197 protein-coding genes and 10 pseudogenes (1 of these 207 only partly in view) are annotated in these 228,410 nt (G+C 64.0%); 99 read left to right on the top strand and 108 right to left on the bottom strand.

The window, feature by feature from the left end:
- The 10 genes and pseudogenes from JCM7686_RS19905 to JCM7686_RS19860 form a co-directional block, all read left to right on the top strand.
- On the top strand, positions 1-549 hold the 3' portion of the coding sequence (locus tag JCM7686_RS19905) for a hypothetical protein (RefSeq protein WP_020952515.1). The gene continues 330 nt to the left of window position 1, outside the view; the window shows 549 of its 879 coding nt (coding positions 331-879); its start codon lies off the left edge, out of view; the stop codon is at positions 547-549.
- An 80-nt stretch (positions 550-629) separates the two neighbouring features.
- Positions 630-1,121, top strand: coding sequence for a hypothetical protein (locus JCM7686_RS19900; RefSeq protein ID WP_148292693.1), 492 nt, complete (start codon positions 630-632; stop codon positions 1,119-1,121).
- Between the two features lie 173 nt (positions 1,122-1,294).
- Positions 1,295-1,684, top strand: a pseudogene (locus JCM7686_RS19895) (DDE-type integrase/transposase/recombinase); the annotation flags it as partial.
- Positions 1,685-1,931: 247 nt separating this feature from the next.
- Positions 1,932-3,089 carry a Hint domain-containing protein gene (locus JCM7686_RS24150; RefSeq protein WP_020952512.1) on the top strand — a complete coding sequence of 386 codons (1,158 nt, stop codon included), beginning with the start codon at positions 1,932-1,934 and terminating at the stop codon, positions 3,087-3,089.
- Between the two features lie 600 nt (positions 3,090-3,689).
- Positions 3,690-3,779, top strand: a complete 90-nt coding sequence (locus tag JCM7686_RS19885; RefSeq protein WP_041528169.1) for a potassium-transporting ATPase subunit F — start codon at positions 3,690-3,692, stop codon at positions 3,777-3,779.
- Between the two features lies 1 nt (position 3,780).
- On the top strand, positions 3,781-5,466 hold the full coding sequence (gene kdpA / locus JCM7686_RS19880; protein WP_020952510.1) for a potassium-transporting ATPase subunit KdpA: 1,686 nt from the start codon (positions 3,781-3,783) through the stop codon (positions 5,464-5,466).
- Between the two features lie 10 nt (positions 5,467-5,476).
- On the top strand, positions 5,477-7,516 hold the full coding sequence (kdpB, locus tag JCM7686_RS19875) for a potassium-transporting ATPase subunit KdpB (RefSeq protein WP_020952509.1): 2,040 nt from the start codon (positions 5,477-5,479) through the stop codon (positions 7,514-7,516).
- Between the two features lie 9 nt (positions 7,517-7,525).
- Complete coding sequence (gene kdpC, locus JCM7686_RS19870) at positions 7,526-8,080, top strand: potassium-transporting ATPase subunit KdpC (protein ID WP_020952508.1); 555 nt, start codon at positions 7,526-7,528, stop codon at positions 8,078-8,080.
- A gap of 9 nt (positions 8,081-8,089) precedes the next feature.
- On the top strand, positions 8,090-10,807 hold the full coding sequence (locus tag JCM7686_RS19865) for a sensor histidine kinase (RefSeq protein WP_020952507.1): 2,718 nt from the start codon (positions 8,090-8,092) through the stop codon (positions 10,805-10,807).
- Positions 10,797-11,486, top strand: a complete 690-nt coding sequence (locus JCM7686_RS19860; protein WP_020952506.1) for a response regulator — start codon at positions 10,797-10,799, stop codon at positions 11,484-11,486. The genes JCM7686_RS19865 and JCM7686_RS19860 overlap by 11 nt, the downstream gene beginning before the upstream one ends.
- Positions 11,487-11,792: 306 nt before the next feature.
- Here JCM7686_RS19860 and JCM7686_RS24145 read toward each other — a convergent pair.
- The 3 genes and pseudogenes from JCM7686_RS24145 to JCM7686_RS24140 all read right to left on the bottom strand — a co-directional run.
- Positions 11,793-12,041 (bottom strand): annotated as a pseudogene (locus JCM7686_RS24145) (IS5/IS1182 family transposase); the annotation flags it as partial.
- Positions 12,042-12,079: 38 nt separating this feature from the next.
- A protein-coding gene (locus JCM7686_RS19855) for an IS3 family transposase (protein ID WP_148292561.1) occupies positions 12,080-13,167 on the bottom strand; the annotation gives its coding sequence in 2 pieces (ribosomal slippage) (positions 12,080-12,906 and positions 12,906-13,167; 1,089 coding nt in all).
- 75 nt (positions 13,168-13,242) lie between these two features.
- Positions 13,243-13,729 (bottom strand): annotated as a pseudogene (locus JCM7686_RS24140) (IS5 family transposase); the annotation flags it as partial.
- Positions 13,730-13,960: 231 nt separating this feature from the next.
- On the opposite strand from JCM7686_RS24140, the gene JCM7686_RS19845 reads away from it, so the two are divergent.
- The 7 genes from JCM7686_RS19845 to JCM7686_RS19815 all read left to right on the top strand — a co-directional run bounded on the left by JCM7686_RS19845 (position 13,961) and on the right by JCM7686_RS19815 (position 24,378).
- A complete protein-coding gene (locus JCM7686_RS19845) occupies positions 13,961-15,196 on the top strand; it encodes a putative DNA modification/repair radical SAM protein (RefSeq protein ID WP_020952504.1) in 1,236 nt (411 codons plus the stop codon).
- Positions 15,193-16,644 (top strand): UdgX family uracil-DNA binding protein, encoded by a 1,452-nt coding sequence (locus JCM7686_RS19840; RefSeq protein ID WP_020952503.1) that lies wholly within the window; start codon positions 15,193-15,195, stop codon positions 16,642-16,644. Before JCM7686_RS19845 ends, JCM7686_RS19840 begins: the two co-directional genes overlap by 4 nt.
- Before the next feature lie 171 nt (positions 16,645-16,815).
- On the top strand, positions 16,816-18,876 hold the full coding sequence (locus JCM7686_RS19835; protein ID WP_020952502.1) for a catalase: 2,061 nt from the start codon (positions 16,816-16,818) through the stop codon (positions 18,874-18,876).
- A gap of 327 nt (positions 18,877-19,203) precedes the next feature.
- A complete protein-coding gene (locus tag JCM7686_RS19830) occupies positions 19,204-20,301 on the top strand; it encodes a hypothetical protein (protein WP_020952501.1) in 1,098 nt (365 codons plus the stop codon).
- Positions 20,302-20,631: 330 nt separating this feature from the next.
- Positions 20,632-21,054, top strand: coding sequence for a MarR family winged helix-turn-helix transcriptional regulator (locus tag JCM7686_RS19825; RefSeq protein ID WP_020952500.1), 423 nt, complete (start codon positions 20,632-20,634; stop codon positions 21,052-21,054).
- A 73-nt stretch (positions 21,055-21,127) separates the two neighbouring features.
- Complete coding sequence (gene fabF / locus JCM7686_RS19820; protein WP_020952499.1) at positions 21,128-22,399, top strand: beta-ketoacyl-ACP synthase II; 1,272 nt, start codon at positions 21,128-21,130, stop codon at positions 22,397-22,399.
- 1,091 nt (positions 22,400-23,490) lie between these two features.
- A complete protein-coding gene (locus JCM7686_RS19815) occupies positions 23,491-24,378 on the top strand; it encodes an aspartyl protease family protein (RefSeq protein WP_020952498.1) in 888 nt (295 codons plus the stop codon).
- 488 nt (positions 24,379-24,866) lie between these two features.
- On the opposite strand, the gene JCM7686_RS24525 is transcribed toward JCM7686_RS19815, so the two are convergent.
- Complete coding sequence (locus JCM7686_RS24525) at positions 24,867-26,108, bottom strand: hypothetical protein (protein ID WP_020952497.1); 1,242 nt, start codon at positions 26,106-26,108, stop codon at positions 24,867-24,869.
- Positions 26,109-26,211: 103 nt separating this feature from the next.
- Positions 26,212-26,400, bottom strand: a pseudogene (locus JCM7686_RS19810) (IS3 family transposase); the annotation flags it as partial.
- Between the two features lie 74 nt (positions 26,401-26,474).
- Here JCM7686_RS19810 and JCM7686_RS24885 point away from each other — a divergent pair.
- Positions 26,475-26,810, top strand: a pseudogene (locus JCM7686_RS24885) (hypothetical protein); the annotation flags it as partial.
- A 169-nt stretch (positions 26,811-26,979) separates the two neighbouring features.
- Here JCM7686_RS24885 and JCM7686_RS19805 read toward each other — a convergent pair.
- The 3 genes from JCM7686_RS19805 to JCM7686_RS24130 all read right to left on the bottom strand — a co-directional run bounded on the left by JCM7686_RS19805 (position 26,980) and on the right by JCM7686_RS24130 (position 30,103).
- A complete protein-coding gene (locus tag JCM7686_RS19805) occupies positions 26,980-27,765 on the bottom strand; it encodes a hypothetical protein (protein WP_041528168.1) in 786 nt (261 codons plus the stop codon).
- A 2-nt stretch (positions 27,766-27,767) separates the two neighbouring features.
- Positions 27,768-29,006 (bottom strand): hypothetical protein, encoded by a 1,239-nt coding sequence (locus JCM7686_RS19800; protein WP_148292691.1) that lies wholly within the window; start codon positions 29,004-29,006, stop codon positions 27,768-27,770.
- A gap of 203 nt (positions 29,007-29,209) precedes the next feature.
- Complete coding sequence (locus tag JCM7686_RS24130; RefSeq protein WP_158442387.1) at positions 29,210-30,103, bottom strand: DUF4123 domain-containing protein; 894 nt, start codon at positions 30,101-30,103, stop codon at positions 29,210-29,212.
- 54 nt (positions 30,104-30,157) lie between these two features.
- Between JCM7686_RS24130 and JCM7686_RS24780 the strand changes: the two genes are divergently transcribed.
- On the top strand, positions 30,158-30,370 hold the full coding sequence (locus JCM7686_RS24780; RefSeq protein ID WP_041528165.1) for a hypothetical protein: 213 nt from the start codon (positions 30,158-30,160) through the stop codon (positions 30,368-30,370).
- A 503-nt stretch (positions 30,371-30,873) separates the two neighbouring features.
- Here JCM7686_RS24780 and JCM7686_RS19785 read toward each other — a convergent pair.
- The gene (locus tag JCM7686_RS19785) at positions 30,874-31,428 is read right to left on the bottom strand and encodes a TetR/AcrR family transcriptional regulator (protein WP_020952493.1); all 555 of its coding nucleotides are present in this window, start codon (positions 31,426-31,428) and stop codon (positions 30,874-30,876) included.
- Positions 31,425-31,961 carry a dihydrofolate reductase family protein gene (locus JCM7686_RS19780; RefSeq protein WP_041528266.1) on the bottom strand — a complete coding sequence of 179 codons (537 nt, stop codon included), beginning with the start codon at positions 31,959-31,961 and terminating at the stop codon, positions 31,425-31,427. The genes JCM7686_RS19785 and JCM7686_RS19780 overlap by 4 nt, the downstream gene beginning before the upstream one ends.
- A 342-nt stretch (positions 31,962-32,303) precedes the next feature.
- On the opposite strand from JCM7686_RS19780, the gene JCM7686_RS19775 reads away from it, so the two are divergent.
- Entirely contained in the window at positions 32,304-33,053 is a 750-nt protein-coding gene (locus JCM7686_RS19775; protein WP_020952491.1) for an SDR family oxidoreductase, read from the top strand.
- Between the two features lie 651 nt (positions 33,054-33,704).
- Here the strand turns inward: JCM7686_RS19775 and JCM7686_RS19770 are convergent.
- The gene (locus tag JCM7686_RS19770; RefSeq protein WP_020952490.1) at positions 33,705-34,610 is read right to left on the bottom strand and encodes a LysR family transcriptional regulator; all 906 of its coding nucleotides are present in this window, start codon (positions 34,608-34,610) and stop codon (positions 33,705-33,707) included.
- 114 nt (positions 34,611-34,724) lie between these two features.
- Between JCM7686_RS19770 and JCM7686_RS19765 the strand changes: the two genes are divergently transcribed.
- Positions 34,725-35,465, top strand: a complete 741-nt coding sequence (locus tag JCM7686_RS19765; protein ID WP_020952489.1) for an SDR family oxidoreductase — start codon at positions 34,725-34,727, stop codon at positions 35,463-35,465.
- A gap of 166 nt (positions 35,466-35,631) precedes the next feature.
- Here JCM7686_RS19765 and JCM7686_RS19760 read toward each other — a convergent pair whose 3' ends face one another.
- Positions 35,632-36,552: a LysR family transcriptional regulator gene (locus tag JCM7686_RS19760; protein ID WP_020952488.1), complete on the bottom strand. Its 921-nt coding sequence runs from the start codon at positions 36,550-36,552 to the stop codon at positions 35,632-35,634.
- Between the two features lie 87 nt (positions 36,553-36,639).
- Between JCM7686_RS19760 and JCM7686_RS19755 the strand changes: the two genes are divergently transcribed.
- The 3 genes from JCM7686_RS19755 (at position 36,640) to JCM7686_RS19745 (ending at position 39,090) form a co-directional block, all read left to right on the top strand.
- On the top strand, positions 36,640-37,107 hold the full coding sequence (locus JCM7686_RS19755; protein WP_041528164.1) for an ester cyclase: 468 nt from the start codon (positions 36,640-36,642) through the stop codon (positions 37,105-37,107).
- The gene (locus tag JCM7686_RS23660) at positions 37,077-37,970 is read left to right on the top strand and encodes an NADP-dependent oxidoreductase (protein ID WP_158442386.1); all 894 of its coding nucleotides are present in this window, start codon (positions 37,077-37,079) and stop codon (positions 37,968-37,970) included. Before JCM7686_RS19755 ends, JCM7686_RS23660 begins: the two co-directional genes overlap by 31 nt.
- A 187-nt stretch (positions 37,971-38,157) precedes the next feature.
- Positions 38,158-39,090, top strand: a complete 933-nt coding sequence (locus JCM7686_RS19745; protein ID WP_236635905.1) for an SDR family NAD(P)-dependent oxidoreductase — start codon at positions 38,158-38,160, stop codon at positions 39,088-39,090.
- 504 nt (positions 39,091-39,594) lie between these two features.
- Here the strand turns inward: JCM7686_RS19745 and JCM7686_RS19740 are convergent.
- From JCM7686_RS19740 to JCM7686_RS19725, 5 genes and pseudogenes are all read right to left on the bottom strand, one after another.
- On the bottom strand, positions 39,595-40,494 hold the full coding sequence (locus JCM7686_RS19740; protein ID WP_020952484.1) for an MBL fold metallo-hydrolase: 900 nt from the start codon (positions 40,492-40,494) through the stop codon (positions 39,595-39,597).
- Positions 40,495-40,976: 482 nt separating this feature from the next.
- Entirely contained in the window at positions 40,977-41,414 is a 438-nt protein-coding gene (locus JCM7686_RS19735) for a RidA family protein (protein WP_236635904.1), read from the bottom strand.
- A 252-nt stretch (positions 41,415-41,666) separates the two neighbouring features.
- A pseudogene (locus JCM7686_RS19730) lies at positions 41,667-42,170 on the bottom strand (carotenoid oxygenase family protein); the annotation flags it as partial.
- A gap of 88 nt (positions 42,171-42,258) precedes the next feature.
- On the bottom strand, positions 42,259-42,426 hold the full coding sequence (locus JCM7686_RS24775; RefSeq protein ID WP_158442385.1) for a hypothetical protein: 168 nt from the start codon (positions 42,424-42,426) through the stop codon (positions 42,259-42,261).
- A 417-nt stretch (positions 42,427-42,843) separates the two neighbouring features.
- On the bottom strand, positions 42,844-43,410 hold the full coding sequence (locus tag JCM7686_RS19725; RefSeq protein WP_020952481.1) for an NAD(P)H-dependent oxidoreductase: 567 nt from the start codon (positions 43,408-43,410) through the stop codon (positions 42,844-42,846).
- Between the two features lie 88 nt (positions 43,411-43,498).
- On the opposite strand from JCM7686_RS19725, the gene JCM7686_RS19720 reads away from it, so the two are divergent.
- From JCM7686_RS19720 to JCM7686_RS19705, 3 genes are all read left to right on the top strand, one after another.
- Positions 43,499-44,386, top strand: coding sequence for a LysR family transcriptional regulator (locus JCM7686_RS19720; protein WP_020952480.1), 888 nt, complete (start codon positions 43,499-43,501; stop codon positions 44,384-44,386).
- Between the two features lie 332 nt (positions 44,387-44,718).
- Positions 44,719-45,806, top strand: a protein-coding gene (locus tag JCM7686_RS19710) for an IS3 family transposase (RefSeq protein WP_148292561.1) whose coding sequence is annotated in 2 segments (ribosomal slippage) — positions 44,719-44,980 and positions 44,980-45,806 — 1,089 coding nt in all. Because the reading frame shifts where the segments join, the coding sequence is not laid out codon by codon here.
- A 154-nt stretch (positions 45,807-45,960) separates the two neighbouring features.
- The gene (locus JCM7686_RS19705; protein WP_041527328.1) at positions 45,961-46,422 is read left to right on the top strand and encodes a hypothetical protein; all 462 of its coding nucleotides are present in this window, start codon (positions 45,961-45,963) and stop codon (positions 46,420-46,422) included.
- A gap of 298 nt (positions 46,423-46,720) precedes the next feature.
- On the opposite strand, the gene istB is transcribed toward JCM7686_RS19705, so the two are convergent.
- From istB to JCM7686_RS19695, 3 genes and pseudogenes are all read right to left on the bottom strand, one after another.
- Positions 46,721-47,449, bottom strand: coding sequence for an IS21-like element helper ATPase IstB (gene istB, locus JCM7686_RS19700; protein WP_020952479.1), 729 nt, complete (start codon positions 47,447-47,449; stop codon positions 46,721-46,723).
- 6 nt (positions 47,450-47,455) lie between these two features.
- A pseudogene (locus JCM7686_RS25195) lies at positions 47,456-47,869 on the bottom strand (IS21 family transposase); the annotation flags it as partial.
- A 449-nt stretch (positions 47,870-48,318) separates the two neighbouring features.
- Positions 48,319-49,644 (bottom strand): annotated as a pseudogene (locus JCM7686_RS19695) (IS1182 family transposase); the annotation flags it as partial.
- 281 nt (positions 49,645-49,925) lie between these two features.
- Here JCM7686_RS19695 and JCM7686_RS19690 point away from each other — a divergent pair.
- From JCM7686_RS19690 to JCM7686_RS19680, 3 genes are all read left to right on the top strand, one after another.
- The gene (locus JCM7686_RS19690; protein WP_236635903.1) at positions 49,926-51,035 is read left to right on the top strand and encodes a helix-turn-helix transcriptional regulator; all 1,110 of its coding nucleotides are present in this window, start codon (positions 49,926-49,928) and stop codon (positions 51,033-51,035) included.
- 91 nt (positions 51,036-51,126) lie between these two features.
- Positions 51,127-51,780 carry a 3-oxo-tetronate 4-phosphate decarboxylase gene (gene otnC, locus JCM7686_RS19685; RefSeq protein ID WP_020952476.1) on the top strand — a complete coding sequence of 218 codons (654 nt, stop codon included), beginning with the start codon at positions 51,127-51,129 and terminating at the stop codon, positions 51,778-51,780.
- Positions 51,777-52,541 (top strand): hydroxypyruvate isomerase family protein, encoded by a 765-nt coding sequence (locus tag JCM7686_RS19680; RefSeq protein WP_020952475.1) that lies wholly within the window; start codon positions 51,777-51,779, stop codon positions 52,539-52,541. The genes otnC and JCM7686_RS19680 overlap by 4 nt, the downstream gene beginning before the upstream one ends.
- 63 nt (positions 52,542-52,604) lie before the next feature.
- Here JCM7686_RS19680 and JCM7686_RS19675 read toward each other — a convergent pair whose 3' ends face one another.
- The 3 genes from JCM7686_RS19675 to JCM7686_RS19665 form a co-directional block, all read right to left on the bottom strand.
- Positions 52,605-53,003 carry an acyl-CoA thioesterase gene (locus JCM7686_RS19675; RefSeq protein ID WP_020952474.1) on the bottom strand — a complete coding sequence of 133 codons (399 nt, stop codon included), beginning with the start codon at positions 53,001-53,003 and terminating at the stop codon, positions 52,605-52,607.
- Between the two features lie 163 nt (positions 53,004-53,166).
- Positions 53,167-53,658: a MaoC family dehydratase gene (locus JCM7686_RS19670; RefSeq protein WP_020952473.1), complete on the bottom strand. Its 492-nt coding sequence runs from the start codon at positions 53,656-53,658 to the stop codon at positions 53,167-53,169.
- 96 nt (positions 53,659-53,754) lie between these two features.
- Positions 53,755-54,207, bottom strand: a complete 453-nt coding sequence (locus JCM7686_RS19665) for an Lrp/AsnC family transcriptional regulator (protein ID WP_020952472.1) — start codon at positions 54,205-54,207, stop codon at positions 53,755-53,757.
- Positions 54,208-54,309: 102 nt separating this feature from the next.
- Here JCM7686_RS19665 and JCM7686_RS19660 point away from each other — a divergent pair, with 102 nt between their 5' ends.
- Positions 54,310-54,963 (top strand): LysE family translocator, encoded by a 654-nt coding sequence (locus JCM7686_RS19660; RefSeq protein WP_041528163.1) that lies wholly within the window; start codon positions 54,310-54,312, stop codon positions 54,961-54,963.
- A gap of 12 nt (positions 54,964-54,975) precedes the next feature.
- Here the strand turns inward: JCM7686_RS19660 and JCM7686_RS19655 are convergent, their stop codons facing one another.
- A complete protein-coding gene (locus tag JCM7686_RS19655) occupies positions 54,976-55,641 on the bottom strand; it encodes a TetR family transcriptional regulator (RefSeq protein WP_020952471.1) in 666 nt (221 codons plus the stop codon).
- Between the two features lie 229 nt (positions 55,642-55,870).
- Here JCM7686_RS19655 and JCM7686_RS19650 point away from each other — a divergent pair, with 229 nt between their 5' ends.
- The 3 genes from JCM7686_RS19650 to JCM7686_RS19640 all read left to right on the top strand — a co-directional run bounded on the left by JCM7686_RS19650 (position 55,871) and on the right by JCM7686_RS19640 (position 58,985).
- Positions 55,871-57,103, top strand: coding sequence for an MFS transporter (locus JCM7686_RS19650; protein ID WP_020952470.1), 1,233 nt, complete (start codon positions 55,871-55,873; stop codon positions 57,101-57,103).
- 290 nt (positions 57,104-57,393) lie between these two features.
- Positions 57,394-58,164: an HAD family hydrolase gene (locus JCM7686_RS19645; RefSeq protein WP_020952469.1), complete on the top strand. Its 771-nt coding sequence runs from the start codon at positions 57,394-57,396 to the stop codon at positions 58,162-58,164.
- Entirely contained in the window at positions 58,161-58,985 is an 825-nt protein-coding gene (locus tag JCM7686_RS19640) for a sugar phosphate isomerase/epimerase family protein (protein WP_020952468.1), read from the top strand. The genes JCM7686_RS19645 and JCM7686_RS19640 overlap by 4 nt, the downstream gene beginning before the upstream one ends.
- Positions 58,986-59,053: 68 nt before the next feature.
- Here the strand turns inward: JCM7686_RS19640 and JCM7686_RS19635 are convergent, their stop codons facing one another.
- Together JCM7686_RS19635 and JCM7686_RS19630 are read right to left on the bottom strand one after the other, a co-directional pair.
- Positions 59,054-59,758: a DUF1109 domain-containing protein gene (locus JCM7686_RS19635; RefSeq protein ID WP_020952467.1), complete on the bottom strand. Its 705-nt coding sequence runs from the start codon at positions 59,756-59,758 to the stop codon at positions 59,054-59,056.
- Positions 59,755-60,336, bottom strand: coding sequence for a sigma-70 family RNA polymerase sigma factor (locus JCM7686_RS19630; protein ID WP_020952466.1), 582 nt, complete (start codon positions 60,334-60,336; stop codon positions 59,755-59,757). The genes JCM7686_RS19635 and JCM7686_RS19630 overlap by 4 nt, the downstream gene beginning before the upstream one ends.
- Positions 60,337-60,576: 240 nt before the next feature.
- On the opposite strand from JCM7686_RS19630, the gene JCM7686_RS19625 reads away from it, so the two are divergent.
- From JCM7686_RS19625 to msrQ, 3 genes are all read left to right on the top strand, one after another.
- Positions 60,577-61,053 carry a hypothetical protein gene (locus tag JCM7686_RS19625; protein ID WP_020952465.1) on the top strand — a complete coding sequence of 159 codons (477 nt, stop codon included), beginning with the start codon at positions 60,577-60,579 and terminating at the stop codon, positions 61,051-61,053.
- A gap of 100 nt (positions 61,054-61,153) precedes the next feature.
- A complete protein-coding gene (gene msrP / locus JCM7686_RS19620; RefSeq protein ID WP_020952464.1) occupies positions 61,154-62,050 on the top strand; it encodes a protein-methionine-sulfoxide reductase catalytic subunit MsrP in 897 nt (298 codons plus the stop codon).
- 1 nt (position 62,051) lies between these two features.
- A complete protein-coding gene (gene msrQ, locus JCM7686_RS19615; RefSeq protein WP_041528161.1) occupies positions 62,052-62,630 on the top strand; it encodes a protein-methionine-sulfoxide reductase heme-binding subunit MsrQ in 579 nt (192 codons plus the stop codon).
- A 53-nt stretch (positions 62,631-62,683) separates the two neighbouring features.
- On the opposite strand, the gene JCM7686_RS19610 is transcribed toward msrQ, so the two are convergent.
- Both JCM7686_RS19610 and JCM7686_RS19605 read right to left on the bottom strand, forming a co-directional pair.
- Positions 62,684-63,481 (bottom strand): 2-keto-4-pentenoate hydratase, encoded by a 798-nt coding sequence (locus JCM7686_RS19610; protein WP_020952462.1) that lies wholly within the window; start codon positions 63,479-63,481, stop codon positions 62,684-62,686.
- A 244-nt stretch (positions 63,482-63,725) separates the two neighbouring features.
- Positions 63,726-64,616 (bottom strand): SDR family oxidoreductase, encoded by an 891-nt coding sequence (locus JCM7686_RS19605; protein WP_020952461.1) that lies wholly within the window; start codon positions 64,614-64,616, stop codon positions 63,726-63,728.
- Between the two features lie 107 nt (positions 64,617-64,723).
- Between JCM7686_RS19605 and JCM7686_RS19600 the strand changes: the two genes are divergently transcribed.
- A complete protein-coding gene (locus JCM7686_RS19600; RefSeq protein ID WP_020952460.1) occupies positions 64,724-65,635 on the top strand; it encodes an AraC family transcriptional regulator in 912 nt (303 codons plus the stop codon).
- A gap of 46 nt (positions 65,636-65,681) precedes the next feature.
- Here the strand turns inward: JCM7686_RS19600 and JCM7686_RS19595 are convergent, their stop codons facing one another.
- From JCM7686_RS19595 to JCM7686_RS19585, 3 genes are all read right to left on the bottom strand, one after another.
- Entirely contained in the window at positions 65,682-67,520 is a 1,839-nt protein-coding gene (locus JCM7686_RS19595) for an aromatic amino acid ammonia-lyase (RefSeq protein WP_020952459.1), read from the bottom strand.
- Between the two features lie 191 nt (positions 67,521-67,711).
- On the bottom strand, positions 67,712-68,968 hold the full coding sequence (locus tag JCM7686_RS19590) for an NAD(P)/FAD-dependent oxidoreductase (protein ID WP_020952458.1): 1,257 nt from the start codon (positions 68,966-68,968) through the stop codon (positions 67,712-67,714).
- Positions 68,969-69,102: 134 nt separating this feature from the next.
- Positions 69,103-69,963 (bottom strand): AraC family transcriptional regulator, encoded by an 861-nt coding sequence (locus JCM7686_RS19585; protein WP_041528254.1) that lies wholly within the window; start codon positions 69,961-69,963, stop codon positions 69,103-69,105.
- A gap of 225 nt (positions 69,964-70,188) precedes the next feature.
- On the opposite strand from JCM7686_RS19585, the gene JCM7686_RS19580 reads away from it, so the two are divergent.
- From JCM7686_RS19580 to JCM7686_RS19540, 9 genes are all read left to right on the top strand, one after another.
- Positions 70,189-71,391: an MFS transporter gene (locus tag JCM7686_RS19580; RefSeq protein WP_020952456.1), complete on the top strand. Its 1,203-nt coding sequence runs from the start codon at positions 70,189-70,191 to the stop codon at positions 71,389-71,391.
- A gap of 101 nt (positions 71,392-71,492) precedes the next feature.
- On the top strand, positions 71,493-72,149 hold the full coding sequence (locus JCM7686_RS19575) for a TetR/AcrR family transcriptional regulator (RefSeq protein ID WP_051201708.1): 657 nt from the start codon (positions 71,493-71,495) through the stop codon (positions 72,147-72,149).
- 11 nt (positions 72,150-72,160) lie between these two features.
- The gene (locus JCM7686_RS19570; protein ID WP_020952454.1) at positions 72,161-73,642 is read left to right on the top strand and encodes an MFS transporter; all 1,482 of its coding nucleotides are present in this window, start codon (positions 72,161-72,163) and stop codon (positions 73,640-73,642) included.
- A 365-nt stretch (positions 73,643-74,007) separates the two neighbouring features.
- Positions 74,008-75,075 carry an ABC transporter substrate-binding protein gene (locus tag JCM7686_RS19565; protein ID WP_020952453.1) on the top strand — a complete coding sequence of 356 codons (1,068 nt, stop codon included), beginning with the start codon at positions 74,008-74,010 and terminating at the stop codon, positions 75,073-75,075.
- Complete coding sequence (locus JCM7686_RS19560) at positions 75,072-75,920, top strand: ABC transporter permease (RefSeq protein WP_020952452.1); 849 nt, start codon at positions 75,072-75,074, stop codon at positions 75,918-75,920. The genes JCM7686_RS19565 and JCM7686_RS19560 overlap by 4 nt, the downstream gene beginning before the upstream one ends.
- Entirely contained in the window at positions 75,896-76,609 is a 714-nt protein-coding gene (locus JCM7686_RS19555) for an ABC transporter ATP-binding protein (protein ID WP_020952451.1), read from the top strand. The genes JCM7686_RS19560 and JCM7686_RS19555 overlap by 25 nt, the downstream gene beginning before the upstream one ends.
- 14 nt (positions 76,610-76,623) lie before the next feature.
- A complete protein-coding gene (locus JCM7686_RS19550; protein WP_020952450.1) occupies positions 76,624-78,012 on the top strand; it encodes an LLM class flavin-dependent oxidoreductase in 1,389 nt (462 codons plus the stop codon).
- Positions 78,013-78,095: 83 nt separating this feature from the next.
- Complete coding sequence (locus JCM7686_RS19545; protein ID WP_020952449.1) at positions 78,096-79,151, top strand: aldo/keto reductase; 1,056 nt, start codon at positions 78,096-78,098, stop codon at positions 79,149-79,151.
- Positions 79,152-79,189: 38 nt separating this feature from the next.
- Positions 79,190-80,029: an NADPH-dependent oxidoreductase gene (locus tag JCM7686_RS19540; RefSeq protein WP_020952448.1), complete on the top strand. Its 840-nt coding sequence runs from the start codon at positions 79,190-79,192 to the stop codon at positions 80,027-80,029.
- Between the two features lie 84 nt (positions 80,030-80,113).
- Here the strand turns inward: JCM7686_RS19540 and JCM7686_RS19535 are convergent, their stop codons facing one another.
- Positions 80,114-80,401 (bottom strand): DUF6525 family protein, encoded by a 288-nt coding sequence (locus tag JCM7686_RS19535; RefSeq protein ID WP_020952447.1) that lies wholly within the window; start codon positions 80,399-80,401, stop codon positions 80,114-80,116.
- A gap of 179 nt (positions 80,402-80,580) precedes the next feature.
- Here JCM7686_RS19535 and JCM7686_RS19530 point away from each other — a divergent pair, with 179 nt between their 5' ends.
- Entirely contained in the window at positions 80,581-81,276 is a 696-nt protein-coding gene (locus JCM7686_RS19530) for a metal-binding protein ZinT (RefSeq protein ID WP_020952446.1), read from the top strand.
- Between the two features lie 94 nt (positions 81,277-81,370).
- Here the strand turns inward: JCM7686_RS19530 and JCM7686_RS19525 are convergent, their stop codons facing one another.
- The gene (locus JCM7686_RS19525) at positions 81,371-81,799 is read right to left on the bottom strand and encodes a MerR family transcriptional regulator (RefSeq protein ID WP_041528159.1); all 429 of its coding nucleotides are present in this window, start codon (positions 81,797-81,799) and stop codon (positions 81,371-81,373) included.
- A 93-nt stretch (positions 81,800-81,892) separates the two neighbouring features.
- On the opposite strand from JCM7686_RS19525, the gene JCM7686_RS19520 reads away from it, so the two are divergent.
- The 6 genes from JCM7686_RS19520 (at position 81,893) to JCM7686_RS19495 (ending at position 89,469) form a co-directional block, all read left to right on the top strand.
- The gene (locus JCM7686_RS19520; RefSeq protein ID WP_020952445.1) at positions 81,893-84,193 is read left to right on the top strand and encodes a heavy metal translocating P-type ATPase; all 2,301 of its coding nucleotides are present in this window, start codon (positions 81,893-81,895) and stop codon (positions 84,191-84,193) included.
- A gap of 133 nt (positions 84,194-84,326) precedes the next feature.
- A complete protein-coding gene (locus JCM7686_RS19515; protein ID WP_020952444.1) occupies positions 84,327-84,554 on the top strand; it encodes a tautomerase family protein in 228 nt (75 codons plus the stop codon).
- A 374-nt stretch (positions 84,555-84,928) separates the two neighbouring features.
- A complete protein-coding gene (locus JCM7686_RS19510; RefSeq protein WP_407946440.1) occupies positions 84,929-86,053 on the top strand; it encodes an ABC transporter ATP-binding protein in 1,125 nt (374 codons plus the stop codon).
- A gap of 9 nt (positions 86,054-86,062) precedes the next feature.
- Positions 86,063-87,016 (top strand): ABC transporter substrate-binding protein, encoded by a 954-nt coding sequence (locus JCM7686_RS19505; RefSeq protein ID WP_020952442.1) that lies wholly within the window; start codon positions 86,063-86,065, stop codon positions 87,014-87,016.
- A 9-nt stretch (positions 87,017-87,025) separates the two neighbouring features.
- Positions 87,026-88,705 (top strand): ABC transporter permease, encoded by a 1,680-nt coding sequence (locus JCM7686_RS19500; RefSeq protein WP_020952441.1) that lies wholly within the window; start codon positions 87,026-87,028, stop codon positions 88,703-88,705.
- A complete protein-coding gene (locus tag JCM7686_RS19495; protein WP_020952440.1) occupies positions 88,702-89,469 on the top strand; it encodes a metallophosphoesterase in 768 nt (255 codons plus the stop codon). The genes JCM7686_RS19500 and JCM7686_RS19495 overlap by 4 nt, the downstream gene beginning before the upstream one ends.
- 74 nt (positions 89,470-89,543) lie before the next feature.
- Here the strand turns inward: JCM7686_RS19495 and JCM7686_RS19490 are convergent, their stop codons facing one another.
- Both JCM7686_RS19490 and JCM7686_RS19485 read right to left on the bottom strand, forming a co-directional pair.
- Positions 89,544-91,832, bottom strand: coding sequence for an arginine/lysine/ornithine decarboxylase (locus JCM7686_RS19490; protein ID WP_020952439.1), 2,289 nt, complete (start codon positions 91,830-91,832; stop codon positions 89,544-89,546).
- 150 nt (positions 91,833-91,982) lie between these two features.
- Positions 91,983-92,885, bottom strand: coding sequence for a LysR family transcriptional regulator (locus JCM7686_RS19485; protein WP_020952438.1), 903 nt, complete (start codon positions 92,883-92,885; stop codon positions 91,983-91,985).
- Between the two features lie 109 nt (positions 92,886-92,994).
- On the opposite strand from JCM7686_RS19485, the gene JCM7686_RS19480 reads away from it, so the two are divergent.
- Both JCM7686_RS19480 and JCM7686_RS19475 read left to right on the top strand, forming a co-directional pair.
- Positions 92,995-94,095: a Rieske 2Fe-2S domain-containing protein gene (locus JCM7686_RS19480; RefSeq protein WP_020952437.1), complete on the top strand. Its 1,101-nt coding sequence runs from the start codon at positions 92,995-92,997 to the stop codon at positions 94,093-94,095.
- Positions 94,096-94,104: 9 nt separating this feature from the next.
- Positions 94,105-95,061: a PDR/VanB family oxidoreductase gene (locus JCM7686_RS19475; RefSeq protein WP_020952436.1), complete on the top strand. Its 957-nt coding sequence runs from the start codon at positions 94,105-94,107 to the stop codon at positions 95,059-95,061.
- A gap of 671 nt (positions 95,062-95,732) precedes the next feature.
- On the opposite strand, the gene JCM7686_RS19470 is transcribed toward JCM7686_RS19475, so the two are convergent.
- The 20 genes from JCM7686_RS19470 to JCM7686_RS19375 all read right to left on the bottom strand — a co-directional run bounded on the left by JCM7686_RS19470 (position 95,733) and on the right by JCM7686_RS19375 (position 118,485).
- On the bottom strand, positions 95,733-96,650 hold the full coding sequence (locus tag JCM7686_RS19470) for an alpha/beta fold hydrolase (RefSeq protein WP_020952435.1): 918 nt from the start codon (positions 96,648-96,650) through the stop codon (positions 95,733-95,735).
- Positions 96,651-96,672: 22 nt separating this feature from the next.
- Complete coding sequence (locus tag JCM7686_RS19465; protein ID WP_158442384.1) at positions 96,673-97,815, bottom strand: efflux RND transporter periplasmic adaptor subunit; 1,143 nt, start codon at positions 97,813-97,815, stop codon at positions 96,673-96,675.
- A 94-nt stretch (positions 97,816-97,909) separates the two neighbouring features.
- Positions 97,910-99,262 (bottom strand): TfuA-like protein, encoded by a 1,353-nt coding sequence (locus JCM7686_RS23655; protein WP_020952433.1) that lies wholly within the window; start codon positions 99,260-99,262, stop codon positions 97,910-97,912.
- Entirely contained in the window at positions 99,259-100,497 is a 1,239-nt protein-coding gene (locus JCM7686_RS19455) for a YcaO-like family protein (protein WP_020952432.1), read from the bottom strand. Before JCM7686_RS19455 ends, JCM7686_RS23655 begins: the two co-directional genes overlap by 4 nt.
- Before the next feature lie 12 nt (positions 100,498-100,509).
- Positions 100,510-101,700: an ABC transporter permease gene (locus JCM7686_RS19450; protein ID WP_020952431.1), complete on the bottom strand. Its 1,191-nt coding sequence runs from the start codon at positions 101,698-101,700 to the stop codon at positions 100,510-100,512.
- The gene (locus tag JCM7686_RS19445) at positions 101,697-102,863 is read right to left on the bottom strand and encodes an ABC transporter permease (protein WP_020952430.1); all 1,167 of its coding nucleotides are present in this window, start codon (positions 102,861-102,863) and stop codon (positions 101,697-101,699) included. Before JCM7686_RS19445 ends, JCM7686_RS19450 begins: the two co-directional genes overlap by 4 nt.
- A gap of 10 nt (positions 102,864-102,873) precedes the next feature.
- A complete protein-coding gene (locus JCM7686_RS19440; RefSeq protein ID WP_020952429.1) occupies positions 102,874-103,563 on the bottom strand; it encodes an ABC transporter ATP-binding protein in 690 nt (229 codons plus the stop codon).
- A 120-nt stretch (positions 103,564-103,683) separates the two neighbouring features.
- Positions 103,684-106,224: a hypothetical protein gene (locus JCM7686_RS19435; RefSeq protein ID WP_041528158.1), complete on the bottom strand. Its 2,541-nt coding sequence runs from the start codon at positions 106,222-106,224 to the stop codon at positions 103,684-103,686.
- Positions 106,214-107,272 (bottom strand): site-2 protease family protein, encoded by a 1,059-nt coding sequence (locus JCM7686_RS19430; protein WP_020952427.1) that lies wholly within the window; start codon positions 107,270-107,272, stop codon positions 106,214-106,216. The genes JCM7686_RS19435 and JCM7686_RS19430 overlap by 11 nt, the downstream gene beginning before the upstream one ends.
- A complete protein-coding gene (locus JCM7686_RS19425; RefSeq protein WP_020952426.1) occupies positions 107,265-109,607 on the bottom strand; it encodes a nitroreductase family protein in 2,343 nt (780 codons plus the stop codon). The genes JCM7686_RS19430 and JCM7686_RS19425 overlap by 8 nt, the downstream gene beginning before the upstream one ends.
- On the bottom strand, positions 109,604-110,269 hold the full coding sequence (locus tag JCM7686_RS19420; RefSeq protein ID WP_020952425.1) for a TOMM precursor leader peptide-binding protein: 666 nt from the start codon (positions 110,267-110,269) through the stop codon (positions 109,604-109,606). Before JCM7686_RS19420 ends, JCM7686_RS19425 begins: the two co-directional genes overlap by 4 nt.
- Complete coding sequence (locus JCM7686_RS19415) at positions 110,266-111,609, bottom strand: YcaO-like family protein (protein ID WP_020952424.1); 1,344 nt, start codon at positions 111,607-111,609, stop codon at positions 110,266-110,268. Before JCM7686_RS19415 ends, JCM7686_RS19420 begins: the two co-directional genes overlap by 4 nt.
- A complete protein-coding gene (locus tag JCM7686_RS19410) occupies positions 111,606-112,541 on the bottom strand; it encodes a thiopeptide-type bacteriocin biosynthesis protein (protein ID WP_020952423.1) in 936 nt (311 codons plus the stop codon). The genes JCM7686_RS19415 and JCM7686_RS19410 overlap by 4 nt, the downstream gene beginning before the upstream one ends.
- A 41-nt stretch (positions 112,542-112,582) precedes the next feature.
- Positions 112,583-113,680 (bottom strand): ABC transporter permease, encoded by a 1,098-nt coding sequence (locus JCM7686_RS19405; protein WP_020952422.1) that lies wholly within the window; start codon positions 113,678-113,680, stop codon positions 112,583-112,585.
- On the bottom strand, positions 113,680-114,699 hold the full coding sequence (locus JCM7686_RS19400; RefSeq protein ID WP_020952421.1) for an ABC transporter ATP-binding protein: 1,020 nt from the start codon (positions 114,697-114,699) through the stop codon (positions 113,680-113,682). The genes JCM7686_RS19405 and JCM7686_RS19400 overlap by 1 nt, the downstream gene beginning before the upstream one ends.
- A gap of 261 nt (positions 114,700-114,960) precedes the next feature.
- Positions 114,961-116,085 (bottom strand): molybdopterin-synthase adenylyltransferase MoeB, encoded by a 1,125-nt coding sequence (moeB, locus tag JCM7686_RS19395; protein ID WP_020952420.1) that lies wholly within the window; start codon positions 116,083-116,085, stop codon positions 114,961-114,963.
- Position 116,086: 1 nt separating this feature from the next.
- A complete protein-coding gene (locus JCM7686_RS24115) occupies positions 116,087-116,365 on the bottom strand; it encodes a MoaD/ThiS family protein (protein ID WP_158442383.1) in 279 nt (92 codons plus the stop codon).
- Positions 116,366-116,598: 233 nt separating this feature from the next.
- Positions 116,599-116,787: a hypothetical protein gene (locus JCM7686_RS19385; RefSeq protein ID WP_020952419.1), complete on the bottom strand. Its 189-nt coding sequence runs from the start codon at positions 116,785-116,787 to the stop codon at positions 116,599-116,601.
- Positions 116,788-117,303: 516 nt separating this feature from the next.
- Positions 117,304-117,675, bottom strand: a complete 372-nt coding sequence (locus JCM7686_RS19380; protein ID WP_020952418.1) for a DUF4180 domain-containing protein — start codon at positions 117,673-117,675, stop codon at positions 117,304-117,306.
- Positions 117,676-117,768: 93 nt separating this feature from the next.
- Positions 117,769-118,485, bottom strand: coding sequence for an ArsR/SmtB family transcription factor (locus JCM7686_RS19375; RefSeq protein ID WP_020952417.1), 717 nt, complete (start codon positions 118,483-118,485; stop codon positions 117,769-117,771).
- An 83-nt stretch (positions 118,486-118,568) separates the two neighbouring features.
- On the opposite strand from JCM7686_RS19375, the gene JCM7686_RS19370 reads away from it, so the two are divergent.
- Complete coding sequence (locus tag JCM7686_RS19370) at positions 118,569-119,792, top strand: MFS transporter (protein WP_020952416.1); 1,224 nt, start codon at positions 118,569-118,571, stop codon at positions 119,790-119,792.
- Between the two features lie 12 nt (positions 119,793-119,804).
- Here JCM7686_RS19370 and JCM7686_RS19365 read toward each other — a convergent pair whose 3' ends face one another.
- The 6 genes from JCM7686_RS19365 to JCM7686_RS19340 all read right to left on the bottom strand — a co-directional run bounded on the left by JCM7686_RS19365 (position 119,805) and on the right by JCM7686_RS19340 (position 131,089).
- Positions 119,805-121,424: an ABC-F family ATP-binding cassette domain-containing protein gene (locus tag JCM7686_RS19365; protein ID WP_020952415.1), complete on the bottom strand. Its 1,620-nt coding sequence runs from the start codon at positions 121,422-121,424 to the stop codon at positions 119,805-119,807.
- 261 nt (positions 121,425-121,685) lie between these two features.
- The gene (locus tag JCM7686_RS19360) at positions 121,686-121,940 is read right to left on the bottom strand and encodes a YjhX family toxin (RefSeq protein ID WP_020952414.1); all 255 of its coding nucleotides are present in this window, start codon (positions 121,938-121,940) and stop codon (positions 121,686-121,688) included.
- A 328-nt stretch (positions 121,941-122,268) separates the two neighbouring features.
- Positions 122,269-123,897, bottom strand: a complete 1,629-nt coding sequence (locus JCM7686_RS19355) for a purine-cytosine permease family protein (protein WP_020952413.1) — start codon at positions 123,895-123,897, stop codon at positions 122,269-122,271.
- A gap of 637 nt (positions 123,898-124,534) precedes the next feature.
- Positions 124,535-126,550 carry a hydantoinase B/oxoprolinase family protein gene (locus tag JCM7686_RS19350; protein ID WP_051201721.1) on the bottom strand — a complete coding sequence of 672 codons (2,016 nt, stop codon included), beginning with the start codon at positions 126,548-126,550 and terminating at the stop codon, positions 124,535-124,537.
- A gap of 118 nt (positions 126,551-126,668) precedes the next feature.
- Entirely contained in the window at positions 126,669-128,741 is a 2,073-nt protein-coding gene (locus JCM7686_RS19345; RefSeq protein WP_020952411.1) for a hydantoinase/oxoprolinase family protein, read from the bottom strand.
- 572 nt (positions 128,742-129,313) lie between these two features.
- Complete coding sequence (locus JCM7686_RS19340) at positions 129,314-131,089, bottom strand: serine hydrolase (RefSeq protein WP_020952410.1); 1,776 nt, start codon at positions 131,087-131,089, stop codon at positions 129,314-129,316.
- Between the two features lie 294 nt (positions 131,090-131,383).
- On the opposite strand from JCM7686_RS19340, the gene JCM7686_RS19335 reads away from it, so the two are divergent.
- On the top strand, positions 131,384-131,755 hold the full coding sequence (locus tag JCM7686_RS19335) for a hypothetical protein (RefSeq protein ID WP_020952409.1): 372 nt from the start codon (positions 131,384-131,386) through the stop codon (positions 131,753-131,755).
- A gap of 84 nt (positions 131,756-131,839) precedes the next feature.
- Here JCM7686_RS19335 and JCM7686_RS19330 read toward each other — a convergent pair whose 3' ends face one another.
- Complete coding sequence (locus JCM7686_RS19330) at positions 131,840-132,724, bottom strand: LysR family transcriptional regulator (RefSeq protein WP_020952408.1); 885 nt, start codon at positions 132,722-132,724, stop codon at positions 131,840-131,842.
- Positions 132,725-132,881: 157 nt separating this feature from the next.
- Between JCM7686_RS19330 and JCM7686_RS19325 the strand changes: the two genes are divergently transcribed.
- The 4 genes from JCM7686_RS19325 (at position 132,882) to JCM7686_RS19310 (ending at position 136,983) form a co-directional block, all read left to right on the top strand.
- A complete protein-coding gene (locus JCM7686_RS19325) occupies positions 132,882-134,543 on the top strand; it encodes an ABC transporter substrate-binding protein (protein WP_020952407.1) in 1,662 nt (553 codons plus the stop codon).
- Positions 134,544-134,617: 74 nt separating this feature from the next.
- Entirely contained in the window at positions 134,618-135,721 is a 1,104-nt protein-coding gene (locus JCM7686_RS19320) for an NAD(P)/FAD-dependent oxidoreductase (protein WP_020952406.1), read from the top strand.
- Positions 135,722-135,765: 44 nt separating this feature from the next.
- Positions 135,766-136,125, top strand: coding sequence for a RidA family protein (locus tag JCM7686_RS19315; protein ID WP_020952405.1), 360 nt, complete (start codon positions 135,766-135,768; stop codon positions 136,123-136,125).
- 90 nt (positions 136,126-136,215) lie between these two features.
- Entirely contained in the window at positions 136,216-136,983 is a 768-nt protein-coding gene (locus JCM7686_RS19310) for a Stf0 family sulfotransferase (RefSeq protein ID WP_020952404.1), read from the top strand.
- On the opposite strand, the gene JCM7686_RS19305 is transcribed toward JCM7686_RS19310, so the two are convergent.
- The 4 genes and pseudogenes from JCM7686_RS19305 to JCM7686_RS19295 all read right to left on the bottom strand — a co-directional run bounded on the left by JCM7686_RS19305 (position 136,980) and on the right by JCM7686_RS19295 (position 139,609).
- Positions 136,980-137,420 (bottom strand): RidA family protein, encoded by a 441-nt coding sequence (locus JCM7686_RS19305; RefSeq protein ID WP_041528154.1) that lies wholly within the window; start codon positions 137,418-137,420, stop codon positions 136,980-136,982. The genes JCM7686_RS19310 and JCM7686_RS19305 overlap by 4 nt on opposite strands.
- A gap of 72 nt (positions 137,421-137,492) precedes the next feature.
- On the bottom strand, positions 137,493-137,900 hold the full coding sequence (locus tag JCM7686_RS25060; protein ID WP_268935174.1) for a LysR substrate-binding domain-containing protein: 408 nt from the start codon (positions 137,898-137,900) through the stop codon (positions 137,493-137,495).
- A gap of 95 nt (positions 137,901-137,995) precedes the next feature.
- Positions 137,996-138,301: pseudogene (locus JCM7686_RS25055) on the bottom strand (LysR substrate-binding domain-containing protein); the annotation flags it as partial.
- Positions 138,302-138,521: 220 nt separating this feature from the next.
- Positions 138,522-139,609, bottom strand: a protein-coding gene (locus tag JCM7686_RS19295) for an IS3 family transposase (protein ID WP_148292561.1) whose coding sequence is annotated in 2 segments (ribosomal slippage) — positions 138,522-139,348 and positions 139,348-139,609 — 1,089 coding nt in all. Because the reading frame shifts where the segments join, the coding sequence is not laid out codon by codon here.
- A gap of 122 nt (positions 139,610-139,731) precedes the next feature.
- Between JCM7686_RS19295 and JCM7686_RS19285 the strand changes: the two genes are divergently transcribed.
- Complete coding sequence (locus JCM7686_RS19285; RefSeq protein WP_148292688.1) at positions 139,732-140,244, top strand: hypothetical protein; 513 nt, start codon at positions 139,732-139,734, stop codon at positions 140,242-140,244.
- 69 nt (positions 140,245-140,313) lie between these two features.
- On the opposite strand, the pseudogene JCM7686_RS25235 reads toward JCM7686_RS19285, so the two are convergent.
- The 4 genes and pseudogenes from JCM7686_RS25235 to JCM7686_RS19270 all read right to left on the bottom strand — a co-directional run.
- Positions 140,314-140,628, bottom strand: a pseudogene (locus tag JCM7686_RS25235) (transposase); the annotation flags it as partial.
- Between the two features lie 126 nt (positions 140,629-140,754).
- Positions 140,755-141,984, bottom strand: coding sequence for a glycoside hydrolase family 3 N-terminal domain-containing protein (locus JCM7686_RS19280; protein WP_020952400.1), 1,230 nt, complete (start codon positions 141,982-141,984; stop codon positions 140,755-140,757).
- Position 141,985: 1 nt separating this feature from the next.
- Positions 141,986-146,089: an amino acid adenylation domain-containing protein gene (locus tag JCM7686_RS19275; RefSeq protein WP_020952399.1), complete on the bottom strand. Its 4,104-nt coding sequence runs from the start codon at positions 146,087-146,089 to the stop codon at positions 141,986-141,988.
- Positions 146,082-146,645, bottom strand: coding sequence for a YdcF family protein (locus tag JCM7686_RS19270; RefSeq protein WP_020952398.1), 564 nt, complete (start codon positions 146,643-146,645; stop codon positions 146,082-146,084). The genes JCM7686_RS19275 and JCM7686_RS19270 overlap by 8 nt, the downstream gene beginning before the upstream one ends.
- 653 nt (positions 146,646-147,298) lie before the next feature.
- Here JCM7686_RS19270 and JCM7686_RS19265 point away from each other — a divergent pair.
- Together JCM7686_RS19265 and JCM7686_RS19260 are read left to right on the top strand one after the other, a co-directional pair.
- Complete coding sequence (locus JCM7686_RS19265) at positions 147,299-148,063, top strand: isocitrate lyase/PEP mutase family protein (RefSeq protein ID WP_020952397.1); 765 nt, start codon at positions 147,299-147,301, stop codon at positions 148,061-148,063.
- A gap of 210 nt (positions 148,064-148,273) precedes the next feature.
- On the top strand, positions 148,274-148,600 hold the full coding sequence (locus JCM7686_RS19260; protein WP_020952396.1) for a hypothetical protein: 327 nt from the start codon (positions 148,274-148,276) through the stop codon (positions 148,598-148,600).
- A 165-nt stretch (positions 148,601-148,765) separates the two neighbouring features.
- Here the strand turns inward: JCM7686_RS19260 and JCM7686_RS19255 are convergent, their stop codons facing one another.
- Positions 148,766-149,347 carry a GNAT family N-acetyltransferase gene (locus JCM7686_RS19255; protein ID WP_020952395.1) on the bottom strand — a complete coding sequence of 194 codons (582 nt, stop codon included), beginning with the start codon at positions 149,345-149,347 and terminating at the stop codon, positions 148,766-148,768.
- 171 nt (positions 149,348-149,518) lie between these two features.
- Between JCM7686_RS19255 and JCM7686_RS19250 the strand changes: the two genes are divergently transcribed.
- Complete coding sequence (locus tag JCM7686_RS19250) at positions 149,519-149,872, top strand: cupin domain-containing protein (RefSeq protein ID WP_020952394.1); 354 nt, start codon at positions 149,519-149,521, stop codon at positions 149,870-149,872.
- A 62-nt stretch (positions 149,873-149,934) separates the two neighbouring features.
- Positions 149,935-151,602, top strand: a complete 1,668-nt coding sequence (locus JCM7686_RS19245; RefSeq protein WP_020952393.1) for an amidohydrolase — start codon at positions 149,935-149,937, stop codon at positions 151,600-151,602.
- A gap of 42 nt (positions 151,603-151,644) precedes the next feature.
- On the opposite strand, the gene JCM7686_RS19240 is transcribed toward JCM7686_RS19245, so the two are convergent.
- Genes JCM7686_RS19240 through JCM7686_RS19225 form a run of 4 tightly spaced genes read right to left on the bottom strand, consistent with a single transcriptional unit; the run spans position 151,645 to position 154,649 of the window.
- Positions 151,645-152,907 carry an RNA polymerase factor sigma-54 gene (locus JCM7686_RS19240; protein WP_020952392.1) on the bottom strand — a complete coding sequence of 421 codons (1,263 nt, stop codon included), beginning with the start codon at positions 152,905-152,907 and terminating at the stop codon, positions 151,645-151,647.
- Between the two features lie 10 nt (positions 152,908-152,917).
- Complete coding sequence (locus tag JCM7686_RS19235) at positions 152,918-153,121, bottom strand: hypothetical protein (protein ID WP_020952391.1); 204 nt, start codon at positions 153,119-153,121, stop codon at positions 152,918-152,920.
- Positions 153,122-153,135: 14 nt separating this feature from the next.
- Positions 153,136-154,332, bottom strand: a complete 1,197-nt coding sequence (locus tag JCM7686_RS19230) for a WD40 repeat domain-containing protein (protein ID WP_051201704.1) — start codon at positions 154,330-154,332, stop codon at positions 153,136-153,138.
- Positions 154,329-154,649: a hypothetical protein gene (locus JCM7686_RS19225; protein WP_020952389.1), complete on the bottom strand. Its 321-nt coding sequence runs from the start codon at positions 154,647-154,649 to the stop codon at positions 154,329-154,331. Before JCM7686_RS19225 ends, JCM7686_RS19230 begins: the two co-directional genes overlap by 4 nt.
- Before the next feature lie 47 nt (positions 154,650-154,696).
- On the opposite strand from JCM7686_RS19225, the gene JCM7686_RS19220 reads away from it, so the two are divergent.
- The 10 genes from JCM7686_RS19220 to JCM7686_RS19175 all read left to right on the top strand — a co-directional run bounded on the left by JCM7686_RS19220 (position 154,697) and on the right by JCM7686_RS19175 (position 165,976).
- Complete coding sequence (locus JCM7686_RS19220) at positions 154,697-154,972, top strand: hypothetical protein (protein ID WP_020952388.1); 276 nt, start codon at positions 154,697-154,699, stop codon at positions 154,970-154,972.
- A gap of 839 nt (positions 154,973-155,811) precedes the next feature.
- On the top strand, positions 155,812-157,479 hold the full coding sequence (locus tag JCM7686_RS19215; RefSeq protein WP_020952387.1) for a ferritin family protein: 1,668 nt from the start codon (positions 155,812-155,814) through the stop codon (positions 157,477-157,479).
- A 112-nt stretch (positions 157,480-157,591) separates the two neighbouring features.
- Positions 157,592-158,650, top strand: coding sequence for an NADH:ubiquinone reductase (Na(+)-transporting) subunit F (locus JCM7686_RS19210; RefSeq protein ID WP_020952386.1), 1,059 nt, complete (start codon positions 157,592-157,594; stop codon positions 158,648-158,650).
- 94 nt (positions 158,651-158,744) lie between these two features.
- Complete coding sequence (locus JCM7686_RS19205; protein ID WP_020952385.1) at positions 158,745-159,674, top strand: IS5-like element ISPam1 family transposase; 930 nt, start codon at positions 158,745-158,747, stop codon at positions 159,672-159,674.
- 87 nt (positions 159,675-159,761) lie between these two features.
- Positions 159,762-160,820 carry a ferritin family protein gene (locus tag JCM7686_RS19200; RefSeq protein ID WP_020952384.1) on the top strand — a complete coding sequence of 353 codons (1,059 nt, stop codon included), beginning with the start codon at positions 159,762-159,764 and terminating at the stop codon, positions 160,818-160,820.
- Positions 160,821-160,833: 13 nt separating this feature from the next.
- On the top strand, positions 160,834-161,202 hold the full coding sequence (locus JCM7686_RS19195; protein ID WP_020952383.1) for an MmoB/DmpM family protein: 369 nt from the start codon (positions 160,834-160,836) through the stop codon (positions 161,200-161,202).
- A gap of 103 nt (positions 161,203-161,305) precedes the next feature.
- Positions 161,306-162,328 (top strand): amidohydrolase family protein, encoded by a 1,023-nt coding sequence (locus tag JCM7686_RS19190; RefSeq protein ID WP_020952382.1) that lies wholly within the window; start codon positions 161,306-161,308, stop codon positions 162,326-162,328.
- Between the two features lie 3 nt (positions 162,329-162,331).
- The gene (locus tag JCM7686_RS19185) at positions 162,332-163,144 is read left to right on the top strand and encodes an iron-sulfur cluster assembly protein (RefSeq protein ID WP_020952381.1); all 813 of its coding nucleotides are present in this window, start codon (positions 162,332-162,334) and stop codon (positions 163,142-163,144) included.
- A gap of 72 nt (positions 163,145-163,216) precedes the next feature.
- Complete coding sequence (groEL, locus tag JCM7686_RS19180; protein WP_020952380.1) at positions 163,217-164,851, top strand: molecular chaperone GroEL; 1,635 nt, start codon at positions 163,217-163,219, stop codon at positions 164,849-164,851.
- An 81-nt stretch (positions 164,852-164,932) separates the two neighbouring features.
- Positions 164,933-165,976 carry an NAD(P)-dependent alcohol dehydrogenase gene (locus JCM7686_RS19175; RefSeq protein WP_020952379.1) on the top strand — a complete coding sequence of 348 codons (1,044 nt, stop codon included), beginning with the start codon at positions 164,933-164,935 and terminating at the stop codon, positions 165,974-165,976.
- Between the two features lie 108 nt (positions 165,977-166,084).
- Here the strand turns inward: JCM7686_RS19175 and JCM7686_RS19170 are convergent, their stop codons facing one another.
- The 3 genes from JCM7686_RS19170 to JCM7686_RS19160 form a co-directional block, all read right to left on the bottom strand.
- On the bottom strand, positions 166,085-168,118 hold the full coding sequence (locus JCM7686_RS19170) for a sigma-54-dependent Fis family transcriptional regulator (protein WP_020952378.1): 2,034 nt from the start codon (positions 168,116-168,118) through the stop codon (positions 166,085-166,087).
- A 196-nt stretch (positions 168,119-168,314) separates the two neighbouring features.
- Complete coding sequence (locus JCM7686_RS19165; protein WP_020952377.1) at positions 168,315-168,809, bottom strand: hypothetical protein; 495 nt, start codon at positions 168,807-168,809, stop codon at positions 168,315-168,317.
- Positions 168,810-169,025: 216 nt separating this feature from the next.
- Entirely contained in the window at positions 169,026-169,988 is a 963-nt protein-coding gene (locus JCM7686_RS19160) for a hydrogen peroxide-inducible genes activator (protein ID WP_020952376.1), read from the bottom strand.
- A 147-nt stretch (positions 169,989-170,135) separates the two neighbouring features.
- Here JCM7686_RS19160 and katG point away from each other — a divergent pair, with 147 nt between their 5' ends.
- Both katG and JCM7686_RS19150 read left to right on the top strand, forming a co-directional pair.
- On the top strand, positions 170,136-172,352 hold the full coding sequence (katG, locus tag JCM7686_RS19155) for a catalase/peroxidase HPI (protein ID WP_020952375.1): 2,217 nt from the start codon (positions 170,136-170,138) through the stop codon (positions 172,350-172,352).
- 82 nt (positions 172,353-172,434) lie between these two features.
- Positions 172,435-172,824, top strand: coding sequence for a hypothetical protein (locus tag JCM7686_RS19150; protein WP_020952374.1), 390 nt, complete (start codon positions 172,435-172,437; stop codon positions 172,822-172,824).
- 113 nt (positions 172,825-172,937) lie between these two features.
- On the opposite strand, the gene JCM7686_RS19145 is transcribed toward JCM7686_RS19150, so the two are convergent.
- The 4 genes from JCM7686_RS19145 to JCM7686_RS19130 all read right to left on the bottom strand — a co-directional run bounded on the left by JCM7686_RS19145 (position 172,938) and on the right by JCM7686_RS19130 (position 177,186).
- Positions 172,938-174,218: a TRAP transporter large permease gene (locus JCM7686_RS19145; protein ID WP_020952373.1), complete on the bottom strand. Its 1,281-nt coding sequence runs from the start codon at positions 174,216-174,218 to the stop codon at positions 172,938-172,940.
- Positions 174,219-174,221: 3 nt separating this feature from the next.
- Positions 174,222-174,731, bottom strand: a complete 510-nt coding sequence (locus JCM7686_RS19140) for a TRAP transporter small permease (protein ID WP_041528153.1) — start codon at positions 174,729-174,731, stop codon at positions 174,222-174,224.
- 56 nt (positions 174,732-174,787) lie between these two features.
- Positions 174,788-175,741: a TRAP transporter substrate-binding protein gene (locus JCM7686_RS19135; RefSeq protein WP_041528152.1), complete on the bottom strand. Its 954-nt coding sequence runs from the start codon at positions 175,739-175,741 to the stop codon at positions 174,788-174,790.
- A gap of 98 nt (positions 175,742-175,839) precedes the next feature.
- The gene (locus tag JCM7686_RS19130; protein WP_020952370.1) at positions 175,840-177,186 is read right to left on the bottom strand and encodes an aminotransferase family protein; all 1,347 of its coding nucleotides are present in this window, start codon (positions 177,184-177,186) and stop codon (positions 175,840-175,842) included.
- A gap of 258 nt (positions 177,187-177,444) precedes the next feature.
- Between JCM7686_RS19130 and JCM7686_RS19125 the strand changes: the two genes are divergently transcribed.
- Complete coding sequence (locus tag JCM7686_RS19125) at positions 177,445-178,110, top strand: GntR family transcriptional regulator (RefSeq protein WP_020952369.1); 666 nt, start codon at positions 177,445-177,447, stop codon at positions 178,108-178,110.
- Between the two features lie 45 nt (positions 178,111-178,155).
- Here JCM7686_RS19125 and JCM7686_RS19120 read toward each other — a convergent pair whose 3' ends face one another.
- From JCM7686_RS19120 to JCM7686_RS19100, 5 genes are all read right to left on the bottom strand, one after another.
- Positions 178,156-179,814, bottom strand: a complete 1,659-nt coding sequence (locus JCM7686_RS19120) for a urocanate hydratase (protein WP_020952368.1) — start codon at positions 179,812-179,814, stop codon at positions 178,156-178,158.
- 57 nt (positions 179,815-179,871) lie between these two features.
- Positions 179,872-180,960 (bottom strand): DUF917 domain-containing protein, encoded by a 1,089-nt coding sequence (locus JCM7686_RS19115; protein WP_020952367.1) that lies wholly within the window; start codon positions 180,958-180,960, stop codon positions 179,872-179,874.
- A gap of 12 nt (positions 180,961-180,972) precedes the next feature.
- Positions 180,973-182,229, bottom strand: a complete 1,257-nt coding sequence (locus tag JCM7686_RS19110; RefSeq protein ID WP_236635908.1) for a Zn-dependent hydrolase — start codon at positions 182,227-182,229, stop codon at positions 180,973-180,975.
- Positions 182,226-183,608: a dihydroorotase gene (locus tag JCM7686_RS19105; protein WP_041528226.1), complete on the bottom strand. Its 1,383-nt coding sequence runs from the start codon at positions 183,606-183,608 to the stop codon at positions 182,226-182,228. The genes JCM7686_RS19110 and JCM7686_RS19105 overlap by 4 nt, the downstream gene beginning before the upstream one ends.
- 104 nt (positions 183,609-183,712) lie before the next feature.
- Positions 183,713-184,918 carry a LysR family transcriptional regulator gene (locus tag JCM7686_RS19100; protein WP_020952364.1) on the bottom strand — a complete coding sequence of 402 codons (1,206 nt, stop codon included), beginning with the start codon at positions 184,916-184,918 and terminating at the stop codon, positions 183,713-183,715.
- A 141-nt stretch (positions 184,919-185,059) separates the two neighbouring features.
- Here JCM7686_RS19100 and JCM7686_RS19095 point away from each other — a divergent pair, with 141 nt between their 5' ends.
- From JCM7686_RS19095 to JCM7686_RS23650, 3 genes are read left to right on the top strand one after another with little or no spacing between them, the layout of a single operon-like run.
- Positions 185,060-186,265, top strand: a complete 1,206-nt coding sequence (locus tag JCM7686_RS19095) for a CaiB/BaiF CoA transferase family protein (protein WP_020952363.1) — start codon at positions 185,060-185,062, stop codon at positions 186,263-186,265.
- A gap of 9 nt (positions 186,266-186,274) precedes the next feature.
- Positions 186,275-187,450 carry an acyl-CoA dehydrogenase family protein gene (locus JCM7686_RS19090; protein ID WP_020952362.1) on the top strand — a complete coding sequence of 392 codons (1,176 nt, stop codon included), beginning with the start codon at positions 186,275-186,277 and terminating at the stop codon, positions 187,448-187,450.
- An 11-nt stretch (positions 187,451-187,461) separates the two neighbouring features.
- Positions 187,462-188,406 carry an acyl-CoA dehydrogenase family protein gene (locus JCM7686_RS23650; RefSeq protein WP_158442382.1) on the top strand — a complete coding sequence of 315 codons (945 nt, stop codon included), beginning with the start codon at positions 187,462-187,464 and terminating at the stop codon, positions 188,404-188,406.
- Here the strand turns inward: JCM7686_RS23650 and JCM7686_RS23645 are convergent.
- Genes JCM7686_RS23645 through JCM7686_RS19060 form a run of 5 tightly spaced genes read right to left on the bottom strand, consistent with a single transcriptional unit; the run spans position 188,391 to position 193,079 of the window.
- On the bottom strand, positions 188,391-190,091 hold the full coding sequence (locus JCM7686_RS23645; RefSeq protein ID WP_020952360.1) for a LysR family transcriptional regulator: 1,701 nt from the start codon (positions 190,089-190,091) through the stop codon (positions 188,391-188,393). The genes JCM7686_RS23650 and JCM7686_RS23645 overlap by 16 nt on opposite strands.
- 4 nt (positions 190,092-190,095) lie before the next feature.
- Entirely contained in the window at positions 190,096-190,758 is a 663-nt protein-coding gene (locus tag JCM7686_RS19075; protein WP_020952359.1) for an amino acid ABC transporter permease, read from the bottom strand.
- The gene (locus tag JCM7686_RS19070; protein ID WP_236635907.1) at positions 190,758-191,474 is read right to left on the bottom strand and encodes an amino acid ABC transporter permease; all 717 of its coding nucleotides are present in this window, start codon (positions 191,472-191,474) and stop codon (positions 190,758-190,760) included. Before JCM7686_RS19070 ends, JCM7686_RS19075 begins: the two co-directional genes overlap by 1 nt.
- A gap of 1 nt (position 191,475) precedes the next feature.
- Complete coding sequence (locus tag JCM7686_RS19065) at positions 191,476-192,231, bottom strand: amino acid ABC transporter ATP-binding protein (RefSeq protein ID WP_020952357.1); 756 nt, start codon at positions 192,229-192,231, stop codon at positions 191,476-191,478.
- A complete protein-coding gene (locus tag JCM7686_RS19060) occupies positions 192,225-193,079 on the bottom strand; it encodes a transporter substrate-binding domain-containing protein (RefSeq protein ID WP_041528150.1) in 855 nt (284 codons plus the stop codon). Before JCM7686_RS19060 ends, JCM7686_RS19065 begins: the two co-directional genes overlap by 7 nt.
- A 387-nt stretch (positions 193,080-193,466) precedes the next feature.
- Between JCM7686_RS19060 and JCM7686_RS19055 the strand changes: the two genes are divergently transcribed.
- The 12 genes from JCM7686_RS19055 to JCM7686_RS19000 all read left to right on the top strand — a co-directional run bounded on the left by JCM7686_RS19055 (position 193,467) and on the right by JCM7686_RS19000 (position 207,633).
- Positions 193,467-194,678, top strand: coding sequence for a CaiB/BaiF CoA transferase family protein (locus JCM7686_RS19055; protein WP_020952355.1), 1,212 nt, complete (start codon positions 193,467-193,469; stop codon positions 194,676-194,678).
- A 14-nt stretch (positions 194,679-194,692) separates the two neighbouring features.
- Entirely contained in the window at positions 194,693-195,484 is a 792-nt protein-coding gene (locus JCM7686_RS19050; RefSeq protein WP_020952354.1) for an SDR family NAD(P)-dependent oxidoreductase, read from the top strand.
- Positions 195,484-196,308, top strand: coding sequence for a MaoC family dehydratase (locus JCM7686_RS19045; protein WP_020952353.1), 825 nt, complete (start codon positions 195,484-195,486; stop codon positions 196,306-196,308). Before JCM7686_RS19050 ends, JCM7686_RS19045 begins: the two co-directional genes overlap by 1 nt.
- 31 nt (positions 196,309-196,339) lie before the next feature.
- Positions 196,340-197,836 carry an HAL/PAL/TAL family ammonia-lyase gene (locus JCM7686_RS19040; RefSeq protein WP_020952352.1) on the top strand — a complete coding sequence of 499 codons (1,497 nt, stop codon included), beginning with the start codon at positions 196,340-196,342 and terminating at the stop codon, positions 197,834-197,836.
- Between the two features lie 459 nt (positions 197,837-198,295).
- Positions 198,296-199,912: an ABC transporter substrate-binding protein gene (locus JCM7686_RS19035; protein WP_020952351.1), complete on the top strand. Its 1,617-nt coding sequence runs from the start codon at positions 198,296-198,298 to the stop codon at positions 199,910-199,912.
- Between the two features lie 71 nt (positions 199,913-199,983).
- A complete protein-coding gene (locus JCM7686_RS19030; protein WP_020952350.1) occupies positions 199,984-200,616 on the top strand; it encodes a GNAT family N-acetyltransferase in 633 nt (210 codons plus the stop codon).
- Positions 200,613-201,656 (top strand): LLM class flavin-dependent oxidoreductase, encoded by a 1,044-nt coding sequence (locus JCM7686_RS19025; RefSeq protein ID WP_020952349.1) that lies wholly within the window; start codon positions 200,613-200,615, stop codon positions 201,654-201,656. The genes JCM7686_RS19030 and JCM7686_RS19025 overlap by 4 nt, the downstream gene beginning before the upstream one ends.
- Before the next feature lie 9 nt (positions 201,657-201,665).
- Positions 201,666-202,682 carry an MsnO8 family LLM class oxidoreductase gene (locus JCM7686_RS19020; protein WP_020952348.1) on the top strand — a complete coding sequence of 339 codons (1,017 nt, stop codon included), beginning with the start codon at positions 201,666-201,668 and terminating at the stop codon, positions 202,680-202,682.
- 19 nt (positions 202,683-202,701) lie between these two features.
- Positions 202,702-204,024, top strand: coding sequence for an NtaA/DmoA family FMN-dependent monooxygenase (locus JCM7686_RS19015; RefSeq protein WP_041528222.1), 1,323 nt, complete (start codon positions 202,702-202,704; stop codon positions 204,022-204,024).
- The gene (locus JCM7686_RS19010; protein ID WP_020952346.1) at positions 204,000-205,328 is read left to right on the top strand and encodes an LLM class flavin-dependent oxidoreductase; all 1,329 of its coding nucleotides are present in this window, start codon (positions 204,000-204,002) and stop codon (positions 205,326-205,328) included. The genes JCM7686_RS19015 and JCM7686_RS19010 overlap by 25 nt, the downstream gene beginning before the upstream one ends.
- 13 nt (positions 205,329-205,341) lie before the next feature.
- Complete coding sequence (locus tag JCM7686_RS19005) at positions 205,342-206,340, top strand: LLM class flavin-dependent oxidoreductase (protein WP_020952345.1); 999 nt, start codon at positions 205,342-205,344, stop codon at positions 206,338-206,340.
- A 12-nt stretch (positions 206,341-206,352) separates the two neighbouring features.
- Positions 206,353-207,633, top strand: coding sequence for an LLM class flavin-dependent oxidoreductase (locus JCM7686_RS19000; RefSeq protein ID WP_020952344.1), 1,281 nt, complete (start codon positions 206,353-206,355; stop codon positions 207,631-207,633).
- 60 nt (positions 207,634-207,693) lie between these two features.
- On the opposite strand, the gene JCM7686_RS18995 is transcribed toward JCM7686_RS19000, so the two are convergent.
- The 16 genes from JCM7686_RS18995 to JCM7686_RS18920 form a co-directional block, all read right to left on the bottom strand.
- A complete protein-coding gene (locus JCM7686_RS18995) occupies positions 207,694-209,316 on the bottom strand; it encodes an ABC transporter substrate-binding protein (RefSeq protein WP_020952343.1) in 1,623 nt (540 codons plus the stop codon).
- A gap of 18 nt (positions 209,317-209,334) precedes the next feature.
- Positions 209,335-210,930 carry a dipeptide ABC transporter ATP-binding protein gene (locus JCM7686_RS18990; protein ID WP_020952342.1) on the bottom strand — a complete coding sequence of 532 codons (1,596 nt, stop codon included), beginning with the start codon at positions 210,928-210,930 and terminating at the stop codon, positions 209,335-209,337.
- Positions 210,927-211,811 (bottom strand): ABC transporter permease, encoded by an 885-nt coding sequence (locus JCM7686_RS18985; protein WP_020952341.1) that lies wholly within the window; start codon positions 211,809-211,811, stop codon positions 210,927-210,929. Before JCM7686_RS18985 ends, JCM7686_RS18990 begins: the two co-directional genes overlap by 4 nt.
- Positions 211,812-211,816: 5 nt before the next feature.
- Positions 211,817-212,794 (bottom strand): ABC transporter permease, encoded by a 978-nt coding sequence (locus tag JCM7686_RS18980; RefSeq protein WP_020952340.1) that lies wholly within the window; start codon positions 212,792-212,794, stop codon positions 211,817-211,819.
- Positions 212,791-214,416 carry an ABC transporter substrate-binding protein gene (locus tag JCM7686_RS18975; RefSeq protein WP_020952339.1) on the bottom strand — a complete coding sequence of 542 codons (1,626 nt, stop codon included), beginning with the start codon at positions 214,414-214,416 and terminating at the stop codon, positions 212,791-212,793. Before JCM7686_RS18975 ends, JCM7686_RS18980 begins: the two co-directional genes overlap by 4 nt.
- A 407-nt stretch (positions 214,417-214,823) precedes the next feature.
- Positions 214,824-216,194 carry an MATE family efflux transporter gene (locus tag JCM7686_RS18970; protein ID WP_041528149.1) on the bottom strand — a complete coding sequence of 457 codons (1,371 nt, stop codon included), beginning with the start codon at positions 216,192-216,194 and terminating at the stop codon, positions 214,824-214,826.
- Positions 216,195-216,233: 39 nt separating this feature from the next.
- Complete coding sequence (locus tag JCM7686_RS18965) at positions 216,234-217,238, bottom strand: aldo/keto reductase (protein ID WP_020952337.1); 1,005 nt, start codon at positions 217,236-217,238, stop codon at positions 216,234-216,236.
- Between the two features lie 177 nt (positions 217,239-217,415).
- Entirely contained in the window at positions 217,416-217,997 is a 582-nt protein-coding gene (locus tag JCM7686_RS18960; RefSeq protein WP_020952336.1) for a TetR/AcrR family transcriptional regulator, read from the bottom strand.
- A gap of 72 nt (positions 217,998-218,069) precedes the next feature.
- A complete protein-coding gene (locus JCM7686_RS18955) occupies positions 218,070-218,969 on the bottom strand; it encodes a sugar kinase (protein ID WP_020952335.1) in 900 nt (299 codons plus the stop codon).
- A complete protein-coding gene (locus JCM7686_RS18950; RefSeq protein WP_020952334.1) occupies positions 218,966-219,595 on the bottom strand; it encodes a 2-dehydro-3-deoxy-6-phosphogalactonate aldolase in 630 nt (209 codons plus the stop codon). Before JCM7686_RS18950 ends, JCM7686_RS18955 begins: the two co-directional genes overlap by 4 nt.
- Before the next feature lie 13 nt (positions 219,596-219,608).
- Positions 219,609-220,556: a 2-dehydro-3-deoxygalactonokinase gene (locus JCM7686_RS18945; protein ID WP_020952333.1), complete on the bottom strand. Its 948-nt coding sequence runs from the start codon at positions 220,554-220,556 to the stop codon at positions 219,609-219,611.
- Positions 220,553-221,377 carry an IclR family transcriptional regulator gene (locus JCM7686_RS18940; RefSeq protein WP_051201716.1) on the bottom strand — a complete coding sequence of 275 codons (825 nt, stop codon included), beginning with the start codon at positions 221,375-221,377 and terminating at the stop codon, positions 220,553-220,555. Before JCM7686_RS18940 ends, JCM7686_RS18945 begins: the two co-directional genes overlap by 4 nt.
- A gap of 165 nt (positions 221,378-221,542) precedes the next feature.
- Complete coding sequence (locus JCM7686_RS18935; protein WP_041528148.1) at positions 221,543-222,439, bottom strand: helix-turn-helix transcriptional regulator; 897 nt, start codon at positions 222,437-222,439, stop codon at positions 221,543-221,545.
- A 52-nt stretch (positions 222,440-222,491) separates the two neighbouring features.
- The gene (locus JCM7686_RS18930) at positions 222,492-223,241 is read right to left on the bottom strand and encodes an SDR family NAD(P)-dependent oxidoreductase (RefSeq protein WP_041528217.1); all 750 of its coding nucleotides are present in this window, start codon (positions 223,239-223,241) and stop codon (positions 222,492-222,494) included.
- Between the two features lies 1 nt (position 223,242).
- On the bottom strand, positions 223,243-223,740 hold the full coding sequence (locus tag JCM7686_RS18925; protein WP_020952329.1) for a 2,4'-dihydroxyacetophenone dioxygenase family protein: 498 nt from the start codon (positions 223,738-223,740) through the stop codon (positions 223,243-223,245).
- Positions 223,741-223,794: 54 nt separating this feature from the next.
- Positions 223,795-224,532: a FadR/GntR family transcriptional regulator gene (locus tag JCM7686_RS18920; protein ID WP_051201702.1), complete on the bottom strand. Its 738-nt coding sequence runs from the start codon at positions 224,530-224,532 to the stop codon at positions 223,795-223,797.
- Positions 224,533-224,781: 249 nt separating this feature from the next.
- On the opposite strand from JCM7686_RS18920, the gene JCM7686_RS18915 reads away from it, so the two are divergent.
- From JCM7686_RS18915 to JCM7686_RS18900, 4 genes are all read left to right on the top strand, one after another.
- Positions 224,782-225,567: a transporter substrate-binding domain-containing protein gene (locus JCM7686_RS18915; RefSeq protein WP_020952327.1), complete on the top strand. Its 786-nt coding sequence runs from the start codon at positions 224,782-224,784 to the stop codon at positions 225,565-225,567.
- Between the two features lie 70 nt (positions 225,568-225,637).
- Positions 225,638-226,306: an amino acid ABC transporter permease gene (locus JCM7686_RS18910; RefSeq protein ID WP_020952326.1), complete on the top strand. Its 669-nt coding sequence runs from the start codon at positions 225,638-225,640 to the stop codon at positions 226,304-226,306.
- Between the two features lie 28 nt (positions 226,307-226,334).
- Positions 226,335-227,120, top strand: coding sequence for an amino acid ABC transporter ATP-binding protein (locus JCM7686_RS18905; RefSeq protein WP_020952325.1), 786 nt, complete (start codon positions 226,335-226,337; stop codon positions 227,118-227,120).
- Between the two features lie 31 nt (positions 227,121-227,151).
- Positions 227,152-228,348, top strand: a complete 1,197-nt coding sequence (locus JCM7686_RS18900; protein WP_020952324.1) for a pyridoxal phosphate-dependent aminotransferase — start codon at positions 227,152-227,154, stop codon at positions 228,346-228,348.
- The last annotated feature ends 62 nt before the right edge of the window (positions 228,349-228,410 follow it).

Genomic DNA, 228,410 nt, shown 5'->3' with positions numbered 1-228,410 from the left:
ACCGCAATCGCGAATATCCCGGCTTCGATCCGTGCCGCCTGGAATGCGCGCCCCTATAAGTTGAAAATCACCGACAGCAAATGCGGTGAGCGTCTTTACACCGTGACCTTCAATGCAACATTCACCGAGGCCTCTCCGCATTACGCCGTCGATTTCATGAATGTGCCGATGACCGTCACCACGCCTGACTACAAGTCTCTGGAAAGCTGGCGCTCCTATGTTCTGCCGTCCTCCTATACGGCGAAATTCAACATCGACGACAGTCGCAGTGCGACGAAATCCTCCGGGGACAAGACGCTCGAGCCGCATGAATACGGGCATATGATCGGGCTGAAGGACGAATATACCGACGAGCCGGCGGACCGGAACGGCTGTATTTACGAATTCTATAACGGGACCACCCAGAAGGTCGGCGCGAATGGCGAGCTGATGGGGAATATGTCTCACCATACCGCGCAGCCCGAACGCTATTGCCTGACGATCGCTTATGCCGTCGTCGCCGTTTTCGCGCAGAATGGCGTCAGGGTCACGGCTTTGGAGATATTATGAAGAATCTCGCCCTTCTGCTAACGATCTTTCTTGCGACCACATTTCCTGCAATGGGACAAAGCCAGTCCGGAGACAAAGCCATGATCAAGGGGCTGACCAAGGCCTATGAGACACGCTGCAACGGGGTCACCTTTGCGCTGTGGTATTCCCCGCAATCGGATCTTGCCCATATGCGGGACGAAGACCCGGTCGATTTCGATCGGGACCGGCTGGTGATGATGGTGACCAACACCCAGCCACCGGCAGACCGCCGCTTTGCCTTCACCGAACCCAAACCGCTTGCCGGTTTCGCGCGGCTGTTCAAGCAGTCCGGTGGCCGGTGGGTCGATATCTCGGCCGAGCAGATCGACCCCCGCCATGCCGGAAAAGCCTCCAAGGTGAAGATGCGTTTTGAGGCCGTGGGCGACGTCTACACCTCGACGCTGGTCTATCCGGCCTTTACCACGATCACCGATCCGCAAAAGATCGAGCGCGGCGACTTCCTGCTGCGGCTGGCCGCGTTTCCCTATATCGAGGTCGAGGGCCAGCCCTGTGAGCTGCACTTGCCTGATCTGCCGATCCGCGTGCGGTAAAACTAGAGCCGGCGAGTTTCGGGTGGGCCAGTGGTTATGAACGTATGGAGCGCGACATGGATCGCTCTCGCGAAGGCCCCGCCGGGCGGGTGCTGAAGGGCATCCGGCGGCAGACGCGGGGCCAGTTCTTGGCCGAGGACTAGATCCGCATCGTACTTGAACGCCTGCGCGGTGACGACAGCATCGCTGATTTGTCCGCAAGGCAAACCGATTTTACCTAATTCAAAATCATCGGTTGGGGTTGGATGGACCTGTCGAGGTCCTCGGTGACTTCTCGCACGACATCATCGCGTGGAAACTCTGCACCACTATGCGTGCCGAGGACGTTATCGACACGCTGAACCTCGCCCTCAAGGCCTCGGCTGCTCAGCGATAACGGCCCGAGTTACGTCTCAGGCGAACTCTCCGAACACGTCAAGGCCAACAAAATGAGCCATCTGCGCGGCGCCCCGTGTCACCCGCAGACCCAAGGCAAGATCGAGCGCTGGCATCAGACCCTGAAAAACCGAATCCTGCTGGAACACGACCTTCCGCCCGACGACGTCGAGACCCCGATCGGCGCCAAATGTTCTGACGACGGGCACACCGACAGTCGGATCAACTAAACACCGTAGTCCAGGAAAAGCTCTCTTGTCGATCTAGCACTTCATTTCATTATTCAATTTAGTATCAGTGATTATACTACATATGCTCAAGACTATCGCGAATATTAATTCAGGGAAATCCTGCCATTCTTCAAACAGCTGAGAGATAATCAAAGTCGCCGCGACCACTGGTGGACTTCCTCCGACAGGTGCAAAACTTCTGTATATGGGAAATTTTTCGCGGTGGGATACAACGCCGACAACCGCATCGGGTAATTATATTGCAGAGAATGCGCAAACTTGGGTCAACTCTGTTTCGGGTAAGACCTTCACGGATAATGATGGCCTTGAGGTGCGGCCGATCACTTACCACAACTATGATAACAATGATTATTTTGCGACAAACGACTACCCTAACGCCGGGGTCATCGCACAGGATTATATTACTGATCCGAAGAACAGCACGACAGGGCATATTGTCCGCATCGATTCCGTGATCGTTGTCAGGATCACCGTCACTTATAAGGATGCGCTAGGCAATATTGGAACGAAGACGGGCAATATCCATATGATCCAGATGGACAATGGTGATGCCTATCTCTATCCCTCCAAGGAAGTTAACGGCGGGGTTGTGGGCTCCCGCACCTTGCTGGACGACCTGAACATCATTCAGGGCATCCGGGTCGACAGTCTGATCTCCAACAACGGCACCGGCGACGGTCTGATCTATCACGATTCCACCATTGTCGGAACGACGCAAATCGCCTGCTTTGCGGCGGGCACGATGATCGAATCTGTCTGGGGACCGGTGGCTGTTGAAACGCTCGCCGTCGGGGATCTGGTCATGACCCGCGACGAGGGCCTGCAAGAGCTGCGTTGGGTTGGTTTGAATAAGGTTTCGGCGGAAGAGTTGGCAGCATCGCCCGAGTTGCGTCCGATCCGCATCAAGGCAGGCGCTTTGGGCACGAATGTACCTGCAGAGGATCTGGTCGTCTCGCCGCAACACCGCATTCTGGTGCGCTCGGCCATCGCAAAACGCACCTTCGGCGCCGAGGAAATTCTCGTCGCTGCGAAGCAATTGCTGCAGATCCCAGGCATTGATATCGCCGAAGATCTAGATGGCGTCACCTATGTCCATTTCCTGTTCGACAAGCACCAGATTGTCCTCTCGAACGGGGCCGAGACCGAGTCGCTTTTCACCGGCCCAGAGGCGTTGAAATCGGTAGGCCCCGCAGCACGTGACGAGATTCTGGCGCTCTTCCCCGAGTTGGCCGCGATGTCGGATGGCCCCGTTCCGGTCCGTCCGCTGGCGCCAGGGCGCTTGGCCCGTAAACTCGCGGTCCGTCACGTCGTCAAACAACGCCCCCTGTTGGCCGACGCCTGATCGAAGCGCTCTCTCCACCGATAAGAGATACGGCAAGGCCTCGCAGATGTGGGGCCTTGTCAATTGGCGCCCAGTGATCTCGATCCAATGGCGACAGACTGCGCGCAGGCGCGGCTGTTATTGGAAGTCCATAGTCAGTTGATTGCGATTTTCTGCGCCGTCTCAATGGCTTGAAAGATGCAGGGGCCGAGATGGTTCTGCTGTAGCTTTCCGGGTTGGATGTGGCAGAGGGCCATGCCCTGCGTCTCGGCCCAAACCATCAGGGGTGAGCTGACGCGTTCCGGGCCGTCGCCAGTGATTGCTCGAACCAGTGGCACAGCCAATGGCAACTCCGCCCTTATCACCAAATCACCGCACAGTGCATGGGGCGATCGCCCAGTGGTCAGGCTGCGGCGATCTCATCGCAAACTTTACGCTGGCTTTATGGCTTTCGCTGAAATCCGCATCGCGCCTTTATGCGGCTTGGGCGCATCCTTTCCTTCTGAAATATCTAGGGAGAAAGCCGTGCTTTCCGATATTCTTTTCCTCGCCGGAGGCCTTTTGGTCTTCGCTCTGACCGCCTTGGCGGTCCGGGCGGCGGATCGGTTGTGAGGGGCTGTCATGACGCTGGAATATGTTCTGGGCGGGGCGCTGATCCTTGTCCTTCTCGTCTATTTCCTCGTTGCGCTGCTGGCGCCCGAGAGGTTCTGACATGACGGGTGATCTGATCTTTTTCGCGCTGTTTCTGGCCGGGCTGACGGTGGTCGGCCTCGGCCTTGGCGCCTATATGGAACGCGTCTTTACCGGCCGTTTCATGCTGTTCAACCCGGTAGAGCGGCGTTTGCTGCAACTGGCCGGGGTCTCGGGACGGGGGCAACGCTGGACCAGCTTTGCCATGAGCCTTTTGGCATTCAACGCAGCGGGCTTTGCGCTGCTTTACCTGGTCTTGCGGCTTCAGGGCTGGTTGCCCTTCAACCCGCAGGGCGTCGGCGCGATGGAGGCCTCGCAGGCCTTCAACACTGCCGTCAGCTTTATGACCAACACCAACTGGCAAAGCTACAGCGGCGAAACCGCGCTGAGCAATTTCAGCCAGATGTTCGGCCTCACCGTCCAGAACTTCGTTTCCGCCGCGAGCGGGATTGCGGTCGCGGTCGCGGTGGTGCGCGGGCTGGTCGGGCGCTCGGTGCAGGATCTCGGCAACTTCTGGGTCGATCTGACCCGGGCCACGCTCTATCTGCTGCTGCCCGGCGCGGTGCTGATCACGCTGGTGCTGATCTGGCAGGGCCAACCGCAGAACCTGCTGGGACATGTCACCGCGACGACGCTTGAGGGCGCGCGGCAGATCATTTCTCAAGGCCCGGTCGCAAGCCAGGACGCGATCAAGATGCTTGGCACCAATGGCGGTGGCTTCTTTGGCGTGAACGCCGCGCATCCCTATGAGAACGCGACTGCGCTGACCAACCTCGTGCAGATCTACGCGATCCTGTGCATTCCGGCGGCCTTCCCCTTCTTCTTCGGGCGCATGGCCGGGGACAGGCGCCAAGGGATCGCGATCTATCTCGCGATGAGCCTGCTCTTCGTCGCGGTTCTGCTTGCCGCCTATTTCTTCGAAGCCCATGGCAACCCGCTTTATGCCGGGATTACCGAGCCGGGCGTCTCGATGGAGGGCAAGGAAACCCGCTTCGGCCTTGCGCAGACGGTGCTTTTCACGGTGGCGACGACGGTGGCCTCTTGCGGGGCAGTCAATGCGATGCATGACAGCCTGATGGCGCTTGGCGGCATGATCCCGCTTTTCAACATGCTTCTGGGCGAGATCATCTATGGCGGCGTTGGAGCCGGGTTCTACGGCATGGTGCTCTATATCGTGCTGACGGTCTTTATCGCCGGGCTGATGGTCGGGCGCACGCCGGAATGGCTGGGCAAGAAGATCGAGGCGCGCGAGATGAAGCTTGCCGCCTTGAGCCTGCTCGTCATGCCGACGGGCGTTCTGATCCTCTCGGCGCTCTCGATCCTGACCGGGAATGCGCAAACCGCCGTGCAGGATGCAGGCCCCCATGCGCTGACCGAGCTGGTCTATGCCTATACCTCGGGCACGGCCAACAATGGTTCGGCCTTTGCGGGCTTTGGCGCGAATACGGTCTGGCACAATACCATGATCGGCCTTGCGATGCTGATCGGGCGCTGGGGCTATATCGTGCCGGTTCTGGCGATTGCCGGGGGCATGGCCGCCAAAACGCGCGCGCCGGAAACGGCGGGGACTTTCCCCACCCATGGCCGCGTCTTCATCCTTCTTCTCATCGCGACGATCCTGATCGTCGGCGCGCTGACCTTCCTGCCCGTGCTGGCTCTTGGCCCGATCGCTGAACAAGTCGCGATCTCGGCCGGTCAGACCTTCTAAGGGTAAAGCTATGTCGAAACATGAAAAATCCGAAATCGGACTCTTTGCCCCGGAGATCATCCGCCCGGCGATTGTAGCCTCTTTCCGCAAGCTCGATCCACGCAGCCTCGCGCGCAATCCGGTGATCTTTGCGACCGGGCTCGTGGCTTTGGTCACGACCGTGCTTGCCTTGGCGAAATGGGGACAGGCCGGGACGTTTTTGTCCCTGCAAATCTCGCTTTGGCTTTGGGCGACGGTGCTTTTCGCCAATTTCGCCGAAGCCGTCGCCGAAGGGCGCGGCAAGGCGCGCGCGGATGCGTTCCGCGCCACCCGCTCGACCGCGAAGGCCAAGGTCTTGCTTGACCCGGCAAGGCGCGACCTTTTCGAGATGCAGGACATCGATCTGATCGAGCCGGGCACGCATATTCTTGTCGAGGCGGGCGATATCGTGCCCACCGATGGCGAGGTGATCACCGGCGTGGCCTCGGTCGATGAAAGCGCGATCACGGGCGAATCCGCCCCGGTGATCCGCGAAAGCGGCGGGGATCGCTCGTCGCTCACCGGGGGCACGCGGCTGGTGTCGGACTGGCTGGTGGTCAAGGTGACCGCAAAGCCCGGCGAGACCTTCCTTGACCGCATGATCGCTTTGGTCGAGGGCGCCAAACGCGCCAAGACGCCGAACGAGATCGCGCTCGACATCCTGCTTGCGGGCCTGTCGCTGGTCTTTCTGTTGGTCGTGGCGACGCTGCCGGTCTTTGCGGGCTTTGCCGGGGCAGAGATCCCGATGATCTATCTCGCCGCGCTGTTCGTCACCCTGATCCCGACGACGATTGGCGGGCTTTTGTCGGCCATCGGCATCGCGGGCATGGACCGTCTGGTCAAGGCCAATGTCATCGCCAAATCGGGCCGCGCGGTCGAGGCTGCGGGCGATATCGACGTGCTGCTTCTGGACAAGACCGGGACGATCACCTTCGGCAACCGCATGGCCGAAGAGTTCCAGCCTGTCCCCGGCGTGACCGAGGCCGATCTGGCCGAGGCGGCCTGGCTGTCGTCGCTGGCCGATGACACGCCCGAGGGCAAGTCGATCGTCGATCTGGCCGTGAAACGCCACAGCTTTGACGAGGGCGTGCTGCGGCAAGGCGCCGAATTCGTGCCCTTCACCGCGCAGACCCGGATGTCGGGGGTCGATCTCGCGAATGGCTCGCGGATCCGCAAGGGCGCTTCGGATGCCATGGCGCGGGCCTATCCCGACGGCGGCGCGACGCGGGCCGAGCCCTTGGTGCGCCGCATCGCCACCTCGGGCGGCACGCCTCTGGTGGTGGCGCGGGATGGCCGGATCTTGGGCGTGATCCATCTCAAGGATGTGGTCAAGCCGGGCATTCGCGAACGTTTCGCCGAATTGCGCCATATGGGCATCCGCACGGTGATGATCACCGGCGACAACCCTCTGACCGCCGCCAGTATCGCCGCCGAGGCCGGGGTTGACGATTTCCTTGCCGAAGCGACTCCGGAACGCAAGCTCGAGCTCATCCGGGCCGAGCAGGCACAGGGCCGCATGGTCGCGATGTGCGGCGACGGCTCGAATGACGCGCCCGCTTTGGCGCAGGCCGATGTCGGCGTGGCGATGAACTCGGGCACGCCGGCGGCGAAAGAGGCCGGCAACCTCGTCGATCTGGACAGCGATCCGACGAAGCTCATCGAGATCGTCATGGTCGGCAAGCAGCTTCTGATCTCGCGCGGGGCCCTGACGACCTTTTCGATCGCCAATGATGTCGCGAAATATTTCGCGATCCTGCCCGCGCTTTTCATCACCGCCTATCCGGGGCTGGCTGTCCTTGACGTGATGGGGCTTGGCTCGCCGCAATCGGCGATCCTATCGGCGATCATCTTCAACGCTTTGGTGATCGTCGCCCTGATCCCGCTGGCGTTGAAAGGGGTGCGCTATCGCCCGGCCTCGGCGGCCAAGCTCTTGTCGCGCAACCTGCTTGTCTATGGGCTCGGCGGCCTTGTCGCGCCCTTCATCGGTATCAAGCTGATCGACATTCTCGTCGGTCTGGCCCATCTGGCTTGAGGTAGTCCCATGATCTCGCAAATTCGCCCGGCACTTGTCTTTGTCGGCTTCTTCTCGGTCCTTTTGGGGCTGGCCTATCCTTTGGCGATGACGGGCGTCGGGCAGGTTCTGTTTCCCGAACAGGCCGGGGGCAGCCTGATCGAAAGGGACGGCCGGATCGTCGGTTCGAGCCTGATCGGTCAAGAGTTCACCGAAGCTAAATATCTGCACGGCCGCCCCTCGGCGACCGAGCCCGCCTATAATGCCGAAGCCTCAAGCGGCTCGAACCTTGGCCCGTCGAGTGCCGAGCTGCTCGGAGAGGTCAAGGCGCGGGCTGAAGCCTTCGGACCGCTGCCAGTGCCGTCCGAGATGGCGACGGCCTCGGGCTCGGGGCTGGATCCCCATATCACGCTTCGGGCTGCGATGGAGCAAGTGCCGCGGATCGCTGCGGCACGAGATCTCGCCGAAAACGATGTGATCGGCGCAATCCGGGGCGCCACCACCGGCGCGGGCTTTGGTTTTGTCGGTGACAGGATCGTCAATGTGCTGAAAGCCAATCTCGCGCTGGATGCGCTGAAAGGGTAATCTCACGCCATGAACCATGACGCGCCGCGCCCTGATCCCGAGACCTTTCTGGCCGCCGCCGATATCGAAGCGGGCGAGCCCGCCGGGACGGAAAGGGGGCGCGGGCGTCTCAAGATCTTCCTCGGTGCCTCGCCCGGTGTTGGCAAGACCTATGCCATGCTGGAAGAGGCAAGCGCCGTTCATCGGGCGGGGGGCGATGTCATTGTTGCGCTGGCGGAAACGCATGGCAGGGCCGAAACAGCGGCCCTGCTGTCGCAATTGGACCAGATCCCGCGCCGCCTTGTCACCTATCGCGGCCGCCAGATCTCCGAGATGGATCTCGACGGCCTTTTGGCGCGCCAGCCCCGGCTCGCGCTGATCGATGAGCTGGCACATAGCAACGTGCCCGGCGACCGCCATCCCAAACGCTGGCAGGATGTCGAAGAGGTGCTCGATGCCGGGATTGATGTCTATACGACGCTGAACATCCAGCACATTGAAAGCCTGAACGATGTCGTGGCCCGGATCACCGGCGTGCGGGTTCAGGAAACCGTGCCCGATGCGATCTTGCAACGCGCAAGCGAGATCCGCCTGATCGACCTCTCTGCCGAGGATCTGATCAAGCGCATGCGCGAGGGCAAGGTCTATATGCCCGCCGAAGCGGGGCGCGCCCTGCTGAACTTCTTCTCAAAGCCGAACCTGACGGCGCTGCGCGAGCTGGCGCTGCGAACGGCGGCAAGCCGGGTCGATGCCGAGATGCTGGCCTTGACGCGGGGCAGCGGGCGGCCAAGCGCGCAGGACAGGCTGATGGTCTGCCTTGAGGATCCCGCGACGGCCAAGGCGCTGGTCCGGGCGGGCCGCCGGATGACCGACCGCGCCCGCATTCCTTGGATCGCGGCGACGGTGATTACTCCTGACATCGAGCGGCAAGGCCCCGGCGCGGCCGGAGCCATGACCGATGCTTTGGCGCTGGCCGAGCGTCTGGGCGCAGAGATCCAGATCCTGCGCGCCGACCACGCCGATGTCGTCGACGAGCTGCTGGCAAGCGCGCGGCGTCGGAAGGTCTCGCGGCTGATCCTGGGGCGCGTGCCCCGGACAGGCTGGCGCGCCCGCGTGCACGCGCGCTTTTTCACGCCCCTGTCCGAGCGCATTCTGGAACAGGCGGCGGATCTCGAGGTCACCATCCTGTCCCCCTCGGGCGAGCCAAGTCCGCCCAAGGTGAAACCGCGCCGCTCGGCTGCCGGTTGGCCCAGGTTGAGCGCCGAGGCGCTGGCGGTCACGGCGGTCTCGACCCTGATCGCGACACCCTTTGACCGCATCCTGCCGGTGGCCTCGCTGGCGGTGATCTATCTTGTCGGCGTGCTCTCGATCGGGATGCGGCGCGGGACGGCGGGGGCGGTTCTTGCCAGCGTGATGAGCTTTCTCGCCTATAATTATTTCTTCACCTCGCCTTACTATTCCCTGCGCGTCGCCAGCCATGAATCGATTGTGGCGCTGTTGGTCTTCACCGTCTCGGCGCTCTTCACCGGCAGTCTGGCCGGGCGGCTGAAACGGCAGGTCGAATTCATGCGGGTGACCCAGGCGCGGACGGAAACGCTGTACGATTTCGCCCGCAAGATCGCTTCGGCCAGCACCACGGATGATGTGCTTTGGGCCGCCGCCGCCCATATCGCGCATTCGCTGGAATGCGAATCCCTGATCCTGATGCCCGACGAGGGCGGGGATTTGCGTCAGGTGCAGGGCTTTCCGGCGATCCAAGAGGATCTGGCCCCGCCGATCTTCGCTGCGGCGCTGTGGGCCTATCAAAAGAACACGCCCGCCGGGTCCGGGACCGATACGCTGCCGGCTTTGGATTGGATGTTTCTGCCGCTGGCGACGCAGGGGGCGCCGATCGGCGCGATTGGCGTGCGCTTTTTCGATGCGACCCGGGGCCGCGATCCCGAGACGCGGCGGATGCTGTCAGCGGTCGAGGATCAGGTTGCGGTCGCGGTCGAGCGGATCAAGATCGAATCCGATCTCGAACGGGCGCGGCTGGCCTCGCAGACCGAAATCCTGCGGGCCGCCCTTCTGAATAGCGTGAGCCATGATCTGCGCACGCCGCTTGTGACGGTGATCGGCTCGCTTTCCGCGCTCGATCAAGGCGATCTGCCGCCTGAGACAACGGCGGCTCTGGTGCGCGGTGCTCTGTCCGAGGCCGAGCGGCTTGACCGCTATGTCGCCAACCTCCTCAGCATGACCCGGCTTGGCCATGGCGCTTTGGTCGCGCGCCGCGCCCCGACCGATGTCGCCGAGCTGATCGGTCGGGCGCAAAGCGACCTTGCCGCGCCGCTCGCGCCGTTTCGAGTGGCGATCACGCTGCCGAAGGATCTGCCTCCGATCATGGTCGATCCGGTTCTGATCGGGCAATCGCTGATCAATCTGATGGAAAACGCCACGAAATACGCGCCGGAAGGCAGCACGATCCGGTTGACGGCGCAGCCAGAGGACAAAGGCGTGGCGCTGATGATCGAAGACGAGGGGCCGGGCATTCCGCAAGAGCAACGCACCCGCGTCTTCGAGCTGTTCCACCGCGCGATTCAGGGCGATGGTCAACCGGCCGGAACCGGGATTGGCCTTGCCATCGTCAAGGGCATGATCGAAGCCAATGACGGCAAGGTCGAGGCGATCGAGCCGCCTTCGGGCAAAGGCGCGGCCATCCGCCTCTGGTTGCCGGTGGCGGACAGTCTGGAGGAGAGCCATGGCGCCTGAAGCCATTCGCATTCTGGTAATCGAGGACGAGGCCCCGATCCGGCGCTTTTTGCGCGTCGTGCTGGAGGGCGCGGATTTCGTCATCGAAGAAGCCGCGCGCGGGCGCGAAGGCATTACCAAGGCCGCGACGGTCGGGGCCGATATCATTCTGGTCGATCTCGGCCTGCCCGATCTCGATGGCAAAGAGGTCATTGTCGCGATCCGGGAATGGTCGCCCGTGCCGATCCTTGTGCTCTCGGTGCGCTCTGATGAGGCTGAAATCATCGCCGCGCTTGACGCCGGAGCCGATGATTATGTGACCAAGCCCTTCGCCACAGGGGAGCTTTTCGCACGTCTGCGCGCCCTGTCGCGGCGCGTGGCCCCCGCCGCATCCTCATCCGCGACACTTCAGACCGGATCGCTTGAGATCGACCTCGCGCAAAGGTTGGTTCGACAAAATGGCGAAGATATCGTCCTGACGCGCAAGGAGTTCGACGTGTTGGCCATGCTGGCGCGCCATGCGGGACGCCTCTTGACCCACCACGACCTGCTGGAAACCGTCTGGGGCCCCGCGCATCGCGAGGACATCCATTACCTGCGGATCGTGATCAGCCATCTTCGCGAGAAGCTGAACGACAATGCCTTAAAACCCAGCTTGATTATGACCGAGCCCGGGATCGGGTATCGCATGTCGCGATGAGCGAGCGTTCATATATCAAGAACCGATTATTGGCGGGGGCTGTTTTCTGCATCTAGGGCCGTAGGCACTTCGCTCGCACCTGCCCCGTTCACCCCTCTTTAAGGTGTGAACCAGCTCGAAGGATCCGCGTGATCGCCAGAAAACTTCGACAAGGCCACGGTGTAGAAGGCATCGCGATTGCACTTGATATACCGCAAGAAGCCGTTCGATTTGCTATATCCATGTTTCGCGAAAGTGGATCACTTGAGTTGATCTTCTCACGAGGCGGCTGTCCTAGATCGGACATAGGCTCCGGTTCAATGCGCTTCATAGCCAGACCAAGCCGGTTGCGGCGCGCATGATCGCGGAGAAGCAGGTCTCTGGGCATCGGTCGTATCGTGTTGCGGCGCGTCGCCAGACCTTGGGGCGGCCGAACATAATCTCGATACGGTTGCGCCGTTTTTAGCGCCGTTTGTCGTATCTGATGGCCTTCTTGCGGAACTTTCAGTCGGGGATACGGGCGTTTATTCGCTTGTCTTTCAATGCTTCTCTGAACCAATCGGGATCGGAGCCTCGGTAATCCTCCCCGTTTTAACGGGGTGCAGAAGTAGACTTCAGGCAGCCATCTTCAGTTTCTGGGCGGGTGTGATGCCGCCGATGCCCATGTTGGGGCGCTCATTGTTGTAAGTCCATAGCCAGTCGGTTGCGATCTCCTGCGCCTCCTCGATGGTTTCAAAGATGTATAGGTCCAGCCATTCATTGCGGACTGTCCTGTTGTAACGCTCGACGTAGGCGTTCTGCTGTGGTTTCCCAGGCTGGATGTGGTTGTGGGCAATGCCCTGCTTCTCGGCCCAGATCATCAGCGTGGAGCTGATGTATTCAGGGCCATTGTCTACCCTGATGGCCAGGGGCTTTCCGCGCCACTCGATGATCTGATTGAGGGACCGGACCACCCGCTCGGCCGGGAGCGAGAAGTCGACCTCAATGCCGAGGCCCTCACGGTTGAAGTCGTCCAGCACGTTCAAGAGGCGGAATTGACGGCCATCGGCCAATCGATCAGCCATGAAGTCCATTGACCAGACCGTGTTCGGCGCGTCAGGGACGCTAAGCTCTTCAGGCTTGTCACGCTTGATCCGCCGCCGCGGCTTGATCCGCAGGTTCAGTTCCAACTCGCAATAGATCCGATGGACGCGCTTGTGGTTCCAAGGATGCCCTTGGACGTTGCGCATGTGCAGGAAACATAGCCCAAAGCCCCAGGTCCGGTGCACCTTGGTCAGCCCTTCCAACAGGTCCGCGATAAACTCGTTCTCGGCATCGCGCTTCGGGCTGTAGCGAAAGCAGGTCTCGCTCACGCCAAAGGCCCGGCAGGCCAGCGCGATGCTGACCCCCTTCGTCGCCACAGCCTTCTCGGCCAGCTCCCGGCGTTGAACTGGCCGTGTCATTTTTTTCCTAGTGCTTCCTTGAGCAGTTCGGCCTGCATGCTCAGGTCCGCAAACATGCGCTTCAACCGCCGGTTCTCGTCCTCAAGCGTCTTCATCTGGCTCATCATGGACGCGTCCATGCCGCCATACTTCGAGCGCCATTTGTAAAAGCTCGCTGTGCTGATCCCATGCTCGCGGCAAAGTTCAGGCACGGCCACGCCGCTCTCGGCCTGACGAAGCACGGCCATGATCTGCGGCTCGGTGAAACGGCTCTTTCTCATTCGAATCTCCTCAGCTCACGCTACGAGAAAATTCTACTTATGCAGCCCCTTAACCATGGGGAGGATTACCCCTCAGTCTGCTAGTAGCCAACCCGCCTTTGGCAGACTGCTCAGCAGTGCCGCCGCCGGTGTAATCGCTGACTTGACCGGCCGACATATAGAACCAGATTGGCCGCCCCTTGGAGTCGGCAACCGCGTGCAACTTGGTGTTCATGCCGCCTTTGGATCGTCCGATCTGACGCTCCCGCCCCTCCCTTTTTCGCCCGCTGACTTGATGCCGTGCGACGTGCCTTCCGGTAGTCGCCTCGATCATGATCGCTTGTGCTCGAGACGCTCCGTGGCGGGGCCACCATGAGCCGGGCGAAGACGCCGTTGTCGCTCCAACCTTGCCAGCGATTGTAGAGGGTCTTTGCCGGATCGACTTCCGCCGGCGCATCACGGCAGCGCAAGCCATTACGGTTTATGAAGATTATGCCACTCAAAGCACGCTGGCCTCCGACGCGAGGCTTGCCCTGGCTCTTGGGGTAAACGGTTTGCGGCGCTCTATCTGAGCGTCCGTCAGCCAGAAGGTTACTCATTGCTCCCGTCTCCTGACACAGCCTGAACCGTGCCAAAAGCCTGAAATCAATGGGTCTGGACCTTATAGCTGGGCGGCCCCTTTCAGCGTAACGCGTGACGGACTGCCGATCATTGATAGGGTGCCGGGGTTTGACATGCCCTCGGCATCGGTGATGCTCAGCCTCCGTCATGGAGCCGACTTGCGCTGAACAAAAAGAGAACATAGACTGTTTGGATGGCACAGAAATCCCTTCAGCACAAATTGGCGATCCTCTCGGATGCAGCGAAATACGATGCCTCTTGCGCCTCCAGCGGGACCAGCAGACGCGACGCAAGATCAGGCGGGATCGGCTCGGCGGGGGGCAGCGGGATCTGTCACGCCTATACGCCGGACGGGCGCTGCATCAGCCTGCTGAAGATCTTGATGACGAATTTCTGCATCTATGACTGCGCCTATTGCGTGAACCGGGTCAGCAGCAATGTCGAACGCGCGCGGTTTTCGCCCGATGAGGTGGTGACGCTGACGCTTGAGTTCTATCGGCGCAATATGATCGAGGGGCTGTTTCTGTCCTCGGGCATTATCCGCAGCCCCGATCAGACCATGTCGGATATGGTCCGCATTGCGCGCAGCCTGCGGCTCGATCATGGGTTCAAAGGCTATATCCACCTCAAAACCATTCCCGACAGCGCGCCCGAACTGGTCGCCGAGGCCGGACTTCATGCCGATCGCCTCTCGGTCAATATCGAGTTGCCGCAAGACAAAAGCCTGCGCCAGCTTGCCCCGGAAAAGCGTCCCGAGACCATTCGCGCGACCATGGCCAATGTCCGTCTTTCGCGGGAGGCGACGCAGGAGCGCAGCTTTACCGGCAAGCGTCCGCCGCGCTTTGCTCCGGCCGGGCAATCGACGCAGATGATCATCGGGGCAGATGCGACGAGCGACCGCGAGATCCTGCGCAGCTCGGCCAATCTCTATTCGGGCTATGATCTCAAGCGGGTCTATTATTCGGCCTTCAGCCCGATCCCGGATGCCTCGGCCGCTTTGCCGCTGATCAAACCGCCGCTGATCCGCGAGCATCGGCTCTATCAGGCCGATTGGCTGATGCGCTTTTACGGCTTCGACGCCGATGAGATCGGCGCGGCGCGCCCCGACGGTAATCTTGATCTGGAGCTGGACCCAAAACTCGCCTGGGCTTTGGCCAATCGGGCGCAATTTCCCGTCGATGTCGCGCGCGCCAGCCAAGAGCAGCTGTTGCGGGTGCCGGGCTTTGGCACGAAAACCGTGGGCCGGATTCTGGCCGCGCGCCGCCATGCGACGCTGCGCTTTGGCGATCTCTTGCGCATGGGGGCGATCATGTCGAAGGCGCGGGCCTTCGTCACGCTGCCCGACTGGCATCCCGGCGCGCTGACCGACAGCGCAGGGCTACGGGCGCGGTTCGCGCCACCTCCGAAACAGCTATCGCTTTTCGGATGATCCGCGTCGATCTGCCCCGTTTCGATCGGTTCGAGGCTTGGCGAGCGGCGGCGCGGCATCTGGCCAGTGCCGAGATCGCGCCAGAGCAGATCCTTTGGGCGACAGAGGCAACTCCGCCCGATCTGTTCGGTGCTGCGCCTTGGCCGGAACCGGGGGCGCGTGCTGTGCAGGCCACGCCCGCCTTTCTGACGCTGGCCCGCACGGTCAGCTCTCATTCCGACCCCGAGGCCTGGGGCTTGCTTTACCTTGCCCTGATGCGTGGCCAAAGCGAGCGCGGGCTTTGGGCCAATCCCGGTGATCCCCTGATGATCCGCCTGCAGGCTTTGGCCAAGGCGGTGCGGCGCGACATCCACAAGATGCATGCCTTTTTGCGTTTTCACGAGCTGGCCTCTGAGGGGCCGCGCCGCGCTTTTGCGGCATGGTTCGAACCAGCTCACCCGATCCTGCAGGCCGCGACCCCGTTTTTTTCGGCGCGTTTTACCGATATGGATTGGCTGATTGCCACGCCCGAGGGCGTAGCACGTTTCGACGGTGTGCTGCGTTTTGAAGGGCCGAGCCCCGCTCCCGATCTTCCCCCAGACGCGAGCCACGCGCTTTGGCAGGTCTATTTCGCCAATATTTTCAACCCGGCGCGGGTGAAAATTGCGGCGATGCGGTCAGAGATGCCGCTGAAGTATTGGAAGAACCTGCCTGAAACCGCGCTGATCCCTGAGATGTTGGCCGATGCGCCGCGCCGGTTGCAGGCCATGGCCGAGGCAGGCGCAAGCACGCCTCCGGCCTTCGCCGCCAAAGTCACCGCCCGGCTGCGCAGCCTTGAGGCGCAGGACTTGCCCGCCTCGATGGCCGAGGCACGCGCGCAGGCGCAAAGCTGCTCGCGCTGCACCCTGTGTCAGCACGCAACCCAAACGGTCTGGGGTGAGGGCGATCCAGATGCCGCGCTGATGGTTTTGGGCGAGGCTCCCGGCGACCGCGAGGATCTGGAAGGTCGCCCCTTTGTCGGCCCCGCCGGTCAGCTTTTGCGCCAAGTCATGGCCGAGGTCGGGCTGGATCCGGCGCGGCTGTGGATGACTAATGCGGTCAAGCATTTCAAATTCACGCCCCGCGGCAAACGCCGGATGCATCAAAGCCCGAATGGCAGCGAGATCCAGCATTGTCGTTGGTGGCTGGATCTCGAACGCCGCTTTGTGGCCCCGCGCCTGAGCCTTGCGCTGGGGGCAAGCGCGGCTTTCGGACTGACCGGCAATCACGCCCCGCTTGCCGGGCGACGCGGGAAGATCGAGACGGCAGAGGACGGCGGTCCGGTGTTGATCACATGGCATCCAAGCTTCATCCTGCGCTTGCCGCCCGCCGAGGCGCAGCGGGCGCGGGCCGAATTTGCCCAGGATCTGGCCCTCGCGCAGCAGATGCTGGCCGATCGGGAAGCGCGTCATTCCACGCAAATCTCATAAGCTTCTCCCCCCGATCCGGGGAACGTGATTTGCACAGCGGACGCAGATCGAGAGGGCGCGCGGCCAGAGAAGCTTCGGAACCCATAGCCCCGCGGTCCTGTTACTTGGGCACGGGAGCTTTGGCCCCTTAGGTCCATTGTTGCCGAAACCCACCTGACGGGAGGCAAGAAGATGGCTGATAAATCAGGATATTCGACCGAGTTTGGCGCGGGCGGCGAACGCCAGCAGATCGCCAAGCGCGGCACAGATGTGATGACCACCAATTTCGGCGTACCGATCAGCGACAATGAAAACAGTCTCAAGGCGGGCAAGCGTGGCCCGACGCTGTTGGAAGATTTTGTCCTGCGCGAAAAGATCTTTCACTTCGACCATGAGCGCATCCCCGAGCGGATCGTACATGCGCGCGGCTCGGCGGCGCATGGCTATTTCGAATGCACCGATCCGATCCCAGAGCTCAGTCGCGCCAGCCTTTTCGCGAAGAAGGGTAAAAAGACGCCGGTCTTCGCGCGGTTTTCTACAGTGGCCGGTGGCGCGGGCTCGGTCGATACGCCGCGCGATGTCCGGGGCTTCGCAGTCAAGTTTTACACTGATGAGGGCAATTGGGATCTGGTCGGCAATGATATCCCGGTGTTTTTCATCCAAGATGCAATCAAGTTTCCCGACCTGATCCATTCGGTGAAGATGGAGGCCGACCGCGCCTTTCCTCAGGCCGCATCTGCCCATGACACCTTCTGGGATTTCGTCTCGCTGATGCCAGAAACCTTGCATACGCTGATCTGGGCCATGTCGGATCGCGGGATTCCACGCAGCCTCCGGATGATGGAGGGCTTTGGCGTCCATACGTTCAAACTGGTGAATGCCAAGGGCGGCGAGAGCTTCGTCAAGTTTCACTGGCGGCCCAAACTTGGCACGCAATCGCTGGTTTGGGACGAATCCGCCAAGCTGCAGGGGGCGGATAACGATTATCATCGCCGCGATCTGTGGGAGGCGATCGAGCGCGGCGACCATCCCGAATGGGAATTCGCGGTGCAGGTCTTTGACCAGATGCTTGCCGATACGCTGCCCTATGACATTCTGGATGCGACCAAGCTCATCCCGGAAGAAATCGTGCCCCTGCGCGTGATCGGTCGCATGGTTCTGGACCGCAATCCGGATAATTTCTTCGCCGAGACCGAACAATCCGCCTTCCTGCCGTCGAATATCGTGCCCGGCATCGATTTCACGGATGATCCTTTGTTGCAGGGGCGGCTGTTCTCTTATCTCGACACGCAGAAATCCCGGCTCGGGACGACGAATTTCCATCAGATCCCCGTCAATGCGCCCAAATGCCCCTTCGCGAATATGCAGCGCGACGGGATGATGCAGACCCATGGCTTCAAGGGCCGCGCGAATTACGAGCCAAACAGCCTCGATGAAGCCGGAGAAAACCCCGGCCCGCGTCCGATCAGCACGGGTTTCGCAACGCTTCCCGAAGAGGTCGACGGCGAGAAACTTCGCAAGCGCGCCGAGAGCTTCGGTGATTTCTACAGCCAACCCCGGCTTTACTGGAATTCGATGACCGCGAGCGAAAAGGCCCATATCGCCTCGGCGATCACCTTTGAGCTGTCGAAGGTCTCGCTTGCCCATATCCGCCAGCGCGTGCTGTCGCATCTGCGGGTGGTGCATGAAGATCTGGCCAAACGGGTGGCAGCTGGCCTTGGGATTGACCTGCCCGAGGCGGTGACGCCCTTCAAGGCGCCGGTCGATCTCGGACAATCGAACGCGCTCTCGATCCAGAAAAACTGGCATGTCACGCTGGAGGGGCGCCATGTCGCGATCCTGTTTGCCGAAGGTTCGGCTTTGGCCGAGATCGAGCATCTCAAGCAATCGATCACGGCGGCCAAAGGGCGGGTAACACTGCTCGCGCCCAAGATCGGTGCGATCGCGGTGAAGGGCGGCACGCTCACGGCCGATGCGCAACTCGCAGGCTCGCCTTCGGTGCTCTTTGATGCGGTGGCGCTGGTGCTTTCCGAAGAGGCTGGGAAAAAGCTCGCCCATGACAGCGCTGCGGTCGGCTTTGTCGCGGATGCCTATGCCCATCTCAAGGCGATCGGCACCAGTCCCGGAGCAAAGCCCTTGCTGGACCGCGCGGGTGTCGAAAAGGACGCGGGCGTCACCGATCTTCCGCATCTGCCCGATGCCGCCAAGCAGCGCTACTGGGATCGCGAGGCGAAGCTGCGCGATCTGGCCTGACGCGAGGGCGAGAATCGCGGGCAATCTCGGGCACTGGATCGCCCTCTTGGCGCGCCTCCGATGGCGCGCCAATCGCCCATGATGTGAGGGCCATGCCGCGCTGAAATGAAGGCGCAACTCGCCTCGCAAGGCCAGAGGCTTTCCGCCGGGGGGAACTATCCTCGGCAAAAGACCGTTAAGTCTGAGTGACATGGATCTTCTGCGTTGAAACCAGAGATCGGTCACATGGGCATCATAGCAGCGAGGACAGTTCATGAATGGCATCATTTATCTGGTCGGCCTGGTCGTGGTCGTCCTGTTCATTCTCAGCATGCTGGGGCTACGCTGATGGCAGAGATCAACACGGGCGGGCCGACGCTCCCGAGTAGCGATCGGGGCTATGTCGACTTCGGAGCGATCATCGCCGGGACGGTAGTCGCCGTCGGCGCATCGTTGGTCTTTGGTGCCTTTGCGGCTGCGCTGGGGCTGGGGTCTTTCTCCTTCGATGACAACGGCGGGATCAGCACCTTCGTTCTGATCCTGACGGCGCTCTTTGCCGTCATCTCGTTGGTCGTGGTCTATCTGCTCGGCGGCTATATCGCCGGGCGGCTGCGTCGCCGGGTCGAAGTCGCGAATTCCGATGAGGTTCGGGTGCGCGATGGCCTGCACGGTCTAGTCGTCTGGGGCCTTGGCGCAATCCTGAGCGCCCTGATGGTTTCGGGCGCGGTGACCGGCGCGGTCAAAACCGTGGGCGCGGTCGCCGGAACCGCCGTCGAGGCGACGGGCAGCGCGGTTGGTGGCGCCTTGCAGGGCGCGGGTCAACTTGCGGGCGGCGTGGTCTCGGGCGTGGGCGGCGCGATTGGCGGCGTGGCGCAGGGTGCGGGGCAAGCGGTTGCTCCGACGCTGCAAGATGCCTTGCCGAGCGGTTTGTCGTCCAACCCGCTTGATTATGTCTCGGACAGCCTTCTTCGTCCCGCAAATACCGTCCCAGGACCGACGACGGGCGAGCCGGGCAATGCCAAAGAGGAAATCTCGCAGATCCTGATCAATCTGGTGCGAACCGGGGAGATTTCCGACGAAGACAAAGCCTATCTGAAACAGGTCGTGGCCGCACAAACCGGCCTCTCGACCAGCGAAGTCGACAAGCGGGTCGATGAGGCTCAGGCGCGCGCCATCGCCATTCGCGATGCAGCCCAGAAGAAGGTCGATGAGGCCAAGGCCCAGATCGAGCAGCTGAAGGCGGATGCCGCCAAAGCCGCCGACGACGCCAAGGAAAAGGCCGCTCAAGCCGCAGAACATGCGCGGATCGCGGGCATTCTCAGCGCCTTCCTGCTGGCCGCCTCAACGATCATCGCCGCAGCCGCCGCCTATATCGGCGCAGTCCGCGGCGGCGAGCATCGCGACGACGGCAGGATCTGGGGCGGCCTGTCCCATCGCCGTCGCTGAGGAGAAAAGAGAGCCGGGTTTCCCGGCTCTCTTATTTCGGCTAGAAGACCTTATTCGACACTAGCTCATAAGTTGACCGATCCTCAGTCGAGGATCGAGGTCCGACGACCCCGTGTCAGATGGAATGTCTCGGAATGCCAGGATCAGAGGTTCCGGACGATATGCAGATCTTTCCATGCGAAACTGGCAGAGCCGCTGCGGAGATTGCCGTGGTTCGTCTTCGCCCATGTCCCTACGGATTGACACAATCGGGCGATGTGTCGTTCGTCTGCCCGCTGAGCGGTGTTCGGTTCTTGACGCGCATGCGATCGATCCGCATGGTCCCGCTCTATGGACAACAGTGCCGACAAACTCTCGCAATGCCTCGTGCTCAACACCGTATCAGCCGCCCGGGTGCTGCTCAGGCGGTATGATCAGCGGCTGAGGGTACATGGGGTGACTGTTCAGCAATTCGCCTTGCTTGCTGCGATCCGCTCTCATCCGTCCGAACCGGTTGCGGCCTTCGCACAGAAAGTGGCTCTGGACCGCACCAGCCTGACACGCAGCCTTGATCTGCTCGAGAAGAAGGGTTTGGTGCGCCGCGTGTCAGGGACCGGGAATGCCCGGCTCGGCGCGCTGACCGAGGCTGGCGACCGGCTGCTTGATACGCTGCAGGGAGAATGGCTCGCGGCGCAAAGTGAATTGACCGCGCGCGTGACGGAAACCGAGGCTGCCACTTATCTGCGGGTCGCCAAAGCCCTGTCCCAGGAGTGAGGCCGGCACAGGACGGTTGAGCTGATCCGCTATTGTGTATATGCACAGTGCAAATGCACACTGGAGCACCATCATGCAGGATCCGATCGTCATCACTGGCCTTGGCGCCGTCACGCCGCTCGCCTCGGGCGCTGAGGCCAGTTGGCGTCGGCTGCTAGCGGGCGAAAGCGGGATCAAGCGGAACAGCCGCTTCGATACCGAGGGCTGGAAATGCCAGATCGCCGGGCTGGTGCCTTCAAAAGCCGAGGCCGAGGATGGCTTTGATCCCCAAGCGGCCATGTCGCAGCAGGACCTGCGCAAGACCGATCTCTTCATTCATTACGCCATGGCTGCAGCCGACGAGGCGCTGCGTCAGGCGGGATGGTTTCCGCAGGATCAGGCCGCCAGATCGCGCACCGCGACGCTCATCGGGACAGGGGTCGGAGGCGTTCCCGCCATCACCGCCGCAACCGAGACCATCCGCACCGCAGGCGTGCGCAGGCTGTCGCCCTTCGTCGTGCCGTCCTTCTTGCCGAACCTCGCGGCGGGACAGGTCTCGATCCGCTATGGGTTCCACGGGCCCTCGGGCGCGCCGGTCACGGCATGCGCGGCCTCGGCCCAGGCGATCGGAGACGCAATGCGCCTGATCCGCAACGGCGAGGCTGATATTGCGCTTTGTGGCGGCGCAGAGGCCTGTGTCGATCCGGTTGCCATCGGCGGGTTCACGGCGGCGCGGGCCTTGTCCTTCGGCTTCAATGGCGATCCGGCTCTGGCCTCGCGCCCCTTCGATACGGCGCATGATGGCTTCGTGCTTTCCGAAGGCGCGGCGATGCTCGTGATCGAGCGGCTGAGCCATGCCCAGGCACGCGGCGCGACCCCGCTTGCGGTACTATCGGGCTATGGCACGACCACGGACGCGCATCACATCACGGCGGGTTGGGAGGATGGGCGCGAGGCGGCCCGGGCGATGGAGATGGCGCTTGCTATGGCCGGGCTCGAGCCGGAGCGGATCAGCTACATCAATGCCCATGCCACCTCGACGCCGGTCGGGGATGCGGCGGAGCTTGCGGCGCTGACCAAGGTGTTTGGCGCGCATGGCGGCGGCGTTCCGGTTAGTTCGACGAAATCGGCAACCGGCCATATGCTGGGCGCGGCCGGAGCCATCGAGGCCGTGTTCTCGGTGCTGGCGCTGCGCGATCAGATTCTGCCTGCGGGGCTGAACATCACCGCCCCGATGGAGGCTGCGGCGGGCTTCGATCTTGTCCGAGAGCGAGCGCGCGTGGCCGAGGTCAGCCACGTCCTGTCCAATGCCTTTGGCTTTGGCGGCGTCAACGCGGCATTGGTCTTCAGCCGGCTCGGCTCCTGACAGCTGATCTTTCTGCTTGCCCGTGGATGGAGGGGAGCTTTGGGCGCTAAGCGCCGATCCTAACGACTTGCCCCCGCCAGCTGCACTGGACCACGCTGGCGGGGGCTGCTGGCGGACGTAGACTTTGCCGAGCAGAGCGCCGCCTTAAATATGCTCAAAATGGATTCGTCGGAGGCATTCAGTGGAAATTGCTAGTCGGATTTTTCAAACCTTTGATGCTCTCAAAAGCGCGGACCCAACTGTGTTTCATTCTGGCAAGGGACGTCTAGATGCGCCTGGCCCGACCTACTCAGGATGGTATCTTCAGAGAGCTCTACCGGACAGTATTAAGACATATCCGCAGATAAAGCGTTTGTTCTTGCGGAATTGCACCCAACTACGTTCCTTTACATGGGTGGAAAGTTTTCCAAATGTCGAACAGCTTTGGGTCTGCGGATCGGGTAAGATTACTGATCTTGACGGGATTCAAGCTGCCAGGCGCCTCACGTCATTCACCCTATGGCCTTCCTTCACTGCGACCATCACTCTCAGTATCCTTTCTGCCGTAAGCTCGCTCGAGAATTTGGAGGAGTATGCTTTCGCGGGAAGGACCCGCGATGGCTCGTTGGAGGCGCTCAATCTCCTTCATAACCTCAAGACAGTATTTTTCTCAAACGCCTACTCATGGCAAGAGATCGCGCGTTTTGAGGCTCATCACCCTGAGCTCAACTTTTCTTGGAAGGGCGGTGTTACTCCGACCAGAAGTTCGAGTTTAAAGTGCGAAAACTGCGGGACCCCGCAATCAGTTCTGACAGGAAAGGGCCTTAAACTCGCATGCCCAAGTTGCGATGCGGGTTATATTGAAAAACATCTCAAACGCTACGCCCAGCAGCTGTCTAATGAGCGCTCGAAACGTCGATTTGGCCCAGAGCCAGCGATGCGAACAGAGCGGCTATAGAACTTTGAGTTCGCTCCGGCGCCTGCCAGCCTTGATAGATACGACGGTGCGGACATTAGGAGTGCAAACAAACCCGTTGCTGGTCTCGTGATTTGCGCGGCGCTGGGGTATCAGAACCCATGAAATACCCTCTCATCCACTCGTGATTGTAATCTTGAAGCTCTCAACTGCCGTTCCGATCACCCTGCTCGGGGTGGCTTCTACGGTCATTCCTTCGGCAGCGGCCGATCTGGTGTTGCCGATCACCTTTGACGAATATACGATCCCCAGCGTGAGCCTCGAGATCGAGGGTGAACCCTCTGCATTGACCTTGGATACCGGGTCAGGAGAGGGGTTGCACCTACGCCGCGAGGTTCTGGATCGGCTTGAAAGCGTTCGCTTCACGGGTGAAATGCAACGATCGAGCGATATGGCTGGCAAGGTTCAGGAAAACGCCCGATTTGTGATTGATGAGCTCGCTGTGCAGGGTCTCACCTTCCGCGAGATCCGTGGCGTCGAGCTGGCCCCATGGGGGATCACCGTGCAAGAGGATGGCCAGCTTCCGGAAACGCCGGTGCTCGGTCTTGGCTTTTTCGAGGGGCAACGCGTCCTGATCGATTATCCTTCCAAAGAGCTGACGGTTTTTGATCCATCGTCCGATTTTCTTCCAAACAAAGAGACCGGTTGGATCGAGGTGCCCTTCCGCCACTCGGGCGAGGGGCTTCTTCTGAAGGCCGAGATCGCGGGCCAAGCCTCGGACATGGTGCTTGATACCGGAGCGACCATTTCCTTCGCGGTTGCTGACCGCATTGCGAGCACCGCAGAGGCCGTGCCATGCAAAAGTATATATGCAAGCCTCGAGCAGGAAGGTTGTCGTCTCATTCCGGTGAAGACGGCGTTTGGCGGGCAATCTGCTTCTTTTCACGCGTTCATCATCGAAGACGATTCCAACTTTGAGGCCGCTGGACTTCTCGGGGGAGATTTTCTCAATCAACATGAAGTGTTTATGGATTTCGCCGGGAAGCGGATGTTCATTCGGCCTGACCAGGGGCTGAATGACTAAATCTGCTTTGGCCGAATGATCGTCCGCTTTGGGGCCGGCTGTTCCGCTGCACGTTTGAAGCGTACCACCTCGCTGCGGCGGGGCCGAATGTCGCTCATGGGCTTGAAGCGGCGGTCTTGCCTCTATGCGGGACATTGGGGACGCTCGCTGCTAGTGCATTGGGAGAGCACGTTCCTCGGTCGAAATCGTACGGCAGGCGGAAAGCAGGCGTTCAGACGGTGAGATTTGTTTCACTGGAGCGACATACGCACGGAGTGCAATGCTAAAATTTGCCACAAATGCTAAGCAAGTTTCTGCGCGAGTTCTAGTATATGCGTCAGCCGCCGCTCCAATAAATCAGGAATTTAGCCGTCTATGTGCGCCTTTGTGGCTGCCGTCGGCGCCAGAGCAGGAAGCGCAACCAGCGCGACGGCGGCTAGAGAGGCCTTTAAACATCCGTAGCCAAGACGCGATGGGCATCGGCCCGGCGGGAGCTTTGGAGCTATCTTTCACGAGCACACGTAAACGGCCCCGCCTACGGCGACAACAGTTACCGCACCGGCTGCTATAGTTGCTGGGGCTGTGACGATACCAAGAACGCTCGTGCCGATCGTGCCTAATGTACCTGCTATGTAGCCGCCCGACCCTGTCAATATAGCCGCTCCAGAGCTATGCGCCACGACGGTAGTTCCTGTAACAGTCGTGGCTCCCACGGCGCCGCCCACCGAGCTCCCCACAAATCCCGCAATCGCCAAGGAAGCTTGTTTGGACGAGTTTACGCGTTCACAAAAGCTTTTGGACGGTGCTTTACAAACACCATATGCGTCTGAAACGCCCAACTGGATGCCAGCGTAAGTTTTCTGATCTTTGTCATAGTCCAAACAAAACATGCTGCGTTGAGCGGCGGTCATGTCTGGCGTCAGACTGGCCAGCATAACATAGCTCGGACAATCCCCGCTCCCTCGCGCTCCACGAAGAGCTTCACGAAATGTTATATTTTTGGCCTCAAAGTCTTCATCATAGGTATAGGTCACAGCTTTTTGATTACCCTTGAAGTCGAAGCCGCACTCCCGAATTTCCGGGTTCAAGCCTAAAAGGTCTATGCCATGCGTATCAGCTGTGAATTCCTTTGCTCGCTCGTACGCCTGAGAAAACCCACTCATGGGCACATCAATGTCTACGATTGGGTTTAGGACGAAGTGGCTACTTATCGCCAGTACGTCGGCCGCTATTTGGGGGGCGACGTCATAGACAGACACTGTAATGTTCTTGGCGCTCAAAAGCGCCGCATTGCCTGCGAAATCAAGATCTGGGCCACGGCTACATCCCTCCCCTTTCCATCCACACCAGTATCCGTCAAAAGGGGTGGCGTCTGTCTTAGTAATCGCCGCAGTGAACTTATTATAATGATTTGATTTAGAGTAGGGGCTGATGACTATGCTGGCAAACGCCAGCAGGTCAACATCTGCATTGACCTTCGTTGACTGTCTTAGAACGGGAGTCACAGTTAGATTAAGCTCAAGACCATTCTCTAGAGACGAGATCGTTGTAGACGTTTTGCAAGAATCTTGATTGTCGGCAGCGCGAACGCAGTGAACCTTCCATTCTCCAAAAGTATCGAGAAGGTGGGTCTCATCTGGTCCTACGGCGTTCCGAGCTAACGGGAAGTCTGGTGCGGCCATTGCCATTTGGGGGCAAGCCATGCTCGGGAACATCAAAAACCCGGCGAGCAGGGAGCGGATTGGTAACATTGAAACCTCAAGGATGCTGCGCGTCTCAGTCGCTCCAACTCTGTCGGCAATGTCAACTCACTAACTGTCCTCGTGAGCTGCTGCCGGTTTCGTGGCCGGCAGGTTAAGCTAGCATTGCGCGGGCTTCGAACTCCATGGGGCTGAGGTTTCCGAGTGTCGAATGCCTTCTGCGCGGATTGTAGAAGCGTTCGATGTAATCGAAGACGTCTGCAAGGGGTTCGTTGCGGATGCAATAAACCTTCCGGGCCGTCCGTGCGGTCTTGAGCGATGAGAAGAAGCTCTCCATTGCCGAACGGTAATCCTCGCCATGGTTAAGGGGCTGCATAAGTAGAACTTTCTCGTGAGCCGGGAGCTGAGGAGATTCGAATGAAAATGAGCCGTTTCACCGAAACGCGGATCATGGCTGTGCTTCGTCAAGCCGAAATCGGCGTGGCCGTGCCTGAACTTTGCCGGGGTTGGAGCGTTCACAATCGATCCGGGGATTGATTGCAGCGAACAACGGGATCAGCACCGCAAGCTTCTATAAGTGGCGCTCGAAGTATGTCGGCATGGATGCGTCGATGATGAGCCAAATGAAGTCTCTTGTGAAAAAATCACCCAACCAGCTCAACGCCGCGAGCTGGCCGAGAAGATTGTGGCGATAAAGGGGTCAGTATCGCGCTGGCCTGTCGAGCATTTGGCGTTAGCGAGACCTGCTTTCGCGACAGGGCGATGGGGGCCGAAGTGATGCACGAGACGCCGAGGCGCGCCAGATTGCCAACTTCCTGCGGATCGGCGACCAGAATATTGACCAAGAGCGCGACCGTCTCGAAGATGATGCGGTGATGTCTTGGTCAGCTCTGATACTGTAGGTCCGCCTGTTTCGGCCCACTCACGACTCCCACAAGTAAACGACCCGGGTGCCGGGGTGTCCGGCTGCGCGCTCGATCCGCCTTAGCCCCATCCAGGATCTGTACAGGGCGGGCAGGATATAGCCCAAGAAGGGCAGGATGAGCATGCCCATCAGGGTTATCCCCGAAGCGTGCGCGTCGAGGCCTAAGCTTGGCTGTGGTCCGATGAGCCGCAGAAGGATGATGGGCGTTGCGCCGCCAAAGAACGCGCCAATCACGATCAAGGTGACGTAGAACCCATAGACCACTCGAGCGCCCCAATCGAACAGGAACGATCCGGTCCCCTCTCGGAAACCATAGATCTCGCTCGGCCTTTTCTTGATCAACACAGCTCCCGGCTCGATTTTGTGGCGGGAGCGCTGGTTCCTTTCCAAAGCCTTGGCGTCATGCTTGATCAGGCCTGACAGAAAGCCCACACCGAGCAGCGTCGTTTGTAGGAGGAACAATCGCCAGAACGGCGGGTCAGAGGGCGCTAAAAACGCCATCGGCAGCAGGATGAATGCCAAGCCGCTTAGCACAATGCTGGCAAGCGCCAGTCCGGCGGTCAAGGATGGACGATACTGCGCCGGATCGCGCAGTTTCAGAAACAGCGACACGAAGACGATCAGAGGCACCAGGAACAGCAGTCCAATCACCAAGCCTCGCGTCGTCTCCGCAGCATAGGCAAAGGATGAGATGATCATCGGGATCCCAAGTAGGATCCATCCTGCGAAACGCAGCATACTGGTGCGCTCTGCGAGCGGTGTGATCTCTGTCTTGGAAGCCATGCCTAGCGTCCCGGTACTTGAATGCCGCCAGGCGCACCAAACATGCGGTGCCAGGCGTTGACCAGATCGATCGGATTGGAACAAAACAGCGCGCACCATCCGGTCGGATCACTGCGCTGCAGCTTTTTCTGGAATTCGTCGAACCAACCGTCGACGATGCCCTTGCCGCTGGTCACGATTTTCTGGACGAAGGCGCTGACGGCTCTCAGGCCGCGACTGGCCGCCCCGGCAAAAGCATTTCCAATCTTCTTTGCCTTGTCCTTCACCCCCAGCCAATTGTCCAATTGATCGAGCTTATAGCCAACAAAAATCGAGACGCTCAAGCCGATGCCGACCACCAGAGCGACCGGCGCAGCCGCCGCGATACCGATGACAACGACCCCCGCGAGGATGCCCACAAAGCCCGCGATCCAGACTTTGACGAAAGTGACGCCCAAAGCGCCCAGAAGGCCGCTCCAGTTTTGCTCGGGATCTTCGGTCGTGATGAAATCATTGACGTCAAAGGCCGCCGCGATAGCAAAGCCGATGAAATTTCCTTTCGACGCGGCACTTGCTGCTGCAGCGGCTCTGCCTGCAATCGAAACGCCGGGCGCGGCCACCTCGGCATAGCTCGAGATATAGGTCATTTTCCCATTGTTCAGACCGTAAGAGATAGCTGTCAGGAACGACCGCGACCTGTGCGCGCCCTTAAAGATGATGGCCATTTTTCCGCCCCAAGAGGCAATGGGTTTGACGTGGAACCGTCCCTGCCAGATCACCTCTTTCAGCGCGGCGATGACCTGCCCACGACTGCTTTGGCTGACCTCTCGGGCAAAGAGCGCGATATTTCCGCCTTCGTTCGCGACGCCAGAGACCGTGTTCTGCGCAAGCGAGCTTGAGAGCCAACCGAGTTGGGTCTCGGTCAGGTTGTCAACTTGCTGGATGCCCTCGGCGGTGATGGCTCCTGGCCCCTCGGCGGCAAGGCAGATCATGACCATGTCGATATCGGTGTTCCACTCGGACATGCCATCGGACAGAAAGAGCGACAGATCAGCCTCGTTTCCGTCGGACATCACCGGAATGCCCCGGCTTTCGTCCATTGGTCGGGGGCCTTGACGGGGCGAACCCACGATGATGCCGAGCGTGACATCCTCTGCCCGTGCCAGAAGCCTCGGGTCGACCTTTTGAAACACACGCGTGTCAGAGCCGTTGATCGAAAGGTTGATCGGCCCAGAACTGCCGGGGACGGTATTCGGGAGCATGGTGGGCGCCGCGGCGGTTTCCGGCAAGACCGCGCTTGTCGCCCCGCCGACTGTGACAGCAACGGACAACGAGCGAGCGGTCATGTTCTCCAGCCACAGTCGATTGCCCTGCTGGCAAGGCAGGGTCGCCGTATTTGCAGGTTGAGCCCTGTACGCGTCCATTTTTGACGACGCATCGCGTCGCGGGATCAAATCCTGCATGTTCAAATACCTTTCAGCCGGGCGTGAATTAACGTCTTGCGCTCTCTTTCAGGGCGCAGCGGATCGACGATCGATGCCAGCGGCGGATGCCGAAGGGGGAAATCTGCGCCCAGATAGGCGGACAGCAGCACATAGCCCGCAATCGAATCTTTTTGTTGCAGCCCCACATTCGCGCACAGATCCAAGCCGCTGGTTACAAGTCGCTCGATCATGTCCGCCGACAAATCAGGCCGCTCTCCGCGGACATCCTCTTCCAGCAGGCGAGAAAACCGTTGCCCTTCATATTCGGCCATCGCACGGATATGCTCATTTCGCAGGAGGAACGGCTGGGGCGATATTCGCGCCGGGCCTTCCGCCTCCTTGGCACGGAATGTCGCTGACGCAAGCCCATCCACTCCGGCAATCACATAGCTGCCCAGTATTGAGGCTGCCTCTTGTCGCGTCAGATGTGGCGCGATTGCGGCAATCGTGTGGGGATTGTAGAAGCGAAAGAACATCCATTCGTCCGCATCTGCGCGTCGTATGCGCGTCAATCGACGAAAATGCTGTGTGACCTGACCTATGCTATCGTCGCTACTGAGCAGTAGTCCTCGAAACTTGCCGCCCAGCTGCCAAGGGGCGGTACCTTGTATCCACAGCCGTTGTGTAAAGCGCGAAGTGGGGTCCAGACGCAGGATCCAAGGCGCGACATTTGCCAGATCGCTGCGCGCCTTGCCTCTAAAGAGACAATCAAACTGCTGATCCGAAACGGAAAGCAGCTCGGGTAGGTTGGGGAGCGAGGCCGCGTCCAAGACGGCAAAGCAATTCCTGCCGTGGGAGCCGTCGAACAGCCATTCCAGTGATTCCGGAGGTCCGTCGGGATTGGACGTGAGTTCGAAGGTCTGAGATATCTGCACGTTCCTCTCTTCTACGGGCCCAGATCGAAGGCGCGCAGGAAGGAGGAGACTGTAATGCAGAAAACTGATCTCCCCTTGCGCTTGCAAGACCGCGGACATGCGTTTGGCATGAGGATCAGTTGGATAGCTGCGGATCCACTCAGCCTCGGCAAAAAAAGCCTCTGTTTCGACAGAGGTAATGCCGTGTTCACGAAGTCTAGCCTTAAGGGCGAGCTCTGCTGCAGCAAGCTCATCGGTGCGTATCCCGCCGACAATCCGACGGGCTGAGCCGTCGGGAAGGTAAACTCTAAAAATACCTAAGAAAATCTACATAACCCAAATTTAGAAATTCGTGCCATCCGGTATTTGCACTATTAACTTCATGCTAGGGCTTTTGCGGCATAGACGCAATCGAGCGATCACCCCTGAAACCTAAATGCCGCCTTCATCCTTGGCCCGACGCGAAGCAGTATGCGCTCGAGTGCTACGTGGCGCACGAATGGCCACTTGGGCGAGCGTCTCCATAAAGATCGAAGGTCCGCTTTGGGCTCGGAGTGATCGAACCGTCAAGTGGCAATTCGGCCGCTACGCCAGCGGTCGACTGTCCGGTTTGTCATTTCGCGGCGATTGTCACTCCGAGCCGCCGTCAGGCCGCGTCCCGCCCTGTTGGGCGATTGGGCGCTAGCGCTAGCGGCTTTCCATGCTGCACCTGCGACCGGCAACTTCGTCTGCATTCCGGCCGGCTCAAGCGCGAAAGATCGACGGTCCGCGCCCATTACGGTCCTCCATGGTCAAGTCATAAGCCTGTCGATCAACAATCGACTCGCCACAGCATAGCCTGCACGTAGATCCCGGAGCGCCGACGGATCCTTTTGTGCAACACTTGCCAGAAGGTATCCATGAGCATGGTCAACGACGATATCCCGCATCAGCACGGCCTCGTCTGCACTGTACCCGAGCCTGAGCAATGCCTCCAGCATCTGCTGCGATAGCTTCTCGGCCTCAGCACTCTTGGCGTCGGGCTCGCTGATGAACGTAATGAAGACCTGTGGGTTATGCGTCACCAAATCCCCGTAGAAATGGATAAATTTATCGAAGTCATGATCGGACAACCCGATGCCCGCTCTATGTTCATGCTCGATCAGGATCAGATCCAGCACCAGGCCCAAAAGGGTCGAGCGATCTCCTGTGTGGCGATATAGCGCCATCGGGCTTACCTCTAAGGCCTTTGAGAGACTGCGCATGCTGAAGCTCTGCGCCCCTTGCGCCTCGATGAGATCGCGTGCCGCCTCAAGGATCCTCTGTCTGTTAAGGCGCTTGGTTTTTGCCTCACCCGCATCGCTCATGGCGCAATCTGATAGTGGGATTGCACAAGCCCCGAGGGGAAGCTTTCGCTGCGCAAGTGTTTCAAGGGGATTGCTTTTGGAAGACTGCCGAAAAGCGGCAGGCCGGAGCCCAGTAAAACCGGTATCCTTGTCAGGATCATGTCCTGGACCAACCCCTCGGCCAATGCGGATTGGATGAGCTTGCCACCATCGATATAGGCTCTCGACCAGCCCTCCGCCGAAACCTTCCTCATGGTCTCGGGAAGTGACGTGTTCCAGATGCGGACAGTCTTTTGCTGCGCGGCGGGAACATCCTCTTGCGTCAGCGAGCCAGACAGCACGATGACTGGCTTGTCGAACGGCCATGGATCAAAGTTTGAGACAACCTCCCAGGTGCCGCGACCCATGATGATGCCGTCCACGCTGCCATAGAAGCTGTCGTAGCCGTGATCTTCATTTTCGGCACCGTTTGGAGTCAGCCAGCTTACGTCCCCATCGCGCGTTGCAATGAAGCCATCAAGGCTGGCTGCGATAAAGACATGCGCTGTGGTCACGGTATTCTCCTCATGGTATACGCTGTATACTCTCATGGGGGGGCTTTGAGATCAACGGGGCTTCGTCAGGCGTCGCTACCATGTCGAGCGGGTTCCACCCGCTTTTTCGGTGGAAGGGCGGCTTTTGCGGACTGCTGATCTAGCGGCGGACTGGGAGCCTTCTCCACTGGCATGGTCCGGCTGGGCTGCATCAGCCCCATGGAGCACGGAAACTCGCACTATGCGCGCTTACCCGCTGACCACGAAATCGGTAGCAGCTCGAGAAGAATTTAAGAGCAAGAAACAGAGTGCGTCGAAGTATCGTCGCCTCCTATGTGTCGACCTTCCACAAGGAGATCGATCATGGGAATGTTGCAAGATAAGGTCGCGATCATTACCGGCGCGTCGTCCGGAATAGGTCGGGCTGCTGCTTTGCTCTTTAGCGCCGAAGGTGCCGCGCTGGTCTTGAATGCCAGAAATGCGCGCACATTGGAGGACGTGGCCGATTTGGTTCGTGCGAATGGCGGACGCGTTCGAACGGTGGTCGGTGATGTCGGCAGACCAGACACACATCAGGAGCTGGTCGCAACTGCCGTTGAAGCGTTTGGTGGCTTGGACATCGCATTCAACAATGCAGCGATGGTCGGACCGATAAAACCGCTTGCGAATGTCGATCTTGAGGAGTGGCAGGAAACGATCTCAACAACCCTGACCTCCGCTTTCCTTGGAAGTCGCGCGCAGATTCCCGCCATGCTCCAACGCGGCGGTGGCTCCATCATCTTTTCATCGAGCTTCGTCGGCACGAGCGTCGGGCTTCCGGGAATGGCGGTTTACGGGACGGCCAAAGCCGGACTGATGGGGCTGGTGAAAGGCATTACCGCTGATTATGCGGCCGAAGGCATCCGCGCGAATGCTCTTTTGCCCGGTGGAACGGATACCGCTATGGCAGGAGACGAGGCGCAGAAAGAATGGGCCGCCAGCTTGCATGCGATGAAGCGCATTGCACAGCCTGAGGAAATCGCGCGAGCGGCGCTCTTCCTCGCCAGCCCCATGTCGAGCTTTGTCGCGGGCTCTGCTCTCTTCGCCGATGGTGGCAATTCCGCCGTGAAGTAACTGGGCTAAATTCTTCCTGTTGCTGCCACACGACGACTGACACCCGCGATGAGCAGCCGCAGAGAAGATTTGGGATTTTTCGGTGCGGATCATGTCGCGATTGCAGCGCTCCAACGGTATAACCTGCGATGGCGGCGGTCCGAATTGCGGTTTTTCGGCACAGCGGGTGGTCCGGGCAAAAGACCGACGTTTCGGAGTCCTGAGCCGCCAGTCGCTTCCCACTTCTTTTGCCGGAACGTGATCTGGTAGCTGCCGAGGTCCTCGGGGTCGTCAGGCGTTGTGCTGATCACCCGATATGGTCGATCGGGAAACCGCCACATCAGCTTTGCCTCATGTATTTCACACAACTGCCGTCAAGATCGACTGCCCGCTTTGGTCTCCAAATTCGCATTCCTTCCCCAGCTGGCCGCGTGATTGGGCCCGGCTGCGATGCGGAGGTTACCGCATTCAGCGATGGCAATTGTTGGGTGACGGTGCAGCGGATAGCGGTCCTTGGCCGGGCGGACCATCTAAAGACGTGCCGGAGCCCTTTGCGGATTCCTGAAGGCTAAATGTCTGCAAGATGCTCGGGCCGCGTGATTGGGCAGTCGCATCCGGGCCGTGCTGGATTTTGCCGGATGGAGCCGCCGGGCCCAGCCCCTCGACTTGGTCTCAAGGTGCCAGAATTCTGCCGATGAAGTCAAGAAACGCCCGGACTTTCGCCGAGGTGAAGGTGGCGTTTTGATAGTAGGCGTAAAGCGGAAAGGTCTCATCCGTCCAATCGGGCAGGATAAGCGAGACCTTTCCGCTGGCAATCATGTCGGCTGCGTAAAGCTCCAGCAACTGCGCCAGACCGGCGCCGCCGAAACAGGCGCCGACGAGTGAGCCGGAATCGTTGACCATCAATCGCCCGGTCGCATCTAGCGGAATGATCTCGTCCCCACGACGAAACTCCCATTCAAACGGGCGGCCGGTCACCGGGTCGCGGATGAACAGGCAGTGATGCCCGGTTGCGAGATCATTGGGATGCTGCGGCTCGCCATATCGATCGAGATAGGCCTTTGACGCACAGGTAAAGACCCGCGTTTCCAAAAGCAGCTGCGCCTTGTAATTCGAGGGCAGCATCGGGCCGAACCGGACGGCGAGGTCAAAGCCTTCAGCGACAAGATCGCCCATCCGATCGCGGACGCTGATCTCTACCGCGAGATCGGGATGCAGATCGAGAAATTCCGCAAGCTTTGGCGCCAGAATATAATGAGCGAAGGTCGCATCGACGTTGACCCTCAGTCTGCCGCGCACATGCGCCTTCGAACCCGCTGCATCAATCGCCGCCTCTTCGATCCCGGCAAGCAGCGGCGCGACGGCCTCAAAGAAGCGTCGGCCTTCGTCGGTCAGCGAAATCGCGCGCGCCGTGCGATTGAAGATCCGGATGCCAACCCGGTCCTCGAGCCGTGCAACCGCGCGGCTCACAGCGGGTTGTGTCAGACCCAGAGCCTCGCCAGCTCGGGCAAAACTGCCGGCTTGCACGACCGCCGAAAGCACGCCGATCCCAGAGAGAAGTCTGCTGTCAAATGACATGAGGCATACTTTTTGTAATGGTTTAGATCACTATAATTCATTTTTATTATACATAATGTCAATCTAAATGAGCCCCATCGCCGGATCATCGGCAGGAACGCCACAGGAGCGGACATGAGTAAATCAGAGAAGAAGGTCGCCATTGTAACCGGTTCGTCGCGCGGCATCGGTGCTGAAATTGCGCTTCAGCTTGCGAAAGACGGGTTCAATATTGTCGTGAACTATGCCGGAAGTGCGGGCCCGGCGCAGGAGGTTGTCGAAAAGATCCGCGCAGTCGGCGGCGATGCCATCGCGGTTCAGGCCGATGTCGCCGACCCCGCGGCGGTCATCGCGATGTTTGAGGCGACCGAAGCCGCCTTTGGTCGCGTCGATGTCGCGATCAATTGCGCAGGCGTCCTCAAGCTCGCCAAAATCGCTGAATATGACGACAAGACCTTCGATCAGATCATTGCGATCAACCTCAAGGGCACGTTCAATATGTGCCGCGAAGCGGCGAAGCGTCTGGGCAATGGCGGCCGGATCATCAACTTCTCATCAAGCGTCATCGGCGTGCGCCTGCCGGGCTATGGCCCCTATATCGCCACCAAGGCCGCGGTCGAGGGGCTGACGCAGGTTCTTGCACAAGAGATGCGCGGTCGTGGCATCAGCGTCAACGCCGTTGCGCCGGGGCCGGTCGCGACCGAACTCTTCCTTGAGGGCAAGAGCCCCGAGCTCATCGAGCAGATGGCCAAGATGAACCCGCTCGAACGGCTTGGCCAGCCCGAGGATATTGCGCGCGTCGTCTCCTTCCTGGCTGGCCCGGATGGCGCATGGGTGAACGGACAGACGATCCGCGCCAACGGCGGGATGTGCTGAGGCCCGCGATCTATCCGGCCGTTCGCGCTATCGCCGCCTGACGCGGTTCCGTTTCTTAGGCCCCAATCGACCACCACCCCTGTCCCGGCAAAACCGGGGCAGGGGTTTTTCTTTGGCGATCAGGGGCAGATGCCTTGGTCGAATACTGCGAAAGGTATTCAGGACCTCATCCGCCGTTCAGCTCGAGCTGATGCGCGGCTTGCACAATCGTCGCCCGCAGCCATTTTTGCGCGGGATGCGCATCGGTGCGCCGGTGCCAGAGCAGATGAAAGCTCACCGGGGCGAGGTCGAGTGGCAGAGCGTGCGTCGACAGGTTGGCCGCTCCGGTTGCGCGCACAACCCCCTCGAGAAGCACGCCGACATAATCGGTCGCGGCGATGATGGACGGCGCCGAATACATCAATGCCGCCGTCAGACCTATCCGACGTGATCGGCCAAGGCGCGCCAAGGCCTCATCCACCACGCCGCGATCATCGCCTTCGGGCGAAACGAGAACATGGGTCGCAGCGGAAAAGGCGTCCAGATCCTCAAAGGCCGCCGCGGAGGTCGAGCCCTTGCGAGCGACACCGACAAACCGCTCTTCAAACAAGGGAAGATCGAGGATCCGGGCCTCGCTTCCCGGCGAAACCCCGATCGCCACATCGACCGCGCCTTCATCCAGAAGCGAAATGGCGTCGCGCCGGTCTCCGAACGCGCGCACCCGGATGTCGGCAAATGGCGCATTCGCCGCGATTGCGCCGGACAGGCCGGGCAGAAGCACATGGGCGGGGTGATCGGACAACGCGAGCGTGAAGACTTGCCGCGTCGTGCCCGGATCGAAGTCGAGCGCGCTTCCCAAGGCTTCGCGCACCGTGTCGAGCGCATGTCGCAGCGGCCGCGCAAGATCCAAGGCGCGCGGGGTCGGTGCAAATCCATGCGCACTGCGCACGAAAAGCTCATCTCCCGTCAACCGTCGCAAGCGCGCCAAAGCGGCGCTCATCGCCGGCTGACTGATGCCCAAGCGGGTGGCGGCGCGCGTGACATGGCGCTCTGTCATCAGCGCATCGAAGGCCACCAGAAGATTGAGGTCAAAGCCATCTAAATCCATGAGATTGATAATACCAGATAACGACCATTTATTTCAATTATGTCGATCGGGTGCGTATCTGTCAAACCGAACCAAGGAGATTTGACGATGCAACATCCACACATCCCGCAATCTGCCGCGCGCGCGCTTTCCTCCCAAAGACGCGCGGCCCTCGAGAGTTTTTACGGCGCTTTGGCGCTGAAACAGCCCGATCTGGTGGATCTGGCGCTGACTGGTGATTGGGAGGATATCCCGATGGCGCCCAATCAAGAGCCCGGACCTGCTGGCATCAAGGCGATCTTCGCGACGCTCTCTGCCGCCTTTCCGGATCTGACGGTCCGCATCGTGGACGCGCTTGCGGAAGAAAATCGCGCGGCTGTCAGGGTCGAATGCACCGGGACGCATCAAGGCGCTCTCTTCGGAGTCCCCGCAAGCGGCAAGGCAATCAGCTTTTCTCTCCACGAATTTCACGAATTCGACGGCGACCGGATCAAACGCACCTGGCATATGGAGGATCTCTTCGGTCTCTTTGCCCAGATTGGCACTTGGCCGAACCAGACCTCAGAGGCCGCATGATGCGCGGGGTCTTTCTTGGCGCTTATGGCCGCTCTTCGGTCAGCCATATCGGCGATTTGAAAATCAATCCCCCCTCGGCCAATGAAGTCATTGTCCGAATTGAGGCCGCCGCGCTCAATCCACTCGATGCGAAGATTGCGCGAGGGGATATGAAGGATTGGTTTCCGATCCGCTTTCCCTATGTGCCGGGCACGGATTTCGCGGGAACCATCGTAAGTGTCGGTGGTGGCGTAAATGATTTCGCGCCCGGAGATCTTGTGTTCGGACGCGCCAATCCAATTGCCGGCGGGGCGCTTGCCACGCATATCGTAATTGACGCGGGCCGCATTGCTCACCGCCCTGCCAGCATTTCGGCAGAGGTGTTTGCCTGTCTGCCAACACCCGCCGGAATTGCCTTGCGCTCGCTCGATGCAATGACCCGCGCGCCGAATGAAACGCTTTTGGTGCTGGGAAGTGGCGCGGTCGCGCGAACAGCCGCCGCGCTTGCCGGAAATGCCGCTTATCTCGTCAACTCATTGGACGAATTCACGGCTGCGCCACCGGCAAAATATGTGTTCGATACATTCGGAGGCGAATTGAAACAGGCCGCCCTCGAGCGGTTACCCGAGGGCGGCGAATTTATCGGCATCGTATCACCCGCCGATGATGAATATGCGCAAAGGCGACGCATTCGCGCCTCATTCGAAGTTTTGGAAACCAGCAAGGCCCAGCTTCAAGACATCGCCCGCCGCATGATCTCGGGAGAATTCCAACTTCAACCAGATCATGTGGCATCCTTTGACGAGGCGGCATTGGTCTTCGACAGATATGTTGCACGCGAGTTGGCGGGCAAAGTCGTCGTCAATGGCTATCCTCTTGAATAACGGCGTGATCACTGCCTCGGCGCTTCGAAGGCCGAAGGTCAGCGTGCCTTGAGACCAGAACGAGCAGGGCCCCATGAACGCTTATGAAGGATTCGCCAATTGATGTTGGCGGCAAGAAACTCCTCCGATTGCGAAGGTCAAATTTCGTCTTGAATACAAGAGACCCCAGGAATGAATGGATCATCAAATGAGTGAACAACAGATTATTCTTGTAACCGGTGGCGGCTCCGGGATTGGCAAACTCGCGGCTTTGGAACTCGCGCGCACGGGTCATATCGTCTACGCATCAATGCGCGACCTGCGGGGCCACTCAAAAGAGCGCCGCGAGCAATTGGCTGAAATCGCGCGCGATGAAAATATCGAGCTGCACGTCCTTGAGCTCGATGTAAGAAGTGAAGCGAGCGCAAGAGCTGCCGCGGACCTTATTCTGGCGCGCCATGGTCGTATCGATGTTGTCATCAATAACGCGGCCATGATGATGCACGGTCTGACCGAGGCCTTTCGTCCAGAGCAGATCGCGGAAATCATTGACCTTAACGCGATTAGCTGGATGCGGGTTAATCGCGCGGTTCTGCCAGCAATGCGCCGCGCGGGTCGTGGCCTTCTGATCTATACCGGCAGCGGCATCAATCGATTGCCCGATCCTTTCACCGGTCCCTATGCCGCATCAAAGGCCGCTGGCGATGTCTTGGCTGAAGTCATGGCGCTCGAGGTGTCCCGCTATGGGATTGAAACCGTGATCATCCAGCCCGGCGCTTACACCAGCGGGACGGATCATTTTAAACATGCTGTCGGCCCGGCTGATCAGGAGGTCGCGGCACAATATGATCGACTTAACGGATTGTCTGACGAATTGGCGGCGCGGCTGAACAGCACAAATCTGCCCGACCGTCGGCATGATGTTGAAGAGGTCGCCGAAGCCATTCGCGATATCGTCGCAATGTCTCCGGGAGCGCGACCGCGGCGGGTGGACATCGACCCGCAAGGCAGAGGCGTGGATGAGATTAATGAAGTGACGGCAAGGCTGCAGCGAAACTATTTCGAGAGAATGGGGATCGAGGATCTTCTCGACGTCACGGCGGCCAATGCTTCTTCAGCAGATGCAAAACCTCTGAGTTAAGCCGTCTAGGTATAGGGTTTCTATCCCGCCGCAGAATCGGCACCAAGATTGTTGCCGCCGCAGAGGTGGGGCGGTCTTGGCGCTGATTCTGATTTCGGACGGAAAATGAATTTCATCTAATGGCGCGACAAATTTCTACCATCCTGCGCTGTAAAAGATGAGAATATTTCATAAAAAACTATTCACCTGCTGAATGCGAGATGATGCAACTCAGCCGCCCGGTTGGAATGCGTTTTTGGCCGAACTCAACCGGAGTGCGCAGGTCGAGTTAGAGGCTCCAGCGAATCAGATAAGAACGGCTCAACTTTTAACTGGGGATGAATTTTAAGAAGCCTTATAACAATGTTGTCGACGTTGCCCTCGGCTTTGCCAGTGTCATTTGTATCAGACTGCGAAACTGTCTCCTATGAGTAAAGCGCATGACTTCATGAAAAGGCCGCGGGTATCCCGCGGCCTTTTCTCTTTCGAGAATTTTGGGGGTCAGTTGTGATTAGTTTGCTTCGGTTAGCAGGGCTCCCATCGATACTCAGAATCCTCCAAGACAATACGCCCAACACCTTTAATATGGGAGGTCATTACACGAGCAGATTCCTGTGCGGCGCGATTTAGAACCACTTTGCGACTGTTTCTGCTCGCCTCTTCGTCCGCCCAAACGGCCATCCAATCTCCGTGAGTTACTTCTATCGGATGATGGTAAAGGTCACCCAAAGTGTAGAAAGTTTCCCCATTTGATTGAAAGCGAGCTATCTGGTGGCCTCTTGTTTCCCCCGGTGCAGAGAAAATGGTGACTCCCGGGAGGATTTCAAGCTCGCCGTCAACGATATCTAGAAGGTTGGATTCGATAAGAGCGGGAAAGACATTGGCTTCCTCGGAGTTGTCGACTAGCATTTCTTGCCGCACGCTCTCCCAGTCAGTCTTGCTGATGTAATGGCGCGCATTAGGGAAGGCCGGGATATATTTTTGGTCCCTCAAGAAAGTCGCGCCATTAAAGTGGTCCCAATGTGTATGGGTGAAAATGACGTGATCAATCAACAGGGGATCTACGCCCAAATCTTCTAACTGCGCCAATAGTGGTGCTGGGGGTGTGTATCCCTGAATGGCATACTCTGACTCTGAAGTGATGCTGGCATAGCTACCCGCATCCACCAAGATTGTGGTGCCATGGCCGCGGATGAGGAAGTCCTGCATGGGGACTATTCTCTGGTTGTTCAAAACCTCTTGGATGTTTTTCCTATCGGCGTCAGAGGACTGTCCGCGATCTATAATCAACTCGCCTAACGGTAGGGTGATGTCCCCGATGTTCAACGGGATTAACTCAAAACCTCCGATTTTCTCCCATTTTGGCTCGGCGGGAAGGCTCTCATTTTTTTCTGACTTACCTTGCTTCTCATTAATTTGCGTCATGATCTCTCTATTTTGTCTGCTTTGTCTTTGCTTTTCGTGGCGAAGTTAAAATGTTTCCGAGCGACACACACGATGCGGATGAACCATTGAGCTATGTGTGATTTGAACTCCATGACGAACGAAACGCCCTCGTGGCCGGGGCCGATAAAAATTAGCCCAGATCAAGAGGATCGCGCGTGAACGATTTTCGGTGGGCGTTTGATGCGCAGGAAACGATATCGTGGCGATAGGTGTTTGCGATTGTGCCAAAATAGGATCGTTGCTCTGAGGGGCTGTTCAAAGCCGTATCGGAATTTAAGCCAATAAACCTGCATGCTTTAGATGCGATTGTGCGGCCTATAGGTGAAGCGCGCTTGCGCAATATCACAAAAACGTTCTTTGAATACGTGCAGGATTGCTGTCGGAAAGAAATGCTTCAGAGTGCGCGATATTTCAGCTTTTGAACCAGGCCTTCCACATACCAACTATCGGTTTGCTATGTCTCAGTAAGGCACCGCCGAGATCGATGCGATCGCCTCAACTTCTACGAGCAGGCCAGGCATGAATAATGAGCTTACGCCGATCAAAGCGCTTGCTGGCGGGCACTCAAGGTTAACGTAGCGCCCCCGAACCTGTCTGATTGTCTCGATCATTTCCTTTTGATAGTCTACAACATAGATCGACATCTTGACGACGTTATCGAAAGTCGCGCCCGCTTGGTTTAGTACGGCTTTTAGGTTTGTGAACGATTGTTCTAATTGCGCCCTGAGATCACCGCCAACGATACCGCTTTCATCGAGCGCGACTTGACCAGATACAAATAAAAGACCTCCGCCATCAACAAAGATGGCTTGCGATGTCTGAGGGATGGATTGCCCAGGAAGATTTACGCATCTCATGAATAACGAGTCCATAATTTGATTGCTGATATTGTGACCCACGGAACGATCTTTTTTGGCCTATGTGATGTGGGTTTTGGTGCTCCTTAATATCCAGTCGAGATGAAATAGTTTAATGCTAATTTGTCATGCCAAGGATGACACGTAGCTACCTCTTGATTGCGGTGGGCGATACGTAGGACGAACTAGTATGGGCTCGCCGCACCCTAGCAGGCCGCTGAGATAGTCGCGCCGCCGGGCTGTTTTCTTGTGAGCTACTCCCCGAAGCTCGGACAGTTTTCCAGCTGATTTAAGCTACTGCCTGCGTCTGCTGATCGGTTTTGATGCAGTTGAAGGAGACCATGGCGGGCGGTTGCCCACCGTGGACGATGTGGGGCCGGAACCATTGAGAAACTCGCCGTGGACCAGCCGCCCTTGCACGTCGGCGATATGGTAGGTCAGATGCGGAGCCAGGGGCGAGCTGCCGAAGAACAGCAGCTCTCCGGTGCGGGGGAAGATCCTCGGGAGCGCGGTCATCATCGCCTTCAGTGCGCCGTCGTAATCGTAGGCACCCAAGGCCGCCAGTTCCGAGGTCAGTTCAAAGGGCGGGTTGATCTCCTGCAATGCAAGGATGCGTCCGGTATGGGCAATGACCGAGGTGCCTGCCGCGCTGGCAGTCAGGTCGATGGTGCCCTGATCGGTGAGGACCGCCTTGCCCTCGGTCAGCGCCGGGGTGTCGACCCGGCGGTTGCGATACCATTCGGCCTGCCCGCCCGATGTGCGAAGGCCGTGGATCATGCTCGAGCCATAGAACCAGGCACCGGGGGCACGCCTTCTGTCGGGTTGTGGTCAATGCGGAAATAGCGGCCCTATAGTGGCGTGGAGATGGCGTTCCGGACGGTCGGTGTCAGGGCAATCTCTCCTCCGTCATCGCGCGGAAATGGCCGGTCAGGAAGCTGGGCGTGTCGGCGATGTCGCCCTTGGCCAGCGCCTCGAAGCTGGCGATCGAGGCGGCGGTGGCACCGACGGCAAGGCCGCTGGCCATGCGCAGGATGTCGCGGCGGGTGAGTTTCATGGCTGGATATCCGCGCGAATGGTTTGGGCCCTGCGGCGTTCGCCCTCGGCCAGCAGGATCAAATTGGCGCACAGCACCAGCGCGCCGTTGAACGGGTGAGGAGAGAGCGGCAGTGGGCTCGCGTCGGCCGCCAGCGCGACCCGCGTCAGGTAGAGCGCGAAAGTCAGCCCCGGCCACCAACCAAGCCGTTCAGTCGGCGGAAGAGGAGCGCACCCCCAAGCAGCGCGAGGAGCGGAAGGGACAGGGCGCCACTAAGGCTCGCGCGCCGCCCCACGGCTCCCCGCTGCAGAACAGTGCGGTTCCGGCGCTGAGGAACTGGCCGAGAAGACCGAGCGGAAGTGTGCAGGCGGCAAGGGTAGACCAGACGGGTGTGCCGTCGCCAAGGTCCGTAATGGCGTCATGTGTCTTCTCCATGGCTCAAGCTGCCTGCTCCGCCGGACCGGCGATCCAGCGGGCGAGATGCGCGGCATAGTCCTGGGCGGCAGCGTCGATCTCGTCGAGCGACAGCTTGTCGGCGCGGTAGAAGACGAAGGGCTCGGCCCAGACCAATCCGCAGCGATTCGCGGTGGCGCGCAACGGTGCCAGGAGGTCCGTCATCGGGAAGAGGTTGCGCCCTCCCGCCACATAGGCTTCGGCCGTGTTGCCGGCGGAGGCGGCGATCATCAGCGGCCGACCTTCCAGCCGACGACCCTCCGCGTCGTAGGTGATGTAGAACATCCGGGTCAACACGGCATCCTGCCAGGCCTTCAGCAGCGGCGGGGCGGAATACCACTGCACCGGGAACTGCAGCACGATCCGGTCGGCGGCCAGCAGTCGCGCCGCCTCCCGTTCGCCGTCGCGGAAAAGATCGAGGCCGTCTGGGCAGGCGGCGGTCATATCGATCACCTCGACCCCGGGCAGGGCCGCAGCGGCGCGGGCCATCGCGGCGTTGGCTTTCGACCGGGTCAGGTCGGGGTGAAACATCAAGATCAGGGTCTTGGTCATCGTCATCTCCATGGTTGGGATGGGTGAATGATGCCGGGGCCTTAGAAATTACTCCAATCGATTAATGATCTGATCTATTATCCACCACATGAATTTGCGCTCGCTCGACCTGAACCTTCTGGTGATCCTCGACGCCCTTCTGGACGAGGCACATGTCAGCCGTGCCGCTGACCGGCTGGGCCTGTCACAGCCTGCTACCTCGGCCGCGCTGCAACGCTGCCGGCATCTGTTCTACGATGAATTGCTGGAGCGAGGGCGCGGCACCATGCGGCTGACAGCCCGGGCGGAATCGCTACGCGCGGCGCTGAAATCGCTGCTGGCCGGGGTGGGCGATCTGATCGACCCGCCCGAGGTGCCGCTGGCCGAGATCCGTCAAACCCTGCGCATCGCCATGGCGGACTATCCCGCGCTGTTCGTGACCGGCCCCTTGCAGTGCGCGCTGGCCGGAACGGCTCCCGGCCTCGATTTGGTGATCCAGCCCTGGCTCGGGGGCGAGGCGGCTCGCGCGGCGCTGGTCGACGGCACGACCGACATCGCTATCTCGGTCCTCCCCGGCGAGGATGCGGATATTCATCGCGAGGAGCTGCTTTCCGAACATTACATTATCGCGATGCGCCCCGGACATCCGGCGATCGCGGGTTTCGACTTTGACGGCTGGCTGGCATATCCGCATATCCTCGTCTCGGGACGCGGCGATGCGCGCAGCCCGCTCGACGCGGAACTGGCCCGCCTCGGCCGCAGCCGTCGCATCGGGCTGGTGGTGCCGAGCTTCGGTATGGTCCCGGATCTTCTGCGCGGGTCCGACATGATCGCCATGCTGCCCTCGCGCGTGATGCCTGCCGCGCCGGACCTGATCGCGCGCCCCGTTCCGATCCCGGTCAGCGGCTTCCCGCTGCATCTCGCCTGGCACCGGCGTCGCGCGAAGGACCGGGCGCTCAGGCATGTCGCCGACCTACTGGCGGAGATATTGAGGTGAAGGGCGAAAGTGACAGGCTGGACGAAGGCGCCGGCCGGTCTCGGCCAATGCTGCTTTGCCTCATCCCTGTGAGCCAACGTTCGGATGGTGCCGGAGCGAGGTCTCAGCCTCGATGGTAGCTATGCGGACCGAAGCGGTCGTGCGCGAGCCTCAACACTCATGACATTGGCATATTACGACGCCGTCAGGTTGGGAGCTCCCATGCCATCAACAGAGACGGTTAAGTGAATAGGTTGCATTAATCCGATACACCAAATGCCGGGGTAATCCTCCCCATGGTTAAGGGGCTGCATAAGTAGAATTTTCTCGTAGCGTGAGCTGAGGAGATTCGAATGAGAAAGAGCCGTTTCACCGAGCCGCAGATCATGGCCGTGCTTCGTCAGGCCGAGAGCGGCGTGGCCGTGCCTGAACTTTGCCGCGAGCATGGGATCAGCACAGCGAGCTTTTACAAATGGCGCTCGAAGTATGGCGGCATGGACGCGTCCATGATGAGCCAGATGAAGACGCTTGAGGACGAGAACCGGCGGTTGAAGCGCATGTTTGCGGACCTGAGCATGCAGGCCGAACTGCTCAAGGAAGCACTAGGAAAAAAATGACACGGCCAGTTCAACGCCGGGAGCTGGCCGAGAAGGCTGTGGCGACGAAGGGGGTCAGCATCGCGCTGGCCTGCCGGGCCTTTGGCGTGAGCGAGACCTGCTTTCGCTACAGCCCGAAGCGCGATGCCGAGAACGAGTTTATCGCGGACCTGTTGGAAGGGCTGACCAAGGTGCACCGGACCTGGGGCTTTGGGCTATGTTTCCTGCACATGCGCAACGTCCAAGGGCATCCTTGGAACCACAAGCGCGTCCATCGGATCTATTGCGAGTTGGAACTGAACCTGCGGATCAAGCCGCGGCGGCGGATCAAGCGTGACAAGCCTGAAGAGCTTAGCGTCCCTGACGCGCCGAACACGGTCTGGTCAATGGACTTCATGGCTGATCGATTGGCCGATGGCCGTCAATTCCGCCTCTTGAACGTGCTGGACGACTTCAACCGTGAGGGCCTCGGCATTGAGGTCGACTTCTCGCTCCCGGCCGAGCGGGTGGTCCGGTCCCTCAATCAGATCATCGAGTGGCGCGGAAAGCCCCTGGCCATCAGGGTAGACAATGGCCCTGAATACATCAGCTCCACGCTGATGATCTGGGCCGAGAAGCAGGGCATTGCCCACAACCACATCCAGCCTGGGAAACCACAGCAGAACGCCTACGTCGAGCGTTACAACAGGACAGTCCGCAATGAATGGCTGGACCTATACATCTTTGAAACCATCGAGGAGGCGCAGGAGATCGCAACCGACTGGCTATGGACTTACAACAATGAGCGCCCCAACATGGGCATCGGCGGCATCACACCCGCCCAGAAACTGAAGATGGCTGCCTGAAGTCTACTTCTGCACCCCGTTAAAACGGGGAGGATTACCGCCGCAGACCGCCTGCGGTGACGGCAGCGATGCGGCTAGCCGCCGTTCGCCTCATCTGTATCATCGAGTTTTTGATCGTGGTGTTGAGATCGCGATATTATGAAGGTTGGTATCGATGATGAAAGCGCGCACTCTGGCTGTTATGTCTCTCGCGATCTTGGCAGGCTGCTCGTCTGAAGACGCAAAGCTGCATAGTAAGACGATTGCCGGCGGCGGTCGTGCGATCTCGGTGCTGGGCAGCACAACATATGAGATGTCTGGAGAGGATTTCGGCAACGGTAACGTCGGGTTGTACAATATTCGATCAGCCGACAAGGGGCCTGTGTCTGGGCGATTCTCTCTGATTAACTGCCAAACAGCAAAGATTACTCGCGTGGAGCTTGTCGAACCTCCTGGAGATATTCGCGATATAATTGAAAAAATAAGAAAAGCAGGGGGACTCTCATCGCCAGCTCGTCTGGCGGCAGACGCGATGAGCTACGGGCTGGCTGCAACTACCGGTCAGGTCAAGCGTGGCGAATATTCACAGGGAACACGGGCGGCCAACGCCTGTACCCTCTTCTACGGTTCGGAGTAGTATAGCCGTGGGTTCCGAAAAGGCTTCGTTCCACCAGGGCCTACCGAAATCACCCTCATTGAGCCGCCTCTGAACCATGCCTCCGCACCTGGAGATCGATAAGTCGATACAACCCTAGGAGCTGAAGGAGATCGTCTCGGGCATCTGAGAGAGATGGGTTCAGAATGTAGGTGGCGATATGTCAATCGGCAGGCAAACTGCCCCCTTATCGGCGTGCAATATTGACCCCGTTGATGCGGTTTGCGGCGGGGCCTGAGCCGACGGAACTGATCAGTGGTGGAGGCGGGTCAGGCCCCGGTCATGCGCGGTTCTTGAAGCGCCATGACTCGTTGCCGGTCTCGATGATCTCGCAATGATGGGTGAGCCGGTCGAGGAGTACCGTGGTCATCTTGGCATCGCCGAAGACGGTCGGCCATTCCCCGAAGGCAAGGTTCGTGGTGACGATGATCGAGGTGCGCTCGTAGAGCCGGCTAATGAGGTGGAACAGCAGCTGGCCGCCTGACTGGGCGAAGGGCAGATAGCCCAGTTCGTCCAGGATGACGAAGTCTAGGCGTGTCAGGTAGTCGGCCATGCGACCCTGCTTGCCATTGCGCGTCTCGGTTTCCAAACGGTTCACCAGATCGACGACGTTGAAGAAGCGTCCGCGGGTGCCGCCCCGGATCAGGGCGCGTGCTATGGCAATGGCGAGGTGGGTCTTGCCAGTGCCTGCGCCGCCGATCAGCACGACGTTGCGCTGGTCAGAGACGAAGCTGCCGGTGCTGAGGTCGCGCACTAGGCCCTCATTGATCGGCGTGCCGGTGAAGTCGAACTCTTCGATGTCCTTCGCCAATGGCAGCTTGGCGACGGTCAGTTGATAGCGGATGGATCGTGCCAGCTTCTCGGCAATCTCCGACTGCAGCAGATCGCCGACGATCCGGGGCGGCTCGTGCTGACGCTTGATGCCGGCGGCCATGACCTCGTCATAGGCGCTGCGCATTCCGTAAAGCTTCAGCGTCCCCATCAGATCGAGGATTTGGGTGCGTTCCATAGTGGCTTGTCCTCTTGAGGTTATCGTGAGCCGCGCGCAGTCGGCCACGGGCTCATGGGTCAGGCGCAGCGCGGTTGGTGTGAGCAGCAAGGGTGGTGGCGCGGGGTCGCGCTGGCGGGCGAGGATGTTGATGACGACCGGCGCGGAATGGACGCCGTGATCGAGCGCTTCGCGGCAAGCGGCCTCGACAGCCTGAAGGCCGTCCTCCGGCACGCAGGCCAGGATCTGGACCATTTGCCGATCGCCATCATCGCTGCCCTTCAACTTGCGGCGGATCGCGGACATGGCGGCGGGCAAGGCCCAGTCCCTGAAGGGCGCGCCATTGCGCAGCGCTCCGGGTTTGCGCGCCAGAACAGGCACATAGGCCTCGACCGTCACCGCCCCGCGGGCCTGTGACCAGGTTCGCGCAAACCGGCGCACGGCATCGTATCCGCCCTCATATCCGAGCGCCTGCAGTTCCTCGAAGATGCGGATCAACGTCAGCCGCTCGCGAGAGGCCTTCGACGCATTCGAGGACAGAAACTGTTCCAGCTGCCCCTGCCATGGCCCGATCCGGGGCAACGGCTGGCGGCTGCGCTCATAGCTGAAATCCGTCTCGTCCGACCGAAGTATCTTGCGCACCCCTCAGCCATTGCTCGGACCAATGGCGCAATGGCTTCGATCCGCGACACGTGCAGCTCCCGAACGATCTTCTTCACCGACCAGCCATGAACATAGAAGGCTCGCCGGACCCGCGCGATCGTATCAACCCGCTTCATCTCCCCCTCCGCTCGCTGATCCTCCAGCGAACGGTCTGGCAAAACATCAGGGGGGTCAAAATTGGGTGCCGATACCCCACTCTAAGGGGTCAAGATTGCACGCCGAAACACAGTCAGCAAATGGGTATGCCCCATCCAAGCCTTGATTGTGCCGAAAGGATGTTCGACCGTGCAGCGGCGGAGCGTCATCGGATCGGTGTCCCTGCTCAGCCTTTCGTGCATCGCGTCGATCAGATGCTCATGTTCCCATCGGGTGATCCGGCGCTCTGTGCCAGTGGTGCAGCGGCTTTTTAATGGACAGCTCTGGCATGCGTTGATCCAGTATCGCCGGACCTGAAGGCCACCTTCCTCGCGGGTGTAGCGGTAGATCAGTTCCTCGCCAGCAGGACAGACATAGACGTCGCGTTCCGGATCATAGGCGAAATCGGCCTTCACATACATGCCCTTGGCCGCATTGCCCGAGGTGGCGGGGCGCGGCACGGTCGTGGTGATGCCCGCCTCATGGCAGGCGAGGATCTCGGGGCCGCTGAAGTATCCCTTGTCTGCGATGGCGTGCAGGTCTTCATGCTGAAGGGCATCCTTTGCCGAGATTGCCATCGGGCTGAGCTGGTCGCGATCAAAGCCCTGGTTCGTGACTTCGTGGGTGACGATGATATGGCTCTCGGTATCGACGGCGGTCTGGACATTATAACCAACCATACCGCTGTGGCGGGCGCTGGTCGCCATGGCCCGAGCGTCGGGATCGGTCAGGGAGATCTGCCCGTCGGGGGTATCGGCCAGGGCTTTGTCCATCGCCTTCAGCCGATCAATCTCTTGGCGGATGCGACCATAACGCCGAGCCAGATCCCGGACTTTCCGGGTATGGGTCTCGCCTTCCTCCTGCCGGTCGATGCGCACCATATCGTCGATATAGCGCTCGACATCAGCTTCGAGATGGGTGAGGCGGCTGGCAATCTTGTTCTTCGTGAAGTTGCGATCACGGTTGTTCACCGCCTTGAACTTACTGCCGTCGACCGCAACGCAATCGCCCTTCAAAACGCCAATCCGACGACACAGGTCGACGAACTGTGCGCAAGTCTTGCGGATCGCCAGGCCGTTCGCGCGGCGGAACTCGGCGATGGTCTTGTGGTCGGGCGCGAGCCGGCCAATCAGCCACATCACTTCAACATTGCGCTCGGCCTCGCGTTCCAGCCTGCGGCTCGACGGGATCCAGTTCAGGTAGCCATAGATGAACAGCTTCAGCAGAACGGCGGGATAATAGCCGGGTCGGCCGGTGCGCGCCGAGGTCGAGCGGATGAAACCCAAGTCTGCCAGATCAAGCTCATCGACGAACAGGTCAACCACGCGAACAAGATCATCCTCGCCGATCCAGTCTTCCAGCCGGTTCGGGAAAAGCACCGTCTGGCTTCGCTGAACTCCCTCGATGAAACCCGCCATGCCGCTCCTCCCGCCATCACGGAATGGTAGCACTGCAGCCAGTTTTGACACACCATCGGCAGGTCGATGTCACTCGGGGCGCTGGCGTCCCGCGCGCGTTGGCGTAAAATGCGACCCATGGCCCCAAGCGGGCCCTGCGCGCGCCGGGGGCCTGAACCCCGGCCTTGCACCCCATGCCTTTCGTTTTCGACCCGCCTCTGTGTTCTCTTTTGCGACCCGCCCGCTCTCCCGAACCCGCTCTCCCGATCTGCGCCCCCAACCTGCCGCCCGAACGTGCCACCATGACCGTGCCCCCGATCAGCTCCTCTCTTGACCTGCCGGTTGGCGGCAATCCGGTTGCGGCCGAACAGGTGCTGCGCGCGCGAGCCCCCCGTATCGGAGCGGGGGCGGCCAGCGATGAAGCATCCGCGCAAGATCGCGCGTCTGCACCGGCTATGCCGCCTGCCGCCTCTTCGGCGCCCCGTCCGGCAGCCCTTCCCGCGACCCGCTCGCGGACGCGGGTGCCCGCAAGCCTCGCCACGGGGCCGACCGCGCCGATTTCGGCCTATCTCGCGGCCTCGCCCCATGCGGAGTTGCGCGGCGGGCTGGATCTGGGCTTCGGGCGCTCGGTCAAGCTTTGGCGCAACCGCGATGCGTTCGTGCGCTATGACGCGCCCGCCGGGCATACGCTCAGCTTTTATTCCAAAGGCGGCGCGGGGACGCGCCGTTTGGATACGCCGGGGGGCCCCGCGCGCGGCTGGCAGGGCGCGGTTTGCATGATGCCCGAGGGGCTGAGCTCGGAATGGGAGATCACCGAGAGCTTCGAATTCGTCCATATCAACCTGCCCGATGACGAGCTGCGGCTGGCCTATGCCGAGACCTTCGACCGCGATGCCCGCGCCGTCGATGTCGCCGATCTGACCTATGCCGATGCGCAGGGCATGGCCGCGCCCTTTCTGGCGTTGCAGGCGGCGGCGCTGTCGGGGCAGGCGATCTGGGCCGAAGAGGCCGCGACCGAATTGCTCGCCGCGCTCTTTTCCGAAAGCCGCTTTGTTGCGCGCTGCACCGGGCGGCTTGCGGGTGGGCTCAGCCCGAAAAGTCTGGGCCGGATCCGCGAATTCATCGAGGCCAATCTCGACCAGCCGCTGCATCTGCGCGATCTCGCCGGGCTGGTCGGTCTGAGCGAGTTTCACTTTCAGCGCAGCTTTCGCGCCAGCGTCGGCGTGACCCCGCACCGGCTGATCCAGCATCGCCGCATCCAGCGCGCGAAGGCGCTGATCGGCGCGGGCGAGCCCTTGGCGCAGGCCGCCGCCGCCTGCGGTTTCGACAGCCAAAGCCATCTGAGCCGCGCCTTCAAGGCCGCGACCGGGCTCACGCCCGGGCGCTACCGGCTGGATCTGCGCCCGAGCTGAAACGCTGCTGAGACGCGGGCGAGGCCCCTTGCGCATGGCGCGAATGCGGCGAGAATGCCGCCGAAATCCGGGCTGATCCGAGGGGGGCATGATGAGCGAGGAAGCGCGGCTGCGCGAAAGGATCTGCCTGCTGGCGGCCTCGATGTTTGATCGCGGGCTGACGGCGGGCTCAACCGGGAATATCTCGGCGCTGACGCCGGACGGTGGGCTGCTGGTCTCGCCCACAGGGACCAGCTTCGGGCGGCTCGACCCGGCGCGTCTGGCGCATTTCGACGCCAAGGGGCGCCAGATCGGCGGCGACAAACCGACCAAGGAAATGCCGCTCCATTCGGCCTTCTACCAGACGCGCGCGCGGGCGGGGGCGGTGGTGCATCTGCATTCCTGCCACGCGGTCGCGCTCTCGACCCTGCCGGATCAGGACGCGGAAAACTTTCTGCCCGCGCTGACGCCTTATGCCTATATGCAGCTCGGCCGCGTCCGGCTTTTGCCCTATTTCCGCCCCGGAGACCCCGAGATCGGCACGGCGGTGCGCGGGCTTGCGGGCAAAAATTCGGCGGTGATGCTGGCCAATCACGGCCCGGTCGTCGCCGGTCGCGATCTTGAGGGCGCGTGCAATGCGATCGAAGAGCTCGAGGCCACCGCGCGGCTGGCGCTTTTGCTGCGCGGGGCAACGCCCAATCTGCTGACCCCGGCTCAGGTCGATGAGCTGGTCCGCATCCATGACATCGCCTGGGGGGATGAATGACGCGCCTGTCTGCCAATCTTGGATTTCTCTGGGCCGATCTGCCCTTGCCCGAGGCGATCCGCGCGGCGAAGGCCGCAGGCTTTGACGCGGTCGAATGCCACTGGCCCTATGAGACCCCCGCCGCAGAGACCGCCGCCGCTCTGGCCGAGACCGGGCTCGTGATGCTCGGGCTGAACACGCGACGCGGCCAGCCCGGCGAAAACGGGCTCGCCGCTTTGCCCGGGCGCGAGGTCGAGGCGCGCGCCGCCATTGACGAGGCCTTGGCCTATGCCCGCGCCATCGGCTGCGGCGCGGTCCATGTCATGGCGGGCTTTGCTGCGGGCCCCGAGGCGCGGGCGGTCTTTCTCGGCAATCTCGCCTATGCCTGCCAGGCCGCGCGCGCCGATGGCATCACCATCCTGATCGAGCCGCTGAACCATTACGATGCGCCGGGCTATTTCCTGCAAGGTTCGGATCAGGCGGCTGCGCTGATCGCCGAGGCGGGGCATGACAATTTGCGGCTGATGTTTGACTGCTATCATCTCCAGATCATGGAGGGCGATGTCTCGCGCCGTCTCGCCCGGCATCTGCCGCTGATCGGCCATATCCAGATCGCCTCGGTCCCCGATCGCGGCACGCCCGATCATGGCGAGCTCGATTATCGCCACATCGTGGGCGTGCTCTCTGGGCTGGGGTGGAGCCGTCCGCTTGGCGCGGAATATAAACCGACCCGCCTGACCGGCGAGACGCTTGGCTGGATGGCGGCCTTGCGCGCCGGGTGAGGCGGGGCAAGGTCAGGCAGCGTCGCGTCGCTGTTCCCGAAGCGCCGCGCCCGCTGGCTGCGGTCAGACCTGCTCTGCTGCCGGATGGATGCGCCGCGCCGCGCCATTGCTGTCGATGGCGACGAAGGTGAAAACCGCCTCGGTCACCTTCTCGCAATCATCGCTTTCGCGCGGGCGACGCCAAGCCTCGACATGGATCTGGATCGAGGTCCGCCCGACGCGCACCAGATCGGTGAAAAGCGAGACCTCATCGCCGACCTTGACGGGGCGGTGAAACTTCATGCCCTCGACGGCAATGGTGGCGCTGCGCCCGCGCGCGGTCAGCGCGGCAACGCTGCCCGCGGCGAGGTCCATCTGGCTCATCAGCCAGCCGCCGAAGATATCGCCTGCCGGATTGGTGTCGCCGGGCATGGCAATCGTCCGGATGGTCGGCGTGCGTCCGCCGGTCGCGTGGTCGTCCATCTCAGCTCTCCCCCCGAGCGTTGTTTCCTGTTGGTGCCGCAGCGACCTTGCGCGGCCGGGGCATCTTGCGCAACTTTCATGCGTGGCGCGCAAAAACGCCATTGCGCAGAAAGGAGGGGGGGTCTGCGAGAAAAGGCGGAGGCTGCCGCCCCAAAGAGGCCGCTTAAGCCGGACGGCGGAAGGTCAGGATGCGGGTCGTGACGTTCTGAAGCACCTCGCCGCGCTGGTTCAGCGTCTGGGTGTGGACGGTGACAAAGCCGCGATCGGGCTTCGAGCGCGAGGGCGTGATCTCCAGCACCCGCGCCACGGTATGCAGCGCGTCCCCCGGTCGGGTCGGTTGCGGCCAGCCGATCTCTGCCCCCGCGCCTATCAGCCCGCTGCCAATCGGCAGGCTTTCGGTCAAAAGCCGCATCGTGATCGCCATCGTCTGCCAGCCGCTTGCGGCAAGTCCTTGAAAGAAAGTGTCTTTCGCGGCCTCTGGGTCAATGTGGAAGGGCTGGGGGTCATATTGGCGGGCAAAGGCGATGATCGCCGCCTCGTCGAGCGGATAGCTGCGGCTGGTGAATTCCTGCCCAACGGCGAGATCTTCGAGATAAAGCGGGCGCAGCGGCGCGACCTGATCCGCGCTGTCACGGGCTTTGATATCATTGGCCATCTCATCCCCTTTCGATTAGATCACATTGGTAATCTAAAAAAGAGCGCCTCCCGGCGCAACCCCGCTTCCTCGCAACCCTTCCAAAGCGGCTCCGGTTCAAAGTGGCAGGGGCCGCCGCGCGATTACCGTCTTCATCACCAGCGTCGAGGTCAGGCGCTGAACCGAGGGCAGCGCCAGCAGATGCTCGTCATAAAGCTTCTGGAAGGTCGCGAGATCGCGGGTCACGATCTGAAGCATGTAATCGGGATCGCCAAACAGCCGCTCGGCCTGAACGATTTCGGGGATGCGCGGCAAAGCGGCTTCGAAATCAATGACCTGCGCGCCGCTGACCTGTTGCAGCGTCACGAAGACGATGGCCGAGAAATTCAGCCCGACCTTGCTTGGATCGACGGTGGCGCGATAGCCGTTGATGACGCGCGCCTCTTCCAAAGCGCGCACGCGGCGGTGGCAGGGCGACAGGCTCAGCCCGACGCGTTCACCAAGCTCGGTGACAGAAATTCGCCCCTCGCGTTGCAGTTCGGCAAGAATTTTTCGGTCAATGCTGTCCATGAGGAAGAATATAGCCGAGATCGCCGAGTGACAGCAAGGATGCGCAAGCACATTGCCGGATGAACACCATATCCTTGCGCTTCTGGATATGGAGTGACTCGCATGGATGCCTCGCTGCTTTTCGCCTTTTGGCTGCTGTCGATCTCGCTGGTGATGACGCCGGGCGCGGATTGGGCCTGTGCGATTACCGCGGGCATGGGCCAGCGCGCGCTGCTGCCGGCGCTGTCGGGGATGCTGCTTGGCTATGTCTGGGTGACGCTGCTGGTCGCGGCGGGGGCCGGGGCGCTGGTCGTGCATTTCCCGCTGCTTTTGCGCGCGCTGACCGTGCTGGGGGCGGGCTATCTTCTGTGGCTCGGCATGCAGGCTTTGCGCCATCCGCCAGTGCCCGCAGCGGCAGGGACCGGGACCGGGCCCGAGATCGAGATCGCGCCCGGCGCGACGGCTGGACGCGCCTTCGGCTGGGTCAAGCGCGGCTTTGTCGTCAGCGGCACCAACCCCAAGGTTTTGCTGCTCTTTCTGGCGCTGCTTCCGCAATTCACCACGCCCAAGGCGACGCTGCCGGTGCCGATGCAGGTCGCGGCGCTTGGCGGCATCCAGATCGTGAATTGCGCGCTGGTGCTGTGGCTGGTCGGGCAGGGCGCGCGGGTGATCTTGCGCCGGAAACCCGAGGCCGCGCGCTGGCTTGGCCTGTTTTCGGGCGGCGCGATGATCGTGATCGCGCTGGCGCTGCTGGCAGAGCCCTTCGTGATCGGCTGAAAGATGGCGGGCTTATTCTTGCGCCTTGGCGTCTACGCGAGCTTCGGTCACGGCTTCGGCTTCTGCCGCGCGGATCACCGCCGTGCGCAAAGGCGCGATCCAAGGCGCGCTGGCGCTGGCCTCGCCCAAGACGCGCGCGCCGATCATCGCGGCGAAAAGGACCAGCGCCTCATCAGAGAGGCTCTCGCCTGGCGGCGGCGCTTCGGGCCGCGCCGGATTGGCAGCGGTGCCGGGATCGGCGAAACGCGCGAGCAGCGCCGCGACGCCGTCGCGATAGGCCAAGCCGCTGTCCTTGCTTGCGGGTTCCGAGGGCGCGGAGTGTTCGGCACCGGGGGCGGCGAAGGCGATCATCGGGCAACGCTGCTCGGGCGTCGGGCGCAGGTAATGGCGCACCAAAGCCGCGCGCAGCGCCGCAGTCCCGGCGCCCTCCTCGGGCTGGGCGGCCGCCAATCTGGCCCAGCCTTCATCCGATTGCGCAAAGGCGAGCGCCGTCGCCTCCGCGACCAGCGCCTCTTTCGAGGCGAAATGTTTGTAAAACCCGCCCGTCGTCAGCCCGGCGGCGGCCATGATATCGGCGACCGAAACCCGCTCGGCCCCAGATTTGCGAAAGAGATCCGAGGCGGCTGCCAGAATCCGCAGCCGGGTGCGCGCGGCTTCTTCCTTGCTCGATCGACCCATGCTCATCCTTCCCGTCTGCGGCGCCGGACCGCGCCTCGTCTGGCTTTGCGCGCAAACCCGAACGCCGCCCGAACGCTGCCCAAACCCTAAGGCAGAAGCGGCCCCGCGCGCAACCAAAGCGGGCGCGGGCGGTGCTTGACGCTGCGCTTCGATTAAAATAGATCACATACATAATCTAAAAATGCAACGCCTTTCCAGACCCGTCGAGGTCGAATCACCGGAGCTTCCCATGACGCAAGACGAGCCCGCCGCAGGTCAGCGGCTCAAAACCTGGACGGTGCTGATCTGCGCGGCGACAATCGTGACCATCGCCATGGGGATCCGGCAGGCGTTCGGGCTGTTTTTGCGCCCGATCGAGCTGGATCTCGGCATCACCCGCGAGGCGTTTGGTCTGGCGATTGCGCTGCAAAACCTCGTGCTTGGGCTGGCGCAGCCGGTGATTGGTGCGATCTCGGACAAGCATGGCGCGGGGCGGGTCGCGGCGATTGGCGGGGTGCTTTACGCGCTTGGCCTCGTGCTCGCGGCGGGAATTTCGAGCGCCTTTGGCCTGACGCTCTCGCTTGGCGTGCTGGTCGGTTTCGCCATGACCGGGACGACCTTTGTCGTGGCGATTGGCGCCGCGACCCGTGCGGTCGCGCCCGAAAAGCGCGGCATGGCGGCGGGTGTCGTCACGGCGGGCGGCTCGTTTGGTCAGTTCCTGCTCGTTCCAGTCGCGCAGGCGCTGCTTGACAGCTATGGCTGGCGCGAGACTTTCGTGATCTACGCCGCGCTGGCCGCGCTCATGGCGCTTTTGGCCATCGGCATCGCCGGACGCCCGCAAAGCCCGGCGCAATCGGGCAGCGGCCCCGTGCAAAGCTTCGGCGCGGCGCTGCGCGAGGCTTTGTCGCATTCGGGCTTTTGGCTGCTCAACCTTGGCTTTTTCGTCTGCGGCTTTCACGTCGCCTTCATCGGGACCCACCTGCCCGCCTTTCTCGCCGACAAGGGGCTCGACCCGGCGGTGGGGGCGCGTGCGCTGGCGCTGATCGGGCTTTTCAACATTCTCGGCTCTTATGTCTTCGGCATGATGGCGGATCGGTTGCGCAAGAAATATGTGCTCGGCGCGATTTATCTCGCCCGCGCGCTGGTCATGGTGGTCTTCCTGAGCCTGCAGATCACCGCGCTTTCGGCCACGGTTTTTGCCTGCGTTCTGGGCTTTCTCTGGCTTGGCACCGTGCCGCTGACGAGCGGGCTGGTCGCGCAGATTTTTGGCGTGCGCTATGTCTCGACGCTTTTTGGCATCGTGTTCCTGTCGCATCAGGTCGGCGCGTTTTTCGGCGCTTGGGGGGCGGGCTATGCCTATCGCGTCACCGGCTCTTATGACTTTGCCTGGCAGGCCTCGATCGGGATTGCGCTGCTGGCGGCGGTGATCCATTGGCCGATCAACGACCGCCCGATGGCGCGGCTCGGCGCGGCGGTGCGCTGACAATGGCGCGCGCGGCGCAGGTGCTTCTGGTCGCGGTTCTGGCCCTGCTGCTGGTGGCGGCAGGGCTGCTGTGCTGATCGCCGGGGGGTCTCTCAACCCAAGGGCGTAAATTTCGCGCCGCGTTCATCCAAATTTCACCCCAGAGTCGTCAAAAGGTTACCGAGCGGGCCCAGAAGGCGGCGCGAGAGGCGGATTTCTTCGGCCTTGGTTCGAAAGAGAGCGCCATGACCGCCTGTCCCGATCCGAAACACGCGCGCCGACATGTCGCGCACCCGAGGGCTGTCTGAGCGATGGGCACGCCTGCGCTCGCCTCTGCCGGGCCCGGTGCCCTGCCGCTTGCCGGTTTCGACCCGGCGGATCTGTCGCCCATGCGCCGGATCGAGGCGGTTCTGTTTGACTGCGACGGCGTCTTGCTCGACAGCGAGCCTCTGAGCGCCGCAGCCCTCGCCCAAGCGATCAGCGCCGCTGGTGTGACGCTCAGCGCCGAAGAGGCCGGGCGGCTTTTTTCTGGCACCTCGGGCGCGGTGACGCAGGCTTGGCTGGCGCAGGCGGGGCTGGACGCGGCCAAGGTTTTTGCCGAGGCGGATGCGCGTCTTTTTGCGATGTTTGACCAGGCCGTGCCGCAGATCCCGGGGGTCGAGGCCGTGCTGGCCGCGCTTGATCTGCCGATCGCGGTCTGCTCGAATTCGATGCTGCGCAGGCTGGAACGCTCGCTGATGGCGAGCCCGCTCGCGGCCTATTTCGGGCGCCATATCTATTCCGCCGATCACGTCGCCCGCGCCAAGCCCGCGCCCGATCTGGTGCTGCACGCCGCGCGCGCGTTGGGCGTCGCGCCCGAGGCCGCGCTCTTCATCGACGACACGCCCCACGGGCTTGCGGCAGGCGTCGCGGCGGGCTGCCTTGCCGTGGGCTTTGTCGGCCCGTCCGAGCGCCGCCCCGATCAGGCCGAGCGTCTGCGCGCGGCGGGCGCGCATCATATTGTCTGTGGCATGGCCGAGTTTCATGCTCTGCTGGCCCGACTGCTTCCCCTTGCCCCCACTCGATCGCAGGATCTGACATGACCGACCTTCCCCTTCTCGGCGCGGCGATGACCACCGATGAACTCGCGGGCTTTCGCGACTTTATCCTCAGCGAGAACCGCGATCTCGAGTTGCAGGATTTCGCCGAGATCCCGCTGCTCAATGGCGATTGGAAAAGCGTGGCCGACCGCGCGCTTGGCCTTCTGGCGGGCTATCAGGGGCGCTTGGGCATTCATGGCCCGTTCTGGGGACTCAATATCGCCAATCCCGACCCCGATCTGCGCGCGCTGATCACGCGCAAGCATCTGCAGGGGCTCGAGGTTTGCGACTATCTGGGTGCGACGCAAATGGTGATCCATTCGCCCTATTCGACCTGGGATTTCCACAATCTCGACAATGTGCCCGGCGGGCGCGCCCATGCTCGGGTGATCGCGCATTGCCACGAGACCATGGCGCCGGTCGTCGCGCGCGCCGAAGAGATCGGCGTGACCATGGTCATTGAAAATATCGAGGACAAGGACCCCGATATCCGCCGCCTGCTTGCCGACAGCTTCAACTCGCCCGCGATGGCGGTTTCGGTCGATACCGGGCATGCCCATTACGCCCATGGCGCGACCGGGGCGCCGCCGGTCGATTACTACATCCGCCGCGCCGGCGCGCGGCTCGCCCATGTCCATTTGCAGGATGCCGATGGCTATGCCGACCGCCATTGGGCGATTGGCGAGGGCAATATCGGCTGGCATGGCGTCTTCCGCGCTCTGGCCGAGATCGAGCCGACGCCGCGTTTGATCCTCGAGCTGAACGACAATCGCGGGCTGCTGGCCTCGGTCGCTTGGCTGCAAGAGCAGGGCCTCGCGCGCTGAGTGGCGCGCTTAGACGGTGCAGTCAGACGGGCGCTTAGACGGGGCGCCTAAACCGGGCGGGCGCGGCGTTATCCGGCCGCCCATCGCGCCCCGGCCACCGCGGCGAGGGCGCCAAGCGCCGCCGTCAGGCCGATCCCGGCGCTATACCACAGCGCGATGAAGGGCAGCCCGGTTTCGGGGCAATGAAGCGCATAGACCAGCGTGCCCGCGCCCCCCGCAACCAGCCCCGCCGCCGCCCCGGCAAGGCCCGGGCGGGTCGGCTCGATCCGGCGCAGCACGGCCAGAAGCGCGGCCAGCACCGGCGCGCCAACCAGCGCGATCAGGAAAGGGCAGACCAGCGCGGTCGTGCCAAAAATCAGCGCATGACGGGCCTCGGCGGGGGCAGAGATGACATTCGCAAGCGCAAGCCCGGCGGCCAAAACCAGCAGCGCCAGCACGGCAAAGACCGGCGCGCGCGCCCCGCCCAAGGGACGCGCCAGCCGGTCGAGCGCGGCAAAACCCGCCGCCGCCAAAGCTCCGGCATAGCCGAGCTTCAGCCACAGGACCGGGCCTTGCGCGGCAGTGCCAAGATCGGGGCGCAGGCCCAAGACCGCCAGCATGACCAGCACCGCGCCGCAAAGCCCAAGCCCCAGCCCAAGCAGCAGACGCCGGGGCAGGGCATGGCGCGGCACCGGGCGCAGATCCGCGACCAGATGTTCGATCAGCGCGCGCTCGCTCTCGGCGCGGTCAGCGATTGCGGGGCCTCTGCCCTGTCTCGCGTCGGAATCGCTCATGCGCCGCCTCCCAATCGGTTCTTCAGCGCGGCCAATCCGCGATGGATGATGACCTTGACCGAGGCCACGCTCAGCCCGGTCTCGGCGGCGGTCTCGGCCAGAGTTTTGCCCTCGAGCCGGACCTTGGTGATGACATCGCGCGAGCGCGCGGGCAAAGCCGCGAGCAAGGTCTCGACATCGCGGCGGTCCTCGGCCTGCGCGGCATGGGGCTGGGGGTCGGCCAAGAGATCGGCGAGATCGTCGAGCGGCAGCGGCAGGCCCGCGCGCGCGCCTCGGCGTTCGCGGCGCAGCGTGTCGATCAGCTTGTGGCGCGCGATCGCATGGACCCAGGCCAAGAGCGGCAGCGCGGGATCGAAGGTCAGGCGGCGGTTGTGGATGGCGAGCAAAGTGTCCTGCACAAGATCATCGGTCTGCGCGGCCAGCCCATCAAAAAGCCGCCGCTGGAAATAGGTGCGAAGCCGCGGGGTCAGCGCCTCGAGGAGCGCGCGGTAAGCCGGACCGTCCCCGTCAAGCGCGGACAGCATCAATCGCTGGAGCTCATCTTCACTGAGGCGTTCACTGGGGCGCGTCGAGGTCACATCTCGTCTTTCGCAGGACGGCGGGCAAAGGTTACAGCACTTGCGCAAAAAAGCGCTGGCCCGCCGAAAAAACGCAGGCCCGCCCAAAAAACGCAGCGGCGGGCGAAAAGGGCGCGGCGGTTTGCGCAATTGGCCTTCACGAAGCCGTGCGGGCTGTAACCAAGCGGGCGGCGCGGACGAAGACATCTTGGACAGATCGCGGAAATCCCTTGCGCGACTGATCCCACAGCGGAGCCTCCGATGCTAGCCAGACCCGTTCTTCTGACCGCGATCCTTCTTCTGCCCTTCGGCGCGTTGCAGGCGAGTGCCGCGCCACAGGCGGCGATGACGCCCGCCGCGACCTCTGACGCCGCGATGAGCGGCGACTGCGGTCCGATGGCCGCGGGCGCGGCGATGGCGACCGACACGACCACCACGATGGACAAGGCCATGCCGAAGGCCGAGGATATGGGGGCCGGTAAAATGGGGGCCGATAAAATGGCAACCCAAGCCGCGCCCGATTGCATGGGTGCGGGCCAGATGGGCCAAAGCAAGATGGGCAAGGAGAAGATGGGCGCGGCGGCCAAGATGGGGTCCAAATCGGGCGAGATGAAGGCGGGTCGCGCGAAATCGGGTCACGCGAAATCCGGCCATACGAAATCGGGGGCGATGACCAAGACCCAAATGCCCGACCAAGGCAAAGCCGCGCCGGCAACCGCTCTGCCGATGGCGAAGTGAGACGGCAGCGCCTCGGCCCGGCCTTGGCCGGGCGGGGCAAACTCGGCGCGTCGCGCGCCACCACCGGCCGCGCCTGCGACCATTTTGGAAAGGGAATGCCATGAAACTGCGCTGGTCCGATGTGACGCCGAAAGCCTCTTATCTGAACCGCCGCGCCTTTCTTGCCGCCGGAGCCGTCTTCGCGGCCGCTCCGGCCTTTGCATTGACGGGCAAGATGTCGGGCTATTCGACGGATGAAAAGCCGAACACCCTGAAAGAGATCACCAATTACAACAACTTCTACGAATTCGGCTTTGGCAAGGAAGACCCCGCAAGCTATTCCGGCAACTTCAAGACCGATCCTTGGAGCGTCGAGATCGCGGGTCTGGTCGATAAGCCCGGCAGCTATGGCGTCGAAGACATCGCCCCCGATTCCGCGCTGGAGGAGCGCATCTACCGGCTGCGCTGCGTCGAGGCCTGGTCGATGGTCATCCCCTGGCTCGGCGTGCCTCTGGCCGGCGTGCTGAGCAAGGCGGGCGTGCAGCCAAGCGCGAAATTCGTCGAGTTCCAGACCGTGCTCCGGCCCTCGGAAATGCCGGGGCAGGCGCAGAAGCTGCTCGATTTTCCCTATATCGAGGGGCTGCGGCTCGATGAGGCGATGAACCCGCTGACCCTGCTTGCGACCGGGCTTTATTCGGAAAAGCTGCCCAATCAGAACGGCGCGCCGATCCGGCTGGTGGTGCCGTGGAAATACGGGTTCAAATCGGCGAAATCCATCGTCAAGATCACGCTTACCGACCGCCAGCCGGTCTCGACCTGGCAAAAGCTGCAACCGGCGGAATACGGCTTTTACGCCAATGTGAACCCCAAGGTCGATCATCCGCGCTGGTCTCAGGCCAGCGAGCGGCGCATCGGCGCGGGGCTTTTCGCGGGGCGGCAAGAGACGCTGATGTTCAACGGCTATGGCGATCAGGTCGCGGGGCTTTATAGCGGCATGGATCTGGCGAAGAATTACTGAAATGATCCGCAAACTGAATGGATATCTGCGCCGGATCCCGGTCTGGGCGGTCTGGCTTTTCGGTCTGGTGCCGCTGGCGCTTCTGATCTGGGACACGCTGATGGGCGGGCTCGGCGTCGATCCGATTGCCGATCTCGAGCATCGTCTGGGCCGGACCGCGCTCTATTTCCTGATCGCGGGGCTGGCGGTGACGCCGCTTTTGCGGCTCGGGCGGCTTAATCTGATGCGCTTTCGCCGGGCTTTGGGGCTTTTGGCCTTCAGCTATGCGGTGCTGCATGTGCTGGTTTGGGTCGTGCTCGATATGGGTTTGAGCTGGGGGCAGATGCTGGGCGATCTGGTCAAGCGGCCCTATCTCACGGTCGGGATGCTGGCGGCGCTGGCCTTGGTGCCGCTGGCCGTGACCTCGAACAATTGGTCGATCCGCAAGCTTGGCGGGGCCGAGTGGCGGCGGCTGCATCAGCTCGTCTATATCGCGGTACCTGCGGCGGCGATGCATTTTCTTTGGGTCGGCAAGGTCGCCAAGCCCGAGCCGATCCTGTGGCTGGGCGTGGCGGTGGCCTTGCTGTTGGTGCGTTTGTAGTTTGTAGATTTGTAATCTGTAGGCGGCGCTAAACCGCATCCGACAGCCGCATCCTACCGCGCCTCCTCCGCAAAGACCGCCGTGACCGGGCCAAACCCTTCGATCCGCGCGGTGAAGCTTTGCCCGGGCGCGACCGGCGACATTGGCCCCAAAGCGCCCGAGAGCACGACCTGACCCGCCTGAAGCGGCGCGCCGAGCGCGGCCATTTTCTGCGCGAGCCAGACCACCGCATTCAGCGGATGGCCAAGACAGGCCGCGCCGCCGCCCTGCGACACGCCAAGCCCATCCGCCGTCATCTGCATCCGCGCCGCGCGCAGGTCGAGATGTTCGAGCCGGCGCGGCGAGCCGCCCAGCACGAAGGCCGAAGACGAGGCATTGTCGGCGATCGTATCGACCAGCCCGATGTTCCAATCCGCAATCCGGCTGCCGACGATTTCCAGCGCGGGCAAAGCGTAGTCAATCGCGCGCAAGACTTCGGCAAAGCCCGGCCGCTCCATATCCAGATCGCGGCCGAGAACGAAGGCGACCTCGGCCTCGATCTTGGGTTGATGCAGCGCCACCATCGGGATCGGCAGGCCCTCGGGGAACCACATATCGTCAAAAAGCACGCCGTAATCGGGCTGATCGACGCCCAATTGCTGCTGGACCGCAGGCGAGGTCAGCCCGATCTTGGTACCGATCACCCGCACCCCCGCGGCGCGCTTGAGCTGGGTGTTGATCGCTTGAATCGCATAGGCATCCGCGGCGGTCAGACCGGGATAGGTCTCGCGCAATGGGGCGATGAAGGTGCCGCTCGCGCTCGCGTTGCGCAGCGCCGAGGCGGCATCGGACAAGACGGCAGGATCGGTCATCTTCTGGTTCCCGAGCAAAGAGAGGTCAGCTTGATTTGACCTCAAAATCAGGCGTTGTCCAATCTCCACTGCATCTGTTTCGCCTTTCCAGACGCAGCATGTGAGACAGATTGTCCCGGCTGTGCTTATAGGGGCGAAGTGTTAAGGCGCGTTTAACACCGGGGCGGTTTTCGGCCCCTTTGGGGCGGGTCGCGTGGAGGCAAATGGCCCCCGCGCGCCCCTCGACCCGCACCGCCCGAACCATTCAGAGCAGATCGTCGATCAGCCCCGGCCCGACCGGTTGCCAGCCCAGCCGGGCGCGGGTCTGCGCGCTCGATGAGCTCGCGTCCCGCGTCGCGAAATGCTGGAGCCAGCCGAAATGGGCCGCCCCCTCCTCGGGCGAGAGCGGCTCGACCGGCAGGCCGAGTTTCGCGCCAATCGCCTCGGCGATCTCGCGAAACGGAATCGCGCTTTCGGCCACCGCATGATAGCGCGCGCCGGGCTGGCCCGCCTCGATCGCGAGCCGGTAAAGCCGCGCGACATCGCTGACATGGGCCGCACACCACGGATTCGCGCCCGCGCCGACATAGGCCGAGACCCCAAGCCGCGCCGCATGGGCGATCAGATCCGAGACAAGCCCCTGCCGGTCGCGGTCATGGACCTGCGGCAGGCGCATCACCGAGATATTGACGCCTTGGGCAAGCACCGCTGCGCCCGCTTCTTCCGAGGCGGCGCGCGGCGCAAAATCCGAACTCAGCGCCGGATCATCCTCGGTCACCGGCCCCTCGGCCCGGCGCGCGGCGACCATGGTCGTCGAGGTGATGAGCAGGGGCTTTGCCGTGCCGCGCAAAGCTGCGCCAAGATTGGTGATGATCTGACGGTCGGTCTCGCAATTTTCTTTGAAGCGGGCGAAATTATGGTCGAAAGCGAGATGGATCACCGCATCGCAATCCGCGACCGCCTCGCGGAAATCGGTCCGGGCGTCGATGCCCTGCAGCTGAACCGCCGCGCCCTGCGCGCGCAGCTGATCCGCCCCCGCCTCTGATCGCGTCAGCCCCAGCACCTGATGGCCCGCCGCGCGCAGCTCTGCCACGACATGCTGGCCGAGAAAGCCGGTGGCTCCGGTGACGAAAATCCGCATGATCTGTTCTTCCATTTCTGATGGGTCATTCCTGATGGGCTTGAAGCTAGGGCGCGTCTTCCATACGATCCATGCGAGAACGTCCGCTTTTCTTTCGCCATCGTCCGGGACACGCCACAATCATGGATCCGCTCTCTGATATCTTGCGGCTGCTGCGCCCGAAAAGTTCGATCACCGCCGGGCTTGATGCAGGGGGCGATTGGGCGATCCGCTTTGACGATCAGGTCGGGCGGATCAAATGTTACGCGCTGATCCGGGGCGCCTGCTGGTTGGCGCTCGAGGGCGAGGCGGCCCCGGTCCATCTGCAGGCGGGCGAGTGTTTCGTGCTGCCGCGCGGGATCTCGTTTCGGCTCGCGAGCGATCTCAGCCTGCCCGCTGAGACCGCCGCCGAGGTCTTTGCCCCGGCGCGCGGCGGCGGGCGCGCGGTTTTGAATGGCGGTGGGATGTTGCTCGTCGGCAGCCGGTTCGAGGTCGATCCCGGCGCGCGGATTTTGCTGCAAAGCCTGCCCGCGATCCTGCATCTGCGTTCGGTGCGCGCGCAATCGGGGCTGCGCTGGTCGATCGAGCGGCTGATGGCGGAGCAGCGCGAGGCCCGCCCCGGCGCGGCTTTCGCCGCCGATCACCTCGCGCAGATGATGCTTCTCGAGGCGATGCGCGCGGCGCTCGAAAGCGGCCCGCCTGCCGGGCAGGGCTGGTTCGCCGCTTTGGCCGATCCGCAGCTGCGGCTGGCCTTGGGCGCGATCCATGCCGATCCGGCGCGAAGCTGGACGCTGGCCGAGCTGGGCCGGGCGGCGGGGCTCTCGCGTTCGGTTCTGGCCGAGCGCTTTCACCGCAGCGTCGGCGAAACCCCGATGCGCTATCTCACGCGCTGGCGCATGGCCTTGGCCGCCGAAGAGCTGCGCATTCCTGGCCGGACGCTGGCCCAGATTGCTCCGGCTTTGGGCTATGGCTCGGAGGCGGCGTTTTCGACCGCCTTCACCCGCGTCATGGGAAAATCCCCGCGGCGCTATGCCAGCGAGGCGGGGATGCTTTGAGGCGAAAGGCCCGGCCCGCGCGGGCCGGGGCAGGGACGGACAGCGATCAGTCCGGCATCATGCCCGCGCGCGGGATCGGACGCGCGGCGGGCGGGGTCGGGCCGCCCGAATAGAAGCTCGCCGCCGGATGGGCCCACATGAACTCATAGGCGATCATGCCGGGCGCGCGGGCCGGGCGCTGATCTGCGGGCATCCGCCACGGGATCTCTTTGCGCAAGGCGGCATGAGCCGCGGTGGGCGCCGCGCCGAATTCGCGGCTCGGGTCCTGCAATTTGCGGATATCGAGCCAATAGGTCGCGGTGAGCAGATCCTGCGCCAGAAGATGGGACATCAGGCTGACGGCTTGGCGCGCGCGCTGGCCTTTCATCCGGGTCTGCGCCTCAAGATCCTCGACCGTGGCGACGATGGCTTGCCCGTTCGGCGTGACCGGATTGCCAAGCTCGGCCAGCTCTTGCCAGAGATCGGTCGGCAGATAGCCCCCGCGCGACGGCGGGTTCTCGCTGGCCGTGCCCTTCTCGATCACATCCGAGGGTGTGATGACGGTGAAGAACGGGTTGTTGAAGCGTTCCAGCCGCTGCGCCACCGCTGCGCCGGCATTGGTGAGCGCGATGGTGAAGGCCTCGGTTTCATTGGCGATCGGATAGGGGTCCCAATTGGCGTTCGAGAAGATATAGCCCGATTTCCCGCCACTGAGCGGCCCGCCCTTGACGTGGTATTTCATGAATTGCGAGCTGGAAAGCTCCCACGAACTGTCGGGGCCAATGCCGGGCACCACCGCCGGGTTGTGGTCCGAGGAGTTGATCGCGATTTGCAGCGAATCGCGCAGGTTCGCCCAAGCCATCCAAGCCGAGCCCTGACGCTGGGTCGAGGCGCGCATACTGATCGGGTCCTGGATGATCCGCGCGGGATCGGCTTCAAAAAGATAGCTGCCCTTGACCATATCAAGCACGCGCGCCGCGTCCCAATTCAGCCAATCATAGGGCCGCATCGCCTGCACCGGCGCGGAAATCGGCGTCAGGCTGGAGTTCATGCCATTCAAGGCAATCGCATAGGAAAGGTCAGCCCAATCAAGCACTTCGCGCCCGTCCGAGACCACCATGACCAGCTGCGCATAGGCATAGGCATTGGTGGAAATCAGCGCGGCCTCATCGGCGGCGGTCGGGACCAGAGGCTTCAGCCCGGCCTTTTCCAAGGCCTCGGCGGCGGGCATCCGCTTGCCCTCGAAATAGGCCTCTCCCGCGCCGACCATCGCGGCGGCAATATTGCCCATCGTCGGCAGATCGCCCTCGCCAAGCGTGCCGCGCGACATCACGATGGGCGTCACGTGATGGTTGAGCATCAAGGGCAGCATCCGCACGAGATCGGGGCTCGCGGCCTCATAGGTGATCGTATTGGCGCGGATCGCCATGATCGCGCGCACCAGCTCTTCCTCGAAGATCTCGGGCGGATAGCCGCCCTTCGCGCCGTTTTGAAAGCGCGCGAGCTGCTGCTTTTTCAGCATCGCATCGTTTTCGGGCGAGGTCGGATCGCCGTCGAAAATCACCGTCTCGCGGTTCGAGCCCGAGCCACGGTTGAACCAATAGATCGGCATGCCCTCGGCGGCGCCTTGCAGCAACAGCCCGTAGGCATCGGCGGCGCGTTGCAGGGCCTCGGGGCTTTGCTCGACCTTGGCGCCGTCGCGGGCGATTTCGATCACTTGCTCGACCGTCAGATCGCGGCCGGTGAGCGTGACCGTCTTCTCTGCCGCCTTGGCGGTGATCGGTTGATAGCGCGGTTCGGGATTGAAGTCTGCGGCGGCGTAAGGCGCGCTGGTCGCGAGCCCGAAGTGAAAAACAACAACGCCAAGTGAAAATCGGATTGTCTTGGTACGATCGTGAAAACTCATGTCTTCCCTCCGTATCATTATGAAATGTCGGCTTATCGTCCGGGATGTCCTGTCTTCAGCTGAATGGTTCCATGAGCGGACCAATTCACAGATCCGTCAACCCGATTTTTTATCGGCAGGGGAATTTTTTTCTCTGTGATCCGGGGAAGGGCTTGGCTTGCGCTTTGGCGCGCGCGCCTGAAAACCCGGGCCTAATCGCGCCGCCAGGGATCGCGCTGGGTGATCAGCCGGGCCGAGCTTTGCCCCCAGAGGAACGTCCAAAGCCAGCTGATCGAGACCAGCAGCCGCGAGCGCGCGCCGATCAGGAAATAGATATGGGCAATGCCCCAGAACCACCAGGCGAGACGCCCGCGCAGCCGGTAGCGGCCAAATTCGATCACGGCGGCATTGCGCCCGACCGTCGCGAGATTGCCCATGTCGCGATAGCGAAACGGCGCGGGGGGCTCTTTGCCGGACAGCCGGGCGCGGATCACCCGCGCGGCATAATCGCCCTGTTGCTTGGCGGCGGGGGCGACGCCCGGGACCATGCGGCCCTCGCTTTCGACATGGGCGGTGTCGCCCAGAACGAAGACGGCGGGATCATCGGGCAGGGTCAGTTGAGCCGAGACCATCGCGCGTCCGGCACGGTCGGTTTCCGCGCCCAGCCAGATCCCGGCGGGCGAGGCCTGCACGCCTGCGGCCCAGATCACCGTGCGGGCCGGGACGAAATCCGTGCCGATGGTCACGCCCTCTTCCGAGCAATCGGTGACGGGCGTGCCGGTGCGCAGCTCGACCCCGCGCCGCGTCAGCGCGCCTGCGGCATAATCGGTCAGCGGCTCGGAGAAGCTCGGCAGGATGCGCGGCCCGGCCTCGATCAGCAGAATGCGGGCGCGGGTCGTGTCGATGCGGCGAAACTCGCCGGGCAGGGTGCGATGGGCCAGCTCGGCGATCATCCCGGCGAGCTCGACCCCGGTCGGCCCCGCGCCAATCACCGCGAAGGTCATCAGCGCCGCGCGGGTCTCGGGATCCTCGCTCGCCTCGGCCTCTTCAAACGCGAGCAGTAGGCGGCGGCGGATCGTGGTCGCATCCTCCAGCGTCTTGAGCCCCGGCGCGGTGCTTTCCCAGTGATCCTTGCCGAAATAGGCGTGGCGCGCGCCGGTGGCGACGATCAGCGTGTCATAGGGGATCTGGCTGCCGTCGTTCAGCGTCACGCGCTTTTGGCCGCGATCAATGCCGACGACGCGGGCAAGCAGGGTCGTCACATCCTTGCGCTTGCGCATCAGCGCGCGCACCGGCCAGGCGATATCCGAGGTGGCGAGCACCGTCGTTGCGACCTGATAGAGCAGCGGCTGGAACAGATGGTGGTTGCGCTGGTCGATCAGCGTGATCTCGCAGCCTTGCCCCTTCAGCCCAAGCACCGCCGAGAGCCCGCCAAATCCTGCGCCGATAACCACGATCCGATGCGCCATGCCGTTTCCTTCTGATTGCCGCAGATGGGTGTTTGGGTTTGAGGATGCAAAGACCTGCCCGCGCCCGCAAGGGAAAGCGCCCGACGCGCACATGGGTTCCCTGTGGCGCGGTTCCCTGTGATGAGGTTCCGGCCTTATGGCGCAGTCGCGCCCGGTCTTGCCCCGCCCCCCGTGCGGCTGAAATAGCGCGCGGGCGTGGTGCCAAGCGATTTGCGGAACATGGTGATGAAGGCGGTGACAGAGGCATAGCCCAGCTCTTCGGCGACATGCTGGACCGAGGCCCCGCCCGCCAGCGCCCGCAGCGCGATCAGAAGGTGAAGCTGGCGCCGCCATTGCCCAAAGGCGAGCCCGGTTTCGCTTTCAAAAAGCCGCGCAAGCGAGCGCTCGCTCATCGCGACCGCGCGCGCCCAATCGCCCAGCTTGCGCCGGTCCGAGGGGGTTTCGGTCAGCGCCGCGGCGATCTCGCGGATGCGGGGATGGGCCGAGACTGGCAGGTGCAGGTTCTGGCGCGGCGCGGCATGAAGATTGTCGAGAATCACGCCGATCAGCCGCGCGGTTGCGGGGTCAGCTGCGGGGTCGGTCGCGGGGTCGGTTACGGTTTCGGTCGCGTCCTTCTGCGACTGGGCTGCGAGATGCAGAATCATCTCGCGCAGCATCGGCGAGAGCGCCAGCGTGCAGGCCTCGGCGGGCAAAGCCTGCTCGGGGCCATCCGGCGCATCGGGGGCGACGAACAGATAGACCAGCCGCGCATTGGCGGTCGCGAGGTTGCTGTGATCGAGCCCGCCGGGGATCCAGACGCCCGCCTCGGGCGGGACCAGCCACCAGCCCTCGGTCAGCCGACAGGTCACCGCGCCATGCAGCGCCATCACCAGCTGGCCCTTCTGGTGACGATGCACCGGCACCTCGCGGGCATAATCGCGGAAATCGAGCCGCAGCGCGATCACCGGCCGGGCGCTGGCATCGGGATCGAAGCGGCGGGTGGCGATGGGTCGCATTGGGGCCATGTCGGGCGGAAGATCGGGCATTTTGGCAGGATAGAGCGATTTTCTGACAAGATCACGAAATTCTTTCAAAGCCCGAGTCTTTAAGTCTGGCTCTGATTGAAGGCACGGCCAGACGGCGCTGACAGGTGGCGCTGACAGACGGTGCTGACAGGTGGCGCTGACAGGTGGCACGGCCAGAAGGCACGGCCAGAAAGCGCTGACAGAAGGAGCAGACAGATGACGTCACACACAGATAGCCAGGATGATCCGTCGCGCGCGCGGGTGATCCTTCTTGTTCTCGGGATCTTGCTGATCGCGACGACGCTGCGCGCGCCGATCACCGGGGTCGCGCCGGTCTTGGGGCTGATCCGCGAGGGGCTTGGACTTGGCCCGGGTGCGGCGGGCACGCTGACGACGCTGCCGCTTCTGGCCTTTGCGCTGGCCTCGCCCTTCGCGGTGCTGATCGGGCGCGAATACGGGCTGGAGCGTAGCCTCTTCGCCGCTGTGGTGCTGGTCTTTCTTGGCATCCTTTTGCGCTCGTTGGGCCCGGTCTGGAGCCTCTTTCTCGGGACCGGCATCATCGGCATCGGCATTGCGCTCGCCAATGTGCTGCTGCCGAGCCTGCTCAAGCGCGATTTCCCCGACAGCATCGTCGCGCTGACGAGTGCTTACGCCTTGGCGGCCGGAGTGGCGGGGGCCTCGGTCTCGGCGCTGGCGGTGCCGATTGCGACCCTGCCGGGCGGCGGTTGGGCCTTGGCGCTTGGCGCGGTGGCGGTGCTGCCGCTTCTGAGCGCGCTTGTCTGGCTGCCCCAGCTTGCCGCCCGCACCGCGCCGGGCCCCGAGACCGCGACCCCGCCCCATGGCGGCAAGGTCTGGCATTCGGCGCTGGCCTGGCAGGTGACGCTCTTCTTCGGGCTGAATTCGCTGGTCTTTTACGTCGTGATGACCTGGCTGCCCGCGATCCTGACCGATGCCGGCTATTCCGAGGCGGCGGCGGGCTCGACCCATGGGCTGATGCAGCTGGCGACGGCGGTGCCGGGGCTTTTCTTCGGGCTTTTGGTGCGGCGGCTCGCCGATCAGCGCGGGCTCGCGATCGCGCTGACCGGGCTCATGGCGGTCTCGCTGCTGGGGCTGGTGGTGATGCCCGGCGCGGCGGTGCTGTGGTCGGTGGTCTTTGGCGTCGCGGTCGGCGCGGTCTTTATTCTGGGGCTGACCTTCATCTCGCTGCGCAGCGCCAATATGCATCAGGCGGCGGCGCTTTCGGGGATGGTGCAATGCGCGGGCTATCTGATCGCGGCGGCGGCGCCTCCGTCCATCGGCGCGTTGCACGACAGGCTGGGTGGCTGGAGCCTGCCGCTTCTCCTTTGCGTCGCGATCTGCCTGATCATGGCCGTGCTCGGCGGCTTTGCCGGGCGCGCGGTTCAGATCTCGGCGGAGTGAAGGAGGCCCTCAGGCGAGGTTGTCGCAAAATCTTCTCAATCAAGTGATTGATTGTCGCGGAGCGCTGCGCTATGCCGCATCCGCGAAGACGGAAAAGCTTGATGACCTCCCTCCCTCCTGACGAAACCGGACCTGTCGGGGTCCGGCCCGAGCCAGCCTCAGATCAGCCCTCGGAACCCCGGCGCGAAAAGACCGAAGACCGGCGCGCGGCGATTGCCATCGCGGCGCGCGCGATCATTGCCGAAAAGGGCCTCGAGGGCCTGCGCACCCGCGATATTGCCGCCCGCGTCGGGATCAATATCGCGACGCTGCATTATCACGTTCCCTCGAAAGAGGCGCTGATTGCGCTGGTGGCCGAAAGCATCCGCGACATTTTCCGCGCCCAATATCACCGCCGCCCGCGCCAGTGCAAAACCGCGCGCGAGATGCTGCGCATGGAATTCGAGGATTTCGCCGAGATCCTGACCGAGACGCCGAGCCTGCTTCTCGTCATCGGCGAGCTCAATGAGCGCGCGCGCCGCGATCCCGCCATTGCCGCGATCATGTCGCCCATGTCGCAATTCTGGCGCGACCAGCTTGCTGATTTGCTGCGGCTGGGGGTGGCGGATGGCTCGTTTCGCCCCGACATCGACCCGGTTTCCGGCGCGGTGATCATCACCGGCGCCCTGACCCAATTCAGCCGCTTTCCGCATCCGGCGGGCGCGGCAGACGCATTGTTTTCGGAAATCGAACGCGCCTTTGCGCGATCCGAAGTTTGAAGGACCCCCCCATGTCACAGCAGCACAACCCGGCCATCGAGGCGCCTGATCCGCGCCGCTGGCTGTCTCTGGCGATCCTGCTGCTCGCCCTGTTCATGAACCTGATCGACGTGACCATCGTCAACGTGGCTCTGCCCTCGATGCGCGACAATCTGGGCGCCAGCGACACCCAGATCGAATGGGTGGTCGCGGCCTATGTGCTGGCCTTCGCGCTGGGGCTTTTGCCCTTCGGCCGTCTGGGCGATATCGTCGGGCGCACGCGGATGTTTCTGCTCGGCGTGACCGGCTTCACGCTTGCCTCGGCGCTCTGCGGGCTCTCGGGCTCGATCGAGATGTTGATTTTCGCCCGCGTCCTGCAGGGCATCGGCGGGGCGATGATGACGCCGCAGGTGCTGGCGATCGCCACCGTCACCTTCCCGCCGCATGAGCGCGGCAAGGCGTTTTCGCTCTTCGGGCTCGCCTCGGGGCTGGCGGCGGTCTGCGGGCCGATCCTCGGCGGTCTGCTGATCGACGCGCATCTGTTCGGGCTCGATTGGCAGCCGATCTTTCTGGTCAATATCCCGGTCGGGCTGGTCGCGCTGATCGCGGGCTGGAAGCTGATCCCAAGCCTGCCCGGCCATCCCGGCCTGCGCAATGATTACGTCGGCATCCTGCTCTTTGGCGCGGGGATCGTCTCGATCGTCTTCGCGATTGTCGAGGGGCAGCCGCTTGGCTGGCCGCTGTGGATCTTTGCGCTGATGGCGGCAGGGGCGATTTTGCTGGCCGCTTTCGTCTGGTGGCAGCGCCGCCGCGCCGAGGCCGGGCTGTCGCAACTGCTGAATTACGACCTGATGCGCAACCGCGACTATGTTTTCGGCGCCTTCGTGATGACGGTCTATGCCTCGGGGATTCCGGGCATGTTCATGGTGATCTCGCTGCTCTTGCAGGCGGGTTTCGACTTCACGCCGCTGCAATCGGGGCTGACGAACACGCCTTTCTCGATTGGCGTGCTGGTCGCCTCGCTGATCGCGGGCCGCTTTGCCCATAACTTCCTGCGCAGCCGTCTGGCGGCGGCGGGTGGTATGTTGGCGGTCGGGATCTTGTGGCTGCATTTCGTCATCGCAAGCAGCACCGAGACGATCATTCCGAGCAGCTTCCTTGTGCCGCTGCTCATCGCCGGGATCGGGCTTGGCACCGGCTTTTCCGCGCTCTTCCAGCTTGTGCTGCGCAATGTGCCGCCGCGCGATGCCGGGGCGGGCTCGGGCGCCTTGCAGGCCTTCCAGCAGATCGGCGGCGCGCTTGGTGTGGCGCTGGTCGGGCAGATCTTCTTCGCGCAACTGGGCACGAATATGGCCGCAGGCGCGGAGCGTCATATCGCCTTCGCGGGCGCGGCGGCGCTGGCGCTGTGGTATCAGGTCGCGGCTTTCGCGCTGGTGATGGGGCTGGCCTTCTTCTTCCGCGCGCCAAATCCCAGCTCCGAGACGCGGGCAACCGCGCCCGCGCTCGAAGTCTGATCGCTGCCCCCTTGCCGCAGCCGGGGCAGAGGCCGGGCAAGGGCAGGCAGGAAAAGGGGCCCCTTCAGCCGGAGGGGCCCTTTTGCTTTCGTCGCGTCTCGACGGAGGCCAAGTTGCTGCGCCCGGCTGCGGTTCCCTGCCGCGTCTCGTGACGCCACGTCCGATGAGGGGGCGCCCGCACGAATCAGCGCCACAGCAGCGCGGACGGTCTTGCGCGGCGGATCAGGCCATGTCTTCCCCGGTGGCGGCATGCGATGGGCAATTCCTTCCGCAATCGGCGCAACATACACGCACTAAATCTATCGTCATTATAGTATTTAATCCCGGACCGAGTGTGAAAACGCTTTTCTTCCGAAGGGTTGAATATGGATCATGCCTTTTTTCGCCACGCTTTGACGCTTCTGGCCGGCCTGTCGTTCAGCGGGTTTGCCGCGACCAGCCCGGCTTTGGCCGAAACCCCTTTTCTCGATAAAGTCCCCGCAGGCACCGTTTTGCGCATCGGCGATCCGGTGACGCAAAAGGTGCTCGAGGCCTCGGGCCTGATCGACCAGCTCGATTTCAAGGTCGAATGGGCCAATCTCTCGGGCGGGCCGCAAACCAGCGAGGCCTTTCGCGCCAAGGCCTTGGACATCGGCTCGGTCGCGGAAATCCCCTCGATCCACGCGACCTGGACCAATCTGCCGGTGCGCAACATCGCCTATCGCGAGCGGCTCGACACGATTGCCCATCCGATCTACCGCTTTGGCGTCACCCCGGCGCTTGGCGGCGAGATCAAGAGCCTTGCCGATTTTCGCGGCCGCCGCATCGCCTATAGCCCCGGTCAGGCGCAGGGCGCGCTGGTCTTGCGCGCGCTTGAGGCGGCGGGGCTGACGCGCAAGGATGTGACCTTGGTCGAGCTGCCGAGCACGGGCGATGTCTATCCGGTCGCGCTCGCCGCCGGTCAGGTCGATATCGCGCCTTTGGGCGGCCCGAATATCGCGCGCTATATCGAGCAATATGGCAAGGACGGCGCGGCTTTGGTCGAGCATAAATTGCGCGACGATCCGAGCCATCTCTGGGCGCCGCAATGGGTGCTCGACGATCCGGCCAAGGCTGCGGCTGCGGCGGAATATGTCAAGCTATGGGCCAAGGCCACCGAATGGGTGAACGATCACCCCGAGGAATTCATTCAGGCCTATTACGTCAAGGACCAGAACCTCACCCCCGAACAGGGCCGCGCGGCGGTCGCGCAGACCGGCATTCAGGTCGTGCCCGCCAGCTGGGACGAGGTCATTGCGCGGCACACCAAGACGATTGCGCTTTTGGCCGAAGCGACCGGCAACCGGCCCTTCAGCGCCGAAGAGATCTTCGACCGCCGCTTTGAAAAGCTGGGCGCCGGGGCGCTCGCGCCGGGATCGAGCGCGCTGAAAACCCAAGAGGTGACGCAGAAATGAGCGTCATCGCCACCAATGACTTCGCGCGCGCCCCCAGCCCCGAACCCCCACGCGCCCGCCCGCGCCGCCGCACCCGGTTGGGGCCGGGCCCGGCGATCCCCTATGGGATGCAGGCGGGCAGCTTGCTGCTGATCGTGCTTTGGACGCTCGGTTCGGCCACCGGGCTGATCGACCCGCGCATCCTCTCGGCGCCGTGGACGGTCATCGGCGCCTTTCGCCAGCTGATCGCCGACGGGCGGCTGCAAGAGCATTTCGCGATCTCGGGTTGGCGCGCGCTGTCGGGGCTGGCGGTTGGCGTCGTCATCGGCACGGTGCTTGCGGTGATCGCGGGCCTGTCGCGCTGGGGCGAGGCGCTGATTGACGGGCCGATCCAGATCAAGCGCGCGGTGCCGACCTTGGCGCTGATCCCGCTGTTGATGCTGTGGTTCGGGATTGGCGAGCAGATGAAGATCGTGACCATCATCCTTGCGGTGATCGTGCCGATCTACATCCACACCCACAACGGGCTACGCAGCATCGACAGCCGCTATGTCGAGCTGTCCGAAACGCTCAACCTCTCGCGGTGGGAGTTCATCCGCGAGGTCGTCCTGCCCGGAGCCCTGCCGGGCTTTCTGCTCGGGCTGCGCTTTGCGGTGACGCTTGCCTGGGTCTCGCTGGTCGTGGTCGAGCAGGTCAATGCCACGAGCGGCCTTGGCTATATGATCAATCTTGCGCGGACCTATGGCCAGACCGAGATCATCATTGCGGGCATCGTCGTCTATGCGGCCCTTGGGCTGGTGTCGGACGGCGTGGTGCGGCTGATCGAGCGGAGGGCGCTTTCATGGCGACGCACCCTGTCGAGCTGACGGTCGAGACCCGCGATCTGTCGCGCGCCTTCCACGGCCGCGCGATCCTGTCGGGGATCAACCTGCAAATCCCGCGCGGTGAATTCGTGGCGCTGCTCGGGCGCTCTGGTTCGGGGAAAAGCACCTTTCTCAAGGCCTTGGCCGAGCTTGACCATGACGTGACCGGCGCGGGCGTCCTGGCCGTGCCGCAAAACAAATCCGTGGTCTTTCAGGACGCGCGCCTGCTGCCATGGCGCAATGTCTTGCAAAATGTCACGCTGGGTCTGCGCGGCGCCGAGGCGGCCGGGCGGCGGATGCTGGCCGAGGTCGGGCTGGCCGGGCGCGAGGGCTCGTGGCCGGTCGAGCTGTCGGGCGGCGAGCAACAACGCGTGGCGCTTGCCCGTTCGCTGGTGCGCCAGCCCGAGCTGCTTCTGGCCGATGAGCCCTTTGGCGCGCTCGATGCGCTGACCCGGCTCAAGATGCACGACCTTCTGCGCGAGCTGTGCGCCCGCCACCGCCCCGCCGTCTTGCTGGTGACCCATGATGTCGATGAGGCGATCAGCCTCTCGGACCGCATCCTCGTGCTCGATGAGGGCCGTTTCGTCGAGGATCTTCGCAACGATCTGCCCAGCCCGCGCACGCCCGACAATCTCCGCTTCGGCCAGCTTCGCCGCCATCTTCTGGCGAAGCTTGGCGTGGCGGCCCATTGAGCAAAGGACAGCCCATGTCACGACCGCCCTCAGAAACCGCGTCAGAAACCGCCTCACAAGCGCCGTCACATCGCCAGTTGAGCCTCAACCTCTTCGTCTATCCCGGCGGCCATCACGAGGCCGGCTGGCGCTATCCGGGATCGGAACCCGAACGCATCGTCGATATCACCTATTATCAAGAGCTTGCCCGCAAGGCCGAGGCCGCGAAATTCGACGCGCTCTTCTTTGCCGATGGCCCCGCTTTGGCCGATAATGTCCGCTATGCCAGCCGCTTTCGGCTCGAGCCGCTGACGACGCTGTCGGCTTTGGCCAGCGTCACGCAAAAGATCGGCCTGATCGCCACCGCCTCGACCACCTATTACGAGCCCTATAATCTCGCGCGGCTGTTCGCGTCCGTCGATCACATCTCGGGCGGGCGGGTCGGCTGGAACATCGTCACCACCAGCGCGGCGGTGGCGGCGCAGAATTTCGGGCTGGACGAGCATCCGCACCACGCCGACCGCTATGGGCGCGCGCATGAGTTTCTCGATGTGATCACGAAACTTTGGGACAGCTGGCAGGATGACGCTTTGGTCATCGACCCGGACAGCGGCATTTTCGCCGACACCGACCGCGTCCATCAGATCAACCATATCGGCGAGCATTTCCGCGTGCGCGGCCCGCTGAACCTGCCGCGCAGCCCGCAGGGGCGGCCGGTCTATGTGCAGGCGGGGTCTTCCGAGGACGGGCGCGAATTTGCCGTGCGTCACGCCGAGGCGATTTTCACCGCCCACCAAACCCTGCCAAGCGCGCAGGCCTTTTACGCCGACATCAAGGCGCGCGCCCGCGCGGTCGGACGCAATCCCGATCACCTCAAGGTTCTGCCCGGGATCAGCCCCTATATCGGCTCGACCGAGGCCGAGGCGCGCGCGCTGCACGAAACCTTCAACAATCTGACCCAAGCGCCCTATTCGCTGGAGCTTTTGCGCCGCATCACCGGGCTCGATCTTAGCGGCCATGATCTTGACGCGCCCTTCCCGCGTCATCTGATCGCGCCGGATGGCGACAAGGCCGTCGCGAGCCGCTTTCAATTGGTGCTCGACATCGTTGACCGCGAAAAGCCGACGATCCGGCAATTGACCCATAAGCTTGCGGGCGCGCGCGGCCATTGGGTGTCGGTGGGCACGCCAGAGAAGATCGCCGATGACATTCAGACATGGTTTGAAAACGGCGCGGCGGATGGGTTCAACGTCATGCCGCCGTGGTTTCATGGCGGCTTTGATGTCTTCGTGGCCGAAGTCCTGCCGATCCTGCGCAAGCGCGGGCTTTTCCGCGAGGATTACGCGGGCGCGACCCTGCGCGACCATTTCGGCCTTCCGCGCCCCGAGAGCCTCTACGCCAGCCCGGCGCGCCAAAGCGCCTGAACACCCCTTGCGATCCGGCCCCGCTTTCATCCGGCGGGGCCGTCCTCAAGAGCCAATATCACGCACGACCAAAGGACATTTGAATGCCGCTAGACTATCGCCCTCTGGGCCGGACCGGGCTCTCGGTCTCGTCGATTTCGCTGGGGACCATGACCTGGGGGGAGCAAAACACCGAAGCCGAGGGCCATGCCCAGCTTGATCGCGCGCTCGATTTCGGCATCAACCTGATCGACACCGCCGAAAACTACGCGATCCCGCCGCGCGCCGAAACCCAGGGCGCGACCGAGCGGATTATCGGGACATGGCTGAAGGCGCGCGGCACGCGCGACAAGATCGTGCTGGCGTCAAAAGTCTCGGGTCCGAGCGACCGGACCTATCTGCGCAAGGACGGCGCGCCCCCGCGCCTTGATCGCAAGAATATCGTTGAAGCGGTCGAGGGCTCGCTTGCGCGGCTGCAAACCGATTACCTCGATCTTTATCAGATCCATTGGCCCAGCCGTCAGGTGCCGCTGTTCGGCGGCGGCAGCCATGCGCCGGTCCTTGGGACCGATCCCGATGAGGTCTCGATCGAGGAAACCCTTGGCGTTTTGGGCGATCTCGTCAAAGCGGGCAAGATCCGCCATATCGGGCTCTCGAACGAGACCGCATGGGGGCTGTCGCGCTTCCTGCATCTGGCCGAGACGCAGGGCCTGCCGCGCGTGGCCTCGGTCCAGAACGCCTATAACCTCCTCAATCGCACCTATGAGGAGGGGCTCTCCGAGTTCCATCCGCGCGAGGATGTCGGGCTGCTGGCCTATTCGCCCTTGGCGCAGGGCTTTCTCAGCGGGAAATACCGCAATGGCGCGCGGCCCGAAGGCGCGCGGGTGACGCTGTTCAATCGCGCCGACCGCTACACCAAACCCGGCGCGGCCGAGGCGGTCGAGGATTATCTCGAGATCGCCCGCGACTTCGGCCTCGATCCTGCACAGCTCGCGATTGCCTTTGTCACCAGCCGCCCCTTCGTCACCTCGAATATCATCGGCGCGACCAAGCCCGACCAGCTCGAGGCCGATCTCCAATCGGTCGATCTGCGCATCACCCCCGAGATCGAGGCGCGCCTCAATGCCGTGTTCCAACTGCGCGGCAGCCCCGCGCCGTAAGCCGTGCCGCAAGCTCTTCTTCGCAAAAGGAAATCCCGATGAACGTCCCGTTTTCTCCCCCCCAACCCGCCGAAGCCGCCGAGGCGATCTTTCGCCGCTACCGCGAGGACGTGCTCGCGCGCGGCTGGAACGACACGCTTGCGGTGCTGCTCGATCACCGCTCGGTGCGCAGCTATCTCGCCGATCCGCTGCCCGAGGGCTTTCTGGAAACCATCATCAGCGCGTCCTCGTCCGCGCCGAGCTCGTCGAATGTGCAGGCCTGGAGCGTGGTCGCCGTCACCGATCCCGAAAAGCGTGCCCGGCTCTCCGAGATCGCGGGCGGGCAGGCGCATATCCGGCAAGCGCCGGTGATCCTCGTCTGGATAGCCGATCTGTCGCGGGCCGAGGCGGTGGCGGGCCGCGAGGGCGTGACGCTTGAGGGGTTGGGCTATACCGAGACCTTCCTGCTCGCCGCCATCGACGCGGCGCTGGCCGCGCAAAACGCGCTGGTTGCGGCGGAATCCTTGGGGCTCGGCGCGGTCTATATCGGGGCCCTGCGCAATGATCCCGCCGCCGTGGCCGCGCTCTTGGACCTGCCGCCGCGCGCGGTTGCGGTCTTTGGCCTGCTCCTTGGCCATCCCGATCCCTCGGTGCCAAGCGCGGTCAAGCCGCGCCTGCCGCAACAGGCGGTGCTGCACCGCGAGACCTATCGGCCCGAGGTCCAGCCCGCCGCAATCGCGCGCCATGATGCGGTGACCGCGGCCTTCCGCGCCGAGCAAAAGCTGCCCGAGCAAAGCTGGAGCTCTTTGGTCATCGAGCGGCTGCGCACGGTGGCCGCGCTGAAGGGCCGCGACCGTCTGCGTGGCGTGCTGGAAACGCTTGGCTTTGCGCTGAAATAACCCGCGCGGCTTCGGGATTTTGGCCCCGCTCCGGTTCCTCGGGGCGGGGTTTTTGCGTTTTTGGGGCGCGGTTTGGGGTGCGGATCAGGGCGCCTCGGCGCGCGCGAGCGGGTAATCGCGGCCCCAGATCCGGGCGGCATCGCGGCGCAGCATGGCGCGCTCGACCGCATCGAGGCGGCGGCATTTCTCTTGCGCGTCGATCCCGCCACCCCGGCGCGGATCGTTCCAGATCCGCAGCGCCGAATGGGTGCTCCACGGCAAAGCCGCCTCGGCAAGCCAGCGCCGCAGCGCGGGCGGCAGGCGGTCATAGGCCTCCATCGGGCGGGGCTGGTGACGCTTTCTGAGGGTGCTGGCAAGATTGCTGGCCGTCATCGCGCGCGGCCAGAGCGGCGGAAACGGAACGGGCAAAATCCTTGGGAGGTCATGGCTTGTCTTTGTGTAATGTTATATCGTAACGTTACTTAGATGGAGCCGCGAAGAAAAGGCAAGGGGCAGCGCCCCGCGCCCCCCGACGTCGGCCCCATCGCCATTCGGACAAGGACAGTCATCTCATGCAGCAAATTTCATTTCCCCGGCTTGGCGCGCTTGTGCTGGCCTCGGCGCTTCTGACCGGCCCGGCTTTCGCCCAGACCAAACCGGCCGCAGCCGAGGCTCACGCCCATGATCACGCGCATTCCCACAGCCACGACCACGCCCATCAGCACGACACCAAAGGCACGGTCGCGCAGGGCTATTTCGAGGATGCCGCGGTCAAGGCGCGCAGCCTTGGCGACTGGGCGGGCGATTGGCAATCCGTCTATCCCTATCTCGAAAACGGCACGCTCGATCCGGTCATGGCGCATAAGGCCGAGCATGGCGACAAGAGCGCCGCCGAGTATCGCGCCTATTACGAGGCGGGCTATAAAACCGCGACTGACCGCATCACCATCACTGGCGACCGTGTCGAATTCATCTCAGGAGATCAAAAGCTTGTCGGTCAATATGCCGAAGACGGCCACGAGATCCTGACCTATCCCAAGGGCAATCGCGGCGTGCGCTTCATCTTCAAGAAGATCGCGGGAGACGCCAAGGCACCGGCCTTTATCCAGTTCAGCGACCATATCATCGCGCCGGAAAAGGCCGGGCATTTCCATCTTTATTGGGGCGATGATCGGCAGGCGCTGCTGGGCGAGCTGGACCATTGGCCGACCTATTACCCGGCCGGGCTGAGCGGCGATCAGATCCGCGCGGAAATGCTGGCCCATTAAAAGGGCAGGCCCTGAACCGCCCAACCAACCCGTTTGCCGCATCCCGCGCGGCAGGCGGGCCTTTCATCTTCCGGGCGTGAGCCCCGGTCCTGCCTCAGACCCCCTCCGGGCCGTGCTCGTTTAGGCAAAGCCCATGATCGCCGATCACCTCGATGATCCGGCAATCGGCAATCTGGCCGTGTGAGCATTGCGCCAGCATCCGCTCCAGCTCGGATTGCAGCGCGCTCAGCCGCGCGATCCGCGCATTGACCGCGAGCAATTGGCGGCGCGCAATCGCATCGACGGCGGCGCAGCTCTGGTCCGGCTCATCGGCCATGCCCAGCATCTCGCGAATATCCTCCAGCGGAAAACCCAGATCGCGGGCATGGCGGATGAAGCTGAGCCGCTCGCGCGCCTTGGGCCCGTAAAGGCGCTGATTGCCCGCGCTGCGCTCGGCCTCGGGCAGAAGACCGATCTCTTCATAATAGCGGATCGTCGGCACTTTGACCCCGGTCGCCCGGCTGAGCTTTCCGATTGGCAGCATGATTTTTCCTCTTGAAGCTCTAGTTACTAGAGCAAGTAGCGTCAGATCCATGATGAGACAAGTGCGCCGAATCGCGCGCGGACGGAGTGGAAGATGACAGCGGCAAACCAGCGTCAGGAATGGACGGTCACCGGGATGGATTGTGCCTCGTGCACGGTGAAGATCACGCGGGCGGTTGAGCGCATGCCCGGGGTCTCGCAGGTCCAGATCGCCTTGATGGCCGAGAAACTGAGCCTCGATCTCGACAAGGGGCAGACCGCGCCCGAGGTGATTGAAGAGGTCGTGCGCAAGCTGGGCTTCGGCATTGCCCGCAAGGGCGAGGTGGCGCCGCGCAAGAAGGCTTTCGTGCTGCCCGATGCCGCCCCGGCGGGCTGGCAGGGCCATGATCACGGGCACGACCATGCGCACGGGCATGACCACGATCACAGCCACGACCATGCCGCCACAGCAGAGGCCGCGCCGGGTCTCGCCGCCCCCAATCTCGCCACACGCCCGGCCGAGCTTTCCTGGTATCGCAAGCCGAAGGGCCGGCTCGTGCTCTTCACGGCAGCCCTTCTGGCGCTGGCCTGGGCGGTCGAGCTGATCGCCGGGGCAGGGGCGGGCCATTGGGCCTTCGTGCTCGCCAGCCTGATCGGCGTCGCCCCGGTCGCGCGCCGCGCCTATGAGGCCACGCGCTTTGGCCAGCCCTTCACCATCGAGGCGCTGATGACGATTGCCGCCTTGGGCGCGCTCGCGATCGGGGCCGCGGAAGAGGCCGCGCTCGTGGTCTTTCTCTTCGCGGTGGGCGAGCTCTTGGAAGGGGTCGCGGCGAACAAGGCCCGCGCCGGGATCCGCGCTCTGGCCGATCTCGTGCCGAAAACCGCGCTGGTCGAGCGCGGCGGCACGCTGCTCGAAGTGCCCGCCGAGACGCTCGATCTGGGCGAGATCGTTCTCGTCCGCCCCGGCGAGCGCATTCCGGCGGATGGCGAGATCGTCGAGGGGGTCAGCGGCATCGACGAAAGCCCGGTCTCGGGCGAAAGCGTGCCGCGCGTCAAGGCGCCGGGCGAGGCGGTCTTTGCCGGTTCGGTCAATCTTGAAGCGGCGCTGCGCCTCAAGGTGACGCGCGCGGCCAGCGACAACACGATTTCGCGCATCATCCGTCTGGTCGAAGAGGCCGAAGAGGCGCGCGCGCCGACCGAGCGGTTCATCGACCGCTTCAGCCGCTGGTATATGCCCTTCGTCGTGCTGCTCTCGGCGCTGGTGATCGTGGTGCCGCCGCTGGCCTTTGGCGCCGATTGGCAGGTCTGGATCTATCGCGGTCTGGCGCTTTTGCTGATCGGTTGCCCCTGCGCGCTGGTGATCTCGGTCCCGGCCTCGATCGCCTCGGCGCTGTCCTCGGGGGCGCGGCGCGGGCTCTTGATGAAGGGCGGCGCGGTGATCGAGGCGGCGGCCTCCGTCACCCAGATCGCCTTTGACAAGACCGGCACGCTGACCGAGGGCCAGCCGCAGGTCGTCCGGCTGCTCGCGCCGGTTGCTGCGGGGGGCGGCCTCTCGCCCGAGGTCGAGGCCGAGCTGCTCGCCACCGCCGCCGGGGTCGAGACCGGCTCGAACCACCCGCTCGCGCAGGCGATCTTGCGCCGGGCCGAGGCGGCGGGGATCGCGGCTTTGCCCGCCAGCGGCGCGCGCGCCTTGCCCGGCAAGGGGGCGACCGCGCTGGTTGCCGGGGCGCCCGCATATGTCGCCTCGCCGCGGGAGGCCGAGGCTGCGGGCGTGCTGACGCCCGCAGACCGCGCCGCCGCCGCCGCAATCGAGGCCGAGGGCGCGACCGTCGTCGCGGTCTATCGCCCCGAGCGGCTGATCGGCCTGATCGGCCTGCGCGACGAGCCGCGCGCCGATGCTGCCCCGGCGATGGCGCGGCTGCGCGAGATGGGGATCCGCGCGACCATGCTCACCGGCGACAACCCCCGCACGGCGCAGGCGATTGCGGGCGCGCTGGGGCTCGAAGCCCGCGCCGAGATGATGCCCGAGGACAAGCTGACCGCCATCCGCGAGATGAGCGCGGCCGGTCCGGTGATGATGATCGGCGACGGCATCAATGACGCGCCCGCGCTGAAACAGGCGGCGGTGGGCGTCGCGATGGGCTCGGGCACGGATGTCGCGCTCGAGACCGCCGATGCCGCGATCCTGCGCGACCGGGTCGGCGATGCGGCCGAGCTCATTGCGCTCTCGCGTCGCACCATGGGCAATATCCGCCAGAATGTCGGCATCGCTTTGGGGCTGAAATCGGTCTTTCTGGTGACCTCGGTTCTGGGCATGACCGGGCTCTGGCTCGCGATTCTGGCCGATACCGGCGCGACCGTGCTGGTGACGCTGAACGCTTTGCGCCTCTTGCGCCTGCCGCGCGGCGAGGGGTGAGGGCGCGCGGGGAAGGGCGGGCCGGGGCCATCTGGCCCCGCTCGGCTCTTGCCCCCTCGGCTCTTGCCCCCTCTGCTCTTGGCAGCGCGGGCAAGCGGTGGCAGGTTGGCCCCAACCACAGGCGAGGACCCCGATGCCCCATATCACCGTCAAGACCTATCCCGGCAAAACCCCTGAACAAAAGCAGCGGCTGGCCGAAGCGATCACGCGCAATGTCATGGACATCTTCGGCAATTCCGAAGGCGCGGTTTCGGTTGCCATCGAGGATGTCAGCCCGGATCGCTGGAAGGCCGAGGTCTATGAGGCCGAGATCATGCATCCCGACACCCATCTGTTCAAACGTCCGGGGAGTGAGGACTGAGCGGCGAAGGCTGGCGGGCGCAGATTGGCCGGTTAGGCCGGACTGGCGCGCCTGAAAGATGAGCGCCTGAAAGAGAGGCGCCCGAGCGACGCGTTCTCAGCGGCGAGTTCTGAACGACTGGCCCAGAACGACTGGCCCTGAGTGACATCAGCCGGATCGCCCCTGCGGGGTGGTCAGGCAATCTGCCTACGCGGCGCGCGCATTTCCAGATCCCCCCGGATCGCGCCACCGAACCCACCCCACCGCGCCAACAACCCCGAATTGATCCCGGCCCGCGCCCGCTAAACCAAAGCGGAGGCCTCGCCGCGTCACGAAACCGTCACGCCACCGCCGCATTTCCGTCACCGCTCGCGGCTAAAGACCGGGCCGTGATGATGAATTTTCAACCTTCCGGGATGACCGACCCGACCGCGAACCGCGCCGAAGCTGCCGTCTCGACGCGCGCGCTGACCCTGTCTTATGGCGAGACCCAGATCCTGCGCGGCATTGATCTCGCGCTCGCGCCGGGCCAGACCTTGGCGCTGCTCGGGCCCTCGGGCTGCGGCAAGACCACGCTCTTGCGGCTGGTCGCGGGGCTTTTGTCGCCCAGCTCGGGCGAGGTCGCGATTGGCGGGCAGGTGGTCGCCGGGCCGGGCCTTTTCCTTCCGCCCGAAAAGCGCGGCCTTGGCATGGTCTTTCAAGATTACGCGCTCTGGCCGCATCTGAGCGTTGCGGGCAATGTCGCCTTTCCGCTCGATATGGCCGGGGTGCGCGGGGCCGAGCGCGAGCGCCGCACCATGGCCGCGCTCGACCGCGTCGGGCTGGCGGCGATGGCCACGCGCAGCCCCTCGGCGCTCTCGGGCGGGCAGCAGCAGCGCGTGGCGATTGCCCGCGCGATTGTCGCCGAACCGAAGATCGTGCTCTTTGACGAACCCCTGTCGAACCTCGACCGCGAGCTGCGCGAGACCATGGTCGAAGAGCTTGGCGCGCTGATCCGGGGCCTTGGCCTCACCGCGATCTATGTCACCCATGACCAATCCGAGGCGCTGACCTTGGCCGACCGCGTTGCGGTGATGGCTGCGGGCCAGATCGCCCAGCTTGCCGCGCCCGACCAGCTGGTCGAAGAGCCAAACAGCCCCAAAGTCGCCGAATTCCTGCGGCTCGGCGCGGTCTTGCGCCTCACCCGCCACGCGGCGGGTTGGCGCTTTGGCCCCCATGATCTCGGCCCGCTGCCCGGCGCGCCCGAGGCGGCTGCGGCCGATCTTCTGATCACGCCGCGCGCGCTGCGCGTCACTGCGCCGGAAACTGCGCCGGAAGCCGCGCGTCTCACCGGCGAAATCACCGCGATCCATTATCGGGACACCGCCTATGCGGTTAGCGTGCGTCTGGACGGCCCCGCCGCCCAGAGCCTGCAATTGTCCAGCAATATCCGGCCGCGCCTCGGGGAGCGCGTCGGATTGGAGCTTCTCTCCGAGCGCCTGCGCTGGTTTCCCGCGCCGGTGGAACCCCTGAAAGCCTGAGGTCTATTCATGCTGAACTCTCTTCTGCGCGCCGGTGTTGCCGCCGCCGCCCTCTTCTCGGCTGGCGCGGCTTTGGCCGATGTCACGGTCTATACCGCCGGTCCCGCCTCGCTGATCGACAAGCTGGCGGCGGGCTTCACCGCGGAAACCGGCATCAAGGTCGAGGCCTTTCAGGCCACCACCGGCAAGGTCATGGCCCGGATCGAGGCCGAGGCCGCCAATCCGGTCGTCGATGTGCTGATCTCGGCCTCATGGGACACCGCGAGCGATTTCGACAAGCGCGGCTGGCTCGTGCCCTATACCAGCCCGAATGCGGCCAATGTGCCGGATTTCCTCAAGACCGAGACTGCGGTCGCACAAGGCGTTTCCGCGCTGGCGATTGCCTGGAACCCGGCTTCGGGCACGCCGAAGCCGGCGGAATGGGCCGATCTCGCCAAGCCCGAATATAAGGATCTCGTCAACCTGCCCGATCCCGCGCAATCGGGCGCGACCTTCGAGCTGGTCGCGGCTTTGTCGGGCGCGCAGGGCTGGGGGCTCTTTGACGAGCTCGCCGCCAATGGCGCGAGCGTCGCGGGCGCCAATGCCGAGGCGCTGAACCCGGTGCTGCAAGGCGCCAAGGCCGCCGTTTTCGGCGCGGTCGATTACATCTCGCTCAACGGCAAGGCCAAGGGCGAGTCAATCGAGGTGATCTTCCCGCAATCGGGCACGGTGATCGCGCCGCGTCCGATGATGATCCTGAACTGGTCCAAACAGCAGGATGACGCCAAGAAATTCGTCGATTACGTCCTCTCGGACGCGGGTCAGGCGATTGTCGCGGGCGAAAACCTGATGCCGGCGCGCAGCGATGTCAAAGCCGACCGCCCGCTGATCGCCGATCTGAAGATCCTGCCGCTCGACGCCGAAGCCGTTTACGGCAAACGCGCCGAGACGCTCGAAACCTTCGCCAAGACCTTCGCGAAATAAGGAGCGGACATGGCCCGCGCGCGCGCCTCTGAAGGGCTGAGCCCCACTGTCATTCTTGCGGCCGGGGGGCTGGTCCTTGTCGTCGCGGTGCCGTTTCTCTTCATCCTGCTGCAAGCGGTTTTTCCCGCTTTGGGGCGCGGCTCGCTGGCCGCGCCTTTCTCGGCGGTCTCGGGTGCGCTTGGCGATGCGCGCCTTCTCGGCATGGCGCTGAACACGCTGCTGCTCGGCGCTTTGGTCGTGGCCCTGTCGGCGCTGATCGCGGTGCCTTTGGCGGTGCTGCGCGCGCTCTTTCGGGTGCCGGGGGCGCTTTTATGGGATCTTTTGTTCCTCATCCCCTTCATGATCCCGCCCTATATTGCGACGCTTGGCTGGATCATGACGCTGCAACCCAAGGGCTATCTCGCCCAGCTTCTGGGCTTTGATCTGGCAGCCTTTCTGTTCTCGGTCCCGGGCATTGTCTTCGTGATGACGCTGAACACCTTTCCGGTGGTCTATTTCGCGGTCTCGCGCACGGTCGAGACCGTGGGCTCGCGTTACGCCGATGTCGCCCGCGTCTTTGGCGCGGGACCGGCGCGCGCCTTTTGGCGCATCACTCTGCCGCTCTCGACGCCGGGGCTGGCCGCGAGCCTTCTGCTCGTCTTCGCCATGGCGATCGAGGAATATGGCACGCCCGCCGCTTTGGGCCGCCGCGCCGGTTTCGACGTGCTGGTCACGGCGATTGATCTGCGGGTCTCGGACTGGCCGATCGACCTGCCGGGCGCCGCGATCCTGTCGCTGGTGCTGGTCATGCTCTCATTCGCGGCCTTCCTTCTGCAACGCTGGATCCTGACCCGGCGCTCGTTCCAGACCACGACCGGCAAGCCGCAGGAAAGCGCCAAGCGCGAGCTTGGCCGCTGGCGCCTGCCGGTCATCGCGCTCTTCGCGACCGTGGCCTTTGTCGCGACCGCGCTGCCGCTTTTGGCGATCCTCGCGACCGCGCTTTCGCGCACGATCTCGGGCGGGCTGGTCTGGTCGAACCTCGGGCTCTCGAACTTCACCGCGATCCTAAGCGACAGCACCGGCGCGCTGCGCGCCTTGAGCACGAGCCTCAGCCTTGGCCTTGCGGCGGCGCTGATCACCGGCATTCTCGGCGCGCTGTCGGCCTATGCGGTGGTCAAGGCCAAGATGCGCGGGCGCGGCCTGCTGGACGGGCTGACGATCCTTCCGAATGCCTTGCCGGGCATCGTTGTCGCGGTCGGGCTGATCCTTGCCTGGAACCAGCCCTGGCTGCCGGTCACGCCCTATAACACCGTGCTGATCCTGCTGCTGGCTTATTGCTGCATCCTGCTGCCGCAGCCGGTGCGCTATTCGACCGCCGCTTTCCACCAGATCGGCGACAATCTGGAAGCCGCCGCGCGGGTCTTTGGCGCCTCGCCCCTGACCGCCTTCCGCCGCATCCTTCTGCCGCTGATCCTGCCGAGCCTGCTTGCCTCGATGCTGCTGGTCTTTGCCGTGGCCACGCGCGAGCTGGTCGCCTCGGTGGTGGTCGCGCCGGTCGGGGTCTCGACCATCTCGACCTATATCTGGCGTCAGTTCGAGCAGGGCTCGGTCGGGCTGGGCATGGCCATGGCCTTTGTTACCATCCTGATCACCACCGCGCTGCCGCTGATCGTCCTGAGCCTGATGGGCCGACGCGGGAGCCTCTTGTGACGCTGCTGGCGCAACTCAGCGACCTGCATCTGCGCGCGGATGGGGGCGATCCCTGCCATGATCCGGCCCGCGCGCTTCACGCCGCGTTTGAGGTGATCGCGGGGCTCGATCTGCGCCCCGAGGCGATCTTGATGAGCGGCGATGTCATCGACCGCAGCGCGCCCGATTACAGCCGCGCGCTGGCGCTTTTGCGCGCCGCCCCCGTGGCCCTTTGGCCGATGCCCGGCAACCATGACCGGCCCGAGGCCTTTCGCGCGGCCTTTGCCGATTGGGCGCCCTTCGCGGTGGATCATCTGAGCTTTACCCAGCGCATTGGCCCGATGCGGCTGGTGGCGCTTGATAGCAATCTCGCGGGGGGGAAGGGCGGGGTTGATCCTTTGCGCCTCGATTGGCTCGCGCGCGTGCTGGCCGAGAGCGATGCGCCGGTGCTTCTGGCGCTGCATCATCCGCCCTTCGCGACCGGGCTGCCCCATCTTGACCGGCAGGGCTTTGCCGGGGCCGAGGATCTGGCGCGGCTGGTGGCGGGCTCGGCCATCTGTCGCGTGATCGCGGGCCATGCTCATCGCGGCATCCGCCGGAGCTGGGCGGGCGTCGAGGCGAGCGTCGCGCCCGCGCTTGGTCACGGTTTGGGGCTGTCTTTCGCGGGCGCGAAACATCTGCCCGCGCCCGGCGCACCGGGGTTCGAGCTGCATGATCTGCGCGGCGCAACCGAGCGCGAAGGCCCGCTGGTCATCAGCCATCAGATCACGTTAGCCACAGACTGAACCGCCGCCTGAGCCGGCGAAGTTGGCCATAAGCGCCTCCCCCGCCACAGCGGGAGAGGCCGCGTCCGCGCGCCTTATTCGGCGACGCAATCCGCGAAATAATGCACCGTGCCGTCATCCGCGGTTTCCTGCACGAGCCCGTGGATATCGGTCTCGAACCCCGGGCACTCGCGGGCGAATTCACGGTTGAAGCGCAGATATTCGACGATCTTGTGGTTAAAGACCTCGCCCGGGATCAGCAGGGGGATGCCCGGCGGATAGGGCGTGACAAGGCTCGTGGTGATGCGGCCTTCCAGCTCGTCGATCGGCACGCGCACGGTGGTGCGGCGCGCGATATGGGCAAAGGCATCGCTCGGCTTCATCGCGGGGGTGAGATCGCTCAGATACATCTCGGTCGAAAGCACGGCCACGTCGTATTTCGCATAAAGCGCATGGACGTGCTGGCAGAGATCCTTCAGCCCCATCTGCTTGTAGCGCGGCTGCTTCTGGCAGAATTCCGGCATGATCCGCCACATCGGCTGGTTGCGGGCGAAATCGTCCTTGAACTGCTGAAGGGCGGTCAGAAGCGTGTTCCAGCGGCCCTTGGTGATGCCGATGGTGAAGAGCACGAAGAAGCTGTAAAGCCCCGTCTTTTCAACGACAACGCCGTGCTCGGCCAGATATTTCGTGACGATCGAGGCCGGGATGCCCCACTCCTCGAACCGCCCGTCGATATTGAGGCCGGGGGTGATGATCGTGGCCTTGATCGGGTCGAGCATGTTGAAGCCCGGCGCCATATCGCCAAAGCCGTGCCAGCTGTCCTCGCCGTCGCGCTGGACGCCATCGGCATCGGTGTGACGCAGCACCCAATCCTTGGTGCGGCCAATGCCCTCGTCTTCCAGCTCATCGGGGCCCCAGACCTGGAACCACCAATCGTCGTCGCCGAATTCGGCATCGACCTTGCGCATGGCGCGGCGGAAATCGAGCGCCTCGGCAATGCTTTCCTCGACCAGAGCCGTGCCGCCCGGAGGCTCCATCATCGCCGCCGCGACATCGCAGCTCGCAATGATCGAATATTGCGGGCTGGTCGAGATATGCATCAGATAGGCTTCGTTGAAGAGATGCCGGTCGAGCTTGGTTTCCTGCGCATCTTGGACCAGCACATGGCTCGCCTGAGAAATCCCGGCCAGCAGCTTGTGGATCGACTGGGTCGCATAGACCACCGATTTCTGGGTGCGCGGGCGCTTGCGGCCCATGGCGTGGAAGGTGCCATAGAAGGGGTGGAAGGCGGCGTGCGGCACCCAAGCCTCGTCGAAATGCATGTTCTCGACATAGCCGTCCAGCAGGCCCTTGATCGCCTCGGTGTTGTAAAGCACCCCGTCATAGGTCGATTGGGTCAGCGTCATAATGCGCGGCTTCACCGCCTCGGCATCGACCCCGGCCAAGAGCGGGTTCGCGGCGATTTTCGCCTTGATCGTCTCGATCTCGAATTCGCTATAGGGGATCGGGCCGATGATGCCGAAATGGTTGCGCGTGGGCTTGAGGAAAACCGGCACCGCGCCCGTCATGATGATGCTGTGCAGGATCGACTTGTGGCAGTTGCGGTCCACGACGACGATATCGCCCGGCGCGACGGTATGGTGCCAGACCATCTTGTTCGAGGTCGAGGTGCCATTCGTGACGAAGAAGCAGTGATCGGCGTTGAAGATCCGCGCCGCATTCTGTTCCGAGGCGCCGATTGCGCCGTTGTGGTCGAGAAGCTGGCCGAGCTCTTCGACCGCGTTGCAGACATCGGCGCGCAGCATGTTTTCACCGTAGAACTGGTGATACATCTGCCCGATTGGCGATTTCAGGAAGGCGACGCCGCCGGAATGGCCGGGGCAGTGCCAGGAATAAGAGCCGTCCTCGGCGTAATCGAGAAGCGCGCGGAAGAAGGGCGGCTGGATCCCTTCGAGATAGGTTTTCGCCTCGCGGATGATGTGGCGGGCGACGAATTCCGGCGTATCCTCGAACATATGGATAAAGCCATGCAGCTCGCGCAGGATGTCATTCGGCAGATGCCGCGCGGTCTTGGTCTCGCCATGCAGATAGATCGGCACATCGGCGTTTTTCCAGCGCACTTCCTCGATGAAGGCGCGCAGATCATTGACGATCGGGCCAAGCTCAGGGCCGGGGCCGAATTCCTCGTCGTCGATGGACAGCACGAAGGCGCTGGCGCGCGATTGCTGCTGGGCGAATTGCGACAGATCGCCAAAGCTGGTCACGCCCAGCACCTCGAATCCTTCGGATTCGATGGCATCTGCAAGGGCCCGAATGCCCAAACCAGAGGAGTTTTCCGAACGGAAATCCTCGTCGATGATGACAATGGGGAAGCGGAATTTCATCAGGCTCTCCTTTCGGGAAGCGGGATTGGGGCGCGGTCCTCTTACACCCCGAAAAAGGTGAGGTCACGCCCAAAGCGGCGGGTTTCTCGCTGCTGCGCAGAATCCTTTTCCGACCAGAGAAAATTGGCCGATTTGCCGGTGGAAATTCGCCTAAAACTGCCATCCTTCCTCGGCGGTGATCGCGTGCAAAACCAGCGTCGCCGCCGTCGAGAGCGGCGCATGGCGGCCGTGGCAGAGCGCCAGCCGGGTCGGGCGCAGCAGCGGCTCGGCCAGCGGCACGAAAACGATGCGCCCCGCGCTTTCGTCCTCGGCCAGATCAAGCTGGCTCATCAGGCTGACGCCCGCGCCCGCGCGAATGAGCGCGCGGATCATCGAGATGTCATTGGCGCGTGCAACCGGCGTGATGCTGAGCCCGGATGCGGCTTCGAGCGCGTCAAACAATTCGGCGATTTCCAGCGGCTCTTGCGGGCGGATCACCTCGCATTCGGCGAGCCAGGCAAAGCGCGGGCGCGGCTTTTGCGCGAAAGCATGGCCGGGGGGCAGGGCAAGGCCAAGCGGGATCTCGCGATGGGCATGGATCTCGGTCTCGCGCGAGGGGCGGGGGTTGAGGCAGAGGCCAAGCTCGACTTGTCCCGCGGCAATCGCAAGCCCGACCGCGTCATTGGCGAGCACCGTGACCTCGACCGTCACGCCCGGGTAATCCTGACGCAACCGCGCGAGCAGGCGCGGCAGGAAGCCAGTGGCCAAGGCGCCGATGATGCCCAGACGGACATGACCGCGCCGCAGCCCGCTCAGATCGGCAATCTGGCGCTCAATCGCGGCGAAATCGCGCCGCCACTCCAAAGCGCCGCGCAGCATCAGCTCTCCCGGTGAGGTGAGCTGCATCCCGCCCGGCAAGCGGTTGAAAAGCCGCACGCCCAGCATCTCCTCGGCCAACAGCACCTGCCGGTCGATGGCCGAGGCCGAGACATTCAGCTTTTCCGAGGCTTTGCGGATCGAGCCCTGCCGGGCCACTTCGACGAAATAGGTCAGCATCCGCGAGAAGGGCTGCATGGCGTTCCAATTTTTGCAATGGCCTCAGCGAAATTTGCTGTTTGCCGCGATGGGGTTCGGCGGACAACGTTATATCCAATAAAACATAACGCAAGCAGAGGATGCCCAGATGAATGTCCAGGTGCGCCCGAATTCCCCCGATCACAGCGACCTGCCGCGCCATTGCAGCTTTGATCCCGACGACTGGCGCATTCTGGCGCGGCATTGGTATCCGGTCGCGCTGATCCGCGATCTCGACGCCAAGGGGCTGGTCGGCGCGCGGCTTTTGGACGAGCCCTTGGTGGTCTACCGCGTGGGTGACGAGGTCGTGGTCGCCAATGATATCTGCACCCATCGCGGCGTGCCGCTGACCATGGGCGCAAACAAGGATTGTCTGGGCGTGCGCTGCCCCTATCACGGGCTGAAATTCGGCGCGGGCGGCAAATGCATCGAGGTGCCCGCCCATCCCGCGACCGCGATTCCTGCCAAGCTGCATCTGAAATCCTACCCGGTCCAGCTCGCCTATGGGCTGGTCTGGACCTGCCTGCGCCCGGCTGAGGGCGAGGGGGCCACCGCCACCACCGCCACCACCGCCACCACCACCACCGCCGTGCCGCCGATGCCGCATTGGGGCGAGGCGGGCTATCAGCTCATCAACGTGCCCGCCTTCGACATCGCCGGTTTTGCCGGGCGCCAGCTTGAGGGCTTTCTCGATGTCGCGCATTTCGCCTTCATCCATGCCGCGACCTTTGCCGATCCCGACGATCCGGTCGTGCCGAATTACGAGACCAAGCCAACCGCAACCGGCTTTGAGGCGGAATATTGGTCGAGCATCAGCAACTACCCGAATGGCGTGCCCGATCCCTCGCCCGAGGGCTTTCAATGGCTGCGTCATTTCCACTGCCATCTGCCGTTTTCGGCGACGCTGACCGTGCATTTCCCGGAAGGAAAGCGGCTGGTGATCCTGAATGCGGCCTCGCCGGTCTCGGCCCGCCAGACCCGGCTTTTCTGCCCGATTGCGCGCAATTTCGACACCGACCGCCCGGTCGAAGAGGTCCATGAGTTTAACCTGCGCGTCTTTGCCGAGGATGCCGAGATGGTCGAGCAGCAAAAGCCCGAAAACCTGCCGCTCGATCCCCGGATGGAGGCGCATATCCCCGCCGACCGCAGCTCGATCAACTATCGTCGGGGCCTGCGCGATCTTGGTCTCAGCCATTTCTTCATTGCCTGAGGGGGTGCCATGGAACTCATCGTTTCGGCGCTGCGCATCAATGGCGACGACAATCTCGACATCGAGCTGATGGCGCCGGATGGGGCGGCGCTGCCGCCCTATGCCCCCGGCGCCCATATCGACCTGCGCACGCCTTCGGGGATGTTGCGGCAATATTCGCTCTGCGGGCGGGCCGAGGAGGAGCGCCGGTATCTGGTCTGCGTGCGCCAGGATGCGACCTCGCGCGGCGGCTCGCGCTCGCTGCACCGCGAACTGCGGGTGCGCGACCGGGTCGAGGTTTCCCAGCCGCGCAACCTCTTTCCGCTGCCCGAGGCGGGGCGCTATATCCTCTTCTCGGCGGGGATCGGCATCACCCCGATCATGGCGATGGCGCGGCGGCTGATGGCCGGGGGCGCCGATCTCGAATGGCATCATTACGAGCGCAGCCGCGCCCGCGTGGCCTTTCTGGACGAGCTGACGACGCCGCCCTTTGGCGCGGTGGTGAAGCTGCATCTCGACGAGGAGGGCGCGAATATCCTTGCTGGCACGCCCGATTGTCTGAGCGCGCCCGATGCGGATGCGGTGGTTCTCGCTTGCGGGCCGGGGCCGTTTCTCGACCTTCTGGCCGGGCGCATGGCAGAGGCGGGCTGGCAAGACGGGCAGTTTCATTCGGAACGCTTCCAGCCGCTGCCGCTCGCCGTGCCCGAGGGGACGGAGGCCGCATCCTTCGAGGTCCGCCTTGCCTCGAGCGGGCAGAGTTTCGCGATCGGCGCCGAGGAAAGCATCGCGAGCGTGTTGCAACGGCACGGCATCGCGGTCGATCTTTCCTGCGAACAAGGCATGTGCGGGGCCTGTCTCACGCGCGTCCTTGAAGGCACGCCCGATCACCGCGACATCGTCCTAAGCGCGGCGGAACAAGAGGCGGGCGATCAGATGACGATCTGCTGCTCGCGCGCCAAGACGCCGCTTCTGGTGCTGGACCTCTAAGCGGCGCAGCGGCTGGCCCGAGCGGGGGGCCAGCCGCTTTTGGCCAACCATCCCGGGGCCAGCGCGCGCGGGATTTTTCGCAAAGAAAGAGCCGATGACGGCCATTAAACCGGAGATGACAGGCGCGCCATGAGAGCCGAGCCCCGCGCCTCGAATGCGCGGCTTTACCCTGTCCGGCCATCAGCGGGCGCATACACTTCAAAAAGGCGCGGATGCGGTGTTCTCGCGCTTGGTCGGGCCGATCAGATCGGTGCGGCCCTCGCGGATATCGCCCTCGACCGCAACATCGGGATGGGCGGCGTTGAAGGCGATCAGCGCGAGCGATTGCGCGCAGATCCGCAGCTCTCCCGACAGCAGATGTTGATGATCGCGCCCCCGACGTCTGCTCGACCCGCCGCGTCGTGCGATGACACAGCGTTATGCCGAGCCGCTCTTCAAGCTGGCGCGCCACCGCGCCGACCGCCACCGCTGTCACGCCAAGCTTATCCCCGGCGCAACGGCCAGAAACTCCAGCATTCCCTTGAACAATTCGTGGTCTGATAGGGTCGGGCCGATCAGGAACATCCCACCTTCGAAAGCCGAAGCCAACGTCTACAAGGCCCTGCAAACCGAACCCATCGCCGCGTAACGAACCGGAATCAGCCTCCGGCAAACCCGGCGCGGGTCTCAGCTCACTGCAAATCCAGAAAGCGCTTCACGGCGGTCTCGAAGTTGGCGGGCTGGTCCAGCATGACGAAATGACCGGTTCCCTCAATGCCATCAAGCTTGTGATCGCGAACAGGCTTATAGAGATCGGTGTAAAGCGCGGTCGCGCGCGCGCTTTCGGGGTAAACCAATACCATCGGAATGCTCAGAGATGAAAGGCGGGGGCGAAGGTCCAAGGTCAGCATCTCTTTCATCGCTTCCGCACTCACCTCGTTGCGCGATGCCGCGACCCAGGTCTCGACCTGATCCAGCCCGGCTTGGGTCAGGGACATGCCGCGCAGGGTCGCGGGATCGACCTTTCCCTGAGGTGCGGCGGCCATCATTGTCTTCATGCGCTCGGCCATGGGCTCCGCCGAAGCCGCCGTCGCGTTGGCGTCAAAGAGCAGCGTCAGAAACGGCAAGGTGTCGACGACCATCACCTTGCTATAGGCCTCGGGATGGTCCAAGGCCGACAGCAAGGCAACCGTGCCGCCGAGGCTGTGGCCGATCACCGCCGGATGGTCCAATTTGTTTTCCTTGGCATAGGCGGCCACTTCGTCGGCGACACCCTGAAGCAGGCCTCCGGCGGCATTGACCGGGCTCTCTTGGCCGTCAAATCCGGTGATCTGCACCAGATGCAATCGCGCCTTTCCAGCCAGATTGTCGGCGAGACCTTTCCAGACATCGCGCGGAGTGGCCAGACCGGGCAACAGGATGACATCGGGTCCATGATCGCCCAGAACTTCGACGGAAATGCGGTCCATTGTCACGATATTGCTGGCCGGTTTGACCGCGGCGGCGCTTTCGCTGGTATCCGTGGTCACGCTCGGCTGCGCAGGGACAGGCTGCCAGATCAATGTGCCGCTCATCAGCAATGTCACGGCAATCAGGTTTCTTGCGTTCATGGCTTTCCCTTTCTGGTTCGGTTCAATCCGCACGCGCGGTGCGGTCGGGCGCGAGAAAAGAGGCGTCAACGCGCATACCGGGGAAAAACCTCGGATCTGGCGCGTCGAAGGCGATCGAGACCTTGATTGCTGCGGTCGCGGGGTCGACGTTTGGTGTGATCAGCTTGATGCGTCCATCCAGCGTCAGGTCGGGATAGGCTGGCGTCGTCAGCGTCACCTTTTGGTTCGTCCGCAACTTGTCGAGATATTGTTCGCTCACATCCACTTCGACCAGAAGCGACGAAAAATCGACAATCGTTCCGACACCGGTGCGGGTAAAACCTCCCGAGGACAGCGGCGAAACGATCTCGCCGAGATTGGCGTTCAGCTCGGTCACGACCCCGGAAAATGGCGCGCGGATGGTGGCGTCGTCGATCGCCTGTCGGGCGATCTCCACCTCTTCGCGCTGAACGTCGATTTGTTGGCGCTGTGCGCGCACCTCGGCTTGAGAGACGTTGTTCAGCGCCACCGCATCCTGCAATTGCTGCTTTGGCACCAGCCCACGATCGGCGAGGACATTCGTGCGGTCGAGCGAGATCCGGGTCTGAACGGCTTTTGCATCGGCGACTTCAGCCGCGATTTCGGCGGCGCGCATCCGTGCCTCGGCGCCGCGCGTGGCGCGCAAGGCCTGTTCGGTGTCAAGCAGGGCGATGGGTTGGCCCTCGGTGACATGTTCACCCTCTTCGACAAGGATTTTGGCAAGCCGCCCGGTGACGCTTGACGATACGGTCGCGACCCGCTTGGCAACCACGGTCCCCGAAGCCTCGAGCGCAATTTGCGCGCTGGGTGGCTCGACCGTCTTTGCCGTTTCGTTCGCGGGTGTCGCTGAATTGGCCGAGGCGATTGGCGCCGATGTCGGCTGGGGGGAGGTCGTTTCAGCGACGGGTGCAGCGGGGGGGGCAGCCACGGGTGCAGCGACGGGGGCGGTCGCAAGCGTCGCGGCCATCGCCGGTCTTACGACCTCGGCGCCATCTCTCCGCGCGCCCGTGCCCAGATAAATCCCGGCCACGGCAATCGCGCAAAGCGGCAAGAGCAACAGATTGCGACGACGGCTTGGCTGAGGTGCGGGCAGGGGGTCATTGCGGCGCATGTTGCCCAGAACCGTGCCAATTCGGTCTCGTTCCACCTTGTCCAACTTCGTGAAGCCCTGTGCCGAGTCGGGCTGTGCGGAGTCGGGCTGTATTGAGTTGGGCTGTTCTGAGTTGGGCTGGGCGGGTTGCTCAGATGGCTGCTGGATCATGCGAGACCTCCCTTTGACGGGCGCCGAGATACGAGGCTATCAGCGCACGGGTGAATTGCTGGCGACTGCCGAAGCCAAGTTCGGCAATGTGATCGTCGAGGGGCTGCTGCACCGGGCCTTGCTGGCTTTGATACCAGTCAAGCGCACCGTCGAGGCCCGGCACATGTTCGGGCGAGGGGGAGGTGATGCCGAGGTCCGACATCACCGCGGCGACGGTGTTGGCCTGTGTCTTGACCTGTTCATAGGCCCCCATGCGGCGCAGCACGTCGGGGATGCGGCTCAAGAGATCGGGCATGACCCGTCGCGCAATCATCCGCGCCAGTTCCTCGTGCCGCGCAAGGCGCAGGCACGCATCGGCATCCATGTCATTCGCAGCCATCCAACCGGAAAGCTGCTGGGCGCTTGCGAGCCCGCGGTCCTGGCGGAAGCGCGTGAGCGCGGCGCGGTCATCGGTCACGACCAGCTGCATCCGTCGCGCTTCGCGATCAATCAGCCGGTTGGCGAGCGCCTCGCGCAGCATCTCGTGTCTGCGGGGATCCGCAATCCGCACATGTTCGGACAGGCGCTGCGCACCGGGGCCGTTTGACCCGCTCTCTGTATCAATCAGCTCGCGCATGTGATCCCAGAAGATCGTCGGCTCGAAGCTAAAATCTGCACGATGCGGCGGGCTGCCTTCGGCGATCCAGCCCCGAACACGCTCGAGCAGCCGCACGGCATCTTGACGCTTGAGGTCGAAATCACCCGCCTCGATGAATTCGCGCAACCTGACGCGTTTGTCGGCGGATTGTCCGAGGTTTTCGCGCTCGGACCACAGCATCTCCCAAGATCTCGTCGGGTAATATGCGGCCTTGAGCCTCGCGATGATCGTTGCGGCTTCATCGGCGGTCAGCACGCCGTTTGCGACCGCTGCACCGAGGCCAAAACGCAGGTTGACCATCGGGGTGCTGGCCAGCCGATAGCCGTCCTCGGCGGTGGCATGAGCGACCGCGACTTCGTCATCATCGGTCAGCCGCCCCGCAGCAAAATCGGCGAAAATCTGGCCAACGCCCTCCATGCCGAAGGCGGCAAGTTCGGCAGCGCGCAGCGCACCCATGCTCGATGCGCCAAAGACCGGGATGCCTTGCGACAAGGCGTGCAGGATCTCCTTATGCCAGATGGCGGGCGTGGATTCGAAATAGCCATCGACGATGCCGATCGCTGCAGGAGCGAGGTCGCGGGTGACACGGTAGATATCGCCCATGCGGCAGGGCGGCAGATAGTCGGCGGCAAGGATGCGGCGCGCCTCGGCGACAGGCAGGGTCGGGCCAAGGAAAATGACGATTGGACGGGTCATGTGAGACGTCCTTTCGCGGCTGCTGCGGTGACGCTGGCGGCGCGCGCGCCCGGACGGTAAACCGCGCTACGCGGCGGCTCGAGCCCCGGCACCACCAGTTTGACGACCGGGATCCCCACGTCGTCGCGGCTGAGATCGGCCAGATAGGCATGATCGATGCCCAGAGCGCGCAAGCGGTCGAGCAATGCTTGCAACTCATCCTCGAACCGCATGTGCGTCGTCGGCAAAATCGGCGGCATCCAGCTTTGTGTCCTGTTGGCCGCTTCCGTCAAAGCGAGTTGCGCCTCAAGGCTCAGCGCGTCTGCATAGTCATGGGGGAACAGATCGTCGCGGCTCCCGGAAATGATCGTGACGCGGCTTTGAATGGCCTCGTGGACCGCGCGCGAGAGCGCAACCGTGAAATCAGAATGGGTGCCATGCCCACTCGCCGATGGCAGCGCGCGCCAATTGCCGCGACGGGGGTCGTCGATCATCTCGCAAGTGAAGGTCGGCACAGCAAGATCGCTGGTCACATCCTCGATCACCATCACGATCCCGGCCTTGTCGAGCCGCGCCGCGAGCGCCTGGAAATAGGGGTCGGGGATCATGTCTTGCGCAATGAACCGCCGTGGCGCGCGGGCAAGCGAGGCCAAGGTCAGCGCGTCGCGCTCGATCAGCTCGAAAAGTGCGTGAACGATGGCTTCCAGCAGATGGTTGCCCGAGGCAAGTCCGTTCGTCGTCTTCAGAAGCAGCGGGCGCTGGTCCTCGCTCTCGACAAAGGCGGTCGAGAGGGTTTCATAAGGGACCCAGGCAGGGCTCTCGGTCATCAGATCCCAGACCTTGGCCCAGACCAGCGGCAGCGCCGGATCCAGATGGGCATCCGCGCGCAGACCGAAGGCCAGAGGATCGGGCAGGTCCCGTTCGGACGCCATCGTGTTCCAGCTCTCGATGCGCAGCGGCAGCGAGATGCGCTCGCCATGCCAGCCCTCGATCGATTCCATCAAAGCCGATGCCTGCGCGGCCTCTCGGGTCCGACCCTTGCCTTGCGAGGTCGATAGCGCCCGCGCGTTCGGTCTGATCGCCACACTGACAGGCAGGCCGATCCGGTCCAGCCCGGTGATATCCGCCACCCGCGTGATCCCCATCCGCGCCAGATGGGGGGTGACGCGGGCGATGGTTTCGGCGGGCTCGCAGAGTCGATGCGTGCCGTCGAAATAGGCTTTCTGCGCGGAAAGGTCCTGACCGGCGATCTGCATGATCTCATTCCCTCAGTTGCGTTGCACGAGCAGGCGCGCGACCGGCAGGCGGCGCAACTGCATTGCCGGGCCAAGGCTGCCTGCGATCCCGATGATGAAGGCAAGGATGACGGCCTCGACCATAATTCGCGGCGTCACCGCGAAGGTGAAAACGACCTGCGTGAAGTCATTGGCAAAAAAGAGCGTCGACACGAGTTTGTCGTTGAAGAGCAGATAGCTGACGGCGACGCCAACGCAGGCCCCCAGCAGGTTCAGAATGACCGCCTCGGCCGCGATCGACAGCGCGAGCGCGCCATTGGTCCAGCCCAGCACATTCAGGGTTGCCAGCTCTTTCGCGCGGGATTTGACGTGGCTGTATCCGGTATTCAGCGCGGCAAAGACGGCACCAAGGCTCATCAGGGCGACGATGACCGAACCCAGAATGCGCACGAAGCGCTGCATGTTTTCTGCCTGTCCGGCATAATAATCCCTGCGGCTGACGACCGACACATTCAGCCTTCCGTCGCGGTTCAAGGCATTTTGAAGGTCAAGCGCGCTTTCTCCGTCGCGGCGGGGCGTCAGAACGACTTGAACGTTGTCTCCGCGGTTCAAGGCCTGCTGCAACATGCCGCGATCCGTCCAAAGCTCGGATTCCGAAATATTGCCGCCCGCTTCGAAAACCCCGACAACCGTCCAATTCGCACCCGAAATGCGCAAGGTTTCGCCCAGAGCAAGACCGCCGAAATGTTGCTGTGCCCGGCGCCCGACGACGAGTTCGCGCCGCCCTGGCGTAAAGTCGCGGCCTTCGATGATGTGAAAATCACCGCGCAACTTTTGCGCCTCCGGGCCGACGCCGCGCAGCGCGACATTGAGCGAGGCGCCCGACGGGCCATCAAGCGCCACGACGGCATAGGATTCCGAACTGGTCACAGATTGATCGGAGCTCTGGCCATTGCGGCGATTGGATTGGATGAGGCTCACCTCTTCAGCGGTGAGCGTGCTTTCCATTTCGGACTGCGCACCGCCGCGCAGGATCATCCAGCTATCCTCGACCTCGGACAGTTGCATCGCCTGCCGATAGCCCGCGCCGATGGACAAGATCGCGACCATGACCGCGACAACGACCGCTGTGCCAAGCACCGTGTTCAGGGACGACCACAACCGCCCCTGCAGGCTAAGGGCTGCGATCAGCAGCGAGGTGATCATCTGACGAATAACGCTCATTGTACCGCCTCTCCCAATCCGCTGATGATTTTCTGGCGACGCTCTTGGACGATCGGCGTGATCGAGATCACGAGCGTGCAAAGCGTGATGAGCCCGAAGGCAATCGCCCAATCCCGCCAGTCCAGCCGCATCAGAGACAGAAGCTGGTCGGTTCGGGTCGCGACGATCAGGACCACGATATTGGCGATCGCCATGCCGAGCAGTCCCGCCGCCGCCATCAGCACGGCGACCTCGGAAAAGATCAGCCTCGCGATGCGGCCCGAGGCAAAGCCAAGGGTGCGCATGATGGCAAAGTCACTGAACCGGCTGCGGATCCCTTGCATGACCGCGTTCGAGGTAATCAGGATCAATGTCCAGAAGACCAAAGCCAGCGCCACCGTGATCATGGCCTTGAAGTTGCCAACCTGCTTCAGGAAGCTTTGCGCATAGGCCTTCTCGGTGGTTGCCGTGGTTTCGTTCGGCGAGTTGGCGAAAGCCTTGTCGATCGCCGCGGCGACGGCTTCCGCGTGACGGGGGTCATCGACGCGGACCGCAAACCATCCGACCGTATCCGCGCCACTGCTGCGTTCGTGATTGAAATAGCTGTAATTGATGACCATCGAATTGGTCACGCTATCCTTGGTGGCGGGATCGAAGATTGTCGCGATGCGAAAGGTCCAGATTGGACTGCCATCCTTGCGAATGTAGATCAGCGATCGGATCGGGATCAGGTCTCCGACCTTCCAGCCTTGCGCATTGGCCATTTCGCGACCGACTGCGACACTCGCCGGCTCGGCCAGCCAGCGGCGATAGCCTTCGGAATCGTTGAAGGCGACCTCGTCGACCATGTTCGGAAAGAGTGCCGGGTCGGTGACAATCGCGGCGATCCGGTTCGAGGCGGCGCGGTATGTGCCCCCGAAGAAGGTGAAATGACTGACCTCCCGCACCCCGTCGATTTGCTTGATCCGCTCGCCAAGACCGACGGGCAGCGGCGTCATCACCGAGGTCTTGCTGACGACCATCAGCCGATCCGCATCGCCGAAATCCACCCGCGAGTCGAAGACCCGCAGAACCGGAAGGAACAATCCCAAGAGGATGAAGGCGACAATGATCGAACCCGCAGTGAAGGCGGTTCGCAGTTTGCTCTGTTTGAGATAGGTGGTGATGAGGGCGAGATCAGCCATTGCTTCCTCCTCAGCTTGAGCTTTCGGCTCGGGTCAGATGCATGGTGCGATGGGCGCAATTGGCGACATCCGCATCGTGGGTCGCCATGACGATGGTCTTTCCGAATTCCTGGTTCAGGACCCGAAAGAGATCCATCACCTGGATCGACGATTCCCGATCGAGGTCTCCGGTCGGCTCATCGCAGAGCAGCAGGTCGCCCTCCGCGACCAAGGCGCGGGCAATTGCGACGCGTTGCTGCTGGCCCCCGGACAGTTCCTCGGGACGATGTTCGGCGCGATCTGACAGGCCGACCAGGTTGAGCGCCTCCATCACCCGCGAGCGCCGCTCTGAGGCGTTCAAGCTTGACAGAAGCAGAGGCAATTCGACGTTGCGCGCGGCGCTGAGTGCGGGAAGCAGGTTGTAGAACTGGAAGATGAACCCGACATTCCGGCTGCGCCACCGCGCCAAAGCCCCGTCACCCAAGGCCGTCAGATTGCTGCCCGCCACCTGGATGCGGCCTGTATCGGGGCGATCGATCCCGCCAAGCAGGTTGAGCAGCGTGGTTTTACCGCTGCCCGACGTGCCCATGATCGCCAAAACTTCCCCGGGTTGAACCTCGAAGCTGATGTGATTGAGGACAGGAACACGGATCTTGCCCTTGAAATAGGTCTTGGTGACGTCCTGCACCGACGCGAAAGCACCAAGGCCATTGGCGTCCAAAGGCCGTGCCTTCGCTCCCTCTGACGCGGAGGCGAGATCGCGGAATGTGGGGGAAAGAGTGTACACCATTTTTACCTAAAACTCCTGTCGATGAAAGAAGTGTGATCTGAATGCGGGATGTCAGGATGATCTCTGGCGCTGTCCGGCGGTAATCGTCATTTCAAGGTGAAGCTCGGTGGCATGAGGTTGGTCGCCGATGCGAAACCACAGCTCTTCGGGGCCGGGTTGAGCCCGGCTCAGCACGATCCAGTCCGACTTCCGCGCGATCCGTCCCAGCATTGCGAGCCAGAATGGGTTGGCCAGATCGAGCCAGATCGGCTTGCGGTTCACATCCATCATGTCCTGCATGATCAACGAGTTCCGCCGCTCTGGGACATGCGCCTGCGCGAACAATTGGCGCGGAAGCGCGTGTCTGTCGCAGTCGCGGCGGACGGCGCGCAACTGCGCGGCGGGCGTGCCCTCGAGCCAGTGCTCAAGCACATGCGAGGCGCGGACCCACCATGCGTCCCGACGCAGCACAACGCGGCCATGCGTGACGCCGGGGCGCGCAAAAATGGCAGGTTTGGCGTCCAGATCCTGCGGCGCCAGACGCGGCCGGGCCAGCGTGAACGGACGTGTCAGCACGCTGAGCGCATAGCGAACGCCCCATGTCGCTGTTGGCAGCGTGTTGCCCAGATATTGCAGGTCAATGGCCTGACCCTGCCGGTCCACGAGCCGAAGAAAGCCGGTCTCGCTGTCATGGCGCAACCGCAGATCGTCCGCGCGGATAAGCTGATCGGCGGGGCGGGTCGTCGGCTCTCCGGGCCAGTCGAGGATACGGTCGGTGATCTTGCGATGCGCCTGCAGGTCGCTGCAATGGCTGCTCACCGGCATCTCGACCGGCTCGCCCGCGCCCGCGATGTGCCTGCTCCAGTTGCGCAGCCCTTGGGTCAGACGCGTCTGCTGATCGAGCGTGCCATGGGTGAAGCGTGTCGCAAGCCAGCCCGCGCCGTCAAACATTCGGTTGATGACCAGCCGGGCCTCAGAACCCGATTGCAAGGCGATCTGCGCATGGGCGGTCACGGGAACCCGCACGCCGGGAGGCGCGGGTTCGGGCATCGCTTGATCCGTGCGCGCCCCGAATTCGGGCAGGTCGATAAGCTGGCCCACGACGGCGAGAAGGAAGGAGACGACATCGTCGCAGGTGCCATCCGGGCCATAGACCTCCAGAAAGGCCCGAACCAGCCGGGTATAGACCGGAGAAATAGCGACCTGCCCACTCAGGAAGTCTTGCAGATCGGCCAAGGGCGACAGCAAAGCGCCGCCGATCTCGCCCTGGACCCCTTCCAGCCAACAGTCTTCGGTGACGATGTTTTGCAGCGTTTCCGCGCCCTTCGGCATCCCGGCAAGCGCATTGGCGTGCTGATGCAGAGCGTCAACTTCGCCAAGCGCAGGGATCCGCTGTTGCGCGTCGAGCTGACCGATGCTGCGTGCAACCTCATCGAGCTTTGTCACGGCTAAGGCGAGTGGGGTCAGATCAGCGCTGGTCCGGCATCTCTCGCTGAGGCGAGCCGCGGGATTTGGCTCGAATCCGTCCGCCACAGGGACGGCAATCAAGATGCCGCGCTCGACCAGCTTTGACAAAGTTGTCTCTGCGGTCGCGGGTGTCAGCCCGATGTCAAGAAGCGCCTGCCGCCACCCGCGCCAGCCAAGGCTGCGGCCCGGCGGCAACAGAGCCTCCAGCTCGGGTTGAAGCAGGAATTGCGCCCATCGTTGCTCATACCAGGCGCGCCCACCCAAGACGATTTGGCGCCCGCACAGGCCGACCTGCCGCCCACCCCCCATGGCGCGCAGCGTCGGATTGACCATCAGGGGAAGCGCTGTTGTGCGTGCGATTGCCGCGAAACTGGCCTCGGCCAATTGGCTTGTCACGCCGCGATTCAGAACGGATTGGCCGGTAAATCTGGCGCTGCTGCCCGCGTGAACAAGACCTGTCGCCATCGGATTGATGTCGACGATCGCGTTGCCCATGAAGCTTGAAAACGGGCTGGTCTTTACGGAAGCGCGCGCCAGATACCCCAGAAGCGAGCGCTCCAGCTTGTCGGGCCAAGGCGTCTTCGGCAGTTTGCGTTCGTGGTTTGCGTCTTTGAGCACCCGCAGATTGGCCAAGGCCACGGCGCGCGCGAAATGCGGCACAGCCAAGGGCGCGCGCAGATTGGGGCGCAAGACGGTCTGGATCTCCCGCGCGATGGTGGTGTCAAGCTGCGCCTCGGCCTTGGCCAGATCGGCCTGCGCGGCAAGCCAGTGCTCGAGCAGCCGCAGCTCCTCGGGATCGGTCATCAGGCCCCGCAACGCCTGAAGATGCCGCTCCTTTGGGCGATGGGTGCGCCCGTTATGGATATGGCGGCGCAAATTGATGACGGTGCGGCGCAAGTCCTGATCAAGTTCCAGCGCTGGAACCAGCCGATGGAGAGCCTCGGCCAGATTTTCACGCAGCGCATTCATTGTCGCTTCCGCGCGGCTGATCCGGTCCAGAAGCGCCTCGGTTTCCCGCAGACGCAAGGCTTCGATGGCGGCAAAGGGCAGAGAGGAGACCCTGAGCAGCGCGAAATCCGCCAGTTCGGGAAGATCGGTCGCGGCGTGCCGCGTCGACGTGATGTGAGAGGGCAGGTCAAGCTGCATGAAACCACCAAAACCAGAGAAGAACCGCCAGCCCCTGCCAAAACATCGAGGCAAGCGCGCGATACAAAGCGACATCCATGGGTCGCGACATCTTTGCCCCGCGACGGCTGAGAGCCGAGCGGCGCAGCAACTCGTCATCGCGCAAAGCCTCGATCATATGACTGCCGTCCGAGGGCATGATCGGGTTGAGGTTCAGCGTCAAAAGGAGCGCCGATCCCAGAAAGACGAACGGCAGGGCCGAGGTCACGCGCGGATCAAGGCCCCAATCTGGGCCAAAGACCAAAAGTCCCGCCGCCAGCGCGCAGCACAGCAGATCGACCAGCGGGCCGACCGCAGGGATCCAGAACCGCTTGCGCCGATCCGTCACGCGATAGGCGCCGCTGGTGTCGACGAAAGGCCCGGGCGTGAGCCCGTGGATCAAAAGCCCTGCCGAGGTCACAGGGATACCTGCCATACGGGCGGCGACGGCATGGGCAAGCTCATGGATCGGCAGCAGGACGAGCAGCAGAAAGGCGAGGCCGCCCCATGAAAAACGGGTGACGATCTCGCGCGGATGAGGCAGCGCAGGCGAGAGCACCAAAGCCGTCAGCGCGACACCTGCCGCCCCCAGAAGGACGCCGAGCAGAAGTCCGCGCAGGAAAGACGGCAGGCCAAGCAGGACTGCCGCGATCGCACGCGCCACCGGGTCGGGATTGAAAAGCACGAGGCGATGGGTCGTGCGCCGGATCGGGGTCGCCTCCGCATGGCCCAAAAACCCCGCCGTCACGAGCTGACCAAGGAATTGGCGCAGCTTGAAATTGACATCGCTCGCGGCAGGAAAGCGACGGCGAAGGTGGCTTTCCAGTTCGTGCAGCGTGGCGCCTTGCGCGAGCAGCGGGACCAATTCCGCGCCTACTGGGCTTATGCGCATCGAGCGCCCGTCATCCGGCTGGACCAGGATCGTCATATGGTTGCGCCGGACGCGGGCAATGCCGGGGCGCATCGCGAAGACCTCATTCTCATCCGGCGCGGCGGTCATTGGCCGGGGTTGGAACGCAAGATCAGACATGCAGGCCCCCGGCGGTTTGCGCATCTGCGGGCACGCCCATGCTGACCCCAAACAGGGGGCAGTCCGTATATCGGTCGATCCCGAGGAGCTCGCCCCATGCGGATTCGCTGATCCCGCCCCAAGGGCAGCCACCGAGACCGAGGCTAAGCCCGACCTGAAGCGCCTGCATCGCGGCAGCACCGGCGCGGGCATAAAGCTCGCGATAGCCGCGCGCGCCCCAAAGATCGACGGCATCGTGGAAGCGCCCGGTGATCAGGATCGTGAGCGGGGCATCCGCCAGCGAACGCTGAAGCATCCCCTGCGCCAGCTCATCCGAGGTCAGGTTTTGGCGGATGCGGACCAGCTCGCCGGTCGGGCCCTTGCGCCAAATCCCCTGATTTTCGGCGTCGATATGCGCGGGAATGGCGAACCACAATGTCGTCCGCGCGGGCAGCGCGCCCTGCGCATCAAGGCGCAGGTCAAGGGCGGAGACGCTGTGGGCGATCTGCGCAAGGCTGTGCAGCGGCAGTGGCGCTTTGGCGAAAATCCGGACAGAGCGGCGCGACAGCAGGCGTCGCGGGAAATCGGCGGCCGTAAGGTCAGACGGTGCCAAATCGGGCAGCGGTTGCGCTTTGGTGAGGGGCAAATGCGCGGCGAGTTCGGCCAGTTGCGTGACCTCTTGCCCCTGACGCAGATCTGGATAGGCCGCGCGCATGGTCTCGGCGCCCCGGCCGAAGCCAGCCGCGAAGGTGACGATATTCGCTGTTCCCCGCAAGGCCACCCCAAGCGCCTGCGCCGCGGAAATGTCGCGCAGATTGGGATAGTCGCGAAGCTCGATCCCCATCTTTTCCGCAAGGCCGGAAAGCACCGCGCGCATGATGCCAGAGTCGAGTTGCGCAAAGCGGAACGCGAAGCTGTTGTATTTCCGTTGCGATTTTTCGGTCGTGGCAATGCCGAACGCCACAACGGCGGGCAGCTCGTCCAAAGTGACCCCCAGCATTGCGCACAGGTCTTCGTCGCTGACACTGCCAAGGCGGCACAGCTGATGTTCGGTGGCGTCATAATGCCAGCCGGTTCTCGGGGGCAGGCCCGCGACATTGCGGGTGACAACGTAGAGGTTGACCGCGCCAAGACCGCCCGCGCTCGGCGTGATGCGGTGGGGGCCATCGTAACCGGCGGCAAAGCGCAAAAGTGCGGCCAACCGGGCCATATCGACGTCTGCCCCAGCGCCGAGGTCCAGATCCAACGAGCCGGGCAGCGCTTGCGCAGGCGCACCGAAATAGGGGTCGGGACGCTGCGCGGTGGCTCTGAGATTGGCCGCAGAATAGTGCATCTGATAGTCACGGGGGCTGAGGAAGCTGCGCGGCGGCATCCCATTGGCCGCGTTGTGCAGCCGCCAGACCAGATGCTCTGGATCGGCGGCGGGCGCCGCTTCTATATGGCCAAGTCCGGCGGTGATTTCTCCGGGCCAACGGGTCAGTTTAACCTCGGCATAGCTCGGCGGCTCGCCCGGGTGGCGGCGGTGGAGATGGCAGAGGTTGTAAAGCGACATCCGCCCAATCCGGCTGATGATGTTTTGGACATGCATGGCGGCGACGGCGGCCCAGATCTCGAGATCGCGCGGGACCCCTTCGGGGCGCTCGGATTGAAGGCGGCGAAAGCAGGCGGGGCTGGCCGAAAGGCCGGGGACGAACAGCGGGCCGACTTCCACCAGAGTTTCCCCCACGCACAGATGCAGGGCGGGGAGACCAAGCGACCAGGCCTGCGCGAGCCAGTCATCTGCCGAAGTTTTCGCGTCATGAAATGCGATGACCAGATCCGGGCGACAGGACAAATCCGAAGGGTCGCCCAGTGTCATCACCTCGCCCAGACCACAATCGGCCAAGGCTTCTGCGAGCATTTGCGCACCGTCCGAGGGGATCAGCGCGACGCGCGCCCCGTTCAGCCGCGCCAGTGCCTCGGCCCGGTTGCCGTTGACCCGCGTGGCGTCGATATGACGCCCGAGAAACCCCGCGAGCGGCGTTTCCGGGACGAGGTCGCCGCCGTCTTCGAGCAGCCCGCGGCTGTAAAGCAGCGCGACCGCACCCATGATCTTGTCGGGCCTCACGGATGGGAACTCTGCCACGATTTCGGGCAGGCCGCGGCTTCCGTCGAGCTTTTCGATCAGGCGCGGGATGAAATGGCGGGCGCCAGCGCCCGATATCAGCTGAAGCCCGTCGATGCCGTCAAAGAGGATGCCACTTGCGCCGAAGGGCGCCATGACGATTTCGCGCGGAAATTTCGGGAAGACTGGAAGCTTCAGCTCAGGATCGCGCGTGAAGCTGCTTTGCATCATGTCGGCGGTGACCTTGTTCATCCTGCATTCTCCTGAAGGGCTGGCTCCTGAAGGGCTGGCACGAGGCAATTCACGAAGCGCGCGCCGATTTCGCCTGCACCGGAGGCGGGGAAACAATGGGGGCAGGCATGAACGGGCAGCACTGCGCTTTCGAGTACTGTGACCGTAAGCATGTCCGCGACCCGCAGGCCGCCCGCGGCATCAAGAGCCGCCCGACCCTCACCCAGCGCCGTTTCGGCATCGTGGCGCAGTGCTGCGGCCGCAAAGGCTGCGGCGGGTGGGGAATAGCCGCGCGGACCTGTTTCGGGGCGGTAAAGATAGTGGGCCTCAAGCGCCGCTTCCCGCTCTGGGGTCGGGTAATGCGTGCCCCGGCGCTTGCGGTAGCAGGCATAGCACCCCTTGCCGCCCGGTATCACCAAGGGGCCGATTGTCAGGCGTGTCCCGCTGAGTTCAGCGAGCGACCACGGCTTTGCAAGCGCATTGCAAAGGCTGTTGAGCGCGTGAAAGGCCTCGGGGTAGGGCCGGAAGGCGGCGACGGCGATGAACTCGGCGGCCTCGACCATCGTCGCAAGACCGGTGGGGTCGTCCAGCGGAAAAGCGGTGATCTGGTCCTCGGCCTTTGCCGCGCGGGTTGCTACGGCGTGACCGAACTCTCCAAGAGCGAGAAACAGGATGCGTGTCATGCGAATGGCTGCGGCAAAGGGTTGATCTGGGCTTCGCAAAGCGTTCCGAAGCCGGCTTTTGCGGGGTAGTCGTAAAGGCGTGGCGTTCCGAGAAAGCGGCCCTTCTGGACCGAGCTCATCGGCATCAGCCCCGGAATGACGGCGCGCACGACCCAGATGCCGAGGTCGCGCAATTCGTCGGTTGTCAGATCGACGATCACCGGCTCCATGCCAAGCGCCTCCAGCCGGGCGACGATGTAGCTCAGCCGCTCTGACGGGCTTTCGGCCTCTGGGCGCAGCATCTGCGACAACAGGACCGAACGTGTGCTGTGGGTCAGAAAGTCGAAGGCGGGTTCGTGTTCAGGGCGGCCCAGAAGATGGGCCCCGTCATACAGCGCGCGAAAGTCGTTGCTGTCGGCGGGCACGTCCTCGACCAGACGCAGGACGGGACGCGCGGGCGCGGCCTCGCGAATGGTCTTTGCACAAAGGGCGGCGGGGTCGAAGCCGGTCGCACAGTTCACATATTGCGCGGTCGCGGGATGGCCCGGCACACGCTGCAGCGAATAGACGGTCGGCACGCCGATATCGCTGGTCGCATCAAAGAAGCTTTGATTGATCAGTGACCGCTCGAGCTGGCCAAGCTCTCCGGCGAGGGCAGGGGGGGCGGGGCGATCGATCTGGATTTTGGGCAAGCCCAAACGCGCCAGCCACAGGATCGAGATGGCGTCGCGTTCGATGACCTCGCACAGAGCCGAGACGATCGCGGTTTGCAGGCAGAAATGCGCGGCAACCCCGGTGGAAATTTCCTGCCAGAACCGCTCGTTGCGGGCGGGACGCGCATAAAGATGCGTCATGACGGTCGGCACCCAGCGTTCGCATTTCTGGCTGAGCGACCAGCCGCGCGTCCAGCGGATCGCCTCGCTTTTGTCCGGGGCGATATAGGGGCAGCCCGGTTGCGCCAGCTCGGCTTTCGAGCAGCGCGCGATCCGGTCGAGGTCGATCGCCGCCGCGCCAAGCTGATTGGCAGAGGTCACGAGGAAATCCTCGGGGGCATAGGCCATGTTGGCGTAGCGCTCGGCCCCTTCCATCACCGCGCGGATCCAGGCGAGTTCCTCGTCGAGATCCGCACCGGCTCCGCCAAGCGGTTCATTCGCCACCTCGGTGCCGTCGGGGCGGATGACATGGGGAAAGACCTTGGAAAGATTTCCAAGCTTGCTCACGGCGATATGCAGGTCCGGCGCGCCGTTTTCGCCGGTCATGCGGGTGACGCCCGACATGATCCCACCTGAGGGCATCAGCAGCCGCCACACTGAATGGCGCGCCCGCAGCTTTGCGTCGTCCAGATCCATCTGAGGGGTCATGCGGCCAGCGCCTCCCGCGCGATCGCGCCCTCAAGAAGGGAGGCAATGTAAGCCTCCTCGAGGACCGCGATACCCAAGCGGTTGTTCATGAGATGCGCGATGTTGAAGGTCAGCACCTCGGCATCGGCGTCGGTCGTGGTGCCCGCTGCCGCATAGGCGGACGCGGCCTGTCCCAGCGCTTCGGTCCAGCGCGCGATTAGTGGCTGGGTCAGCGCGCGGATCCGGGGATCTGGATCGAAGGTCGAGATGCCGGATGCGTCGAGTTCTTCCGCTTTGCGACGGAAGCGATCGCGCCAATCCTCGGCGGCGGGCGTTTTGCTGCCCAGCCAGTAATAGGCGTATTCGCGCCAAAAGACGACGGGGTCGGTCTGCGGTTGGAAGGCGTCAAAACAAGCGCGCATGAGGGCGGGCAGCACTGACTTGCGCGAGAGTTGGCCCACAGCCTCTGCCTGCAAGAGATCGCAGGCGATTTCCGAGGAGACATGGAACAGCTCTTCGGCGATCGGCATCCCGACCGGACCGCCGAATTTGTCATATTCGGGCTCGTAGGTGGTCAGCTTGAGGCGAATGTCATTATGGGCGATCGACAGTGTCTCGATCTGCTCGGTATAGCCGGGGGCCGCGACCATCGGGGCATAATTGCCGGGCGGCTGGCTGCTGATCCGCGCGAGGATCATGGCGACGCCATCATTCAATTCGATGGAAAGCCTGGCCGCGTCCTCGGGCAAGGCCTGCGCGCGGAGACGAATATGTATCCCGCCGTCATCGACATATCGGATGTAGAACCAGCGCCCGATGCGGGGATTGGCGTTGACGAGCTTCTGGATCTCGATGAGCAGCCAGTCCATCCGGTCCATCGCGGCGCCCAGATACAGACGCAAATAGACCCAGTCAGAGGGATTGGGGATCTGAGGCGTTGCTTCGACATTCATCTTCAGACTCCTCTTGGTTTTGGTGTGATGCATTGAGGGTTTCAGGCGCGCTGAGCCTGAACGTCACGACTGCGCATGTCGAAAGTGAAGGTGCGATTGGCGATCAGCAGCGCCAGCAGCGTGAAGCCGAGCATCATGGCGATGTCTTGCCAGATCGGCCAAAGACCCTGCGCTCCGCTGATGATCTGGCGGTAGGCATCGGCGAGGTAGCTGACGGGCATGATCCGCGCGACCGCCGTCAGGACCGCCGAGCCCTCTGGGTTCCAAAAGACATTGCCGCCAAAGAGCATCGCAAAATTGGCGATCATGATCAAAGCCATGCCGCTTTCGGTGCTGCGCGCGATCCCGGCAAGGGCGTAGCCAATGCTCACCAGCATGATAGTGCCGAGGATCGAGATCCCGAAGGTCGCAAGCCAGGCGCTTGGGCTGAGCGTTATGATGAACGCGCCAGCAGCAAGCAGCAGCGTGAGTTGGACGCTGGCGATCAGGACGCGGAACAGGACCTGACTGACGACCAGCTCTCGCGTGGTGGTCGGCGTGAGCAGGATGTAGCGCAGCGTTCCGCGTTCGCGCGCCTTCAGGATCGGCGTCGCGGTCATGAATAGCCCCATCTGCACCAAGGCCAGCGCGAGCATCCCGGGATAGATGAAGTTGAATTCGGCATTGCTGCCTTCGACCGTCGTCATCTCAAACGGGATGGCATCGGCCGTCTCGCCTTGGCCCAACTTGATTTTGGCGCGGGCGGCGTTCACCACGGTTTCCGCAAGGCCCGCCGTCGTCGTATCCGCGACGACGCGCACGCGCGGGCCTGTCGCCGTGGGAGTCCAGCCCTCGGGCAGGATCACGGCGGCCGTCACGTCGCGCCGCGTGAGCGCGGACCGAAGGGTGGCCTCGTCGGAATAGGTTTTGATTGCGATATTTTGCGAGGCAAGCGCATCGGCGAATTGCTGGGCCTCGGCGCTTTTGGTCTGATCGACAAAGCCGAAGTCAAAAGTTGGATTGGATCGCACCAGCGCCGAGCCGGTCAGGATCACGACGAAAAACAGCGGGAACAGGAACGTCAGGAACATCGCGCCGAAATCGCGGCGCATCTCGATGAATTGCGATTGCATTAAGGCAAGGATCCGGCTGCGCGACATCACTGAACCCTCCGGGCTGCATGTGGGGTAAGTTTCAAGAACAGATCTTCAAGCGTCGGCTCAGCGATGCTGACTTCGGTCAGCTTGTCGCCATATCGCGCGGACATCTCTGCAAGCATCTCTAGCGGCGCGCTCGAGAGGATCTGATGTTGGGCGCGCCCGTCGCGAAGCTGGATGACCTGATGATCGCTCTGGCTGGTCTCTATCTGCACATCGCCCGCGGTCACGAAATAGACGCGGCGATGGCGAAAATGGCGGCGGATCAAATCGTTCGGCGCGCCTTCGGCAATGATCTTGCCCTTGTCGATGATCAAGACGCGGTCACAGATCCGCTGCGCCTCTTCCATCTGATGGGTGGTGATCAGCACCGATGTGTTGCGGCGGTTGCGCTGTGCATAGAGGATTTCCCAAAGCGCCAACCGGGCATGGGGATCGAGTTGCGATGTGGGCTCGTCGAGAAACATCAGATCGGGATCGCCCATCAAAGCCATCGCAATCGCGACGCGTTGCTGCTGCCCGCCCGACAGGCCGCCAACCCGCTTGGCACGCTGATCGCTGAGCCCGACAAGGTCCATGATCATTTCGGGATCGACTTTGCTGTCATAAAGCCCGCGCTGGAATGACAAGAGCTCGGCGACTGTGGTTAAGGGGGGAAGAACCGAATGTTGCAGCGCGATCCCGATCCGAGCCCGGACCTTTTGCATGGCCTTTTGATCCTGCACCTTTGTTCCCAAAACCTCGACCTCGCCTTGATCGGGTTGACGGATCCCTTCGAGGATTTCGATGAGCGAGGTTTTGCCTGCACCATTCGGACCAAGCACGCCGATGAACTCGCCACGCTCGACTGCGAGTTCCACCCCGCCCAGAGCATCGACGACTTTACCGCCATTTCGGTAGGTCTTGAAAAGGTTCGATGTTTTAATCGCGAAGGGGCGGTTTTCTGTTGCGGCAAGGCTCTCGGAATCCTGAATATGCGGGGCGGAATAGGCGAGCGTGGAAAGGCCGGTTCTCGGGGTCATTGGGACCTCCTTGGGTCGGTGGTAGACGAAAAGCGTCCGTGCTAGCCTCGCCGACGGAAACGGGAAAAGCCGTTCCTGTCAGCGAAGGGAGAACACGATGCGCGGATCAACCTCGACGGCTGTTGCGATAGCTGTTGGCCTTGCTGTGGCCTTGGCCATGTCGCGTTCAAGCAATGCTGGCGTCTCGATTGCGGTCGGCGTGGGTGTTGCCGTTGCAATCTGGGCAGCGACGAAATCGCGAAAGGGGTAAATATCGCCGTGTCACGCATTGCGGCGCCCCCATTCATCCATACCGCCTTTGACGCTGTAAACTTCCGTAAACCCGGCGGACATCAATATTTGCGCGGCCAGATGCGAGCGTTTGCCCTTTTGGCAAATGCAAATGATAGCGCGGTCTTTGGGGATTTCGGCCAGTCGGTCGATGATTTCGCTAAGGGGAATGCCTTGAGATGCGGCGATACGGTAGATGCGTTCATTCTCATCCCGCACATCAAGAAGCGTCAAGGCCCTGTTCTCGCCCAGAAGTTCGCGTAACTCGGCGCAGGAGATTTCGGTCACCTCGCGGTGAGTTTCACGCGGGAGCCGGGGCTGCACTTCAGCGCAACAGGGGCAATCCATTCGGCGGCGAATTGCGAATTCGCGAAACGTGGTTTCTGTCGCTTCAAAGGTCAGCAGACGCCCGATCATTGGCCTGCCGAAACCACAAATCAGCTTGATAACCTCATTCGCTTGCAGGCAGCCAATAATGCCGGGCAATACCCCAACGACTCCGGCTTCTGCACAGCTTGGCGCTAAATCGGGTGGCGGAGCATTGGGATAGAGACAGCGATAGCAGGGACCGCCCGCGGCGGGATCGAGCACGCTTAGTTGGGCTTCGAACTGCATGACCGACGCGGATACAATCGGGATCCCCGCCGCGACGGCTGCGTCGTTGATCGCGTAGCGGGCGCGGAAATTATCGGTGCCGTCAACCACGACATCGCAGTCGCGGATGATGCTTCGGGCATTGTCGTCGCTCAACCGCTCTTCGATTACGACGATCTCGACGTCGCTGTTGAGCGCGCCCAGGCGCTCCTGTGAGGCCAGCGTTTTGGCGCGGCCAATATCTTGTTCTGCAAAGAGAATTTGGCGGTGCAGATTGGATTCATCGACTGTGTCGAAATCAACGAGGACGATCTGTCCGACCCCCGCCGCGACAAGATAGAGAAGTGCGGGCGCGCCCAGACCGCCTGTGCCGATCACCAGAACCCGCGATCTCGTCAGCGCGAGTTGGCCGCCAACACCGATCTGATCGAGGATGAGTTGCCGACGGTAGCGCGCGAATTGCTGCGGGTTGAGGCTCCCGATCTTCGGGCGCCGTCCACCAATCCGGTCGAAATGTCCCATCTTAGCCTCCCGCCATTGCGGGGATCAATGAGACCACATCACCGTCCTGAAGCTTGATTTCGTCCGAGGCCGTTCCGGCGAGACTTTTCTGATTGAGAAAGACACCGACGAAGTCATAAAATCCGCCACCAGGGGCAACAATGCGTCGGGTCAGGCCGGGATAATGCGCCGACAATTGCATGATCATTGTAGGGAAATTCGTGGAATCGGAGACTCTGATTTCTCGCGCGCCATTACAATATTGGCGTAATCCGGATGGCACTTCGATTGTAATCTGCATCGGAACTTCTCCTTCCATGGGCGGGATTTCGCCGCCTTTTGGGAAAACTTCTCCGAGCCCGCAAAAGCGGAATCAGTGGACTTTTATATCGTGCTATGGTATGAAGAATATGTGTGGAGGCTGACGGATTCGGTCTCGAAAACAGATCCGCCAGCCAAGCCATCGCGGCGAGAGATGATCATGCGCCTTGTAAAAGACGAATGGTTATCTCTCGTTCGTTTTGGCTGATCTGCTTAGCCGCAGCTGATCACAGACCCAACCGAGCCGAAGCTGCCCGTACAGGTGCAGCAGCTTGCCGAACTTGCCGAGCTGAGGCAGTCGGACAGCAGTTGCACTTGTTCGGGAAGCTCTTCAGCGAAGAGGTCCAGATGATCGTCTCCGGCAATGTCGAAGACATGGGTGTCGAAAGTGTCTTTCGTCATGTTTAGTCCTCCATTTGCAGAATTAAATCAAGAAACAGCAATTCAATTTCTATTTCTTGACAATTTCGAAGCTAACATTGCTGCCGCGTGCGCAAAAGAAAACTTTCAGTCTATTCTGCCGTCTAATTCGACAATGGATAACTTCGGCTAACTGTCGGATTTAATGGAATTCATGCCGGTAATCGGAAGGCAGTCCGTTGCGATACTTCGCTTAGCTTTTCGCACTTGCGGCGGAATTTTGCCTGCATCACAAAAAGGTGAAATTTACTTCGCCATTTGAGCGGAACTCGGTTCAGTTTGAATGCGCATCGAGTGAAATCAAGATCATGACCTTGGTATTTCCCAGCGAAATTCTGCTCATTCGACGAGGGAGAGCGTCGCAATGAGTGTAACCATGGGCGACAGCATCAAACCCTGGATGCGAAGCGTAAGACGGCGAGGGTAATCATCTTGAATGCTCCAGAAGGGAGCTTGTCGAACGGATTGGCGACGGACGGTTGACCCCGACCAGCAGCCCTAGGCCAGCCGCGCCAGAAGTGCGTCGAGATCTTGCGCGAACCAGATCGCGCCGTCTTTGTTCGCGGTCTTGTTGGTCTCGCCGACGAAATCACGCAGAGCCTTGCTCGCCGCCAGTGCCGCGGACAGATCGCCCAGAATGGCGCAGCCAAGGCGGTAGTTTACGAATTTCTGAAAGACCTCGCCCGCAAGCCGGGTTTCAAGCCGCAGGAAATCGGGGCCGAGCCGGCTCGCTGGAATCGCAACGAAATCCGCCCCTGCCGCGCTGGCCAGAGACAGGATGTCATTGGCATCGCTCGGTTTTTCGAGCGCCGGGCCGGTCTCTTCCAGAACCAGCAGCTTGCGCGTTGCGGTGTCGATGATCTGGGGCATGGGGCAGTTCCTGTTGTCAGCGATGCGGTCAGGCTTTTGCCAATCGCAGGGCCGGGTCAAGCGCTTTGGCCGGGCGCCTTAGAGCGGGGCGCGTCAGGTCTCGACCGCATAGCCCGCCGCGCGCCATTCCGGCAGGCCGTCCTTCAGACGGCGCGCTTGCAGCCCATGCTGGCGCAGCATCGCGACCGCCTCGAAGGACAAAACGCACCACGGGCCGCGACAATAGGCGACGATTTCACGGCCCGCGCCAAGCTGCCCGCCAAGCCGCGCGCCAAGCCGCCCGAGATGTCCCTCGAGATCCTGCCGCAGATCCTCCACCAGCTCTTGCAGCGGCAGATTGATCGCGCCGGGCAGATGGCCAAGCGCGAATTCATCGGCGGGGCGCACGTCGATGACGGTGACGAGATCGGCCTCCATCCGCGCGGAGAGTTCCTCATGCGAGACCGGCTCGGCATCGTCACGGGCGTCGAACCAGCCGCGCACGACGCGCTCGACCTCGGCGGATTGCTGCTCGGCCACCGCGCGAATCGCAGCGAAAGCCGCGAGCACGCTGTCACCCGAGAGGTGATAAATCACGAACTTCCCGTCGCGCCTCGTGCTTAAAAGCCCGGCCCGGCGCATCGCCTGAAGATGCTGCGAGACATTGGCGACGGGCAAAGACAGCTTAGCCGCCAGGGCCTCGACGCTGCGCGGTGCTTGGGCAAGATGTTCGATGATTTCAAGGCGTTGCGGATTTCCCAGCGACTTGGCGACGCCTGCGAATTGCTCATAGAGCGCCGCTTTCGGATTGGCGATTGACAGGTTGGACATGGGAACGTTATTTCATTCAACATAATTATTGAATGAATCATAACATGCGGCCTGTCCTCCGGCAATGCCGCAGGAGCGCGCTGATGCCCGACCCCCAGATTTCCCCCCGTCCGATCTCGGCGAGCCCGGCGCGGGCTCAGGTTTTCGTCCTTGCCGCCGCACAGGCCCTCTTCCAGACCGCCTCGGTCATGGTGATGGCGGTGGGCGCGCTTGCGGGGGCGAAGATCGCGCCCCATCCGGCGCTCGCGACCCTGCCGGTCGGCGCGATGTTTCTGGGCACGGCGGCGGCGATGTTTCCCGCCTCGATGTGGATGGCGCGGGTCGGACGGCGGCCGGGATTCCTCCTGGGCGCAGGGCTTGGCGTCGCGGGCGGGCTGGTCGCGGCGGCGGGGATCTGGATCAGCTCGCTGATCCTGCTCGCATTTGGCACCTTCCTGATCGGCACCTATCAATCTTTCGCGCAATTTTACCGTTTCGCCGCCGGAGAGGTTGCCGATGACGCCTTCCGCGCCCGCGCGATTTCGCTGGTCATGGCGGGCGGCGTCATTGCCGCGCTCTTCGGGCCTTTGCTTGGCCGCTATGGCGCGGGGCTTCTGGCGGTCGAATATTCGGGCTCTTTCCTGCTGCTTTCCGCGATTTCCATCGCGGCGATGCTGGTGCTTTTGGGGCTGGGCCGCGGCGGCGCGGCCCCCGTCGCCGCCGTGGGCTCCGGGCGAAGCTGGCGCGAGATCGTGAGCCAGCCCGCCTATCTTGTCGCGCTCTTTGGCGCGGCGACGGGTTATGGCGTGATGATCCTTGCCATGACCGCGACGCCTTTGGCGATGAAGGCGCATCACCACGGGCTCGACGCCTCGACCACGGTGATCCAGATGCATGTTTTGGGCATGTTCCTGCCATCCTTCTTCACCGGCGCGCTGGTTTCCCGCTTTGGCACCTTGCGCATCATGCTGACCGGGGTCGCGGTGCTGACCGGCCATGTCCTTTTGACTATGACCGGCACCGGATTTTCCTCTTTTGCCAGCGCCTTGGTGCTGCTCGGGATTGGCTGGAACTTCCTGTACATCGGTGGCACGACGCTGCTGACCACGACTTACACCGCAGCCGAGCGCGGCCGCGCGCAGGCCACCAATGACATGACGATTTTCGCGATCGGGATCGGTTGCTCTTTTGGCGCGGCGACGCTGCTGAACCATCTCGGCTGGCAGCGGCTGAACCTGATGCTGCTGCCTTGGCTCGCCGCCGCCGCGCTGGCGCTGATCTGGCTCGCCGCGCGGCAGGGGCGCGCGCGGGTCGGGCAGGGCGGCTGAGGCCGCCCGCCCTCACGCCCCAAGCGTGATCCGACGGCTTGGCCCAAGCGCGGCCAGGAAACTTTCGTCATGCGAGACGACCAGCACCGCGCCGTCATAGCGGGCGAGCGCGGCCTCCAGCGCGGCGATGCCGTCGAGGTCGAGATGGTTCGTCGGCTCGTCGAGGATCAGAAGCATCGGCACCGGCGCGCCGCCGAGCGTGCAGGCGAGCCCCGCGCGCAGCCGCTCGCCCCCGCTGAGTTGCCCCGCCGGGCGCAGCGCATCAGCGGCGCGAAAGCCGAACCGCGCCAGCGCGGCATGGGCCTGACCCGCATCGCTGCCGGGGTTCAGGCGGCGGTAATTGTCGCGCAGGCTCTCGCCCGGCGCGAGCAGCGCCATATGCTGATCGAGACGCGCCATCGGAACCGGGCGCTCGACCCGGCCCGATTGCGGCGCGATCTCGCCGGTGATGAGCTTGAGAAGCGTGGTCTTGCCGCTGCCGTTCGGACCCGTCAGCACGACGCGTTCGGGCCCGGTGAGCGTCAGCGACAGGCCCCGGATCAGCGGGCGCGCGGGGTCATGGCCGCCGCACAGATCGCTCAGCCGCAGCGCGACGCGGCCCGCTGCGAGCCCGCTTGGCGGCACCTCCATCGCAAGCGGCGTCAGGATCTCGATCCGCGCCCGCGCGCGCTCAAAGGCCTGATCGGCGGCGGCGCCCCGCGCCTCGCGCAGCCGCGCCCCGGCCCCCGCCGAAGCCTCGGCCCGGCCCTTGGCGGCATCCATCAGGATCTTCGGCTGATCGCCCTTGGCCCGGCCGCGCGCGCCCGCGCTGTCGCGGCGCGCCTTGCGCTCGACGGCGTCCTGGGCGCGGCGCGCGATCTCGCTGCGGGTCTTTTCGGCATGGGCTAGACCGCGCGCGGCAGTGGCCAGCTCCTCGTCCTTTTTCTGGCGGAAGGCGCTGTAATTGCCGCCATAACGCGTCGCGCCAAGCGAGGTCAGCTCGACGATCGCATCCATTTCCTCAAGGAGTTCGCGGTCATGGCTGACGATGATCGCGCCGCCCGTCCAGTCGCGCAACAGCCCGATCACCGCCGCGCGCCCGGCGCGGTCGAGGTTGTTCGTCGGTTCGTCGAGCAGCAAAAGATCGGGCGCATCGAGGATCAGCCCGGCCAAAGCCGCGCGGCTGCGCTGCCCGCCCGACAGCGTCGCAAGCGGGGTCTCGGGGCTGATGGCAAGGCCGCTGCGTTCAAGCACGGCGTCCAGCCGCGCGGGCAGGGTCCAATCGGCCTCGGCGAGCTCTTCGAGCGAGGCAAGCCCGGCCTCCGCACGATCCAGCAGCGTCAGCGCCGCGCGCAGGCCAAAGAGATCGGCAATCGTGTCATGGCGCGCGACCATCGCCTCTTGGCGCATCATCGCGATCCGGCCCGTGACCTGCACCCGCCCCGAGGCTGGCGCGAGATCGCCCGCGATCAGCCGCAGAAGCGTGCTTTTGCCCGTGCCATTGCGCCCGACGATGCCGGTGCGTTCAGGGCCGAAGCCAAGGTCGAGCCCGCTGAAAAGCGCGCGGCCGTCAGGCGTGGACCAGGAGAGCCCGGCAAGCGTGACGGTGGCGGAGGCGGAGGCGGAAAACGGGGAAGAAATCGGGGAGGTCATGGGGCAAAACATCTCGCTGCGGAACCGGAAGGGCGAAGGCGGCGAGGGTTTTATCCATGTTCAGGGCATCTCCGATGATTGGGAGGCCCGAACCTAAGAGGTCGCGCGCGGCATTGCAAGGCTTGGGTTTGCACCTGAGAAGAGGGCCGCGCGGCTGAGCGCGGCCCCCCGGGTCTTGGAAAGCCTGCCCCTGCGCGGCTGGTGCCGAGGGACAGGCCCGCGCGATCACAGGCGCGCTCCGGGGCTGGCTCAGGGACGCACTCAGGGGCGGCGCGCTTGTTGCAGGGCCTCGATCCCCTTGCGGGTGATGCGGTAATCGCCGCCATTGCGCGACAGGATCAGCTTTTTGCTGCGCAAAGCGCGGAACTCTTTTTCCCCGATCCCGTCGAGAAACCAGCCCTCGCGGCTGACGAAACTGACCTCGACCAAAGTGGTGCGCCCGGCTTTTTCAACGATGATCCTGCCGCCAAAGGACAGCATTTCGAGCGCGCGGCGCTCGATTTTCGAGATATTCATGATGGAATCCTACCGTCCGCCATGAGCGTGCTCATGGCGCATCATTCAAACTTGCGGGCGCTTGGCCCGCGGTGACGTTTGAAGACGGCCCCTCGTCATCTCTCTTGGCTTACGTCCTTGCGACGGCGAGAGGATGGCGCGGGGCTTTATACGGTCTCAGATTGGGTCTGTCTCATGCGGGCAATCTGGGAAAGCCGCGCGCGTCTGTCAAGGAAAGCGCCAAGCTGCGCGCGCTTTGCGCCACGGCTGCGTTGCACGAAAGCCGCGCGCCCTTGGCCATGAGACCGGGGCGCGCGGCGAGGGTCTTGCCCGCGAGGATCGCGAGGCGTCAGGGCGTCGCGAGGCCGGTTTCCTCGGTCGGCTCGGCAAAGGCGCGGGCCTCGGCGCGGGCGGCGATCAGGAATTCGCTGCGATCGGCGGCGCAGGCCAGACAGATCGGCTGATGATCGGCGGAAGGGTCGCGGTCCATCTCATGGGCGATATAGGCCTGCTGGCAATGATGACAGCGGATGCGGGCCTGCCACGGGTCATCGACCTCGGTGCGCGGATCATGCGGGCGATCCTCGACAAACCAGCCGCGCCGCGCCACGCCAAGCGCGCCGGCATAGATCGCAACCGCAATCGCCAGCGTGATCGGCGGGGCCCAGATGCCGCCGAAACTGCCGCCAAAGACCATGAGATAGCAGCCCATCGCCGAGGCGATCACCCAGGCGCCGAGCCCGCCCGGATTGACCAGCGGCACGCGTCCGGGGCGGAATTCGAGCTGATCGGCGCGGATGCCGCGTAGCTTGCACCAGGCGATATGGGTCATCGCCACCCCGACCCAAGCCACGATAATGACGCCTTGGAATTGCAGCGTGACCAGCAGATAGCCGAAGACATTCGTCAGCATGATCAGGAAGATAACCACGGTCATAATCACCACCCAGACCGTGCGCGGCCAAGAGATCTTGAAGGCGCGGGCAAAGAAATTCTGCATATTGGTCGAGGAGAGATAGAAGTTGATCGTGTTGATCCGCGTCTGGCTCGCCCAGACCAGCAGCACCCCGAAAGGTCCCATCAGCGCGACAATGCCGATGATCGCCGAGGTCTCGGAGAGCGGGCCATTGATCGGGATCGTCGCCGCGATGAACATGCCGACCGCGCCATTGATGAGCAGGGTCACGAAGAAGAAGGGGATGCCGAAAGTGACGCGGCCATTGTAGCGCGCATCTGCGGGGCGGCCAAAGCGCGCGACATCCCAGGTCATCATCACCACGACCCAGACGCCCATATAGACGGTGAAGGCAAACCACCAACCGGGCACGCCAAGATCGGCATGACCGGCGGGAAGCTGGGTCAGCCACGCCCCGGAATAGCCGTGTTTGGCGATGGCCCAGATCACGCAGGCCAGCAGGCCGAAGACGTAAAGCGGCAGAAGGATGCCGTTGATCCGGTCAAGCCAGGTTCGCACGCCGCGCATCACCAGCGGCGCGCTGTAAAGGCAGACGATGAAATACCACAGGCTCATCGGCCCGCCGAAATAATCCTGAAGCGCGATCGCGACAATCGAGCCCTCGGCAATGGCGTAATAGGTGATGGTGACGCCAAAGAGCAAAGCCGCGAAGGTCGCGCCGACCTGCCCGAAGACCGCGCGCGAAAACAGCGCGACGCTGGTGCCGCTGCGCGCGGCAAAGCGCGCCGCGATCCCGCAAAGGACGCCGTAAACCACGGTCGAAAGTGCGATGCCGATCAGCGTGTTGATCGTGCCGACGGTGAGCGCCACGGTGCTGCCGACCACGACCCAGAACATCGCGCTCATCAGCCCGAACCAGGCCATCGAGAGCGAAAAGCGCGAACTTCGCCAGCTTGGCGGCACGATATGAAGCGAGAAATCCTCGGCGGCGGCTTGCCGCAGGACCTCGGGCTCGTCGTGATAGATGACATCGAGGTCGTGAAAGGGTTTGGCATTGATCATTGGTCCGACTCCTCAAGGTGAACTGCCTTCACGACCCGGTTTCGGGGACGGCAACCGGAAGGCGGAATGACTGCGATGCCATCGGCCGCAGTGCCTTGCGCGAGAGATGGTCCCGGCGAGAGGTCTCCGGGTGAGATCGGTGATAGGTGGGTTCGGCCTGCCATTTTGGCGATGAGAACCGGACTGCGGGCCGCGACTTCGGGCGCTCGGATTGGCGCGGGTTGCGGCAGGACAGCGGTCTCGGGATGGGGCGGAAGTAAGGGCTTTGCGGCAAAGGCAGGGCGCGTCAGGCGTTCAAAGGAAATCCGCAGGATCGGCCCGAGGGCCAGAGAGGGGCGGCGGGTCGCGCCGCCCAGTTGGTCAGGGAGAGCTGTGCCGGGGGCGGGTCCGAGAGATCGCCGAAGGGATCGCCCGGAGGGATCGCCCGAGGCTGGCCCGAAAGCTTGGTCGAGGGCTGGATCAAGGGCTTGGCCAAAGCGTTAGCCGAGAGTTGGACCAGCTTCGGGCCGGATTGCCTGAGCGGAGCGCCCCGCTCAGGCATCGGGTTCGGGCATCTGGTGGCGGCGTCGGTTCGGGCTTCCGGCGGGGGCATCTGGTGGAGACCACCCGCCTTAGGCCAACCGATCACGCCAACCGATCAGGCCGCGACCCGGGCGCGATCCGAGGCTTCGCGGCTCAGCACCGCCAGCGTCTTGCCCCAATAGGGCACAACCCGCCGCTTCATCATCTCGCGGAATTGCCGGGTGGTGTTTTCCAGAAGCTTGCCATTGCCCCAATCGAGAATGACGCCATATTGCCGGATGCAATCCATGTCGATGAATTCGCCCGAGCGATAGCGCGCCGCCACCGATTCCGCATCCTCGTCGAGCCAGCCCAGACGCGCCTCGGCGATGCGTTTGCGCTCTGCGACGGTGGCTTCTTCATCGACCTCGTATTGCGAAAGATCCTTGTCGATGACCCGGATGACGACGCCGTAGTCAATCCGCGCGCGTTTGACGCTGACATATTCATCGGCGACATCCTCGCAGACGAGCTGGGGATCGCGCATCAGCGGATCTCCGACGCCGCCGCCGCCCGCTGAAGGCCGGGTGAAGACATCGTCGAGCTCGATCGGCAGGTTCGAGAAGATCGAGCCGAGGTAGCGCTCGCGCTCGGTCCCCTTGTTCAGCCAGACGCCATGCGGGATCGAGGGCAGCCCGCCCCACATCCCCCAGGTCACCGAGCGCTCGCGGTCGCAGCAATACGAGACGACGATGCGTTCGCCCTCGAAAACCGCGCCGCCCTTTTCCGCGCCAAGCCCGCCGCGCGACTCGCCCGGACCGGCGGAATCCTGCACGAAATCGTGGCATTTGGTCAGCACCGGCGCGAGCCTTTCCTGACCTTCAAGCGGCTGGACGCCATATTGCGCGCCAAAGACCGGCGCGGTGGCGTTGAAGCCGTCACGGCCATTGCGCCCGCCCCAGCCGCCGGCCATCCAGTCATACCACATGAAATAGGGCCGGCCCTTGATCCGGGTATCGCGCCCGCCAACCAGCAGATATTCGAGGTTGAAGGCACAGCCCATCGTGCGCTCGGGCAGGATATTGGCCCAAAGGCCAAAGACCGAATTCATCAGCTTCTCGAAGGGCCCCGAGCAGAAACCGGCGCAGGGGCTTGGCCATTCGGCATTCACGACCGTGCCGGGCTCGCCGACATTGACCGTGACCGCGCGGTAAAGCCCCGAGTTCAGCGGCAGGTCCGGGAACTGGTATTTCGTCCCCGCGACGATCCCGGCAAACGAGCCGCCATAGGCCGCATTGAGGAAGGTCGAGATCTGGGGATGCGAGCCCGAGAGGTCGTAATGGGCATGATTGCCGTCGATGGTGAATTTGATCTTGATCGGGATCAGCCCCTCTTCGAGTTTCGGATCCTGATCAATGTAATCCTCGGCATACCAGGTCCCGTCCGGCAATTCCGCGAGCCGGTTGCGCATCAAGACCTCGACCCAATCCTGCACCTCGCGGAAGGCAGTCTTGATCGTCTCGACCCCGTATTTGTCGCAAAGCCGCTGGATCTCGCGCTCGGCGACGGCGGTCGCCTCGGCCTGCGCCTGCATATCGCCGATGACATCGCCGGGATTGCGGGTATTGGCGGCAATCATGCGCGCAACATCATCAAGCCAGACGCCCTTGCTCCAGACCCGAACCGGCGTGATGCGCAGCCCCTCGCCCATATGGTCAAGCGCGGTGATGTTGAACGAGCCCGGCGTCGCGCCGCCCATATCGGCCCAATGGCCATTGGCCTGCGAATAGCCGATCAGCTCGCCCTTGTAGAACATCGGGCGCAGGATGCGGGTGTCGTTGAAATGGCTGCCGCCCCGGAAGGGATCATTGATGATGAAGACATCGCCCGGATGGATGTCATCGCCGAATTCCTCGATGATCGCCTTGCAGGTATAATGGAGCGTGCCGACATGGGCGGCGATATCGCCCGTGCCCTGCATCACCAGATTGCCCTGCGGATCGCTGAGCCCGGAGGAAAAGTCCCGGCAATAGATCACGAAGGAATAGCAGGTGCGCAAAAGCTGCTCGGCCATCTGATCGACGATATTGACGAAGGCGTTGCGCAGGACCTCGAAGGTGATCGGGTCAAGCTCGGATTTGAACACCGTCATCCGCTTTTCGGGCGGCGGGGGATGTTGGATGCCTTGGTCAGACAAAGCGGTAAATTTCGTTGAGCGGGTCATACCGGTCCTCCTCCTGTTGCGATTGGGGTGAGTGCGGGGGCGCGCGTCATGCCGCGCCCAGCTTGATCTGGATGTTGAGCCACTGGTCGATATAGGCCACGTCGCCGGGCGGGATGACGGTGGTCGAATCGAGCTGGTCGATGATCGCGGGGCCGTTGATGGTGACGCCCGCAGGCAGGTTCTCGCGGTCGTAAAGCGTGGTCGTCAGCGCCTGTTGCTGGCCGTGGAACCAGACCTCGCGCGTGCCTTTCGAGACGGCCTCGCGGCTCGGGTCGATCGCGACTTTGGGGAAGGTCGGCTTCGGGGTGACGCCGATCGCGCGCACCGTGAGGCGGTAGATCTCGACCGGGAAATCCTCGCGGCGGAAGTTATGGGCTTTCTCATATTCGTCGTGAAAGATCGCCAAAGCCTCGTCCATCGATTTGACCTCGCCCGGCACCGGCACCGCGAGCGAGCGCCATTGCCCGCGATAGCGCATGTCGACAAAACGCTGGAACGTCATGTCTTTCGCAGCAACGCCGTCGCGCTCCAGACGGTCGCGGCCCTCAAGCTCCAGCAGTTTGAAGGCGGCCTCGATGTCCTTGGGCTCCGCCGAGGCGGCATCTTGGAAGAACATCTGAGTGACATCATGTTGGACATCGACCAGCATACAGCCGACCGCCGAAGTCACGCCCGGATTGGGCGGAACGATGACCACTGGGATATTGAGCTCGCGCGCAATATCGACGCCGTGAAGCGGCCCCGCCCCGCCAAAAGCCACCAGCGCGAAATCGCGCGGATCATGGCCGCGGGCGATCGAGATCAGACGCACCGCATCGGCCATATTGGCATTGGCCACCCGCAAAGTCGCAAGCGAGGCCTCGACATGGTCCAGCCCCAGCGGCTCGGCGATCCGGGTCATCGCGGTGAGCGCCGCGTCGCGGTCCAGCGCCTTCTTGCCGCCCGCAAGCGAGCTGCCGACGCGGCCAAGGATGATATTGGCATCGGTGTTCGTGGGCTCGGTGCCGCCCGCCTTGTAGCAAGCCGGGCCGGGGGTCGAGCCCGCCGATTGCGGCCCATTCCGAAGCGAGCCCGCTTTGTCGAGCCAAGAGATCGAGCCGCCGCCTGCGCCGATGGTCAGAACCTCGATCGAGGGGAAACAGATCGGATGGCCCCAATCGACCTCCCATTTGTCGGTGGTGCGCAGATGGCCGTTCTCGGCCAGCGAAATATCGGCGGAGGTCCCGCCCATATCGAGCCCGATCGCATTGGAATAGCCGCAGAGCTCGGCGAAATATTTGCTGGCAATCGCGCCTGCCGCAATGCCCGAGGCGGCCAGACGCGCGGCATATTTCTCGGCCGTGGCCGGGGTCATCACGCCGCCGCCCGAATGGAGCAGCAAGACATCGGCCTCATAGCCCGCATCGCGGGTGCGCCGGGCGATGTCGCGCGCATAGGGGCGGATGATTGGCGCGAGGATCGTATTCGCCACCGTGGTCGAGAAACGGTCATCCTCGAAGATCTCGGGATGGGTTTCATGCGAGGTGGTGATCGCGACCTCGGGGCCCAGCTCTTCGGCGAGGATCTCGGCCATGCGCGCCTCATGCACGCCATTGACATAGGCGTTGATGAAACAAACCGCGACCGCCGTCACGCCGCGCTTGCGCAAAATGCGGGCGACTTCGCGGGCCTGAACCTCGTCCAAAGGCTCGATGATCTCGCCGCGATAATTGATGCGCTCGGAGACAACAAAACGGTCGCGGCGGCGCACATAGGGCGGCGTGCCCTCTTTATAAGCGTCCCAAGGATCCTCTCGCGTGCCGCGTCCGATTTCCAAAACATCGCGAAAGCCTTCGGTCGTGACCATGGCGGCGGGTTTGAAATTGCGGGTGATGAGCGCATTCGTGGCGACCGTCGTGCCGTGGGTAAACAGCTCGACATCATGCCAATCAATATTGGCGGCCTCTGCGCCATTCATAATCGCGTCGATGGGATTTGAAGTGCTGGGGACTTTGGCAACCGTCTGATTTCCATCCGAATCGAGGACGAAAACATCGGTAAAAGTGCCGCCAACATCGATAGCCAAGCGCATGCGCGCACGCTTCGGCCCCGAGCCAATGCCCGCTCCGTCCATGCTCATTATGCAATTCCTTTTGATTTGGGTGAGGAAATGAGAATCACGACGCGGCAAAACGCGGAGTGACCGATTGCATTTGATTATGTGGAAGGTTTTTCATCAGCAAATGCGCAAGGCATGGGGCTGATGGGTCGCGTTCGTTGTTGAACGCCATTTGATGTTACGCGATTGCCCGGCCAGACGACAAATGTTTTTTGCAAGCCGTGCAATTTCTGAATTTTTAGCGAAATTATCTTGGTAACGCTATGATAGATATCGGTAATATTTAGAGCGTCGTGCAAGGGATGCGACGCCCCCGCCGGGCGGAATCAAGTCTCGGCGAAAGCTCGCCCGGCATTGGCAAAGAGCAGCGCGGCGCAAGTCAAAGCGATTCGCGTGCAGCGAATCAGGCTGACAGGGCTGAGTCGCAAAAGGCGCGGGCATCAAAACGCCCGCCCTGCACGTGCAAGGCGGGCGGCTCTCGATCAGGACGGTGGCGCGCTATCCGCGCGTCAATGCCGCCCGTGCCATGTCAATTCGCCTTTCGGTCCGATTTGAAAGCCATACGCATAGGACGGCTCAAAACGGCGCGGGGATCACTCGCACAAATCGGCGATGGCATCGGCGGTTTCTTCGAAATTGTCCATCGTGCGTGAGGGCCGGGTGTTGTCGAGGTTTTTGGCAATCCGGATCGTGGTGATGTCTTTCGGGAAGATCGCGACGTAATTCGCGCCAAAGCCGGTCATCGCCGGATAATAAAGCGCGCAGCCCCATTTCGAATCCATCTGACTGTACCAGAAGGCCTCGTGATAATAGGGCCGCTCCCGCTCGCCGGTCGGCAAACCGATATGGCCCTCGCGCGGCTGCAGCTCCTTGACCTTTTCGGCCGAAAGGATCTGTTTGCCGCCGAATTTGCCGTCCTGATGGATCAACTCGGCCAATTTCGCCATATCGCCAAGCGTCGGATAATAACCATAGGCCATCAGCGACTGATCCTTGGAGGGCTCGCTTTCGATGGTCTTGTTGGTCGGCGCGTAATGAATGCCGATCGGGCCATAGACCTCTTTTTCGAGATAATCCCAGACATTGGCATAGCCATGCTTTTGCACGACGCGGGTCAGGCCGACGCCGAGCAGGAACATATCTTCGTCGCGGTAGCGGATCACTTCGCCCGGCAGCCAAGGATAGGGCTTGGCGGCGGGCAGCAGGACCGCGAGCTTGTCGGCGGTGGTTGGCGCTTCATACCAGGCGTAGTAATGATCGTCGAAGGGATCGCTGACCGTATAGGGCTTGGCCTGATGCGAGCCATAGCCCATGGCCGAGCTCATATTCACCAGATTGCCAAGCGTGACCCGGTCCCAGCCCTCAAGACCTTTCGCTTCGGGGATCAGCTCGACCAGCTTTTGGTCATAGATCCCGGCGCCGAATTTCTGGGCGAGCGAGAGCATCGCCATCTCGTTGGTCGCGGCCTTGGTCACCGACCAGACGCCGAAGCGCTGGCGCGCGCAATAGGGCAGCTCGCCCATCGGCGTCGGGCAATATTTGACATACATCGTGCCATCGACGGTGATCGCGGCCGCGACGCGCTCATCCGCGCCGATGGTGCCATCGAAACCATCCGCCACCTCTTGGCCATATTTCGCGACGAATTCGCTCCAGGGGGCGGTCGGATAGGCGTCCTTTTCGGCGGCCTCGAAGGTCTGCCTTGCGGCTTTGGCGTCGCCGGTGACCTCGGGCGAGAAACTCGCGGGCAGGGTCGCCGCCGCGGTGAAGCGATCCTCGACATAGAAGGGTGCGGTTTGGTTCACGATCTGCATCCGGACCGCGCTGACTTCGGAGCCCTTGTAGAGAAAGGTCGCGACGCCGTTATGGGTCTCGCCCTCGATGCTGTGCATCAGCGCGAAGGGGAAAGAGGCGCGGTTCCAGCCGTCGTCGCCGGGCTCGGACCAGACGGCGCCGGGCTGGACGATCGTGTCCCAAAAGCTCTTGCCCTCGGGCAGCGAGCCCGCGCGGATCACATCTTGCGTCAGCGGCACGAGATTGCCGTTAACCGTGGTGAAGGAGATCGCGATTTTCGGGAAATAGGCCGGATCCTTGCCCAGCAGATTGTCGCTTTTCAGCTTGGCGGGCTCTGTCGTCATCAAGGTTTCGCCCAAGTGCAGCGTCCCCTCGAACCCGTCCGAGGCCGCCGCCGCGCCCTCTGGCGCGACAAAGGCCGCGTTCTCGACAAGCCGGGTTTCCGTGGCGGCTTCGGTGCCTGCTTCTGCGGCGGGCGCGCGCAGTTGCGCGGCGCTCAGATCGGTGCGCGGCGCGGCATGGCCAAGCGCGGTGCTGGTCAGCAGAAAGCACAATCCGGCTGCAATTTTATGCATAAAATCCTCCCAAGAATATTTTTGTAACTGCCAAACTCTGCGGGAGGCGGCGGGGGCGCGATGTGCAACGCGCGCCGAAATCTTTGCGATTCGCGCCAAGGCGTGCCCGGTTGGGCGATTTTTTCGCGGCCGGGCGCGGCGCGGATTTCCGCGCGGCTGCCGCTCTGGGCAGGGCGGGAATCAGTCCAAGCAGCGCCGTGGCGCCGCGCGATCCGTCCTCACATATCCGTGACCCGGTGCATCCCAAGCCGGGGTTTCGCGTTGAGGATGATAATCGAAATATTGGAGGCACCTATGCTGAAAGACAAATATTCGATCATTCGCACCGGGGTGAAAGTGGGCGCGATCAGCCTGCTTCTGGCAGGCGCCGCTGTGGCGCAGACCACCACAACCACGGTGACAACCGTTCCCGCAGATTCGCTTCCGGCCTCGACCGAGCGGCTCAGCGACACCCAAGTCACTGATTTCCTGACCTCGAAGGGCCTCACCGACATCAAGGTGACGCGCGGCGATGGCAAGATCAATGCGACCGGCCGCAAGGATGGGCGGGCGATTGCTCTGGTCTATGATCTCGAAAGCGGCAAGCTTCTGACCGTCGACGGCAAGACCGGCGAGCAGGGCGCTTACACCGATTTCCGCAATCTCGGTACGCCGAAATCAAACTGATCCGTTCCTTTCGGATTGGCATGAAAAGCGAATGTGACGAGGACGGGCTTGGCCCGTCCTTTTCGTTTGCGCGCCCCTCTTGGCTCAGTCGGGCGCGAAGGCTGCAAGGATGACCTGACGCACCCGCGCCGCCGCCAAAGACAGCGCGCGGTTGCGGGGACGCAGCAGCCACAGATCAATGTGATCGGCAGGCAGCAAGGGGCGCCGCGCGATGCGGTCGGGGCCATATTCCAGACCGACGAAAGGCGCGACAATCGCCACGCCGACGCCCTGCGCGACCATATGGGCGGCGGTTTCCGAATAGGGCACTTCGATGCGCCGCCCCATCGGCACGCTGCGCATCTGAAAGCTGCGATCGGTGCGGCTGAAGGTGCAATCGCTTGAGGGCAAAGTGACGATGGGCTGCTCGCGCAGATCCTCGATGCAGAGCTCAGCCTTCGCGGTCAGCGGATGGTCCGCGGGCAAGAGGCAGATGAGCGGCAGCGTCGCCAGATGCTCGGCCTCAAGATCGGGGCGATCCGTTGCCATCGTGACCACGCCGAGATCCAGCAGCCCCGCCCCAACCATGTCGATGATCTGAGGCGAGGGGCGCGAGACGATTTGCACCAGAAGATCGGGCAGGTCCTGCAAACCTTCGGCCAGCGCGGTCGGCAAAAACCGCGTCACCACCGCAGGGGGCGCGGCGACGCTGACCTCGCCCAGCTCGTTCTGGCGGATCGCCTGCGCGACTTTCTTCAACCGCCGCGTTCCGTTGAACAGCGCCGCGACCTCGGTCGCGAACAGCTGAGCCTCGCGCGTCGGCACCAGCTGCCCGCCCTTGCGATGGAAAAGCTGGAAGCCGCAATCCTCCATCAAGGCCTTGAGCAGTTTCGAAATCGCGGGCTGGGACACGCCCAGCCGTTCCGCTGCACGCGTGACAGAGCCGGTCTCCATCGTCTCGTGAAAGGCTTCGATCTGGCGGATATTCATCGCGGTCCCATGAGTTTTGGTTATGCAGCTCGGCCAACAATGCATTTGACCTTCATGTTGCGCAATGTGACTTTTCGAGAAAGCGGTGCGCCAACCGAGCGAGACAGCCGGAAGTGCCGATCTGCCCGCATGGGGCGCGCAAGAGGGAGAGATCGAGATGAAATTGCCAGTTCCGGCTTTAACTGCGCTGAGATTGGGGGCCGCGCTGACATTGAGGACCGCGCTGACGCTGGGGGGAACCGCGCTGACGCTGGGGGTCGCGCCTGCGATGGCCGGGACGCTGACCGTCTGCCTCGAGGGCTCGCCCGAGGTCTTCAACCCGCATCTGTCGAGCAGCGGCACCACCGCGACCGTTCTTGGCCAGATCTATGACACTTTGGTCGAGGTCGCGCCGGGCGGCTCGACCATCGAGCCCTCGCTCGCCGAAAGCTGGGAGGTCAGCGCCGACGGCAAGGATTACACCTTCCATCTGCGCAAGGATGTGGCGTGGCAGGCCAATGCCGATTTCACCCCGAGCCGCCCCTTCAACGCCGATGACGTGCTTTTCACCTTCCAGCGCATGATGGACCCGGGCCATCCCTATCACGAGATCAACGGCGGCAATTACATCACCTTCGCGACCAAGCTTGCCGATGCGATCGACAGCGTCGAAAAGCGCGATGATTATACGGTGGTTTTCCACCTCAAGGCGCCGCTCGCGCCGTTTATCGGCATCATGTCGCATGGCTCGATCGCGATGACCTCGGCGGAATATGCCGATGTTCTGCTCAAGGCGGGCAAGCCCGAACAATTCGACCGCGAGCCGATTGGCACCGGCCCCTTCCAGCTTCAGGCCTATCAGAGCGACTCGATCGTGCGGCTGCTGCCCTTCGCGGGCACTTGGGGCGTGGCGGCGGGCAAAGACAGCGCCATGCCCAAGGTCGATGCGATCATTATGGCGATCAGCCCCGATGCCTCGGTCCGCGTCCAGCGCGCGCTCGCGGGGGAATGCGGCATCGCCTTTTATCCGAACCTGACCGACGCGCCTCAGATCGAGGCTTCGGAGAAGCTCGATCTCGTCCATGTCCCGATCCCCTCGACCGGCTTCATCAGCTTCAACTTCGGGCTCGACAAGTTCAAGGATCTGCGCGTGCGGCAGGCGCTTGGCCATGCGATCAATATGGATGCGCTGGTCGAGGTCGTGTTCAGCGGGCTCGGCAAGCCCACCGGCTCAGTCATCCCGGCCTCGCTTTGGGGCCATGCCGATGATCTCAAGCCCTATAGCTATGACCCCGCGCTTGCCAAGAAGCTGCTGGCCGAGGCGGGCTATCCCGATGGGCTGTCGACCGAGCTTTGGGCGATCCCGGTCGCGCGGCCCTATATGCCCAATGGCCGCCGCGCCGCCGAGATGGTGCAGGCCGATTGGGCCGCGATCGGGGTCAAGGCCGAGATCGTGAGCTATGAATGGGCGGAATATATCCAGCGCGCTCGCAACCACGAGGCCGAGGTCGCGATGTTTGGCGGCACTTGGGATTTCCCCGATCCGAGCCAGATCCCGAACAATTATTTCACCTGCGATTCCAAGGGCGTGCCCAGCCCGTCGAATGTCGGCTCGTGGTGCGATCCCGACTTCAACGCGGTCATGGCCAAGGCCGGTGCGATCAGCGATCAGGCCGAGCGCGCCAAGCTGTATGATGAGGCGCAGCATATCCTCTATGATCAGGTTCCGGCGGTGATGTTTGGCGGCTCGGATCAGCTGATCGTCGTGTCGAAGGATGTGAAAGGCTATGTGCCTGCGGTCTTTGGCACCGGGCGGATGTCGGGCGTGAGCGTGGACTGATCGCTTCGCCGGGGGCGCGCTTCCGGCAAAGCAGCAAGACGGCCCCCGCGCGGGGGCGCAAGGAAGGACGAAAGATGCGAGCAATCGTGATTGGCGCGGGGATGTTTGGCGCAAGCACCGCGCTGCAACTGGCGCGCTCGGGAGTCGAGGTCACGGTCTATGACCACGGCCATCCCGGCAAGGCGACCATGGCCGGGGCGGGGATCGTCTGCCCTTGGGCCACGCAGGTCGAAGAGCCGAAATGGTACGAGATGTATGCCGCAGGCGCGCGCTTTTACGGCGATCTCGTCGGCTATCTTGATGCGCAGGGCGAGCGCGATCTCGGCTATCGCAAGGTCGGCGCGCTGGTAACTTCGGAAAACCGCGCCGATTTCGACGCGGCGGGCGCGCGCATTGCCGCTCGCGTCAAGACCGCGCCCGAGGCGGGCGAGGTCCAGCTTCTCAGCCCCGCCGAGGCGCAGGCGAAATTCCCGGTCCTCAAGGGCGATCTGCCCGCCTGGTTCCTGCCCGGAGGTGCGCGCGTCGATGCGCGCCTTCTCTCGGCGGCAATGCTGCGCGCGGCGGTCGCTTTGGGCGCGCGCTATCACAGCGATTACGTCACGCTGGAACGCCGCGAGGATGGCGTGATCTTGCGCGACGGTCAGGGCGCGCGGCTTGAGGCCGATGAGATCATCGTCGCGGGCGGCGCTTGGGCGGCGCAGATCCTCGCGCCGCTTGGCATTGACCATCCGGTGAAGCCGCAAAAGGGCCAGATCGTGCATCTGCGCCTCAATGGCACCGCGACCGCTGATTGGCCGGTGCTTTTGCCGATGAGCAGCTATTACATGCTGACCTTCGACGACAGCCGCGTCGTGGTGGGGGCAACGCGCGAAAACGACTCGGGCTTTGACTACCGCGTCACCGCCGCCGGTCAGGCCGAGGTTCTGGGCGCGGGCATGGCGCTTTGCCCGGGGCTCGCGCAGGCCGAGCTGATCGAGACCCGCATCGGCTTTCGCCCAGCCGGGCCGACGATCAAGCCGATCTTTGGCCGGGTGCCGGGGATCGCGGGGCTTTCGGTCGCAAACGGGCTGGGCGCGGGCGGGATTTCGATCGGCCCCTATGCCGGGAAACTGCTCGCCGATCTGCTGACCGGCGCGCCCGCCGAGCAAGATCTCTCGCCCTATGCGCCGGGCGCGTAAGCGCGCGAAAACACATCAAAATCAGACGACAGACAGGACAGACCATGATCCAACGCCACCGCAAGGCCGCCCATCTTCACGCCGCCGTCCAACATCAGGGCGTGCTCTATATCAGCGGCCACGCCGCCCATGACATCGACCAAGACATCAAGGGCCAAACGCAGGAAATCTGCGACAAGCTCGACCGGCTGCTGGCCGATTGCGGCACCGATAAGACGCAGCTGTTGCAGGCCCGGATTTACCTCACCGACATGTCGCAGAAAGCGGCGATGAACGAGGTCTGGCTGGCTTGGCTCGACGGCGCGGACCTGCCCGCCCGCGCCACGATCGGGGTCGCCGATCTCGGCGATCCGCGCCGCCTGATCGAGATCGCGAGCATCGCGGCTTTGCCCGAGCGCGGCTGATCCCAGCGCCATCCGCGCCACCGATGCGGGCGCATTGTGGCGGCGGGGAAATTCGGGCAAAGCGGCTTTGGATGTCATCAAAGGTCGGCCATGTCCTCTGCCTCAGTGAGCTATCTCATCTGCGCGACCCCGCGCAGCGGCAGCACCTTGCTGTGCGAGCTTCTCGCGGCCTCGGGTGTCGCGGGAACGCCCGATTCCTTCTTCATGGACCCGGTTGATCCGGTCTGGCGCGCTGAGTGGAAGCTGCCCGCGCCGGAGTTGTCCAGGACGAAGGGCTATGCCGCCGCCTATCTCGACGCGGCGATTGCGGCGGGCAGCGGGGGCACCGGGGTTTTCGGGTTGCGTTTGATGCAAAAGGATCTCGCGGGGTTGCTCGCGCTGATTGGCGCGGTTCATCCCGGCGCGGGCTCGGATCAGGCGCGGCTGGCGGCGGCTTTCGGGCGGGTGAGCTACCTGCATCTGACGCGCAGCGACAAGCTCGGTCAGGCGATTTCGCTGGTCAAGGCCGAGCAGACCGGGCTCTGGCACCGGGCGGCGGATGGCCGCGAGCTTGAACGGCTTTCGCCCCCGCAAGCGCCCGAATATGACTTTGCCCGGATCCGCGCGAAGCTCGCGGCGCTCGAGGCTTATGACGCGGCCTGGCGCGCGTGGTTCGCCGCGCAAGGCATCACGCCCATGACCGTCGCTTACGAAGAGCTTGCCGCGCGCCCGACCGAGACCATCGCCGCGATCTGCCGCGCCTTGGGCGTGACGCTGCCCGCGTCGGTCCATCTCGTGCCCGAGGTCGCCCGGTTGGCCGACGGGTTGAACCGCGACTGGGCCGCGCGGTTTCGCGCCGACAGCGCCGCTTTGGGCTAAAGGCCCGCCCGCGCCGCCTCGGGGATCAGCGCCGTCACCTTGATCTCGACAAGCAGCCCCGGCACCGCCAGCTCCGAGACGCCAAGGCAAGTCCAGGCGCAGGTCCCGCGCGGGAACACCCGATCCTTGACCTGCCGGAAGAGCGGCAGGTGACGCGCCATGTCAATGTGATAGCTGGTCATGTCGATGACATCCTCAAAACCGCAACCCGCCGCCGCAAGCACGCGGGCGAGGTTGTGCCAACAGGCCTCGAATTGCGCCTCGGGATCGGCGATGACCGCCAGATCCGCGTCGCGCCCGACCTGACCCGCGCAAAAGAGCAGATGGCCTACGCGCACCCCGGGCAGATAGCCCGCGCGCTCGACGAGGGCCTGCATTTCGGGCGGCACGATGTTTTGGCGGTCGATAGTCGGTCGGTCCACGTCTTGGCGGTCCATCGGCGGGGTCCTTCGGCGAATGCGGTCGCGCTGCCTATGCACCGGGAGCCTGCCCGGCCGCAATGCGCTGCATCACGCCTCACGTGCGGGTAGGCCGCCGAATTCCGCCACCGTCGCCTTGATGACGCTGCGCAGCTTCGCCGTCGGCGCGCGCCCGGCGAGAGAGAGCAGATGGAGCGGTCGGGTCTGCCCCGCATAATCGGGCAGGACCTGCACGAGCTGCCCCGCCTTCAGCACCTCGGCCAGCAGATGCTCGGGGCCCAGCACCACGCCATGCCCGGCAAGGGTGGCCCCGAGAAGCGCAGGCCAGTCATTGCTGCGAAAGGGGCCGCTGACCGGGATCTCTTCGCTCTTGCCGTCGCGGCTGAATTGCCAATGTCTGAAGGCCGAGGGCTGGCCATAGACATAGGCCAGACAGGCATGAAGACCACCGCGCGCGCGGGCAGGCCATGCGCCGCCAGATAGGCGGGCGCGGCACAGGCAAGAATGCGGTAAGGCCGCAAGGGCACGGCGGTCAGGCTGGCGGCGCGCACCTCGCCCAGGCGAAAGATCACCTCGAACCCGTCCTCAAGCGCATCGACGCGGCGGTCGGACAGCACCAGCTCGACCTGCACCTCGGGATAAAGCGCGAGATAGCGCAGCAGGAAAGGCACCAGCGCCGAGGAGCCGAACGTGACCGGCGCCGAGATCCGCAAGAGCCCCTTCGGCTGGCGGCGCATCTCGCGCGCCAGCGTCTCGGCGGTTTCGGTTTCGGCGAGGATGAGCTTGCAGCGTTCGTAAGAGCTGCGCCCGATCTCGGTCAGGCTTTGGCGCCGCGTCGTGCGGCTGAGGAGCACCGTGCCCAGCCGGGTTTCCAGATGCACGACATGTTTCGCGACCATCTGCGGCGAGATGTCCATCGCGCCCGCGGCAGCTTCCGAGCCGTGATTCAGGGAGAGCCGGCCCCGAGCAAGATGGAATGCGACTTCAAATCGAAACGCGACACGTTCTGTCAGCATAGCATGATCCGGGCGGGCGGAGACATACGCATCGCAGCCCGGTCAGTCATCGACGTTTAGGAGGGGTAATCCTCCCCGTTTTAACGGGGTGCAGAAGTAGACTTCAGGCAGCCATCTTCAGTTTCTGGGCGGGTGTGATGCCGCCGATGCCCATGTTGGGGCGCTCATTGTTGTAAGTCCATAGCCAGTCGGTTGCGATCTCCTGCGCCTCCTCGATGGTTTCAAAGATGTATAGGTCCAGCCATTCATTGCGGACTGTCCTGTTGTAACGCTCGACGTAGGCGTTCTGCTGTGGTTTCCCAGGCTGGATGTGGTTGTGGGCAATGCCCTGCTTCTCGGCCCAGATCATCAGCGTGGAGCTGATGTATTCAGGGCCATTGTCTACCCTGATGGCCAGGGGCTTTCCGCGCCACTCGATGATCTGATTGAGGGACCGGACCACCCGCTCGGCCGGGAGCGAGAAGTCGACCTCAATGCCGAGGCCCTCACGGTTGAAGTCGTCCAGCACGTTCAAGAGGCGGAATTGACGGCCATCGGCCAATCGATCAGCCATGAAGTCCATTGACCAGACCGTGTTCGGCGCGTCAGGGACGCTAAGCTCTTCAGGCTTGTCACGCTTGATCCGCCGCCGCGGCTTGATCCGCAGGTTCAGTTCCAACTCGCAATAGATCCGATGGACGCGCTTGTGGTTCCAAGGATGCCCTTGGACGTTGCGCATGTGCAGGAAACATAGCCCAAAGCCCCAGGTCCGGTGCACCTTGGTCAGCCCTTCCAACAGGTCCGCGATAAACTCGTTCTCGGCATCGCGCTTCGGGCTGTAGCGAAAGCAGGTCTCGCTCACGCCAAAGGCCCGGCAGGCCAGCGCGATGCTGACCCCCTTCGTCGCCACAGCCTTCTCGGCCAGCTCCCGGCGTTGAACTGGCCGTGTCATTTTTTTCCTAGTGCTTCCTTGAGCAGTTCGGCCTGCATGCTCAGGTCCGCAAACATGCGCTTCAACCGCCGGTTCTCGTCCTCAAGCGTCTTCATCTGGCTCATCATGGACGCGTCCATGCCGCCATACTTCGAGCGCCATTTGTAAAAGCTCGCTGTGCTGATCCCATGCTCGCGGCAAAGTTCAGGCACGGCCACGCCGCTCTCGGCCTGACGAAGCACGGCCATGATCTGCGGCTCGGTGAAACGGCTCTTTCTCATTCGAATCTCCTCAGCTCACGCTACGAGAAAATTCTACTTATGCAGCCCCTTAACCATGGGGAGGATTACCCAACGACGACGAGAAGAAGCAGCTTTCCTCCCTTGGAGTAGCGGTGCTGCCTGTGTCGGAGATTGAGAACCTGTTTTTGCTCCCGGATATTGCCGCCGCAATTTTGCAGGAAGAGAAATATGATGGGGAAGAACTGCGAGCCAAGTTGAAAACACTAACTTTAGAGGTGCTATCAGAAGTCAGCAGACCTGGGTCAATTGAGGAGGTCGTGCTGCGCTACTGTCGTCGCCGGATTGATAGAACACTGAAAAAGATAGATTTGAAGGATGCTGAAAACTCAGCAGACTTAGCTACGATATATGCTGAACGGACCGCGGCTCTTGATGTCGCGAGCGTTGCTAAAGAAGCCCGCGAAAGGATCGAGGAAGCCGTTACTAAAGGCGACCTGCCCGCTCTGTTGGCCAACTTCGACAACAAGGCCCTACTAGCATTGGGGGCGAAGCATCTAAAAAACAGTTCAAAGCTTTCATTTGAAAGCTGGGTGACTCGTGCGATGCGGGACCCCGAGGCTGGCAAGTTCAAAACAGCGCTCGGCAAGGTTCTTCCCGAGGTGACAGCTCGTTGAGGCCCGCAACAAAGCGCACGTCGCCACACGTGCAAACGACCGCTTCGTCCCGCAAAGCGGACCTTATCCCTATGCTGCGCCCCTCGCCACTTGCTCCCCGAACACCTCGGCGGGCGTTCGGAAGTCGAGGCAGTTGCGGGGGCTTGCGTTTATTTTGCGAGCAAGTTCGGTCAGGTCACGTGGTCGCATCTTCAGGAGGATGGTGTCGCGTGGCAAACAGCGCCGGATCCTCCGATTGGCGTTCGCGACCCTCGGCTTCTGCCAGCCTCCCTGCGGATCGCAGAGCAAGGCCTGCGCGCCAAGCCCGCGCTTCAGTTCGCGCCAGGACACGAACGCCAGCCCGCGATCGAAGGTCAGGCTCTGGCGGGTATCTTGGGGCAGGGGTCATCGACAGCGGCTTTGCCTTTGCAGAGGCGGGCGCCGCGATTGATCACCTGCAAAGCGGCGCGCATTTCGGCAAGATCGTGCTGCGCGTGAGGGCTTGAGGCGGGGGCCTTTCAGGGCGCGCGCTCAGGGCCGGTTATCAGGGGCGCGCTCGGGCGGCGGGTCTTCGGGACCGCCCCGCAGCCGCGCCCGCAGCGCGCGCACCCGAGCGGCCGAGGCGAGGATCTGCGCCTCGCTCAGGACCCCGCGCGCAATCGCCCGGCGCACCCAGCGCACCGCATGTTCGGGCAGCAAAGGGTCGTAACGAAAGAGGTTCTTGACCATGATCAGGTCGTTGCCGGCGGCCAGCGCTTGCACCACCGCCTCTTCCCGGCTCATCAGATGGCTGACCGCATCCATATCGACATCATCGGTCAGAATGACGCCGGTAAAGCCCAGTTTCTCGCGCAAAAGCCCGGTCACGATCTCGGGCGAGACCGTCGCGGGCCGCCCGTCCGGGGCCAGACCGTCATGGCGCAGATGGCCCATCATCACCATCTCGGGCGGATGGGGCGAGGCGAACAGCCGGGCATAGGGGGCAAGCTCGGCCTCAGACCAGCGCGCGGAAATATCGGCGACCCCATAATGGCTGTCGTCGCGCGCGCGGCCCTGGCCGGGGAAGTGCTTCGCGGCGCAGAGAATGCCCGCGCTGGCAAAACCCGCCGTGAAGGCCTCGGCAAAGCGCGCGATCTCGGCGGGATCGCTGCCATAGGCGCGTTTGGGGCGCCCGATCGCGGGATTGTCGGGCTCGTGGACATCGAGCACCGGGCCAAGATTGACGGTAAAGCCAAGCGCGGCCAGCTCGGCACCGGCTTGGGCATAAAGGTCGCGCGCGGCCTCGGGGGTCAGGGTCGCGGCGAGGGTCAGCGCGGCGGGCAGGCGGGCCGCGCCATGCGCCGGGGTGATGCGCTGAACCACGCCGCCCTCTTGATCGACCGCGATCAGCGGCGCCGCGCCATTCGCGCGGAAAAGCCCAAGCAGGCCCTGCAATTCCGCGCGTGTGCCGATATTTTGCGTGACGAAAAACACCGCGCCAAGCTGGCCGCGCGCGACCTGACGCGCCAGAAGCCGCGCCGAGGCCGAGCGCGCATTCGCGCCGTAAAAGCCGACGATCAGCAGTTCCGAGACGGCTTGAGCCAAAGCGTCGCGCGGCCGCAAGAGGCCAAACCATGCGGCGGGATAAGCGGTCATGCCGCGCGCCATGCCAAGCCCGGCCTTGAGCGCGCGCCGCCCGCGTTGCAGCGCCACGCGCGGGTCTTGTCGGGTTTGGCGGGCGGCTTTGCGCAGGGTTTCGACCAGCCGGAACAGGCGGGCCATGTCAGACTGGCTCCAGACGAAGCAGGCGCTCGGGTTGGACTGTTCCGCAGTCCGCGCTGCTACCCGGCTCAGCCCCGTCCACCTCGGCGTGACCCGGATGCCGCGCGATCTGACGCTGCAGCACCGCTGCCAGCGCATCGACATGCTGCGGCGTGAAATAGCGGCCATGCGCGCCGGGCAGGATCTCGACCTGATGGCCGCCGGGATAGGCGGTGCGGAACAGCTGATCGGGCGCCTCAAGCTGGGCATAGGGGTTGAGATAGCTCTGCGCGCCGAAGAGCAAGAGCGTCGCGCCCGGGTAATGCAGGAAGCGGCCCTGCTCCATCAGCACGGTCAGCGCGATCTCGCGCCCGCGCCGCATAAGCTCGAGCGCGGTCTCGCGCATGACCAGCCCGCCCTGACAATTCCCGCCAAGGTAAAGCGGCCCCGAAGGCGCGAGCGCGGCGATCTCATCGGCGTAAATACGGCCGAGTGTGGCGAGGTTTTCGCCGCTGTAGTCAATCGCCAGATGGCCCGAGCGCAGACCGTAAAGCGAAAGCGCCTCACCAAGGCTCGCGCTCAGATGCGCAAGCTCGTGCCCGCCTTGAAAGCACCAGAAAAGCGTCTTGCGCATCGGATTGGCGCTCAGGCTGCGCACCAGCCCGCGCGGGCCGAAAGCCTCGCCGGGCCAAGCGGCGAGATAGGGCATGATCCGGGCGATCAGCCGATCCTCCAGCCCGGGCGCTGCCGCTTCGGGCGCGGCCTTGGCCTGCGCATCGACCATCAGCGCCAGCATCTCGACCGTGTCGAGGCCGGCCTCGAAACTGGCGTCCAGCGTAACCGCGAAACGCTCCTCGATCGCAAAGAGCAGGTTCGCCATGGCAAGGGAATCGAGCCCGATGTCGTGCAGGCTGTCGCGGGTGCCGGTGACGAGACCAGCCCCGAAGAGCGCGTCGATCAGCGTCATGATCCGCGCCTCGGTCCGCGTGCCGATGCGGCGCGGGGGGGCCGGTTCGCTCAGTTGCGGCGGCACGGGCAGCGCGCCCCGGTCGCGCTTGCCATTGGCGTTGCGCGCGATTTCAGGCACCGGCAGGAAGACTGAGGGCACCATATAGGCGGGCAGTCGCAGCGACAGCCGCGCGCGCAGATCGGCTGGATCGGGCGCAGGGGCGCCGGGCGCGGCCACGAGATGGGCGATCAGCCGGTCGGGCATCTGCGGCGCCTTGAAGAGCGAGACCACGGCCTCGGCGATGCCGGGCAGATCGCACAGCGCCGCCTCGATCTCGCCCGCCTCGATGCGGTATCCCTTGAATTTCAACTGGTTGTCGATGCGGCCAAGATAGACCACCCGACCATCCGGCCCCAAGACCACGCGGTCGCCGCTGCGATAGATCCGGGTCGGGCCGAGACCCGGCAGATCGACGGTCGGGAAACGCGCGGCGGTCAGCTCGGGCTGGTCGCGATAGCCGAGGGCAAGGCCCGGGCCGAAAAGACACAGCTCGCCCGGTGCACCGGCTGGCAGCGGCGCAAGGGTCGCATCCATCACGCAGGCGCCCATATTGTCGATGGGCTGGCCAATGGTGATCGGCGCGCCGGGGGTGCAATCGGCAAAGAGCGCCTCGACCGTCGCTTCGGTCGGGCCATAGGCGTTGATGAAGCGGCGACCCGCGCCCCAACGCGCGACCAAAGCAGGCGGGCAGGCCTCGCCTGCGGTGATGACATGGCTGAGCGCGGGCGCTGTGATCGGCGGGATGGCCGACAGCGCCGAGGGGGTCAGCGACAGATGGGTCAGCCGCGCCTCGGAGATGAAGCGGCCAAGCGGCGGGCCGGGCAGGGCCAGCACATCCGTCGGATAGACCAGCGTGGCCCCCGCCGCCAAAGCCATCGCCATATCGCCGAGCGAAACGTCAAAGCCGAAGCCAGAAAGCTGCGAGACCCGCGCCGCCGGGGTGATCTCGAAATGGCGCGCGGCGGCGGTGGCGTAATGGGCCAAAGCCGCGCGCGAGATCTCGACCGCCTTTGGCCGCCCGGTCGTGCCCGAGGTGAAGATCATATAGGCGAGCGCCTGCGCGGGAGATTCGATGGGGGGCTCGACGTGAGGCTCGATGGGGAGCAGATGCGCGGTAGCACCCGGCGCGCGCTCGGGCAGCAACCCGCAATTGATGAAGCCAAGGCCCATCTCGGGCAAGGCCGGGCTTGCGGCATTGACGACGACCCGGCGCACGCCCGCGGTTTCCAGCATGAGGCGCAGCCGCTCTTCGGGCAAAGCGGGGTCGAGCGGCACGAAAACCGCGCCAAGGCGCAGTGCGCCCAGAAAGGCGGTGACGCGATCGACAGAGCGGCCAAGGCAGACGCCGAGGCTCTCGCCCGGCTGGATGCCCGCAGCCCGCAGCGCCGCCGCAAGATCCGCGACCCGGTTCATCAGATCGCCGTAGCTCAGGCGGCGCGTGCCCATTTCGACGGCGGGCGCTGCGGGGTCACGCGCGGCATGGGCGGCCACCAGCGCCAGCAGATCGGGCGGCGCGGCCCGGCGCGCGCCCAGTAAAAGGGCGGGTGCGGCGCTGGTTTTGCTCGGGCGCGACAGGGCGCGTGCGAGCCAAGGCGCCAGATCCGCGCCGCTCGCCCCGGCCATGACGATCAGCGTGTCGCCGGGGCGGAAATCGCGGCGCAAATCGCGGCGCAGATGCCGCAACAACTGGTCGCGGTCGGCGACCTGCCGAAAGGCGATCCCCTCGGCGCGGCAGGCCTCGGCCAAAGCGGTATTGCCGTCTTGGGTGGCGCCGTCCTGCGGTGCGCCGTCGCGGCGGGGCGCGGTTTCGCCAAGGGCTGCGACCGGCAGAAGATAGCTTTGATCAGCCGCGGCCAAGGCGCGCGCGAAAGGCTGCGCCATCTGGGCGACGCGGCTGTGAAGCTGCGGCTCAAGCACCGCGATCAGCCGCGATGGCCCAGCCTCGGCGCGGGCCGTCCCGTCCCGCCAAGCCCCGTCCTTCAGCGCCCGAAGCGAGGCCGCGATTTCGGCTGGGTGATGGGCGAAATCGTCAAAGAGGCGCAGGGCTTTCGGCGCGGGGATGCGTTGCAAACGCCGCGCAATCCCGTGAAATCCGGCCAGAGCATTGGCCGCAATCGGAAAGGCCACGCCAAGTCCCAGCGCCATCCCGAGCGCCGCCAGCGCGTTCAAAAGATTGTGCCGCCCCGGGATCGCCAGCGCCAAGGCGCCGAGCCGGGTGCCGTAGAGAAAGATGTCGGTGCGGCCGGTCCTATCTTCGCGGGCGCGCAGCGCATTGGCCGCGCCAAAGCCATAGGTGAGCGCCCGCCTGCCGCCGGTCATCGCCGCCGCGCGCAGGATCTCGCGCAGATGCGGATCATCGCCGCAGGCCACGAGCTGCCCCTCGGGCGGCAGGCGCGCGACAAAGCCCGCAAAGGCCTGCCGCAGCCCGGAAAGCCCGCCATAATGATCGGCGTGATCGTCGTCGAGATTGGTCAGAATGGCATGGGTCGGGCGCCAAAATGGCAAGGCGCCGTGAGCCTCACAGGCCTCGGTCACGAAAGGCGCATCCGGCGCGCCCCACCGCGCAGAGGGCCGCGCGGGCCTGCTGCCCGAGCCGGGAAACGACGCCCCGAGCATATAGCCGAACGCGCCTTCCGCCGCCCCGGTCTGAGGTCCGCCGGTCTGTGCCCCATCAGCCTGCGCCCCATCAGTCCGCGCCATGCCCCTCAGCATGGCGTCGTTGCGGGCAGCCGCGCTCAGGATCTCGATCAGCATGGCCGTGGTCGTCGATTTGCCGTGGCTGCTCGCGACGCAGATGCTCGGGCGCGCGGCGATCAGCTCGGCCAGAGCCTCGGCGCGGGTCTTCACCGCCAGGCCCGCGCGGCGTGCGGCGCGGCGCTCGACATGGGTCTCGGGGATGGCGGGGCTGACCACCACGCAATCGGCGGCGAGGATATGGCGCGGATCGGCGCCCGCGACCGCCACAATCCCCTGCGCCTCAAGCGCGGCCAGCCGCGCGGGCGGGCAGAGATTGTCGCTGCCGGTAACCCGATGGCCCGCCTCTTTCAGCAACAGCGCCAGAGGCAGCATCCCGCTGCCGCCGATGCCGATGAGATGGAGGTTGGCGCGCTCAGACATCGCCGAGATCTCCCCTCAGCGCATATTCGCTGATCTTGCCCAGCTCGGTCAGGACGCGCTGGCGGCCCTGCGCGCTCTGCCACCAGCTCTCGGCCGCAAGATCGCGCGGATCCTCGGGCGGCTGGGCGATCAGCCGCACCTCGGCGGGAATATGTTTGCGCAGGGTCATGATGGCGCGGCGCATGTGGAAGGGCTTGGCGCAGACCGCCATGCTGCGGACCTGCGCCCAGCCGAGCGTGGTTTCGATCAGCGCCGCGCCGAGCGCCGCATTCTCGCCGGTGTGGCGGGCGGTGGGCTCGATCAGCAGCGCCTCCTCGGCCACGCCCGCGGCCTGCGCGTGGGCGCGATAAAAGGCCCATTCGGGCGAGCCGTCCTCGGCCGTGCCCGCCCCGGTGATAAGCAGGCGCGGCGTCAGGCCGGATTTGTAAAGCGCGAGCGCCGGGGCGAGGCTGCTGATCGTCGGGCTGCAGAAGACAAAGGCCAGATCGACCGGCTCGGGCGGGTCTTTGACGAAGAGGAAGCGGCTGATCGCGCGGCGGCTTTCATAGGGATCCATGTGACCTCCGAAGGATGGGCTGCAGGATGCGCTGTGGGCGTGTCATCGGCGCGGACAACCGAGCCAACGCCCGAGCCAAGGCAGCAGCGCGCTGGGTTGCGGCAAGCGGAACAAAAGGTTGACCGAGGCCGCGGCGCGCGCCGCGCTTTGGTCAAGCATCGGTGAGATTTGCGCTCTGTCGCCTGTCGATGTGACGCCCATAGCTGTGATCCGCGTGAGAGATACGGGTCGGCCTTCGCGCGCCCCTCTGCTGCCGCCATCGCAAATTAAGATAAAATTATCAAGGGAATATAATGGCGGGTTTGGCGGCACAGGCAGTAACTTTCATTTGCGCTTGGGCGTGGCGGCGGGTTTGGCTTTGCCGCGCCTTCTGTCCGCGCCGCCGCGCCTTCCGGTTGCCTGTGTGCGGCGGGGAGAGCAGAACATTTCCTTAGGGCGGCGCGGTCGCCGGGTCCGCCGCCAGACCAGCCGCATCCCCGCTCCACCCCCGTCCGGTCGTCAAAAAAAGAAGAGGCGCCCGAAAATCGGCGGCATTGGCGCGCGGTTCAGGCTAGACTCGCGTCATGTCGTTCGATCTGCCCGACTTCCGTTTCAGCGGGCGCGCATGCCAAGATCGAACGAGACCTCGCCAACCCGCAGAAAGGACCGATGACATGAGCTCACATCGCGACAAGGCGCAGCTGTTTCACAGCCTGCACAAACCCTCCGACCCGGTGATCCTTTACAACATCTGGGACGCGGGCAGTGCGGCGGCGGTTGCCCGGGCAGGCGCCAAGGCGATCGCGACCGGCAGTTGGTCGGTTGCGGGCGCGCAGGGCTATAAGGACGGGCAGGCGCTGCCGCTGGAAGAGGCGCTGGTGATCGCCGCGCGGATCGTCGCCAGCGTCGATCTGCCGGTCACGGTGGATTTCGAGGGCGGCTATGCCGCAGATCCGCAAGCGGTGGGCGAGAATGTGCGCAGGCTGCTTGAACTCGGCGTCGTCGGGCTGAATTTCGAGGATCAGATCGTCGCGGGCACGGGCCTTCACAGTGTCTCGGATCAGGTCGCACGGGTCAGCGCGGTGCGGCGGGCCGCCGATGCCTTGGGGGTTCCGGCCTTTGTGAATGCGCGCACCGATGTCTTTCTCAAAGCCGCGCCAGAGGCCGATCCCGCCGCGCTGCGCGATGAGGCGATCGCGCGCGGCAAAGCCTATGCCGAGGCGGGCGCGGATGGCATTTTCGTGCCGGGTCTGACCGACCGCGCGCTGATCGCCGAGATCTGCACGGCGCTGGCACTGCCGGTCAATGTGATGATGCCGGATGATCCGGCGGGGCTGCGCGAGGTGGCCGCGCTTGGCGTCGGGCGCGTCAGCCTTGGCCCCGCGCCCTATCGCAGCATGATCGCGGCGCTGGAGGAGAAGGCGCGCGGGTTTTACTGACGCGGCATGGGCTGGCTGGAGGCGGGGCGCAGTTGCCCGCTCTGGCCCGCGCAACTGTGGCCCCGCGCCGCTCGCACAACGGGCGCGGTCCCGGCCAGCGCCTTTGTTGATGGGCGTGAAATAACAATAGGTTTCAGCTTCTTATCTGCTATATGACGGTTTCGTGAGCTGCCGCGGCATCGCGGTATGACGAAAAATGAGGGATGGCGGATGAAGATTCTTTCGGCGGCAGCGGCGCTCTTGCTCGCTGGCTCTGGCGCGGCTTTTGCCGAGACAGAGCTGGACCCGACCTGTCAAGGCGTGGGCGAAATCACCGCAGCGGTGTTCGAGGCGCGCGCGAGCGGGGTGCCGACGGCAGAGGCCCGTAAGCTCGCCGATCAGAGCGACGATCAGGATCTGAGCGAGATGATCACCGCGATTGTCGATGCGGCCTATGCGCTCGATCTGTCGCAGGATGCGGCGGCGGCGGAAGAGCAGATGGTGAACTTCACCGCCGAGATGATTCTGGCCTGCGAGCAGGGTCTGGACGAGGCCTGAGGCCAAAGCGGGCTGGCCGGCTCAGGGCCGGCCCGCTTTCGCTTGCATCTCGGGCGGGATCGCATTGCCTCGCGCCGGGGCAAGGCGAAATCCGGCAGGGGGGCGCAGAAGATTAGGCCCCACATCCCGCCCCGCCGCGGCACGCTCTTCGCCCATCGGCAGCGATCAGCGGGCGCTGACCGCCTTCGTGAACAAGATCCATTCATTCGCATCGACCGCCCAATCGCCTTTGACGACGGGACGGCGGGCGACCTCGCGATAACCCTTCGCGGTGTAAAGCCGCAACGCGTCCTGATGGGTGTCGGCGGCGATCAGGCTGATCGTGTTGTGACCGCCCTTGGCTGCGATCACCTCGGCCTCGGCCAGCAGCGCGCTGCCCAGACCCTTGCCGCGAAACGCCTCATAAGTCGCGAGAACATTGAGATACCACGAGCCCGGCGCCAAGGCCTCCAGCTCGAGCAGGGGCACGAAGATCGGCGGCGTGTCGGGGTCGATCGGCTCGGGTTCCTCATCGGCGGCATAGCCCAGAAGACAGGCCCCGATCTCGCCCTCGCTCAGCGCGAGCCAGGCGTTGTGATAGGAAAAATTCCCGGTCTCGCGCGCCGCGCGTTCCTGGCCAAGCGCCCAAGGATCGCCCTCGGGGCCGACGGTCTTTTTCCAGAAATGCAACGGCAGGTCATCCGCCGCCATATTGATGAAGCGCACCAGATGAGCGGCATCCGATGCCTGTGCCTTGCGGATCTCCATGGTCCTGTCCCGTTCCTGACTGCGCCCGGCGCGCCGCCTTGTTTTTGACGATTTGCCGCGCTTGCGCCAGCCCTTTCAAAGATCGCAGAGCGCGGCGCTCGTCACGCTTGCGCGCGGCGCGGGGCCCGCCTACCAAGAGCCAGATCAACCCTGCCCCTGATGAGGATCACGATGAGCGACACGGTTTTCCGCTTCCCCGCCCCCGGCCCAGAGCCGATCACCACCGACCTCGACGGCTGGACCAAGGTCGAGGGCAATCCGACGATGCGCTACTGGATCCAGCATACCTCGGCGGATGGCAGCATGATCTCGGGCACCTGGGAGGCGACGACCGGGACCTGGCGCGCCGAATATCAGTTCTACGAATTCGTCCATCTGATCGAGGGCCGCATCACCATCACCCCCGATGAGGGCGCGCCCGTGACGCTGAACCCCGGCGACGCTTTCGTGGTCGAGCCGACGTTCAAGGGCACGTGGACCATCGAAGCGCCGGTGCGCAAGCATTTCGCGATCAAGCTGAAGTAAGCGACCCCGCCCCGATATCCGTCCGGTGCCCGCGCGCCGGGTGCTTTCCAAAGGATGCCCAGATGACCACCGCCGATCTGATCCTGACCCATGCCCGCGTCCTGACCATGGACCCCGACCGGCCCCGCGCCGAGGCGGTGGCGGTGGCGGCGGGCAAGATCCTCGCGGTCGGCACCGCCGCCGAGATCGCGGCTTTCGCAGGCCCCGAGACGCGGATCATCGCGGCGCAGGGCCGCACGCTGTTGCCCGGCTTTTTCGAGGGTCATCTCCATGTCGGGCTGGGCGGGGCCGATCTGACCCATCTCCATATCGGGCATCTCCATGGGCCCGAGGCCGTGGGCGCGGCCTTTCGCGCCTTCGCCGCCGAGAACCCCGAGATGCCCGTCCTGATGGCGCAAGAGGCGCATTATGCGATCCTGGGCCATCCCGCGACGCGGCACGATCTGGACGCGATGATCGCCGATCGCCCGATTGCGATGATGTCGCCCGATCTGCACACGGTCTGGGCCAATACCGCCGCGCTTCAGGCGGCGGGCCTCTTGCATGGCGCGGTGATGCCGCATGGCCATGAGGTGGTGATGGGCGAAGACGGGCTCGCGACCGGCGAGCTGCGCGAATTCGAGGCCTTCGGGCCGCTGATCGCCGTGGCGGGCGAGGGGCGGATCAATCTCGGCATCGCGACCGGCGAAGAGCCCGAGCCCCGGCCCACCGCGCCCGAGCGTGCCGCCGATAAGGCGCTGCTCGCCAAGGGGATGATGCATTGCGCGGCCCATGGCGTGACCAGCCTCGTCAATATGGACGGAAACCGCTATACGCTTGATCTGCTTGCAGAAATGCAGGCAGAGGACAGGCTGCCGCTGCGCGTGAAAGTGCCCTTCCATTTCAAGCCGCATATGGCGCTCGAGGCGCTCGAACGCGCCTCGGCGATGGCTGCGGATTACGATGATGACTGGATCAGCTCGGGCTTCGTGAAGCTCTTCATGGACGGGGTGATCGACAGCGGCACCGCCTATCTGCTGCACGACTATCCCGACGCGCCCGGCCACCGCTCGGAGCCTCTGTTCCCGGCGGAGCGCTTCAACGCGCTCGCGACCGAGATCGACCGGCGCGGTTTGCAGATCGCGGTCCATGCCATCGGCGACGGCGCGGTGCGCGTGGTGATCGACGGCTACGACGCCGCCCGCGCCGCCAATGGCGCGCGCGACAGTCGCCACCGGATTGAACATATCGAGCTGATTGACCCCGCCGACCGCCCCCGGCTTGGCGCGCTCGGCATCACCGCGAGCCTCCAGCCGCCCCATGCGCCGGGCGCGATGGACTTTCCGCTGCAACCGACGATGTCGCGGATTGGCGCGGCGCGCTGGCCGGATGCCTATCAATGGCGCTCTCTGGCCGAGGCGGGCGCGCCGATTGCCTTTTCCAGCGACTGGCCGGTGGCCGATGTCTCGGTGCTGCGCGGGATCTCTGCCGCGCTGACGCGCCAGCCCTATGAGGGCGCGCGCGATGAGCGCCTCTCGCTGATGGAAACGCTGCATGCCTATACGGCGGGCGGGGCCTGGGCCGCGCATCGCGACCATGTCACCGGCACCCTGCGGGCGGGCCTTGCCGCCGATCTCGTGCTTTTGGGCGGCAATATCGAGGCGACCGACCCGGCCGGGATCGCCGATCTTGGCATTGCGCTGACGATCTGCGGCGGGCGCATCCTGCACGATCCCGAAGGGCTGGCCTGAGGCCTCTTTACTGGGGCAGGTCGGGGGCGGATCGGGGGGCGTTCAGCTTCGGGCGCGGCGCTGATGGCTTGGCGCGATGCCCAATTGATCGCGATATTTGGCGATGGTGCGCCGCGCAAGGCTTGCGCCCTCTCGGCCCAAAATCTCGGCCAAGGCGGCGTCATCCAGCGGCGCGCGGGGATCTTCCGCCGCGACCAGCTGCGCGAGCCGCAGCCGCAAAGCCTCGGCAGCGGGCAGATCGCGCGTCTTTTCGGTCCCAGCCGGGCGGCTGGAAAAGAGGCTGCACAGGCTGCGCAGACCATGCGGCGTCTCGACCAGCAGATCGCGCGCAACCCGCCCGACCGTGCTGTCATGCAGACCAAGCGCCACGGCGATCTCGAAGCGGGTGAGCGACAAAAGCCCGCGCGGCCCGTGGTCGAGAAAACCGCGCTGCCGCATCAGTACCGCGCGCGAGACCGCGAGCACGGTGCGGTTGCGCCGCTCGACCAGATTGGCAAGCCATTCGGCCTCGGCGCGGATGGCGCGCATCTCGCCGCCCATCTCCCTGTCCGTAACATTGGCCGTGACATTGGCCGGGGCAAGGCGCAGCTCGGGCAGGGTCGAGCGATTGAGCTCGATCCGCCAGTCCGGCCCCGCGCGTGAAACGATGACATCGGGCGCGCGGATTGGCGTCGCGCTGCTGGCGAAGGCCCGCCCCGGACGCGGATCGAGCCGCCGGATCTGCGCCAAAGCCTGCGCGATCTCGCCCGCCGCAAACCCGCTTGCCGCCGCCACCGCCGCAGCGGCGCCCGTGGCCAGCAAATCGAGACGGTCCAGAACCGCCGCAAGCGCCGGGGTCAGCACCTCGCGCTCGACCGCCTGAAGGCGCAGGCAATCGGCGAGATCGCGGGCAAAAAGCCCGACCGGCTCGACCGCCTGCTGCAGCGCGCCAAGCATCGCCTCGGCCGCCGCAAGCGAACGCCCGAGCCCGGCCGCGATCGCCGCAACCGGACGGTCGAGCCAGCCATTGCCGTCCAAAGCCTCGACGAAGGCGAGCGCAAGCGGCTCATCCTCGCGCGCAGCACGGATCAGCCGCAGTTGCGCGAGGACATGGGCGTAAAGCCCCTCCGCCGCGCTGGCGGGCTCGTCGCCGGCAAAACCGGGCGCGGCGGGCAGGCGCAGGCGCAAAAACGGGTTCGCCGCCGCGCGCCGCGCCAGATCGGCGGTCAGATCCTCATTCGAGAGCCGCAGCAGGTTCACCGCCTGAATCTGGCGAAAGCCAAGGCTCTGCTGCGGCCTTTGGATCAGGCGCGAGCGGACCGTCATCGCGGCAGGCTTAATGCGGGCTCATCGCGCCAGAGGCCTCGCCCGCCGGGTTGATCCGGTCGCTGGCGATCCAGCGCGCCGCGAGCACCAGCGTTCCCATGGCGAAATCCTTGCCATGAGCCGCGATCATCTCTTGCGAGATCTCGGCGATCCGGCCGAAAAACGCGTCCTTGCTGGCCTCTTCGGGGCTGAGCTCTCTTTGGGCTTCGGTCATATCCTGTCCTTTCCTCATTTGAAGATCTGTTCGGGCAAAGTCACCAGCGCCGCCTGACCCGAGGCGGTGCCAATCACCAGATGGAGCCCATCCGCCGACCAGCAAAGCGCGGTCACCGCGCTGCCATCGGCCTGACGCAGGGGCATATCCGCGCTCTGGCCGACGCGGGCGAGCGTGACCGCGCCATCGGCGGTGCCGATTGCAATCAGGTCGCGGCGCGGATGGGCGGCGATCTGTTCGATCAGCACAAGGCCCGGGCGGCCGGTTTTCAGCGCGCCGGTGGTCTCGCTTTCGAAAGGCGGTGTGGCAAGCGCCCAGCCCGCCGCGCGAAACGCACCCGAGGCAAAGACCGCGCCGCCTGCTGTGGGGGTGGCGGTGTTGGCGGTTTGGGTCGCGGCGAAGGCAAGGCTTGCGGGCGGGGCGCGGAACTTGCCGATCCGCGCGATCCGGCCATCGGCACGGCTGAGAAGCCAGATCCCGTCCTGACCATTCGCGCCCGCGAGCCAATGGCCATCGCCGGAAAAGACCAGCGCGCCGCGCCCGCCAAGCGGCAGGCTCTCAGGGCGCTCTTCGGGCATTTTTCCCAGAGAAAACAGCCTCAGCCCGGCGGCGCTCATCACCGCCAGCGTGCCGTCGCCGGGCGCAAAGGCCAGCGCGGTCGCCGGATCGGGTGTGGCCAGATCGGCCTGCCGGACCATGCCCTCTTCGGCATGAAGATCGACCCGGTCCGCCCGCGCCAGCGCAAGCCGCCCGGCCTGATCCGAGGCGATGGCGAAGATCGGGTCGCGCCGATCGGTCAAAGCGATGATCTGGCCGCGCGGCGTCACCCGATGCAGCCGCCCGTCGGCGCTGGCCGCGATGAAGCCGATCAGCCCCGAGACTGCGAGCAGCGGCGCGCCCTCGGCCAGGGCGGGCGTCAGGATCGGCTGGGCCACCGGCTTTCCGCGCGGGCGGATGGTGCTGCGCCCGGAATCGGCCTCGACCCGCATCCGCGAGAGGGCGGATTCCTCGTCCTCAAGCGCCATCAGCGCGATGCGGCCATCTGCAAGCGCGAAGGCTGCGGCCTTGCCTTGCCGGTCGAGCGCGACCGCGCGGATCGGGGCGTCAAGCGACCAGCTGCGCGCGAGAAGATCGAACAGCGCGGATTGCCCGGTCGGGGCGGGGGCATTTTGGGGGGGCACGGCGCGGGGCGGCGCCTCGGTGAGTGTCATGTCATCCTCCTGTGGTCGTTGTTGCGCGCGTGGCCCGGGTTGAGCGCGGCAAGCTCGCGCCCGAGGGCGGAGAGCTCGGCCTCGAGCCCGGCAATGGTCGCGGCGGAGATCTCGGCGATCCGGTGGGCTTCGGCCTCGGCGGCCTCGGCTTCAGCCAGATCGGATGCGGGGCCGTCCTCGGCCATCTGGCGCGCGAAGGCGCAGGCCGCGCATTTTTGCAGCAGGCGGTGATACTCGCCGGTCTGGGCGCTAATCTCGGCGGTGATGCGAAACTGATCGGCAAGAATCTCTTGCGGGCTGCGCGGCGCGTTTGTCATGGTGCCCCCCATTCGCCGCCCAACCGTCCCCGCGACAGGAGAAGCAGATGCAGGATCTGTCCCCCGAGCTTCGTTTTCTGCGCGCCGTCGCCGATGCCGCCACGGCGCATCTGGGCGCGGATCATGCGCTGAGCCTTGCCGCTGACGCGGCGCGCGACGGCGCGCGCCCCGAAAAGGCCGCCGAGGTCCATGAGGCCTTGGCCGCGCTGGATGACGCCACGCGCGAGGCGGTTCTGGCCTTGGCCCATCGCGCCATGCGCGAGGATCTGGCCGCGATCTGGAGCTTTCTGCCCGGCGCGGCTCAGGCAGGCGGGCGGCACTGAGCCCAGCATTGCTGAGCCCAGCACTGAGCCCCTTGCGGCGCTGCGGGCTCGGACCTTGGTGACTTGCGGTTGCGGGGACATCTGAAAACGCCTTTGACGGGCCGGCAAAAGGGCCGGGTGAACCCTCTCAGCCTAACAGGCGCGGGGCGGGGGCTGCAAAGAAATTAACCGCACAAGGCAATGATTATAAATGATAAAAATCGGATTTTGCCTTACGAATGTAACGTTTTGTTCCGCTCGGCCATTACAGTTTTCAGCCAGAGTTACATGCCGCAGCGCAGCAGGATTTTTCACCCTGCTGCGCCGGTCTCAATCGCGGCGGAAAGGCCCCGAATCAGTCCGGAATCACCCCGGAATCGGCGGTATCGCGGGGGGTGTTACAGTTGCGCGCAACACTGTCCGTGCGACGTGTAACACTTGTATCATTCTGGAACGCCCGGACGCTTCGCCCGATTTGGCCCACCCCCCGGCCCCGCGAAAAAATAAACGAAAAATAAACCTTTCCGTTTCAAACCATTACCGGAAAATTGCGGACCGTTTGCGCAAATATTCGGGCGCTTTCGCCGCTTTGGCACAGGTCCTGCATGTATCCCCTCCAACAATATGGCGCCTCACCGATCACCTTCAGATCGGGGCGAGCGCCTCAAGAACGAAGGACTGGGAGGAGACCCGGGGGTCCTCTGACGACGGCGGCAGAATGCGGTCGGTTTCGGAGACGCCCGATGCCCGCAACCTTTGCCGTGACCTGAACCGGCCTGCTGGCCTGACACCCCGGGCGGATGACCCGCCCACCGGCACGGACGCGCCCGTCCTGCCGTCAACATCAGGAGACTCATGGCATGACGCAACTCACGCTCAACAAGATCACCGCGCAGCGCGGGATCTCGGTCGGCGAAGCCACGAAGAAGATCTCGGATCTTGGCTGGAACCCCAGCTATGTCCAGGAAGCCGCGACCTTCCCGACCGATTACAAGATCGCCAAAGCCCCGCGCGATCCGATGAAACAGGTGCTGCGGTCCTATTTCCCGATGCAGGAAGAAAAGGACAACCGCGTTTATGGCGCGCTCGATGCGGCGCTGCGCGGCGATATGTTCCGCAATGTCGAGCCGCGCTGGGTCGAATGGATGAAGCTCTTCCTGGCGATCATCCCCTTCCCGGAGATCTCGGCCGCGCGCGCCATGGCGATGGTCGCCCGCATCGCGCCGGGCGAGGATCTGCGCACCGGCTTTACCATGCAGATGGTCGATGAATTCCGCCATTCCACGATTCAGATGAACCTGAAGAAATGGTATATGGAGAACTACATCGACCCGGCCGGGTTCGACATCACCGAAGAAGCCTTCGGAAAATGCTATGCCACCACGATCGGGCGCCAGTTCGGCGAGGGCTTCATCACCGGAGACGTGATGACCTCGGCCTGCATGTATCTGACCGTCGTCGCCGAAACCGCCTTCACCAACACGCTCTTCGTGGCCATGCCCTCGGAAGCGGCGCGCAATGGTGACTATGCGCTGCCGACCGTGTTCCTCTCGGTGCAGTCGGACGAAAGCCGCCATATCGGCAACGGCCACTCGCTCTTGATGGCCGCGCTGAAAGAGCCGGAAAACCACCAGCTTCTCGAGCGCGATCTGCGTTACGCCTTCTGGCAAAACCACGCCATCGTCGACGCCGCCATCGGCACGCTGATCGAATATGGCACCACCAACCGCGACAAGGAGAAAGAATCCTACGCGGAGATGTGGCACCGCTGGATTTTCGAGGATTATTACCGCACCTATATGCTTCCGCTCGAAAAATACGGCATCAAAGTCCATCACGACGATGTCCAGGAAGCCTGGAACCGCATCACGCAGAAGCATTACGTCCACAAGGTCGCGCAATTCTTCGCGGTTGGCTGGCCGGTGAACTTCTGGCGCATCGAGGCCCAGACCGACAAGGATTTCGAGTGGTTCGAGCAGAAATATCCCGGCTGGTATGCGCAGTTCGGCGAGTTCTGGAAATGGTATGCGAAGCTCTCGAAGCCGGGCTCGAAGGTCATCACCTTCAACGAGGAAACCGGCTATGTCTATCCGCATCGCTGCTGGTCGTGCCTCGTGCCCTGCGTCATTCGCGAAGATATGGTCGTCGACGAAATCGACGGGCAGATCCACACCTTCGCCCATGAGCTCGACCGCTGGACCGCCGTCGAGGCCTTCTCGGGCGAATATCAGGGCCGTCCGACCCCGGCGATGGGCCGCTTCTCGGGGCGGCGCGAATGGGAATCGCTCTATCACGGCTGGGATCTCGCCGATGCGATCAAGGACCTGAACTTCGTGCGCGACGACGGCAAGACCCTGGTGCCGCAGCCGCATCTGCGTTTCGACAACAAGGATATGTGGACGCTCGACGATGTGCGCGGCCATACCTTGCTGTCGCCGCTGACCTTGCTGCGCGAAATGACCCCCGAGGCGCGTGCCCAGCACATCGCCGAATACAAGGCGGGCTTCACCATCAACCCCTGCAACTGAGCGGGCCCGGCGGGGGCCAGACTGCCCCCGTCCTTCACCTGAATTGACTGTGACCAGCAAAGACTGGGGCGGCCCTCGGGCTGCCGAACTGACGGCGAGGAGGCCGGACAGAATGGGAGAGGTTTACACCGTAAGGCTGGAACCTGTGGGTGTGGAATTCGAGGTCGATGAGGATGAAACCGTCCTCGACGCCGCCTTCCGCCAAGGGATCGCGTTGCCCCACGGATGCAAGGAGGGGCAATGCTCGGCCTGCAAATGCGTCCTTCTCGACGGCGAGGTCGAGATGCTCAAATATTCCACCTTCGCGCTGAATGACGGCGACCGCGACAGCGGCCAGATCCTGATGTGCCGGGCCAAGGCTTTCGACAATCTGACGATCGACCTGCTGAACTATGACGAGGAGGTCCTGTCGAAATCCATCCCCGTCAAGCAGTTCGACGGGCAGATCACGGATTTCCGCAAGCTCACGCATGACATTCGCGGCGTCGAGATCGAGCTGAACGCGCCGCTCAAGTTCTGGGCGGGTCAGTATGTCGACATCACAGTCACCACGGAAGAAGGGGAGACGATCACGCGTTCGTTCTCCATGGCAAATCCGCCGAGCGAAACCCAGAAGCTCTCCTTCATCATCAAAAAATACCCCGAAGGAAAGTTCTCCAACGAGCTCGACAACGGAGGAATCCGGGCCGGAGCAAAAGTGAGCGTCGTTGGCCCCTATGGCATGTGCTTTCGCCGCGAGGGGCGCGCGGGGCCGGTGGTGCTGGTCGGCGCGGGCTCGGGCATGTCGCCGGTCTGGTCGATCCTGCACGACCATCTGACCAGCGGCGAGGATCGTCCGGTCTATTTCTTCTACGGCGCGCGGACGGAAGACGATCTCTTCCACCTCGACGAGCTGGCCCGGATCGTGGCCGACAACCCGTCGGTCGAGTTCATCCCGGTCCTCTCCCACGCCCCCGAAGACGGCGGCTGGAGCGGCGAGCGCGGCTTTGTCCATGAGGCGGTCGATCGCAAGCTGAAGGCGCTCGGGCTCGAGGGGCAGGGCGATGTCTATGCCTGCGGCCCGCCGCCGATGATCGACGCGCTGACGCCGACGCTCTTCATGCTCGATTTCGAAAGCGAGCGGATTTTCTACGACAAGTTCACCACGACTTCGGGCGCCTCCGGCCATTGACCCGGCCTGACCGCTTTCTGCGTGACACGGCTTTGTTGCGCTATCCCTCGGGTCGGCGGTTCATGTTTGTGAGTCAGCGGGTTAGATTGACCGTATGAGCAAGCCTGTCCCCCTTTTCCGCACGACGAACTGGTCCAGCTACAGTCAGGCTCTGAAGCGTCGCGGCTCCCTGATGGTGTGGTTTGACCCGGAGATGGCATGGTTTGCGGTGCCGAGCGGCAAGGCGGGTCATCCTGAGAGGTTTTCGGCAGCGGCCATACAATTCTGCCTGTCGATCAAGGTGCTGTTCGGGCTGCCGCTGCGGCAGACGACTGGGTTTGTGGAGAGCCTTCTTGCTCTGAGCGGGTTTGACTGGCCGGTGCCGGATTACACGACGCTCTGTCGCAGGCAGAAGCACCTGAAGGTGCAGATCCCATATCGTGCGGCGTCCGGGCCGCTGCATCTGCTGGTGGACAGCACCGGGATCAAGTTCTCAGGGGAAGGCGAGTGGCAGGTTCGTAAACATGGAGCCAGCCGCCGCAGGCAATGGCGCAAGATCCACATAGGTATCGACGCTGATACGCTGGAAGTGCGAGCCGTCGAGATGACCAGCAACCGTATCGGCGATGCGCCCGTTCTGCCCGACTTGCTGGCGCAGATCCCGATGCAAGAGCGGATCGGCAGCGTCACCGCCGACGGCATCTATGACACCAAAGGGTGTCACACCGCCATCGCAGCCCGAGGTGCCGATGCGATCATACCTCCGCGACGAAATGCCAGGGACTGGAAGGGCCATGATCCCGGCCTGCAGGCGCGAAATGAGGCGCTACGTGCCTGCAAACGGTTCGGTCGGGCGAACTGGAAGAAATGGTCCGGATATCACCGACGAAGTCGCGTCGAGGCCAAGATGCGATGCCTCAAACTTCTGGGCGAGCGCATCATGGCCAGAGACTTCGACAGGCAGGATGCAGAGGTTCAAATCCGCATCGCACTCATGAACCGCTTCACTTCACTCGGCACGCCCGAGACCTTCCGCATGCACTGAAGATATCTGGGAAAGGGATACGTGCGGCCTCGAGCCGAGTAGCGCAACAAAGCCGCGTGACACCAAAAAACCAAGGGAGAAAGACCAATGGCAGCAACCGCCAATCAAGTCGCATCCGGCGCCGCAGGCGCGGCGAGCTTTGCAAGCTCGACCAGCCGGAAATACAATTACTTCGAGCCGCGCGGCAAACGCGCGACCCATTACGAGGATGTGACGGTTGACGTGCAACCCGATCCCGAACGCTATCTGATTCAGGATTGGATCATCAGCTTTGGCGATGGCAAAGGCGCCTATGTCAAGGAAAGCACGCGGGCGCTGTCGTCGAATTGGCACGCCTTCCGCGCCCCGGATCAGGAATGGGAGCGCACCCATTATCAGCGCCAGTCGAAAATTGAATCGATGGTGCAAGCGGTGATTGCCAATGCGCGTAAAGCCGGCGGTCACCTGGTTTTCGATAAAGTCTGGCAGCGCGTGTTGCAGCAGCATCTCGGCGCGTGGAAACATGTGGAATTCGGCCTTGGCACCTCGCTGATGCAAGCGCAGCGCTATGGCTATACCCAGATGATCAACAATGCGACGCTGACCAATTCCTCCTATAAGATGCGGCTGACGCAGGATATCACGCTGTATCTCGCCGAGATCGGCATGGATATCGAGGGCTGGGACGATGAGCTTGGCAAACGCGCCTGGCTTGAAGATCCGATCTGGCAGCCTTGCCGTCTGGCGATTGAAACCATCATGGGCGCGGAAGATTATCTCGAGCAATATTTCGCGATCAACCTGATCTTTGAACCGCTGGTCGGCGAATTGTTCCGCTCGGGCTTCTTGATGCAGGCGGCGGCGGCGAATAGCGACTTTATCACGCCTCCGGTGATTTCGGCCGCCGAAGCGGATTACGAGCGCAATCTCGCGAATACGATCGACCTGATCTGGCTGCTTGCCCATGACGAAAAGCATGGCGAGCACAATCGTGCGCTGTTCCACGGTTGGGTCAAGAAATACGGCGATCTGGCCGATAAAGCCGCCGCCGCGCTTCAGCCGATCTGGTCGCAGCCCCATTCGAAACCCGTGTCTTTCGCCGATGCTCAGGCCGCCTCGCATGAACGGCTGGCGCATATCCTGAGCGAAATCGGCATGAGCCGCTAAGAGGAGAGATTTGATGTCAACCACAGCACGCGACAGCACGAAGAGCAATATCTTCAAGTCCATGAAAGATATCACCTTTGAGCAAACGATCTCGCATCAATGCGGCGTCACCATGAACGATTCGGTCGAGGCGCGCGCCATTGCCGAATATATGGATCAGGACCCGAAAGTCACTGTGACCTATAATCCGGCGACGATCCGGATTGATGGTGAGGGCAAGCTGATCTTCAAAATGGACGATATCAGCGAATATCTCGGCCGCGAAATGACTGCTGAGATTTTCGAGGTCAATACCTCGACCCATTATGGCCGGATGGTGCGGATCGACGACAATACCGTGATCCTCTTCGGCAATATGGACGAGGTCTTCGAATATATCTGAGCCACAACGGTCAGAGGCGCGCGCCGTGCCTCTGACCAAGGATGACCGACAGGGAAGCAGCCCGCCACATCGGGGCGTGCATCAGGGATCAGGGAGAAACATCATGTATAAGACGCCAGACGGAAAAGAGGTCTTCGTGCTTGATTGCCACACCCATTTTTGGGACGGCAGCCCGGAGAACCAGCGCAATGTGCATGGCAAGCAATTCATCGACTGCTTCTATGCCTATCACGCCGCCTTAAGCCCGAAAGAGGAGCTTTGGGAAAAGGCGCGGTTCGAGAAACAGACCGTGGATCAGGTTTACCGCGATCTCTTCATCGACGGGCCGGATGATATGGCGATTATCCAATCGACCTATCTCAAGGATTTCTACAAGGAAGGCTTCAGTTCGATCGAGCGTTCGACGCAATTGGCCGATGTCAATCCTGGCCGCTTCATCGTCAATGGCTCGTTTGATCCGCGTGATGGCGAAAAGGCTCTGGAATATATTCATTATATGAAAGAGACTTTCGACATCAAAGGCGTCAAGATGTATACGGCCGAATGGAATGGCGATTCCAAAGGCTGGAAACTGACCGATCCTTCGGCCTATCGCTGCTTTGAGCTGTGCCAGAAGCTCGGGATCAAAAATATCCATGTCCACAAGGGCCCGACCATCCGGCCTTTGTCGAAAGACGCCTTTGCCGTCGGCGATGTCGATGATGCCGCGACCGATTTTCTCGAGCTCAACTGGATCATCGAACATTGCGGCCTGCCGCGGCTTGATGATTTCTGCTGGATTGCGACGCAAGAGAGCAATGTTTACGGCGGTCTTGCCGTGGCTTTACCCTTCATCCATTCGCGCCCGCGCTATTTCGGCGAAATCATCTCGGAGCTTTTGTTCTGGCTTGGCCCGGATAAAATCCTCTTCGGTTCGGATTATGCGATCTGGACGCCGCAATGGCTGGTCGAGCAGCTCTGGGCCTATCAGATCCCCGAGGATATCGCGCAAGAACGCGGCGTGCAGCTGACCGATGAGATCAAGGAGAAGATCCTCGGGCTCAATGCGGCGCGGCTTTACGACATCGACGTGGCGGCGAAGCGCGCAGAACTGGCGCAGACCCCCGTCCGCATCGCGGCGGAGTGAGCCATGGGCGTGCCGCATATTCGTGGTGCGCAGGCGCGGGACCTGTGGCGGCGCCTTGGCGCCGTCACCGACCCCGAGCTTGACGAACCGATCACCAACATGGGCTTCGTCGAACGGATGGAGATCCGGCGCGGCGCGGTCGAGATCGCTTTCCGGCTGCCGACCTATTGGTGCTCGCCAAACTTCGCCTTTCTGATGGCCGATGGCATCCGCCGCGCGGCTTTGGCGCCCGATTGGGTGCAGGAGGTCCGCGTCACGCTGATGGATCATTGCTACGCCGAGCGCGTCAATGAGGCGGTCAATGGCGATCGCTCTTTCGATGCGGTCTTTGCCGAGATGAACGACGGCGCGAACCTCTCGGAAGTGCGCGAGACCTTTCGCGAAAAGGCCTTCCTGCGCCGTCAGGAAGCGGTGCTGCTTGGGCTCAAGGCTTTGGGTTGGAGCGCGGAAAAGATCACCGCGCTGACGCTTGCGGGCTTCGACCGGCTCGATCTTTCCGAGGCACCCGAGGCCGCCGCGCAAAAACCGCGTTACCGCGAAATTCTGGTCGGCGATGGGCTGGCGCTCATGCCCGACGACCCGGCTTTCGTGACCTGGGGCGGCGATGCGCTTTGCGTCGAGAGCTTTGCCGAGCATCTGACGCGCCTGCGCTCGATCCGCATCAATATGGAGTTCAACGGCGCCATGTGCCGTGGCCTTGCCGCCACGCGCTACAAGGAGGTTGACCGTTCGGGAGAGGAGCCCGAGCTGATCGACTTCATTCTGGGGCGGATGCCGCCCCCGGACCGCACGGCCAGCCCCGATACCGCGCGCTGAGCCACGTCAACCCACCACCATGAAGGGAAACCGGCGCGCCAGCGCGCGTCCGGTCACAAGGGAGGATACCCGATGCCGAATTTCCTGCTTCACGCGCTCGAAGCCCGTCGTGCCCTGGCGCGCGGCGTGGCCCGCCTTGCCGCCGCCGTCGAGCCGACGCTTGGCCCGAAGGGGCTGAATGCGATGATCGACCGCCCGGTCGGCACGCCGCTGATCACCCGCGACGGGGTCTCGATCGCCACCGAAATCGAGCTGCCCGACCGTTTCGAGAACATGGGCGCGCAGGTGGTGCGCGAGGTCTCGATGCAGACCAATGAGGTCGCGGGCGACGGCACCACCACCGCCATCGTTCTGGCCAATGCGATGATCCAGCAGGGCGTCACCCAGGCCGAGCGCGGCGCGCGCACGGTTGATCTCTGCCGCGGCATTGAGCTCGGCGTCGCCAAAGTCGTCGAGGCGCTGCGCGCGCAGGCGGTGCCGGTCAAGGACAATCCGCGCCTGCTGCGCTCGGTCGCCAATATTGCCGCGACCGATCCGCGTCTGGGCGAGATCGTCGCCGAAGCCCATGCCCGCGTTGGCGAGGATGGCATTATCACCGCCGATTTCTCGGTCACGGTCGAGACCACGCTCGAGGTGATCGAGGGCATGTCGCTCGAGCGCGGCTATATCTCGCATCACATGGTGACCGATCAGGACGAGATGGAGGCGGTGCTGGAAAAGCCGCTGATCCTGCTCACCGATCAGAAGATCCTCGATCCCTCCGCGCTCGATGGCGCGCGCAAGATCGCCGATGCGGAAGGCCGCGCGCTGCTGATCGTCGCCGAGGAGATTGCGCCCGAGGTCGTGGTCACGCTCTTGGAAGCCGCGCCTGCGGGCAAATATCTGATCGTCCATCCGCCGGAATATGGCCATTGGCGCAAGGCTTTGATGGACGATCTGGCGATCCTGACCGGGGGCGAGGTGCTCGCGCGCGATCTCGGCAAGAAGATCGAAAACGTCACCCGCGCGCAACTCGGCGCAGCGCGGCAGGTGCGGGCGTCGGCGGCACAGACCACCGTGATCGGCGGGGCAGGTGATCCCACCGCGATTGCCGCGCGCCGCTTGCAGGTCCAGCGCCAATATGACATCGCGCCGCCGAATATCGAGCAGGACAAGCTGCGCGAGCGGCTGGCCAAGCTCTCGGGCGGCACGGCGGTGATCCATGCGGGCGGGCTGACCCCGGTCGAGCAAAAGCGCAAGATCCAGCTCATCGAGGACTCGCTTTACGCGATCCGCGCTGCGGTTGAAGAGGGCGTGGTTCCGGGCGGCGGCTCGGCGCTCGCCCATACTGCGCCGCTTCTGGATCAGGTCGTTGCGGGTGCCTCGGGCGATGTCGCAGCGGGGGTCGAGCTGGTGCGCTCGGTCCTGACCCGGCCCTTAGCGCGGATTGCGCTCAATGCCGGCTCGGACCCGAATGCGGTGATCTCGGAGGTGGTGCGCTCGGCGGCGGGCATGGGCTTTGACGCCTCGGAAGGGCGTTTCCGCGACATGATCGAGGCGGGGATTGTCGATCCGGTGCGGGTGACTTGCTCGGCCTTGGCCAATGCGGCCTCGGTTGCCTGCCTGATCCTGACCACGGAAACCCTGATCGGTCATGCCGAAGATTATGTCGATCCGACCGCCGGTCCCGCGCTTGGTGGCGGGTCAGAGCGGCTGGGCCGCCAATAAGACCCCCTGACGATGAAAGGCCGGGGCTGGCGGCAGGGACCGCCCGCCCCTCGGCGATCGCTTTGACCGAAGGAGCAGGCCATGAAGGCTGCAAGACTTTACGAATATGATCCGGCGATGAATGTGAAGCTGGTGCTCGAAGACATTCCCGCGCCGACGATCACCGCGCCCGACGAGGTGATCGTGCGCGTCGGCGCGGCGGGGCTCTGCCGCACCGATCTGCATATCATCGAGGGCGTGTGGAAGCCGATCATGGACCCGCACAACACGCTTTTGCCCTATGTCATGGGCCATGAGAATGCGGGCTGGGTCGAGGATGTCGGCAGCAATGTCCGCACGGTGAAGCCCGGAGATGCGGTGATCTGCCATCCGTTGCGCACCTGCGGCGTTTGCCTGAGCTGCCATCACGGCCATGACATGTATTGCGACCATGGCCTGTTTCCGGGGCTGGGGCTCGACGGCGGGTTTGCCGAATATTTCAAGACGAACGAACGCTCACTCATCAAGCTCAACACCAATATCGCGCCCTTGGATGTCGCGCCGATGGCCGATGCCGGGATCACCGCCTATCGCGCGGCCAAGCGTGCCGCGAAGATGCTGCCGCCGGGCAGCTGGTGCGCGGTTCTGGGCGTCGGCGGGCTCGGCCATATCGCGCTGCAATCTTTGCGCGAGCTTTGCGGCGCGCGGCTGATCGCGATTGACCGTGAGCCGGGCGCGCAGGTCCTTGCCCGCGAGCTCGGCGCGGATGTGATCCTCGATGGCGGGCCCAATCTCATCGAGGAGCTGAAAGAGATCACCGGCGGCGGCGCCCATGTCGTGATTGATTTCGTCGGCGAGCTCGGCGTGGAAAACATCTGCTGGAAGCTTCTGCGCAAGGGCGGCGAATGCATCGTCGTCGGCTACGGCGGCCAGATCGAGGTGCCGACGCTGGAGCTGGTTGCCAATGAGATCAAGATCGGCGGCAGTCTCGTCGGCGATTACACCGAGCTCGTCGAGCTGATGGAGCTGAATTCCGACGGCAAGGTGAAGATGCATTACACCGCCTATAAGCTCGATGACATCAACACCGCGATAGACGATTTCAAGAACCGGCGCTTCACCGGGAGAGGCGTGATCGTGCCCTGAGATGGGGCGATCTAATTGAAATCATCTGGGAAAAGGCGCCATACTCCTCCAGGTGGCGCCTTTTTCTATGGCTGCGTCTTGCGCGGTGCTGTCGGTCGTGATCAGCGCCTATTCATAGGTGCGGCGGATGCCGTAGGTCTTCAGCTTGCGGTAAAGCGTCGGGCGCGAGATCCCAAGGACAAGCGCCACGCGCGTCAGATTGCCCGCCTCAGAGATCAGCGCGCGCCGGATCGCCTGTTCCTCCATCTCGGTGAGATTGGCCGGGGCGGGCTCTTCGACGGGCAGGGCGGCGGCCAGCGCCAGCGCGCCCGGCGCGGTGCGCAGCGCCATCGGCAGATCCTCGGCGGTGACCATCGCGCCCGTGACCATCAGATGCAGCCGCTCGAAGAGGTTGCGCATCTCGCGGACATTGCCCGGCCAGCCATAGACCGACATCAAGGTCGCCGCCTCATCCGACAGGACCAGCGGCGCGCGGCCAAGCCGCGTCGCGACCGCGCGGTTGAAGTGATCGGCGAGCGCGGGAATGTCGCAAGGGCGCTCACGCAAAGGCGGCACCTCGATGGTGATCGCGCCCAGCCGATAGTAGAGATCGCGCCGGAAGCGCCCGGCCTCGACCTCGGCGATCAGGTCGCGGTTGGTCATGGCGACCAATTGGACATCGACCTGACGCCGCTTGGCGCAGCCGATGCGATAAACCGCGCGCTGTTCAAGCACGCGCAGCAGGTAGGGCTGCAACTCGAGCGGCATTTCCCCGATCTCGTCGAGGCAGAGCACCCCGCCATCGGCCTGCTCGAACTTGCCGGGCTTGCCCTCGCGGGTCGCGCCGGTGAAGGCACCCGGGGCATGGCCGAAAAGCTCGGCACCGAAAAGCTCGGGCGAGATCGCGCCGCAGTTCAGCGTGACGAACGGCCCGCGCCCCTGATGGCCGCCCGAGGCATGGATCAGCCGCGCGAAAAGCTCCTTGCCGACCCCGGTTTCGCCTTGGACCAGCACGACCGAGGCCGCCGCCGCCGAGCGTTTCGCGATATCGACCGCGCCCACGAATTTCGGCGATTGGCCGATCATCAACAGCTCGTCGCGCTCGGCCCCGGCGCGGGGCGGGATGCGGACGGGCGCGATGGCTTTGGGCGCAGAGGCCGCCGTCATTGCGCCGCGCGGCGGCAGGATCAGCGCGGCGCCGCTGAACTGGCCATCGACAAACAGCCGGCTGATGCCGCTTGGGCGCAGATGGGCCGGGACCGCCTGAGCGATCTCGTGATCGCTCATCGAGCAGGTCAGCGGGATGAATTGCTGGCCAAGCAGCAGCTTCGGCGCATCGGGCTCGGCGCCCTCGCTGACCGAGGGCTGGCGGTGATACATCACCCGGCCGATGTGATCGAGGATGACCACCGCGTCGCGGCTGCTGCGCGCCGGGCCGCTGTCGAGGAAAACCTCGAGAAGCCGCGTGCGCCGCATCTCCTGACGCTCGGCCAAAGCCGCCTCGATCTCGCGCGCGACGGCGGCGATCATCGCGACATTATGGGGCCGGAAGATCGAGGAGGGGCCCGAGAGATCGACCACGCCGATGATGCGCTGATCGACCGAATCGCGCACCGGGGCCGCCGCGCAGGTCCAGGCCTTGATCCCCTGGCAGAAATGCTCGGACGCATGGACCACGGTCGGCCGCCCCGAGCGGATCGCGGTGCCGATCCCATTGGTGCCGATCGCGGCCTCGTCCCATTTCCCGCCCTGCACCAGATGGATGCCGCGCGCCGCGCTATGGGTGCGCAGATCGCCGGTCTGTTCAAGCACGAGCCCCTCGGCATCGGTCAGGATCAGCAGCGCATTGGTCCCGGCCAGAAGCGGCCCCATCTTCTCGAAAGGCGCATGGGCGGCGGCGCGCAGATCGGCGTTCTTCTGGCGCGCATCCTCCAGCAATTCCTCGGTTTCATCGAGCGGGGCAAGCTCGGCGGTGGCATCAATGCCGGATTCGAGGCTGCGCGACCAGGATTCAAGGATCTCGCGGCGCACGCCAGAGGTGCGGCTGTGGTCGATATCGCGATAGGTCAGGAAATCCTCCCAGGCGCGCATGGTGGCGCGCTGGTCGAGCCAGTCGTCGAACATGCCGGTCCGGGTGTGAAAGCCCGAAAGCAGATCGGTCATGCAAGTCCTCCCAAGGGGCTGGGGCGAGGCTGTCGCCCTTGCTAGGGTAAGCCGGTGAGGCGGGTCGGGACGCGGGTCTGTCAGGTCCGGCGGTTGGGTCCGGCAGTTGGGTCCGGTCGTTTGGCCGCCAATCGGGGTGCGACATCGGGGCAAGCGACGCCGCGCAGGGCGCGCCGCTTGCCGCGGTCGCGCCAGATTAGCTGAAGCCGAGACGGTCCGAGATTTCGCGCGTGAGCAGGCTTTCCGGGCAATTCTGGTCGATGATCTGACCATCAAGCTCGGCGATCGGGGCGTTCACTTCATCGGGCAGGCCCGCAAAGAAGCCATTCTCGCGCGAGGCCAGTGCGAAATAGCTGAGCCCGTCCTGACGGCGGATCTCGCCCAGCAGGTGAAGCTGCCGTCCCGAGCCGCTGTCATAGGCGACGACGCGGTTGTTCACGCTGATCTTGATCCGAATCTCGGCGCTGTCGGTGCTGACCGCCGCGCCCGAGGATACCGCATAGATGCGCCGACCTTCGGGCCCGGGCGGCATCTGCGCGGCCTGCGCCTGCGCGCGCTTCGAGGCGCTATAGCCGCCTTGGGTCAAATGGTCTGCGATCTGGGTGATCGCCCCCTGATTCGCTTTGATGAGGCGTCTCGCGCGCTCATCCTCGCGCCGGGGTCCGTCACGTTTTGAAATGATATCGACCATGGTCATCCTCCCAATGTCCAGTGATCCGTTTTCTGTGTCGCGACCAAGGCTTACACCGCGCCAGCCTCCCCGCTGGCCGCAACGTCGCCTCGTTGTTCTTCTGGGTCGCCGGGATGCCCCGCCGCCGCTTCTGAGCCCTTACGCTACAATCAAGATCCATCTTTTATCAAGAAATTCCGCAGGGCGGGGGACCGGGGCCTTTGACGGAAGACTTGGTCAGGGCAGTTCAGGAAGCGGCGCGGGTGCGCGGCGCCAGCCCGGCAGGCTGGTCAGGCCGCTGGCGTCGCGCAGGCCCAGACCGCAGTCGCGCACCACCTCGGAAATCTGCATGAGCTGGGCCTCCAATGCACTGGATTTGCGCCAGACCATGCCGATCGAGCGCAGCGGCTGGGGGTCGCGAAAGCGCGAGACCGCGACCCGGGCCGAGCGCGTCTCGATCGGCACCGCCATCTCGGGGATGAGCGTGACGCCCATGCCGACCCCGACCATCTGGACCAGCGTCGAGAGCGAGCTGCCGTCCAGCATGTCGCGCGGCTGGCTGGTCGGCATGTCGCAAAAGGACAGCGCCTGCGAGCGGAAGCAATGGCCCTCTTCGAGCAGCAAAAGCCGCATCTCGCGCAGCCGGTCGCGATTCGGCACGGGCTTGCCCGCATCCTCGGCCGGGCGGATCAGGACGAACCGCTCGGTGAAGAGCGCGATCTCGGTCAGCGCGGGTTCAGAGAGGGGCAGGGCGAGGATGGCCGCATCGAGCCGCCCGTCCAGCAGCTCGCCCATCAGGCGCGAGGTCGTGCTTTCGCGCAGGATCGGGCTGAGATCGGGGAAATCCTGTGCCAACCGGGTGACGACGGCGGGCAGCAGATAGGGCGCAATCGTCGGGATGACGCCAAGGCGCAGCTTGCCCGCAGGCTCGCGTCCCGCCGCTCGCGCCAGCGCATCGAGATCATCGACAATCGCCAGCATGGCTTGGGCGCGCTGATGCACCATCTCGCCAAAAGCGGTCAGCCGGATGCCGCGCGGGCTGCGCTCCAAAAGCGCATGGCCCGCGCTTTCTTCGAGCTCTTTGATCTGCATGGACAAGGCGGGCTGAGTCACTGCGCAAGCATCGGCGGCGGCGCTGAAGGTGCCAAGCCGGGCGAGGGCGTCGAAATAGCGGATCTGGCGGAGGGTGAGGTTGCGCATAAGGAAAGCTTATATGCCGCATCAAAATATTCAAGTTTCTCTGAAGGGCGGCCCGGCCTAAAACCAAAGCCAGATTGGCCGCGCCGCCTGAGGAGGGGCCCGGCCTGTGGCGGTTGATCCTCGACCGCTGTTCCGAGGGAGATCAGAATGGACGGAAACAATCCCGCCGGGCGCTGCCCGGTGATCCATGGCGCACGCCCGCAGACGACTTTGGGCGGACGCGGCAACAAGGACTGGTGGCCGAACCAGCTCGACCTGTCGATCCTGCATCAACATACGCCGAATTCAACGCCCGAGGGCGCGGATTTCGATTATCGCGCCGAGTTCCAGAAGCTCGATTATGCCGGGCTGAAGCGCGATCTCGCGGCGCTGATGACAGACAGCCAGGACTGGTGGCCCGCCGATTGGGGCCATTACGGCGGGCTGATGGTGCGCATGGCGTGGCACGCGGCTGGCACCTATCGCACGGCGGATGGCCGCGGCGGCGGCTCGACCGGCAACCAGCGTTTCGCGCCGCTGAACTCTTGGCCCGACAATGGCAATCTCGACAAGGCGCGGCGGCTGCTCTGGCCGATCAAGCAGAAATACGGCAATCGGATTTCCTGGGCCGATCTGATCTTGCTCGCGGGCAATGTCGCGATGGAGACGATGGGCTTCAAGACCTTCGGCTTCGCCGGGGGCCGCGCCGATATCTGGGCGCCCGAGGAGGATATCTACTGGGGTCCCGAGGCCGAATGGCTGGCGACCTCGGACAAGCCCGCGAGCCGCTATTCGGGCGAGCGCGATCTGGCGAACCCGCTGGCGGCGGTGCAGATGGGGCTCATCTACGTCAATCCGCAGGGCCCGGACGGCAATCCCGATCCGATAGCCTCAGGGCGCGACGTGCGCGAGACCTTTGCCCGGATGGCGATGAATGACGAGGAAACCGTGGCGCTGATCGCGGGCGGCCATACGTTCGGCAAGGCCCATGGCGCGGGCGATCCCGCTTTGGTTGGCCCCGAACCAGAGGGCGGCGCGATCGAGGATCAGGGCCTCGGCTGGCTGAACCGGCTGGGCTCGGGCAAGGGCGTCCATACCACGACCTCGGGCTTTGAGGGCGCGTGGAAGCCCAATCCGACGAGCTGGGACAATGGCTATTTCGACGTGCTCTTCGGCTATGACTGGGAGCAGGTGACGAGCCCGGCCGGGGCGATCCAATGGCGCGCCAAGGATTGCCGCCCCGAGGATCTGATCCCCGATGCGCATGATCCGGCGGTCAAACATGCGCCCTTCATGACGACGGCCGATCTCTCGCTGCGCTTTGATCCGATCTACGAGCCGATTGCCCGCCGTTTCCACCAAAACCCCGAGGCTTTCGCAGAGGCTTTCGCCCGCGCCTGGTTCAAGCTCTTGCACCGCGATCTGGGGCCGAAATCGCTCTATCTCGGCCCCGAGGCGCCGCAAGAGGATCTGATCTGGCAAGATCCGATCCCGGCGCGCGACCATGCGCTGATCGACGCGGCTGATATCGCGCAGCTCAAGCGCGACATTCTGGCGACCGGGCTTGGCACGGCAGAGCTGGTCGCGACGGCCTGGGCCTCGGCCTCGACCTTCCGCGGCTCGGACAAGCGCGGCGGTGCCAATGGCGCGCGCATCCGCCTTGCGCCGCAAAATGGCTGGGCGGTCAACCAACCGGCGCAGCTCTCGCGCGTGCTCGCGGCGCTCGAACGGGTGCAGGCCGGGTTCAACGCCGCGCAGACCGGAGACAAGCGGGTTTCGCTCGCCGATCTGATCGTGCTGGCGGGCGGGGCCGGGATCGAGGCCGCCGCGCAGGCCGCGGGCCAGCCGCTGGCCGTGCCCTTCACGCCGGGGCGGATGGATGCTCATGCCGATCAGACCGATGCAGAAAGCTTCGCGCCGCTTGAGCCCGAGGCGGATGGTTTCCGCAACTACACCAATGGCCGCTACCGCGTCTCGCCCGAGGAAATGCTGATCGATCGCGCCCAGCTTTTGACGCTGAGCGCGCCCGAAATGACCGTTCTGGTCGGCGGGCTGCGCGTGCTTGGCGCCAATCACGAGGCGTGCCAGCATGGCGTCTTCACCGCGCGTCCGGGGCAGCTGACGCAGGATTTCTTCGTCAACCTGCTGGATATGGCGACCGAATGGCGCAGCGTGGGCGAGGGCGCGGATCTTTTCGAGGGCCGCGACCGCAAAAGCGGCGCGCTGCGCTGGACGGGGACGCGGGCCGATCTGGTCTTCGGCTCGAACTCGCAGCTGCGCGCCGTGGCGGAGTTCTACGCGCAGGCCGACAATGCGGCGAGATTTGCCGCTGATTTCGTGGCGGCTTGGGTGAAGGTCATGGAGCTCGACCTTTTCGCCCACTAAGAGAAAGCGCAAAGCATCGCGCCGGACCGTCCCCGACCGGGGGCGGTTTTCGGAATTGCGGCGCGAGGGAGGGCAGGGCGTGCTGAGGAAGCAATATCACTTTCGCACCGTCGGGCCGGATGTGCTTGTCTGGGACGCGCATCGGCTGATCCGGCTGTCGAAATCCATCCCGCCCGCGCCGGTCGATCTGCGCGCGATCGCCGAGCTCGACGAAAACTGGTGGTTTCGCGATGGGGCGCTGCCGACGCCGCGCGCGCTCGCGGCCCATATGGCGCTGGTGGCGCAAGCCGATCTCGCTTTTCCGATCCTGCTGTGCGCAGAGGGCCGGGTGATGGACGGGATGCACCGGCTGGTCAAAGCCCTGCTGGACGGGAAAACCCAGATCTCCGCGATCCGCTTTGCGGTCACGCCCACGCCCGATTTCATCAATGTCGCCGCCGAGGATTTGCCCTATCCCGACGAGGACATCTGAGCCCCGGGCCGAGCTATCAGAGATGGATAATCCGAGTTATGTCATGAATATACCCCCCGACGAGGATGTCGCCGGGGGGTTGGTTGTGGCTTTGGTTGTCGGCTCTGCGGGGCTCAGAGCCCCATCACGCTTGGCAGCCAGAGCACGGTTGCCGGGACGAAGGTGATCAGCAGCAGGATGGCCAGCATGATCCCGAGCAGAGGAATGCTCTCTTTCAGGATCGCGCCCATTGGCTCTTTGGCGATGGCCTGCGTGATCAAGAGGTTCAGCCCCATCGGCGGATGGATCAGGCCGATCATCAGGTTGACGACAACGATCAGGCCGAAATGGACTGGGTCGATGCCAAGCGCCATGGCTGAGGGCAGCACGATCGGGACGATGATGATCGTCGCGGGCGTCGAGTCGAGGAAGGCGCCGGCCAGAAGCAGGATCACGTTGATCAGCAGCAGGAAGACCACCGGCGAGAGATGCGCCTCCTGGATCCAGCGCGACAGATCCTTCGGCACGCCATGGACCACCATGAGATAGGCCACGAAAGACGAGGTCGCGACCACGAGCATGATATTGGCGGTCTGCATTCCGGCATCGAGCAAGATCGCGGGCAGCTTGCTCCAGCGAAACTCGCGGTGGATCACCCAGCCGACGAAGAGCGCATAGACGACAAGAACCGCGCCGATCTCGGTGATGGTGAAAAAGCCACCGCGCGCGCCGACCAGCAGCAGGATCGGCATCGACATCGCCCAGACCGCGCCTTTGAACTTGCGCCAGATCTCGGCACCGCCCTGACGGCCACGGCGCGGCAGACCCTTTTTCGCGGCATAGAGATTGACGTAGAAGATCAGCGCGAAAGCCACCATCAGCGCGGGCAGATAGCCGCCGACGAAGAGCTTCATGATCGAGACATCGGCAATCACGCCATAGATCACCAAGGGGATCGAGGGCGGCAGGATCGGACCCAAAAGCGCGGCGGTCGCGGTCAAAGCGGCGGCGAAAGCGCCGCTATAGCCCTCTTTCTTCATCTCGGGGATCATCAGCGCGCCGGTGGCCGAGGCATCGGCAACCGACGAGCCCGAAATCCCCGCGAGGAAGATATTCGTGCCGACGTTGACGGTGCCAGAGCTGCCGCGCAGCCGCCCCATGAGCGAGCCCAAGAGATCGACGATCCGCGTGGTGATCCCGCCCGAATTCATGATCGCGGCGGCCAGGATGAAGAAAGGCACCGCGAGAAGCGGGAAGGAATCGATCCCGTTCACCATCTTCTGGGCCAGCACAAAGCCCGGCGTGCCCCAGATCAGGATGATCGCGACCGAGGCAATGCCAAGCGCGATGGCGATCGGCACCGCCAGAAACATCAGCGCAAAAAGAATGATCGCAAGTGTCAGAAGCATCAACATGGATCAGTCTCCGGCTTTGTCTGAGATGGCGCTGGGACGCGCGAAAAAGCCGGTGGTCACCAGCCGCTCGATCACGAAAAAGATGCCCGAGACGGCAAAGACCGGCAGCGCCAGATAGACCCAGCGGTAGGGAATGCCGGTTGCGGGCGCGTGTTTGATCGCGACCACATCAAGCAGCTTTCCCGAATAGCTGATCAGCGCGACCAGAAAGGCTGCGGTGCACAGATCGGCGAAGATGCGCAGGGTGCGCTTGCCGCCCCTGCCCGCCTGCGCGGAAAAGAAGTCGATGGCGATCAGATCGCCGCGGCTGATGAGCCAGGCCGATCCGGCAAAGACCAGCCAGATGAAGAGGAAGCGGGCAATCTCGGCCAGCTCGGGCGTCGCGGTGCCGGTCACATAGCGGGTGACGACCTGATAGAAGACGAGCACGACGATGAAAAACAATGCGCAGATGACGATCGCGGCCAAAAGTCCGCGCAAGGCGCTGCCGATAAGGGTCAGGGCTTTGGACAAGGGAGTTCTCCGGCGGAAAGGGTTGCGCCTCCGGGGGCGGAGGCGCGCGAGGCGGTTCACTCGACCGCACGGACCTTGTCGATGATCGGCTGCAGCGCCGGATCATAAGAGGCCGTCGCCGCCTTGGCGATGAAGGGCGCAAGATCGGGACGGGTGACGGTCACGCCTTCGGCCTCGAACTCGGCCAGAAGCTTCGACTGGCTGTCGGCGGTATAGCCGCGATACCAATCGGCGCTGTCGGTCGCGGCAGCCTCGATCGCGCCCCGGTCGGCCTCGTCCAGCCCGTTGAACCAATCGGCATTGCACATGAAGCCCATGGTTTCGGCCATGTGATTGGTCAGCGCGAGGTTTTTCACCACCTCATAGAAACGCTTGTCCTTGATCGCGGTCAGCGGCTGCTCGACCCCGTCAACGACATGGCTTTGCAGCGCGGCATAGACCTCTTCAAAGGCCACGGTCGCCGGGTTTGCGCCAAGCGCGCGGATCGATTCGATATAGGCCGGAATGCCCGGCGCGCGGATTTTCAGCCCTTCGAGATCTTCGACCTTGGTGATCGGCGCATTCGTCAGCATGTCGCGGAAGCCGTGGAAGGCCGGGCCGATCACGCGGAAACCGGCGTCATTGGCGATGGAATCGAGGATCTCCTTGCCGACCGGGCCGCGCCAGATGCGGAAGAAATGGTCCTCGTCGCGGTAGACATAGGCGACGCCTTCGATATTCGCCGCCGGGTGGAACGAGCCGAGCACGCCCACGCTTTCATACATGCATTCGAGCACGCCGCCCTTCACCTGCTCGACCATCTCGTCGACGGTGCCCAGATGCGAATTCGGGAAGAGCTCGACCGTGATCTTGTCGCCCACGCGCTCTTTCAGCTTATCGGCAAAGACCTCCATCGCCTTGGTGTCGGGGCTCGCATCCGAGCCCGCGCCGCCAATGCGCATGGTCACCTCCGCCTGAGCCGCTCCGGCGGCGAGAAAAGCGAAAAGCGATGCGGTGAGTATTTTTTTCATTGCTGCATCTCCTGTTGGTCAGTGTTTTTTAAGTGGTTTGTCGAGAGTGGTCTCGGGGTCTTTCTAGGGTCTTTCGTCAGCGTCAGGGTGCGGGCCGCTTATTCGGCGGCCAGCATCCGCGGCTCTTGTCCAAGAACAGTCAGAACCTCGTCAAGAGCGCCGGTCAGCGTGTCGATCTCGGCCTCGGTAATGATGAAGGGCGGGCTGATCTGGATGTGATCGCCGCCCTTGCCGTAATTGGCGCCCGGCACGCCGCCACCGACGATCACGCCCCGCTCGCGCATCATAGAGACGAGCCGCGTGGTGATCTGTTGCTCGGGGGCGAAAGGCGCGCGGCTTTGGCGATCGGCGACGAATTCGAGCCCCGCATAAAGGCCGCGCCCGCGCAGATCACCGATCATCTCATGGCGCTGTTGCAGCGCGCCCAGACGCTCGTGCAGATAGGCGCCGATGCGGCCGGGGCGGCGGAAGAGATCCTCGCGCTTCATGATCTCAAAGACCTTCTGGCCGACGAAACACGACATCGCATGGCCGCTATAGGTGAAGCCATGGACGAAGCGGCGCCGGCCCTCGCGGAAAAAGCCCGCGATCTTTTCCGAGACGATGACCGCGCCCAAAGGCGCATAGCCCGAGCCGATCGCCTTGCCGCAGGTGATCATATCGGGGGTGATGCCCCAATCCTCGATGGCAAAGGGCCGCCCGACCCGGCCATAGCCCATCAGCACCTCGTCGCAGATGAAGAGGATGCCGTAGCGGTCGCAAAGCTCGCGCACGCGGCGGTAATAGTCCGGCCCCGGCGTCACGCCCGAGGCGGTGGTGCCGATGATGGTTTCGGCAAAGAAGCACGAGATGGTTTCCGGCCCTTCGAGCAGGATGGTGCGCTCGAGTTCCTCGATGCAATGATCGGTGCAATCGCCCTCGCCGCCGCAGATCGTGCAGCGGTAATTATAGGGCGGCGAGACATGGACCACCGGCAGCATATAGGGGTCATAGGGCGCGCGCCACGAGGTCCGCCCCGACAGCGACAATGTCGCAATCGTCACACCATGATAGCTCTGCCAGCGCGCCAGCATCTTGTGGCGCGTCGGCTCGCCGCGCTCGACGTGATACTGGCGGGCGAGCTTGAGCGCGGTTTCATTGGCCTCAGAGCCGCCCGAGACGAAATAGACCGCCGACATGCCCTCGGGCGCGACCGAGAGCATGGATTTCGACAGCTCTTCCTGCCAGGGATGGGTGAAAGAGGCGGTATAGACATAGGATACTTTGGTGCCCTGCCCGGCCAGCGCCTCATAGATCTCGGTGCGGCCATGACCGATCCCGATCACCCCGGCGCTGCCCATCCCGTCGAGATAGCGCTGCCCGTCCACGGTCTGGATCCAGACGCCCTCGGCATGATCCACCAGCGGCATCTCGGCCGCGAAATCTCTGGAAAACACACCGCTCATTTCCGTCTCCTCGGGTCGTCAGTTGTTCTTTTCTCGATTAATGATTATCAATAATAAATGCAACGGGTCCTTTCTGTTCGTTTGGAGCCCCGACTTCGCAAGAAAATTCATCTCGGTGCCAAGTGACAGCCCGGGCGGCTGGCTCTAATCAGGCGCCGGACCACAAGAAGGCTGGGCCACCAGAAGCCCGGATCAGAACACGGCCGGATCAGAACACGGCCGGATCAGAACAAGGCCAGATTAGAACAAGGAATGCCGATGCTGTCAGATGAGGGCTTCAGTCTCACCCGCCCCAGCCTCGAAGCAGAGGCCGCCGCCACCTTGCAGGATGCGATCCTGACCGGGGTGTTCAAACCGGGCGAGCGTTTGGTGGAAATGGAGCTGGCCGAGCGCTTTGGCGTGTCTCAGGGCACGATCCGCGGCGCGCTGAAATATCTGCAGGCCGATGGTCTGGTCGAGCACCGGCCCCGGCGCGGGAATTTCGTGATCTCGGTCACCGAGGAAGACATCAGCGATATTTCCATCCTGCGCGACACGCTGGAATCGCTTGGCGCAGAGCTTGCGGCGCAGCGCATTGACGAGGCGGGCAAGGCGCGGCTTTCAGGGGTGATGGAACAGATGCGGCAGGCGGCAGCCGCGCGTCAGCGCCGCAAGCTTCTGGAGCTCGACCTGCTTTTTCACCGCACGGTCATTGCTTTGTCGGGCAGTCGGCGCTTGCAGGATCTTTATCGCAGGCTCGAGGGTCCGGCGCTGTTGTTCCTGCGCATGGCCGATGATTTCTATGACGAGCCGCAGGCAATCATCGACCTGCACGAGCCCTTGCTCGCCGCGATCTGCGCGGGCGATGCCGGGCGCGCCCATGAGATCGCGCGCCGCCATACCGTGCCCGATGCCCATCGCATCACCGGAAAAGACCGCGCCTGAGGGCGCGGTCTTTCGGTCTTGCGGATCGGCTGAGGCGCGGGCCGCTTACAGCTTGATATGGCCGATCTTGGCCTTCTCTGCCTCGTCCAGCGCCTCCTCATAGCCCGCATCGGCATAGCGGATCACGCCGATCGAGGTGTCATTGGTGATCGCGTGGTCAATGCGCGCCGCGGCCTCTTCGGTGCCATCGGCGACGATGGTCACGCCGCAGCTCGTCATATAGCCGGCATAGCCGCCGCCGCCCGAATGGATCGTCACGAGATCGGCCATCGACGAGCACATCAGCATCGCATCGAGAAGCGGCCAGTCCGCAATCGCATCCGAGCCGTCCTTCATATTCTCGGTCATGATATTCGGATGCGCCATGCCGCCCGCGTCGAGGTGATCGCGCGAGAAGGCGACCGGGCCTTTCAGCTCGCCGCTGGCCACGAGCTCGTTGACGCGAAGCGCAAGCCGCGTGCGCTCGCCATGACCCAGCCAAGCAATGCGCGAGGGCAGGCCCTCAAACGGCACGTTCTGGCGGGCAAGGCTGATCCAGTTCGTGACGATCTTGTTGTCGGCGAACATTTCGAGCAGCAGGTCGTCGATGCGGGCAATGTCGCTTTCCTCGCCCGACAGCGCCATCCAGCGGAAGGGGCCGATCGCACGGCAGAAGAGCGGGCGCAGATAGGCCTCGGTGAAGATCGGGATGTCGAAGGCGTTCGTGACGCCGCCCTCTTTGGCCTGCGTACGGATGAGGTTGCCGTTGTCGAAGACCTCTGCCCCGGCCTTCTGAAAGCCGAGCATCGCCTCGACATGCGGCACGATCGAGGCGCGCGACAGCGCCATCAGCGCGGTCGGATCCTCTTCGCGCATCCGGCGCACTTCCTCGAGGCTAAGGCCGCGCGGGACATAGCCGTAAACCAGATCATGGGCCGAGGTCTGGTCGGTCACGATATCGGGGATCACGCCGCGACGCAGGATCTCGGGGTAAACGTCCGCCGCATTGGCAACCAGCCCGACCGAGGTCGCGCGCTTTTCCTCGACCGCCTTGGCGATCAGCGCCAAAGCCTCGTCGAGATCGCTGGCGATGGTCTCGAGATAGCCGATCTCCTTGCGCATCTTGGCGCGCTCGGGGTCGATATCGACAACCAAGGTCGCCGCCCCGCCCATGCGCCCGGCCAAAGGCTGCGCGCCGCCCATGCCGCCCATGCCTGCGGTCAGGATGAAGCGCCCGGCGAGCGAGCCATTGAAGCGCTTTTCGGCGATGCGCATGAAGATCTCATAGGTGCCCTGAATGACGCCTTGGCTGCCGATATATTGCCAGCAGCCCGCCGTCAGCCCGCCCCAGCAGATCAGGCCCTTCTTTTGCAGGTCATAGAAATATTCGGCCTTGGCCCATTGGCCGACCAAGTTGCAATTGGCCATGATGACCAAAGGCGCTTTGGCATGGGTTTTCAAAAGACCGACCGGCTTGCCCGACTGGACAAGCAGCGTCTGATCCTCGCCCATTTCGGTTAGCGCCTTGACGATCCCGGCATGGGCCTCCCAGTTGCGGGCGGCGCGGCCAAGGGCGGCATAGACCACGAGATTTTCGGGGTCTTCGCCCACGGCGAGGACGTTTTCCAAGAGGCGCAGCAGCGCCTCTTGCCGCCAGCCTTTGGCGCGGAGTTCGGGGCCCGAGGGGATCGGGAAATTCGGGTGGCGCGGATTGGGACGCGGCATGGCGGTTCCTTTCACGAAAACGGGGGGCGGCCTGATGCGACCGCCCGGAAGGGTGGCTCAGTCGAGCGCGTAACGGGCGATCTCGATCCCCATGGCCTTTTCGACCGGCGGATAGACCGAGGCGTCGCGCACCGAGGCCGAGAGCGGGATGATCTCTTTCGGGACATGCAGCACGAAGATCTTCATGCCTTCTTGCAGCTGGCCGACGCTCAGCGCCTCGCCCTCGGGCGAGAGCGTGGTGATCACCGAGGGGAAGGTCGCAAGGCGCGTGCCCTCGGCGCTGTCGACGGCCATATATTCGTTCATCACATGCAGCACTTTCGCGCTGTCGCCCGAACCGATGGTGACGGTGCCCACGTCGAACGCCTCGGGCGTATAGACGACGGCTTTGCGGGTGATGACGCCCTCGGCCAGAATATGGCCGCCGGTGGTCTTGCAGATCGCGTCAATGACCGCGTGACCGCCGGATTTTTCGGCCTGAATGATCGCCTCGCCCAAAGCCAGCGCCATCGAAATCCCGCCAAGCGCCGCATTCTGGCGCACATAAGAGGCGCGCAGCGGATTGCGGCAGGAGGCGATAAAGCCGCCCGACATATCGGAGGCCGTGCGCAGGATCGGCGAGATCTTCGCGGTCGCGCCGCGCACCACCAGCTCGATATAGCGGTTCTCGGCGCGGTTGCCGCCGACGGCGGTCTGGATCATCTGCTCGGGCGAACCGGCCATCCCGATCGAGCCCATGTCTCCGGTCGGATGGGCGCGAATATCGCCGACCGCATCGACGACTTTCGTGCCAAGGATTGCCGAGGGCAGCCAGGCGTTCAGGGTCGAGCTTTTACCGTTCTGCCCGATGATCAGGCCCGCGACGCGCTCGCCCAAAGCGTCCTGCAGCATCTGCACCGCCTTGATGTAATCGACGCCGCGCATCTCCCAAGGCGTGGTCGAGGCAGGCGCGCCAATCGCCGCCGCCGTCGCGACCCAGTCCTGCTCGTCCAGCTCGTCGATGGAAACCAGCTCGGGCTGACCGGCATTCACCGCCGCAAGGCCCAGCATCCGGCCATGATCCGACCAGCCACCGCCGCCCGCCGCATAGATCGAGCCGCCCTTGACCGCAGCCTCGACATCTTTTTCGACCAGAATACGTCCCATGGCCAAACTCCTTTAAGCGATTACCGGGACCAGACGGTCCATTTCGATCAGCGTTTCCAGCATCACAGCCGCGCCAAGGGCGATATCCCCGGTCTCGGCCCATTCCTCGGGGCAATGGCTGCGCCCGCCCGCGCAGGGCACAAAGACCATCGCGGTCGGCGCGATCCGCCCCATCCAGGCGGCGTCATGCCCTGCCCCGGATACCATGCGGCGATGTCCAGCCCCAAGCTTTTCCGCCGCCGCTTCCAGCAGATCGCAGACCGCCGGATGGCTGGGTTTCGGGGGATTGTCGGAAAGCACCTTGACCTCGGCGCCGTGGCGCGCGCCCTCGGTGCCGAGCCAGTCCAGAAACGCCTCCATATCGGCGCGCTCGGATGCCCGCGCGTCAATCAGCATCTCGACCCGCGCGGGGACGACATTGGCGGCATTGGGCTCCATGCGGAACTCGCCCACCGTGGCGGTGAAATGGCCCGGACCTGCGGCCAAGGCATCGGCCTTGGCGCGGATCGCCAGCACCAGCTCGGCGGCGGGGATCAGCGCATCTTGGCGCGCGTTCATCGGCGTCGTGCCCGCATGATCGGGGCGGCCCGCGACGGTCACCAGAACGCGGGTGATCCCGGCAATCGCGGTGACAACGCCAATCGGCAGGCCCTCGGCCTCAAGGACCGGACCTTGCTCGATATGCAGCTCGAGAAAGCCCTTCACATCGGCGCGGGGCGTGGCCTCTTCAATCGCGCCGCCCGCCTCGGCAATCGCGGCTTTCAGATCGCGACCGTCCGCGATACGGCTCAGCCAATCCTCGGGAAGCTGCCCCGAGAGCCCGCGGCTGCCGACGCAAGACACGCCGAAGATCGAGACCTCTTCGGCCAGAAAATCCACGATTTCAAGGTCATGCGCGAAGGTAATGCCCTGATCCTGCACCGCACGCGCGATCTCGAGACCGGCGAGAACCCCCGCGATCCCGTCAAAGCGGCCGCCATCGGGCACGGTGTCGGAATGCGAGCCGACCATCAAGACGCCCGCGCCCGAGGTCTTGCCCGCCAGCCGCCCGATGAGATTGCCCGCCGCATCAATGCGCGTGGTCAACCCCGCCGCCTGCATCCGGCCCTCAAGCCAAGCGCGGCCTTCGAGGAATTTCGGCGTGAAGGCGCGGCGCGTCCACGGACGGCCCGGCTCGGTGATCTCGGCCAAAGCCGCGAGATCTGCGCCAAGGCGGGCGGTGTCGATGCGCAGATTGCTGAGCGCCGCGCCACTCACCGGCGCGCTCACGGGCGGCCTGCGTCGAAGGGGATGGCGCGGTCGGGGCGGATCCATTGGCCGCGACCGGGCTCGGCGACGACGCGGCTGCCGTCAAAGACCAGATCGCCGCGCGAATAGGTCGCGGCGACGCGCCAGGGCAGCTCCATCCCGTCGAAAGGCGACCAGCCCGAGACGCTGTTGCCGGTCTTGGCGGTATCGACGGTGAAGGGCTCGGGCGTCAGCACGACGATATCGGCGTCGCGCCCGACGGTCAGCGCGCCCTTGACGTGGTCAATGCGGAAATGGCGCGCGGGATTGGCAGCCATCAGACGCGCGGCCCAGGTCAGCGGCACGCCGCGTTCAAGCGCGCCTTTGACGAAAAGCGGGATCATGGTTTCCAGCCCCGGCAGGCCCGAGGCGTTTTTCAGCATGTCGGGATCGGTCTTGCGGTCCAGAGACCAGCTGACGTGATCGGTCGAGAGAAGCGTGACATTGCCCTCGGTGATCTGACGCCAGAGCCCCTCGACCTCGGCGCGCGGGCGCAAGGGCGGGTTGCATTTCGAGCGCCCGCCAAGGCGCTTGGCGTCCACCTCCTCGTCGAGCATCAGATAATGGATCAGACATTCGACCGTCGCCTGATAGCCCTGCGCGCGGTAGCTCGCCGCGATCTCATAGCCGCGTGGCAGCGAGCAGTGAACGACATGGGCCGGGCAGCCGGTATGGGCGCCGATCTCATAGATCTCGGCCATCGCGAGCAGCTCGGTCAGCGGCGGGCGCGACATGCCATGCGCGCGGTAATCGGTGACGCCCGAGGCCTTCACCTGATCCATCGCCCAACGCACATATTCGTCGTTTTCATTATGCACGCCAGCGGCCAGCCCGGTCTTGGCGACTTCGGCAAAGCACGCGGCCATCAGCGGCGCGGGGATGCGCGGGAAGCGTTTGGGATCGGTGCCGAAGGTCGAGAATTTGAAGCCCGCGACCCCGGCTTGCGCCTGTTCGGCGATGCGGGTCGGGCCTTCCTCGGGGTCGATCGTGCCGTAAAGCGCGAAATCGACGCGGGCCTGCGCGCCGGCGTGATCGGCCTTGCGGCGCACGGCTTCGGCCGAGCACACCAGATTGCCCTCGTCATAGGGCATATCGACGATGGTGGTGACGCCGCCTGCGGCTGCGGCGCGGGTCGACCAGATGAAATCCTCGGTGCCCTTCTGGCTCAGCGAATGGACCTGCGCGTCAATCGCGCCGGGCAGGATCAGCGCCTCGCCCAAGTCATGGCGCTCGCGCGCGGCGGGGGCAGAGCCCTGCGCGACCAAAGCGACCTTGCCGTCGCGCACGCAGACATGGCCGTTTTCGATTTGCCGCTCGGGCAGCACGACAGTTCCGGAAAGGACGAGATCGAAATCTGACATGGCATCCATCGCTTTTGCGGCCTCCAAGGCGGGCCGGATGGGAAAACGATAATCCCGGCCCTGTCTCTCAGGCATATCCCAAGTGCCGAACACCGTCTCGCGGGCTATCGCGCGGGCGGGTTCTCGGCCTCGGTCGCCTTGCTCGTCGCCTCATCGGTCAGCACCGAATGGCGCACCGCCTCGATCAGCCCATCGGGCAGGCCGCTGCGCCGCCAGGCCAGCACCAGCCGCTGGAGATGGTCGGGCGCAAGGCTGATGTGGCGGAAGGAAAACGGCAGCCGCACCAGCGAGGGCTGCGGCAGGATCGAGATATAACGGTGATCGGCCACGAGATTGATGATCACGGGGATCGAATCGACCTCGATGATCGGGATATTCGCGGCCTCGGGGCCAAGCGTCGCTTCCAAAAACCGCATCGCCTCTTGGCGGATGCCGCTTTGCAGGCTGGGCAGAGCCAGCGGATATTTCCGCAAGAGCTCTGGGATCGAGGGCTCGGACGCCATCACCCCGGCGTCGCCGACCAAGGCCAAAGGCGCGCTGGAAATCTCGGCCCAGAAGAAATCGCGCGGGATCTTCACATGGTCGATGACGACGAGATCAAAGCGCCGCGTCTTCAGCCCCAGCATCAGCTCATCGGCGGTATGGCTGGAGATCAGCAGCGGGTGGCGCGCCTGTTCGCGCGCCCAATGCGCGGTGAGATTGGACAGCATCCGCGCGATCGAGCTTTCATGACCCAAAGGCATCACCGTGCCCAGACGCCAGGTGCTGATGTCGCGCTTGAAGCGGTCCGAGGCGGCGCGCGCCATCGTCTCCCACCCCGTCACCACCGCCTCGGCATGGGGCAAAAGCGCGCGCCCCGTCGCGGTCAGGGTGACGCCAGAGGCCGTGCGCGCCAAAAGCTCGGCCCCGAGCCGCCGCTCGAAATCGCCCAATTGCCGCGTGAGCTGTGGCTGGCCGATCCCCAAAGAGCGCGCCGCGCCCCGGATGCTGCCGCGATGCGCGGTCACCGAAAAGCGGGTCAGCGCCTCGATGCTGATCTGCGGCACTTCGGCCCGACCCGGCGCGGCGGTTTCCAGCAGCGCCTGAATGCTCGCGACGGTCTGGGCCAGCATCGGCGCGCGGCGTTCCGCCTCAAGCGTCAGGATGAAGGTCGTGCCCTGTCGGCGGATCAGCGGCACGGCAATCGCCGCCTCGAGCCGCGAGAGCGCCGAGCTGACGGTCGAAGGCGAACGCCCCTCGGCCCGCGCGGCTTGGCGCACGCCACGGTTGCGGAAGATCGCATCGACGAGGGTAAGGGTCAGGATATCCATGAACTGCCGCAATGGTTGATCGGGATATATCATGGCCCGAACAGGGGCGGCGCAAGAGCTCATCTGATGTTCGGAAATATTTATCACTTTATTCGGAAGTCGCGATTTCACGCGCGCGCGAAATTGGGACAGTCTTAGCCCATGACCAGCGAGACCGCCTCTGATCCGCGCCCCTTTGCCGGGATTACCATCCTCGATTTCTCGCGGGTGGTGGCGGGGCCGTTTTGCACCGCGCTGCTTGCCGATCAGGGCGCGCGCATCATCAAGATCGAGCCGCCCGAGGGCGATGACCAGCGCCAGATGGGCGCGGCGCGGGCGGGCGAAAGCGTGAATTTCCACATGCTCAACCGCGGCAAGGAAAGCCTGATGCTCGATCTGCGCCAGCCCGAAGGGCGCGATCTGGCGCAGGCGCTGGCGCGGCGCGCCGATGTGGTGATCGAGAATTTCCGCCCCGGCGTCGCTGCGCGTCTGGGCATCGACGCCGCGCGGCTCTGCGCCGAGAACCCCCGGCTGATCCATTGCGCGATCTCGGGCTTTGGCCAAAGCGGGCCGCTCTCGGCCCTGCCCTCTTATGATGTGATCGCGCAGGCGATGTCCGGGCTGATGAGCGTCACCGGAGAGCCGGGCCGCGATCCGGTGCTGGTGGGCGATTCCATCGGCGACACCGTTGCGGGGCTTTATGCGGCGCAGGCGATTACGGCGGCGCTTTTGCGCCGCGCCCGCACCGGCGCGGGGGCGGCGATCGACATTGCGATGTTTGACGCGCTTTTCAGCCTGTTGCCGACCGCGCTTGCGGGCTGGCAGCAAAGCGGGCAGCGCCCGCAGCCAAGCGGCGATGCCCATCCGCTCTCGGCTCCTTTCGGCGCCTATCGGGCGCGCGACGAAAAGGTGATGATCGCGGTCGCCAATCGCGCGCTTTTTCAAACCCTTGCCCATGCGATCGCGCGCCCCGCGCTGCTGGACGACCCGCGCTTTGCCTCGGATGCCCTGCGCCGCCACCATGCCGAGGCGCTGCGCCTCGAGATCGAGGGCTGGACCCGCGCCCGCCCCGCCGCCGAGGTCGTGGCCCATCTGAGCGCGAAAGGCGTGCCCGCCGCGCGCATTCTTGGCGTCGATGAGGCCGCCCTCAGCCCGCAGGCGCAGCACCGCGGCCTTCTGACCCGGCACGACCATCCCCGGCTCGGCCCCCTGCTCATCCCCGAACAGCCCGCCCATTTCGCCGGTCTCGCGCGGGGAGAGACCGCGCCCGCGCCCGATCTCGGCGCGGATGGGCCTGCGGTTCTGGCCGATCTTCTGGGCCTGTCCGCCGCCGACATCACCCGCCTTCGCGCGCAAAACATCATCTGAGGAGAGACGATGACCCTGACCATCACCGAGGCCGATCGCGCCTTTGCCGCAGAGGCGGGCGCGTGGCTGCGCGCGCGCCTGCCGGCGGATCTCGCCCAGAAAGTGCGCCAAAACATCCGCCTGACCCGCGACGATCTGACCGGCTGGCAGGAGGTGCTGGCCGCGCGCAATTTCTACGCGATCGGCTGGAGCCGCGAGATGGGCGGCCCCGGTCTGACCCCGGTGCAGCGCTATCTCTTCGAGCGCGAATATGGCGCGATCCCGGCCCCCCATCCCTGTCAGTTCGGGATCAGCATGGCGGGGCCGGTCATTCATGCCTTCGGCAATGACGCCCAACGCGCGCGCTTCCTGCCCGATATCCGCGAGAACCGGACCTTCTGGTGTCAGGGCTATTCCGAGCCGGGCGCGGGCTCGGATCTGGCGAGCCTCAGCACCTCGGCCCGGCGCGAGGGCGATCATTACGTCGTCAACGGCCAGAAGATCTGGACGACCTGGGCGCATTGGGCCGATTGGATGTTCGCGCTGGTGCGCACCGCCAAGGGCGCGCGTCCGCAGGAGGGCATCAGTTTCCTTCTGATCGACATGAAGACGCCGGGCATCACCGTGCGCCCGATCAAGACCTTGGACGGCGAGGCCGAATTCAACGAGGTCTTTTTCGACGAGGTGCGCGTGCCGGTCGAAAATCTGGTCGGTACCGAAGGCGCGGGCTGGGGCTACGGCAAGTTCCTGCTGGAATATGAGCGGTTTTCGATGTCGGGCGCAGCGCGCTCGCGCCGGATTTTGGGCGAGATCCGCGAGGATGCGGCGGCAATGGGGCGGCTTGACGACATCACCTTCCTGAACCGCCTGACCCGGATCGAGATCGCGCTGCTGGCTTTGGAGGAGATGGAACTGGCGCTGCTTGCCGCCTCAGAAGCAGGCGGAAAACCCGGGCCGGAAGCCTCGCGGCTCAAGATCCGGGGCACCGAAATCGCGCAGGATCTGTCGCGGCTGCGGCTCGATCTCTTCGGGCGGCGCGCGCTCGTCCATGACGAGGCTTTCCTTGAGGGCGAGGCTCCGGGTGAGGACGCCCAAGCGCAGGGCGCAATGGCCGCTTGGCTCAATCTGCGCAAAGTGACGATCTGGGGCGGCTCGAATGAGGTGCAGCGCATGATCTTGTCGAAACAGGTTTTGGGGCTGAGATAGGGATGGCCGCGATGATGGAAAAAAGCGATCTCGAGGTGCTGGCCCGATCCGTGGCGCGCTTTGCCGATGAGGCCAAGGGCACCGATCCGCTGCCGGGTCTCGCCGAACTGGGGCTGATCGGCGCGGGGCTCTCTGAGGCCCAAGGAGGGGCGGAAGCTGGCGCGCAGGGCGAGGCCGCGATTGCGACTGAGATTGGCCGCGCGGGGCTTCAAGCCACCCCGGCGCTTGAGTGCGTTCTGGTGCCCTTGCTGCTCGCCGGGACCGATCTGGGCACGCAGGTGAGTGCGGGCGCGGCGCGGGTCGCGGTTTCGGGCAATCTGCTCGATGCCCGCCCCGATCACGCGGGCCTGCCCTTTACCGCGTTTGGTCCCGAGGGCGCCACTCAGGTGCTGATGCTTGACGGCTCGGGCGCGCTGCGTCTCGCCCCCCTGCCCGGCCCGGCGCGCCAGATGATCGATGGCCGCGCCATCTGGACCGTGCCGCCGGTCGATGCGGGCACGGTGATCGCGGGCGGGGCCGAGGCCCTGCCCTTGGCGCTCGCCCGCGCGCTTTCCGCCGCCGCCGCCGATGCGACCGGCGCGATGGGCGCGCTTTACGAGATGACTTTGGCCTATATGCGCGAGCGGCGGCAGTTCGGGCAGGCTTTAGGGTCCTTCCAGACGATCCAGTTCCGCATGGTGGATCTCTCGATCGCGCTGGAAGAGGCGCGCGCGCTATCCGGTGCCGCCGCCCGCGCGCTCGATGCCCAAGACCCGCGCGCGGCGCAGCTCGCTCATGCGGCTTGGGTGCAGGCGGTGACTTCGGGCGGGCTGATCGCGCGCGAGGCGGTTCAGCTTCACGGCGGCATCGGCATGACCGAGGAAAGCGCGACCGCCCCTTTGGTCAAGCGGCTGACCGTGGATGAGCAGGTGTTCGGCGGCGTCGAGGCGCATCTCGGGCGTTATCGCGCCGCCTGATCGGACGCGTCATCGCCAGCAAAAGCGCGCCGCAGGCAGGACAGCAAAAGCTGCTCTGCCTCGCCGAGACTGCGGTCGGTGGTCACAGAGGTCCGCAGGATCATCGCGCGCGCGGGCTGAAGCGCATGCGCGGGCAGATCCGGGGCCAAGGCGCGCGCCAGCCGTTCGGGCAAAAGCGTCGCGCCGCCCGCGCGCGCCAGTGCCGCGCACAGCGGCAGGCTCGCGCCCTGAACCCCACTGCGCAGACCGGAAAGCATCGCGATGCCCTCATCCTCGGCGGGCAGGACCAGCGCGCCGGTGCCGATCTGGCAAAGCCGCCCCAAAGCGCAAAGCCTTTGCCCCGGCCCGGCGCCTTCGGGCGCGTCAAAGATCGCAATGCCCAGCTCGCCCGCGCGCAGCATCAGATCGAGCCTGCGCGCCGGGGCCTCGATCAGCCGCAGCTTGACGCCGGGCAAAAGCCGCTGCCATTCGGCGAGCCCATCCGCCATTTTCCCTGCGATTTCAGGGCAGAGCATCGCCGCGGCGCTATGGCCGATCACCACCTCCTGGCGCTCTTGCAAGGCAACATGGCGCGCCTCTTGCGTGATGCCCGCAATGCGCGCGGCGATCTCGGCGATCAGATCAAGCGCGGGATCAACGGGGGTGACGCCACGACTGTGGCGGCGGAAGAGCGGGCGGCCAAGCGTTTCTTCGACCCGCGCCAAGGCGGCCGAGAGCGCGGGCTGGGTGATGTTGAGATGGCGCGCGGCGCGGGTGGTGTTGCCGGTTTTCGCAAGCCGATCCACCGCAACCAGATCGCGCAGGGTAAAGGCGGGGGCGAAAAGCTGCGGCTCGGGCGGCAGGTCGATGCGGGCGCGGATCAGGGCGATGAAGGCCTCAGCGGCGGCCATGGTCGCGGGCTCGCGGCTCAGCACCTGCGCCATGACTGGGCTCGTCAAAGGCGGCGTCAGGCGGTGAACCGGCAGCGCGCCCCCCGCGACGCCATGCGCCACCAGACTATAGGGCGCGAGCAACCATGTCCGCGCCCGCGCTTGGCCGAGCCGCGCGAGAACGCCGACGTCCTCCTCGACCGGGGCGGGATCGGGCAACCCGTTCGCGCGGCAATAATCGCGGATGCGCGCGCTTTCGCCCTCGGGCAAGGGCGGCAGCCAGATCTCGGGCGGGCCGTCGCCGGTGCCGCCCTCGACTGCGACCCAGTCGTCATCGAAGAGAAACACATCGCCCGGCGCGGTCAGATCGGCATAGGCGAGCCGCAGATCGGCATCGTCATAGCCCCCCGCGACATCGAGCCCCGCCGCATAGGGCGAGGCAAAGCGGATGCGCGGCAGGATCGCGGGGGATTGCGCATTCAGCGCGCGCGCCGCAGGCACCGAGGCGCGGTAGAGCCGCCCGAACATGAAGCGCAAAGGCGAGACGATGCGCAGGGGCTGCGCCGCGCCCGGGAAACGCGCCAAGGCCTCGATCAGGCCGAGCAGATCGGCGGCCTCCTGGAAAAGCCAGCGCCCCGCCGGGCCGGGCAGGATCGCGCGGCCACTCCGGCGAAAAAGCGTGAGGCCGAGCTCGGCCTCAAGCCCGGCAATCGCCTCGCTGAGGGTTGAGCGCGAGACGCCCGCCGCTAGCGCCGCCTCTTGATGGCTCGCGCATTGGCAAGCCATCAGGAATTGCGCAAGCTGGCGGGCCTCCATCGCCTCAGCTCAGGCGGTTTTGCAGCCGCGAGACCAGACGCATCACCGGCCAGAGCACGACCAGATAGATCGCTGCGGCGAGGATCAGCGGCGAGGTGTTATAGGTCAGCGAACGCGCCAGATCGGCGGAATGCAAGAGCTCGGGGACCGAGATCACGCTGGCCAAAGTCGTGAGCTTCACCAGCTCGACCGTATTCGACAACAGATCGGGCAGGACGTTTCGCACTGCTTGCGGGAAGGTGACGTAAATGAAGGTTTGGAACGCCGACAGCCCGGTCGAGCGTGCCGCTTCGCGCTGGCCCTTGGGCACGGATTTCATCCCCGCGCGGTAGATCTCGCCGTAATAGCTCGCGGAATTGAGCAAAAACGCCACAGCAATCGCCGCCATCGCCGGAACCTGCAGCCCGAGAAAGGGAATGCCGGAATAGACGAAAATGATCAGCACCAAGGGCGGGAAGGCGCGGAAAAAGTCGATGAAGACGATCGAGGGCCAGCGGATCCAGCGCCGTTCGGACGTGGCGCCGAGCATCGAGAAAATCCCGCTGATGAGGCCGATCGGGATCAGCATCACGCAGAGAAACGCGGTCTGCTTCAGCCCGGCGAGGATCATGGGCAGGACTTTGCGCATGATCTCGAGGTTGAAGAATTCCTGATAGAGCGTCTCCATCAGTGACCTCCCCAGGCATAGCGGCGCTCCAGCCGGCGCGAGGCGATGATGAGCGGGATGAAGATCAGCACGTAAAGTGCGGCCCCGATGGTCAAGGGCGTCGCATTCGACGACATCGACAAAGCGGCATTGGCGCGGCCAAGGATCTCGTTCATGCCGATGGCGCTGCCGAGCGCGAGGTTCTTCGTGATCGAGATCGTGCGATTGGTCAAAGGCGGGATCGCGAGCCGCACGGCTTGGGGAAAGATCACCCAGAAGAGCGTCTGCCCGAAGGTCAGCCCGGTCGAGCGCGCCGCCTGCCATTGCCCCTTGTTGACTGCGGTGATCCCCGCCCAGAAGACCTCTTCGCAAAAGGCCGCGAGCACGAGGCTGAGCGAGAGCCACAAGACGACGAAACTCGGCAGCATGATCCCGATATTCGGCAGGCCGAAGAAGAGAACGAGGATCAGCGCGAGCGGCGGGATCGCGCGGAAAATGTCCACATAGATCATGATCGGGACATTCAGCCATTTGCGTTCGAGCGACCGCACGGCAGCCAAAGCCGCGCCGCCGCCGATCCCGGTCACGACCACCGCGCCCCCGGCAAGCAAAGTGACGCCCAGACCGCTGGCGATTTCCACCCAATAGCGCGAGGCGACATCGGCGTTCAGAAAGGTGAAGACGAAACGGTCCCAGCCCGACATCGGCGCCGAGAGGGGCGCGGTGATCTGCTCCATCTCAGTGCCTCACCTGACTGAGGAAACGCCGCGTGCGCTCTTCGCGGGCATTGGTGAAAATCTGCTCGGCCGTGCCTTCCTCGACAATGACGCCGCCGTCGAGAAAGAGAACCTTGTCAGCAGCTTCGCGGGCAAAGTTCATCTCGTGGCTGGCGATGACCATGGTCATGCCACGGTCGCGCAGCTCCTTGATGACGGCCAGAACTGAACCAACCAGTTCAGGGTCCAGCGCCGAGGTCGGCTCGTCCATCAGGATCACGCTCGGCTCCAAAGCCAAGGATCGCGCGATGCCGACGCGCTGCTGCTGGCCGCCCGAAAGCTGGCTTGGGAAGCTGTCGGCCTTATGGTCCATGCCGACGAGCTTGAGGTTGGCCAGCGCGCGCGCCTCGGCCTCGTCGCGGCTCATTTTCAGCACCTTGCGCAGAGCCAAAGTGACATTCCCGCTGACCGTCAGATGCGGGTAGAGGTTGAAGCTTTGAAAGACCATGCCGATGCGCTGACGCATCTTGTTGATGTCGGTCGCGGGCGAAAGCATATCGACGCCCTCGACCTTGAGACTGCCGCCGGTCGGCTGTTCCAAGAGGTTGCAGCAGCGCAAAAGGGTCGATTTGCCTGACCCCGAAGGGCCAAGCAGAAAGACCAGCTCGCGCTGATGGACGGTCAGATCGACGCCCTTGAGGATCTCAAGATCGCCGTAGCTTTTGCGGATGCCGCGCGCCTCGATCAGCGGGCGCGCCGGATCGGCCCCGCTCAGCATTTCAGCTCGTGCGGGGTGGCGTCATAGCCGGGCGTGCCGGGGGCGCCATAGCCCGGGAAGATGGTGACGGTGGACGAACCCGCTTTCGGCGGCACCCCGAACCAATGCTCATAGATCTTGGTGAGCGTGCCGTCGTGCTTCATGCATTCGAGCGCGCCTTCCATCTTGTCGCGCAGCGCCACGCTGTCGTGGCGGAAAGGCATCGACCAGACCATGCCGGTCTCATAGACATAGGCATTCGTGAGGCGCGGGTTGTTCTTGACCGCCCAAGCCACCACCGTATTCGCCGAGATCGAGGCGTCGGCGCGGCCCGCGATCACCGCCTGAATGCCATCGGTCGAGGTCGCAAACGAAGTCACTTCCCAGCCCATCTCGGCGGCTTTGTCATTGAGGAATTTCTCGTAGATCGAGCCCTTCTGCACTGCGATCTTCTTGCCCTTGAGATCATCGAGCGAGGTGATCGGGGCTGCATCTTTCAGCGTGACGAAAGCGTAATCGGCGTCAACGAAGCCCTCCATGAACAAAAGCTGCTCGGCGCGTTCGGGGGTGATCGTGACCACGGCGGTCAGGAAGTCATAGGTGCCCGCTTGCAGCGCCGGGATCAGGCCCGCGAATTGCGCGCCCTCGACCTCGATCGGCTGGCCGATGCGCTTGGAGATTTCCTGCACCACGTCGATGTTGAAGCCTTCGAGCCCGCCCTCGATCTTGGGCATCGCATGGGGGGCGAAGGTGCTGTCGATGGCCGAACGCAGCGGCTTGGCATCTTCGGCCAGAACCGGCAGCGCGGTCAGGGCAAGGGCTGCAACCCCGGCGAGGGTCTTGCTCAGGAAGGTGCGGCGGTAAGACATGTCAAAGCTCCGTGCTGGAGAAAACTGCGGTGAGTTTGGCATGGTTTTCCCCATGCGCATTGCCAAAACCGGCCCGGAAAAGCCCCAGATGACGGTTTCGTGTCCAAGGACAATGATAGCCCTGTCTGGCTCTGGATATATCACATAACGCGAACAGAGGATTGCAATTCAGGGACGTGAGTCGCGCAATGGCTTTTTTCTCTTTTCGGCGTGGGATCTGCGGGAATATTCCCTAAAGCACGCTGTGTGGGTGCTGTGCGGGCGCTGTGCGGCAACCTGCATCACGGGTCCATGAAATCGGATATGCGCAGGCTTGCCCGCAAAGTGCTAGGCTCTCTCAAAATGCCGCATGCGCGCGACAAAACCGCCTCGCAGAAGGAAGCTCCCATGACCTCATCCTCGCCCGAAACCGCCACAAAGGGTCCGCTGCATGGCATCACCGTCCTTGATTTCTCGCGGATGCTGGCCGGGCCCTATTGCACGGCGATGCTGGCCGATCAGGGCGCGCGCGTTATCAAGGTCGAGGCGTTGCATGGCGATGACCAGCGCTATGTCGGCGCGTTCCGCGAAGGGGAAAGTCTGAATTTCCACTTCCTCAACCGCGGCAAGGAAAGCGTGACGCTCGACATGCGCCAGCCCGAGGGGCGGCGCATCGCGCAAGAGCTCGCTGCGAAGGCCGATTTCGTGGTCGAGAATTTCCGCCCCGGTGTCGCCAAGCGCCTTGGCATCGACGCCGAAACTCTGCGCGCCGCGCATCCCGGCCTCGTCTATTGCTCGATCTCGGGCTTTGGTCAGATCAGCCCGATGGCGGAAGCGCCGAGCTATGACGTGGTGGCCCAAGCGCTCTCGGGGTTGATGAGCGTGACCGGGATGCCCGACGGCGCGCCGACCTTGGTGGGCGATTCCGTGGGCGATATCGTCTCGGGCATCTCTGCGGCGCAGGCGATCACGGCAGGGCTGGTGCAAAAGGGCCTGACCGGGCGCGGCACGGTGATTGATCTGGCGATGTTCGACGTGCTCTTCAGCCTGCTGCCGACGGTGCTGGCAAGCTGGCAGAAAACCGGCGAGCGGCCTTTGCGCTGCGGCAATGAGCATCCGCTGTCGGCCCCCTTCGGCTCTTATGATGCGGCCGACGAGCCGGTGATGATCGCGGTCGCGAGCAAGCCTTTGTTCGCGACGCTGACCGCCGCGATTGGTCGGCCAGAGCTGGCCGAGGACGCGCGTTTCCTCACCGATGAGCTGCGCAGCCAGAACCGCCGCGCGCTTCGTGACGAATTGGAAGGCTGGACCCGCGCGCGCTCGGCCGCCGAGGTCGTCGCGGTGCTGACCGCAGCGGGCGTGCCGGTCTCGCGCATCTGGGCGGTGGATGAGGCCGCCAATAGCGAGCAGGCCCGCGCGCGCGGCCTTCTGACCGAGATCACCCATCCCCGGCTCGGCACCCTGCGCGTGCCCGAACAGCCCGCCCATTTCGCGGGACTCGCCCGCGGGCAAAGCGGCCCGGCCCCTGATTTGGGCGCGGATAGCGCCGGGGTCTTGGGCGAGGTGCTGGGGCTTTCCCCCGACGACATTTCCCGCCTGCGCGCAGGCAAGATCATCTGAGAAGGACGCATGCGATGAAACTCGACGGATCCGTGGCAATCGTGACCGGCTCGGCCACCGGCGTCGGCGCCTCTTGCGCGCAGATGCTCGCCGAAAAAGGCGCGCGCGTCGTCATCAACTACACCCGCAGCGAGGCCGAGGCCCATGCCACCGCCGAGGCCTGCCGCGCCACGGGCGCCGAGGCTTTGGTCTTTCGCGCCGATGTCGCCGATGACGCCGCCTGCCGCGAGATGGTCGCGGCGGCGGTCGCCAAATGGGGGCGGCTCGATCTTCTGGTCAACAATGCGGCGATGACGGTCTCGTCGGACCCGTTCGATCTCGAAACGCTGTCGGCGCAGGATTTCCAGAATGTCTTTGGCGTCAATGTCGTGGGGCTTTACCAGATGTGCCGCGCGGCGCTGCCGCATCTGCGGGAAAGCGGTCAGGGCGCGATCGTCAATGTCTCCTCGCATGTCGCCTTTACCGGCGGTGGCTCGTCCTTGGCCTATACCGCCTCGAAAGGCGCGGTGAATGCGCTGACCAAGGCGCTGGCGCGGACCTGCGCGCCCGAGGTGCGGGTCAATGCGGTCTGTCCGGGTCTGATCGACACGCGCTGGATGAGCCGCGCCATGGGTGACGCGGCCTATACCGCCTTCGCCACAGAGGCCGCAGGCAAGACGCCGCTTGGCCGCATCGCCACGCCGGAAGATATCGCAAGCGCGATCCTCTGGCTCGCCGAGGGCGCGAATTTCGTCACCGGAGAGCTGATTTCCATCGACGGCGGCGTCCAGTTGATGGGCGCGCGCAAGCCCGCCGGGGCCGCATGATGGCGCTGACGGCACAGGCGATCATGGCGCATGAGGGCGAGGAGATCCGTCAGGAGATCACCCCGCGCGACGCCATTCTTTACGCGCTTTCCGTGGGTTACGGCACGGATGACCTGCCCTTTGTCGCAGGCCCCACGCCTCGGATCGCGCCGGATATGGCGAATGTCCTGTGCCATCCCGGCTTTTTCATGCAGGCGGTCGGCGCGACTTGGGCGGGCGTCGTTCATGCCGAGCAGCGCGTCACTTTTCACGACCACCTGACCCTGAACACGCCCCTGATCGCGCGGACGCGGGCGACGGCGGTGGTCGATAAAGGCGAGGGGCGTGGCATGTTCACGACCTTTGCGCGCGAGATCCGGCGCGAAAGCGACGGCGCGGCGCTGGTCACGGTCAGCCAGACCGATGCCTGCCGCTTTGACGGCGGCACGGGCCAAGCGGGCACGCCGCCCGAGGCTTTGGCCCCCCTGCCCGAGCGCGCGCCCGATCAGACGCTGGCGATCCAGATCCCCGAACGCGCGGCGCTGCTTTATCAGCTCAACGGCGACACCAATCCGCTCCATTCCGACCCAGAGGTCGCGCGCGCCTCGGGCTTTGACGCGCCGATCCTGCATGGGCTGTGCAGCTTCGGCCATGCCGCCCGCGCGATCACCCGCGCCCATGCGGGCCGCTTGCGCGAGATCGCCGCGCGCTTTACCGCCGTCGTCTATCCGGGCGAGGCGCTCGAGCTGGATCTGTGGCGCGACGCGCAAGAGGTCCGCTTCCGTTTGCGCGTTCCCGCCCGCTCTGTCACCGCGCTTGATCGCGGCCTTGTCCGGCTCGACTGATGTCCGGGCGTCACTCTGGAGTATCCCCGCGATGAATTCGCACAAAGTCTTTCTTGGCAAAAGCCCGCTGCGCGCCAGCGATGTCTCGGCCATTGCGCGCGATCGCGCAGAGCTGGTTCTCGACGAGACCGCCGTGGCCCGCATCCGCGCGAGCCGCGCGCTGGTCGAGCGGTTTGCCGCGGAATCCCGCCCGGTCTACGGGCTGAACACCGGGCTTGGCGCGAGCGTGGACACGCCCTTGAGCGCCGCCGATATGATCGACTTCCAGCGCCGGGTGACTCATAGCCATTCGGTGGCGCTTGGCCCGATGCTGCCGACCGATGCCGTGCGCGCGCTGATGGTCTCGCGCATTTCGGGCATGGCTGCGGGCGGCGCGGGCGTGTCGGAAACCGTGGTGCGCGGGCTGGTTGCGGCGCTCAATGCCGGGCTTCATCCGCAAATCCCGTCCTGGGGCTCGATTGGCGCGGCCGATCTTGCGCCGCTGGCCCATATGGCAAAGGCGCTGCGCGGCGACGGCATGGCGGAAATCGGCGGCAAGGTCATGCCAGCCGCGAGCGCGCTGCTGCTCGCGGGGCTCGAACCCTTGGACATCCGCGAAAAGGACGGCCATGCCTTGGTCGTCGCCAACAGCCTCTCGACCGGCACGGCCTGCCTTTGTGCCGAGGACACCAAGAACGCGCTCGATTGGTCGCTGGCGGCGGTCGCGCTGAATTACGAGGCGTTTCGCGCCACGACCACCGCGCTCGACGCCGATGCTTTGGCGGCGCGCCCGGCCTTTGGCCAGCAGGAGATCGGCGCGCGGCTGCGCGAGGAACTCAAGGGCAGCGGGCTGTGGCAGCCGGGCGCTGCGCGGCGCTTGCAAGATCCGCTGAGCTATCGCTGCGTGCCGCAGGTCTGGGGCGCGCTGCTTCATGCGCTGAACGAGGCGACGCTTGCGACCGAGATCGAGCTGACCCATTCCGGCGACAATCCGGTGATCCTGCCTGACCGCGACAAGATCGTCTCGCATGGCAATTTCGACATGACCGCTTTCGTGTTGTCCTGGGAGCGTCTGGGTCAGGCCCTGGCCCATGCGGCGGCGGCGACGGCGAGCCGGACGATGAAGCTGATGTCGGCCTCGGTCTCGGATCTGCCGCGCTTTCTGTCGGCCAAGGGCCAGCATCAGGCCGGTTTCGCGGTGGTGCAAAAGCCGATTGCCGCGCTGGAGGCCGAGATCCGCCACCTCGCCAATCCGATTTCCTTGAGCCCGATGGCGGTTTCGGACGGGATCGAGGATCAATCCTCGATGGCGCCGCGCGTCGTCGCCAAAACCGCCGAGATCGTCGAACGCTTCCGCTATCTCGTCGCGATCGAGCTGATGGCGGCGGCGACCGCGGTCGAATTGCGCGGCGTGGTCGATCAACTGGGCGAAGGTCCGCGCAAAAGCTATGAGGCGATCCGCATCTTGTCCGCGCCTCTGGACGAGGATCGCGAGGTCTCGAGCGACATCACCCGCATCGCCGCCGTGGTCTCGCTGCCCAGACCGTAACATCTGCCGTAAATCGACCGGAACATCTGCCGGAACATTTGCCGGGCCGGGGGAGACCTCGGCCCGCGGCTTTTGGGGGCCGCCCGGCCTCCGCCTTTGGTCTGAGCCTTGATCCGACGGCCAAATCAGCCGCGAGCCGGGCGCGACTCGGAAGACGCGGAACCCTGCCCGCTCGCGCTTGGCTTGCGGCGACCGGACCGCGCAAAGCGCCGCTGTGCAAAATCACGTTTCCTCCGGTGGCGCGAAGAATTTTTTCTCTCGCCACGCCGCGCGAGCGGCTGGATTGACCAAATATCGCGGACCGCTTTCAAAGCCGTTGACCGCTTGCGGCTTCCTGTCAATCATACACTCAATAAGTAGACAATAAACCCCGGACACGGCGAAGGCCCCTCCCCGCATCCCCTTGGATGCGACCGGAGATCCCATGCCCTCCGCATCAGAGCCAAGGCCCACGACGACATGAAACGCAGAGATTTCCACCTGACCGCTTTGGCCGCGCTTCTGGCGCTTGGCCTGCATCTCGACCCCGCCGCCGCGCAGGAACCCAAGACCGGAGGCTCGCTCACCTGGGGGATCGAGACCGAGGCCGCGACGCTGAACCCCCATCGCAACGGGCAGGACAAGACCAAGCTTTACCTGCGCAACACCTATGAATCGCTCCTTTATCGCACGGCGGATGCGGGCTATGTGCCGTGGCTCGCGAAATCCTATACCGTCAGCCCGGACGGCCTAACCTATACGTTCACCCTGCGCGATGACGTGAAATTCACCGATGGCGAGGCGCTGAACGCCGAGGCCGTGGTCAAGAATTTCGAGGCCGTGCAAGACCCGGCCTATGCGCCCAGCATCGCTCAAGGCCCCGCCGCGAAACTCGCCTCGGTCCGCGCGCTTGACGAGCATACGGTCGAGCTGAAGCTCAAGCAGATCTACGCGCCCTTCCTCGATTTCGCGGGCAGCCTCGATATCCTGTCGCCGCAAGCCTTCGCCTCGGAGGAGCTGCAGGCAGGCGGGCCGAAGATCGCCGGGACCGGGCCGTTTATCCTGAAGGATTACCAGAAGGGCCAGCAGCTCCATTACGTCCGCAACCCCGATTATCACTGGCCGCCGGCGACCGCCGCGAACCAGGGCCCGGCCTATCTCGACGAGGTGACTTACCGCATCCTGCCGGAATCGGCGGTGCGTTCCGGCGCGCTGCAATCGGGCCAGCTTGACGTGATCGAGGGGATTTCCGGCAATGATGCCAGCATCTTCCGCGACGATCCTCAATTCACCTATCAAACCGCCTTCAACACCGGCACGCCCTATTCGCTGTTTCTCAATGTCGAACACGGCCCGACGCAGGACGTGAAAGTGCGCCAAGCGGTGCAGGCGGCGATTGATCTCGCCAGCGTCATTCCCTCGGTCTATCGCGGCGAGCGCACGCGCGCTTGGGGCATCACCACGCCGATCGACTCGCAGTTCTATGACGCCAAGATCGAAGGCAGCTACGGCTTTGACCCGGCGCGCGCCAATCAACTGCTCGACGAGGCGGGCTGGACCGCGCGCGACGCCGAGGGCTACCGCACCAAGGACGGCAAGCGCCTGACGATCGAGGTCATTCAGGCCCAAGCCACCGTGCGCGACCAGCGCGACGTGCTGCTGCAGGCTTTGCAGGCGCAGGCCAAGCAGAATGCCGGGATTGATCTCGCCATCGTCTATGTCGATGCGGGCACCTATACCGAGCGGCGCAAGACCGGCGTCTTCGGCGGCATCGCCAATTCGAACACGCCGACCGATGCGGTGGATATCGAATATCACTACCTGCCGCTCAGCGAAGGCGGCACGATCAACTATAGCCGCGCCTCGGACCCGGAACTCAAGGAGTGGCTGGTCAAGGCCTCGGGCACGCTCGACCAGAAGGAACGCTTCGCGCTTTACTCGAAATTGCAGGATTTCGCGCTGAAGGACCGCGCTCTGGCCCTGCCGCTTTACGTCCCCGAGGATCAGGTCGCCGCCGCAAGCTATGTCCAAGGCATCAGCTTCCGCCCGTTCAAGCAACTGCCCGAAAACGCGCAAGGCATCTGGCTGGACAAGTAATTCCCCAAGTGACGCGACTTTGCGGCCCCGCACGGGGCCGCGTTCTGGATCATCCGCTGGCTGGTATTTCGATGACTGACATTCTTCTGAGCGTCCCCTCTGACTCGCCCGAGGCCCGTCCGGTTTTCGCCGGGCTGGTCGAGGAATATGGCAAGCGTTACAACAAGGACGGCGGCCCGCCGCGCAGCGTGGAATCCGAGATCGCGGCCTATCCGCCCGCGCTCTTTCACCCGCCGCTCGGTGATTTCCTGATCCTGCAACGGGATGGCGAGACCATCGCCGGTGGCGCTTTCATGAGCCATGACGACGAGACGGTCGAGATCAAGCGGATCTGGACCCATCCCGGTCTGCGCCGTCAGGGCCTCTCGCGCCGGATCATGGCCGCGCTCGAAGACCGCGCGGCAGAGCTTGGCTATACCCGCGCCTATCTGACCACCGGCCACCGCCAGCCCGAGGCGCAGAAGCTTTACCTCAGCCACGGCTATCACGCCTTTTTCGGGCTTTCGGATGATCTGTCGCTTTACGGCTCGCTGCCCTTTGAAAAGCGCATTGGCCGCGCGGCGGGGCAAGTGCCCGAGCGCGCGCGCCGCATCCCCTCGGCCAGCCCCGAAGATGCCGCCGAAGTCGTGACCGCGATCAAGGCCGCGCAGGCCGAGCTGATCTTTGCCCGGCTCGCGCGCCATCAGGAAAGGAGATCGGCATGACCCGCCACCTTGGCGGGATCAACCATCTCGCCTTTCTGATCCCCGGCTCCTTCCGCCCGGAATCCCCAGCGGCGGGGCTTGAAGAAACCCTGCGCCTCTTCGCCTATGCCGAAGAGCTTGGCTATGACAGCGCCTGGGTGCGCCAGCGCCATCTCGAAAGCGGGGTCTCTTCGGCGGCGGTCTTTCTCGCGGCGGCCTCGCAACGGACCTCGCGCATCGGGCTTGGCAGCGCGGTGATCCAGCTTGATTATGAAAGCCCCTTCCGTCTGGCCGAGGATCTGGCGCTGGCCGATCAGCTTTCAGGCGGGCGCATTCATGTCGGCGTCAGCACCGGCAGCGCGCCGTTCGCGGGGCTTCTGGGCGATCTGCTGGCAGCGCCCGCGCCGGGGCCGCGCTATGCGCAGGCCGAGAGGCTGAAACAGGCGCTGTCGAGCGATATTCTGGCGCAAGAGGCGGTCGCGGGAAATGCGGCGGGCAGCCAGATCCCGCGCCTTCAGCCGCAATCGCCGGGGCTTTTGCAGCGGCTCTGGTATGGCGGCGGCTCGACCGGCTCTGTCACTTGGGCGGCGAAAGCGGGGTTCAATCTGCTCACCGGCAATATCGTCTCGGGCGAGACCGGCGATGATTTCCGCACCGTGCAGGCCGGGCTGATCCGGCAGTTTCGCACGATCTGGCAAAGCGCGACCACGCCGGGGGGCGCGGGGATCGCAAAGCCGCGCGTCGCTTTGGGCCGGGTGATCCTGCCGACCGACAGCGCCACGCCCGAAACCGCCGCGCGCTACCGCGAGTTCGCCGCCGCCCGCGATGCGCGCACCCACCAACCCGCGCAGAACGCCCGACGCACGCTCTACCTGCCCGATCTCGTCGGCCCGGTCGAGGTGATCGCGGCGCGGCTGCGCGAGGATGCCGCTTTGGCCGAGGTCAGCGAGCTGCGTCTCGAGCTGCCCTATGCCTTCCCGCCCGAGGATTACCGCCAGATCCTCAAGGACGCTTTGGCGCTGCGCCATCTTCTCGCCACCCCGGCCCTAGCCGCGAATTGAGGCTGTGACATGAGCTACCGTATCGGACTTCTCGATAAATCCCCGCTCGACGGCGCCGAGGCGCCCGAGGCCGCGCTGGCGCGCACCGTCTCGCTGGCCAAAACCGCCGAAAAGCTGGGCTATAGCCGCTTTTGGGTGGCCGAGCACCACAACAGCCCGACCGTTTCCGGCCCCGCGCCCGAGGTGCTGGTGGCCTATCTTCTGGCCCAGACGAGCCGCATCCGCATCGGCTCGGGCGGGGTCATGCTGAACCATTACAGCCCCTATAAGGTCGCCGAGGTCTTCCGCCTTCTGGCCGCCCTCGCGCCGGGTCGGGTCGATCTGGGCGTTGGCAAAGCCGCCGGTGGCGGGGCCGAGGCCAGCCGCGCGCTTCGCCAGAACCTCGACGAGGCCGATCTGCCTGATTTCCCGGCGAAACTCGCCGATCTCAGCCGCTATTTGCAGGACCGGGGCGAGAGCGAGGACGACAGCCTGCTCGCCCGTCCGATCCCGACCACACCGCCCGAGCGCTATCTTCTGGGCGCGAGCGAGGAAAGCGCGCTTTTGGCCGCGCGCCACGGCTGGCGGCTGGTCTATGCCGCCCACATCGACGGCGGCGAGGCGCGCTTTGCCGCCGTCACCCGCAGCTATCGCGAGGCGAGCGGGCGCGCGCCGATCCTTGCCTTGACCGCCGTTGCCGCCGCTGATGCGGCCAAGGCGCGCGCGCTTGCGGGCGACCTGATGCGCTACCGGTTGATCGTGCCGGGCCGCCAGCGGCTCAACTTCGGCTCGCGCGAGGCGGCGAAGAAACAGGCCGCCGCCCTTGGCGCGCGCGATTACCAGATCGAGGAGCTGACCCCGCAGGCGATTTTCGGCACCGCCGAGGACATCCACGCCCATCTCGGCGATCTGAACCGTCGTTATGGGATCGAGGAATTCATCGTCGATTGCCCGGTCAGCGCGGCCGAGGCGCGGCGCGAGTCCGTGATCCGGCTGGGCGAGGCCCATGCCGCCCAAGCGCCCGCCCCTTCCGTCGAAACGGTTTGATTTCAAAGGAGAAGACCCCGTGACCCTGACACGCCCGCACCGGCTCAAGACGCTTTTCGGCGCCCCCAGTTTCACCCATGCCGAGGCCGATCCCTCGCCCCGGACCGGCATCGACCGCGCCATCGAGCTCGCACGCAAGGCCGAGGCGCTCAAGATCACGGGCTTTTTCACCGCCGATCTGTTGCAGGCCGATCCCGAGGGGCTGGCGGGCAGCACGGGGGTCCAAGATCCGCTCATCACGCTGGCCGCGCTGAGCCAGCACACGCAGCATATCGGGCTGGTCGCGACGCTTTCGACGACCTTTTACGATCCGTTCAACATCGCGCGTCTGGTCGGCACGCTTGACCACGTCTCGGGCGGGCGCGCGGCTTGGAATGCGGTGACCTCTTCGGTCGGCGAGGAGAATTTCGGCACCGATCTCCCGAGCCCCGAGGCGCGGTATGAACGTGCCCGCGAATTCATCGAGATCCTGAACGCGCTTTATGACGCGAACCCGGGCTCGGTCGCGCGCCGCACGGCTTCGGGCTCGGTCGTGGTCGATCCGAAGAAGCTCGGGCGGATTGATTACAAAGGGAAATATTTCAACGTCGCCGGGCCTTTGAACATCGCGCCTTTGCCGCAGGGCCGCCCCGTGCAATGGCAGGCGGGCCAGTCCGAGGCCGGGATTCGCCTTGGCGCGGAGCTGGCCGAGGTCGTCTATACCTCGCAGCCGACGCTCGAACAGGCGATTGCCTTTGTCACCCGCCTGCGCAGTCTGGCCCGCGCGGCCGGTCGGGTCGAGGGCGCGCCCTTCATCATGAACTCGCTCCATTCCGTCATTGGCGAGAGCGAGGCTGATACCGCGCGCCGCCTGCGCGAGCGTGCCGAACGGCTCGACTATGACCGAGGCCGTTTGCGTCTGGCCGATATGCTGGGCGGCGGCGTCGATCTGCAGGGTCTGCCGCTCGATCGGCCCCTGCCCGCGAGCCTTTTGCCCGAGCTTGACGAGGTCAACCGTCGGCGCGGTCGCGTCGAAATTTTCCTCGGTTTCGCCAAACAGGGGCTGACCTTGCGCGAGCTCATCCAGCGCGCCGAGGACACCGGCCATTGGCATGTCGCGGGCACGCCCGAACAGATTGCGGCCAAGGTCGAGGAACGCTTCAACGCGGGCGTCGTCAATGTTCTGACGCTGCACGGCCTTGGCAATCCCGATCAAGAGGATCTGCTGGTCAATGGTCTGATCCCGGAACTGCGCAAGCGCAACCTCTTGGACGATGACTATATCGAGGGCGGTTTCCGCGCCAATCTTGGCCTTCCGGCCCTTCAGGACGCTCAGACATGGCACGCCGCCCGGACCGCCTGAGCCTCGGCCTCTTCCTGTTTCCGGCAGGGCACCATATCGCGGCTTGGCGTCACCCTGCCGCGAATGCCGGGGCGGGGGTGGATTTCGGCTGGTATCGCGACTTGGCCCGCGAGGCCGAGGCGGCGGCCTTTGACCTGATCTTCATCGCCGATGGCGCGGGCGCGCGCAGCGACGATCCCGAGGTGCTTTCGCGCACCGCGCATAGCTATGTCGCGCAATTCGAGCCGGTGACGCTGATCTCGGCACTGGCTGCGGTCACCGAGCGCATCGGTCTGGTCTTCACCCAATCGAGCAGCTTCAACGAGCCCTTCCATGTCGCGCGCAAGATCGCCTCGCTCGATCATCTGAGCGGCGGGCGCGCGGGCTGGAATCTGGTCACCTCAGCCTCGGATCACGAGGCGCGCAACTTCAACCGCGAGGCGCATTTCCTCCATGCCGACCGCTATGCCCGGGCCGAGGAATTCGTCGATGTCGTCCATAAGCTCTGGGACAGTTGGGACGCCGATGCCTTCCTTTACGACAAGGAAGACGGCCGCTTTTTCGACCCGGCAAAGCGCCATGTGACCGATCACGCGGGCGAATTCTTCAAGGTGCAGGGCCCGCTCAACGTCCCGCGCCCGCCGCAGGGACGCCCGGTGACGGTGCAGGCGGGCGCGTCGGAGGCCGGGCGCGCTCTGGCCGCACGCACCGCCGATCTGGTCTTCACCGCCCAGCAAACGCTCGAAGAAGCGCAGGCCTTTTACGCCGATATGAACGCCCGCGCCGAAGCCTTCGGCCGCGCGCCGGGTTCGATCCGCATCCTGCCGGGGCTTTTTCCCGTGGTCGCGCCCTCGCGCGACGCGGCGCAGGAAAAGCTCGCGACCCTGCAAGAGCTGATCCATCCGGCGATCGGGCTCGATCTTCTGACCGGCGGCTGGATGCGCGAGGCTTTGGCCAAGGCCGATCCCGACGGCCCGCCGCCCGATCTGCCCTTTGCCGGAAATGGCAGCCAAAGCCGGGTCCAGCTGTTGTTCGACAAGGCGCGCCGCGAGGGGCTGAGCCTGCGCGAGCTTTACCTGAAAGTCGCGGGCGCGCGCGGCCATTGGCAGGTGGTCGGCACGCCCGAAGACATCGCCGATGCGATCCAGGAGCGTTTCGAGGGGCGCGGCGCGGATGGGTTCAACATCATGCCGCCGCTGATGCCCGAGGGCCTGCGCGATTTCACCACGCTGGTCGTCCCCGAATTGCGTCGGCGCGGGCTCTTCCGCGACGGCTACGACACCACGACGCTGCGCGGCCATCTGGGCCTCGCGGCGCTTTCCTGACCCAGAGGTGCCCATGACCCAGACCCATGCCCCGGTTCCGCTCGCCATTGGCCTGACGACAGATCAGACCGCGTCTGGCCAGCCGCTGACCCCCGCCGACTGGCGCAAATTGATTGCGCGGCTGGATGAGGCGGCGGAGTTTGTGACGATTGCGGATGCCTTCGCCGCCCCCGGCCTGCAGGGCCCGGATGCGATCTTGCTCGCCAATTGGCTGGGCGCGCAGACGCGCAACCTTGGCATCCTGCCCGGGAGTTTCGCGAATTTTCACGAGCCCTTCCATATTTCGACCGCGATTGCGACGCTCGATTTCATCACCAAGGGCCGCGCCGGGTTGCTGCTGCAAGCGGCGGACTCCGATCTCGCCACCGAGGCGCTGGCCGCCATCGGCCAGTCCCAGCACTACCCGACGCCCGAGGGCGACGATCTGCGCGACGATCTCGCCGACAGCCTCACCGCGATCCGCGCGCTGTGGGACAGTTGGCAAGACGATGCCGTCATCCGCAATGTCCCCGAGCATCGCTATCTCGACGCCGACCGGCTGCATCACATCCATTTCGCGGGCAAGCATTTCTCGATTGCGGGCCCCTCGATCACGCCGCGCCCGCCGCAGGGCCAGCCTTTGGTCGCGCTGGCCGCGCGCGGCGCGGATGATCCGGCAGCCGCGGTCGGGGCGGATCTCTTGTTCCTGCCCTCGGGGCTGAATGCACCCGCCGAGGGCGTGATCTGGGGCGATCTCACCGTGGCTTATGGCGGCGAGGCTGCGAGCCGCCCCGGCCAATGGCAGGGCGCGCCGGGGCAGTTGACCGCCCATCTGCGCGAGCTGCATCACGCGGGGCTCAAAGGTTGGCGGCTCTCGCCCGCCGACCCCGCCCGCGATCTGACGCCGTTGCTGGCCGAGCTGCCCGCTTTGCGCGAGGCCGGTCTGATCGCCGCGCCACGCTCTGGCGATTTGCGTAGCCGCCTTGGCTTTGCGCCTGCCCCGAACCGCTACGCCTCCCCTCTGGTTGCTTGAAGGAGCCGCAAGATGAGCAAGAAACAGGTCATTCTCGGCGCCCAATTTCCGGGCGTGAACAATTTCACCGTCTGGAGCCATCCGCAGGCGGGCAGCCAGATCGCGATCGAGAGCTTTCTGCATTTCGCCAAGACGCTTGAACGCGGCAAGTTCGACTTCATGTTTCTGGCCGAGGGCCTGCGCCTGCGCGAGCAGAAGGGCCGGATCTATGAAAATGATGTCGCGGGGCGGCCGAATACGCTGGCGATCTTGGCCGCGCTCGCGGGGGTGACCGAGGGTCTGGGCTTTATCAACACGCTCTCAAGCACCTTCAACGAGCCCGCCATTCTGGCGCGTGAACTGGCGAGCTTCGACTATCTGTCCGGCGGGCGCGTCGGCTGGAACGTCGTCACCTCGCCCAATGATTTCACCGGCGCGAATTTCCGGCGCGGCGGGTTTTTGCCCTATGCTGATCGCTACGATCGCGCGCGCGGCTTTGTCGAGGCAGCTAGGGAGCTTTGGGCCAGTCCGGGGCAGGATTACGATCTCGGCCCCTATGGTCGCGGCCATTTCGGCCTGCCCAAAGACCATGATTACCGTCCGGTCATCGCGCAGGCAGGCGATTCCGATGCGGGCCGCGATTTCGCCGCGAGCCATGCCGATGTGATCTATTCGCGCCACGGCACTCTGGCCGAGGGGCAGGCCTTTTACCGCGATGTGAAGGCCCGCGTTTTGAAAAACGGCCGCGAGGCGGGCGCGCTGAAAATCCTTCCCGGCGCCAATGTCATTCTGGGCGGCACCGAGGACGAGGCGCGCTATAATCTGCGCCAGATCCGGCTTGCCCAGGTCAGCCCGCGCGCGGCGATTGCGCTGCTCGAACAGACCTGGAACCGCGATCTGTCCGCCTATGACGCCGAAGGCCCGCTGCCCGAGATCGAGCCTGATTTCGAGGGCGACAAGCTCTCGCAGGGCCGCACGCGCCAGCATGACGATGCACGCGAGACCGTGCGGCAATGGCGCGCCTTGGCCGAGGCCGAGGGGCTCTCGATCCGCGAGCTGGTCATTCGCGTGACCGCCCGCCAGCATTTCGTCGGCACGCCGGAAAGCGTCGCGCGCGAGATCAATGATTACGTCCAGAAAGACGCCAGCGACGGCTTCGTTTTCGCGCCCCATTACACGCCGGGCGGCTTTGACGATTTCGTCGATCAGGTCATCCCGATCCTGCAGGATTGGGGCGTCTTCCGCCGCGATTACGCCGAGCCGACGCTGCGCGGCAATCTGGGCCTGCGCGACCCGCTGCCTTTGGTCGCCTGACCCCCGCGACACGAAAAAGGGCCCGGATTCGACCGGGCCCTTCTGGTTTTGCCGACCCTCTTAGCGGTCGAGCCAAGTGTCATAGGCGCTCTCGATCAGCTGGTGATAGGGCCGAAAGCCCAGCCCCTGCACATGATCGCCCGCGCCGATCTGGTCCTCCGAGATATAGAGCGGCAGGTTGTAGCTCTGCTCGATCAGGGCGCGGTGTTGCAGCTTCGCATAGATCTCGAAGCGCTTTTTCGCATCGCTTTCGCCGCGCGCCTCGGCCAGCAAAGCGATGATCTCGGCATCGTCGGAATTCGAGGCATTGTTGCGCCCGCCCTTGTCGTAGGGCAGGTAATGGATGTCGAAACCGTAACCCTCGGCCGAGATGTTCGAATTCGCCAAGGCATTGTATTCGTTCGTTTTACGGATATTCGCGTAACTCCCCGCATCAAGCGAGCGGATCTGCAGCTCGACCCCGGCCTTCTGGCGCAACTGCGCTTGCAGCGCCTGAATCAGCACGTCGCGCTGATCGCGCAGCGTGGTCTGGTTCTGGATCAGCTCCAGCACCAGCCGCCGCCCGTCCTTGATGCGGTAGCCCTCGGCGTCACGCGCGCTCCACCCCGCCGCATCGAGCAGCTTGCCCGCCTTCTCGGGATCATTGCCATATGTCCCCTCGATCGAGGCGTCGTAAACCAGCCGGTCGACCGGGCTCGCGATCCCCCAGGCCCGCGTGCGCCGCCCGCGATAGACCGAGGCCAGCACCGCATCGAGATCAATCGCCGCGACCAAGGCCTGACGCAGACCGAGATCGGCGGTGTCCTGATGGGCGACGTTGAAGAAGAGCGTATAGGGCGTGCCGCCGTTCAGCGCCGAGAGGTAAAGGAACCCCGGCTGACCGTCGAAAAGCTCCGCGTCATTGCCGGAAATCCCCTCGATCGCATCGACCTGCCCCGATTGCAGCGCGCCGACCCGGACCGAGGATTCGGGCAGGAAGCGGTAGACCACGCGCTCGAGATGCGCCGGGCCCTGATGGGCGGCGTTTTCGGGCGCCCAGTTGTAATCGGGGCGGCGCGTATAGCTGATTTCCTGCCCTTTGACGTAGTTTTCCAGAAGAAACGGCCCGGTCCCTGCAACCGCTTTTCCGCCCGCTTTCAGCTCCTCGGCGTCGAAGGAGGGCGCCGAGATCAGCTCGAGCGCGGCGGCGAAGGAAAGGAAGGCCGCATAGGGCTCGGTCAGTTCCAGCTCGACCACATCGGGGGCGGCGGCGCGGGCCTCTTTCAGATAGGCAATCGGGCCGGTGCTGAGCGCGGCGGTGTAATCGGCGTCACCAAAGCGGCGGAAATTCAGCGCGACGACCTCGGCATCAAGCGGCGTGCCATCGCTGAAGGTCACGCCCTTGCGCAGAGTGAAGCGATAGGTCTTGCCGTCGGCGCTGATCTCATAGCCGGTCGCGAGCCAGGGCAGATAGTCGCCTTCCGCCGTGCGCGAGAGCAGCGGCTCGTAGACGTTGCGGATCAGCATTTTCGTCTTGGCGAGGTTGTGGATATGCGGGTTCAGCGTCTGAGGCTCATTCTCCAGCCCGAAGGTCAGCGTGCCGCCCGCTTTGGGTTCGGCGGCCAAGGGCAGGCCATAGCTTGCCAGCAGTGCCAGCGCGAAACCCCCGGCGCCAAGCTGGCGCCGCGTCATTTTGATCGTCATTCAAGGCTCCTGTGGTCTTTAGCTCAGCGTCGGGATCGCCGCGATCAGATCGCGCGTGTAATCGGCGCGCGGCGCGGCAAAGACGCGGGTGACATCGCCCTCCTCGACGACGCGGCCGTTCTTCATCACGATGACGCGGTCGGTCAGATGGTGAACCACGCCCAGATCATGCGAGATGAACAAAAGCGCCGTCCCGGACGAGGCCTGCAATTCGATCAGAAGATCAATCACTTGCGCCTGAATCGAGACATCGAGCGCCGAGACCGGCTCATCGGCCACGATCAGGCGCGGGCGCGGCGCGAAGGCGCGGGCAATTGCCACGCGCTGGCGCTGGCCGCCCGAAAGATCGCGGGGCCGCGCGCTCAGGAAACGCGCGGGCAACTGGACCGCGTCCAAGACCTCGCGCACGCGCTCGGCCCGCGCGGGGCCGGTGACGCCGACGGTATCGAGACTTTCGCCGACGATCTGCTCGACCGTATAGCGCGGATCGAAGGACGAAAGCGGGTCCTGCGCGATCAGCTGGACGCCTGCGCGCAGGGGGCGGCGCAAAGCCTCGGGCTGGTTCGAGAAAAGCTGGCCCTGCAGGCGGATCTCGCCCCGGTCGGGCTCGACCAGCCCCATGACCATGCGCGCGACCGTGGTCTTGCCAGAGCCGGATTCGCCCACGATCCCCAAGGCCTCGCCCGCCTTGAGCCGGAAGGACACGTCATGGACCGCGGTCACGCCCGCGCGAGCGTAATGTTTGTGCAGATCCTTGGCCTCGAGCACGACCGTCTCCGAAGGCACCGCGCGCGGCAAAGGCACGCGCCGCCCCTGCCCCGAAGTCGAGGTTTGCGGCGCCAGCCGATAGCCGCGCGACTGATCCGAGGGCACGGCGTCGAGCAATTGGCGCGTATAGGCGTGGCTCGGGCGGTGCAAAACCTCGCGCGTGGGGCCGGATTCGACCACCACCCCGTCGCGCATCACGAGCACCCGGTCCGCGAGTTTCGAGACCACCGCGAGGTCGTGGCTGATCAGCAAAAGCGCCGTCCCCGCCCGCCGCCGCGCCGCCAGCAGATCGAGGATCTGCTTTTGCACGGTCACATCAAGCGCGGTCGTGGGCTCGTCGGCGATGATCAGCTCGGGGCTGCGGGCAATCGCGGTCGCGATCAAGGTGCGCTGGCGCAGCCCGCCGGAAAGCTCATGGGGATATTGCGCAAGCCTGGTCTGAGGCTCGGGGATGCCGACCGAGCCCAAAAGCGTCAGCTCGGCATGAGGATCGCGCCGCCCTGCCGCATCGCCGAGGAGTTGCCCGACCCGGCGCAAAGGATCGAGCGAGGTCAGCGCATCTTGCAGCACATAGCCGATCTTGCCGCCGCGCACGCGGCGCCAATCACGTTCCGAAAACCCTAATGCGGGCTTGCCGTCGATGGTGAATTCGCTGGCGCGCACCTCGGCGCGCGGCCCGCTGAGGCCAATCAGGCTGCGCGCCGTCACCGATTTGCCCGAGCCGGATTCCCCGACCAGAGCCACGGATTCGCCTCGCGCGATGCTCAGATCAAGGCCGTGGACGACATCGCCGCTTGAGGGAAAGCCGATGCGCAGATTGCGGATCTGGATCAAGGGGTTGGTCATATCGCTTGCCGCCCCTCGAAGGCGCGCTGCCAGCGCCGACCAATGACCGAGGTCGCAATGACGGTCAGCGTGATCGCCAGCCCCGGCCAAGCGCCGATCCACCAGGCATTGCGCAGGTAATTGCGCCCCTCGGACAGCATCGCGCCCCATTCCGGCGTCGGCGGCTGCGGGCCCATGCCAAGGAAGGACAGCCCGGCCGAGCCGATGATTGCCGTGCCAAGCCCGATGGTGGCCAAGATCGGGACATGGGCGATGGCATGGGGCAGGATGTGGCGAAAGACCAGCGTCGCGCGGGAAAGACCAAAGGTGCGGGCCTGCTCGACATAGCCCGACTCGGCGATAATGAAGGTCTGGCTGCGCACCACGCGGGCAAAGCGCGGGATCGAGGCCACGCCAAGCGCGAAGATCAGGTTGAACGTCCCCGGCCCGGTGAAGGCGATCAGGACCAGCGCCAACAGCAGGTCGGGAAAGGCCGAAACCACGTCGAGAAAGCGCGTGATCGCCTCATCAACCGCGCCATGGGCAAGGCCGGAAATCAGGCCGAGCGCGGTCCCGACCGTCATCGCGATCAGCGTGGCCATCAGCCCGATCAGCAGCGAATAGCGCGCCCCGTAAAGCACGCGGGCGAACATGTCGCGGCCAAGATGGTCGGTGCCGAACAGATGCTGGGCGCTTGGCGGCAACTGGGCCGCCAAGGGATCGGCGGCAATCGGGTCATAGCCGGTCAGAAGCGCGGGCCAAGCGGCGGCGACCGCGACAAAGGTCAGGAAAATCCCGGCGATCAGCACGCCTGCCTCGCGCCGGGCGAGATCGACACCGCGCCGCAAAGGCAGGTTGGGACCGGGCAGTTCGACGCTGAGCTTGTTCTCTTGCAGGGTCATCGGGCTCACTTTCCGCCCCGGCGCAAGCGGGGATCAAGCAACAGGTAAAGGAGATCGACGATGGTGCTCATCGTCACATAGATCGCCGCCGAAAGGATCGCGGTGGCGAGGATCACGGGGATGTCCTTGGAGAGCACGGCATCGACGGTGATGCGGCCAAGGCCGGGGCGGCCAAAGACCTGCTCGGTGATGACCGTGCCGCTTAGAAGCCCGCCGATCAGCCAGCCCGCCAGCGTCACCGAAGGGATCGCGGCATGGCGCAGCGCATGGCGCAGGCGCAAAGTCGCCTCGGTCACGCCCCAGCTTTTGACGGTGAGCGCGAAGGGCTCTTCGAGTGCGCGTTCAAGGCTTTGGCGCAGGACCTGGCCCAGCACCGCGCCAAGCGAGAGGCCAAGCGCCAAGGCGGGCAGGACCAGCGCCGACAGCGAGCGGTCGCCCGCCACGGGGAAGATTTTCAGCGTGAAGCTGAAGACGTAAAGCAGCACGATCCCCAGCCAGAACGAGGGCGTCGAGACCAGAAAGAGCTCGATCCCGCTCGCGACGCGCCCGGCGACCGGGCGGCGTGCGGTCAAAAGCGCCATGCTCAGCGCAAAGACCACCGCGACCAGCACGCCCGCCATGGTCAGCTTCAGGGTCGGCCAGACCTGCGAGAGCAACAGCGGGCCGACATCGGCTTGCAGCATGTAAGAGCGGCCAAAATCGCCCTGCACCACCCGCCCGAGATAAGAGAAATATTGCACGATCACTGGCTGATCGAGCCCCCATTCCGCGCGGATGGCGGCCGCCACGGCGGGGGTCGGGATCTGATCGCCGACGATGATGTCAACGATATCGCCGGGCGCGATCTGGACCGAGAGAAAGGCCAAGGTGATCGCCGCCCAAAGCACGACCACACCCGAGGCGATGCGGCCCAAAACCTTACGGGCCAAAGCCTTATGGGCAGGGCCACCTCCGGGCCGGACAGAGGCGGCCGCGACGCTCATCCCGCCACCTCGCTGTCAAAGCGCACGCCATGCAGGCTGTCGGGCTGCTGGAAATAGGGCCGGAAACGCAGGCCGGTCAGATCGGCGCGGGCGGCAATCTGATCCTCGGGGACATAGATCGGCAGGGCATAGCCCTGCTCGCGCAGGACGAAGTCCTGCACTTTGGCGTAAAGCGCGTGGCGCGCGGCCAGATCGCTGGTCGCGGCGGCCTGAGTGAGCCAGGCCTTGACCTGCGGATCGGCGACGCGGGCATAATTCACGGATCCGCCCTCATCGAGCGGCAGATAATGATATTCGATGTCGATCCCGTCATCGGCGGGGGTGCGCGAGTTTGGGATCGAGCCGTAATCGCCCAATTTGCGCCGCTCGGCATAGCTTCCGGCATCGACATAATCGAGCTCGAGCTGGATCCCGGCATTCTGGCGCGCCTGCGCTTGCAGCGCGAGCAAGAGCACGTCGCGCTGATCGCGCACGGTGGCTTGCGCCTGCACGATGCGGATGACCAGCGGCGTGCCGTTCTTGGCGCGCAGCCCTGCGGCATCGCGCTCGGTCCAGCCCGCCTCGTCGAGCAGGCGGTTCGCCTCGGCGGGATCAAAGGCCCAGGCGTTTTCGATGGCGGGATCGTAAAGATCGGCCTCGATCGGCGAGCTGATCCCCCAGGCGCGCTGACGCTCGCCGCGATAGATCGATTGCAGCACCGCCGGAATGTCGATGGCGGCGCGCAGCGCCTTGCGCACGGCCTGTTCGGCGGTCGGCCCCGATTGGCTGTTCAAAAACAGCGTATAGGGCGTGCCGGTGTTGAAGGCGCTGATGTAGCTGAAGCCCTCGTCATCGCGGAAGAGCGCGACATCATTGCCGGAAATCCCCTCGATTGCGTCAACCTGCCCCGATTGCAGCGCGCCAACCCGCACCGCCGATTCCGGCAGGATGCGGAAGGTGACGGCCTCGAGATAGGCCGGGCCCTGATGCTCGGCATTGGCGGGCGCCCAGGCATAATCGGGATTGCGGCGCAGGCGGATCTCCTGCCCCTTGGCGATCGTGTCGATGAGGAAGGGCCCGCTGCCCGCGACCTCTGGCCCGCCCGATTTGAGCTGTTCGGAGCGATAGGCCGAGGGCGCCAGAATATCGACGCCCGCCGCAAAGCCAAGGAAGGGCGCATAGGGTTTGGCCAGCGTCAGGCGCAGGTGCAGGGGCGCGATCGCCTCTGCCTTGACCAGATGCGAGGCGGGTCCGGCGGCGAGGTTCGCGGCATAGGCGGGATCGCGCAGATGCTCGAAATTCACGACCAGAGCCGCCGCATCCAGCGCCTCGCCATTGTGGAAGTTGACGCCAGGGCGCAGGTGGAAATCGAAGGTCAGACCGTCCGCCGAGGCCTCATAGCTTTGCGCAAGCCAGGGCAGGTAGCCGCCCTTCTCGTCGCGCGCCAGAAGCGAGTCGTACAGGTTGCGCAAGACCACCCGCGCCTTGGCCTGCCCGTTCAGATGCGGATTGAGCGTCGTCGGCTCGCTTTCAATCGCGAAGGTAATGGCTTGGGGCGCGGGCGCGGCGGCCAGAAATTGCGGCAGGCTGACGCTCAGCGAGGTCAGGGCAATCAGCGATCCAAATTGTCGTCTCGTCAGCAAATCGCTGTCCTCTCGCAAATCTCTGGGCGGCTTTGCGCCCGTCCTGTTTCGACCTGCGGACGGCCCCGCAGGCATGTCTCATCACGCCGCATCCGAGGGATACGGGGGCAAACCGCCACTGGCGGCGGGGTTAATGTCCACTTGTTTTGTGTATAATTGACGGGCGCTGCGGGCCGGTCAATGGCTTTGCAGTGGCGCGTCACGATTTGGAGGATCCGCGCCTTTGCGCGAAGCCGCGAGAGAACAAACGCCCTGCGCCGCCAAGCCCGCAGAAAGCAGAGTTTCCCGACTCACTTCCAGCGCGGCCGCGCGGCGGGCCGAAACCGCGCGCCTCTGGCCGGGCAAAGCAGAACGGATCCGCGCCGGGTCAGGGCGCGGATCCGTGTTGGTCTCTTGGGTTGGCGCGCCTACCACGCCTTGCGCAAAACCCCCGCCAGCATCCCGCTGCCGTAAAGCACAATCCCAAGCGCCAGCGCGACATAGACCGCCTCGACCCGGCCGGTCAGCGCAAGGCCAAGCCAACCGCCGCCCAAGGCCACGACCAGCCGCACCACCGCGCAAGAGATCGGCAGCGCCATCTGGCGACGGCCCTGCGCGGCGAAGTAAAGTGCAAGGCCAAGCCCGATGAAGCCGTAAAACGGCCCGACGATGCGCAGGTAAGCGACGCCCGCCTCGACCGCGCCGCTCTCCTCGCTGAACAGCCGCAGCCAGGCCTCGGGGAAGAGCGCGGCGGAGAGGCCGATGAGCTCGGTCACGCCAAAGGCCAAGGCGGCACCCGTCAGCGCGATGCGGCGCGCGCGCAAGGTTTGCCCGGCGGCGAGGTTGGTTCCGACCAGCGCCACCAGCGGCGCGCCGATGCCGAAGACCAGCGGGATCAGCAGATATTCAAGCCGGATGCCGGTGCCAAACCCGGCAACCCCTTCGACCCCCAGACGCACGGCGACCAGCGCGGTCGCGCCCGCGATGATGACATTCGTCAGCACCGATTGCACCGAAGAGAGCGCGCCGACATGCAGGATATCCCCCATCAGCCGCCCGCTCAGCCGCCCCGCCCGAAAGCGCGCGGCGGCGCGCCCCGAGAGGATATAGCCGCCCAGAAACAGCGTGCCCGCCGCGTAGTAAAGCAGAAGCGCCAGCCCGCCCCCGACAATGCCAAGCGCCGGGATCGGGCCGTAACCGAAGATCAGAAGCGGCGAGATCGGGATCAGGAACACGACGCCGATGCAGGTGAATAACGCGGGCACGATCATATTGCCGGTGCCGCGAATGACGCTCGCGAGCCCGTTCATCAGCCAGACGAAGATATTGCCGGCAAAGACGATGTTGGAATAGGCGACGGCGGCGTCGAGCTCGCCCCCGGTGCCGCCAAGCGCGCCGTAGATCTCGCGCCCCCAGAGAAGGAAAATCGCGGAAAAGATCAGGCCGAGGCAAAGGTTGATCGCGACGGCGTGCAGCACCAAAGCATCGGCCTCGGCGCGTTTGCCTGCCCCGAGCGCGCGGGCGACGGCGGCGGAAATCCCGCCGCCCACCGCCCCCGCCGAGATCATCGTCATCAGCATGACCACCGGAAACACCAGCGCCATCCCGGCCAGAGCATCGGTGCCGAGCTTCGAGACCCACCATGTCTCGATCAGCCCGGTCGAGGCCTGCGCGAACATGATCAGCACATTCGGCAGCGCCAGCCGAATGAGCAAAGGCAGGATCGGCGCATCAAGCAGGCGCTGGGTGCGCGGATCGCGGACCGGGCTTGCGGCGGTGAAACGGGCGGTCGCAGTCACGCGTCACCTCGGCGGATCGGGTTGGTCATCATGGCTCCTTCAGGCGACGCTTTGCAGGGCATCATGGCTGCGCCCCGAGGCCGAGGCCGTGGGGGCGGCGCGCACCGGCGTGCTGATCTCGGTCAGCCGCGCGAGTTCCTCGGGGGTCAGCGCCACGTCGCGCGCGCCAAGGTTGCTCGTGAGCTGCGCGGGATTGCGCGGGCCGATCAGCGTGAAGGGACCGCGTGCCAGCACCCAAGCGATCGCGACCTGATCGGGGCTCACGCCGCGCTTCGCCGCGATGTCCAGCACCGCGTCGAGCACGGCGGTCTTTTGCGCGCTGTCTTCGGGCTGGAAGACCTTGCCGCCGAACGCCTCGGCCCGCCCTTGCTCGCCCCGGCGATATTTGCCGGTCAAAAGCCCGCCGCCCAGAGGCGACCACGCGACCTGCGCCAGACCCAGAGCCTCGGCCGCCGGGATCAGCTCGGCCTCGGCGTCGCGCAGGACCAGACTATATTCGAATTGCACCGCCGCGATCGGCAGGGTCCGCGCCATTTCGGCCAAAGTCACCGCCCGCGCGACGCGCCAGGCCGGGAAGTTCGAGAGGCCCGCGTAAAGGATCTTCCCGGCGCGGGCGAGATCGTCGAGACCGCGCAGGATCTCGTCCGAGGGCGTTGCATGGTCGGGATGATGGACCCAAAGCAGGTCGAGCCGGTCGGTGTTCAGGCGGCGCAGGCTCGCCTCGACCGAGGTCACCATCGCGCGGCGGCTGTTGCCGAGATTGAGCGCATTGGTCTGGGGCGAGGCGCCATTGGTGAATTTGCTGGCGAGAAAGATCTCGTCGCGCCGCCCGGCCAGAAGCTCGCCCAGAAACTCCTCGGACTGGCCGAATTGATAGACATCGGCGGTGTCGATGTGATTGCCGCCCGCTTCGAGATAGCCGTCGAGCACGGCGCGCGAGGTCGCAAGATCCGCACCATGCCCCCAGCCCGTGCCGAAGGTGCCGGTGCCGAGCACAAGGGTGGCGCTGCTGACGCCGGTGGTTCCAAAAAGCCGATGTTCCATGAAAGCGTCTCGCTCAAGGTTTCAGTTTGGATTACATGTATAATCCAAATAGCGGCTTCAAGGGTGGTGCGCAGAATTTCTGCGGCCCCCTTCGGGCGAACAGAAAAAGCCTCGTCGCACGGGAGGGCGGACGGGGCGGAGGGGCAGTGTCGGGCGAGTGTGTCGGGCGGTATCGGATCAGGCGGCGGGCGGGGACAGGATGGCGTCAGCCGAGGCGCGCAGGAAGCGTTCAGAGAGCGCGGGATCCTCGCTCAGGCGCGACAGGATCAGCGCGCCGACCAAGGTCGAGAGCGTGCTGGCCGCGCGGTCGCGCGCCGCCTCATCGGGCTGGGGCGACAAAACGCCTTCGAGCAGGTCGAGAAATGCGGTGAGCTCTTCGCTAAAAATCTCGTGCAATGCATTGTCATCGCTGCGAGAAACTTCGGGCGCAAGAGCGGCAAGCGTGCAGCCTTCGCCCGTCTTGTCGCGATGCTCGGGCGTCAGGTAATTGTGCACCACCGCGGCGAGCGGATCGTCCTTGGTGGTGGCGACAAGATTGGTATAGCGCTGCCGCCCGCGCGCCAGAGCCTGCGCCGTCGCTTGCTGCACCAGATCATCGCGCGAGCCGAATTTCTTGTAAAAGCCGCCATGAGTCAGCCCGGCGGCCTGCATCAACTCGCTGACGGCGACGCCGTCGAGCCCGCGCGCGCGGATCAGATGGGACGCCGCGTCGACGACGCTTTGGCGGCTTTCCTCGGCTTTGGCTTTGCTGACGCGCATGGGGCGGGCTCCTGTCTTGATGCCTGATAGATGATCATCAAGCGCCAAATCTTCAAGCCCGCCACCTTGCTCTCAGCCCATCGGCATCAGCGCGCCGCGATGCATGATCACCGCCGCCGCCTGCGCCTGCCCCGCCGCAACCGCCTCGACCGGGGTGCGGCCAAGGAGACGCGCGGCGAGATAGGCGCCGTTGAAGCTGTCGCCCGCCCCGGTCGTATCGACGGGAAGCGTGACGCAATCCGTGTCGATCCGCGAGAACTGGCCATCCGTCGCCAGCAGCACCGGGCCGCCCGCGTTTTTCACCACAACCTCGGGCACGCCCGCCGCGAGATAGCGCGCGACCGTGTCCTCGGGCGAGGCATCGCCGAAATGCGCGGCCTCGTCGTCATGGCTCGGCAGGATGATATCGGCATGCGCTGCGGTTTCGGTGATGGTCATGCGCAGGGTCTCGGCGCTTTCCCACAGGCTCGGGCGGATGTTCGGATCAAAAGCCAGCCGCGCGCCCCCGGCCCGCGCCTCGGCGAGATGGGCAAACAGCCGCGCCCGCGCCTCGGGGGCCAAAATCGCCAAAGTGATCCCCGAGAGATAGATCATCGCGGCGCCCGCAAAGGCGCGCTTGAGGACCGCGCTCTCATCGGCCAAACGCCGGGCTGCCGAGGCGCTGCGCCAATAGGTAAAGCTGCGCTCGCCGTCTTTCAGCGAGATCATGTAAAGCCCGATGGTGCGGGCGGGATCGCGCAAGACGGTTTCCGTCCCGATCCCGGCGCTTGCGATGAAGTCAAGCATCCGATCCGAGACCGCGTCAACGCCGACCCCGGTGTGGTAATCGACCCGCCAGTCGCCCGGCAGCGCGCGGCGCGCATACCAGGCGGTGTTGAGCGTGTCGCCGGCAAAGCCGCCGCGCCAGCTATCGGCTTCGGTCAGGGGCGAGAGCTCCAGCATGGCCTCGCCGACAGAGACGAAACGGCTCATTTCAGCTTGGCCAAAGCGTCGATGAAGCCACGGGCGCGCGCGCCGACTTCATCGGCCGACAGGCCCGGCTTGAAGAGCGCGCCGCCGAGGCCAAAGCCGTTGGCGCCCGCCTCGAGATAGGGCGCCATGCCCTCGGGGGTGATGCCGCCGACGGCCAGAACCGGCAGATCTTTGGGCAGAACCGCGCGCATCGCCTTGACCATGATCGGCGGAATGACCTCGGCCGGGAAAAGCTTGATCGCATCGGCGCCCGCACCGATTGCGGCGAAGGCCTCGGTCGGGGTCATGCAACCCGGCGTGCAATAAAGCCCGCGCGCCTTGGCCTCTTTGATGACGGAAACATCGGTGTTCGGCGTCACGATCAGGCGGCCGCCGACGCTTGCGACCTCATTGACCGCTTGCGGGGTCAGCACCGTGCCCGCGCCGATCAGCGCGGTCTTGCCGTAAGCATCGGCCAGCACCTTGATCGATTCCAGCGGACGCGGCGAGTTCAGCGGCACTTCGATCTGGCGAAAGCCCGCTGCGACCAGCGCGCCGCCGATTTCGAGCGCCTCTTCGGGCACCAGCCCGCGCAGGATCGCGACCAGCGGACAGGCGGCGAATGAGGTCTTGAGATCTGGGGTCATCGGAAGCGTCCTTTCACTTCTGAGCATCAAGAAGGCCAAGCGAGCGGGCGAAAAGCCACAGCCCCGCAGGCGCGGTATTTTCCAGCCGCACGACCGGCGGCAGGCCCAGATGGGCCATCGCGGCAAGGTAGCGCGCACAAAGTGCGCCCTCGCCGATCATCAGCAGCGCCTCGCCGCCGTCCAGCTCGCGCCGGGCCGAGGTGATCTCGTGGCCAATGATCAACCCCGAGAGGTAGTCGCGCAAGACATTCCCCGCCATGCGGCCCGTCAGCCCAAGGCTGCGCGCCGAAAAGATCTGGCGCGTCAGATCGCCCGGCCCGCTTTCGGACGCAAGATCAACGCCTTGCAGGAAGGCCATGTCGCGTTCGGCCTCGTCCCCCGTCCCGATCATCAGCCGCGAGAGCAGCGATTGATTGGACAGCAGATCAAAGACCTCGCCGGTCATATAGGTCGCGAAATCGGTGATGCGGCCCGCGCGCAGGCGCACCCATTTCGAATGGGTGCCGGGCAAGATGATGCGGCTCGCCTCGGCGCGCTCGGGGTGATCGCTGACCGCGCCGAGGATCTGGATCTCCTCGCCGCGCATCACATCGGGCAAAAGCCCCGGCGCGTCTTGGACCAGCCCCGGCGCGATATGAAGCCGCGCGCCGAGATCGGTTTCGACCGAGACCGAGAGCCGCGCGATGTCGGAAATCGCAGCGGGAAGCGGCACATAAGGTGCCTCGCGCCAGCCCTGCGCCGAGCCGACCATGCCGCCCGCAACCACGGGCAGGCTGGGCTCGGCCTCTAGCCAAGGGCCGCAAATCTCGGTGAAAGCGGCGTTGAAGCCCGCTTCGCCGCCCGGTTCGGGCAGCTTCTGGATGCCATGCGGGCTTTTGCGGGTCTCGATCACGCGGCCCTCTTCGATCAGGAAGGCGCGCAGGCTGGTCGTGCCCCAGTCGAGGGCGATCAATCGGGTCATTTCGGTCCTTCGCAATCAGGGGTGCTGGCCCAACCAAGGGCATTGGAAATGGCATCCGCCGCCTGCCGCACCACCGGGCCAAGCGCGCGCATCCGGTCTTCGGGCATGAAATTCAGCGCGCTCGAGACGCTGATCGCGCCCGCGACCGCGCCGCCCGCATCGCGCAAGGGCGCGCTGACGCAGCGGATGCCATATTCGTTTTCCTCGAGATCGCTCGCCCAACCGCGCGCGACGCACGCGCGCAGATCCGCGGCAAGATCGGCGAAAGCGCGGACGGGCGGGCTTTCGGGGCGCTCGGCTGCGGCCTCAACGGCGGCGGCATAAAGCGCGGGCCAGCGGCTTTCGGGCAGGGCCAGCATGATCGCCTTGCCGAGCCCCGTCGTCGCGACCGGCATCCGTTTGCCGATATGCGAGCGCATTTCGAGCCCGCGCAGACCGGGGAGTTTATCGAGATAAAGCACCTCTGCCCCGTCAAGGACGCCAAGATGAACGGTGTCGCGGCTGGTCGCGGCGAGCTCGTCAAGGATGGGTCGGGCAAGGCTGACCAGCGGGCGCTGCGCCCGGGCACGATCGCCCAGATGCACGAGTTTCGGGCCGAGAAAATAGCCGCGATAGGGCACGTTATAGAGATAGCCATCGGCGACCAGCGCCGCGAGCATCCGCGCCGCCGTGCTGCGCGGCACGCCAAGGCGCGCGGCCAAAGCCTTCACGCTGCTTTCGCCCTCGGCCACCAATTCAAGCAAAGCCAGCCCGCGCAACAGCGTCTGGGCGCCGGTGGTCTTCGCCGGGCTTTCGGTCGTGGTGGCGGGCAGATCGGACATGCTCATCTCGCGGGACGCGGCGTCCCTTTGCGTCACTTGGATCATATTTGGCCGGAATGTGTCAATTATGAACTTTTGTGACCATATAGTGAGACATAGGCCGCGAGGTATGAAAAAGCCGGGCGCTTTGGCAAGGGCCGGCTGGGATGTGGGTTCAATGGAGCCTTAGGTCAAACGGCGCAGCGAGACCGTCTCTGCCCCGGCCTTTTGATCCAGCAGCTTGACCAAAAGCTCGACCCGCGAGGCGACATCGAGCTTTTGATAGGCGCGCTTGCGGTGGGTCTTGACGGTCTCGGCGCTGACCTCCAGCGCGGCGGCGATTTCCTTTTCGGCGACGCCCGAGATCAATTGCCGCATCACCTCCAGCTCGCGCGCGGACAGGCTGCCGCCGCCGAGACGGTGCAGGGCCGCGAGGATCGGGTCTTGGCTCGCCTGCAAATGCCGGGTGCGGCTGTGCCAATGGCGCTGGCAGATCGCCATCAGCGAGGATTGGATCGGCTCGACCGCCGAGAGATCCGAGGCGCTGAAGCCGCGATTTCCGGTGCGGTAAAGCGCGACCTGAACCGTGTGGCGTTCCGACACCCGGATCGCAATATCCATTTCCTTCAAACGCTTGGGCCAGCCTGCGGTCAGATAGCCCACCTCTTCCTGCTGGTCGATTTCCAGCATTTCGGCCGCCGTCGAGGGCCGGCTGAGCGCCGGATTGCGCGCCATTTTCTCCATCAGGTAAAACCCGCTCGACATCTTGCGGCGGTGCATCTGGAAAAACGGGCTGTGCTGATAGGTATGGCCCGCATAGGAATGCAGCACCTCGCTTTCGATGCGCTCGGGTAGCGCGGCAGAGCTGACCTCAACCAGCTCCTTGTCCTGATAAAGCGAGATCATCGCCAGATCGAACGAGATCAGCTCTTGCAGCGTCTGGGTCAGATGCCGGTCGAAATCGGGCTGATCCGAGGCGAGAATAAGGCGCGCCAAAGCATCGTCAGAGCGGCGCGCTGCCAGAGGCCTGACCGGCAGGGGTGCCGTCAACCGCGACACGGATTTGAGGTTGGACGAGGACATTGCTTCTACCTTGTCTTCGATATCAGATCTTCTGGGTCAGGCCTTCGGGGTCTCAGCTGATTGAATAGCCGCCGTCAACGGGAATCACCGTCCCCGTGATGAAAGCGGCGTGAGGGCTGGCAAGGAAAAGCGCAAGCCCCCGCAGATCGTCGGTCCTGCCCCAACGCGCCATGGGCGTGCGCGCAAGGATCGGCCCGGCCCGGTTCGGATCGTCTTGCAGCGCCTGCGTCAAAGGCGTCGCAATCCAGCCCGGCGCAATCGCATTCACCCGGATGCCCTTGGGCGCATAAGCGATGGCAAGGGATTTCGTCAATTGCGAGATCCCACCTTTCGAGGCCGAATAGCCCGGCACCAGCCCGCCGCCAAAGAAGCTGAGCATCGAGGCGATGTTGATGATCGCGCCTTTCGAGGCCTCAAGCAAAGGCGCCGCCGCCTCGCAAACCCGCATCGAGCCGGTGAGGTTGATGTCGACGACCTGCGCGAAGACCTCGGCGGCAAGCTCTTCGCCGCGTCGGATGATGCCCGCGCAATTGACGACCACGTCGAGCGAGCCGAGCCCTGCGACAAAGCCGCGCACGGCCTCGGTGTCGCGCACATCAAGGAGGCTATGGGTGATGCCATGCGCGCTTGGCCGCGCGTCAGCCTCGGCAATCTCGCGCGGGGTGGCGCCGGTCGCGATGACCTCGGCGCCCGCATCGCGGAAGGCTTCGGCAATCGCGCCGCCAATCCCGCCGGTGCCGCCGGTGACCAGAACCCGGCGCGCCGCCAGCCAGTCTTGCGCCCAATCGGCCGAAAGCGTCATCTCAGCGGATGAATTGATCGACATAATCCGCTCCCAAACCCACTTTTTCGTAATGCGCGCGGCACATGTCGATCTTGGTGAACACGTCCTCATAGCCGATCTGTTTGTTCTCTTCGTCGAGATAGACCATGCAGCCCGAAATGTTGAAGAAGGTGATCATCTCGCTGCAATCCTCGGGGACGTTCAGCGTGTGGATCTCGCCCGGCGGCTCGTAGACGAAAGAGCCCTCTTCGGCGACCCAATCATGTTCGAAATAATGCCATTTGCCCTTCAGAACCATGCCGAAGACCGGCGCGGGATGGAGGTGGCGCGAGAGGATCCCCGAGCGCGTCACCTTCAGCAGATTGCACCATTGCCCGGTCAGCGTGTTGAGAAACATCGGGCGGAAAAACACGTTCCGGGCCTGCGGCACCCAGACGCGCTCGTCGTCGGGAATAGCCTTCAGCGCGATTTCGCTCGGGGCAAGCGGATGGGTCGAACCCTGCATATTCGCATACATGCGGATCTCCTTGGCAGTGTTGGGGATGGAGAAAGAGTGTTCTGGATCAGTCTATTAGGCGACGATCCCCGCCTCTTTCATCCGAGTTGTGGTGAAGGTGATGGTCGCGGTCATGGCGGCGCGAGCGGCATCCGCGTCGCGCGCGCGGATCGCGTCGAGAATGGCCTGATGGTTCGCCAGATTGGCGCGGAAATTCTCCATATGATTGGCCGCGACCGAAAAGAGGATGCCCAAGACGCCGTCAATCGCCGCGTCAAAGGCTTCGAGGATCGGATTGCCGGTGGCGCTGAGGATCGCGAGGTGAAAGGCGCGGTCGGCGGCAATCGCGGCCTCGGCATCGCCGTTTTGGGCCGCGACTTCCATGCGGGCGAAAGCGGTCTCGATCGCGATGAGCTGCATCCGGTCGGCGCGATCGGCCACCAGCGCGGCGGCAGAGGGTTCAAAGACCAGACGCGCCTCGTTGATCGCCGACATCAGATCGGCGGCATGGCCGCGGCTGGCCATGACCCAGCGCAAAACGTCGCGGTTGAGCAGGTTCCAGCGCCCGCGATCGGTGACCACCGTGCCGCGCCGGGGCGCGGTTTCGACGACGCCAAGGCTGCCCAGAACCCGGATCGCCTCGCGCACCGTCGAGCGGCCGACCTCGGCCAGAGCCATCAGCTCGGGCTCTGTCGGCAGCACCTGCCCGACCGGATAATCGCCCTTGGCAATCGCCAGCCCAAGCCAGTCCACCAGCTCGTCGGCGCGCTTTTCCTTGCTCATCTCGGTCCCGAATCCTGTGCTGGATTTCATGTCGATGATTCTTTCTAATCATCTGATGAATGTGTGCGCAAGTCCGATGATACACGCGCCGCGCGTGCAACCGAAACCCTCGCCGCAAGAAAGATTTTTTCGCGAAAATCGCGTGTTTTCCCGGAAAATCCAAGGATTCCAAGGCAGATAACCCCGACCCACGCGGCGCACTTGTCCCCCCCGGGGAGGATATTTGCCGGGAATCTTATCTGCTAAAGGAGCTGATCTTGATTCAACCGGGAGGAAGAAATGAACGCGAAATCCCTCGTGACCGCAGCTCTGCTGATCGCGGGTTCGAGCCTGGCCGCACAGGCCGCCGACACCATCAACGTCGCCACCAATATCGCCAACGTCCCCTTCGAATTCCAGGACGGTTCGGGCACGCTGATGGGCTTTGAAGTCGATATCATGCGCCTCGTCGGCGAAAAGCTCGGCAAGCCGGTCGAATTCCAGGAAATGCCCTTCCAGAGCCTCTTTGCCGCCGTGCAATCGACGCGCTCGGATGTGGCGATCGGCTCGATCACCATCACGCCGACCCGGATGGAGCAAGTCGCCTTCACCCAGCCGATGTTTGACGCCGACCAATGCCTGACCGTTGGCGCGAAAAGCGGCATCGAGGGCGTAGAAGGCATGGAGGGCAAGACCCTCGCCGTCATCACTGGCACGACCGGCGAAATCTGGGCCTCGGAAAGCGAAGGCAAGCTGAAATTCGCCTCGATCAGCCGCTATGACGGCAATCAGGACCCGATGATGGACATTGCGACCGGCCGCATCGACGGCTTCGTCCATGACTGCCCGATTGATGCCTATTACATCAAGGACAAGCCGCAGTTCAAAATCGTCGCGACCATTCCGACGAATGAGCAATTCGGCCTGATGCTGCCGAAAAACAGCCCGATCCTCGAGGGTGTCAACAAGGCGATCACCGAGCTGAAGGAAAGCGGCGAAATGGCGAAACTCCATGAAAAATGGTTCGGCATGGCCCCGGCAGAAGATTCCAGCACCGTGAAAGTGCTGCCGATGCCGGGTCTCTGAGCCCGTCCGTTCTATCCGAAAAAGTCCGGCTTGACCCTGCGTCAAGCCGGACGCAGATCCGAGGGGCCGCATGGACCTGATTTCGACATTCTTCAACATCGACGTGCTGAGGCAAGCCGCGCCGCTGCTTTTGCAGGGCTTTTGGCTCACGATCCTGCTGGGCGCGACCAGCCTTGTCATCTCGCTGACGCTGGGGCTTTTGCTGGTGCTGGTGCGGCTTTATGCGCCGCACCCGCTGCGCTGGCTGGCGATTGCCTATATCGACGTGTTCCGCGCGCTGCCGCTGCTCGTGCTGCTGATCCTTGTCTATTACGCTTTGCCCTTCGTCGGCATCAAACTCACCTCCTTTTGGGCCGCGACCGCCGCTCTGTCGCTGGTCGCCTCGGCTTATATGGCCGAGACCTTCCGTGCGGGCATCGAGGCCGTGCCGAAAGGCCAGTTCGAGGCCGCCCAGACCCTTGGCTTCAGCTGGCCGCGCATGATGTCCGATGTGGTCCTGCCGCAAGCCATGCGCCTTGTCGTGCCGCCGACCACCGGGGTCTCGATCGGGCTGATCAAGGACACCGCGCTCGCCTCTGTCGTGGCGATGCCCGACCTTTTGAAACAGGCGACGCAGACGCAGGCTTTCTACGCAAACCCCTCGCCTCTGGTCGGTGCGGCGCTGCTTTATCTGGCGCTTTTGCTGCCGATGGTGCGGCTGGTCAGCGTCCTTGAGAACCGCCAGAAGCGCAAGCGCTGATGCCTGCGACCCAGATGAGAGACCGGACATGAGCCAGAATTCCCCCAAATCGCAGGCAGCTGGATCGGGCAAGGACCCGATCATCACCATGCGCGGCGTCGAAAAGCATTACGGCAATTTCCACGCCTTGCGCGACGTGAACCTTGATGTCCGCCGCGGCGAGGTCATCGCGATCATCGGGCCATCGGGCTCGGGCAAATCGACGCTGATCCGCTGCATCAACCGGCTGGAAACCATCTCGGCGGGCGAGATCATCGTTGACGGCGTCAAGGTCGAGGACGGCAAGAACCTCGCGCTGGTGCGGGCAGAGGTCGGCATGGTCTTCCAGCAGTTCAACCTCTTCCCGCATATGAGCGTGCTGAAAAACGTCGCCATCGCGCCGATGCGCGTGCGCGGCACCGCCAAGGCCGAGGCCGAGACCCGCGCCCGCCAATTGCTCGAACGCGTGGGCCTTGCTGCCCATGTCGACAAATATCCCGACCAGCTGTCGGGCGGCCAGCAGCAGCGTGTGGCGATTGCGCGCGCGCTCGCGATGGAGCCGCTGGTTCTCCTGTTCGACGAGCCGACCTCGGCGCTTGACCCCGAGATGGTCGGCGAGGTTTTGGACGTGATGCAGAGCCTGGCCGCGACCGGCGTCACCATGCTCGTCGTCACCCATGAGATGGGCTTTGCCCGCCGCGTCGCCGACCGCGTCGTCTTCATGGAGGCGGGCCAGATCATCGAGCAAAACGCCCCCGATGCGCTTTTCGACACGCCGCAAACCGACCGGGCGAAAGCCTTCCTCAGCTCGATCATGCACGGCAATGCCGGCTGATGCCGCGCGCCTTAGATGAAAGTCACGCAAGATGAATGATACCGCAGCTTTCGCGCCCGAGAGCGCCTTGGCCCAAGCGCGCCCCGCCGTGCGCGCGCTCTCCTCCTCGCTCATTCGCGATGTGGCGAATGCAGGGATGGGCAAGGCCGATGTCCTGCCCTTCTGGTTTGGCGAATCCGATACGCCGACGCCCGAATTTATCCGCCAAGTCGCGGCCGATGCTTTGGCGCAGGGCGAGACCTTCTATTCGCAAAACCTTGGCCGCCCCTACCTGCGCGAGACCATCGCCGCCTATCTGAGCGATCTGCATGGCCGCGAGATTTCGGCCGAGCGCATCGTCGCGACCGGCTCGGGGATGAGCGGGTTGCAGATCGCCAACCAGCTGATCCTCTCGCCCGGTGATCGCGTCGTGGCGGTGACGCCTTTGTGGCCCAATATCGCTGAAGCGCCGCTGATCCTTGGCGCGCAGGTTGATCGCGTCTCGCTCGATGTCGAAAACGGGCGCTGGACGCTCGATGTCGACAAGCTGATCGCGGCACTGACGCCCGACACGCGCATGGTCGTCATCAACTCGCCGAACAACCCGACCGGCTGGACGATCGATGATGCGAGCATTCAGGCGATCCTTGCCCATTGCCGCAAACATGGCATCTGGATCTTGGCCGACGAAGTCTATCAGCGTCTGGTCTATGATCCCGCGCTTCGCGCCGCGCCCTCCTTCATGGATCATTACCAGCCGGGCGACCGGATTATCTCGGTCAACAGCTTCTCGAAAGCCTGGTCGATGACCGGCTGGCGGATTGGCTGGATGGTGATCCCGGAGAGCTTGGCGCAGGATGCGACGAAGCTCGTTGAATATAACTTCTGCTGCATCTTCGAGCCGACCCAACGCGCCGCTGCCGCAGCGATCCGCGAAGGCGAGGCCGAAGTTGCCCGGATGCGCGCCCATCTGGCGCGGACCCGGCAATTGCTGATCGAGGGGTTGAGCGATCTCAACCGCGTCAGCGTCCCGGATGCCGGGGGCGCGATGTATGCCTTCCTCAAGGTCGAGGGCTTCGACAATTCGCTCGAACTCGCCCAACGCCTCGTGCGCGAGACCGGTCTTGGCCTTGCGCCGGGCCGCGCCTTTGGTCCCGAGGGCGAAGGCTGGCTGCGCTGGTGCCATGCCACGAGCGAGGCAAAGATCGAGCAGGGCCTCGACCGTCTGCGCGCCTTCCTGCGCAAGTAAAACGCGAAAGAGGGGCGAAAGCCCCTCTTTTTTTGCGCGGCACGCAACCTCGCTGGGATCAG

The organism is Paracoccus aminophilus JCM 7686, assembly GCF_000444995.1.
GTDB classification, from domain to species: Bacteria; Pseudomonadota; Alphaproteobacteria; order Rhodobacterales; family Rhodobacteraceae; genus Paracoccus; species Paracoccus aminophilus.
Note: the sequence above shows the minus strand (reverse complement) of the source record. Positions and strands in the feature narration are given on the sequence as shown.

Excerpts from the sequence above, each read along its gene's own strand:
- JCM7686_RS19900 (WP_148292693.1), top strand. The coding sequence starts at position 630 with ATGATCAAGGGGCTGACCAAGGCCTATGAGACACGCTGCAACGGGGTC.
- JCM7686_RS24150 (WP_020952512.1), top strand. The coding sequence starts at position 1,932 with ATGGGAAATTTTTCGCGGTGGGATACAACGCCGACAACCGCATCGGGT.
- JCM7686_RS19885 (WP_041528169.1), top strand. The coding sequence starts at position 3,690 with ATGACGCTGGAATATGTTCTGGGCGGGGCGCTGATCCTTGTCCTTCTC.
- kdpA (WP_020952510.1), top strand. The coding sequence starts at position 3,781 with ATGACGGGTGATCTGATCTTTTTCGCGCTGTTTCTGGCCGGGCTGACG.
- kdpB (WP_020952509.1), top strand. The coding sequence starts at position 5,477 with ATGTCGAAACATGAAAAATCCGAAATCGGACTCTTTGCCCCGGAGATC.
- kdpC (WP_020952508.1), top strand. The coding sequence starts at position 7,526 with ATGATCTCGCAAATTCGCCCGGCACTTGTCTTTGTCGGCTTCTTCTCG.
- JCM7686_RS19865 (WP_020952507.1), top strand. The coding sequence starts at position 8,090 with ATGAACCATGACGCGCCGCGCCCTGATCCCGAGACCTTTCTGGCCGCC.
- JCM7686_RS19860 (WP_020952506.1), top strand. The coding sequence starts at position 10,797 with ATGGCGCCTGAAGCCATTCGCATTCTGGTAATCGAGGACGAGGCCCCG.
- JCM7686_RS19845 (WP_020952504.1), top strand. The coding sequence starts at position 13,961 with ATGGCACAGAAATCCCTTCAGCACAAATTGGCGATCCTCTCGGATGCA.
- JCM7686_RS19840 (WP_020952503.1), top strand. The coding sequence starts at position 15,193 with ATGATCCGCGTCGATCTGCCCCGTTTCGATCGGTTCGAGGCTTGGCGA.
- JCM7686_RS19835 (WP_020952502.1), top strand. The coding sequence starts at position 16,816 with ATGGCTGATAAATCAGGATATTCGACCGAGTTTGGCGCGGGCGGCGAA.
- JCM7686_RS19830 (WP_020952501.1), top strand. The coding sequence starts at position 19,204 with ATGGCAGAGATCAACACGGGCGGGCCGACGCTCCCGAGTAGCGATCGG.
- JCM7686_RS19825 (WP_020952500.1), top strand. The coding sequence starts at position 20,632 with ATGGACAACAGTGCCGACAAACTCTCGCAATGCCTCGTGCTCAACACC.
- fabF (WP_020952499.1), top strand. The coding sequence starts at position 21,128 with ATGCAGGATCCGATCGTCATCACTGGCCTTGGCGCCGTCACGCCGCTC.
- JCM7686_RS24525 (WP_020952497.1), bottom strand. The coding sequence starts at position 26,108 with ATGTTACCAATCCGCTCCCTGCTCGCCGGGTTTTTGATGTTCCCGAGC.
- JCM7686_RS19805 (WP_041528168.1), bottom strand. The coding sequence starts at position 27,765 with ATGGCTTCCAAGACAGAGATCACACCGCTCGCAGAGCGCACCAGTATG.
- JCM7686_RS19800 (WP_148292691.1), bottom strand. The coding sequence starts at position 29,006 with ATGCTCCCGAATACCGTCCCCGGCAGTTCTGGGCCGATCAACCTTTCG.
- JCM7686_RS24780 (WP_041528165.1), top strand. The coding sequence starts at position 30,158 with ATGCAGAAAACTGATCTCCCCTTGCGCTTGCAAGACCGCGGACATGCG.
- JCM7686_RS19785 (WP_020952493.1), bottom strand. The coding sequence starts at position 31,428 with ATGAGCGATGCGGGTGAGGCAAAAACCAAGCGCCTTAACAGACAGAGG.
- JCM7686_RS19775 (WP_020952491.1), top strand. The coding sequence starts at position 32,304 with ATGGGAATGTTGCAAGATAAGGTCGCGATCATTACCGGCGCGTCGTCC.
- JCM7686_RS19770 (WP_020952490.1), bottom strand. The coding sequence starts at position 34,610 with ATGTCATTTGACAGCAGACTTCTCTCTGGGATCGGCGTGCTTTCGGCG.
- JCM7686_RS19765 (WP_020952489.1), top strand. The coding sequence starts at position 34,725 with ATGAGTAAATCAGAGAAGAAGGTCGCCATTGTAACCGGTTCGTCGCGC.
- JCM7686_RS19760 (WP_020952488.1), bottom strand. The coding sequence starts at position 36,552 with ATGGATTTAGATGGCTTTGACCTCAATCTTCTGGTGGCCTTCGATGCG.
- JCM7686_RS19755 (WP_041528164.1), top strand. The coding sequence starts at position 36,640 with ATGCAACATCCACACATCCCGCAATCTGCCGCGCGCGCGCTTTCCTCC.
- JCM7686_RS19745 (WP_236635905.1), top strand. The coding sequence starts at position 38,158 with ATGAGTGAACAACAGATTATTCTTGTAACCGGTGGCGGCTCCGGGATT.
- JCM7686_RS19740 (WP_020952484.1), bottom strand. The coding sequence starts at position 40,494 with ATGACGCAAATTAATGAGAAGCAAGGTAAGTCAGAAAAAAATGAGAGC.
- JCM7686_RS24775 (WP_158442385.1), bottom strand. The coding sequence starts at position 42,426 with ATGAAACTCACCCGCCGCGACATCCTGCGCATGGCCAGCGGCCTTGCC.
- JCM7686_RS19725 (WP_020952481.1), bottom strand. The coding sequence starts at position 43,410 with ATGACCAAGACCCTGATCTTGATGTTTCACCCCGACCTGACCCGGTCG.
- JCM7686_RS19720 (WP_020952480.1), top strand. The coding sequence starts at position 43,499 with ATGAATTTGCGCTCGCTCGACCTGAACCTTCTGGTGATCCTCGACGCC.
- JCM7686_RS19705 (WP_041527328.1), top strand. The coding sequence starts at position 45,961 with ATGATGAAAGCGCGCACTCTGGCTGTTATGTCTCTCGCGATCTTGGCA.
- istB (WP_020952479.1), bottom strand. The coding sequence starts at position 47,449 with ATGGAACGCACCCAAATCCTCGATCTGATGGGGACGCTGAAGCTTTAC.
- JCM7686_RS19690 (WP_236635903.1), top strand. The coding sequence starts at position 49,926 with ATGACCGTGCCCCCGATCAGCTCCTCTCTTGACCTGCCGGTTGGCGGC.
- otnC (WP_020952476.1), top strand. The coding sequence starts at position 51,127 with ATGAGCGAGGAAGCGCGGCTGCGCGAAAGGATCTGCCTGCTGGCGGCC.
- JCM7686_RS19680 (WP_020952475.1), top strand. The coding sequence starts at position 51,777 with ATGACGCGCCTGTCTGCCAATCTTGGATTTCTCTGGGCCGATCTGCCC.
- JCM7686_RS19675 (WP_020952474.1), bottom strand. The coding sequence starts at position 53,003 with ATGGACGACCACGCGACCGGCGGACGCACGCCGACCATCCGGACGATT.
- JCM7686_RS19670 (WP_020952473.1), bottom strand. The coding sequence starts at position 53,658 with ATGGCCAATGATATCAAAGCCCGTGACAGCGCGGATCAGGTCGCGCCG.
- JCM7686_RS19665 (WP_020952472.1), bottom strand. The coding sequence starts at position 54,207 with ATGGACAGCATTGACCGAAAAATTCTTGCCGAACTGCAACGCGAGGGG.
- JCM7686_RS19660 (WP_041528163.1), top strand. The coding sequence starts at position 54,310 with ATGGATGCCTCGCTGCTTTTCGCCTTTTGGCTGCTGTCGATCTCGCTG.
- JCM7686_RS19655 (WP_020952471.1), bottom strand. The coding sequence starts at position 55,641 with ATGGGTCGATCGAGCAAGGAAGAAGCCGCGCGCACCCGGCTGCGGATT.
- JCM7686_RS19650 (WP_020952470.1), top strand. The coding sequence starts at position 55,871 with ATGACGCAAGACGAGCCCGCCGCAGGTCAGCGGCTCAAAACCTGGACG.
- JCM7686_RS19645 (WP_020952469.1), top strand. The coding sequence starts at position 57,394 with ATGGGCACGCCTGCGCTCGCCTCTGCCGGGCCCGGTGCCCTGCCGCTT.
- JCM7686_RS19640 (WP_020952468.1), top strand. The coding sequence starts at position 58,161 with ATGACCGACCTTCCCCTTCTCGGCGCGGCGATGACCACCGATGAACTC.
- JCM7686_RS19635 (WP_020952467.1), bottom strand. The coding sequence starts at position 59,758 with ATGAGCGATTCCGACGCGAGACAGGGCAGAGGCCCCGCAATCGCTGAC.
- JCM7686_RS19625 (WP_020952465.1), top strand. The coding sequence starts at position 60,577 with ATGCTAGCCAGACCCGTTCTTCTGACCGCGATCCTTCTTCTGCCCTTC.
- msrP (WP_020952464.1), top strand. The coding sequence starts at position 61,154 with ATGAAACTGCGCTGGTCCGATGTGACGCCGAAAGCCTCTTATCTGAAC.
- msrQ (WP_041528161.1), top strand. The coding sequence starts at position 62,052 with ATGATCCGCAAACTGAATGGATATCTGCGCCGGATCCCGGTCTGGGCG.
- JCM7686_RS19610 (WP_020952462.1), bottom strand. The coding sequence starts at position 63,481 with ATGACCGATCCTGCCGTCTTGTCCGATGCCGCCTCGGCGCTGCGCAAC.
- JCM7686_RS19605 (WP_020952461.1), bottom strand. The coding sequence starts at position 64,616 with ATGGAAGAACAGATCATGCGGATTTTCGTCACCGGAGCCACCGGCTTT.
- JCM7686_RS19600 (WP_020952460.1), top strand. The coding sequence starts at position 64,724 with ATGGATCCGCTCTCTGATATCTTGCGGCTGCTGCGCCCGAAAAGTTCG.
- JCM7686_RS19595 (WP_020952459.1), bottom strand. The coding sequence starts at position 67,520 with ATGAGTTTTCACGATCGTACCAAGACAATCCGATTTTCACTTGGCGTT.
- JCM7686_RS19590 (WP_020952458.1), bottom strand. The coding sequence starts at position 68,968 with ATGGCGCATCGGATCGTGGTTATCGGCGCAGGATTTGGCGGGCTCTCG.
- JCM7686_RS19585 (WP_041528254.1), bottom strand. The coding sequence starts at position 69,963 with ATGCGACCCATCGCCACCCGCCGCTTCGATCCCGATGCCAGCGCCCGG.
- JCM7686_RS19580 (WP_020952456.1), top strand. The coding sequence starts at position 70,189 with ATGACGTCACACACAGATAGCCAGGATGATCCGTCGCGCGCGCGGGTG.
- JCM7686_RS19575 (WP_051201708.1), top strand. The coding sequence starts at position 71,493 with ATGACCTCCCTCCCTCCTGACGAAACCGGACCTGTCGGGGTCCGGCCC.
- JCM7686_RS19570 (WP_020952454.1), top strand. The coding sequence starts at position 72,161 with ATGTCACAGCAGCACAACCCGGCCATCGAGGCGCCTGATCCGCGCCGC.
- JCM7686_RS19565 (WP_020952453.1), top strand. The coding sequence starts at position 74,008 with ATGGATCATGCCTTTTTTCGCCACGCTTTGACGCTTCTGGCCGGCCTG.
- JCM7686_RS19560 (WP_020952452.1), top strand. The coding sequence starts at position 75,072 with ATGAGCGTCATCGCCACCAATGACTTCGCGCGCGCCCCCAGCCCCGAA.
- JCM7686_RS19555 (WP_020952451.1), top strand. The coding sequence starts at position 75,896 with ATGGCGACGCACCCTGTCGAGCTGACGGTCGAGACCCGCGATCTGTCG.
- JCM7686_RS19550 (WP_020952450.1), top strand. The coding sequence starts at position 76,624 with ATGTCACGACCGCCCTCAGAAACCGCGTCAGAAACCGCCTCACAAGCG.
- JCM7686_RS19545 (WP_020952449.1), top strand. The coding sequence starts at position 78,096 with ATGCCGCTAGACTATCGCCCTCTGGGCCGGACCGGGCTCTCGGTCTCG.
- JCM7686_RS19540 (WP_020952448.1), top strand. The coding sequence starts at position 79,190 with ATGAACGTCCCGTTTTCTCCCCCCCAACCCGCCGAAGCCGCCGAGGCG.
- JCM7686_RS19535 (WP_020952447.1), bottom strand. The coding sequence starts at position 80,401 with ATGACGGCCAGCAATCTTGCCAGCACCCTCAGAAAGCGTCACCAGCCC.
- JCM7686_RS19530 (WP_020952446.1), top strand. The coding sequence starts at position 80,581 with ATGCAGCAAATTTCATTTCCCCGGCTTGGCGCGCTTGTGCTGGCCTCG.
- JCM7686_RS19525 (WP_041528159.1), bottom strand. The coding sequence starts at position 81,799 with ATGCTGCCAATCGGAAAGCTCAGCCGGGCGACCGGGGTCAAAGTGCCG.
- JCM7686_RS19520 (WP_020952445.1), top strand. The coding sequence starts at position 81,893 with ATGACAGCGGCAAACCAGCGTCAGGAATGGACGGTCACCGGGATGGAT.
- JCM7686_RS19515 (WP_020952444.1), top strand. The coding sequence starts at position 84,327 with ATGCCCCATATCACCGTCAAGACCTATCCCGGCAAAACCCCTGAACAA.
- JCM7686_RS19510 (WP_407946440.1), top strand. The coding sequence starts at position 84,929 with ATGAATTTTCAACCTTCCGGGATGACCGACCCGACCGCGAACCGCGCC.
- JCM7686_RS19505 (WP_020952442.1), top strand. The coding sequence starts at position 86,063 with ATGCTGAACTCTCTTCTGCGCGCCGGTGTTGCCGCCGCCGCCCTCTTC.
- JCM7686_RS19500 (WP_020952441.1), top strand. The coding sequence starts at position 87,026 with ATGGCCCGCGCGCGCGCCTCTGAAGGGCTGAGCCCCACTGTCATTCTT.
- JCM7686_RS19490 (WP_020952439.1), bottom strand. The coding sequence starts at position 91,832 with ATGAAATTCCGCTTCCCCATTGTCATCATCGACGAGGATTTCCGTTCG.
- JCM7686_RS19485 (WP_020952438.1), bottom strand. The coding sequence starts at position 92,885 with ATGCAGCCCTTCTCGCGGATGCTGACCTATTTCGTCGAAGTGGCCCGG.
- JCM7686_RS19480 (WP_020952437.1), top strand. The coding sequence starts at position 92,995 with ATGAATGTCCAGGTGCGCCCGAATTCCCCCGATCACAGCGACCTGCCG.
- JCM7686_RS19475 (WP_020952436.1), top strand. The coding sequence starts at position 94,105 with ATGGAACTCATCGTTTCGGCGCTGCGCATCAATGGCGACGACAATCTC.
- JCM7686_RS19470 (WP_020952435.1), bottom strand. The coding sequence starts at position 96,650 with ATGAACGCAAGAAACCTGATTGCCGTGACATTGCTGATGAGCGGCACA.
- JCM7686_RS23655 (WP_020952433.1), bottom strand. The coding sequence starts at position 99,262 with ATGACCCGTCCAATCGTCATTTTCCTTGGCCCGACCCTGCCTGTCGCC.
- JCM7686_RS19455 (WP_020952432.1), bottom strand. The coding sequence starts at position 100,497 with ATGCAGATCGCCGGTCAGGACCTTTCCGCGCAGAAAGCCTATTTCGAC.
- JCM7686_RS19450 (WP_020952431.1), bottom strand. The coding sequence starts at position 101,700 with ATGAGCGTTATTCGTCAGATGATCACCTCGCTGCTGATCGCAGCCCTT.
- JCM7686_RS19445 (WP_020952430.1), bottom strand. The coding sequence starts at position 102,863 with ATGGCTGATCTCGCCCTCATCACCACCTATCTCAAACAGAGCAAACTG.
- JCM7686_RS19435 (WP_041528158.1), bottom strand. The coding sequence starts at position 106,224 with ATGCAGCTTGACCTGCCCTCTCACATCACGTCGACGCGGCACGCCGCG.
- JCM7686_RS19430 (WP_020952427.1), bottom strand. The coding sequence starts at position 107,272 with ATGTCTGATCTTGCGTTCCAACCCCGGCCAATGACCGCCGCGCCGGAT.
- JCM7686_RS19425 (WP_020952426.1), bottom strand. The coding sequence starts at position 109,607 with ATGAACAAGGTCACCGCCGACATGATGCAAAGCAGCTTCACGCGCGAT.
- JCM7686_RS19420 (WP_020952425.1), bottom strand. The coding sequence starts at position 110,269 with ATGACACGCATCCTGTTTCTCGCTCTTGGAGAGTTCGGTCACGCCGTA.
- JCM7686_RS19415 (WP_020952424.1), bottom strand. The coding sequence starts at position 111,609 with ATGACCCCTCAGATGGATCTGGACGACGCAAAGCTGCGGGCGCGCCAT.
- JCM7686_RS19410 (WP_020952423.1), bottom strand. The coding sequence starts at position 112,541 with ATGAATGTCGAAGCAACGCCTCAGATCCCCAATCCCTCTGACTGGGTC.
- JCM7686_RS19405 (WP_020952422.1), bottom strand. The coding sequence starts at position 113,680 with ATGTCGCGCAGCCGGATCCTTGCCTTAATGCAATCGCAATTCATCGAG.
- JCM7686_RS19400 (WP_020952421.1), bottom strand. The coding sequence starts at position 114,699 with ATGACCCCGAGAACCGGCCTTTCCACGCTCGCCTATTCCGCCCCGCAT.
- moeB (WP_020952420.1), bottom strand. The coding sequence starts at position 116,085 with ATGGGACATTTCGACCGGATTGGTGGACGGCGCCCGAAGATCGGGAGC.
- JCM7686_RS24115 (WP_158442383.1), bottom strand. The coding sequence starts at position 116,365 with ATGCAGATTACAATCGAAGTGCCATCCGGATTACGCCAATATTGTAAT.
- JCM7686_RS19385 (WP_020952419.1), bottom strand. The coding sequence starts at position 116,787 with ATGACGAAAGACACTTTCGACACCCATGTCTTCGACATTGCCGGAGAC.
- JCM7686_RS19380 (WP_020952418.1), bottom strand. The coding sequence starts at position 117,675 with ATGCCCCAGATCATCGACACCGCAACGCGCAAGCTGCTGGTTCTGGAA.
- JCM7686_RS19375 (WP_020952417.1), bottom strand. The coding sequence starts at position 118,485 with ATGTCCAACCTGTCAATCGCCAATCCGAAAGCGGCGCTCTATGAGCAA.
- JCM7686_RS19370 (WP_020952416.1), top strand. The coding sequence starts at position 118,569 with ATGCCCGACCCCCAGATTTCCCCCCGTCCGATCTCGGCGAGCCCGGCG.
- JCM7686_RS19365 (WP_020952415.1), bottom strand. The coding sequence starts at position 121,424 with ATGACCTCCCCGATTTCTTCCCCGTTTTCCGCCTCCGCCTCCGCCACC.
- JCM7686_RS19360 (WP_020952414.1), bottom strand. The coding sequence starts at position 121,940 with ATGAATATCTCGAAAATCGAGCGCCGCGCGCTCGAAATGCTGTCCTTT.
- JCM7686_RS19355 (WP_020952413.1), bottom strand. The coding sequence starts at position 123,897 with ATGATCAATGCCAAACCCTTTCACGACCTCGATGTCATCTATCACGAC.
- JCM7686_RS19350 (WP_051201721.1), bottom strand. The coding sequence starts at position 126,550 with ATGACGGTGTTCAAATCCGAGCTTGACCCGATCACCTTCGAGGTCCTG.
- JCM7686_RS19345 (WP_020952411.1), bottom strand. The coding sequence starts at position 128,741 with ATGAGCATGGACGGAGCGGGCATTGGCTCGGGGCCGAAGCGTGCGCGC.
- JCM7686_RS19340 (WP_020952410.1), bottom strand. The coding sequence starts at position 131,089 with ATGCATAAAATTGCAGCCGGATTGTGCTTTCTGCTGACCAGCACCGCG.
- JCM7686_RS19335 (WP_020952409.1), top strand. The coding sequence starts at position 131,384 with ATGCTGAAAGACAAATATTCGATCATTCGCACCGGGGTGAAAGTGGGC.
- JCM7686_RS19330 (WP_020952408.1), bottom strand. The coding sequence starts at position 132,724 with ATGAATATCCGCCAGATCGAAGCCTTTCACGAGACGATGGAGACCGGC.
- JCM7686_RS19325 (WP_020952407.1), top strand. The coding sequence starts at position 132,882 with ATGAAATTGCCAGTTCCGGCTTTAACTGCGCTGAGATTGGGGGCCGCG.
- JCM7686_RS19320 (WP_020952406.1), top strand. The coding sequence starts at position 134,618 with ATGCGAGCAATCGTGATTGGCGCGGGGATGTTTGGCGCAAGCACCGCG.
- JCM7686_RS19315 (WP_020952405.1), top strand. The coding sequence starts at position 135,766 with ATGATCCAACGCCACCGCAAGGCCGCCCATCTTCACGCCGCCGTCCAA.
- JCM7686_RS19310 (WP_020952404.1), top strand. The coding sequence starts at position 136,216 with ATGTCCTCTGCCTCAGTGAGCTATCTCATCTGCGCGACCCCGCGCAGC.
- JCM7686_RS19305 (WP_041528154.1), bottom strand. The coding sequence starts at position 137,420 with ATGGACCGCCAAGACGTGGACCGACCGACTATCGACCGCCAAAACATC.
- JCM7686_RS19280 (WP_020952400.1), bottom strand. The coding sequence starts at position 141,984 with ATGGCCCGCCTGTTCCGGCTGGTCGAAACCCTGCGCAAAGCCGCCCGC.
- JCM7686_RS19275 (WP_020952399.1), bottom strand. The coding sequence starts at position 146,089 with ATGTCTGAGCGCGCCAACCTCCATCTCATCGGCATCGGCGGCAGCGGG.
- JCM7686_RS19270 (WP_020952398.1), bottom strand. The coding sequence starts at position 146,645 with ATGGATCCCTATGAAAGCCGCCGCGCGATCAGCCGCTTCCTCTTCGTC.
- JCM7686_RS19265 (WP_020952397.1), top strand. The coding sequence starts at position 147,299 with ATGAGCTCACATCGCGACAAGGCGCAGCTGTTTCACAGCCTGCACAAA.
- JCM7686_RS19260 (WP_020952396.1), top strand. The coding sequence starts at position 148,274 with ATGAAGATTCTTTCGGCGGCAGCGGCGCTCTTGCTCGCTGGCTCTGGC.
- JCM7686_RS19255 (WP_020952395.1), bottom strand. The coding sequence starts at position 149,347 with ATGGAGATCCGCAAGGCACAGGCATCGGATGCCGCTCATCTGGTGCGC.
- JCM7686_RS19250 (WP_020952394.1), top strand. The coding sequence starts at position 149,519 with ATGAGCGACACGGTTTTCCGCTTCCCCGCCCCCGGCCCAGAGCCGATC.
- JCM7686_RS19245 (WP_020952393.1), top strand. The coding sequence starts at position 149,935 with ATGACCACCGCCGATCTGATCCTGACCCATGCCCGCGTCCTGACCATG.
- JCM7686_RS19240 (WP_020952392.1), bottom strand. The coding sequence starts at position 152,907 with ATGACGGTCCGCTCGCGCCTGATCCAAAGGCCGCAGCAGAGCCTTGGC.
- JCM7686_RS19235 (WP_020952391.1), bottom strand. The coding sequence starts at position 153,121 with ATGACCGAAGCCCAAAGAGAGCTCAGCCCCGAAGAGGCCAGCAAGGAC.
- JCM7686_RS19230 (WP_051201704.1), bottom strand. The coding sequence starts at position 154,332 with ATGACACTCACCGAGGCGCCGCCCCGCGCCGTGCCCCCCCAAAATGCC.
- JCM7686_RS19225 (WP_020952389.1), bottom strand. The coding sequence starts at position 154,649 with ATGACAAACGCGCCGCGCAGCCCGCAAGAGATTCTTGCCGATCAGTTT.
- JCM7686_RS19220 (WP_020952388.1), top strand. The coding sequence starts at position 154,697 with ATGCAGGATCTGTCCCCCGAGCTTCGTTTTCTGCGCGCCGTCGCCGAT.
- JCM7686_RS19215 (WP_020952387.1), top strand. The coding sequence starts at position 155,812 with ATGACGCAACTCACGCTCAACAAGATCACCGCGCAGCGCGGGATCTCG.
- JCM7686_RS19210 (WP_020952386.1), top strand. The coding sequence starts at position 157,592 with ATGGGAGAGGTTTACACCGTAAGGCTGGAACCTGTGGGTGTGGAATTC.
- JCM7686_RS19205 (WP_020952385.1), top strand. The coding sequence starts at position 158,745 with ATGAGCAAGCCTGTCCCCCTTTTCCGCACGACGAACTGGTCCAGCTAC.
- JCM7686_RS19200 (WP_020952384.1), top strand. The coding sequence starts at position 159,762 with ATGGCAGCAACCGCCAATCAAGTCGCATCCGGCGCCGCAGGCGCGGCG.
- JCM7686_RS19195 (WP_020952383.1), top strand. The coding sequence starts at position 160,834 with ATGTCAACCACAGCACGCGACAGCACGAAGAGCAATATCTTCAAGTCC.
- JCM7686_RS19190 (WP_020952382.1), top strand. The coding sequence starts at position 161,306 with ATGTATAAGACGCCAGACGGAAAAGAGGTCTTCGTGCTTGATTGCCAC.
- JCM7686_RS19185 (WP_020952381.1), top strand. The coding sequence starts at position 162,332 with ATGGGCGTGCCGCATATTCGTGGTGCGCAGGCGCGGGACCTGTGGCGG.
- groEL (WP_020952380.1), top strand. The coding sequence starts at position 163,217 with ATGCCGAATTTCCTGCTTCACGCGCTCGAAGCCCGTCGTGCCCTGGCG.
- JCM7686_RS19175 (WP_020952379.1), top strand. The coding sequence starts at position 164,933 with ATGAAGGCTGCAAGACTTTACGAATATGATCCGGCGATGAATGTGAAG.
- JCM7686_RS19170 (WP_020952378.1), bottom strand. The coding sequence starts at position 168,118 with ATGACCGATCTGCTTTCGGGCTTTCACACCCGGACCGGCATGTTCGAC.
- JCM7686_RS19165 (WP_020952377.1), bottom strand. The coding sequence starts at position 168,809 with ATGGTCGATATCATTTCAAAACGTGACGGACCCCGGCGCGAGGATGAG.
- JCM7686_RS19160 (WP_020952376.1), bottom strand. The coding sequence starts at position 169,988 with ATGCGCAACCTCACCCTCCGCCAGATCCGCTATTTCGACGCCCTCGCC.
- katG (WP_020952375.1), top strand. The coding sequence starts at position 170,136 with ATGGACGGAAACAATCCCGCCGGGCGCTGCCCGGTGATCCATGGCGCA.
- JCM7686_RS19145 (WP_020952373.1), bottom strand. The coding sequence starts at position 174,218 with ATGTTGATGCTTCTGACACTTGCGATCATTCTTTTTGCGCTGATGTTT.
- JCM7686_RS19135 (WP_041528152.1), bottom strand. The coding sequence starts at position 175,741 with ATGAAAAAAATACTCACCGCATCGCTTTTCGCTTTTCTCGCCGCCGGA.
- JCM7686_RS19130 (WP_020952370.1), bottom strand. The coding sequence starts at position 177,186 with ATGAGCGGTGTGTTTTCCAGAGATTTCGCGGCCGAGATGCCGCTGGTG.
- JCM7686_RS19125 (WP_020952369.1), top strand. The coding sequence starts at position 177,445 with ATGCTGTCAGATGAGGGCTTCAGTCTCACCCGCCCCAGCCTCGAAGCA.
- JCM7686_RS19120 (WP_020952368.1), bottom strand. The coding sequence starts at position 179,814 with ATGCCGCGTCCCAATCCGCGCCACCCGAATTTCCCGATCCCCTCGGGC.
- JCM7686_RS19115 (WP_020952367.1), bottom strand. The coding sequence starts at position 180,960 with ATGGGACGTATTCTGGTCGAAAAAGATGTCGAGGCTGCGGTCAAGGGC.
- JCM7686_RS19105 (WP_041528226.1), bottom strand. The coding sequence starts at position 183,608 with ATGTCAGATTTCGATCTCGTCCTTTCCGGAACTGTCGTGCTGCCCGAG.
- JCM7686_RS19100 (WP_020952364.1), bottom strand. The coding sequence starts at position 184,918 with ATGGATATCCTGACCCTTACCCTCGTCGATGCGATCTTCCGCAACCGT.
- JCM7686_RS19095 (WP_020952363.1), top strand. The coding sequence starts at position 185,060 with ATGACCAGCGAGACCGCCTCTGATCCGCGCCCCTTTGCCGGGATTACC.
- JCM7686_RS19090 (WP_020952362.1), top strand. The coding sequence starts at position 186,275 with ATGACCCTGACCATCACCGAGGCCGATCGCGCCTTTGCCGCAGAGGCG.
- JCM7686_RS23650 (WP_158442382.1), top strand. The coding sequence starts at position 187,462 with ATGATGGAAAAAAGCGATCTCGAGGTGCTGGCCCGATCCGTGGCGCGC.
- JCM7686_RS23645 (WP_020952360.1), bottom strand. The coding sequence starts at position 190,091 with ATGGAGGCCCGCCAGCTTGCGCAATTCCTGATGGCTTGCCAATGCGCG.
- JCM7686_RS19075 (WP_020952359.1), bottom strand. The coding sequence starts at position 190,758 with ATGGAGACGCTCTATCAGGAATTCTTCAACCTCGAGATCATGCGCAAA.
- JCM7686_RS19070 (WP_236635907.1), bottom strand. The coding sequence starts at position 191,474 with ATGGAGCAGATCACCGCGCCCCTCTCGGCGCCGATGTCGGGCTGGGAC.
- JCM7686_RS19065 (WP_020952357.1), bottom strand. The coding sequence starts at position 192,231 with ATGCTGAGCGGGGCCGATCCGGCGCGCCCGCTGATCGAGGCGCGCGGC.
- JCM7686_RS19060 (WP_041528150.1), bottom strand. The coding sequence starts at position 193,079 with ATGTCTTACCGCCGCACCTTCCTGAGCAAGACCCTCGCCGGGGTTGCA.
- JCM7686_RS19055 (WP_020952355.1), top strand. The coding sequence starts at position 193,467 with ATGACCTCATCCTCGCCCGAAACCGCCACAAAGGGTCCGCTGCATGGC.
- JCM7686_RS19050 (WP_020952354.1), top strand. The coding sequence starts at position 194,693 with ATGAAACTCGACGGATCCGTGGCAATCGTGACCGGCTCGGCCACCGGC.
- JCM7686_RS19045 (WP_020952353.1), top strand. The coding sequence starts at position 195,484 with ATGGCGCTGACGGCACAGGCGATCATGGCGCATGAGGGCGAGGAGATC.
- JCM7686_RS19040 (WP_020952352.1), top strand. The coding sequence starts at position 196,340 with ATGAATTCGCACAAAGTCTTTCTTGGCAAAAGCCCGCTGCGCGCCAGC.
- JCM7686_RS19035 (WP_020952351.1), top strand. The coding sequence starts at position 198,296 with ATGAAACGCAGAGATTTCCACCTGACCGCTTTGGCCGCGCTTCTGGCG.
- JCM7686_RS19030 (WP_020952350.1), top strand. The coding sequence starts at position 199,984 with ATGACTGACATTCTTCTGAGCGTCCCCTCTGACTCGCCCGAGGCCCGT.
- JCM7686_RS19025 (WP_020952349.1), top strand. The coding sequence starts at position 200,613 with ATGACCCGCCACCTTGGCGGGATCAACCATCTCGCCTTTCTGATCCCC.
- JCM7686_RS19020 (WP_020952348.1), top strand. The coding sequence starts at position 201,666 with ATGAGCTACCGTATCGGACTTCTCGATAAATCCCCGCTCGACGGCGCC.
- JCM7686_RS19010 (WP_020952346.1), top strand. The coding sequence starts at position 204,000 with ATGGCACGCCGCCCGGACCGCCTGAGCCTCGGCCTCTTCCTGTTTCCG.
- JCM7686_RS19005 (WP_020952345.1), top strand. The coding sequence starts at position 205,342 with ATGACCCAGACCCATGCCCCGGTTCCGCTCGCCATTGGCCTGACGACA.
- JCM7686_RS19000 (WP_020952344.1), top strand. The coding sequence starts at position 206,353 with ATGAGCAAGAAACAGGTCATTCTCGGCGCCCAATTTCCGGGCGTGAAC.
- JCM7686_RS18995 (WP_020952343.1), bottom strand. The coding sequence starts at position 209,316 with ATGACGATCAAAATGACGCGGCGCCAGCTTGGCGCCGGGGGTTTCGCG.
- JCM7686_RS18990 (WP_020952342.1), bottom strand. The coding sequence starts at position 210,930 with ATGACCAACCCCTTGATCCAGATCCGCAATCTGCGCATCGGCTTTCCC.
- JCM7686_RS18985 (WP_020952341.1), bottom strand. The coding sequence starts at position 211,811 with ATGACCCTGCAAGAGAACAAGCTCAGCGTCGAACTGCCCGGTCCCAAC.
- JCM7686_RS18980 (WP_020952340.1), bottom strand. The coding sequence starts at position 212,794 with ATGAGCGTCGCGGCCGCCTCTGTCCGGCCCGGAGGTGGCCCTGCCCAT.
- JCM7686_RS18965 (WP_020952337.1), bottom strand. The coding sequence starts at position 217,238 with ATGGAACATCGGCTTTTTGGAACCACCGGCGTCAGCAGCGCCACCCTT.
- JCM7686_RS18960 (WP_020952336.1), bottom strand. The coding sequence starts at position 217,997 with ATGCGCGTCAGCAAAGCCAAAGCCGAGGAAAGCCGCCAAAGCGTCGTC.
- JCM7686_RS18955 (WP_020952335.1), bottom strand. The coding sequence starts at position 218,969 with ATGAGCCGTTTCGTCTCTGTCGGCGAGGCCATGCTGGAGCTCTCGCCC.
- JCM7686_RS18950 (WP_020952334.1), bottom strand. The coding sequence starts at position 219,595 with ATGACCCCAGATCTCAAGACCTCATTCGCCGCCTGTCCGCTGGTCGCG.
- JCM7686_RS18945 (WP_020952333.1), bottom strand. The coding sequence starts at position 220,556 with ATGACCCGATTGATCGCCCTCGACTGGGGCACGACCAGCCTGCGCGCC.
- JCM7686_RS18940 (WP_051201716.1), bottom strand. The coding sequence starts at position 221,377 with ATGTCCGATCTGCCCGCCACCACGACCGAAAGCCCGGCGAAGACCACC.
- JCM7686_RS18935 (WP_041528148.1), bottom strand. The coding sequence starts at position 222,439 with ATGTCCTCGTCCAACCTCAAATCCGTGTCGCGGTTGACGGCACCCCTG.
- JCM7686_RS18930 (WP_041528217.1), bottom strand. The coding sequence starts at position 223,241 with ATGACGCTTTCGGCCGATTGGGCGCAAGACTGGCTGGCGGCGCGCCGG.
- JCM7686_RS18925 (WP_020952329.1), bottom strand. The coding sequence starts at position 223,740 with ATGTATGCGAATATGCAGGGTTCGACCCATCCGCTTGCCCCGAGCGAA.
- JCM7686_RS18920 (WP_051201702.1), bottom strand. The coding sequence starts at position 224,532 with ATGAAATCCAGCACAGGATTCGGGACCGAGATGAGCAAGGAAAAGCGC.
- JCM7686_RS18915 (WP_020952327.1), top strand. The coding sequence starts at position 224,782 with ATGAACGCGAAATCCCTCGTGACCGCAGCTCTGCTGATCGCGGGTTCG.
- JCM7686_RS18910 (WP_020952326.1), top strand. The coding sequence starts at position 225,638 with ATGGACCTGATTTCGACATTCTTCAACATCGACGTGCTGAGGCAAGCC.
- JCM7686_RS18905 (WP_020952325.1), top strand. The coding sequence starts at position 226,335 with ATGAGCCAGAATTCCCCCAAATCGCAGGCAGCTGGATCGGGCAAGGAC.
- JCM7686_RS18900 (WP_020952324.1), top strand. The coding sequence starts at position 227,152 with ATGAATGATACCGCAGCTTTCGCGCCCGAGAGCGCCTTGGCCCAAGCG.